Source organism: Bradyrhizobium sp. OK095 (assembly GCF_900109945.1).
In the GTDB taxonomy this organism is placed as follows: domain Bacteria; phylum Pseudomonadota; class Alphaproteobacteria; order Rhizobiales; family Xanthobacteraceae; genus Bradyrhizobium.
On record NZ_FOBX01000010.1, the window covers coordinates 109,254 to 273,595 of the forward strand.

Sequence of the window (164,342 nt, forward strand, 5' to 3'; positions counted from 1 at the left end):
GTCGCCCGGTCGGAGCCGGGCGATGACACCGCGAATGGGGAAGCAACGCGTGAACATCGAACAGACACACCGCAGCCCTCGCCTGCCTCAAGGCAATGCGGCCAAGGCAAAGCGACTACGTCGCGGTCGGATCAGCAATGTCTGGATAAGGGAATGCCGGCAATACCCCGGCCTCAAGGAACGAGGGCGTCGGCGAACACGTCAGGACCAGATTTCACGTTGGCCCGAAGGCCGCTAGTGAAATTGCGGAGCTCCTTTGAGGAGAACCGCACCGAACGAAGAAAACTTGTTTCTTCTGCCGGACCGGACTTTAGCGAGCGAACCCGCGAAGAGAACGATCCGACCGTTGACCTGATGTCTCGCCGACACCCTCTATCGTCGACCAGAACCTCTAGGAGGCGCTGATGACGTGCCGGCTCTCTAGGAGCCGGCAACTTCGAAAAGCGAAGTTACTTCTTCTTCGCGACCTTGCGGGTCTTCTTCGCAGTCTTCTTCACTGCGGACTTCGCCTTCTTCGCCTTCTTCGCCTTCTTAGCTTTCTTGGCCATGTTGCCCTCCGATGTGTGAGATGGCTTAATCGCTGCATGCATTCGGGGATCGAGTGCACACTCATCCCGAATACACCAACACGACGAAAAAAACATCTTCTCACTTAAGGAAGTGTTGACGACGCAGCGCGCGTGCGCCAGCCGCGCTTGATTTGCCGACACGCAGAGACACGCGTCTGCGATTGCAAATACTTCTCGCAGCGTTGATCTCGACAAGAGCAGCGATCTCAAGAAAACACTATGCAACAAGTATTATTCTGCGCGCGCACATCACGCGTGATCAGCGCGATGACGCGCACGGCGAAGCGCGCGATGGCATCGCGGAGGCGAGTCGCGGACTCTGAGTCGCGGGTTTTGGCAACGAAATTATTTTCATGCTTAACGGCGGAAGCGCTCATCAGAGCGTGTGCAAGTCGCCGTTTTGCGCGAATCGCTCGACCTGCGATTCGCATGCGCATCGTGACCTCGACGGGATGAAGTTCGTTGTCGGTGATACGTGCGCGCGTCTCATCTCGACGTCGCGCGAGGTGACGACGCGTGTCCGTCACCTCGTTCGAACGCGCGAGATCAGATGCCGAGCTTGGACTTGAGCAGGTCGTTGACGCTCTGCGGGTTGGCTTTGCCGCCGGACGCCTTCATCACCTGGCCGACGAACCAGCCGAGCGACTGCGGCTTGTCCTTGACCTGCGCGGCCTTGTCGGGATTGGCCGCGATGATGTCGTCGACAACCTTTTCGATCGCCGAAAGATCCGTCACTTGCTTCATGCCGCGGCTTTCGACCAGCGCGCGCGGGTCGCCGCCCTCCTGCCAGACGATCTCGAACAGATCCTTGGCGATCTTGCCCGAGATTGTGCCCTCGCCGATCAGGTCGATGATCGCGGCAAGCTGTTCGGTATTCACGGGAGAGCCCGTAATATCCCGGCCTTCCTTGTTGAGACGGCCGAACAGCTCGTTGATGACCCAGTTCGCCGCCATCTTGCCGTCGCGTGCGCGGTTGCCGAGCTTGTCCAGAACGGTTTCGTAGAACACCGCGCTCTCGCGCTCGGCGACCAGCACGCTCGCGTCATAGGCCGACAGGCCGAAATCGGCGACGAAGCGCGTCTTCTTCTGGTCCGGCAGCTCGGGCAGCTCTGCCTTCAGCGCGTCGACGAAGCTTTGCGAGAATTCCAGCGGCAACAAATCGGGATCGGGGAAGTAGCGATAATCATGCGCCTCTTCCTTCGAGCGCATCGAGCGCGTCTCACCCTTGTTGGGGTCGAACCGACGCGTCTCCTGCTCGATCTGCCCACCATCCTCCAGGATTTCGATCTGGCGCCGCGCTTCATACTCGATCGCCTGTCCGATGAAGGTGATCGAGTTCATGTTCTTGATTTCGCAGCGGGTGCCTAGTGGCCCGCCGGGCTTGCGCACGGACACATTGACGTCGACGCGCAGGCTTCCCTTCTCCATGTCACCGTCACAGGTGCCGAGGTAGCGCAGGATCGAGCGCAGCTTGGTCACATAGGCCTTGGCCTGCTCAGCGTCGCGGATGTCCGGTTTCGAGACAATCTCCATCAGCGCCACGCCACAGCGGTTGAAATCGATGAAGGACAGCGACGGCGACCGGTCGTGCAGCATTTTGCCGGGATCCTGCTCCAGATGCAGCCGCTCGATACCGATGGCGGCCGTCCTGCCGCCGTCGAGATCGACGATCACCTCACCCTCGCCGACCACCGGCGATTTGTACTGGCTGATCTGGTAGCCCTGCGGCAGGTCCGGATAGAAATAGTTTTTCCGGTCGAACACCGAACGCAGATTGATCTGCGCGTTCAGCCCGAGCCCGGTCCGGACAGCCTGCCTGACGCACTCCTCGTTGATCACAGGCAGCATGCCCGGCATCGCGGCATCGACCAGCGACACGTGGCTGTTCGGCTCGCCGCCGAACGTCGTGGATGCGCCCGAGAACAGTTTTGAGTTCGACGTCACCTGGGCATGTATCTCCATGCCGATGACGATCTCCCAATCGCCGGTGGCGCCTTTGAGAAGCTTGTGCGTAGCCGTGCTCATGTCGTGCTCCCGAGCAGCGCGGCAGCGATCCGCTGCCACTCCGCCTCCAATGAATCCTTTGCCGCCACCTGGCCGGCCTGGCGATACCAGTAGCCGGCATTGCCGAGATCGCCTTCGACGCGGTGCAGATAGGCGTGCACCCAGGCGGCGGCGCGACCCTGGTCGTCCTGGACGATTCTGTGCGCCTGCTCCCAGTCGCCCTTGCCGGCCCACCACAGACCGGCGAGCGGCGCGTTCAGGCCAGGCGCGGGCGCCGCGCCGTCGAGGCTTGCGATGAAGGCCGCGACATTCACCACCACCTCGCGGGCGTGAAGCGGCCGGCGGCCTGCTCGATCACCTCGCCGAGCGAGAACAGCGTCTCCTCGTCAAAGGGACGGCCGATCAGCTGCAGGCCGAGCGGCAATCCTTGCGCGTCCTTGCCAGCAGGCACGGCGATGCCGGGCAGGCCCGCCATGTTCACGGTCACCGTAAAAATGTCGTTGAGATACATCTCGACGGGGTCGGCGCCGCCCTTCTCGCCGATGCCGAAGGCCGCTGACGGTGTCGCCGGCGTCAGGATCGCGTCGACGCCCTTGGCGAAGCAATCCTCAAAGTCCTTCTTGATCAGCGTGCGCACCTTCTGGGCGCGCAGATAATAGGCGTCGTAATAGCCGGCCGAGAGCACATAGGTGCCGATCATGACGCGGCGGCGCACCTCTGCGCCAAAACCCTCGGCGCGGGTGTTTTCGTAGAGTTCGTTGATGTTCTTGCCCTGCTCGCGCAGGCCGTAGCGGACGCCGTCGTAGCGCGCGAGGTTGGAGGACGCCTCCGCCGGCGCCACGATGTAATAGGCCGGCAGCGCATATTTGGTGTGCGGCAGCGACACCTCGACGAGCTCGGCGCCCGCCGCCTTCAACCAGGCCGCACCCGCTTCCCAGAGTTTCTCGATCTCGGCCGGCATGCCGTCGAGACGGTACTCCTTGGGGATGCCGATCCTCTTGCCCTTCACGGACTGGCCGATCGCGGCCTCGTAATCCGGCACGGGCATGTCGACCGAGGTCGTGTCCTTCGGATCGTGCCCGGCCATCGAGCGCAGCAGCATCGCGCTATCGCGCACGCTGCGTGCGATCGGACCTGCCTGATCGAGCGAGGAGGCAAAGGCGACGATGCCCCAGCGCGAACAGCGGCCATAAGTCGGCTTGATGCCGACGGTCGCGGTGAAAGCCGCCGGCTGGCGGATCGAGCCGCCGGTGTCGGTCGCGGTCGCGCCCATGCACAGCAGCGCCGCCACGGCCGAGGCCGAGCCACCGGACGAGCCGCCCGGCACCAGATTCGTGTTGCTTCCCTCGCGCCGCCAGGGATTGGCGACGGGACCGAAGCACGAAGTCTCGTTCGCCGAGCCCATCGCGAACTCGTCGTTGTTGAGCTTGCCCAACATCACGGCGCCGTCGCGCCAGAGCTGCGAGGTGATGGTCGATTCATAGGTCGGCACGAAATTGCCGAGAATCTTCGAGCACGCCGTGGTGCGCACGCCCTTGGTCGCGAACAGATCCTTGATACCGAGCGGGATGCCGGCGAGCGGACCGGCGTCGCCCTTGGCGATCTTGCCGTCCGCCTCGCGCGCCATACTGCGCGCCTGGTCGGGCGTCTCCATCACGAAGGCGTTGAGCACGCGCGCTTTCTCGATCGCGGACAAATGCGCGTCGGTCAGCTCGAGTGACGTGAAAGTTTTGGCCGCGAGACCCTTGCGGGCTTCGGCGAGCGTCAGCGATGTCAAATCGGTCATTTATTGATCGGGCTGCAGAAGAAGGGAGACAGGGTCTTGTCGTTGGCCGGGTCGTCTTTTTTCTTGGCGGCGGCGTTCGCAGCGGCCTCGATCTCGTCGAGCACGGCATTGACGGCGACATTGGGGTCGGCAGCCTTGCCCTGCCGCTCCATCTTGTCGAGATAATTCATGTAGGCCTGATAGGCCTTCTCATCGTCGCAAAGCATGCACATCGGGCGGCGTCCTGAATTGAACTATTCAACAACCTTGGGCACCAGGAAGAAGTGACCTTCGGTCGCGGGCGCGTTGGCAACGATATCGTCGGCGATCTCGCCGTCATTGACCACGTCCAGCCGCTTCTTCATCTGCATCGGGGTGACCGAGGTCATGGGCTCCACGCCCTCGACATTGACCTCCGAGAGCTGCTCGACAAAGGCGAGCATGGCGTTGAGCTCGCCTTGCAGATGCGGAACTTCGTCCTCGGAAACCGCAATGCGCGCCAGATGCGCGATGCGGCGGACGGTAGTGGCGTCGACGGACATTATATAGGGCCTCTCACGGCAAAATCTAACCGCCGTATAGCAGAGGCCGCTTTTGTGCCGCAACCGGCGCTGCAGAGCTAGCCGGCCAGCCGGCTCATCCGGGCCAGCGCTGTTTTGGCAAAATCCCGGGTCAATTCGGCCGCGGGAAGCTCCCGGCCCATGCCTATCGCCTGGCCGGCCCAGAGATTGGTGAAATCCACCCTGCCCTGCTTTTCGGCAGCCGCCTTCAGCGGCGCCAGGGCGGTTGCGGCATGGGGAAATGGCGGGGCATCGGGCGAGATCGGGCCGGCCTCACGCATCAGGCGGTTCTGGACGCCGCGCGCCGGACGGCCGGTCATGACATTGGTGATGACCGTGGAATCGTCCCGCGCCTCGGCGAGCGCCTTGCGGCCGCCCGCACTGACCTTGGACTCCGGGCAGCGCAGATAGGCGCTGCCGATCTGCACGCCGGAGGCACCGAGCGCGAAGGCTGCGGCAATGCCGCGCCCGTCGGCGATGCCACCGGCCGCGATGACAGGCACCTTCACGGCATCGGCGACCTGCGGCACCAGCGCAAACGTGCCGGGCTGCTCCGAGATCTTGTCGGTCAGGAACATGCCGCGATGGCCGCCGGCCTCGGCGCCTTGCGCAATGACGGCATCGACACCGTGCTGTTCCAGCCAGACCGCTTCCTTCACCGTCGTCGCGGACGAGATGACGAGGCAGCCGGCCGCTTTGACGCGCTTGAGCAGAGCCTGCTCCGGCAGGCCGAAATGGAAGCTGACGATTTCCGGCTTCAGCTCCTCGACGACCTCGCAGAAGGAGGCGTCGAACGGCGCGCGGTTCGCGGCGTTGATCGGCGCGGCCGGATCGAGCCCGTGCTCGGTGTAGTAGCTCGTGAGCCGCTGCTTCCAGCGCGCTTCAGCCTCAGGCGTAAGGTCGACCGGCGTGTGGCAGAAGAAGTTCATGTTCACCGGCGCCTTCACGCGCTGGCGAATGATGTTGACCTGCTCGCGCGCCTTCTCCGGCGACAGCATCGCGCTCGGCAGCGAGCCGAGCCCGCCGCCCTCTGCGACGGCGATCACCAGCTCGGCATCCATCACGCCAGCCATCGGCGCCAGCACGATCGGGAATTCGGTCTTGAAGAGGTCGATCAGTCGACGGTCAGGCCACATGGTTGTTCTCTCATGGTTCAGGCGACGGACGCGATGGAGTTGCGCCGTCCGGCAAGGAGCTGTTCCGCTTCAATCGCGATCCGTTCGACGATCTCGGCCGCCGGCGGAATATCATGAATCAGTCCGACCGCCTCGCCCGCGATCACAGCCGCGACGTCGAAATCGCCGGCGGCCTTTGCCGCGGCATAGTCCGCCGCGACTGCGGCGACATTCTGCATCAGTTCGACCTCGCGGCCGATCCAGCGGCGGGCGTGGGCGTTGATCAGACACCTTCCCGTGAAAGGCGCCGGCCAGACATTGTTACGGGAGAGATCGAAGATGATGCCGCGCACGGTCGAGCCGCTGTTGGCGGCGCAGATGCGCCGCTTGGCCTCCTCCGCGCCATCCGCCTCCTGGCTCGCATAGAAGCGCGTGCCGAGCAGCACGCCGCTCGCCCCCAGCATCACCATGGCGGCGAGACCGCGCCCGTCGGCGATACCGCCAGCCGCGACGACAGGCACACGGCCAGCCGCGAGATCGACGATGGCCGGCACGAGGTCAACGGTGGTGCGTGACGCACCATGACCGCCCGCCTCGGTCCCCTGCGCGATCAGGACATCAGCGCCGGCATCGAGCGCTTGCCGTGTCATCGCTTCATCCTGTACCTGGCAGATCAGGCCCGCGCCCGCCGACTTGATCCTTGGTGCGAACGGTGCGGGATCGCCGAACGACAACATGATCGCGGACGGTCTTGCGGCGAGCGCGACATCGAGCAGCTCGGGTTGCCTGGTGAGGCTCCAGGTGATGAAGCCGACGCCGAACGGTGCACGCAGCCCGGCGAGCTTCGCGGTCTCTAGCTCCAGCCACGCCCGCTCGCCATAGCCACCGCCGAGAATGCCGAAGCCGCCGGCACGGCTGACGGCCGTCACCAAACGGCTGCCCGCGACCACATCCATCGGCGCCAGCAGGATCGGATGCCTGATCTGCAGCAGGCTCGTCAGCGATGTCGCGATCGGCATGGCTTCTCCCCGTCTGGACACCGAGACTAGGCGCGATTAGCATTCTCGAAAAATGAATTGTTGCGAACGCTGCCATCACAAAAGCGAAACGACGCCATGGAACTCAGCGATATCCAGACCTTTGCCGCGGTCGCCCGCACCGGCGGCATCACCCGCGCCGCCGAAGAGCTCAACACGGTGCAATCCAACGTCACCCAGCGCGTGAAAGCGCTGGAAGCGGAGATCGGCACGCCGCTGTTCGAACGGCACAGCCGCGGCATGACGCTGACCGGCGCCGGCAAAAGGCTTTTGCCCTACGCGCAGCGGATGGCCGCTCTGTCGCACGAGGCCGTGCTCGCCGCCCGCGACGATGGCGAGCCGAAGGGACCGCTCGCAATCGGCTCGATGGAGACCACGGCCGCGGTGCGGCTGCCGCCGCTGCTTGCCGACTTTCACCGCCGCTTCCCGGCCGTCCGCCTGAGCCTGCGCACCGCGACCACAGCCGATCTCGTCGCCGGCGTGCTCGAGGGCACGCTTGACGGTGCATTCGTCGCAGGCCCCATCGCGCACGCAGATCTTGCCGCGACCAGCGCTTTCCGCGAAGAGCTGGTGCTGGTCAGCGCGCGACGCTGGGGCTCGCTGGCCGAGCTGCGCGCGGGCACGCCGGAGTCCGGCCCGACCGCACTGGTGTTCCGCACCGGCTGCACCTACCGCCAGCGGCTCGAACAGATCTTCGTGGAGTTCGGCTGGCCGTCAGCCGCGCGCTTCGAGCTCGGCACGCTTGACGGCATGATCGGCTGCGTCGCCGCCGACATGGGCGTGACACTGCTGCCGCGTGCCGTGGTCGAACGCAGCGCGATGATCGGCAGCGTCTCGATGCACACGCTGAGCCCGTCGCACGCGCGCGTCGAGACGCTCTTCATTCAGCGTCGCGCCGGCCACCAGTACAGTGCGCTCAGCGGTTTTGCCGCCTGCTTGAAGCAGGACGACGAAATCATCGCGGCCTGACTGCCCACCGCCGCAGCGCAACCAAGGCCCAGATCGCCTCGACCAGGCCGAATGGCCAGGCGCCTTGCAGAAAACCGTAGGCCGAGCCGAGTGCGCAGGAGATGGCGAACAGCAGCACGAACCAGTGGCTGCGGTCCTCAAGGGCATAGCAGACCAGCATGGCGGTGACGGCAAACAGGCCGAATAGTGTGAGCGCATCCATGTTCCCGGTTCACTCCGCAGCGCGACGCGTGATATGCGCTAAACCATGCCGGCTCTTATCCTGCCATTGATCGATGCTGCAACCCACTGGCCCGAACGCGGCGGGCTGGTCGGGCTCGACTTGGGCACCAAGACCATCGGCGTTGCTGTCTCCAATCCGGACCGCCGGCTCGCGACCGGCGTCGAGACCATCCAGCGCAAGGCGTTCAAGCAGGACGCAGCCCGGCTGCTTGCGATCGCAGCCGAGCGCAAGGCGGTCGGCTTCGTGCTCGGCCTGCCCATCAACATGGACGGCAGCGAAGGTCCGCGCGCGCAATCGACCCGCGCCTTCGCCCGCAATCTCGCCGGGCTGACCACACTCCCGATCGGCTTCTGGGACGAGCGGCTGTCGACCGCCGCGGTCGAGCGCGAGCTGATCGGCATGGATGTCAGCCGCGCCAAGCGGGCCGAGGTGATCGACGAGCACGCCGCGATCTTCATTCTGCAAGGCGCGCTCGACCGCCTCGCAAATTTGCGCGCTAGTCCAGGGGCCGGTTGACGCCATGGCCGTCGTGATCGCGGCGCTCCTGCCGGTCTTCATCCTGATCGTGCTCGGCGTTGTGCTCCGGCACAGCCTGATGCGGCTCGACACCCAATGGCACGGGCTGGAGCGGCTGACCTATTTCGTGCTGTTCCCGATGCTGCTGATCCAGACGCTGGTGAAGGCCGACCTCACAAAAGTGCCGGTCGCCGGCGTCGGCGGCGCGCTGCTGCTGTCAGCGCTTGCGATGTCGCTATTGTGCCTCGCGCTGCGCCCGGCCCTGGCGCGGCTCGACATCGACGGCCCCGCCTTCACCTCGATCTTCCAGGGCGCAACGCGCTGGCAGACCTATGTGGCGCTGTCTGTTTCCGCCAATCTGTATGGCGATGTCGGGCTGGCGCTGGCGTCCGTGGCCATGGTCGCGATCATTCCACTGGTGAACGTTTTCAGCGTCGCCGTGCTCGCGCACTACGCATCGCCAGAGAAGCAATCGGTGCGCGCCATTGTCATGACGGTGATCCGCAATCCCCTGATCTGGGCCTGCGTGATCGGCCTCGCCATCAATGTCGTTCATTTGCCTCTGCCAAAAATCTGGCATGAGGTCGCCGATGCACTCGGCCGTTCCTCGCTCGCCATCGGCCTGCTCGTCACCGGTGCCGGCCTGCAACTGAAAGGCCTGTTCCGCCCCAGCTTGGGCGCTACGCTCGGCGTGGCCTTCAAGCTTGTGCTGATGCCCCTGCTCGCATTGGTGCTCGCCGTCTGGTTCGGGCTGTCCGGCAACAGCCTCGCGATCGTCGCGATCTGCGCGGCGGTGCCGACCTCGCCGAGCGCCTATGTGCTGGCGCGACAGATGGGCGGCGACGCGCCGCTGCTGGCACAGATCATCACGCTGCAAACGATTTTGGCGGCGATCACGATGCCGATCGTGATCGCGCTGGTGGCGTGACGCACTAAACGTAAGGCCCGACCGAGAAGTAGACGAGCGTGTTCACCGCAGAATGAGCGATCACCGCAAGCCAGGTTGAATTGCCGCTCGCGCGAAGGTAGCCGAAGGCGAGCCCCATCAGGAAGACATTGAAGCGCCCGAACCAGTCGTACTGCACGTGGCCGAACGCCCACAACGCCGACGCCAGCACGATCGCGCCATTCGGCCCCAGGAACGACTGCGACCAGCCGCGAAACATGAAACCGCGGACGACGAACTCCTCGACAACAGGCGCGACAATGCAGCTTCCGATCAGCATCGCGAACAGCCCTGCCGCGCTGCGAACGATGAGATCCGGACCGGGCTTGTATCCGTTCGAGCCGACAACGGACAGCAGGACCATCTCGACCGTCAGAACGATGGCCATCAGGAGCAAGGCACGTACGACCTCGCCCCCGCTCGGCCAGTTCAAGGCCAAGTATTCCGAGAACCCTCTACGAGCCATGCGGATCGCAATCCACAGCACGAGGATAACTGCCGGCGCTCCCAGGATGATGCCGGTGCCCTGCCATCGGCCCTGCAGCCACACCTCTTGAAGCTCCGTCGCAGACAGCGCCTCGCCCCCACCGAAATTCAAGATCAGGGACTTGAGCGCGGTCCCGCCGGTGAGCATGAATGCCAGGTCAGCAAGCAAGGCGACGAGCAGCGTCTCGGCGAAATCCCAGGTGCGGAGCTGCGGCGCCGCGCCTGTCGCTGATGGGCCGGCATTTTCAAATTCGGACATGCGGGCTTTCCCCGACAACGTCGGAGCGAAGGTGGGCGTAGGTACCACCCCAACATACTAGGGGATCGTCAGGCGGGCAATTGCCACGGCGCGGCGCGGTTTGAAGAGCGAAACGACAGGCGGCCGCCTCAGCTTCCCAGCCACATCGTCAGCACCACCGCAGTCATGTTGTTCAGTGCATGCAGGATGATCGTGAGCCAGAGCGAGTTGGCGCGATAGCGCATGTAGCCGAACCACAGGCCGATGGTGAAGACCTCGGCGAGGAAGTAGAAATCGTATTGCAGATGCACGACCGTCCACACCAGCGACGACAGAAAGATCGCGCCGGGCACGCGCAAAAAGCTCGCCGACCAGCCGCGAAACAGAAAGCCCCGCGCCAAAACCTCTTCCGACATCGGCGCAGCCACGCTGAAAGCGAACAGCAGCATGAGCGCGGCGCCCTTGTCGCGGCCCGATTTCAACAGATCGGTCATGAATCCAGGCGTCGCCTCGCGGCCAAGCGCGCGCGACATCGTCTCCCAGGCAACGACCAGCAGGATGAGGCCTACGGCGCCGAACAGCAGCTGCTTCCAGGACGGCCAATGCAGCGCGATGTAGTCGACGAAGGAGGCCTTCTTGATGCGGATGGCAAGCCACACCGCAGCCAGCGTCGCCGGCAGGCCCATGGTCACCGACAGCGCGAGCGCGGCGGGTTCGCGACCGACGTCCTGCATCGATGCGAGGCTCATGGGAGCGCCGTGGTGCCAGACCAGATAGACGATGGCACCGATCTGCCCGACGAACATTGCTGCAAAAATGACGACGCCCCACAGCGCCGTGCCCCAGAACATCCAGACACGCGGCGGCGCGGGAGTCACGGTCAGCGGCGGAAGATCGGGATTGAGGGAGTCCATCAAGAGGCTTTCGTTAGATACGGCAGACCATCGGGCACTCAATGCCGCGGCGGAATCGGGAAATCATAGGCCGCCCCGCCCGCCCCCGGCAGGGAAAAATGCCACCACTCCTTCGAATAGTTCACAAAGCCTTGCTTGCCCATCGCAGCCACCAGCCGCTTGCGCCAGGCGCGCTGATCCGGATTGATCGAGGGTGCGGCGGTGTGGCCCTTCGTATCGGTGCAGTCATAGCCGGTGCCCATGTCGACGCTGCCTTCCGGCAGCCGCGCCTCGACCGGCGCCGTGCAATCGGCATAGGCTTTTGACGGATCGATTTTGGCGGAATTATCAGCCTTCAGATCAACCAGAGTGAGATCGAGCGCGGCTCCCGTCGAATGCTGCGAACGGCTCGCGATGTAGCCGAGACGGAACAGCTCGGTCTTCGGTATCTCAGGGTTGTAGCGCCGATCGGCGGCGCTCTCGCGGCCGTTCTGCGACCACTTCACCATGTCGAGCGAGGCCCGCGCCGGACGGTAGCAGTCGAACATCTTGAGCGACAGGTTTTGCGCGGCCAGCTCCTGCTGGACCGCCTTCAGCCGCAGCCCCACCTCGCGCTTCACCACGCATTCGCCGGCGCCGTAGCCGGCGAGCGGACGGCCGACGAAATTGTTCGAGGTGGCGTAGCGGATGTCCTGGATGATGCTGGGATCGATCTCACGCAGATAAACGAAGCCGCCGGGGAGCGATTGGGCTTCCGCGCCGCTCACGGGAGGCATGGTCGCCGCACCGAGGGACGCGGCCATCAGCAGGTGAATGCCCACGCCTGCACGCCTGCGCGGTACGCGCCGAGGCGGCTTCACAAGCAAGGCGAAGTATTGCAATACTTCAATTTTGAGATGTGATTTTATGTTGGGGAGCTGCATGCGAATATTTGTTCTGTGTCTCGTCATATTATTTCCGGTAGCGGCTTCCGCGGAAAACATTAATGCCAGACTCTGCGGTGACAGTGCCAGCAATCTGCAACTCCTGCTCTCGCCAGCCGCAACGCAGGAATTGGCCCAGTACGTCAAGGGGCTGGACTCGGGAAAGTATGCATTCAGCCTGGACATGACGGGTGACGTCGCAGCCTCACAGCTGGGCTTCCGGAAGCGCTTCGCAACGGCATATGCAGAGCTGGTCGAGACGGCGAACGCGCTGATCAACAAGAACGGAACTGTCCATATCAAAGACGTCGTTCAGGCGGCGGAAAAAATCCTGAGTGACGAGCAATTCATCGACGGACTTGCCGATAAGCCTCGCTGGAAGCCCGCCATCGTTTATCTCAGGTCGATCGAGGCCAGCGAATGTGCCTTTCCCTACACACCGAAAGACCTGCCGACGCCCGAGGAAATGCTTCGCCAACTCAACCGTGCTTATCCGGAAATCAACACCTCATCGAGCAAGGAATTCGAGCAGGTGTATCGGGCAACGGTCGGCTATTCACAGAACCGAATAAAGGAATACGGCTCAGTCTCGATATATCAAATTCTAGCTGAATGGCGCCGCAGCATCCGTTCGCTGGCCTTGCTTCCGGTCCTTTAGGGGATCCCCGGGACGGCGCGGCAAAATCGACAGATCAGGGGATAACTCCCCGCCCCGGCATTGGCCCTTGCCCCCCCAGCCATCCGCGCCTATAGCTCTCGCTTTAATGACATCGAAATCGACCTTCGTCCTCGGCCACCGGCATTTGCTGGGCATCGAGGGCCTTTCCGCGGCCGACATCACCGGCCTGCTCGACCTGTCCGAAGAATATGTCGAGCTCAACCGCCAGGTTGACAAGAAGCGCACCGTCCTGCGTGGACGGACGCAAATAAACCTCTTCTTCGAGGCCTCCACCCGGACCCAGTCCTCGTTCGAGCTCGCGGGAAAGCGGCTCGGCGCCGACGTCATGAACATGTCGGTTGCCTCCTCGTCCATCAAGAAGGGCGAGACGCTGATCGACACCGCGATGACGCTCAACGCGATGCACCCGGACATCCTGGTGATGCGCCATCACGCCTCGGGCGCGGTGGAACTGCTGGCCCGCAAGGTTGACGGTTCCGTGATCAATGCCGGCGACGGCGCGCATGAGCATCCGACCCAGGCGCTACTCGACGCGCTCACCATCCGCCGCAACAAGGGCCGCATCGAGGGCCTCGTGATCGCGATCTGCGGCGACGTGCTGCATTCGCGTGTCGCCCGCTCCAACATCATCCTGCTCAACACCATGGGCGCCCGCGTCCGCGTGGTCGGCCCCACCACCTTGCTGCCGCCCGGCATCGAGCGGATGGGCGTCGAGGTCGCGCACGACATGCGCGAGGGGCTCAACGGCGCGGATATCGTCATGATGCTGCGGCTCCAGCGCGAGCGCATGAACGGCTCGTTCGTGCCGTCGACCTCCGAATATTTCAACTATTTCGGGCTGGACCAGAAAAAGCTCGCTTACGCCAAGCCAGACGCTCTCGTCATGCATCCCGGCCCGATGAACCGCGGCGTCGAAATCGACACCGCGGTCGCCGACGGCGCGCAGTCCTTGATCCGCGAACAGGTCGAGATGGGTGTCGCCGTGCGCATGGCGGTGCTGGAAGCGCTCGCCCGTAATTTGCCGAACGCGTGATGCTCATGCTGACTGACCGCCGCCCCATCCTGCTCGCCAACGCCCGTGTCGTCGATCCCTCCAGGGATTTCGACGCTGTCGGCGACGTCCTGATTGCCGATGGCACCATTCGCGAGACCCGCCGCGGCATTGGCGCGGCTGGCGTCCCCGAGGGCACCGACGTCGTCAACTGCTCCGGCAAGATCGTGGCACCCGGCCTGATCGACATGCGCGCTTTCGTCGGCGAGCCCGGCTTCAGCCATCGCGAGACCTTTGCCTCCGCGAGCCAGGCGGCCGCGACCGGCGGCATCACCACCATCATTTGCCAGCCCGACACCCTGCCCGTCATCGACAATTCGGCGACCGTCGACTTCGTGATGCGCCGCGCCCGCGACACCGCGATCGTCAACATCCAGCCGATGGCCGCCCTCACCAAAGGCATGCACGGCGAGGAGATGACCGAGTTCGGCCTGCTCAAGGCCGCCGGCGCGGTCGCTTTCAGCGACGGCGACAGAAGCGTCACCAACGCCCAGGTGATGCGCCGTGCCCTGACCTACGCCCGCGATTTCGACGCGCTGATCGTGCACTACACCGAGGACCCGCATCTGGTCGGCGAAGGTGTCATGAACGAGGGCGAGTTCGCGACCCGGCTCGGCCTGATGGGTATTCCGAACGCCGCCGAAGCGGTCATGCTCGAGCGCGACATGCGTCTCGTTGCGCTGACCGGCGGCCGCTATCACGCGGCATCGCTGTCCTGCATCGACTCGCTCGACATCCTCAAACGCGCCCGCGATGCCGGCCTTGCCGTCAGCGCCTCGGTTTCGATCAACCACCTTGCGCTGAACGAGAACGACATCGGCCCCTACCGGACGTTCCTGAAACTGTCGCCGCCGCTGCGCACCGAGGACGACCGCCGCGCGCTGGTCGCCGCCGTCGCCTCCGGCCTCGTCGACGTCATCATGTCCGACCACAATCCGCAGGACGTCGAGGGCAAGCGCCTGCCGTTCGCGGAAGCAGCTCCCGGCGCCATCGGGCTCGAGACCATGCTGCCGGCCGGCCTGCGCCTCGTGCACAATGGCGAACTGGACCTGAAGACGCTGATCCGGGCGATGTCGACGCGGCCGGCCGAGATCCTGGGCCTGCCGGGTGGAACCCTGCGCGCAGGCAGCCCGGCGGACGTCATTGTGATCGACCCCGATGTGCCCTGGGTGGTCGATCCCGCCGACCTCAAATCGCCCTGCAAGAACACCCCGTTCGACGAAGCCCGCTTTACAGGCCGCGTGGTACGCACCATCGTCGGCGGACGGACGGTTTTCGAGCATGTCTAAGATGCCGTTTTCCGGCGACGCGGGCCTCGACTCGCATCGCGACACCACGTCAGGACCAGATCATGGGCGCCGGCTATGTCGGACATGGGGAGACAGCCATGGGGCTTGAAGCGTTCCTGCCGGTGGCGTTCGTCATCGGCTATTTGCTCGGCTCGATTCCGTTCGGGCTGGTCCTGACGAAACTCGCCGGCACGCAGGATATTCGCTCGATCGGCTCCGGCAGCATCGGCGCCACCAATGTGCTCCGCACGGGCCGCAAGGGGCTCGCCGTGGCCACCCTGCTGCTCGATGCGCTCAAGGGCACCGCGGCGGTGATCATCGCCGGCTACATCGCAGGCCCCAATGCGGCGATGCTGGCCGGGCTCGGCGCATTCCTCGGCCATCTCTTCCCGGTCTGGCTCAAGTTCAAGGGCGGCAAGGGCGTCGCTGTCTATATCGGCATCCTGCTCGGCCTGTTCTGGCCGGCCGCGGTGGTCTTTTGCGTGCTCTGGCTAGCGACCGCCTTCACCACCCGCTACTCCTCGCTGTCGGCGCTGGTGGCGTCCTTCATCACGCCGATGTTCCTGTGGTGGTTCGGCCAACTCGCGCTTGCGGCGCTGGCCGCCGTGCTGACGCTGCTGCTGTTCTACGCGCATCGCGAGAACATCAAGCGATTGCAATCGGGAAAAGAAGGCCGGATCGGCGAGAAGGCCTGACGCCGGAAAAAGTACGGATACCGCCGCACCACCTCCGCATTATATGCCAAATCCTGTTCGCAACTCTCCGCCGACTCACGGCTAGAGTGGCGAACAAGTTCCATGCCTGTCATCCTGACAGAGGAATGGCCTCAAGCGGTTGCTCAGAATGAGCGAGAAGATTGTTGGCGCGCATATCGACGGTGGTTCGCAAAATGCTGCGCGCACCGCGGCAAGCCAACTGCTCTCGGCAACGGACATCTGGTCCGGTGCGCCCTCTCCTGCTCCGAAGCCTACACCCGTTCCACCGCCAGCATCGCCACCTGTTCCCGTCGCACAAGCCCCTGCGCCGATCGAGATCGCAATCAAAGCCGCGCCTGCTGCGCCCGTGCAGCCGCGCTCTCAGCAATGGCCGCCGCGAAAATTGTCGCTGGCGCTCCAGGGCGGCGGCACTTTTGCTGCATTCACCTGGGGCGTGCTGGAGCGGCTGCTGGAAGAGCCATCCATCGAGATCGACACCATCAGCGGCGCCAGCGCCGGCGCCATCAACGCGCTGCTGCTGGCTTGCGGCCTCGCCGAGGGCGGCCGTGAAGCGGCCCGCGCGCGGCTGAACCGGTTCTGGATTCGCCTGATGCACGAGGCCTCGTTCCGCTCGCTGATGCTGGTCGGCGGCTTTTCGCCGGCGGGAAGCTCGGTCGCGTTCGGGCCGACGCTGCGCTCCGGCCAGTTCGATCCGTTCGATCTCGATCCGCTGCGGCAGGCGCTGTCGCGCGACATCAATTTTGCCACCTTGCGCGATACGGCGTGCCCAAAACTGCTGATCGCGGCGACGCGAATCCGCGACGGCCAGCAACAGATCTTTCGCAATGACGCCATCACTGCCGACGTTGCACTGGCCTCGACCTGCCCGCCGTTGGTTCACTGCGCCGTCGAGATTGACGGCGAGGCCTATTGGGACGGCGGTTTTGGCGGCAATCCGCCGCTGATCAAGCTGGCGCAGGAATCGACAACCGCCGACCTGCTGCTCGTCCAGCTCACCCCGGCCCGCGACAGCTACGTGCCGATCACGCTCGCCGCGATCGACCGCCGGCTCGACCAGATCGCCGCCAACGCCGCGCTCAATGCCGAAATCGCGGCGCTCGAATGGGCGCAGGCACATGCCGCGCCCTCGCTGCGGCTCTCCAGGATCGCCGCCGAAGACTCCGTTGAGGGACTTGCGCAGCGCTCATCGACCGATCTCGGCCGCGGCTTCATCCGTCTGTTGCACCGGAGCGGCCGTGAGGCTGCGGAGCGCTGGCTCGGGCAAGGCGCGGTCGGCACTGAGGCCCAACGCGCCCTGACCGCCGAACCTGTGCTAGCCTGATTTCGCCAGCGCATTCTCCAGGAACCACGCGACCGCGAGCGCGCCGGGATCATTGCCGAAGCGCGCGATCACTTGCACGCCGATCGGCAGGCCACCAACCTTCAGCACCGGCACGTTGACGCAAGGATTGCCCATCAGCGTCCACAGCCGGTTGTAGCGGGGGTCGCCGGTGGAGGCGAGCTCCTTGGCCGGCGGCGTGCCCGGCGCCGAATAGGTCAGCAGCACGTCGAAACCCTCGAACAATTCGCTGATCTCGCGGCGGCCGCGGCGGCTGATCCGGCGCGCGTCGTCATAATCCTTCGGCGTCAGGCCGACGGTCGCATCGAGGCTGGCGCGCAGCATCGGCGCGATCTCGTCGTGACGCTCCGAAAACTCCCAGGCGAACGCGCGATGCGCCTCAAAATCCTGGATGATCGGATGGATGCGCCACGCTTCCTGCACGGCCTCCGGCAGGTCGATGGTCTTCACGCTCGCACCGGCCTTCTCGGCCGCCTTGATCGCAGCTTGCAGCCCCTCTTCGGCCGCCGGCTCCACGGCGCCGGCAAACTCCTGCCTGACCACGCCGATGCGCGGCGCCTTCGCCGCGACGATGCCGGAGAATTCGGTGCGCCCGGTCATTCCCAACAATCCACGCGCGAGATCTTCCGCGCGAGCACCGAACAGGCCGACCGTGTCGAGCGCCCACGAATAGCATTTCACGCCGACCGTCGGCAGCATGCGGAACGACGGCTTGATCGCAGCAGCGCCGCAATAGGCCGCGGGCCGGATCACCGAGCCGCCGGTCTGGGTGCCCAGCGCCAGCGGGATCATGCCGGAACCGACAGCCGCCGCCGAGCCCGAGGACGAACCACCAGGCGTGTGGCCAAAATTGTGCGGATTGAGCGTCGGGGTCGGATCGCGCGAGGCGAACGCAGTGGTCGTGGTCTTGCCGATGATGGTGGCGCCTGCCCGCTTCAGCATCATCACCACGGGCGCGTCCGCGCGCGGCTGCCAGCCGCGATAGATCTCGGAGCCCATCTCGGTCGGCATATTGGCGGTGTCGATGATGTCCTTGATGCCGACCGCGATGCCGCGCAGCGGCCCGGAGCCTTGCGCCTTGGCGGATTTGTCATGACGAACGAAGGCGTGGACGTCCTTCTCCTTGGCCTCGATCGCCGCGTGCGACTGGGCGATGGCGTCCTCAGGCGAAAGCTCGCCCGCTTCAATGCGGCGCTGGAGGTCGGCGAGTGAGATCATGGCAATACCCTTCTTATTGGCATCGCTTTTAGCATCGCGAAGGAGCCAAGCAAGCGCACGACGCCGTTGCCCACGCCCTCAGGTTGTTCCATGCTGCCTCCACAAGGAGACGCCGTGGACGCCATCAATCCGAGCGTGGAGCTGACCGAGCCTGACAGGATCGACCGCCTACGGCTGATCCGTCAGGCTGCAAGGTATTATGGCGCAAACGCCTCCGCGCAGGCCTAGCACCCGCTAATTGGCCTGACGACATCATTCCGTTCATCCCAAAAAGGGAGATGAACGATGCGGGAAAACACCTATGCCATCCATTCAAGCGTCGGGCTCCCTGAGCTAGAATGGCCGAGGGGGCTTTCCTATGGAAAAAGAACTCGCCGAGCGTTTGCAGGCCTTGCTGCAAAGCACCCTGTTCTGGGGAAAGCGCCTGCATGTTCGCGACTATTGTACTCACAGTAGTAGCCGTGATGATTCACGATGCAAGATGGCTTCTTCTCGTAGCGTGGCCTTTCGCCGGTTTCGCTTTATGGGAATTCGCTAGACTGCTTTTTTCGAAGCGATTAATCGCAATTGCGGTGACGGTGACATTAAGCCTCGGGTCAGCTGCCCTTTTGGGTTGGCTTTATATTGGTCTCGCGCCGACTGAGACCTTAACGGCCTCCCCCGCTTCACCAGAAAAAACAACGCAAAAGCCGCTCACCAAGTCGTTAGATTCCACTTGGTCTAGGGCATATTACAAGTGCAAGTGGGATGGCGTCATGCCAGATCAGAAAGCACTTGAAAAAAACACGGCGGCTTTCAAGCAATATATCGGCGTGTACGCAGACACCCTCGGGGCCATCGCCACGTTCCCTCCCATCAAGGGAGGAGATAAAGCAGAATTGAGACCCAGCATCACCGATCCCGACAAGATGGGAAATTTTGCAGAGATAACTTTTGAAACGAGACGATTGGGAAAAGACCTGCTTGGCATTTTTACGGCCAAATATAAGGTGGACTTATACGGCGCGGTGTCCGGTCAGAAGATACAGCCGGGTTCGGATTTGGAAGTTAGAATTCGGAAGCGTATCGAGGATTTGACCGGTGTGTCGCGGGGAGATTGTGAGCTTCAGTAATTAGATCTTCTACCGAAACACGCCGTTCCATTGCTGCTGGGTAGGACCATGTGAACTTCGCACCGCTTTTAGCATCGCGACGTGGTCGCGCAGCCACACGCCGCTGTTGCCCACGCCCTCAGGTTGTTCCATGCTGTGCCTGCAAGGAGACGCCGTGGACGCCATCAATCCAAGCGTGGAGCTGACCGAGGCTGAGCGGATCGACCGCCTGCGGCTGATCCGCTCCGACAATGTCGGGCCACGGACCTTCCGTTCGCTGGTTGATCATTTCGGCACCGCGCGCGCGGCGCTGGAGCGGCTGCCCGATCTGGCACGCCGCGGCGGCGCGTCGCGGTCGGCGCGCATCTGTAGTGCGGATGAGGCCAAGGCCGAATTGGCCGCGAGCCGCAAATTTGGCATCGCCTGGATCGCGCCCGGCGAGGACGGCTATCCGGGCCGGCTGGCGATGATCGACGATGCGCCGCCGCTGCTCGCGGTGCGCGGCGACAACGCGACCTTGATGCGTCCGGTGATCGCCATCGTCGGCTCGCGCAATGCTTCCGGCGCTGGCTTGAAATTCGCCGGCCAGCTCGCGCGTGAGCTTGGCGAGGCCGGCTTCATCGTGATCTCCGGGCTCGCCCGCGGCGTCGATCAGGCTGCGCACCGTGCCAGCGTCGAGAGCGGCACGATTGCCGTGCTCGCCGGCGGACATGATTGCATCTATCCGCCCGAGCATGGCGATCTGCTCGCCGCGATCCTCGATCACAAGGGTGCTGCGATCTCCGAGATGCCGCTCGGCCACGAGCCGCGCGCCCGTGATTTTCCCCGCCGCAACCGGCTAATCTCGGGCGCCGCGCTCGGCGTCGTCGTGGTGGAGGCGGCGCACCGCTCGGGCTCGCTGATCACGGCGCGCATGGCGGCCGAACAGGGCCGCGAGGTGTTCGCTGTCCCCGGCTCGCCGCTCGATCCGCGCGCCGCCGGCACCAACGATCTGATCAAGCAGGGCGCAACGCTGGTCACCGAAGCCGCCGACGTCGTCAACGCGGTCCAGCCGATCATGGAGCGGCCCGCGATGCATCCGGCCAGCGAACCCGACAGCGAACCCTTTGAGAGCGATCCGCAAGGACACGACCGCGACCAGATCACCGGCCTGCTCAGCCCGACGCCGATCGGAATCGACGACCTCGTGCGGATGTCCGGCGCCTCGCCCGCGATCGTGCGCACCGTGCTGCTGGAGCTTGAGCTTGCCGGAAAGCTTGAGCGCCACGGCGGCGGACTGGTCTCGCTGCTCTAAGTTTGGTTGCGCTCGTCGAAGCGGGTCCGCGCCGCCGCGATCTGCTCCTGATGCTCGATCGCCCACTCCCCGAGCGCCTTCACCGGCTGTTGCAGCCCGCGGCCGAGATCGGTCAGCTCGTAATCCACGCGCGGCGGAATGGTCGGGAAGATCGTGCGCGTGACGAGGCCATCGCGCTCGAGCCCGCGCAAGGTCAAGGTCAGCATCCGCTGCGAGATGCCGTTGATCATGCGCTTCAGCTCGTTGAAGCGTTTTGGCCCATCGCTCAGCATCACGATGACGAACACGCTCCATTTGTCGCCGACGCGCGCGAGGATCGAGGCGACGCCACGGCAGTCCGCATGGTCGCGGTCCGGCAACGGCGGCAAGACAGGCAAATGGCTGTGCGTCGGTTCCAAAAATGTGCCCTCGGCTCAAAAAAGTGCGTTCTTGCGGGGATTTCGACAGTCACTCATGTAGCGCCAGTTACAAACATATACCATGGGTGACCTCAATGAAACTTCTCCATATCGACTCCAGCGTGCTCGGCCCCCACTCCGTCAGCCGGCAGGTTTCCGCCGCTATCGTCGACCGTCTCAGGCAGGCGACGCCTTCGCTTGAGGTCGCCTATCGCGACCTGACCCAGACCCCGCTCGCCCATCTCTCAGGCTCGCACCTCGCAGCCGCGCAAGGCGCACCCGCGCCTGCGGAACTCGGACCCGACCTCGCCGCGAGCGCGGCGGTGCTGAACGAGTTCCTCGATGCCGATATCGTCGTGATCGGTGCCCCCATGTACAATTTTACGATCCCCAGCCAGCTCAAGGCCTGGATCGACCGCGTGCTCGTAGCGGGGAAGACGTTCAAGTACGGCGCGAACGGCCCGCAGGGCCTTGCGGGCAACAAGCGTGTGATCGTGGCGATCTCGCGCGGCGGCTATTACGGCCCGGGCACGCCGGCGGCGTCGCTGGAGCATCTCGAAAGCTATTTGCGCGGCGTGCTCGCCTTCATGGGCATCACGAGTCCGGAATTCATCGTCGCTGACGGCATTCAGGTTGGCCCCGATCATCGCGAGAAGGCGCTGGCCAGCGCGCTTCAGGCGGCGAACGGCCTGCAAGCGGCGTAAGGCTCACGCCGACAACAGCCGCTGCCGGAATCCGGCGGCGGCTGACAGTTCGACAGAGCTAAAACCAGGCGCCCTGAACGCCCAGAATGACGGCGATGAGCGAAACGAACAGGCCGATGCCGGAGAAAATGGCCACCCCGATGAACTCGGAGGTGTCGGAGCGCTTGGCGCGAATGGCGGAACGTTCGGTGTAAATGTGCGGTGCTGAAATCGGAGAAAGAATACGAGCTGCCTTTGGCATCACGGGCTCCCTTGAAAATGAGTCTTATGACCCCCTGCCCGTAAAAAAGTCTTGGCAGCGTGCGCGAAGGTTCAACGCATCACGCAAGGTTCAGAAAATACGTCTCCCGGGATGCGGGAACCGGCCGGCGCAACCGATATCGGCGCGCCGACCGATTCAATTTTCGCAAACGTCGATCAGCCGCGATAGATCGGCGCGCCGGCGGGAGAGGCAACAGTACCGCCGTCGACAAAGATCTCCTGGCCCTGCACATGCGCGGAATCATCTGAAGCAAGGAACAGCACCGTCTTCGAAACGTGATCTGTTTCACCAATGCGACCAAGCGGCGTCGTCAGCGCGATGCGCTTTTCGAACGCCTTCTCCGCTTCGGGCGTTGCTGTTGCGGGCCCCCAGATCGGCGTGCGGGTCGCGCCGGGCGCCACCACGTTGACGCGGATGCCGCGCGGCGACAGCTCCGATGCCATGATACGCGCCATCGCCCGCACGCCGGCCTTGGCGGCGCCGTAGGCCGAATAGCCGGGATTGCCGAGCACGGAGATCACCGAGCCGTTGAGGATGATCGAGGAATTGTCGTTGAGATAGGGCAGCGCGGACTGCACCGTGAAGAACACGCTGGTGAGATTGGTGCTGATGACTTTCTCGAACGTCTCAAGCGTGGCCGAACCGAGCGGCGTGCCGCCGGCGATCCCGGCATTGGCAAACACGATGTCGAACTTGCCGAATTTTTCGGCGCCCTTCTTGATCGCGGCTTCGGTCGCGGCGATGTCGGTCGCATCGGCAGCAACCGCGAGCGCGTTCGGGCCGAGCTCCTTCGCGGCAGCCTCCAGCGTTTCCTTGTTGCGCCCGGTGATCACCACCTTGGCGCCCTCGGCCACGAACAGTTTTGCCGTCGCAAGTCCGATGCCGCTATTGCCGCCCGTAATCAGTGCCGTCTTGCCTTGAAGTCTCACGCTCGCCTCCAGTGGTTGCATAATGAAACTGAGTTGCCATCTAGGCCATATGGTTTTATGATGCAACCACACAAGCGCGTGATCGACGCCGAAATCGGGCGAATGCGACAGGACGAAAGACGATGGTGAAACGAACGAGCTTCGAGGGCGATTCCTGCCCGATCGCACGATCGCTGGAGGCGATCGGCGACTGGTGGTCGCTGCTGATCATCCGCGAGGCAATGCTCGGCCTGCGCCGCTTCGGCGAGTTTCAGAGCAAGCTCGGCATGGCCAAGAACATCTTGTCGGCGCGGCTGCGATCAATGGTCGACCACGGCATTCTCACCACGGCCCCCGCTTCCGACGGCAGCGCCTATCAGGAATATGTGCTGACGCCGAAGGGCCGCGGCACCTTCCCGATCCTGGTCGCGCTGCGGCAATGGAGCGAGGAATTCGACGATCACCCCGAAGAGATCGCGACCATTTTGGTCGATAGCGACAAGGGCCGCCCGGTGCGGAAGCTCGAACTGCGCGCGCAGGACGGGCGGTTGCTCAGCCCCGCCGATACCATGCTGAAGCCACGGCCCGCGCCGCGACGTCGATCGGCGTAATAGCCCGCGCTGTCCACCAGCGTCGTCATTGCGAGCGCAGCGAAGCAATCCAGAAATGCGCCCGCGGAAAGACGCTGGGTTGCTTCGCTGCGCTCGCAATGACGGAGTTAGAGCGGCGCGCCCCAGTCTCTCCCCGTCACGACAGCTTGCGCTTGCTCCGCAGCCGCAGATGCTCGTCGGCCTCGAGCTTGGTCATCCCCAGGAGATAATGCAGCACGTCGAGCTTGTGGCGCTCGGCGAGCTTGCGCAATGCTCCGACCTGCTCGGCGATGAAGGCGACAGCCTCCTCGACGCCGCCTTCCCCCGGTTCCTCGTTGCGCAAGCCTCCCCGCGCGCCAGACGCGGCGCGCGCTCGTTTCTTTCCTGGCTTAGTCACCAGACCCCACCCCGAATCCATGCCCCGGAGGAACTCTACGCTGACACCGGGCACAACTCCAAGGTGGTATTTCGCAACTTTCTCGATATGAAACTTTTCCCATCCGGGGGCCTTTCTACACCCCCCGATTTGACAGCGAGGGTCGCACCACCCATGTTCGGGTCGAAACGGCCGACCCGAATCTCATCGAATTCGGCCCAGATTTTCCCCGTAAGTTACTGGAACTACATGAATATCGTCATTGTGGAGTCGCCGGCGAAAGCCAAGACGATCAACAAGTATCTGGGCTCGTCCTATGAGGTTCTGGCCTCGTTCGGCCATGTCCGGGACTTGCCGGCGAAGAACGGTTCCGTCGATCCCGACGCCAATTTCAAGATGATCTGGGAGATCGACCCCAAGGCGGCCGGCCGGCTCAATGATATCGCCAAGTCCCTGAAGGGCGCCGACCGCCTGATTCTGGCGACCGACCCTGATCGCGAGGGCGAGGCCATCTCCTGGCACGTGCTGGAGGTGTTGAAAGAGAAGCGCGCGCTGAAGGATCACAAGATCGAGCGTGTGGTGTTCAACGCCATCACCAAGCAGGCCGTCACGGACGCGATGAAGCATCCGCGCCAGATCGACGGTGCGCTGGTCGACGCCTATATGGCGCGCCGCGCACTGGACTATCTGGTTGGCTTCACTCTCTCCCCCGTGCTGTGGCGCAAGCTGCCCGGCGCCCGCTCGGCCGGACGCGTGCAGTCGGTGGCGCTGCGGCTGGTCTGCGACCGCGAGCTCGAAATCGAAAAATTCGTCGCCCGCGAATACTGGTCGCTGATCGCGACCCTGCTGACGCCGCGCGGTGACGCCTTCGAGGCCCGCCTGGTCGGCGCCGACGGCAAGAAGATCCAGCGCCTCGACATCGGCACCGGCGCGGAAGCCGAAGACTTCAAGAAGGCGCTGGAAACGGCCGCCTACGCCGTCACCTCCGTTGACGCAAAGCCCGCCCGGCGCAATCCGCAGGCGCCGTTCACGACGTCGACCCTTCAGCAGGAAGCCAGCCGCAAATACGGTTTTGCGCCGGCGCACACCATGCGCATCGCGCAGCGCCTTTATGAAGGCATCGACATCGGCGGCGAGACCACCGGACTCATTACTTATATGCGTACCGACGGCGTCCAGATCGATCCGTCCGCGATCACCCAGGCACGCCAGGTGATCGGCGAGGATTACGGCAACGCCTACGTGCCGGAAGCTCCCCGCCAGTACCAGGCCAAGGCCAAGAACGCGCAGGAAGCGCACGAAGCGATCCGCCCGACCGATATGTCGCGCCGTCCCGACAGCATGAGCCGCAAGCTCGATGCCGATCAGGCCAGGCTCTATGAGCTGATCTGGAAGCGCACCATCGCCAGCCAGATGGAATCGGCCGAGCTCGAGCGCACCACCGTCGACATCACCGCGAAGGCCGGCGGCCGCACGCTGGACCTGCGCGCGACCGGCCAGGTCGTCAAGTTCGACGGCTTCCTCGCGCTCTACCAGGAAGGCCGCGACGACGAGGAGGACGAGGACTCCCGCCGCCTGCCCGCGATGAGCCCGAACGACGCGCTGAAGCGGCAGTCGCTCGCCGTCACCCAGCATTTCACCGAGCCGCCGCCGCGCTTCTCGGAGGCCTCGCTGGTCAAGCGCATGGAAGAGCTCGGCATCGGCCGGCCCTCGACCTATGCCTCGATCCTCCAGGTCCTGAAGGACCGCGGCTACGTCAAGCTGGAGAAGAAGCGCCTGCACGGCGAGGACAAGGGCCGCGTCGTGGTCGCCTTCCTCGAAAGCTTCTTCGCCCGCTACGTCGAATACGATTTCACCGCCAATCTGGAAGAGCAGCTCGACCGCGTCTCCAACAACGAGATCTCCTGGCAGCAAGTGCTGAAGGATTTCTGGACCGGCTTCATCGGTGCCGTCGATGAAATCAAGGATCTGCGCGTGGCGCAGGTGCTCGATGTGCTCGACGAAGTGCTCGGACAGCACATCTATCCGCCGCGCGCGGATGGTGGCGATATCAGGCAGTGCCCGAGCTGCGGCAACGGCCGGCTCAATCTGAAGGCCGGCAAGTTCGGCGCCTTCGTCGGCTGCTCGAACTATCCGGAATGCCGCTACACCCGCCAGCTCGCCGCCGACAGCGAGACCACCGCCGACCGTTCGCTCGGCCAGGACCCCGACACCGGTCGCGATGTCTGGGTCAAGGCCGGCCGCTTCGGGCCCTACATCCAGCTCGGCGAGCAGAAGGATTATGCGGAAGGCGAGAAGCCGAAGCGCGCGGGCATTCCGAAAGGCACCTCGCCCGCCGATGTCGAGCTCGAGCTTGCGCTCAAGCTGCTGTCGCTGCCACGCGAGATCGGCAAGCACCCGGAAACCGGTGAGCCGATCACGGCAGGCCTCGGCCGCTTCGGGCCGTTCGTGAAGCACGAGAAGACCTATGCCAGCCTCGAGGCCGGCGACGAGGTGTTCGACATCGGCATCAACCGCGCGGTGACGCTGATCGCGGAAAAGATCGCCAAGGGCCCGAGCCGCCGCTTCGGCGCCGATCCCGGCAAGGCGATCGGCGATCATCCGACACTCGGCACCGTCACCGTGAAGGGCGGCCGCTACGGCGCCTATGTCACCGCCGGCGGCGTCAACGCGACGATCCCGAGCGACATTGAGAAAGACGCCATCACACTGCCGCAGGCGATCGCACTGATCGACGAGCGCGCGGCCAAGGGCGGCGGCAAGAAGCCGAAGAAGGCAGCGAAGCCCGCCAAGGCCAAGAAGGCCGCGACCAAGGCTGCCGACGGCGACGACGCCGCACCAAAGAAGAAACCGGCCGCGAAGAAGGCGGCCAAAACCAAATCCGAATCCACCAGCAAGGCGCGCGCAGCCGTGTCGTCGACCGCCAAAACGTCGCCGACCAAGGCAGCCGCCGCCAAAGCTCCGGCCAAGAAGAGCGCCGGCACGACTTAGAGGTTAAGTGAAACGCAAGAATGACCATGGCTTTCCCGACCGGAACGCCATCGTCGCCTTCATCAAGGCAAATCAAGGAAACGTCGGCACCCGCGAAATTGCGCGCGAGTTCGGCCTGAAGAACGCCGATCGCATCGAGCTCAAGCGCCTGCTGCGCGAGCTCGCGGACGACGGCACCATCAAGAAAACACGCCACACGATTTCAGAGCCCGACAGCCTGCCGCCGACGCTGGTCGCCGACATTACAGGGCGCGACCCCGACGGCGAATTGATCGCCTCCCCCACCGAATGGGATGAGGTCGAAGGCGGCGAGCCGCCAAAGATCCGCATCCAGATGCCGCGCCGGCCAAAGCCGGGCACCGTCGCCGGCGTCCGCGACCGCGTGCTGCTGCGCGTCGAACGTACCGATGAGACCGACGGCCCGGCCTATCGCGGCCACATCATCAAGGTCTTCGACAAAACCAAGAGCCGCATCCTCGGCGTGTTCCGCGAGCTTCCCGAAGGCGGCGGACGCCTCGTCCCCGTCGACAAGAAGGCTGCCGATCGCGAGCTGAACATCGCCGCAGTCGATGCACATGGCGCGCGGGACGGCGATCTCGTCAGCGTCGACATCGTACGCTCCCGCGCCTTTGGACTGGCGTCAGGCCGGGTCAAGGAGAAGCTCGGGTCGGTCAAATCGGAGAAGGCGATCAGCCTGATCGCGATTTACGCCCACGACATTCCCCTGCAATTCTCATCTCCCGCCGAGCGAGAGGCAGAAGCCGCAGAGCCGGCCAATCTGAAAGGGCGCGAGGATTGGCGCGACGTCCCGCTCATCACCATCGATCCGCCGGATGCAAAGGATCATGACGATGCCGTGCATGCGCAGGCCGATCCCGATCCCAACAACAGAGGCGGCTTCATCGTCGACGTCGCCATCGCCGATGTGAGCTTCTACGTGCGGCCGGGCAGCGCGCTCGACCGCGATGCGCTCGACCGCGGCAACTCGGTCTATTTTCCCGACCGGGTCGTGCCGATGCTCCCCGAGCGCATCTCCAACAATCTCTGCTCGCTGGTGCCGGGTGAGCCGCGCGGCGCGCTCGCGGTGCGCATGGTGCTCGGCCCCGACGGCCGCAAGCGCTCGCACAGTTTCCACCGCATCCTGATGCGTTCGGCGGCCAAGCTGAGCTATGCGCAGGCGCAGGCCGCGATCGACGGACGGCCTGATGACACCACCGGCCCCCTGCTCGATCCGATCCTGAAGCCGCTCTACGCGGCCTATGCCTGCGCCAAGCGCGCGCGCGACGAGCGCGATCCGCTCAATCTCGATCTGCCCGAGCGAAAAATCCTGCTAAAGAGCGACGGCACGGTCGATCGCGTCGTCGTGCCCGACAGGCTCGATGCGCACAAGCTGATCGAGGAGTTCATGATCCTCGCCAACGTCGCCGCGGCCGAGATGCTGGAGAAGAAATCGCTCCCGCTGATCTACCGCGTGCATGACGAGCCGACCTTGGAGAAGGTTCATGCGCTCGCGGAATTTCTGAAGACGTTGGACGTTCCCTTTGCAAAGACCGGCGCGCTCCGCCCCGCTTTGTTCAACCGTGTGCTGGCCCAGCTCGAAGGCCACGACCACTTCCCGCTGGTGAGCGAGGTGGTGCTGCGCTCGCAGGCACAGGCGGAATATTCCTCCGAGAATTACGGTCATTTCGGCCTGAACTTGCGCCGCTACGCGCATTTCACCTCGCCGATCCGCCGCTATGCCGATTTGGTCGTGCACCGCGCATTGGTCCGCGCGCTCGGGCTCGGCGAAGGCGCCCTGCCCGACAGCGAGACGCCGGAAACTCTTGGCGAGGTCGCAGCCCACATCTCGGTGACCGAGCGGCGCGCGATGAAGGCGGAGCGCGAGACCGTCGACCGGCTCATTGCTCATCACCTGGCTGATCGCATCGGCTCAAGCTTTCAGGGCCGCGTCTCCGGCGTCACCCGCGCCGGCCTGTTCGTCAAGCTTGCCGATACCGGCGCCGACGGCCTGATCCCGATCAGGTCCCTCGGCACGGAATATTTCAACTATGACGAGGGCCGCCATGCGCTGGTCGGCACGCGCAGCCGCACCATGTATCAGCTGGGCGACGTGGTTGACGTCCGTCTGATCGAAGCAGCACCGATCGCAGGCGCGCTACGCTTCGAGCTGCTGTCGTCGTCCAGCGAGACCGCGCCGCGCGACCGCGGGCAACCCGGCCCGCAACGCCGCCCCTCGTTCAAGGCCCTGCCCGGCCGCAGTCCGGATAGAAAACACAAGCCGCCGAAGCCAAAATCCGGCAAACCTAAGAAGGGCAAAAGCAAGAACAAGGGCAAAGGTGGGGGTCAGAAGGGCAAGGCATGGTAACGAGCACGGCCCCAAAGATCTGGACGCGCGAGACCGGTCTCGTCGAGAAGCGCGACGTCTGGACGGCGATGAAGCGCGGCTTTCGCAGCCGCTGCCCGCGCTGCGGCGAGGGAAAGTTGTTCCGTGCCTTCCTCAAGACCGCGGACAATTGCGCGGTCTGCGGCCTCGACTTCACGCCGCATCGCGCCGACGATCTGCCCGCCTATCTCGTGATCGTCATCGTCGGCCACATCACCGTGCCGACCATCCTCTGGATCGAGACCAATTACACGACGCCGGTCTGGATCAGCTTTGCGGCCTATCTGCCCTTTACATTGTTCGCCTCGCTCGCACTGCTGCAGCCGGTCAAGGGCGCCGTGGTCGGATTGCAATGGGCTCTGCGCATGCACGGCTTTGACGACAACCCTCCGGATGGTATTCCGCCGGTCTAGGCAAATAATCAAAAAGCGGTTTGGGTGAGGACATGACGGATACGTCGCAGGCAGCCGAAAAGGCAAAAATCCACGAGGGCAAGGAAGCCGATCACCATCCTTATTTTCGGCCCAAGGATGCGGCGACGCTGATCCTGGTTGATCGCAGCGGCACGACCCCAAAAGTCCTGGTCGGCAAGCGCCACGACAAGGTGGTGTTCATGCCCGGAAAATTCGTCTTCCCCGGCGGCCGCGTCGACAAGGACGATTATCGCGTGCCGTGTGCCGCGCCCATCACCACCGAGCTGGAAGCCAATCTCGCCAAGGGCAGCCCGAAGACGCCTGCCTCGCGTGCGAAGTCGCTGGCGATCGCCGCGATCCGTGAGGCTTGCGAGGAGACCGGTCTCTGCCTCGGGCGCAGAGCTGAAGGCAAGGCACCAAAGCTCGAGGGCGGCTGGAAGCCGTTCGCGGATGCAGGCCTCCTCCCCGATCCCTCCAGCCTGTTCCTGATCGCGCGCGCGATCACCCCGCCCGGCCGCGTCAAGCGCTTCGACACGCGCTTCTTCACCGCGGATGCCTCTGCGATCACCCACCGTGTCGACGGCGTGATCCATGCGGACGCGGAGCTGGTCGAGCTGGTCTGGGTCGAGCTCGGCTCAAAGCCGCTAGCAGACCTGCATCCGATGACGCGCAACGTGCTCAACGAGCTCGATGCACGCCTCGCCACCGGCCCGCTGCGCCACGACGCCCCGGTGCCGTTCTTCCATTTCTACGGCGGCAAGATGCAGAGGGATATTTTGGGCTGATCCGGCGACCGAACTCTCTGGACCCGCTCACGCCATCAGCAAACGCAGCGCAGCACCTCTGAACGCGCGGTCTTCGCTGCCGCCTTGTCCGTGACCGATCGCCCAGTGCCGCGGCCACGCGAGCTGCTCCAGCCCTTGCGCCGATGCGGAGGTGAAGGACGACCAGCGCGGGGAGTTGTGCTGGCGGTAAAGAAGACCGCCAGGGCCCATGTCCGGATAGAGCGTGACGCGAATATCGAATTGCTGGCCTGCTGAAAGATCAGGTCCAAACCAGTAGGACGGGCTGCGCCCCGGCTGACGGCCAACGATGGCTGTCAGCGTTTGCTTCGGCCCGCGGAGCCCGAGCCAGAACGGCGCGATCGAACCGGGCGCGAAAGCCGTCAGGATCGTCTGAGCCGATGCGACATCGGTCAGAGCGCTTTGCCCAATCAGTCTCAGATCGATCCTGCGGCCACTCGGCACGAATCCGCTGAACGGCGCATCGGCAACTCCAGGCGGCAGCTCTTTCCAGCCGGCGGGATCAGGATCACGCAGCGGCCATTCCATCCTCTCCCTGACGACGCCGTCGGTATCGAGCACCTGATAACGCAGGCCCTCCTCGTCGAGCGCGGCCTGAACGCAATGCAGATACTCGACGCCCTCCGGCATCCTGTGAGCCGTTCCCGCGCCCGCCGTGCAAATCTGCAGGACGCCGCGATGGGCCTGCACATCGAAGGCGAGGATATGGCTGCACAGATAGGCAAGCACGTTTTCGTTCACCAGGATGTCCCAGAACGGGCGGGCATATTCGTGGCCGATCTCGCGCTGATACGTCCCCGTAAAACCGTTGATGGGAAATACCGGGTGATGACCGAGGACGAGCTTGTGTCGGGCATCACCATGTTCTCTGAGCGTCGCTTCCAGCCACGCGAGCTCGACATGGCCCTCACCCCCAAGGCCGCTCCAGAGCGTGTTGACGAACACCATCAGGAGGTCGCCGCGCCGCACGACGTAGGAGAGGCCAGCCTGCCCCGGCGGCCCATTGTCCGGCAGGTCCAGCACTGCGCGAAACACCGCCTCGCTCATCACGTCATAGGTCGTATGGTTGCCCGTCGTGTGCCAGATCGGAGTGGCCGCACGGTCGAGCCACGCCATTTCGGTGTCCAGCCAGTATCGCCACTGCGCGCGCAGAGCGTCCGGGTCAGGCGTGAGTCCGATGATCTCATCGCCCGGAAAGAGAATGAAGTCAGGCTGCGGCCTCAGGCGTTGAACGACTGCGTTGACCGAGGCGAAGGTTTTTTCGTGCAAGGCACCGGGCACACCCGAGCATGAGTCGCCATACAACAGAAATTGATGGCCGTTGCCGCGCGGCAGTAGCGCGGGAATGGAATCATTTGCAGAGGTCATGGCCTTCCATCGCGGTGTTCGGCCGCGAGGATGGCAATTTCCGGAACGAGTAGCAACCAGGCCTTAATCAGCTTCGTCAGGCTCGGTGCCGACATAGTCGCGCGCTGGCAGCTTGAGCACGCTGCCGATTTCGCTGGCGAGCTGGTCCGCCTCCTCACGCTTGGTAAAACTCATCAGCGTGATCGGCTCGGTGCCCCTGTTGCCGCAGAGGTTGACCTCATAGGTCGTCAGATCCGCGTCATAGTCGTCGGTGATGCTGATGAAATGATAGTCGGCGAGATTGCGGTGCTTGCGCAGATTCAGCGGGCCGAACTGCCTGGTGATGACGATCTGGCGCAGCGTCTCGTTGAGGACGACGAAGGTGCGGAAGGTGAGCAGGATCAGACCGGGAATGCCGACCAGCAGCCCGAGCCCGATGAAGACCAGCACCGGCACGAGATCGTCGGCGAGCCTTCCGAATCCGGAAAAATCCTGGCGCAGGCCGAGCCCGACATTCCACAGCAGATAGAAGCTCGCCGCCAGCAGCGGCAGCGACAGCAGCCGGCCGACCCGGGGCATCGGCCGATCGATGCGGACCATGCCGCCATCCACTGTCATTGCGCCTGCCATACCGGGTTTCCTCACGAGGTCATGGCTTGGTCGGAACGAGCGGTAGATAGGTTCGAGCCCCCTCCTCCGTCATTCCGGGCTCGCCGCTCTGGAATGACGCGATTGTGCTGGGCGTGTCGCGAAAATCAAAAGATTCTTCCCGTCTCCCCCAATGGCGGAGTTCCGCGGCGCACCTATGTGTTCATGAACGACACCCAACATGGAAGCGGGGCGCGATGGCACAACGGCAACTCAAGCTTGGCGCGTTCATGCGCCCGGTCAGCATCCACACCGGCGCCTGGCGCTATCCCGGCGCCTGGCCGGACGCCAATTTCAATTTTGGTCACATCAAGACGCTGATCCAGAAGCTTGAGGCCGGCAAGTTCGACGCCTTCTTCATGGCCGATCACCTGGCCGTGCTGAACATGCCGATCAATGCGCTCAAGCGCAGCCACACCGTCACTTCCTTCGAGCCGTTCACGCTGCTGTCGGCGCTCTCGGCCGTCACCGAGCGGATCGGCTTGATCGCGACCGGCTCGACCACGTTTGACGAGCCCTATCACGTCGCGCGCCGCTTCGCCTCGCTCGACCATCTCAGCGGCGGGCGTGCGGGGTGGAACATCGTCACCACCTCGAACCCGGACGCGGCGCTGAATTTCGGCCTCGACGATCACATGGAGCACGCCGAGCGCTACAAGCGCGCCCGCGAGTTCTACGACGTCGTCACGGGCTTGTGGGATTCCTTCGCCGACGACGCCTTCGTGCGCGACGTCGAGAGCGGGTTGTTCATGGACCCCTCGAAAATGCACACGCTCGACCACAACGGCAAATATCTGAAGGTGCGCGGGCCCCTCAACATCGCCCGCCCCGTGCAGGGCTGGCCGCTGATCGTGCAGGCCGGTGCCTCCGAGGACGGCAGGCAGCTCGCGGCGGAGACGGCGGAAGCCGTGTTCACCGGCGGCGGCAGCCTCGCCGACGGGCAAAAGCTCTATGCCGATATCAAGGGCCGCATGGAGAAGGTCGGCCGCGATCCCGAACATCTCAAGATCCTTCCCGGCGCTTTCGTCGTGGTCGGCGACAGCGTCGATGAGGCCAAAGAGAAGCGCGCGCTGCTCGACAGCCGCGTGCATTACGACAGCGCGATCGCCTCGCTCTCGGTCGTTCTCGGCACTGACGCCTCCGGCTTCGATCCGGACGGACAACTGCCTGAGATTCCGGAAACCAACGCCAGCAAGAGCGGCCGCCAGCGCATGGTCGATCTCGCCGCGCGCGAAAAACTCACGGTGCGCCAGCTCGCCCAGCGCGTCGGCGGCTATGGCGGGCTCGCCTTCGTCGGTACCGCGAAAACCATCGCCGATCAGATGGAGGAATGGCTGGTCGGGCGCGGCTCCGACGGCTTCAACATCATGTTCCCGTTCCTGCCCGCTGGCCTCGACGATTTCGTCGACAAGGTGGTCCCGGAGCTGCAGCGGCGCGGGATTTTCCGCAAAGAATATGAAGGGCCCACTTTGAGGGAGAATCTGGGCCTGCCGCGGCCCAAAAACCGGTTCTTCGAGGCCTGATGGGACCGTTTTGGGTGGTTTTTGGGGTGTAAAACCTTGACATCAGGTCGTTTCTGGCTAGGTTGCCGGCCAACGCGGGCCGTTTGGCCGGCTCCAGATTCCCCAATTTTCTGAGGTTCAGAACATGGCCAAAGCGGTCACCATCAAGGTCAAGCTCGTGTCCTCGGCCGACACCGGCTTCTACTACGTCGCCAAGAAGAATTCGCGCACCATGACCGACAAACTGGTCAAGAAGAAGTACGATCCGGTCGCGCGCAAGCACGTCGAATTCCGCGAAGCCAAGATCAAGTAAGAAGATCAAGTAAGATCGCTGACGCTGAACGACTTTGCGGGGCCCTTGCGGGCCCCGTTTTTATTTGGCCTCTCGTGTCCCGTGCGCGCTGCTTTGATCCGTCATCCTGAGGTGCGAGTGATGGGACGCAACGCGTCCCATCGGGAGCCTCGAAGGATGAGTGGCCGAGATGCAGCCGGGCCGTCGTCCTTCGAGGCTCGCCCTGCGGTAAACCGCAGGACGAGCACCTCAGGATGACGGTGAGACTGCAGGATTCGAAACGTTAAGCCACCTGCCCCTTGCACTGCGTCCGGGGCACGAGGGCCGAGTTGACTCCTGCCGTCGTCATCGGGGACGCTCCAGGCGCCCGGAGGATGTTCGGATGGCGTATGTGAGAACTTCGTTGGCTGCCCTACTCGCTGGTCTGCTGGGCTTCGCGCTTGGAGCGGCTACGCTTGCATTCGCGGCCCTGTCGATCGGGATCTCGCTTCTCGGTTACGCGAAGGGAGGCATTCACAGCGATTGGACCCCCCTCCTGCTATTCGTGACCTTGGCGTGCTTTGTCGTGGGTGGGGTCGCAGGAGCCAAAGTTGCTGTCGGCCTTGCCAGATCCCCGCACAGTTAGGCGTCATGTCGGTGGCGAGTCATTGGGCGGACATCTTATCAACCCCCGGTTGCTCAACCCCGAATGTATGTTACCGTGCACTTACGGGACGGCATCCCGTCCCGATTTGGGGAGATCATGTCATGAGATTGTCGCCAGGCTTTGTCGTGCCTTCAGCCGTCGCTGTCTTGTCAACGGTCCTGCTGATCGCCCCGGCAGCATCGCAAATCCCGACAGGCTCCGCCGCCACGCTTCCCCCCGTCACGGTCGATGCACCGAAGCAGGTGGCAAAGCCGCACGTGTCGGAGCGAGGCGCAAACACAACGGCGCCGCGCCGGACTGTGTCGACCGCTCGCACGTCAGCCACTCGCACGCCGTCGTATGCGCCGGGTTCCGTGATGGGCAGGATTAGCAGCCTGGAGAAGGTCGCGAGCAGTTGCAACGGTGGCTGTGCATCAAGCTTCCCAAGCGGCAAGGATCCCTGGGTTGGATGCAGCGAGTCGGGCGGCGGTCTGAACTATGGACCCTTCTCGCCAACGTGCCGAGACACCATCACCCATGCATCCTACGAGAATTGCGTCGAGACAAAGGTGTTCCTGGGCGAAAACCGAAACAAGGCCCACTGGTTTTGCAGTAGCCTGCAGGCCGGCAACAGGTTCAAGGTCGCCGATCTCAAGCGGCCAGGACGTCGATAATCATATCTCTCGCTGGTTGCTGCAGGCATTTCGAATTCCGCGAAGCCAAGGTCAAGCAAGAATCGCGGGATAAGCTGAAAACTTTTGCGGGGCCTCACGGCCCCGCTTTGTTTTGGCTTGCGTGTCCCGGACGCGCTGCAGCGTGCAACGCTGCTGCGCTGAGCCGGGACCCAGAGCGCAACACGGTACATTGCAGAGGCATGGGCCCCGGCTCTGCAGCGCACCGTCGAAGTGACGCTGCGCTGCGTCCGGGGCACGAGAGCTGAGCCAGACCTGCACATTCCGACGTCGGCAGGCAAGTGTGAGCCACCTCGCAGAGCGCCGTGAACGGCTTCAATATCTCCAACGGGATCGTTCCATGAACCTGGTCCATTCCCGTGAAGAGCCATTTGCCGTTGCTGGATCCGCTGCGCTTCGCCGCCGCTCTCGGGGTCGCCATTTTTCACCAGATGTTCTGGTCCTGGGCCTGGGTTTCAATCGGCGTGCCCGGTTTCGAGCGCACCGTCGCCGCCGCTGTCCTCTACCCCTCCGCCGCGCCCTTCACATGGTTCGGCTGGGTCGGCGTGGAAATATTCTTTGTCATTTCCGGCTTCGTCATCGCAAATTCCGCGAGCACATCTTCGCCGGGCGAGTTTCTTCTTGGTCGCGCACTCAGGATCTATCCGGCGGTCTGGGTCTGCGCCACCGCGACCTTCCTCGTTCTGCTTCTCTTCGGGAGTGGATCAGCCTCCGAATTCATCCTGCCCTACATCCACGCCATGCTGATGGTTCCCAAGGGCGTCACGGGTCAATGGCTCGACGAGGTCTATTGGACGCTGGCCGCCGAGACGGCGTTTTACGGTCTCGTGTTTTGCGCGATGCTCACGAAGAGGATCACGCTGCGACACCTGGCCTTTGGTCTCACCATCTACAGCGCGATATTCAATGCCGTCGCGCTGCTGGTAGCGTCCTGCACGACGCCGTCCGACCTGCCCTATCTCGTCATTCTGATGTTTCGGGTGCCGTGCGCAGCATTCCTGTTGAGCCATGGTTGCTTCTTCGCGCTGGGGATCTGGCTGTTCATTTCTGCGAACCGAGAATTGACGGCGCTCGAACAGGTCGCACTTGCCGTCACCTGCCTTTCGGGCGCGGCAGAAATCTACTTCTTTGCTTCCTTCTTCCTGACGTCCATACCCGCCATCGCGGACCAGTCAGCCCTCGTGCCGATCATGGTCTGGGCAGCCGCGGTGCTCTTCATTGCCCGTGCCGCGAACCGAAGCAGGCGCTCTGCGGGCATCGCCCCGGCTGAAGCACCGACCTATTTGAGAACGCTCGGGCTGATCACCTACCCGCTCTATCTCACCCACAACGTCATTGGCACGGCGATCATTCGCGCCCTGGTCGATGCCGGCCTGGATGCCACTTCGGCCGTATGGATCGCGCTGGGCATGCTTGTCCTGGTCTGCTGGTTCATTTGCGCGAAGATCGAGCCCACCGTCAGACGCACGCTGATGCAAACCCTCTCGCATTTCGGAAAGCTTCCGGAGAGACAGCCGGCATCGCGCCATCCGGCGTCGGCCCGGGGGCTACGCCTTCGGCTGACTGTCTCGGTCAAGGTGAACGTCGTCGCGCCCTAGCCGGAGCTACGCCGTCCGCAACACCGGCGCCGGCGGCTGCGACGGCCGGATCAGCGCGAACGCGACCTGGATGATGCCGCCGGCAAGACCCAGCGCCACACCGATGCGCCAGGCCATGTTGTAGGAGCCGAGCGCGTCATAGATCACCCCGCCTCCGTAGGCGCCGAGGAAGCTGCCGATCTGGTGGCTCATGAAGGCGAGGCCCTGAATCATTGCCTGCCAGCGCAGGCCGAACATCTCGGCGACCGCGCCTGCGACCAGCGGGCCGACGCCCATCCAGAGGAAGCCCATGATGGCGCCGAACAGCAGCGTCGAGGCGGGCGTCGCCGGCAGCATGAAGTACCAGGCGAGCGCGATCGAACGGAAGATGTAGATGCCGCCCAGCAGCGCCAGTTTGTTCCAGCGCTGGCCGGCCCAGCCGAAGAACAACGAGCCCAGCACGTTGAAGCCGCCGATCATGCCGAGCGTCTGCGCGCTCAGCATCGGATCGAGGCCGCAGATCGCCAGATAGGACGGCAGATGCGTGGTGAGGAACACCAGCTGCATGCCGCAGACGAGATAGGCGCAGGTCATCACCACGAAGGACGCGTTGCCGAACGCGGTCTTCGCCGCCGTCATGGCCGTGGCATCGCCGATGTCGTCGGCCGAGGGCTTCGGCAGCGGAATCTTGTCGACGCGCCCTGCGTACCAGGCCGCGGGGATCATCAGCACCGACATCACCACGAAGCCGGCGAGCCCGACGCGCCAGCCAAATCCTTCGTTGAGCATCTGTCCCAGCGGCGCCGACAACAGCGCCCCGAGCGAGCCCGCGCCTGAGACAATGCCGAGCACGGTCGAGCGGACCGTCGCGGGCACCGCGCGCGCCGCCACCGACATCGCGATCGCAGCCGCCGTGCAGGCAAGCGATGTGCCGATCAGGATGCCGCCGCCGATCATGATGCTGACGAGGCCGTTTGCGGTCGCCATCAGGATCAGGCCCGCGATATACATCAGCGCGCCCGTGATCATGATCGGACGAAAGCCGTAGCGCACGGTGAGCGCGCCGATGGGCGGCTGGAGAAAGCCCCAGGCGAGGTTTTGCACGGCCAGCGCCAGCGTGAAATCCGAGATCGAGATGTGAATGTCGTGCGTCAGCGGCTGCATGAAGATGCCGAGGCTCTGCCGCAGCCCCATGCTCAGCGTCAGCATGATCGAGGCGCCGATCAGAATCGGCAACGTCGGACGCAGGACCTGCAACAGGGGCATTTCGTTCTCCCTCGTGGGCGCGGCGCGCGCGCCGGCGTCTGCAATTCGCATTGATTTTGGTTACACAGACCTGTGTAACTAGGCTATGAAAGGTGCACGCTGTCAAGCGAACAGGATGCGCAGCTATCGCATGGCTCCCCCGACGACCCCACAGACGATGAAAGAGCGGATCCTCGAGACCGCCGACAAGCTGTTCTATCTGCAAGGCATTCGCGCCATCGGCGTCGACACCATCGCGGCCGAGGTCGGCATCTCCAAGCGCACGCTCTACAACCACTTCCCCTCCAAGGACGCGCTGATCGCAGCCTATCTGGAACGCCGTTTCGTCCACGCTCGCCCGTCCGACAAGCCGCCGGCCGAGCAGATCCTCGCCACGTTCGATTCGCTGGAGCGGCGCTTTGCGGCAAAAGATTTCCGCGGCTGCCCGTTCGTGAATGCGGTCGCGGAGCTCGGTCCCACCGACCGGGCAGTGAAGAAGATCGCGATCGCCTTCAAGGAGAGCCGCCGAGTCTGGTTTCGCGATCGCTTGAACGAGCTTGGCGTTGCGGAGGCGGAGGCACTCGCGACGCAACTCGTGCTGCTGGTCGACGGCTCCATCGCGCAGGACTTGGTGCGCGACGACCCCACGATGGCGCGTGCCGCGAAGGACGCGGCGACGGTGCTGTTGCGGAATGCGGGGGTTGATGTGGGTGGTGCGGCGAAGCCGGCGGCGACAGGCAAGCGCGCGCCCCACTAAGCGTTGCCGCCGCACCTCACGGTGTCATCACCCGCCTTGCGCGCAATTGCGCACTGGAGCGGGTGATCCAGTATTCCAGAGACAGTTGTGATTGAACCGAGAGGCCGCGGCGTACTGGATTCCCCGCCTTCGCGGGGAATGACAGTGGAGTTTGCCGGCTCTCGCGACCCTGACATCATGCACCTGTTTTGCCCGACGGGTCAAGCAAAATTCACAAAATCCGAATATCACTCACCGCGACCGGCAAGCCATTGATCCGGCTCACGCCGGCTACTGTGCATGGGGTTGTTTTCGATTTTTGTGCGCAGGCAGCCTCACGCCGCGTGCGACACAACCCGATTGCGCCCGTCGTGCTTGGCACGGTACAGCGCGGTGTCGGCGCGCTTGAGGACGTCGGCCACCGCCTCGCCCTTCTGTTCCAGCGTGGTGAGGCCGATCGAGATGGTGACCTCGATGCGCTTGGTGCCCTTGTGGATCGCAAAGGGCTCGCCGGCGATCGAGCGGCGCAGGCGTTCAGCGACCATGCCGGCGACGTGCAGATCGGTCTCCGGCATCACGATGACGAACTCCTCGCCGCCGTAGCGGCAGGCCAGATCAATGCCGCGGATCGACTTGCGCACCCGCACCGCGAATTCGCGCAACACGTCGTCGCCGGCATCATGCCCGTAATTGTCGTTGATCGACTTGAAATAGTCGATGTCCAAAATCATCAGCGCCAGGGGCTTGCCGCGCGTGGATGCCTGCTCGGCGAGCGTCGCCAGATGGCTCTCCATGTAGCGGCGATTGTGCAGGCCGGTGAGTGCGTCGGTGATCGCCATCTCGATCGAGTTCTGCACGTTGTCGCGCAGGTGATCGGTGTAGCGGCGGCGGCGGATCTGGGTGCGGGCGCGCGCCAGCAGCTCGGTCTTGTCGATCGGGCGCAGCAGATAGTCGTTGACGCCGATCTCGAGCCCACGAAGGAGCCGCGTCGAGTTCTCGGGGTCGGCGATTGCCAGGATCGGCACATGGCGCGTGCGCTCCAGCGAGCGCGCCTGGCTGCAGAGCCGCAGGCCGTCGAAATTGTTGAGGTCGAGCGAGACGATCAGCAAATCGTAATTGCCCTCGGCGGCGTGGAACAGCGCTTCCGTCGGGTTCGGCTCGACGTCGACGGTGTGCTCGGCCGCGAGCAGGCTCGCCAGGCGCTCATAGGAGGACTGGCGGTCGTCGACCAGCAGGATGCGGCCGCCCTTGCCGGTGTCGGCCACGGCACTGCGCTCGGGCGCCTGCATGCCGATCTCGAGCGAGGTGATGGCGCGCATGCGCAGCTCGTCCGTCATCATCTTCAGCCGCGTCAGCGAGCGCACGCGCGCGATCAGCACGACGTCGGAGACGGGTTTTGTCAAAAAGTCGTCGGCGCCGGCTTCCAGGCCGCGGTTGCGGTCGGCGGGGCTGTCGAGCGCGGTGACCATCACGACGGGAATGTGGTGCGTTGCCGGATCGGTCTTGAGGCGGCGGCAGACTTCAAAGCCGTCCATGTCGGGCATCATCACGTCGAGCAGGATGATGTCGCATTCGGCGCGGCTGGCCAGCGCCAGCGCTTCGGTGCCGTTCGAGGCGGTCATCACGTCGAAATATTCGGCGGACAGACGGGCTTCGAGGAGCTTGACGTTGGCAGGAACGTCATCGACGACCAGGATACGCGCGGACACTTTGAACTCACTTCCTATCCGATAAAACGCCGGACCGTCTCAATGAATTTGCCGACCGAGATCGGCTTGGACAAATAGGCCTCGCAGCCGCCCTCGCGGATGCGTTCTTCGTCACCCTTCATCGCGAAGGCCGTGACCGCGACGACGGGAATGGAGCGCAGCTCCGGATCGTCCTTGATCCAGCGCGTGACCTCGAGGCCGGAGACCTGCGGCAATTGGATATCCATCAGCACGAGGTCGGGCCGCATCTTGCGAACCAGGTCGAGCGCCTCATATCCGTTGCTGGTGCCGGAGGTCTGGTAGCCGTGCGCCTCCAACAGGTCGCGGAAGAGCTTCATGTTGAGCTCGTTGTCTTCCACGATCAGGACGGTCTTAGCCATCCCGCCCTCCTGTATGGTCCTGAAGACCGATGCATGTGACGCCTCAGGCGCCGCTATCAGGCGCTTCGAAAACTGGATTCAAACTAGACTCGGATTAGCTTGAGTTTCGTTAAACCCGAGGGTCGACTTTCTGCGATGTGGTTTCCAGTTGCTTGTCGGCGGTCTTGAGACTCGGGCATGATGGATTTCAAAGTAGACACCGAAAGTTAATGGAAAGGCAAACCGGCCCCTTGAAAAAGCCTGTTCACAACCCTCGCGAAGTCGCTGAAATCGTTGCGATTCAGGCGCTGTCCTTCGTTGCCGGCGATCCCGAGCGGCTGGGCCTGTTCCTGGCTGAGACAGGGGTCGGTCCGGAGACCCTGCGGAATGCCGCCTCGGACCCGAATTTCCTGCTCAGCGTGCTCGATTTCGTGATGCGCGATGACGCCACCGTGAAGGCCTTTGCCGCGACTGCGGAGCTTCATCCGACCAACGTTGCTGCGGCGCGGCAGGTCCTGGGCGACGCCCTCGGCGACCGGACCTGGGAGCGCGACGTGCCGTGACCGCCCCTGATACGGCCGGGCCCCGCTGCTTCTGCCGGGATTGTTCGGCCGATCTGGATATGGGCGTGCGGCGCTGTTCCGCCTGCGGTTCCCCTCGCCTCGTCCGCCACCGGGCGCTGTCGAGCCTGACCATCGCCCATATCGACTGCGACGCCTTCTATGCGACGGTCGAGAAGCGCGACAACCCTGACATTGCCGACAAGCCCGTCATCATCGGCGGGGGCAAGCGCGGCGTCGTCTCGGCCGCCTGCTACATCGCGCGGACCTATGGCGTCCGCTCGGCGATGCCGATGTACAAGGCGCTCGACGCCTGCCCGCATGCGACCGTGATCCCGCCGGATATCGCGAAATACGTCCGCGTCGGTCGCGAGGTGCGGCAGGCCATGCAGGCGCTGACCCCGCTGGTCGAGCCGCTCTCGATCGACGAGGCCTTCCTTGATCTGTCCGGCACCGAACGGGTCCACGGCATGATCCCGGCAAAGGTGCTGGCGCGCTTTGCCCGCGACATCGAGCGCGACATCGGCATCTCCGTCTCGGTCGGCCTCTCCTGCAACAAGTTTTTGGCCAAGATCGCTTCCGACCTCGACAAGCCGCGTGGCTTCGCCGCGCTCGATCAGGAAGAGGCGCGCACAATGCTGGCGGACAAGCCGGTCGGCTTCATCTTCGGGGTCGGGCCTGCGACGCAGGAGCGCCTGGGGCAGCGCGGCTTCCGCATCATTGCCGATCTGCAAAAGGCCGATGAGATCGAGATGATGCGGCAATTTCCGAGCGACGGCCGCAGGCTGTGGCGGCTCGCGCGCGGCATCGACGACCGCCGCGTCGAGCCTGATCGGGGTGCCAAGACGATTTCGAGCGAAACCACCTTCGAGACCGACATCCGCGATTTCGCGTCGCTGGAGAAGATTCTTTGGCGACTGTGCGAGAAGACGTCGTCGCGGCTGAAGAGCAGCGAGCTCGCCGGCTCGACCGTCACGCTAAAACTGAAGACCGCCGACTTCCGCCAGCGTACCCGCTCGCAGTCGATCGCAGCCCCGACCCAGCTTGCCGCAAAGATCTTTTCGATCTGCCGCGAGATGCTGGCGAAAGAGATCGACGGCACCGCCTTCCGCCTGATGGGCGCCGGCGTCAGCGCACTGCGCGAAGGATCAGTCGCCGACGACACCGACATGCTCGACCGCCGCGCCGCGCATGCCGAGCGCGCGGTGGACAGCCTGCGCAAGAAGTTCGGCAGCGCGGCGGTGATCCGCGGCATCGCGTATGACGGGCCGGAAAAGGCGCCGGAGTGATGGCGGGCGAACGCGATCTCGGCGCGCTGCTGAGGGGCATGAAACCGGAGCTGCGGCCGGGCGTCTTCGTGTTCTGCACGATCGTGGCAGACGAGAGCATTCGCGCAGCACTCAATCCGCTGCTGACGTTCCGCGAACAGGAAGGCACCACGCTCGTGATTTTGCGCGAAGAGGCCGAAGCGGCAGGCCTGCGCTACGCGTTCGCCTCGCGCCTGATCACGCTGACAGTTCACTCCGCACTAGATGCAGTGGGATTCCTGGCTGCCATCACGGCGCGTCTGGCCGAAGCGGGCATCAGTGTGAACGCCGTGTCGGCCTTCCACCACGACCATCTCTTCGTGCCGGTTGATAGGGCTGATGAGGCGTTGGCGCTGCTGCAAGAGATGTCCAAAGCGAAGCACCTGTAGCCCGGATGGAGCGCAGCGCAATCCGGGTCAGCGCATCCGCGGCGGCAGATTCCCGGATTTCGCTTCGCTCCATCCAGGCTACGGACTCAATCCGCGACCGCGATCGCCTCGATCTCGATCAGCCACTCCGGCGCGGCCAGCGCGGAGACGCCGACGAGCGTGGAGGCCGGCGGCTCCATGCCTTGGAAGAAGACGGAGCGGGCCTTGCCGATGATCGGGCGTAGCTCCGGCTTGTAGCCGACGACGAAGGTCGTGATCTTGACGATGTTGGAATAGCTCGCACCGGCCGCTTTCAGCGCGTGGCCGAGATTCTGCATCACCTGCGTCGTCTGCGCAGCAAGATCGCCCTCGCCGACGATCCGCCCCTCTTCATCCACGGATACCTGGCCGGAGATGTAGATGGTGCGCGCGCCCGTGGCGGTGACGACGTGGGAATAAGCGGGATTGTGATGCAGGCCGCTGGGGCGGAGATGATCGAGCTTCGGCATGGTGCTGGCTCCCGGAGTTTGTGGTTGGGAGGGAGCCTAACTGGAGAGCGCGCTGAGAGCTAGCCTCGCCCCTCAATTACAGGGCTTGCTGTCCTTGACGTCGAACTTGCCCATCGCGCCGGAGATGACAAAATCGTTGTAATCGAGCACGAGCTGGCGCGAGACGCCGTTTTCGTAGAGCTCGAACGCCATTGCGTAGACCGGCGTCTGCTCGCCTTCCTTCTGCTGCGACTCGCGGTCGAAATAGCTGACGGTGACGGGCCAGCGCTTGAGCGATTTCATGTGCTCGTCCGACGTCGACGCATCAGGCGCGGCGGTGCGGTCGGCAGGGATCGGCTGGCCGATCACAGTCAGCGTGTTGTAGACTTTCTGGCCGTCGTCGGAGCCGTCATAGACGGACAGCTCGAGCAGCGACTTGCCGTCCTTGGCAGCCGCGATGATGCGCTGGATCTGTTCGGTCGGGAACACGATCTTGCCGTCGAGCGTAAAGTTCTTCGGCGCCGGCAGCTTCAGCTTGACGTTGATGTGGTCGCCATCGCGCTCGGCCGAACCGTCGACCCGGCCGGCGTCGGCCTCGTTCATCCGCGTCTCGATCTTGAAGCGGTAGCTTTTTCCCGCGGCGTCCTCCCAGGAATTGGAACGGAGGTCACTGAGCGTGATCTTGCCCTCGCCGCTGTCGAGCTCGGAGACCTGGCGGAATTCGGAGGTGTAGCCCTCGCACGAGCTGCCGGCGAAATTGTAGAGGATGCGGCCACGGGCGCTGTTGACCGAATTGGAGCGCGATTTGACGAGACTCAAATCATAGAGCGCCTGGTGCGCGAGGAACGGACCGTTGGCAGCGTGCGCCACATTGCCGGCGCCGAAAGCGGCCGCCACGAGCGCCGTCACACAGAGCGAAGTCCGGAAAAGGTGCACCATGTCTGTCCTTTGGGAAGCGCAGATTCGACACTTTAATGACCGTTCCATTGCGCCGCAACTGAGGCCATTTCACGTAAAGTTGCGGCCCCCGCTTTGAACCGCCTGCCCTGCCTGTAGAAATTGCATCCCCTCCGGTTGCTTGCATGTGGCGGCACGATGAGCGAAACAGGGCGCCGCCCGGCCTCCAAAAGGACGCGCCCGGGCGGATGAATTTCTGGACAACGAGGTCGAAGATGGCGGGCACGGTCGAACAGAAGCTGGCGGAACAGGGCATCAAGCTGCATGAGGCCCCCACCCCCGTGGCGAATTACGTGCCGTTCGTGCGCACCGGAAATCTGCTGTTCGTCTCGGGCCAGGTCTGCTTCGACCCCGCCGGCAAGCTGATCGCCAAGGGCAAGCTCGGCGCCGGCGTGTCGATCGAGGAAGGCGCGGCTGCCGCGCGTGGCTGCGCCGTGAATCTGCTGGCCCAGGTCAAGGCGGCGCTCGGCGATCTCGACAAGGTCGTGCGGGTGGTCCGCCTCGGCGGCTTCATCAACTCGGCGCCGGACTTTTTGGACGGGCCGAAGGTGCTCAACGGGGCCTCCGATCTGATGGTCGCCGCCTTCGGTGACAAAGGCCGCCACGCCCGCACCACCGTCGGCGTCGCCTCGCTGCCCGCGGATGCGGCGGTCGAGGTCGATGGCGTGTTCGAGGTCGCCTGACGCGCATGCGCGCTCCGGATTGGCTGACAGCCCGGCCGGTCGCCCATCGCGGCCTGCATGACATATCGCGCGGCATCGTGGAGAACATGCCGGGCGCGGTGCAGGCGGCGATCGCAGGCAATTTCGCGATCGAGGTCGACATCCAGCTCTCGTCCGACGGCGAGGCCATGGTGCATCACGACCATGCGCTCGGCCGCCTCACCGAGGCGGCCGGCAAGGTCGTCGAGAAGACCGCGGCGGAGCTGAAGGCGATCAGGTTCAAGGACACCGACGAGCAGATGATGTCGCTGTCCGACCTCTGCGCCATGGTCGCCGGCCGCGTGCCGCTGGTGATCGAGGTAAAGAGCCATTTTGACGGCGACCGCAAGCTGGTGAAGCGGATGGCCGAAGTGCTGGCGTCCTATCAGGGCCCCGCCGTCGGCATGTCCTTCGATCCCGACCAGGTCCTGGCGCTGCGCGAGCTGTTGCCCGCCCGCCCGCGCGGCATCGTCGCGCAGCGGAGCTACGAGGATGAATACTGGGCCTATCTGACCGGGGCGCAGCGCGACAGCATGCTGTATTTGCGCCACGGCTTTCAGACCCGGCCGCATTTCGTCGCCTTCAAGGTCGACCACCTCCCGGCCCCCGCCCCCTGGATCGCCCGCAACGTCTTCGGCTGCGCCCTGCTCGGCTGGACCGTGCGCACGGGCGAGCAGCGGACGCGGGTCGGGCAATACGCGGATCAGATGATCTTCGAGGGGTTCGTGCCGTAGGCACGCTGTTCCCGCCCTCTTGAAGTCGCTGCTGCAATGCACGATCTTGGGCACGATGCGATCATCTGAAATCACGCTCGAAGCCGTACCGTCGATTGGCGAAGTGTCGCCTGAGGATTGGGACGCCTGCGCAAATCCCGGCGGCCGGTGCAACCGGGGCGGCAACGGAACCTCATCCGGCCTTCCAGGCGATTCCCTCGGGCTCTCAAAACCCGCCTATAACCCGTTCGTCTCGCACGCTTTTCTCTCCGCCGTTGAGAAATCGGGTTCGGCAACGATCCGCACCGGCTGGGGGCCCCGGCATCTCGTGGCCAAGATCGACGGCCGCGTCGCGGGCGTCGCGCCCTGCTATCTGAAATCGCATTCCCAAGGCGAATACGTCTTCGACCGCGGCTGGGCAGACGCCTATGAACGTGCAGGCGGGCGGTACTATCCGAAGCTCCAGGTCTCGGTTCCCTTCACGCCGGCCACGGGACCGCGGCTGCTGGTCCGCGACGGCGTCGACCATGAGCGCATCACCGAGGCGCTGGCGGGCGGGCTGGTGGCGCTGTGCGGCGTCAGCAAGGCCTCCTCGGTGCACGTCACCTTCGCCCGCGAGAGCGAGTGGAAGCTGCTTGCCCAGCATGGCTTCCTCCAGCGCACCGACCAGCAGTTCCACTGGCGCAACGAAGGTTTTGCGAGCTTCGACGATTTCCTGGCGACGCTGAACTCCCGCCACCGCAAGTCCATCAAGCGCGAGCGGCGCGATGCGCTCGCGGCCGGTGTCACGATCCACTGCCTCACCGGGAAAGACATCAACGAGGATGCCTGGGATGCCTTCTTCGAATTCTACATGGAGACCGGCTCGCGCAAATGGGGCCGCCCCTATCTGACGCGCGAGTTCTTCTCGCTGATCGGCGAGACCATGAGCGAGGACGTGCTGCTGGTGATGGCGCGCCGCAACGATCGCTGGATCGCGGGCGCGATCAACTTCATCGGCTCGGACACGCTGTTCGGCCGCAACTGGGGCGCGGTCGAGCACCATCCCTTCCTGCATTTCGAGGTCTGCTACTATCAGGCGATCGATTTCGCCATCAAGCGCGGCCTCACATACGTCGAGGCCGGTGCGCAGGGCGAGCACAAGATCGCGCGCGGCTACCTGCCGCGAACGACCCATTCCGCCCACTTCATCGCCGATCCGGGCCTGCGCCGCGCCATCGATGATTACCTCAAGCGCGAGCGGGCCTATGTCGCCGAAGCCGGCCGCGAGCTTGCCGAGCTCGGCCCGTTCCGCAAAGGCATCGACGAGGCGCCTTGACGGTTTGCCTTGACCGTTCGCCTTGGCTGGTGCCAGTAAGCGCGAAATTTTAGGGAGCCGCCGCCATGACCACCTACGACACCAACAACATCTTCGCAAAAATCCTGCGCGGCGAATTTCCCTGCCACAAGGTCTATGAGGACGAGCACGTGCTCGCCTTCCTCGACATCATGCCGCGGGTATCAGGCCACACGCTGGTGATTCCGAAGGCTCCTGCGCGCAACATCCTCGACATCAAGCCCGACGATTACGCCCATGTTGCCCGCGGCGCGAAGAAGATCGCAATGGCGGCGATGAAGGCGTTCAACGCCGACGGCATCACCGTGCAACAGTTCAACGAGTCCGCCGGCGGTCAGGTGGTGTTTCATCTCCACATGCACGTGATGCCGCGCCACGACGGCGTGGCCATGCTGCCGCCCGCGAGCCGCAAGGAAGACGTCAAGGTGCTCGAAGAGAACGCGACCAAGCTGATCGCAGCGTTGCAGGCGGGCTAGGTCCCGCTATTCGTCATTGCGAGCGAAGCGAAGCAATCCAGAATCATTCCGTGGTGGCAGTCTGGATTGCTTCGTCGCTTTGCTCCTCGCAATGACGAGGTTGGGGCGGCGCGCCCCTACTCCGTCTGGAAATCCCCGGCCTGCGGCGCGGCCAGCGGGGTGAACTCGCAGCGGTCGGGCTTGATGTCGATCAGCGGCGTGTGGTCGATGCAATCGAGACCACGCACGAGGATGGCATTGCCCTCGATGGCAACCAGCTTCACGATCGAGGTGCCAATCGGGTTCGGCCGCACCGGCGAGCGCAGCGAAAACGTGCCGCGGGTTTTCTCGTTGTTCTTCGGGCTTTGCAGGACGATGTCGCGGCGCGACTTGTCGAGCCAGTAGAGCACTTCGAGATTGCTGTAGAAATCGACGCCCTTGATCGCCGGCACGAACGGCTCGAAAATCTCGAGGCGGCAGATCGGGCCGTCGGCGCGGCCCTGCCGCGGCGTCTCCAGCCGCGAAGTCCAGGGCGTGCGGATGCGGCCGATGAAGACGAGGCCGGCATCCGCCGTCGACGGCAGCTCGATGGCGACCTCGCCCTCGCGGAGCTCGTTTTCGCGAACCATATTTCCACTTCCTTGCTGTTCGCGACGGTTTTAGCCCAACCACCACGTGCCGGCCAGCATGAAGACTTCGCCCGCGACCACGCCCGCGAAAATCGAGCGGCGGGTCAACAGGAAGACGACCAGGCCGGCGCCGACTGCGCCATAGCGCAGGACATCAGGCACGCTTGCCAACGCGCCGGGCGGCTCAACCACGATCTGGGCGATGACGCCCGCCAAGATGGCCGTGGCGACCGCCCTCACCCAGACCAGCAGCTCCGAACCCTCGTCGATTCCGCCGCCGAACCACAGGCCCAGCATGCGCCAAATCTGGTTGGGAATGACGCCTGCGACGAACAGCACGAACAGCGCGTGCCAGTCACCGATGAGCTGCGCAAAGCTCATGCGCGCACCTCCCGCCACCAATGCACGCCATAGGCAATCGTGCCGGCGACGAGACCGCTGACGAGGATGTCGAGGCCAGAGTTCATCTTCGCCGCCAGCGGATACAGCAAAACCCCGAGCGCCAGCGCGACGACGTCGGCGGCCTCCCGGCTGTTGCGCGCGGTCGAGAACAGGAATGACAGCGGCGTCAGCAGCAGGATCGCGGCGCCCAAGGTCTTTGTGAGATTTGCTGCGAGGAAATAGCCGACCGTGTTGGCGGTGAGGCACACCGAGACCAGACCGAAGCCAAGTCCGTTGACGAACGCGATCCGCCGCTCGCGCGGCACCTGCGGCAGAAAGCGATGGCACTCGACCCACAGCGTCACGGCGGTGAGATGCGCCGCGAAGAACAGCTCGCGCCGCTTGGTCGTCGGCGTGCGCATCAGCGGCAGCACCGAGACCACCATCGGGAACAGGCGGATGGCGCTGACCGTCACCGCGATCGCCGACTGGATGACAGTGGCGCCCGAGCCGAGCGTCGTGATCAGGATGATCTGCGCCGGCCCTGCCCAGACGAACAGCGTCGAGCAGAGCGCCCAGAGCAGGCTGAAATGCGTGTCATGGGCGAGCGCGCCGATGCCAAGATAGGTCGCAAACAGGACGAGTGTGAGGATCGTCTGCGTGATCGAGCGCAGCCCCCACGCAAAGGCGCGCCAGGGACTTTGCCATTGAGGGGAATCGAGCGGAGGAAACGCCACGGGATGGCCGGCTGAGGTTGCAAAATCGGGCCTGCATAACGGGCAATACCGCGGCTGACGTCAAGAAAGCCCGCGGCGGGGCTGGCATGCGTGCGGTCGCTACCCGCTCACGCCCCGGTTCTTCAGTACAAAACACGCCCCGCCAGCTTTCCGGATGCGGTTGCAGAGATCGTCCGCCTCAGGTCGCGTGTCGGCGCCGATGCGTACCTGGTAGAACGCGTGCGAACCGCGGCTGCGCACCACCGAGCTCAGCAGGCTCGGATCGCGGTCGCCGATCACGGCGCTCAGCCGCGTGACCGCGCGGGAATACATCGCCAGCGCCCTGTTGCGGTCGAATCCCGCGGCGAGCTGCACGCCCCAGATCTTGGCTGCGGCAAGCTCCACATGCTGCTCGAGCTCGGCGACGAAGGCATTCGGTGCGCGCTTCAACAGCGCCATCAGATCGCGGCAGCTCGTCGGGGGCCCGCTTGGCGGACCCTTGCCGGTCGCGCCGGCCTTCGCCCACGCATCGACGCTCGTGCCGGTGATGGCGTAGACGTAGTTGCGCGTCTGCTCCGGCATCGGGCCGGTGCCGGCGAGCCATTCCTGGATGCGACGCGGGCCGGCATTGTAGGCGGCGGCCGCAAGGCCGAGATTGCCGAACTGGTTGCGCAGCTCATTCAAAAACTCCGCCGACTTCGGCAGCGCCTGCACCGGATTGAAGGGATTGAGCAACCCGCGCTCGCTCGCGGTGCCCGGCATGAATTGCGCGATCCCCTGCGCCTGCTCGCCGCTGCGCGTCACCGGGCCCACGGCATCAACCTGGAAGCGACTTTCCTGCCAGATCACGCGGGCGAAGAACTCCAGCGGCAGATTGGCATCGCGCGCGGCGGCCTCGACGATCAGGCAGATCGATTCCCGCGTGTCGCTCTCGCGCGCATCAGGCTTCGCCGGCGGCACCGCGAGCTCTTCAACGCTGGGGACGGCGACATTAGTCTTTGCCGGCGAGCTGTCCCACGCCGCGACCTCTGTCGCAGAAGCCAGCAGTGCGGCAACGAGGAGTGATGCAATTCGCGCCAACACTGCCCAAGCATCGCTGTGGCGCACGCCGGCGCCGCGTGCAACAAGATGATCTGCCATGTTCCGGCATCGTGCCATGGTTCAACGAGTTGCCAATATATGCTGCCTGACCTGCTTCTCCCAATGCGCATCTCCACCAAAGGGATCCGCGCACTCCTTGTCCTCGCCGCCCTCGTCCTGTTCACCGTGCCGGCGATGGCGCAAGTCAGCTGGCGGATGACCACGGAATATCCTCAAAACAACATTTCCGGGATCGGCCTCACCACTTTCGCCGATCGCGTCGCGGCCCGCACAAACGGTTTCGTGACCCTGGCCAACGCCTTCGACAACGAGCTCAAGATCAACTCGAGCGAGATGCCGGGCGCGGCGCTCGATGGCCGGATCGCCGGCGGCGATGCCTTTGCCGGCGCGCTGTCCGGCCTCGACCCGGTGCTCGGTCTTTCCACCCTGCCCTTCCTGGTGCAATCGGTCGACATCGCCCGCGCCACCAACGCACGGGCACGCCCGCTCTACGAGAAGGCGTTCGCCGACCGCGGTCTCAAGCTGCTCTATCTGACGATCTGGCCTGCGACCGGCCTCTGGTCGGATCATGCACTCGCAGGCGCCGACGATTTGCCCAAACTGAATCTGCGGGCCTACGACGCCAATTCCAGCGCGGTGATGCGTGCCGCCGGGGCCAATGCGCAGTTCCTGCCGATGGACAAGGCGCTGTCCGGCCTGAAGGACCATCAACTGAACGCATTCCTCACCTCCGGCGACGGCGGCGCGGGGCGAAAACTCTGGGACTTCCTGCCGCATTTCACCGCGATCAATTACGCGATGCCGGTCTCGATCGCCTTCGTCCGCAGCGAGACGTTTGCCGCACTGTCCGAGCCGATGCAGCGCGAGGTGATGGCGGCCGCAGCCGAAACCGAGCAGAGCCAGTTTGCGCTGCTCGCCCATCGCACGGCCGAGAATTACGCACGCATGCGCGACAACGGCGTGAATATCGTCGAGCCCGCGCCGCAATCCCTCGTCGCGGCCCTCCGCAGCGCCGCCACAAGCACGATCGCCGGCTGGGAGGCCAAGGCCGGCACCGATGCGGCCGCGATCGTCGCATGGGCCCGGCAGCAATGATGGAAACGGTAGCGGCATCAGCATGCCACCGCTCACCTGCGACGTAGCCTGCGCCGGTCTCGTCTTTCGCTGCTTCAGTTTTTGACCGGCACCAGGCTTTCGCCTCTGATGGCGCGGTCGAGGGCGTCGATCAGCGCCTGGATCTCCAAGAACTTGTTGCGCGCACGCTCGGCCGTGTCGCGCACAAAGGGAGCTGCCAGCACTTTGGCATGCGCGTCCCTGTCCTCGATCATGCGATCTCGGGCCTTCTTCAGTGTTTCAAGTCGCTCGCTCATCTGTGCTCCTCTGCCAGGGTTTCGCGGACCATGACGGTTCCCTCAGCAACCGCGACAGATATTCTTGAGTTTCGCCGCGGTACGGGCTTCTTCATCAGTGAACGGATCTTTATAGGGAGATCGAGATACGTCACGTTCCGCATCGGCGCGCTTCTTGGCTTGCGGCGGAAACGCAGTGTCGTAACAGGCAAGACGTCCGCTCGTGCTTTCGATCGTGCGGCAATCCGGCTCTGTCGCGAGCGCACTTTGCGCGAATGTGCCAAGCGCCAATGCGACAACAAGCGTTTTCATGTGATTATCTTTCCTCTCGGGAGAATCCGGGCGCGGTCGATCGACGCCGCTCGCGCGCCTCATGCCTCGAACTGGTCGAACTCGTCAGACTGCAGAATCCGGCCCTGCGGCGTGCAAATCCGCGCGTCGATATAGCCTTCCTGCAACAGCTCCCTGGCCTTCTTCAACGCGTCGGCCGTCGTGGTGCGGGCCAAGCTCACATAGCCGCCAGAATCGCGTCCGCTCACCAGATATTGCAGCGGCGTCCTATCCATGCAGAACGGCCGTAGCGGCTACCAGGATTAATAGAAACACCGGGACCATCACCGGCGGCGCGATCCAGTCGGCCATGCGAAATCGAGGCATGCGCGCTCCTCCTCAATCGGCGGGAGCGCTAGTGACCCTCAGTCACCGATGGATGCCATAAGAAGGGCGGTGATTGCGCGACTTTACGCTTGCGCCCCGCGAATAGCGAGCCTTAAAACGGCGCGCGACACCAACGCGGTGGGCTCACCGTTGCGCGTTGCCTTGGCCTGCGGCTAGGTCAAGCAATGGACGGCACGATCAACACGGGCACGGCAAGCATGGTGACAATCTATTTCGATCTCGACGGCACGCTGACCAATCCAAAACCCGGAATTACCCGCTCGCTCCAGTGCGCGCTGGAGCGGCTGAACATTCCGGTGCCGAGCGAGGACGAGCTGACCTGGTGCATCGGACCGCCGCTGCATGCCAGCCTGAAAAAGCTCACGGGAAGCGATGAGCTCGCCGACCGCGCGCTGCTGCTCTACCGCGAGCGATTCAGCGATATCGGCCTGTTCGAGAACGAGGCCTATGCCGGCATCATCGACACGCTGACGACGATTGCCGCGACCGACCAGCGCATGTTCGTGGCGACCAGCAAGCCCGCCGTCTACGCCACCCGCATCGTCGAGCATTTCGGCCTGAAGCCGTATTTCGAGCGCGTGTTCGGCTCCGAGCTCGACGGTACCCGCGTCGACAAGCGCGACCTGCTCCGCTACGCGCTCGACGAGGCCAAGGTCGATCCCGCCACGGCAATCATGATCGGCGACCGCAGTCATGACGTCGTCGGTGCCCGCACCAACGGCATGACCGCAATCGGCGTGCTCTATGGCTATGGCAGCGAGGCGGAGCTGAGGGACGCCGGCGCGCACCACATCTGCGCCGCGCATTCGGAGTTGCTCAGCCATTGTGTGGCCTAGGCGCTGACGGTCTCGACCGCCGCCAGCATGCCCGTCTTTGCGTGGCAGTTCAGATATTCGAAGAATTGCTCATCCGCGGCCGCCACCGTGACCTCGTGATAGAGCCGCAACTTCGCTGACGGCCCGAGCGTCGAGAGGTACTTCATCGCCGCACCAAAGATCCTGACATGGGTCGGGTGAGACTCCGCCCAGCGTTCCAGAGCGGCGAGACTTTTCCACCAGCTCTGACCGTAGGACTTTTCGCTCGCGCTGCCGTCGGCCGCGAGCACCTGCATGTAGCGGTTGGCGTAGCAGCCGATGCCAAGACCATCGTCGCGCAGAAAATCCATGCCCTCGCGCAACACCGGCTCGACGTCGTCGAGATAGAGCTTTCGCTCGGACGACTCGGTGTCACTCCAGTCCTGCCCAGAGCGGATCAGGCAGAGATTGTCGTGCGCCTTGACGCGCAGCCGCGCGCCGTCGCGGATCAACTCGGGGGTGCCGCCCGGCGACATCGGATCGGTCTGCGACAGCGGAATGCGATCGCGCATGCCGCCCCAATAGGCGTGCTCCTGCACCTCGCCGCTCATGCCTTCCGCAATGACGGCGACACCCTCGGGCCGGTCGGGCGAGGAGAACAACGTCTCGTGCCGCGCAACGGTGGGACGCAGCACCTCGATGAAGGTGCCGATGCCCTCGCGAGCTCTGCCTGTCCATGCTTCGCGTGCCGGTGCGAACCAAGCATCGAAACGTGCGACATCGTCCCAATAGGCAACCATGACGATGGTCTCATAACCAGACTGGTCGACATAGTGCGCGCGGTCCCAATGCGAGGGACCGCCCTCGGCCGCAAACAGCCCTGCAATTTCCTCCAGCGCCGCTGGCAGCGCCTCACCGCGATATTGGAGACCGAAATAGGCCATCACGACCCGGCTCACGGCGGGCTTGTAGCGCGCCACAACGGACGGATATGGCGGCTGGTAATCATCAGGCACGCGTTTGTGGCGCGTGCGCGTCGTTTCGAGATGCGCAGGAATTGCGGATTCCATGATCATGCCCTCCCAGTGCTCTCGGTGGTCAGCTCGCCGCCGCCGCAATGTCCGTGGGCTCGATGCTGTCAACCGGCAGCGAAAACTGCTCGACGCGCTGGTATCGCTTCTTGTTGAGCAGCAGCCGCGTCACGTCAGGGCGCGAATAGTGCCCGGCGGGATCGGCGGCGTTCTTGGCGACGCCGATGGCGCCGAGATCGATCTCGGCGATCAGCAATCCCTCCTGATCCGGCGCGAGCTTGTCGCCGATCTGGCTACCGTCGGGTCCGTAGATCGCAGCAAAACCGCCGCCGACATGCAGCAGCGCGTTCTTGTCCGGCCGGTCGCAGAGCTCGTCGATCATCGCCTGCGAGACTGTCGCGCACGGCGCCAGCACGAAGCAGGAGCCTTCCACGGCATAGACGCGCGAGGCGGCATTGTTGACCTCGGCGCCGAGAGCCGGCGCAAAGGGATCGTACAGCGAAAAGCTCGGCCAGGCCGCGACATGGACCTGTTCGTTCTGCGCATACATCGCGTATTTCGACAGCGGTTGCAGATGCTCCCAACAACACAGCGCGCCGATACGGCCGATGTCCGCCCTCGCATGCACGGCGAGATCGCTGCCGTCGCCTTCGCCATAGACGGTGCGCTCGGCGTGGGTCGGCCGCAGCTTGCGGCGCTTTGCGATGGTCCCACCGTCGGGGCCGATCAACCATTGCGCTAGATAGAGGCTGCCGCCATCGCGTTCGGAGAGGCCGATCACGGCCGTCAGCTTTGCCCTCCGCACCGCATCGCGCAACTTCTCGGCCTGCGGGCTGTCATAGGACAGCGAATTGTCGAAATAGCGCTGCACAAAGCCGCGGCCGATCGCCCAGGCCGGCGAGTCCATCCAGATGTGCCAGGGATAACCGGGGATGAAGGCCTCAGGGAACGCGACCAGCTTGGCGCCCTTTTCCGCCGCCTCCTTGATCAGCGCAATCGACTTGTCGATCGAGGCATCGAGATCGAGCCAGGCGGGCGCCGCCTGCACCACAGCCACTTTGTATTTGGGATGTTCGATGCCCATTGCCGCCTCCATTGCCGGTTGATCGGAAGCCACGTCCGATGCAGTCTATTTGGCCAAACCGGGCGGCTGGCCGCTCGACCGCGGCGGAACAAAAACTCGACCGGAGGGGTCGGCGAACGGGTACGGAACTTGCCTGCGGTCAGGTTGGATCTGCGATTTTGCGGGATGTGACAGGGAGGCTTGCCGATGCCAATCCAGTTCACGACGGACGGCAGCCCCGGCTATCGCCGGCTGGCGCTCTGGCAGGACATCGTCTGCGACGTCTTCGTCGGGCTCGATTGCAAGTCCGACCTCGGCAGCGCCTTTCGCGGCTCGGTCACGCAAGTCCCGCTCGGCAGAGCGGTGTGCTCCGAGGTCTGCTCCGACCGCCAGCACGTGTTCCGCACGCCCTCGCGCATCGCACGCTCGGACCAGGATTATGTTCTGGTCGCCCTTGGCAATCGCGGCGACGGCGGCGTGGCGCAGGACGGCCGCGAGACCGTGATCCATCCCGGCGAGTTCGCGCTCTACGACACCACGCGCCCCTATGAACTGAAGTTCAACGACACCTTCACCCAGACGATTTTCAAGGTGCCCCGCGAGATGTTGCAGCGGCGACTCGGCGGCGCCGAGACGCTGACAGCGATGTCGTTCGGCGCCGATATGCCGCTCGAACGGCTCGCTTACGATTTCATCTTCAGGCTTTGCCAGAGCGCGGACCGGCTCACGACGGGCAACGCCGCAGCGTTGTCGGAGCAGGCCGTCGATCTGCTGGCGATGGCCCTGAGCGAGCGGCTCGGCAAAACGTCGCTGCCGTCCTCGACCCATCGCTCCGCCCTGCTCTACCGGCTGAAGGCGCACATCCGGACGCACCTCGCCGATCCCGATCTGTCGCTGACGGACAGCGCAGCCGCGCTCGGCATCTCGCCGCGCTACGTCAACGATCTCCTCGCCGACGAGAACATTTCGTTCCAGCGCTATGTTCTGGCCGAGCGCCTCGCCCAGTGCCGGCGCGACCTCGCCTCGCCAATGCTCACCCACCGCCACATCAGCGAGATCGCATTCGCCTGGGGTTTTAACGACCTCTCGCATTTCGGCCGGGTCTTCCGCGAGCACTTTGGGATGTCGCCGCGCGACTTCAAGCAGAGCCAGTTGCGTCACTAGTGCTGCCGATGGCGTGCTTCCGGAGCGGCACGTCCAACTCTGACCAAACAAGGACCTCACGAAGCAAAGCCGCCATGTGCGCGCGTAATGGCTGAGGGCGCCCGCATACGCTAGCTTCGGCACCAAGGCCGCGTGGATAAAGCAGCGGCCAGCCGAGGAGCATATCGATGGAATACCGACGCTTGGGCCGCTCAGGCCTGATGGTGCCCGCTTTGAGCCTGGGAACGGGCACGTTCGGCGGCGTCGGCCGACTCGCTGCGTGGGGCACGACGGACGCGACCGAAGCGCGGCGGCTTCTGGATATCTGCCTCGAGGCCGGCGTGTCGATGTTCGACACCGCCGACATCTATTCGCTCGGCGAGTCCGAACGCGTTCTCGGCGAGGCCATCAAGGGCCGCCGCGACAAGGTGCTGGTCTCGACCAAGGCCACCTTCCGCTTCGGCGACGGCCCCAACGACATCGGTTCGTCACGGCAGCATCTGCTCGCGGCGATCGACAGTTCACTCAAGCGACTCGGTACCGACTATATCGACCTGTTCCAGCTCCACGGCTTCGACGCCTTCACGCCGCCCGAGGAGGTGCTTTCCACCCTCGACGTGCTCGTGCGCGCCGGCAAGATTCGCTATGTCGGCGTCTCCAATTTTTCGGGCTGGCATCTGATGAAGTCGCTCAACGTTGCCGACAAGCACGGCTTCCCGCGCTACGTCGCCAATCAGACCTACTATTCGCTGATCGGACGCGACTATGAGTGGGAACTGATGCCGCTCGGCCTGGACCAGGGGGTCGGCGCGGTCGTCTGGTCACCGCTCGGATGGGGACGCCTCACCGGAAAGATCCGCAGGGGGCAGCCGAAACCCGAGGTCAGCCGCCTGCCCAAGACCGCCGATTTCGGGCCGCCCGTGCCCGACGAGCACGTTTATCGTGTCGTCGAGGCAATCGACGAGGTCGCGAAGGAAACCGGGAAGAGCGTCTCGCAAATCGCGCTGAACTGGCTGCTCCAGCGCCCCACGGTCTCGACACTGATCGTCGGCGCGCGCAACGAGACGCAGCTGCGCGAAAATCTCGGCGCGGTCGGCTGGTCATTGACCAAGGAGCAGATCGCGAAGCTCGATGCCGCCAGCAAGGTAACGCTGCCCTATCCCTACTGGCACCAGCGCACGACCTTCACCGACCGCAATCCGCCGGCGGTGTAGGGAGCGGTCGCCCGGCGTAGCTCGGCTTGAGCTGCATCAAGCCGGCCTGCGACGGCAATGCCATCGTGCCGGCCTCACGAGGCCGCCCCGATGCGCCGACTTGCCATGAAGGCCCTGTTCACGGCTCTCAATCTCAACCGCGCCGAGCGGACGCGGATCGATTGGGATCGCACCGTCCTGGTTGTCTCGACCGCGGTGACGCTCGGGCTGATCGCACTCTACGTCTTCGGAAAGTCGACAGCGCGCTGGTGAGCCAGCGATCCATGCTTGCGCTGCCGGGCAGCCTGCCGATGGGACAGGAACTGTCCGTGTCCTGCCGGGTTGCGATCTATCCTGCAATTTCCTAATCCGGGGACGAAACACGGCTCGAATCAAGCGCGCCTCATCATGTCGTCCGCCCCAACAGTGCATGCCGACGGCCTGCCGCAGCCACAGCGCAACCAGGCGGTCCTGACCATTGCGCTCGGCATCATCATGGCGGTCGTCGACAGCGCCATCGCCAATGTGGCACTGCCGACAATTGCGACCGATCTCGACGCCAGCCCCGCCTTCTCGATCTGGATCGTCAACGGCTATCAGCTCGCCATCACCATCTCGCTGCTGCCGCTGGCCTCGCTCGGCGAGATCGTCGGCTATCGCCGCGTCTATCTGGCGGGGCTCGTGCTGTTCACGCTCGCATCCGCGTTCTGCGCACTGGCGCATACGCTGCCGCTGCTGACAATCGCGCGCATCATCCAGGGGTTTGGCGCGGCCGGCATCATGAGCGTCAACGCGGCGCTGGTGCGCTTCACCTATCCACGCAGCCAGCTCGGCCGCGGCATCGGGCTCAACGCGCTCGTCGTCGCCTTCTCGGCCGCGGTCGGCCCGACGCTCGCCTCGGGGATCCTTGCGGTCGGAAGCTGGCCCTGGCTGTTTGCCATTAACGTGCCGCTGGGCGTGCTGACGCTGGTGCTGGGCCTGCGCAGCCTGCCACACACAAAACCCGCAAGCCATTCCTTCGACTGGCAGAGCGCAGGCCTCTCCGCGATCACCTTCGGTGTCGGCATCGCGGCCGTCGACAGCGTCGGCCATGGTGAGGCCGCGCTCACCTATCTCGTCCAGTTCGCGATCGCGATCGTCGCCGGCGCGCTGCTGGTCTGGCGCGAAACCCACATGACGTCGCCGTTGCTGCCGGTCGACCTGTTGCGGATTCCCGTTTTCGGGCTGTCGATTGCGACCTCGATCGCCTCGTTCTGCGGCCAGATGCTGGCCTTCGTTGCAATCCCCTTCTACCTTCAGAGCCGGTTTGGCTATTCGGCCGTGCATATGGGCCTGCTGATCACGCCCTGGCCGATCGCAGTCGCCTTCGCAGCGCCCCTCGCCGGCCGCCTGGTCGAGCATTATCCGGCCGGCCTGCTCGGCGGCATCGGGCTCACACTGTTTGCCTGCGGACTCGGCGCGCTCGCGTTCCTGCCTGCGGCCCCGACGCCGCTCGATATCATCTGGCGGATGGCGCTGGCCGGCGCCGGCTTCGGCCTGTTCCAGACCCCCAACAACCGCACCATGATCGCCGCCGCCCCGCGCGAGCGCGCCGGCGGCGCCAGCGGCATGCTGGGTACGGCGCGCCTGCTCGGCCAGACCACCGGCGCGGCGTTGGTGGCGCTGTTGCTCGGCCGCTACCCGATCGACGGAACCCGCATCGCGCTGCTCACCGGCGTCGGCTTTGCACTCTGCGGCGCGGTGCTGAGCATGCTGCGGCTGTCACCTGCGGGCGCGCGCGGCGCCGAGCATGTCCGCGTGCAGGACGACCAGCGCCTGCGGGGCGACTAACGATCCGAGGTTCCCGCCGCGCCCATGCTCAACCTGTGCGTGGCTTAACCATCTGGACTAGCGTCGTATTGCCCTCGCGCTCCGGTTGCGCTTTATTGGCGTTGGGGAATATGGGGCACTTCATGCGTTCATTTGGAATTGTGGCGCTCAGCGTCATGCTGGGCGGCTGCGCGTCTGTCACGCGCGGCACGACCGAAAACATCAGCATTTCATCGACACCATCAGGCGTTGAAGCTGTCGTCAGCGGGTTGGAAGTTCCAACTACCTGCACGACGCCATGCGCCGTAGTCGTCAAGCGGAACGCGGACATCTCGATCACCTTCCAGAAGGAAGGCTATGAGCCCCAGATCGTGCCGCTGAGCCGCGACATACCGGGCTCAGGCGCGGCCGGCTTTGCCGGCAATCTTTTGCTAGGTGGTGTCATCGGCATGGGAGTCGATGCCGCGACGGGGGCGGCAACCGATCACAAGCCCAATCCGGTCATTGTGACGATGCAGCCATCGGCGCCTGCCCGCGCGCGGCCAGCCGCGCCAAAGAAACCGCGACCGCCGGCCGCCGCCGAGACAGGCACTTAGAATCCGCCGCGGTGCCATCGGCCTTCCGCAGTCTGCGGGCAACCTATCTCGCTCGCGCTGCGACCGCGCCGACCGAGCATATCGGGATTCAGGGCGGCAGAACGCGATCAGCAACTCGCGGCGAGTACTTATGCCAACAATTGGGTTCGGTAGCTGGCTGAGAGTGACTTTGCGCGCTGCATGCGCTCGGCCCGTTCAGCATCACTGAGCTTCGGAGGAGGCGCGGTACGGCTGCCGACGGGGTCGCCGACCGCCATGAAGAACTCCTCCTGCCCTGCCGGCGTGCACATGCAGAGCATGCGTGCCGGCTTGTCCGAGACGTTCCTGAATGCGTGAGGCGCATTGGCCGGGATGTTCACCGTCGAACCGGCGCCCGCAAGGTACGTGCTGCCCCGGAAGGTCAACTCGATCTCACCGTCGAGGATCGTGAACATCTCCTCGAAGTCGTGACGGTGCGGCGGAGGACCGCCGCCGGGCGGCACCAGCATGTCTATCAGACTATAGCGGCCGCCCGTCTCCTTGCCGGTCACGAGGATCGTATAAGTGCCGCCCGCGACCGAGATGTGGCGCGATTTGGGATCTTCGGGGTTGGCCAATGTGAGTTCGCGCGTCAGGTCATCAGCCGGTATCTCAGCCGCGGGCTGAGTGGTCGTGCCGGCAGGGTTGGCCATCCGATCGACTCCTTAAGCTGCAAGCCCGCATACCAGGCCCATCACCCATCAAAAAGCCGGCGGTCTCGCGATACGCCGGCTTCCTGATAGACTGGATCAATTATCAAGCCTTGACCAGCGGGCCCTTCGAGGTCGGCCCCTTGGAGCCGCCGGGGCCGCCCGGCTTGTTGGGCTTGCCTGGGGGACGCTTGCGGGCGGGCAGCTTCTCCTGCTTCGGCGTGACCGGGCCATCAAGGAATTCGAAGCCGATCTTGTCCTTGGTCTCATCCGCCTCGTCCTTGACCAGGACGACACGGACATGGCCACCACCCTTCAGCTTGCCGAACAGCACCTCGTCAGCGAGCGGCTTCTTGATGTGCTCCTGGATCACGCGCGCCATCGGACGCGCACCCATCTGCTCGTCATAGCCGTGCTGGACCAGCCACGTCTTGGCGGGCTCCGACAGCTCGATGGTGACGTCGCGGTCGCCGAGCTGCGCCTCGAGCTGCAGCACGAACTTCTCGACCACCGTGCCGATCACTTCGACACTGAGGTGGCCGAACGAGACGATGGCATCGAGGCGGTTGCGGAATTCCGGCGCGAACTGCCGGTTGATCGCCTCGTGGTCGTCGCCTTCCCGCTTCGAGCGCGTGAAGCCGAAAGCCTGCTTGGCCATATCGGCCGCGCCGGCATTCGTGGTCATGATCAGGATCACGTTGCGGAAGTTGACCTGCTTGCCGTTGTGATCGGTGAGCCGGCCGTGATCCATGATCTGAAGCAGCACATTGTAGAGGTCGGGATGCGCCTTCTCGATTTCGTCGAGCAGCACCACGCAATGCGGATGCTGATCGACGCCGTCGGTGAGCAGGCCCCCCTGATCGAAGCCGACATAGCCGGGAGGCGCGCCGATCAGGCGCGACACGGTGTGCCGCTCCATGTATTCGGACATATCGAAGCGCAATAGCTCGACACCGAGGCTCGCCGCGAGCTGCTTCGCCACCTCGGTCTTGCCGACGCCGGTCGGACCCGAGAACAAATAGCAGCCGATCGGCTTCTCCGGCTCGCGCAAACCGGCACGCGCCAGCTTGATTGACGACGCCAGCGACTCGATCGCCTTGTCCTGGCCGAACACCGTGCGCTTCAGGGTCTGCTCGAGATGCTTGAGCACCTCGGCATCGTCCTTCGACACGCTCTTCGGTGGGATCCGCGCCATCGTGGCGATCGTGGTCTCGATCTCCTTGATGCCGATGGTCTTCTTGCGCTTGTTCTCGGCCACCAGCATCTGCGCCGCACCGGACTCGTCGATCACGTCGATCGCCTTGTCCGGCAGCTTGCGGTCGTGGATGTAGCGCGAGGACAGCTGCACCGCCGCCTCGATCGCCTCATTGGTGTACTTCAGCCGGTGATAGTCCTCGAAGTAGGGCTTGAGACCCTTGAGGATCGCGATGGCGTCCTCGACCGTCGGCTCGTTGATGTCGATCTTCTGGAAGCGCCGCACCAACGCGCGGTCCTTCTCGAAGTGCTGGCGGTATTCCTTGTAGGTGGTCGAGCCCATGCAACGGATGGTGCCCGAGGCGAGCGCCGGCTTGAGCAGGTTCGACGCATCCATCGCGCCGCCCGACGTCGCACCGGCACCGATCACGGTGTGGATCTCGTCGATGAACAGGATGGCGTTGGGATGCGCCTCGAGCTCCTTGAGCACCTGCTTCAGGCGCTCCTCGAAGTCGCCGCGATAGCGCGTGCCAGCGAGCAGCGTTCCCATGTCGAGCGAGAACACGGTCGCGGCCGCCAGCACCTCCGGCACTTCGCTGTCGACGATGCGCTTGGCGAGGCCCTCCGCAATCGCGGTCTTGCCGACGCCGGCCTCGCCCACGAACAGCGGATTGTTCTTCTGCCGGCGGCACAGCACTTGGATCGCGCGGTTGATCTCGGAATTGCGTCCGATCACCGGATCAATCTTGCCGTCACGCGCCTTCTTGTTGAGGTTGACGCAATAGGTATCGAGCGCCTCGCCCTTCTTTTTGGCGTCCTCGGTGCCCTTGGTCTCGGCCTCCTCGTCGACGCCGCGCACGGGGCGCGCCTCGGAGACGCCCGGCCGCTTGGCGATGCCGTGGCTGATGTAGTTGACGGCGTCGTAGCGCGTCATGTCCTGCTCCTGCAGGAAGTACGCGGCGTGGCTCTCGCGCTCGGCGAAGATCGCGATCAACACGTTAGCGCCGGTCACCTCTTCGCGACCGGACGACTGCACGTGGATCACCGCGCGCTGAATCACGCGCTGGAAACCGGCGGTCGGCTTGGCGTCGTCGGCGCCGTCCGTCACCAGATTCTCAAATTCGGTTTCAAGGTAATTGACGAGGCTCGTGCGGAGCTTGTCGAGATCGACGCTACAGGCGCGCATCACGGCGGCTGCATCGGAATCGTCGATCAAGGAGAGCAGGAGATGCTCAAGCGTCGCGTATTGGTGATGACGCTCGTTTGCGATCGCCAGTGCACGATGCAGGGATTGTTCAAGGCTTTGGGAAAAAGTCGGCATTCGCGTCCTCTATGGCCCCCATCATCATGATCGCCATCGCCCGGTCAGGCAACAACAACCTTTGTCACATATAGTTATATAAGACCGCGGCGAAAGACCGGTTCCGCGACTCAGGCAGGCTCGACACCTGCGGTATTTTCGATGCAAAACCCGTTCCGATTTGGGCAGAACTACCCATTTGGGCAGGATTGACGCCGGCGCTGATTTTCACCGGATCGCGCAGCAGGATGCGCTGACATCACACACCGCACGAACTGAACCAATCTAAAGAACTCTGAACGCGAACGCGCAGTTACTTCTTTTCCATCACGCATTGCAGCGGATGCTGGTGCTTGCGGGCGAAGTCCATCACCTGCGTCACTTTGGTCTCGGCAATCTCGTAGGTGAACACGCCGCACTCGCCGATACCGTGATGGTGGACGTGCAGCATGATCTTGGTCGCCGCCTCGGCGTCCTTCTGGAAGAATTTCTCCAGCACGTGGACCACGAATTCCATCGGCGTGTAGTCGTCGTTCAGGATCAGCACGCGATACAGATTCGGCCGCTTGGTCTTCGGCTTGACCTTGGTGATGACGGAGGTGTTCGGACCCGTCGGGCTGCCGGAACGGTTCTCGTCATTGCTCATCCAGGGAGCGAAAACGGCAGCCGTGGACAGGTCGGTTATGGAAGTCAGTTGCAGCATGGCTCAGGCGTTCAAATTCCCCACGGAAGCGAATAACGGTCCGCCGCGCGGCCCCCTGGTCCGGAGCCTCGCATAGGCGCACCGCCTTGTTGGATCGCCGCTTCCGACCCAGTCCGGTCCAAGCCGGATCGTTCGTCAGCAATATGGGCCTGCCCCCGGCTCGCCGCAAGCGTGCAAAGGCTTGTTGGCAAAGGCCTGTTAGTCAAGGCGTTAGCCAAGGCTTGGCCGATGCGGCCCGCGCCGGCCCCGATTCCCGGTCCGGGCGATCCGGGCCAAGGTTAATCAATCCGGACCGATTTGACAAAATTTTCCACCCCGGATGTTTAGAACGTGTTGACCAGGAACCTGACGTCAACGTGACCGCTGCGGGGTATCTCCGGATTTCTACGGCCTGATTTACCTGCCGTTGAAGAGTATGGCGCGAAATCGGGCAAAACCACAGATTTCGGGGATTGCCATGTTTCGCCTGCCCGTTGTCCGCCGCATTGGTCGACAGCTCGCCCGCTTTGCCGGTGCCGAGCAAGGCAATATCGCCGTGATCTTCGCCATCGTGCTGGTCCCGGTGCTGGGCTTCGTCGGTGCCGCGGTGGATTATAGCCGTGCCGTCCATGCGCGCAGTTCGCTGCAGGCCGCGCTCGATTCGGCCGCGCTGATGGTCTCCAAGGATCTGACCAACGGCACCATCACGGAAATCGACATCGAGACCAAGACGAAGTCCTATTTCACCGGCCTTTACACCGGCCGCACCGGCACGGTGTCGACCGGCGACATCCACACCAGCTACACCCCCAAGGACTCCAGCGGGATCTCGAACATCGTGGTCACCGGGTCGGGCATCATGCAGACCGATTTCATGCAGATCGCAGGCTATCCCACGCTTCCGTTCAATGCGACTTCGACCGCGGCATGGGGAAACACCCGCATGCGCGTGGCGATGATCCTGGATAACACGGGATCGATGGCCCAGAACGGCAAAATGAGCGCCATGCAAACCGCGGCCAAGGACATGATCGACACGCTGTCCGGTTATAACAAGCAGACCGGCGACGTTTACATCTCGATCGTTCCGTTCGCGAAGGACGTCAACGTCGACACTGCCAATGTCGGTGCATCGTGGATCAATTGGACCGAGTGGGAGGCCGAGCCTCCGTTCCTCGTCAACAACAAGTCCAACAGCTTCAACTCGGCCATCGCCGGATCGAGTTGCCCGTTCACGAACAGCAGCCAGGGCTTTACCTGCATGGACCGGCCCGCAACGTTGAGCGGCGCCAACAGCGTCAACAACATACCGTCGAGCGGCACCTATAGCGGGTACATCTGCCCCAGCATTGACAGCGGCAACAAACTCGCGGGCAAGTCCGGCATCTACTACAATGGTTGCTACACGACCGTCACAGGCTCGAGCGCAAGCTGCGGATCGAACACGAGTTGCACCTGCACGGGCACCGGCTCAAGCAAGATTTGTCATCTCTGGCGCGGCGACGGCACGGCAGCAACGGCCGCAGCAGCCCCCGGGCACGGCACTTGGACCGGCTGCATCAACGACCGCGATCAGAACTACGACACCCTGAACACGGCCCCGGGGTCGGGCAGCTCAGCCCCTTCGACGCAGTTCTATGCTGAGCAGTGGTCCGGCTGCCTTCCGGCCACGGTGTTTCCGATGAGCAATCAGTGGCAGACGCTCAAGGACCAGATCACGGCGATGTCTCCGAGCGGCAATACCAACCAGGCCGTGGGGCTCGCGTGGGGATGGCAATCCCTCAGCACGACCAACGGGCCGATCGCGGCGCCGGCCAAGGCCAGCAACTACATCTACAAGGACTACGTTGTGCTGCTGTCCGACGGTTTGAATACCCAGAACCGCTGGAGCACGAGCCAGTCCAGCATCGATGCCCGCCAGGAAATCCTCTGCGCGAACGTCAAGGGCGATACGACAAACCCGGTCACGATTTTCACGATCCAGGTCAACATCAATAGCAGGGACGCGAAATCGCAGGTGCTGCAGGACTGCGCGACCAATGGCAATTTCCAGATGATCACGAGTTCCTCTCAGACGTCGGACGCGTTCAAGAACATCCTCACGCAGATCTCCAAGCTGCGCGTCGCAAAATAATCCGAACCTGTTCCGGCCAACAAAAAAAGCCCGGCTGAACCAGCCGGGCTTTTCGATTCCAGGACTTCCGGAAAAATTAGTTGGCGGCCGGGGTGAACTTGGACACGATGGTCTCGACCGGCTTGAACGCCTGCTTGGCGAGGTCGCTGTAGAGGCCGGCGATCTTCTGCGATTCCGCAACGAAGGTCTCGTAGGCGGAACGAGCAAACTCGGTCTGCGCTTCCATCGCCTTGTCCATCGACTTCACGCCGGAAAGCTTCTCGACGAAGGACTTGGTGTCTTCGAACGACTTCTTGGTGTAGTCGCCATAAGCGCTCGCGATCGCCTGGAGGCCGTGCTGCATCGTGGTCGCGGAGGCAACGTACTGCTCGAAGTGCTCTTTCCCGTAGCCCTGAAAATCTTCAACCTTGAACATATCGGAATCCTTTTCCCTAGCTTTCGTCCGGAAGCCCCGGCTCCCTGAACTCTGCCCACAATTAGTGCAACGCACAAAAAAGTCAAGAATTTTGTGCGTCGCACAAAATCAGATGCAAATCGCTGAGATTCCCGGAGTTTCCCGCAATGGTTCCTTAAGCTTTTGGAAACCGCGGCCCCCTACTTTGATTCTCTGGACGTGTTCAGCTTCCGCAATCGGCCAAAAGCCGTTTGAGAACATCACCTTAGCCAGAATAGCGGCTCAGGCCCAACGTCCCCCGCGGCGAACACCAGCGGAGGGACAGCCTGAGCAGGTAATGATCACGGGTCCAGTGGGCACAATTTCGCCTCACGAGCCGGTGATCAAGTCAGAAACGGGGACGGGGTTCCATGCTTCGTAAAAACTTGTCTTCCTCGCGCTTGGCGCGGGTTGGCGTTTTCGGGCTTCTTACGGTCACCACCGCGGCCATCTTCACCACCGATGCTGCTGAAGCGCGGCGCCATCGGCATCGCTCCTACGCGCACCACCGGGTGCAGCGCGATGAGTCCGAGAGCTCCAGCCCGAAATTCGCGTCGATCATCGTCGACGGCAATTCCGGCACGGTGCTTCAGTCGAACAGTCCGGACGGGATTCGCCATCCCGCGTCGCTGACCAAGATCATGACGCTCTATCTGCTGTTCGAGCGTCTCGAATCCGGCAAGATGAAGCTCGACACCGAGATGCCGGTATCGCAGCACGCCGCCGATCAGGATCCGACCAAGTTGAACCTGCGTGCCGGCCAGACCATTCGCGTCGAGGACGCGATCAAGGGTCTCGTCACCCGCTCGGCCAACGACGCCGCCGTGGTGATCGCCGAAGCGATCGGCGGCGACGAGGACGATTTCGCTACGATGATGACGCGCAAGGCGCGCTCGCTCGGCATGTCGAGGACGGTCTACCGCAACGCCAACGGCCTTCCCAACGACGAGCAGGTCACGACCGCGCGCGACCAGGCCACGCTCGGCCGCGCGATCCAGGAGCGCTTCCCGCGCTACTATCGCTATTTCGCGACCTCGACATTCAACTGGCGCGGCCAGTCGATCCGCAACCACAATCACCTGCTCGGCAGCGTTGAGGGCGTGGACGGCATCAAGACCGGCTACACCCGCGCCTCCGGCTTCAATCTCGTGACCTCAATGCGCCGCGGCAACCGCCATTTGATCGGCGTGGTGCTGGGCGGCCGCAGCGGCGGCTCACGCGACGCCATCATGCGCAATCTGCTCGCGGAGAACCTCGAGAAGGGCGCAACCACCCACACCGTCACCGCGGTCGCCGAACGCAATGGCGCTGACGCCAATACCGACGTCGCCGATGCATCGGAGACCCCGGCCCGCGCCGCGCCGCAGGTTCAGGCCGTGGCCGCCGCCGAAGCCGCCCCGTCGCGTCTTGCTTCGCGCCTGTCCGCCCTTGCCGCTGCGACTGCCGCGATGCCGCCGGCACAGCCCAAGCCTGAAGTTCGGCCGACTGAATCCAAGATCGAGCCGGCGCCGCTCACCAGTGGCGTGATCTCGAGCCAGCCGCTCTCGATCATCCCCGGCTCGTCCGAGCCGATGAAGCCGGTCCGGGTGAAGACGGTTCAGGTCAAGGCCGGCACCGTGAAGGTCGCCTCCGCCGCCCCGGCGCAGGTCGGACCGCAGGTCACGAACACGATTGCCCCTCGCTCCGACGTCGCGGAAACCTCCGGCGCCGTCGTCGCCCGGGCCGACCTCATCAACAGGCCCGAGGTCATGAGCCAGTCGGAAGCGCCGAAGGCTGAGACCGCCCGCGCCGAAATGCCCCGTCAGCCGGCGGGCTTCGGCACCGGCAACGGCATCCTGGGCGTGCTGCCGGCTGCGACCGCCGCCGCGCCCGCCCCGGCAGCTGCAAAGCTCGCCTCCGCCGATCCGGCGCCGCAGCCGATCCAGATGAGCGCCACCACCAGGCCGGTCGTCACCCACAGCGGCTGGATCGTCCAGGTCGGCGCGCTCGAGAGCGAGAACGAAGCCCAGCAGCGCATCGACGCCGCGCGCAGCTCGGCCCGCGGCCTGCTCAGCAAGGCCGACCCGTTCACCGAGACTGTTGTCGCCAAGGACAATCGCAAACTCTACCGCGCCCGCTTCGCCGGGCTTGAGCGGGATCAGGCCGAAGCCGTCTGCCGCGCCCTGAAGCGCGCCGACATCTCCTGCATCACCGTCCGCAACTGATCTTCCGCACCGCTCCGATCAAAATGCCCGCGCCTTGCGCGGGCATTTTCATTTTCGGGATGCGGTGACGCCAAGGCCGTTCGGTACCAAGGCTGTTCCACGACAACCTCTCGTCAAGGATTTACGGTTAAAACTTTACCCAAGGGATCGACCACGCCGACAATGGCGGGCATCGGGGCGACATCAGACAGAGCAAGCGGAGCTCACGCGGTACGGGCGTTTGTAGCGTAGTGCCGGAGTTAGCCGTTATGCGTACGAAGCAGAGTATCCTTGGCCTCGTTTACCCGGGCAGCGAGATAGTTCGAGCCCCCTTGGTCGGGATGGAGTTTCTTCATCAGGGACTTGTGAGCCCTGCTAATGTCGGCGCGCCCCGCCCCCGGCTGCAAGCCAAGGATCTGATAGGCTTCCTCCGCCGTCATTTTGCCGCTCGCCGCCGTACGGCGCTGCCGCCCTGCCGCGTCGCCCTGCGCGTTCTGACGCCAGGCGGGAAACCGGCGGTCCAGATAGCTTTCAAGTAAGGCTACGCTCTCGGCGTCGAACGCTGGCACCACCGCCAGCAGGCCCGCGAGATCAAACTCGTCGAGATCGCGCCCGGCGTAAGGCCCGGCGACGATCTGGCCCCCGAGCCGGCCGGAATCGTGCTCGAGCCGCATATCGAGGAATTGCGAGCGCACGCGCGAGGACTGGCTGGTCGGACGCGTCGCACCACCGCCGAACAGCCCGCCGATGTTGCCGAGGCCAGAGTTCGCCAGCGGCGTCCAGCCCAGCAACCCCGCACCCATGATTCCGAGCGGGATCGCCACCACCAACTCGCCCCGCAGGCCCGTGAACGCCGCGACCGCCAGCGCCAGCACGCCTCCGCCGAACTTGACGGCACGTGCCAGCACCGCCGGATTGGCGGAGCGGAACATCTGCAGCAGCAGATAAAGCGTGATAATTGCGATGGCGCCGGCGATCAGGGTCATGGCCGGAATATAGTCGCCCTCTTGTCAAAAAGCATGGCGTCCTTCGCCTGCGTCCACGATTGGCTGGTGACACGAGAAGTTCGTTCTCCGATAAGCGCCCTGCCCGAATCCCGGCACGCGCGGCGGTAACAATGCCGCACCGGCATCGCAGGAATGTGGGTGAGGTTTGGGGAAGACCATGAGCAACGGCTTCAGGCCGCCGATCGTGCCGGCCGCGTTCTTCGGCATCGTGCTTGGGCTCGCGGGCCTCGGCAATGCCTGGCGGGCCGCGCATCAGGTCTGGCATTTGCCAGCGATCGTCGGCGAGAGCCTGCTCGCCCTCGCGTCCACCGTCTGGGCCCTGCTGCTCATGCTCTTCATCCTGCGCTGGATTTTTGCGCGCGCGGAATCGCTCGGGGAAGCTCATCATCCCGTGCAGTGCTGCTTCATCGGGCTCGCCGGCGTCTCCACCATGCTGATCGCGATCGCCGCGGAGCCCTATTCGCACCTTGCCGCAATCATCCTGTTCGGCGTTGGCGCCGCGTTCACGCTCGGCTTTGCGCTGTGGCGAACGGGATTGTTGTGGCGCGGCAATCGCGATCATACCGCGACGACGCCGGTGTTGTACCTGCCGACGGTCGCCGGCGGTTTCGTCACCGCCGCAGTGTCCTCGGCGCTCGGCTACCCCGATTGGGGACAGCTCGCCTTCGGCGTCGCGCTGTTCTCCTGGCTCGCGATCGAATCCGTGCTGCTGCACCGGCTCTACACCGCCGCGACGCTTCCCGTGGCGCTGCGGCCGACGCTCGGCATCCAGCTCGCACCGCCCGCAGTCGGCGCCGTCGCCTGGCTCGCAGTCAACGGCGACATGCCGGACATGGCCGCGCACATCCTGGTCGGCTACGGGCTGATGATGGCGCTGCTGCTGCTTCGGCTGCTGCCGTGGATCATGGAGCAGCCGTTCTCGGTGTCCTATTGGGGTTTTACCTTCGGCGCGACCGCGCTTGCAATCGCGCCCATTCGCTTGGCCGGGCACGGCGACACCGGTGCGATCGTGCAGCTTGCGCCGTGGCTGTTTGCCGCCGCCAACATCGTGGTCGGATTGATCGCGCTTGGCACGCTGCGCCTGATCCTGCAGGGACGGCTGCTGCCGACGCAAGCCGCGCCGGCTTGAGCGGCTACTTCATCTGGCCGATCAGCTTCGCCGCGCCGCTCGCGCTCTTGGCCAGTTTCAACAGCGCCTCGCGACCGCCGGCGGCATAGGCCGCGGCGGCCCGCAACAGCTCGCGCAGCTGCGCCGCCGCACCGGGATCGAACCGGCACCAGGCCCCGCCGGTCAGCCGCGCGATCTCGCGAAAGGCCTTTTCGGCCACGGCGTCGTCGCCTTCCTGAAACAGGAAGACGGGCACCTTGAGCATGCCGAGCTCGCCGGCCTTGACGCAGAGCTCGTCGACCTTCTCTTCCATGGCATCGCCGACGAACACGACGGCCCGCACGCCGGATGCGACCGCCTCGCGCCGCGCCTCGCTCAGGACCTTGCCGATCTGGGTGTCGCCGCCGCGGCAATCGATCTTGCTCATCAGCGTCGCGAGCTTTGTGCTGTCGGATATCCATCCCGTTGCGCGGCACTCGTTGAAGCCGCGATAGTAGACGAGCCGGATGTCGAGACTGCCGAGCGCCGCGGTCTCATGAAACATGTCCGCCTGGAGCGCGCAGGCCATGTCCCAGGTCGGCTGCCGGCTCATCGTCGCATCCAGCGCGAAGATCAGCCGCCCCTTGGCGCCGGGCGCGTGCGGTGACAGCGTACGCGCCTTGGCGACGAAGGCGGCGATATCCTCCGAGGTGCTGGCTTGCGGCAGCGCGCCGCCGGCTTCGGTCGAGACGGCATCACGGTCACGCGGCTTGACGGGTTCGCCGGGCATTCCTGCTCACCTCTTGCATGAGCAGATCATGTGGATAGCGCATGCGGCCCGGTCAATGTGCAAAGCCTCCGCGGGCGGGTGCCGACGGAGGCTTTGGAAGTCGTGCTGACGATCAGAGCGGTGTCAGCTCTTGTTGGTGTCAGCTCTTGGCGGGCGCCATCAGAGCAACCGGACCGGGCTCCAGGATCTTGGGCGGGGCCGAGCGGGTGTCGACGGGAGCGATCGCGCTGTCGGTATCGCTCAGGAATTTGTCGAGCATGCCCTGGATCGAGTTCTTCGCGTTATCCGGACCGGTGTCGCGCATGTCGTTATGCTGGAATTCGGTCTTCACGACCTGGATGCCGGCCTTCTCGCATTCCTCGTCGGTCGGGATCACGCCCGCATCGGTCTTGAACTGCGGATCCTGAGAGCGGAACGACAGGATCTTGAACTTGCCGGCGGTGACGAAGGGCACGCGCAGATTGTCGAGCGTGACGACCTTCTTGACCTCATCCGGATACTGCTTGGCGAAATACATCGTGATGTCGCCGCCCATGGAGTGGCCGACCATGGTCACCCTGTCGTAGTCGGCGTTGGGCTGAACCTTCTTCATCTCCTGCATGGCGAGATGGATGTTGGCGACGCCGCGCAGGATCTGCGGCAGGCGGCCGACATAGATCTCGCCGGGCTTGGTCACCATCGGCGGATCGGTCGGCAGATCATGCTGCGGGCTGACGACGAGGTAGCCGCGTGCAGCGAAAATGTTGGCGAGGAAGCCGTACTCTGTGTTCTTGACGGTGTTGCCGTGATTGATCACGGCAACCGGCATCGTGATCATGCCGGCATTGGCCTGCATTTCCTTGTCGCGACGGATCGCGATATCGACAGGCACGGGACGGTTGTCGCGCGAAGCGTCGTAGAAGGTGATGGTCTCGTGCTTGATCGCCCACTTGCTCGCCGTGAAATAGGCGACGCCGCAGAGGGCACTAACCGAAACCAGAACGGCAATTCCACGCTTCATTTTCGTCCTCAGCCTCAGGCTCTTTCGGCCTGAATCCCTGTTGAAAATCGTGTTCTTCCGAGGCTCTTCGGCCCCTGGTCGCCTATTCCCTAATATATGTCACAGGCGCGTGACAGGAAGGCTAAATATTGTGAACCGGCCGCCCTTTCATTGTGCGGCGCACACGTTTCTTGGGCACCCTGTTCTCATACCGCTACGTCAGGGTGCAGGTCACCATCCGACGCAACCGGTCTCGATTGGGTTCAATTTCGCGGTAAACGTGGGATGAAAACGGCTGAGCACAGACTCAGTTCCGGCGGGAACCAGCCGCTTGAATCGACTGGAAGTAGCGACATACCGCCGCGTCAGGCGCCGAGGATGTCGTGGACCTCGAGCGGCTTGTCGACCTGGCTGAACCACTCGGCGCGATTGGCCGCACGCCGGCGACCGCGCTCGTCGAGCGGCAGCTTGAGCTGACGGAGCAGGCTCGTCACCTCCTCCCGCGCGGTCAGGTGCCCGAGGTTGGGCCGCATGCCGAGCGTGGCCTCGTCGATCTCGTCCAGCGCGGTCAGGCCGCGCGGGAAGAATTCGCGATAGACGACGCGCTCGGCGAAGCCGTCGACATAGCGGAAGCCCAATCGCAGCGACAGATCCTTCAAGCCGTCGGCGACGAGCTGCTTGTTGCGGGAGCCGAGCATCGACAGGCGGTTGCGCACCACGATCCAGTCGGTGGAGGAGCCATCGAGCTGGCGGCGCTTGCGCCTGACATCCCGCACCATCTCGGCGTAATGGCTTTCGCCCGTCACCGCGTAGTTGGCGGGATCGACGGTCCCGAGCACGTCGAAATCGAGGAAGCTGTCGTTGATCGGCGTGACCAGCGTGTCGGCCATCGAGTGCGCAAGGCGCATCAGATAGCTGTCAGTGCCGGGCGTATCGATGACGATGAAGTCAAAACTGCTCTCGACCGCTGAGACCGCCTCCATGAACTGCTGGAACTCGGAGTTCTCGTTCTCGGCGATCTGCATCGTCTCGCCGAGCTTGATGCAGCGATGCACCGGCAGCGCGAGGTCGAGCTTGGTGCGGCGAGCCCAGGCGGCGCGGTTGTTGATGTAGTGGGTGAAGCTTTGCTGGCGGCAGTCGAGGTCGATGGTGGCGACGCGCTGACCGGCCTTCAACAGCGCGACCGCGATGTGCAAGGCGGAGGTCGATTTGCCGGAGCCGCCCTTCTCGTTACCGAGCACGACGACGTGCGCCGAGCCCGATTGGCCTTGGCTAGCCTGCACAAGCATGGCGATCCTCAACACCCCTAAGCAATATCTTCGAGTTGGCCGCGTCTGCGGTCAAGTGAAATGCGTGACAGGTTAGCGAAATCACAGTGCGTTGGTCTTCATCATGAATTGCGTCGCCGTATCGCGTCTGTGATCCAGCCCACAATATCGCGACATCCTCCGCCGCACCGCGCGGGATGCTGTGCCGCATCCGGATGCATGGCGTCCACGATCGCCGCTTGTTAAGGTTAGCTGGCCGGGCGCCGGGACGCGCCCACCTCAAATTCCTAACCCTCTCGAGTCCTGATGTCACGAAGCCCCTTGATCGCCCGCACGGTCCCCACCCTGCGACGCGCTGTCGACAATCTTCGCAAGCGAAAGGCCACGGTCGCGCTGGTTCCGACCATGGGGGCGCTCCATGACGGGCATGTGTCGCTGGTGCGCCTCGCCAAGCGGCGCGCCAGCCGCGTCGTGGTGTCGATCTTCGTCAATCCGACCCAGTTCGCCCCGACAGAGGACTTTGGTGCCTATCCGCGCACGTGGAAGTCCGACATCGCCAAGCTCGCCGCCGAGGACGTCGACATCGTCTGGCATCCCGGTGTCGAGGCCATGTACCCGGCGGGCTTTGCGACCCGCATCGTGCCGGAGGGCCCGGCACTCGCCGGCCTCGAGGACCGCTTCCGTCCGCACTTCTTCGGCGGCGTCGCCACCGTCGTCGGCAAGCTGTTCACACAATGCCGGCCGGACTTTGCCATCTTCGGCGAGAAGGACTTTCAGCAATTGCGGGTGGTCTCGCAAATGGCGCGTGATCTCGACCTCGGCGTGAAGGTGATCGGCTCCCGCACGGTGCGCGAGCGCGACGGGCTCGCGATGTCCTCGCGCAACGTCTACCTCTCACCCGAGGAGCGGCAGACCGCCGCCGTCCTCTACCGCGCCATGAAGGACAGTGCCGGCCGCATCCGCGCCGGCGAAGCGATCGCACCGTCGATGGCGCGCGGCGCCGAGACGATCAACGCGGCCGGCTTTGCCCTCGACTATTTCGAGGCCCGCCATGCCGAGACGCTGGCACAGGTCGCCTCACGCAAGGACGGTCCCTTGCGCATCCTGGTCGCGGCCAAGCTCGGCAACACCCGGCTGATCGACAATATCGCGGTGTGAACGCCGAGGTTGAGCTTGCACCATCCCTCGCCCGCATGGATGATCGGCGCGGGGAAACGAGCCGGTTGGCAGGGCATGTCATTGATCCGCACGATGATCATCAGCGGCGCGCTGGCGTTGGTTGCCACGGGCGCCGCGCAAGCGCAGCAGCGGCCGCCGATCGGCCTGTACGGGTCACCACCCGACGCCATGATCTTCTACGTCGCCCATGGCCCAGCCGATTCCTGCGGGCCGGGCTGCTCGGACTGGATTGCCGCCGAAGGGGCTGTGCAATGGGACAGCTACAAGCGGCTGATCGCGATCCTCGATCGTCAGGCCGGACGCAAGCTGCCTGTCGTGATCCATAGCTGGGGCACGTCCAATCTCAAGGTCGCGAGCAGCCTCGGCCGCATCCTGCGCGACCGCGGCTTGGACGCCACGGCTGGGACCACCGAGGTCGCAGCCTGTGCCGCGAAACCGGAGGCCGAATGCTTCACCTTGAAGCGCCCGGGCGGACCGCTTGATGCAAAATTGTCGGTGTCGGATCTGATTTGCGATTTTGCTTGCGTGCTCACACTGGCAGGCGGGGTGCATCGCAGCCTGCCGCAGGGCGTGAAAGTGGTGCTTGGAGGCCGCGGCATCCGTAACCGGCTTGCACCCAATGTCTCGACCGAGCAGCGCGAAAGCCTGACGGAGTATTTTGGCGAACAGCACCGGAAATATCTGAACGAGATGGGCATCGCGCCTGACCTCATCGACATCGTGGACGGCATCGGCGAAGGCGGGCGTCCGATCGTGATACCGCCGACCGACTGGGCGCGGCTGCACATCGTGACGCCTTCGCAGTAGCGGCTACAGCAGTCCGAGATCGCGCAGCTCGCGGCGCATCGGCTCCGGCATCGCCGCGATCGAGCCGGCGGCGGACTTGCCGAGATCGGACGGCACGGAATCGTCGGCGAGATAGCGCCAGCCCTGGAACGGGCGCATCGGCCGCGGCGACACCATGATCACCTTCGGCTGCATCACGATCCGGCAGCGTCCGATGCCGTCCTTGTCGCGGAACGGCTCGATGCCGATGATCTTTTCGCGCGCGGCGACCTCGCCCTTGATCACCCAATAGAGCGACCCGCCGGCGAGGATCTCGGCGTCGCGCTTGGGCACCATGCGGGTGACGTGGATGTGATGTTGCGGCAGACCTTTCTTCTTGGCGGTCTGCATCCGTTCGGCGATCCACCCCTTCAATTCCTTGACGGAGTCGCAGCCGACGGCAAGCTTGATCAGATGAAGTGGCATGGCCCAGCATTAGCGGGCCAGCCATCCATTTGGAATGCCGATCTATTCGTTATCCGCAGCCGCGGGAGCAGAGGACGGCGGCGGTGCGAGCGGAACCGGTGCGGCGGTCGGAGCACGTTTCGCGGCCGGCTGCTTCTTTGCTGCGGCCGGCGCTGCCGCAGGAGCTGCGGCCTGCGCCGAGGTCGCGGCCGGCGCGCGCGGAGCGGCTGCGTTGCCGGCAGGCGCCTGGCGCGTCGCCGCTGTGGGCGGCTCCGGATTCATGATGCTCACCGGCGGCGTCGACGAGGCACTCGGGAACTCGGCATTGGTCGGCTTGCCCGGCGGCATCGCGGGCGGCAGACCGGCAAGCGCGCCCGGCATCGGGATGGCCGCCGTCGCCGGCGCTGCTGCGGGCGCGTTCCAGCCCGGCGCGTAGCGCGCGACCAGTTGATCGTAGAGATGCGCATCCATGTTGGCAGCGACCTGCTGCTGATCGGTCAGCGAGCGGAAAGCGGCGCAATCGAACTGCGTGCATCCGTCGCGGGCGACCAGCACCTGCGCGACGAGGCCGTAGCGATCGTGCTCCAGCGACTTGCGCAGCACCTTGATGTCCAGCGTCAGGCTCTTCTCGGCGGTCGCGACATCGCCGAGCGCGGTCAGCCGGTCGATCCTGGCGGCGGTATAGGCAACCGCCGCAGCCGCCGTGTCGGGCGCGCCGAACAGCGCCTTTTCGCAGCCGATGGCCACGGCATCACCGGCGAGATCGTCGAGACAGGACAGCGCCGGCAGGCTTGCGGTGACCGTAGCCTGCGCGCGCGCCTCGCCAGGCGCGACCTGCCCCGCCGGTCCATAGACGCGCACGGTGGCAGCGACCGCAATGGCGATGGCAAGCAGCGTGATGACGGTCAGCGCGCCGTTGGCGACCGATCTCTCGGCGCGCAGCAGCGTGATCAGCAGGATCAGTCCGAAGAAGCCGGCAGCGGCCAGCGTCATCCACATCGGGAAGGCCGGCGAGCGCCAGATCTGGTCGAGCGAAGAGGCCCATCCCCAGTTCATGCGCGAAGTCCCCTCACGCGAGCAGAGAGCGAATGTTCAAGCGAGCACCGCGAACCGGCAACTGCCGCCGCACCTTGGTGAGGCGAAGCGGGCCTTTTGACGGCAAGCGAAGCAAATTCGTCCGCAACGTCAATGCGCGGCACGATCATCCGTCAGGATTGGGCGAGTTGGCTTTCCTTGGCGACGCGCTCGAAAGCTTCGGTCGAGCTCTTGATGCGGTATTGGCAGTCGTCGCCATCCGTCGGCAGCAGGCGGATGATCTCGTAGCTGCCGCTGGCAGCCGGACGTGCGACGTTGCTGGCCGTGAACAATACGCGCGTGCCGATGGGGAATTTATGCTTCAACGCCCTCTCCATGACTCAAACAGCGCCTGCCATGCCCAGGGTCCCACTGCGACGGCCGGCTGAAAACCCGGCTTGAGCTATAGCATGCGATGCGTCGTTTTGGCTAGCAGTATGCAGGCATGGCAAACGTCCCAATCCGGCAGCGTTTTCAGGACGATACAGGGCAATCGGCCCGCCGATGATACCACTGGAACCCGGGCATTTCAGGCGGTATGCGGCAACCGGCCGTCGGGGCTCGCGTGGTCGACGGCCTTGGGCAGTTCCTGGGCCAGGATCTGGCCGAGCTGGTCGACCGGGATGTTGTAGCGGGCGGCGAGCTGGCGGACGGTGTCGCTGCCGAGCACGGCGCGGAGCTGGTCGGCCGAGATCGGCAAATTCTGGCCGTTGCCGAGCCAGGATTTGACCTGGTCGCCGAGGCCCGCATGCTGGAGCTTTGCGACGATCGCGCTGAGGCCGCCCTGATTGTTGCTGCCGAGCACCTCGCTGAGCACGGCCGGCAGCACGGCGGCACCGAGCTGGCCGAGAGCGCTGCGCAGCGCGGGGTTATTTTCCAGCGAGTCCAGAATTCCCATGGCGTGCCCTCTCCTAAGCCGTAACTCCAGCACGATTGAGCGCCGCCATGCGGCATGCCGTCAAGCCGCGCTCAATCACAATCATGCTCACGCGTCCTCGAATCTGTCGATGACGAGCGTTTCAGCAAGTCCCTCACGGGTCCATTGCTGGAATGCCGGCAGCGCCATCATGGTCTCCATGTAGGCCTTCGTGTCCGGCGCGACGTCGATCGCATAGGTGCGCAAGCGGTGCACGACTGGCGCATACATGGCGTCCGCAGCGCCAAAGCCGCCGAACAGGAACGGCCCCTTGGCTCCGTAGCGCGCCCGGCACTCGCGCCAGATCTCCTCGATGCGCGCGACGTTGGCCTTGGCGTCCGGCGACAGCGTCACGGGGCGGATAGGCCGGTGCAGGTTCATGCCGCATTCGCTGCGCAGCGGCACGAAGCCGGAATGCATCTCGGCGCAGACCGAACGGGCATGAGCGCGGGCCGCGGCCTCGTCGGGCCACAGCTTCTTCTCTGGGTAGCACTCGGCGATGTACTCGATGATGGCGAGCGAATCCCACACGACGGTCTCGCCGTCGACCAGCACGGGCACCTTGCCGGCGCGGCTGAAGGACAGGATCTGCTCCTTGTCGGCGGGATTGTCGGTGTAGAGCGGGATCAGGGTCTCCGCGAACGGGATGTCGTTGGCGCGCAGCGCGAGCCAGGGCCGCATCGACCATGACGAATAGTTCTTGTTGCCGATGGCAAGTTTGAGAGCAGCCATGTCACGGGTCCTTCCGAAAGTCCGTCCGATGCGGCTGCTTTTAGCGCCATCACCTGCCACCAATCAATCGTTGCCGCCATGGGGCATGCGTGGCAATCGTTGCGATCCCTGAGGAGCAAGACATGAGCAGGCATTGGGTCGACATCACCGCCGTCGGCTTCTTCATCATCGAATGGCTGGTCTATGCCGTAACGCTCGAGCATTCGGCCTATGGCCGCGACAGCCTGTCTGCGCGCATGAACCGCTATCGCGAGGTCTGGGTCCGCCGCCTGCTCGACCGCGAGGCGCGCATGGTCGACATGCAGATCATGGCCTCGCTCCAGAACGGCACCGCCTTCTTCGCCTCCACCAGCCTGTTCGCGCTCGGCGGCGCGCTGGCGCTGCTGCACGCCACCAACGACGCGATCATGATCCTGAGCAAGCTGCCGATCGATCTCAGCACTTCGCCCGCGATGTGGGAGCTGAAATGCGTCGGCTTGGTGCTGATCTGCGTCTACGCCTTCTTCAAGTTCGCCTGGGCTTATCGCCTGTTCAACTATGTCGCGATCCTGTTCGGCGGCATGCCGCTCGCCTCACAGCGCGACACACCGGAGGCCGAAGCCCACGTCATCCGCACCTCGCGCGTCTTCGAATCCGCCGGCCGCCACTTCAACCGCGGCCAGCGCGCCTTCTTCTTCGCGCTCGGCTATCTCGGCTGGTTCGTCAGCCCCTGGGTGCTGTTCGTGACCACGGCAGCCGTGGTGATCGTGACATGGCGCCGGCAGTTCGCATCGAGTGCATGGGCAGCGATGGCGCCGGAGGCGATGGCGGGGGATGAGGTCAAGCGCGGTCATTGATGCGTCCGTGTCCCGGACGCGGCGCGGCACCCAGTGAGGCATCGGGAAGATCACGCCGGTGCTACTTGACATTGAGACGAGCTCTGCGCGCAAACTGACCCCATGATCAGATTTCCAATCCTCGCAGATCTGCCGAGCACACCTTTCTCCGGGGAGGACGTGGTCCGCGGCGTTGAATGCACCACGTCCGACGGCGATGGTCCCGGACGCGTTCGGGTCGAGGTCGACGGCAAGCCTGACGTTCTCGCCTTCTACGGTGCTGCTCCTGAAGGTGCACCGGCCGATCCCGTCATCTTCCTGCGCGGTGATGCCGTCGAGAAGCGCAACGACGGGGTCGTGGCCAACGAGTGGTACGTCGCAGCGACGGCCTACGACGTGCAGGCGCTGACCGAACAGCTGAGCGCAAACTTCCATCGTCCCTACGTCCACCTGGCGCGCCCGGGCATCCTGGGCTCAACCGGTCATCATCTCGACCGGCGGCGGCCGCGCGAGGTGGCGCTGGTCGATGCGGCGCTCACCCGGCTCAAGGCGCATTTCGGCTGGCGGCGCCTCAATCTGGTCGGCCAATCCGGCGGCGGCCATCTCGTGGCCGCCTTGATCGCGCGCCGCGACGACATTGGTTGCGCGGTGATCACGTCGGGCAACACCGCGGTGGCACAGCGCAACCGCGAGAACGGCTGGAGCGCCGACATCACCGGCCACAGCGACTTCCTCGATCCGATCGACCATGTCTCCGAGGTGGCGCGCCATCCCCCGCAAAAGATCATCGTGCTGACCGACCCGGACGACCAGCGCGTCTCGGCGTCGGTCCAGACCGCCTATGTCGAGGCGATGCGCGGCGTCGGCGTCACCGTGGACCATCGCCTCCTGCCGGCGTCCGGCAAGCTTCGTCACGACCTGCAATTGCCGGGAATTTTGGCCGCCTTCACCTGGCTTGCGAACCACAGTGCGTAGGATGAGTAGAGCAAGTGCTCTACCCATCCTACGCACTGCGCTCCATCCGGGCGACGACCCTACCCGCCGAAATCCCTTGGGCTGAACGGAAGGTCCAGCACCTTCCATTCCTCGTACTTGTCCACCGGCAGCATCTTGTAGGGTTGGCAGGCCTGGAGCGCACTCATCGCGGACTTTACGATGGCCACGCCCTTCGCAGACGGCGGGGCTTCGATCAGGATCGGCTCGCGCGCCAGCGTGCCGTCGGTGGCGAGCACCGCGCGCAGCTTGATGCGCACGGCATCGGTCGGCGCAACACCAGGCGGCAATTTCGAACAGCTTCGCAAGTGCCGGCGAAGCTCGGCGACGACCTCAGGCGGCAGCTTGGCTGCGATCGAATCCTTGGCGTCGCCGCCGTCATCCTTCGGCGCGTCTTTCGGCTCGGGCGGCAATTCCGGCGGCAGGCCCAGCATGACGCCGTATTTGACGGTGACGTCGGGTTCAGGGGCCTGATAGACCGGAGGAGCCGCCTGCGGCTCCGGCGGCGCTGGTGACGACTGCGGCGCGGGCTGAGCCTGCGACTGCGGCTGTTGGGGCGGCAATTGCGATGGCTGCGGCTGGGGCTGCGAAGGCTGCGATTGCTGAGCCTGCGATTGCTGAGCCTGCGCGGTGGCCTCGCGCTGCTTCGGCGCTTGTGAGGGTTGCGGCTGCGGCTGTTTCTGCTGCGCCGGCTGCTGCGGTTCGGGCGAGGACTTCTGCTGCGATGATTGCGGCGAGGCCTGAGGCTTGGCGCCCGGCTTCGGCGCGGCCTCCGCCTTGTCCTTGTCGGTGACATCCAGCTTCGGCAGCCGCAGCTCAGGGGTCGGGGTTGGCGTCGGCTCCGGCGTCTTCTCCTTGGCGGCCTCCTCCGCCTTCGTCTCCTGCTCCTTCACCTGCTCCGGCGTGACGATGTCGACCGCAACAGTCTCCGGGGGCGCGGCGTGGAACGGATGGACCTCGCTGATCACGATGATCAGCGCCACCAGCGTCAGATGCGCGATCGCCGACGCTGCAATGTCCGTCCGTATGATCTTCCGCAGTTCCATTGCCCGATCTTGGGTTGCCGCCCTGCTCCTAGCATACCGCGGTCCCCCCTCAATCCCATTTCGGCGCGAAGCCGAAATCGGTCAGGCGCCCCTTGGGATTGGCCAGAGCGGCGATGCGGGCCATCTCGTCGTCCGCCAGCTCGAAATCGAAGATCTCGATGTTTTCCGAGAGGCGCTCGACGCGCGAGGTGCGCGGGATCGCAGCAACATTCTGTTGCACGAGCCAGCGCAGGCAGATTTGTGCCGGCGTCTTGTGATGGGTTCGCCCGATCTCGGCGAGCGTCTGGTCGGTCTTGATCCGGCCCTTGGCAATGGGACTGTAGGCGACCAGCGCGATGCCGTGCTGGGCGCAGGCCGCCCTCACCTTCGTCTGGTCGAGATAAGGATGATATTCGACCTGGTTGCAGGCCAGCGGCTCCGGCGACAGCGCCACCGCCTGCTCGATCAACGCCACCGTGAAGTTGGAGACGCCGATGTGGCGGGTCAGGCCCATGCGCTTGGCATGCGACAGCGCGCCCAGCGTTTCCTCCAGCGGCACGTGCGAATTGGGCCAGTGCAGCAGCAGGAGGTCGACGGAAGGAAGCCGCATGCGCGCCAGGCTCTCCTTGACCGAGCGCTCGAGGTCGTGGGGCGCGAAATGGTTGGTCCAGACTTTTGTCGTCAGGAAGATATCGTCACGGCGCACGCCGGAGGAGCGCAAGCCATCGCCGACCTCGCGCTCATTGTCGTAGACCTGCGCGGTGTCGATGTGGCGATAGCCGAGCCGCAGCGCCTGCTCGACCACCCGGGCGCAGGTGCGCCCGCTCAGCTCCCAGGTCCCGAGCCCGATCGCCGGGATCCTTGCACCATTGGCCTCGACGAACAGCATGAGGAATCCCCTCTGTTGCGGCAGCCCTCGCGCCCATTATGGACCTTGCCCGTGATACTGCCAACGCAAGCCGCCGGCTGCGAGGCCGGATATTGGGGGCAATGCTAACGGCAGGTTCGCGCGAGACCTTGACGTCAGACCCTGACGTCAAGCTTTGGCGAGCGCCTGGAACACCATATCGGGCGCATGCGCGATCACCGCGAGCAGTGCGCGGGCCGGTCCACGCGGGGCGCGCTTGCCCTGCTCCCAGTTGCGGATGGTCTCGACGGGGACGCCGAGTTTTGCGGCGAACTCCATCTGGGTCAGGCAGGCGCGGCGGCGCAAATCGCGCACCGCGTGAGAGCTGGTATCGGCGGGCGCTGCGTTGGCCGCAGGCTGGATTGGAAACGGCTGGACCGGAAACTCTTGCCCGTCCCGCAACTCAACGATCCGTCCGTCCGCCTTCAGCCGCACACGCATGCTCATTCCCCCAAGCGCGGACGATGATGCGGCAGGTCGCTTAAGTTCGGATTAAAGATAGTTGCCCGTAGCCCTCCCCTTACCTCAACCCGAACCAGAGCGTCGCGATGCCGAGGAACGAGAAGAAGCCGACCACATCTGTCACCGTGGTGACGAACGTGCCGGACGCCACCGCCGGATCGGCCCTGACGCGTTCGAGCGCCATCGGGATCAAAATGCCGCCGAGCGCGCCGGCGAAGAGGTTCACGATGATCGCGAGCCCGATCACGATACCGAGGCCCGGGATCCTGAACCAGGCGACCGCGGCGATGCCGGTGATGACGGCAAAGGCGAGCCCGTTGACGAGGCCGACCGTGGCCTCGCGCATCACCACGCGCCAGGCGTTGGAGGAGCCGAGTTCGCGCGTCGCCAGCGCCCGCACCGCCACCGTCATGGTCTGGGTCGCGGCATTGCCGCCCTGGCTCGCGACGATCGGCGCCAGCACGGCGAGCGCCACCATCTTTTCGAGCTGGCCCTCGAACAGGCCGAGCACGGAGGACGCCAGGAAGGCGGTGGCGAGATTGACCAGCAGCCAGTTGAACCGCGCGCGCGCAATCGTGAACACGGTGTCGGAGAGTTCTTCGTCGCTGTTGACGCCGCCCAGCGCCTTGAGGTCCTCGTCCGCCTCCTCCTCGATGACGTCGACGACGTCGTCGACAGTGATGACCCCGACCAGACGATCCTGGGTGTCGAGCACCGGAGCTGCGACGAGATTGTACTTGCCGAACATGCGCGCCACCTCCTCCTGGTCCTCCAGGACGGAGACGCGGCGGCGATCCTCGTCGGTCAGCTCGGCAAGCGCCACCGGGCGGCGGGCGCGGAGCAGGACGTCGAGCGAGACCGCGCCATGCCAGTGCTGCTCCTTGTCGACGACATAGATCTCGTAGAAGCGTTCGGGCAGATCCGGCGTCTCGCGCATGTAGTCGATCGCCTGCCCCACAGTGAAATCCTGCGGCACCGCGATGAACTCGGTCTGCATCCGGCGGCCGGCGGAATTTTCCGGATACAGCAGGCTGCGCTCGAGCGCGACGCGCTCCTTCCAGGGCAGCTTCTCGAGGATCTCCTCCTGCTCCGCCTCGTCGAGGGTTTCCAGCAGCTCGACCGCGTCGTCGGATTCGAGCTCGCGGACACCTTCCGCAACCGTCTCCGGCGGCAATTCCTCGAGGATGTCGTCGCGGACGGTCTCGTCGACTTCGTTCAGTGCGGAGAAGTCGAAGTCACGCCCTGTCAGCTCGACCAGGCGGACGCGGTCATCGGGTTCAAGGGCTACGATCAGATCGCCGAGATCGGCCTCGTGCAGCTCGGCGACACAGGCCCGCAGCGCGGCGCTGTCGCCGGCCTCGATCGCATGGGCAATTTCCGCGACGAATTCGTGCCGGATATCACCGTCTTCATTGCGCATCGGCACGTGGTCGAGTACCGAATCCGCAGCGGATGGGGCACCGTCCATATGTTCATCCATGGTGCGCCTCGCCGTTTGACAGGTTGGAACGAGTGGTCTGAGCTGATGGTTCAGGCAATACCCACAAGGCAACTCTGAGCGCAATGGCAAAGATGCTTCGGCGGAAATGGACCTCGATGTCGCTGGCTGCGGTCCTCGCGGCCCTCACCGGCATCGCCTCGACGGATGCTGCCGAGTGCCCGCGCAAGGACGCGCTCGGCACCTCGCGCATTCTGAGCGTCGATGCCAAGACCACGCCGCGCGTGGGCCTGAAGAGCTTTCCGCAGACGCTGGCGCTGGCCGATCACGAGGTCGTGCTGACGTTCGACGACGGCCCGCATCCGCCGACGACGTCGAAGGTGCTGGCGGCGCTGGCGCAGGAATGCGTGCGCGCGACCTTCTTCCTGATCGGCCTGCACGCCTCCGAACATCCCGACATGGTCAAGCGCATCGCGCGCGCGGGCCACACCATCGGCCACCACACCTGGTCGCATCCGTTCATGGCGCGGATCCCTTTCGACAAGGCGAAGAGCGAGATCGATCGCGGCATTGCGGCCGACGAAATGGCGCTGCACGGGACGTCGACGACGACACCCTCGACGCCGTTTTTCCGCTTCCCCTATTTCGAGGCGACCCAGGCCGAGCTCGACCTGCTCCAGTCGCGCGGCATCGTCGTGTTCGGGGCCGACCTGTGGGCCAGCGACTGGAACGAGATGACGCCGGAGCAGGAATTGAAGCTCGTCACCGAGCGCCTCGCCGCCGCCGGCAAGGGCATCATCCTCTTCCACGACCCCAAGGCGCGCACCGCCGCGATCATGCCGGCCTTCCTGCGCTATCTGAGGGAGAACGGTTTTCGTGTCGTTCACGTGGTCCCGGCAGGCACATCACAGAAAAACGCCGATACGCGCTGATGCCGGAATGTCACGCTGGCGCAAAATGGGGTGATTTGAGCCCTATTAATAGTCTGTTCATGATACGCCATGCAAAGATCGAGGGGTGTTGCGCCTGAACCGTTTCGGTGCGTCTCCGACCTACTATGGCGGCAATCGCGTATGAGGGCAGACGAGGTTGATGATCGGAAGTAGCGTTGTTTTTCGGACGCGATCGTGGATCGTCCTCTGTCTCGGATTGCTGACCCTCGGCACACCGGCGGCCTTCGCGGCTGACTGTCCTGGCCATCCGGACGCGCTCGGCACTTCCCGCACCCTCGTGGTCGATCCGCGCGAGCATCCGCGCATCGGTACCATGCAGTATCGCGAAACGCTGCCGCTTAGGGATCATGAGGTCGTGCTGACCTTCGACGACGGTCCGCTCCCGAAATATTCGAACCAGATCCTCAAGATGCTCGATGACGAGTGCATCAAGGCGACCTTCTTCATCATCGGCGGCCAGGCCAAGGCCAACCCGGAAGGCGTGCGCAAGCTGGTAGCGGCGGGCCACACCGTCGGCACCCACAGCATGAACCATCCGCTGACGTTCGATCGGATGCCGATCGAAAAATACGAGCCCGAGATCAACGGCGGCATCCAGTGGACCTCGGCCGCAATGACCGATCCGGCCAAGCAGCTCGCGCCGTTCTTTCGCATTCCCGGGCTGATGCGCGCCGAGGGTGTCGAGAACTATTTGATCTCGCGCGGCATCCAGGTCTGGAGCGCCGACTTCCCCGCCGACGACTGGCGCCATGTGTCGCCCGACCGCGTCTACCAGCTTGCGATCCAGCGGCTGGAGGCCAAGGGCAAGGGCATTTTGCTGCTGCACGACATCCAGCCGCGCACCGTGGCGGCGCTGCCAAAAATCATCCGCGACCTCAAGGCGCGCGGCTATCGCATCGTCCATGTGGTGCCGGCGACCGCCGATCTGCCGGCGACGCCGACCGCGGCTGTGGAATGGCTGCTGCATCCGCCGACCGAGACGACGCCGATCGCGCGCTGGCCGGCGGTCCCGAACTTCGTGTTCGCGCAGAGCACGATGCTTCCGGCACCCGCGCTTGCCGATCTCAATGCGCAGACCGAGCATCAGCCGGTGCTGCCGCGCCGGACCAGGGCGCAGTTGGATGTCGCATCCACCCTGCCCGTCCCCGGCCACGATCTCTTTGCGATCCCGGAAGGCTCGATCGAGGTGCTGCTGTCCACGACCCTGTCGCGGCGCGCCGCGACGCGGCTGGCGATGGCGGCCGAGACGCCGCGCGCGGCCAAGGGCAAGTCTGGAAGCATCAAAGCCGGCAAATCACGCGCCTCCCGGACCGCACACGCTGCACACGGCACGCCGAAACATGCCGGGCAGGCCAAGGGGACGACGCCCCGCCCGACCCGCGTCGCGACCAGCGTGAAGAAGCGCGCTTAAGCCGTCACTGCCGCATGATGGCGGCAACGCAGAGCAGCACGATCAGCGCCAGGAAGAACAGGTCCATATAGGATTTGAGCTCGCCGTCGCGGCGCAGCCGGGCCACGTCGGCCACGACCTGCTTGCGCGCGCTGGTCCCGCCCGAGCCGTCGTTGATCGGGCCCTGCAAGCGCTTCGTCTCGGCCTCCAGCCTCTCGATCTTCTGGTAGAAGTAGAATGCGCGCAGCGTCGAGGCCGCACGCATGCCGGAATAGACCAGCACCAGGATCGCGATGATCGCCCGGTTCTGGTACTTCTCCATGAAGTTCATGCTGAAATAGACCATCGCCATGAATGCGAAATTGGTCACGAAGCGGTAGACGAAGCTAAGAAAGACCATGCTGGCTCCAGCCTTGAGCGGTACGCCTTGGGCGGTACGACCGTTTGGCTTCCGAGAGTTCGGGGATACGGATCACGGGCCGGAACAGCCGACCTGAACGCCGCGCGAGGCCCGTCTACGCCAACTTTGTTTCAACAAAGATACGATCGTCCGCGCAATTGCCGCCTTTTAGCCACGCGCGGCCATAATGCAAGCCGGCCCACACAAGCCGGCCTGTTCCACGCCGGAGCGCCACGGCTCAATGGAGATTTGGCGGAAGTCGCGATAGACTATCGGGTGCCGCCACATCTGGGGTCTGCCGATGCCGAAGAAGGGAATCACGGGCCACGACGACTGGGTTCTCACCGAAGCCCTCGCGACCGCGCTGGTCGCACTGGAGCAGCTTGAACCCAAGCACCGGCCGAACGCGCATATGGACGACATCCGCAAGATGCTGGCGAACGGCAAAGAGCCGGCGGCGGTGAGCCTGCATTTGGCCCAGGCCAAATGCCGCCTGTTTCCGGATGTCGATCCGCTGGAAATCTACCGGGAATACGGCATCGGCGAGGAGTATGGCTGAGGGGGCCCCTAGTTTCCCGACGCCTTGAGCAGCGGGCACTCGCTTTGGCTCAGGGGAAGATAAGCGTCTTCGGCGGGTATCTTCTCGACGACCTTGTAGTAGTCCCAGGGGGGGTTGACATCCGCGGGCTGCTTGACCTCGACCAGATAGAAATCGTGCACGAGCTTGTTGTCGGCGCGCAGCCGCGCGCCCCGCGCGTAGAAGTCGTCCACGGGCATTGCGCGCATCTTCTCCAGCACGGCGCCCGTCTCGTCCGTTCCGGCTGCAACCGCCGCTCTCAGATATTGCAGCACCGCGGAGTAGACGGCGGCCTGCGGTGCGGTCGGCATCGCCTTGTGCAGCTTGAAAAACCGCTCGGCGAAGGCGCGCGTTTCCTCGTTCAGATTCCAGTACCAGGCTGTGACGGTGGTCAGCCCCTTGGCGGTTTCGACGCCCATCGCGTGGACGTCGGTCAGGAACATCAGCTCGGCGACCGGCCTCTGCGGCCCCGCATTCATGCCGAACTCGTTCCACTGCTTCATCGAGGTCACGAGCTGCTCGCCGGCATTGGCGAAAGCGACGACCTTGGCCTTCGAGGCCTGGGCCTGCAGCAGGAACGAGCTGTAGTCGGCGTTTCCGAGCGGGTGAAACACCGTACCAAGCGACTTGGCGCCGGTTTCCGACAACACCCGCTGCGACACCTCCACCATGTTACGTCCGAACGCATAATCGGCCGCGATGAAGAACCAGCTGTCGTAGCCTTGCGACACCAGCCTGCGAACCGATCCAGCGACCAGGTTGTAGTTGTCGTGCAGCCACATCAGGCCGGTGCGCGAACATTGCTTGCCGCCGATATCGGTGGTCCCGACGGCCGAGTAGATCACGATCCTGTTCTTGTCGCGCGCGATCGACTGGATCGCGAGGGCCACCGCCGAGTTTCCGACATCGGCCACCATGTCGACGCCATCCACGTCGAACCATTTGCGGACAATTTGCGCGCCGATATCCGGCTTGTTCTGATGGTCGGCGACGACGATCTCGACCTTCAGCCCCGGCGTGGCCTTCTGGAAATCCTCGATGGCCAATTTCGCTGCGACGACGGAGCCTGGTCCGGCCAGGTCGGACAATGGTCCGGCCTGATCATTGATGATGCCGATCCTGACCATTCCGCCGGAGAAGTCGGCGGCGGCACTCTGCGCGACCGGCCCCAGCGTCAGGATGACGCCGAAGCTCAACCGCCAAAGCCGCCTCTGCCACGACCGCAACTCTCCAACACGACAAGGCGCCATTGCCCCCTCCGCTCCAGCATCGCGACGGATGTCGGCGATGATTGCCCCGACCGCTGCGCTATCCACGCTGACCCACGGCCTTCCTGACGAACTCCAGCCGCCGCGCCTGCGACGGCGCGACGCGCTCCTTCATCGCCGCGACGATTGCAGCCGGCGCGGTATCGGGCGAGCCAGCCTCGAAGGGCGGCGCGGGATTGTATTCCATGCGGAGCTGAATCATCTCCGCAGCCGCCCGGCCCCTCAACATCGAGACCAGGGTGAGCGCGAAATCGATTCCGGCCGTGATGCCGCCGCCGGTCATGCGGTTGCGATCGATGCAGACCCGCTCGCGCGACACTGTGGCGCCGAAGAACGGCAGGGCATCGATGGCCGTCCAGTGCGTCGCCGCGCGATATCCCTGCAAGAGGCCGGCCGCGCCAAGCACGAGCGAGCCGGTGCACACCGACGTGACATAGGTCGCCCCCCGCTCCTGCTTGCGCAGAAATGCGAGGACCTCTTCGTCGAGCATCAGCTCGTCGGTGCCATAGCCGCCGGGAACGCAGATCACGTCGAGCTGCGGGCAATCGGCAAAGGTAATGGTCGGCGTCAGCATGATCACGGAATCGCTTGGCACCGGTTCGATGCGCTTCCAGACCAGATGCACGTTCACATCAGGCAGGCTGGAGAAGACCTGCGCCGGACCTGTGAGATCGAGCTGGGTGACGCGGGGAAAAACCAGAAGACCGATCTGCAACGGACCCGACATGACCAACCTCGACATCGTGCTTGACGGTGACAGCCTGTCATGTTCGCCTTGAGATCGGAAACGGCGTATTTCCCTCATTTTTGGACGCGTCCATGATCGGCTTCCTGATCTTTCCCGAATTCCAGTTGCTGGACGCGGCCGGCCCGATCTCGGTGTTCGAGATCGCAAGACGTCACGCGCCGCATGCGCCGCGCGTGATCACGGTCGCGGCCCGAGCCGGCGCGGTGCGCAGTTCGTCGGGCACCGAGATGCTGGCGCGCAGCTTGCGATCGGCAAGCGGGGTCACGACGCTGTTCGTGGCAGGCGGCGAAGGCGTCGCGGCCGCCGCGCGTTGCAAGACGACGATCGCTTTCATTCAAAGACTGGCGCGGCGCGGCGTGCGCATCGCCAGCGTGTGCTCCGGTGCCTATCTGCTCGCCGAGGCAGGACTGCTGGATGGCCGCTGTGCAACCACACACTGGTCATGCACAAGCGACTTCACCGGGCGCTACCCGAAGATCAGGCTCGAGCCTGACCAGATCTTCACCCGGGATGGTCACGTGTGGACGTCAGCGGGCATCACCGCCGGGATCGATCTCGCGCTCGCCATGATTGCCGAGGACCATGGCGAGGAGATCTCGCAAGCCACCGCCCGGCAGCTCGTTCTCTATCATCGCCGCGGCGGCGGGCAGTCGCAGTTCTCGACCTTGCTCGAAATCAAGACGCCGAACGGCCGCTTCGGCGGCCTCTTGTCCTGGGTGCGCGAGAATCTGGACGCGCAGCTTACGGTCGAGGCGCTTGCCGAGCGCGCGGGATTGAGCGCGCGGCATTTCGTGCGCTCCTTCATCGCCGAAACCGGATCGACGCCGACCAAGGCCGTCGAGCGCTTGCGGGTCGAGGTGGCCCGCGAGCGGGTGCAGTCCTCCGGCGAGGCGATCGAGCGCGTCGCGCAATCCACGGGGTTTCGCGACCCCGAGCGGATGCGCCGCGCCTTCATCCGCGCCTTCGGCCAGCCCCCGCAGTCCCTGCGGCGCTCCGCGCGGAGCGCGTGAGCGGAAATCGCTCGGAGGGCGCACGCTGTCGTTGTCGGCTCAGCCGCCATACTGCTGCTTCATGTATTTCAGGTAGTTGCCGAGGTGGTGCTGCCAGAAATAGTCCAGCTTCTGGCATCCAGGCGTCCCATCGGTCGGGTTGCCGCCCGGATTGGCGAATAGCGGCAGCAGCGAGCCGGCGTCAGCATAGTTCAGCGAGGCCTGAATCTGGTCGAGGATCTGTTGGATCAAATCCGAGATCGTCGATCCGGTGATCGGTGCGGCGGTTGCCGCGCCGAGATCGGCGGCTTTCAAATGGATTGTCTCGGATGTCAGTCTCAGAGAAAGACTCTCGACTCGCTGCTTGAGCCGCCTCACCGCATCGTCGCGAACGCGATTGACTGCGCTCTCGCCGTCAGCGACCACGCTGCCGAGCGTGATCATGGCCTCAGGATTGGGACTGCCGCCGAACCCACGCAGCGGATTTGGCGTGTTGAGGTCTGATATCCACTCCAGGGCAAACGGTGCCTGAGGCACCCAGTCCTGCGTCGACGTCACCGCCCAACCATATCCGTCGACGGCGGCAAGCCGGGCGTAATCGTACGCGTAATGGTCGTTGCCGGCCTTGGCAGGCGCGAATGTATAGGTCTTATAGGCCGGCCCCTTGAAAACATCCGTCGAGTGCCGGACCAGCGAGGTCAGCAGCGTCGCGATCGACGCCCCCTGACTGTGCCCGGTGATGTAGACGTCGCCGCCTTGCTCCGCGAGCAGCGCCAAGGTCACGAACAATGGGCTATCGGTGGTGAACAGCATGAGCAGCAAGCTCAGAGCGAAGCCCGAATGCACACCGGCTTTCACCGCACTGTCCCCCTCGTCCCGCGCGAGATAAAACGGCAGCGGGATCGAACCGAGCTTCACGTCAAAGCGCGCGTTGATCAGGGGGAACAGCAAGTCGGCCAACACGCTAGCCGCACTTGCGACCGTGCCGCGCACTGCGATCGCGTATTGGGTGGTGTCACTCTGGTTCTGCCAGACCTGCCAGTAGTTATCCAATAGGGTGGAGTTCGTCGGGGTGAGGTCCTTGCGGATTGCCCAATTCGAGCTTGGATCGGGCACGGGGGGAACGCCGCAGGTTGCCACCACTTCGGTCAGCGATGGCGTGCCGGCATAGGCATGCTGCGCCATCTCGAGCAGAAGTTGCGCCTCCGCGAATTGGAATCCCGGCTTGAGCGTCATGCTGCCCTCCTTGCAAAGGTGCTCGACTCCTGCAGCCCGTGCTCGGACCCGGAAGCCAGCGACCGATATTTCGCATCTCTCGGAGTTAATCAATTATAGGGTGTAACATTATATAAACGCAATATGAAGGTGTCGATAAACCCGCGTCCCTGACAGGCCATTTCCAGGAGCACCTGCGTGAGCAGGGAGGATTCCGCGGCCCGCGTTCCGGGCTTTGCCCGCGAAGCTTTCTCTTGCGTCAGCGCTGAGAGGCTTGGTTGGAGAGAGCCGCGGCTTGATTTCCATGCCAAGGCAGAATATGACCACTGTGGTCATATTTGATCAAGGTATTATCATGCGTGAAATTCAGCTTCGGGACGCGAAGTCTGGGCTATCAGCGCTGGTCGATGACGCCGTGGGCGGCGAGCCAGCAATCATCACGCGGCACGGCAAGCGAGAGGCCGTGATCCTGAGCTATCAGGAATGGCAGCGGCTGTCGCAAGTGCCCTCCTTCGGCCGCCTGCTGATGGCAGCGCCGCTCGCGCCGGACGATCTGCCGCCGCGCGACACCACGCCGCTGCGTCAAACCGAGTTCTAGTCGTCTTGTATCTGGTGGACACCAATGTGATTTCGGCGGCGGCGCCGTCGAGATCGGCATCGCCCGCATTGGTCGCGTGGATGGATGACCATTCCGCCCAGCTCTACATATCGGCAGTGACCATCGCGGAAATCGAGGATGGCATCGCCAAGGCACGGCGCGAGGGCGCGACGCGCAAAGCGGCCGATCTCGACGCTTGGCTCGAGACGCTGCTGCATCTTTATAGAGAGCGTATTTTCGCCTTCGATACCGCGACAGCTCGACATGCAGGAGCCCTGTCGGATCGCGCGCGCGGACAAGGGCAAGCGCCGGGTTTCGCCGACATCATCATCGCCGCGACCGCCCTCCAGCACGGATTGACGATCCTGTCGCAAAATCTGAAGCATTTCGGGCCGCTCGGCGTGCGTGTGCTCGATCCTTTCGCGGCGCTGCCGCCGACATCTCCCTGATCAAACCATTTCGGCCGAGTCTTGAAGGCCGTGGGGTGCAGGTGCCTTTCGGGCGTCCCTCCACAAAAGGCGGGCGATTTTTGCCTTCTCTCTTTGCTCGATCGAACAAAAAGCTCTGTCGCCCACGACGATCCAACGCCAGCGGCCGCCCCTAAAATCAAGAAAAAACGCCAAACGAAAGCCGCCCGGAACTGATCTACGGGCGGAATTCTCCGATCAAGCAAATCGTATATTTTCGGGTGTGGTGCGCTCGGAGGGACTCGAACCCCCACGATTTTACTCACTGCCACCTCAAGGCAGCGCGTCTACCAATTCCGCCACGAGCGCTTTGGGGATGCCGGCCTGGGGCTTGAGGCCCGCCGGATCAACGGCGTCGATCTAACAAATCCATCAGAGGGGTACAAGCCTGCAAAAGCCCCCAATTCCACAAGCTTGGCAAGAAAATTGGCCCCCTGCCCGGATCGGCCCTATCGCGTGCCCGGGGCGCTACTGCTGCCGCTACCGCGTCCCCTGCGTGCGCGGCAGCATCTGCTTGACCTCGACGGCGATTCGGTTGCGGTCCACCAGCACGACGCCGGAGGCGACCGGCAGATTGTTGGCGAGAACCTTGACCTCGTCGGCCTCGGTTGCGTCCAGCTCGATGATGGCGCCGCGGGAAAGACGTAATACTTGATGGATCGGCATGGTGGTCGTTCCGAGGACAACCATGAGATCCACGGTGACTTTATCGAGAGTGGGCACTGTCAGGACCGCCGCAACTAGGGACTAGGACCAGGGACTAAAATTTGCGCCTCCGATCATCACCACGTTATGGTTAGCCAATGGTTAATTCGCCCCAAAACCCCCGCCAAAACAAGCGTCAAGAGCTCGATTTGACGTCGTTTTCCGCCTCAGGCGGCGAACCTGTCGAATGGCGAATCTCGGATGCCCCCGTACCCTATCCGGAGGCCGTAGCGGCCATGGAGGCACGAGTCGCAGAGATCGCGGCGGGCCACGCGCCGGAGCTGGTCTGGCTGCTCGAACACCCTCCGCTCTACACCTCCGGCACCTCCGGCAAGGAAAGCGATCTGCTCGATCCCCAATTCCCGACGTTTGCCACCGGGCGCGGCGGGCAGCTGACCTATCACGGGCCCGGCCAGCGGGTGGCCTACATCATGCTCGACCTCAAGCGCCGCCGGCCGGACGTGCGGGCCTATGTCGCGAGCCTGGAGGAGCTGATCCTGAAGACGCTCGCCGCCTTCAACGTCCGCGGCGAGCGGCGCGAGGACCGGGTCGGCGTCTGGGTGAAGCGGCCCGACAAGGGGCCCGAGCGCGAGGACAAGATCGCGGCGATCGGCGTCCGGCTGAAGCGCTGGGTCTCGTTCCACGGCATCGCCATCAATGTCGAGCCGGAGCTTGCGCATTTCGCCGGCATCGTGCCCTGCGGCGTCGCCGATCCCCGCTACGGCGTCACCTCGCTGGTCGATCTCGGCCAGCTCGTGACCATGGCCGACGTCGACATCGCACTGCGCCAGGCGTTTGAGGAGCTGTTCGGGCCGACACGCGCGCTGCTGCCGGAAGTGGCCGTCTAGAATTTTTCTGTTCGAGCCCGACCGCGTGTGCTCTCCGCTCGCCAGGGAATCAGCTACGCTTGCTTCAGGTGCCGCCCACGCCTCCCCCCTCCGCCGGGAAAGTACAGATCATACCGGGCGACTACACCATCGGACCGACTGTTCGAGCGCCAGGCATAAGGAGGGATTGCGTTTCAGCTCGCAATGGGAGGTTCTCTTGATGAAGCTGTCTGCACCCATCTATCATCTGAAGCGAAAAGCAAAACGCCTGTCGCGCGAGGAAGGCATTCCGCTGCACGACGCGCTCGACCGCATCGCCACGGCGGAAGGATTTTCCGCCTGGAGCATGCTCGCAGCGAAGGCCGCCGCAATGACGCCGGCCAACAAACTGTTCCCACAATTCCAGCCGGGTGATCTCGTGCTGGTCGGGGCGCGCCCCGGCCAGGGCAAGACGCTGATGAGCCTCGAACTTGCCGTGGAGGCCATGAAGTCGGGCCATCGCGCCGCGTTTTTCTCGCTCGAATACACCGAGAAAGACGTTCTGGATCGCCTCCGCGCGATCGGCGTAGACCCCGTGCAGTTCGACAAGCTGTTCGAGGTCGATTGCTCCGACGCCATCAGCGCTGATTACATCGTCAAGCAGATGGCCGTTTCTCCCCGCGGCACGGTCGTGGTGATCGACTATCTGCAACTGCTCGACCAGAGGCGGGAAAACCCTGATCTGACCGTTCAGGTGCATGCGCTGAAATCATTCGCGCGCGACAAGGGGCTGATCGTCGTCTTCATCTCGCAGATCGACCGGTCCTATGATCCCTCGATAAAACCCTGCCCTGATCTCAGCGATGTCAGGCTGCCGAACCCGCTGGATCTAAAACTGTTCGACAAGACGTGCTTCCTGAACAATTCCGAGGTTCAGTTCCGCGCGGCAAGCTGACGATCAGGCCGCGGGCGAGACGGCTCACCCGCGGCTTGCCGCCTTACGCCGCCTGCAACGACACTTCGAGCTTGCCGGCGATGTAGCGCCGCTCCTGGGTCAGTCCGCCAAAGCCGTAGGCGTCGCCCTTGACCTCGTCGACATGCAGATAGGTCTCGGGATGCAGCGGTCCCAAAATCTCGGCCATGCGCTTGAACATCGCGGCGAGATAGGTCGCCTTCTCATCCTTGGTGTTGGTGCCTTCGGTGACGTGGATGTCGATCCAGTAACTGGCGAGCTTCTGCTCGGCGAGCGACTTGCCACCGGCGAACCAGTCGGCGGCCTCCACCGACTTCACGATGATGGCGGTGACCTCAGGATCCTTGTGCAGGATTTTTGCGGTGAGCTCGGACACGGCGTTCGCGATGTCGGCCTTCAGGGACGGCGATTGACGGGAAGAGGTGTAGGACACGGTGATCAGGGGCATGGTGGTTCTCCCAAAAATGTCGCGCGGGGTTCGTGCGGCGTTGGTGAGAAGCTAGACCTTCCCTTGTCATTTTGGTATCTTATCTATGTTGATACCAGTGATAAGAATTCGTAATGACAGCCACCCTCGACATCGCCACCATCAAGGCCTTCCTGCTAGTCGCCGACCTCCAGAGCTTTACGCGTGCTGCCGAGGCGCTCGGCACGACGCAGGCTGCTGTCAGCCTCAAGCTGCAACGGCTGGAGACTTTGCTTGGAAAACGTCTCGTCGAGCGCTCGCCGCGTGCGGTCCGGCTCACCGCCGACGGCGCCAGCTTCCTCGATCGCGCCCGCGCGCTGATCGCCGCGCATGATCGCGCACTCTCGGGCGAGGCACCGGCCGCGCAATCGCTCTCGCTCGGAATCTCCGATCATGCGGCGGGCCCTGAGCTGGTGCCGCTGCTCGAACGGCTGCACGCGATGTCGGCGAACCTCACGCTGGCCGTCACCATCGGCTTTTCGCGCGAGATGCAGGACGCCTATGATGCCGGCCAGCTGGACGCCGTGATCGTCCGCCAGGAAGGCAGCCGGCGCGGCGGCGAGAAGCTCACCGAAGACGAATTCGGCTGGTTCGCGTCACGACGCTTCGCCCTGCCGAAGGGCGAGCCGCTGCCGCTCGCGACGCTCGCCCCGCCCTGCGGCGTCCGCGCCATTGCCGTGCGCGCGCTCGACAAGGCCGGGCTCGCCTGGCGTGAACGCTTTGTCGGCGGCGGCGTCACGGCAGTGGTCGCAGCAGCGCTTGCCGGACTCGCGATCGCGCCGCTCGCCCGGCGGATCGCACCTCCGGGCCTGGTCGATATCGGGCCAACGCACAAGCTGCCAAAACTCGGCAGCTCGAAGGTGATGCTGCATTCGAAGGTCAGCGACCCCGCGAAACTGGCGGCGCTGCGCGTGGTGGCGGCGACGTTCCGAAGTGTAGCCGCCACCTGACTCTCACAAAATTGCCTCAAACGCACTGCGCAGCGTCTCGTGCCGGAACACAAAACCGCGGCTCAGCGCCTTGTTCGGCAGCACGCGCTGGCCGCCCAGCAACAGCTCGTCGGCAAAGCCGCCACCGATCCGGCGCAGCAAGCCGCCGGGAATGCGAAACACGGCGGGCCGGTGCAGACGGCGCCCGAGCTCCTCGGTGAACTTTGCATTGGTGACGGGGATCGGCGCGGTGGCGTTGACGGGGCCTGCGAGATCGGGCGTCGCCATCACATAGGCGATCAGCCGGATCAGATCATCGCGCTCGATCCAGGACATCCACTGCCGCCCGGTGCCGAGCGGGCCGCCGAGCCCGAACTCGAACGGCGTCAGCATGCGCGTGACGAAGCCTCCTTCCGTGCCGAGCACGAGGCCGATGCGTAAATTGACCACGCGGACGCCAAGCTCCCCTGCCGGCCGCGCCGCCTTCTCCCAGGCCGCGCACAGCTCGTGGCTGAAGCAGGCGTGGGATTTCGCCGACTCCGTCAGCACCTGGTCGGCCCACAGGCCATACCAGCCGATCGCGGAGCCGCTGACGAGCACCTCGGGCTTGTGGTCGAGCCGCGCAATCAGCTTCACGACCTCGCCGGTCATGTCGACGCGGGAGCTGATGATCTTCGCGCGCTTCGCTTCGGTCCACAGGCCGTTGCCGATCGGCTCGCCCGCGAGATTGACGATGGCGTCGATTGGCGTGTCCGCGGCGAGCTGATCGAGGCTGGTGATCAGCGTCACCGGCGGCGGCAGCATCTCGGCCTTCGCGGGGTTACGGATCAGCGCAATGACGTTGTGCCCGGCGCCACCGAGGCTCGCCGCAAGGCGGCTGCCGATGAAGCCGGTGGCACCGGTGATCAGCACAGTCTTGCGACCGGGGATCTTTTCAACAAGTCCGGGTGCGGGAACGCTCTTCATGCGTCCCAGCCGGCGCACCGCGGCAAAGTCCCTGATGCCGCAGAGCGCAGCGCCGACCGCGCAGGCGCTCGCAGCGATGCTGAGCAGGCCCTGATAGAGGACCGTCACGCCAAAGGGCTGCACCGCCCACTCGATCAGCACGGGCAGCAGCAGCACCAGGATGGCACCGTAATTGATCGCGAGCAGCGTGTGATTGATGCGCTCGCTCGGCGGCAGTTTCCGGCTCAGATCCTCCTCGACAAAATCCATCAGCGTGATGATGATCTCGGCGACCAGCACTGCGACGACCAAGAGCGCCAGCACACCGTAGACCTCGAGCCAGCCGAGCAGCAGGAACAACAGCGCATAGAGCATGTTGCGGATGCCGTGCAGCTTCAGCTCGAAACGCTGCGACGGACGCCAGGCCAGGCGCTCGGTGAATTCGTGGTGATAGAAGGTGTCGAACACGCCCATCACGATCTGGATGGCGATGAGCGTCCACAACAGCGGTGTCATGACACGGCCTCCCTGAACATGGCGGACTGGTGGATCAGCGCGCCGTAACGCGGATGAATGACATCGAGGGTGAAGCGGAACGCGCCCTCGCCGAGATCGGAATGCGTCACCGTGAGATCGCCCGGCGTGAGCCATTGCGGCAGCGGGATCCAGAGGCGTCCGAGCTGCAACCCATAACCGGCGCTGCGGAAGGTCAGAGTCTCGCCCTCGACCGCGATGCGCAGCGCCATCGAGACGCCGAAGCCGACATATTCCTCGAGCCCGGTCGGCCCGGCAAAACGCTTGGCAGAATGAATCACCTGCGGAAAGCCGCGCTTGCGCGCGCAGATGCGGGTCCAGGTCTGCCCGCCGGTCGCGCCGTCCTCGGTAACAGTCACGATCATGGGCACGCCGGTGTCGCGGCCGGTCGGCAGCGGTCCGCCGATCAGGCGCGCGGCTTGTGCGAACCACCAGCCGATGTCGCTGAAAGCGACCTCGTCGACCACGCCGACATAGACGACGCTGTCACCGTCGGCGACGCGCTTTGAAAAGCGCCGCCAGGTCGCGAGCGGCAGGCGGCCCCAATCCTCGTCCGACAGCAGTGAGCGGAAGCGACGGTCGTCGAGCAGTTTGATGTGAGCGGAGGGAGTTGCGCTTGAGCCCGATAATCTCGCCGACGTCATCACACCCTCCTCGACACTATTTGGCCTTGCCCAGGGGCAGCAAATTGGCGATCTTTTCGCCAAGCCGCATCAAGGCGACCAGCCGCGTCCGCGGCACCTTCAGCATCTGCACGAACCAGTGGTCGGCGAGCTCGGTGAAGGCGAGCATCTCCTTCAGCCGTTTCGCTGCGACCGGATTGATGGTGGGATCGTCGGCGGCATCGGACACACAGGCCCTGAGCGCCGCGATCGCCGGATCGAGCTCCCGCTCCTTGCGCCGCGCCGCGATGCGTGCCGCAACCTCCCAGATATCGGTCTCGGCCTCGTAATGGTCGCGGCGGTCGCCGAGGATCGGCACCCGCCGGATCAGGTTCCAGGCCAGAAGCTCCTTGAGCGAGTTGGAGACGTTGGAGCGCGCCATGCCGAGCGTGTCGGCGATGTCCTCGGCCGTCATCGGCGCCTCGGCCAGATAAAGCAGCCCGTGGATCTGGCTGACCGAGCGATTGACGCCCCACTGATCCCCCATGTCGCCCCAATGCAGGATGAAGCGCTCGACGGCGGCGGGCAGTTTCTTCTTTCCGGTTATTTCTGTCATGACAGAAATATCTGACAGGCGCGATTGCGTGTCAAGTGCTTCGGCCCGGCTTGCCTTGCTGTATACCGTCGAGCTGTTTTGCCTAAGAATCCTTCAGGCGGCGGGAACCAAACGGACCTTCAAGCGTTTGCCCCGGTCGAGGCGGGGTGCCGGAATGATTAAAAAGTCCAGTCAACAGAGAGACTTGTTCGAAAGCGAGCGCAGTTTCAGGCTGTTGGTGGAAGGAGTCGCGGACTACGCGCTCTACATGCTCGACCCCACCGGGATCATCACGAGCTGGAACATCGGTGGCGAGCGCATCAAGGGCTACTCGCCGGACGAAATCCTCGGCGAGCATTTCTCCCGCTTCTACACCGAGACCGACCGCGCCAACGGCAAGCCGGCCCGTGCGCTCGGCATCGCGCGCGACCAAGGCCGCTACGAAGAGGAAGGCTGGCGCGTCCGCAAGGACGGCACGTTCTTTTGGGCCAGCGTCATCATCGACCCGATTTACGAGGACGGCGGGCTTGTTGGCTTTGCAAAAATCACGCGCGACATCACCGAGCGGCGCAATGCGCAGCTCAAGCTCGAGGTGATGCAGACGCAGCTTGCCGAGTCGCAGAAATTCGATGCGCTTGGCCAGCTGACCGGCGGCGTCGCACACGACTTCAACAACCTCCTGATGATCATCAGCGGCAGCCTTCACATCCTCAAGAAGGGCGACCCCAACGACGACAAGTTTCAGCGCGCGGTCATGGCGATCGAGACCGCCACCAAGCGCGGTGCCGCGCTGACCAGTCAGCTCCTCACCTTCGCGCGGCGACAGAGCGTCAATCCACAGGCAATCCATTTCGGCGACCGCATCGAAGCAATCCGCGAAGTCCTGCACGCCGGCGTCGGCAGCGCCGTTCGCCTCGCCTTTGACATCCAGCGCGATGTCTGGCCGGTGAAGGCTGACGTCTCCGAGTTCGAGACCGGACTATTGAATCTCGTCATCAACGCCCGCGATGCCATGCCCGACGGCGGCACAGTAACGATCGGCGCGCACAACATCGTCCTGGGCGATCCGCTCCACAGCGGCGAATTCGTCGCCATCACCGTCGCCGATACCGGACTTGGCATTCCCTCCGACGTCGTCGACAAGATCTTCGAGCCGTTCTTCACGACGAAGCCGGTTGGAAAAGGCACCGGCCTCGGCCTGTCGCAGGTGCACGGCTTCGCGCATCAGGCCGGCGGCACGGTCAAGGTCGCCAGCGAGCTCGGCAACGGCACGACCTTCACCATCCTGCTGCCGCGCGAAACCGTGACCGCGCCGAGCCAGACGCCCGAGACGGCGCCGGTTCTCGGCAGCGGCACGGTGTTGCTGGTCGAAGACAATCCCGATGTCGCAATCGTCAGCATCGGTCTGCTTGAGCAGCTCGGCTACCGCGTGCGCCGGGTCGCCGACGCCGAGTCGGCGCTGCTCGAGCTCGAGAATAACGGTGTCGACTTCGTATTCTCCGACATCGTCATGCCCGGCAAGATGGACGGGTTAGGCCTCGCCCATTACCTCCGCCAGCTCCACCCCGGACTGCCGATCCTGCTCGCCAGCGGCTACAGCGACGCCGCCGCGGGCGTGCGCGGCGATTTCCCGATCCTGCGCAAGCCGTATGAGATCCACGAGCTGAGCGAGGCGATCTCGAAACTGCCGCGGTAACTCTTAACCTCGCCGCACCTACACCGTCGGCAACACCGAAAACGCTTCCCCTGCCCTGCGCAGGTTCAGCTCATCCGCACTCGCCGTCTCGCTGGTCACGCTGTCGACGCGCGACGACGGCGGGCCGTGGCGACACAGGGCGACCATGTCGGCGACGTGCTTCGGCGTCCCGGCGAACAGCGCCTCGACGCTGCCATCGCGGCGGTTGCGAACCCAGCCTTCGAGGCCGCAGGTGACCGCTTGCGACTCCACCCAGGCCCGATAGCCGACGCCCTGCACGCGCCCGCGGATCATGACCTGGAGGATCGCGCGGCTCATTTTTTCAGTCCGAGAAAGTCGGCGCTGCGCGCCTTGACGTCAGTGTCGCGCATGACGCGGCTGGTCAGTTCCGCGGACGGCAATCCCTTGAGTGCTTTCGGCGCCGTTCCCTCGCGCAGCGCCTTCTGCGTCTCGTAGACGGCCTGCGTCGCGGCCGCGATCGGCGCGTGGCCCTGGAGCGCGATGCGCACGCGCTGGCTGGCGAGATAGTCGATCGCGTTCAATTCGTCCGGCGCGCCGCCGAGCACGATCGGCAGATTCGTGGCGGCGACAATCGCCTCGAGCTCGGCGCGCGACTTGATGCCGGTGAAGAACAGTGCGTCGACGCCGGTTGCCTCATAGGCCCTGGCACGGCGGATGGTGTCGTCGAGCGACGTGATCGCGGCAGCTCCGGTGCGGCCCATGATGACCAGCGAGGGATCGCTACGGCCATCGAGCGCGGCCTTCATCTTGCCGACGCCTTCTTCCAGCGAGATCAGCTGCGGCTTCGCTTCGCCAAAGGCGGCGGGCAGAAGCGTGTCCTCGATGGTGAGGCCGGCGGCGCCCGCGGCCTCCAGCTCCTGCACCGTGCGACGCACGTTGAGCGCGTTGCCATAGCCGTGGTCGGCATCGACCAGCACCGGAAGTGCTGCCGCCCGCGACATCCGCCGCATCTGCTCGCAAAGCTCGGTGAGCGTGATCAGGGTGATATCGGGGTCGCCAAGCACCGCGAGCGAGGCGACCGAGCCGCCGAACATGCCGATGGGAAAGCCGAGGTCCTCGGCGATGCGGATCGAGATCGCGTCATAGACCGAGCCGGGATGGACGCAGGCTGAGCCCGACAGGATCGAACGCAGTTTGTCGCGGCGGGAACGAAAGGCCATGGTGCTGTCTCAGCCAAGTTACGAAGGCCGCATCATACTCCGTCATTGCGAGCGAAGCGAAGCAATCCAGAAATGCGTCCACGGAGGCAGACTGGATTGCTTCGTCGCTAAGGGCTCCTCGCAATGACGGTGGTTGTGGCCTCAGCGGAGGCCCACTCACGTCCTACGCAAACTCCAAAATCAGCGCGTCGACCGCGAGCGTCGCGCCGGCGCTGGCGTGGATCTTCTTCACGGTGCCGTCCTGCTCCGCGCGCAGCACGTTCTGCATCTTCATGGCCTCGACCACCGCGAGCGTCTCGCCGGCCTTGACCTCCTGGCCCTCGATCACCGCGATCGAGACGATGAGGCCGGGCATCGGGCAGAGCAGCTTCTTGCCGGTGTCGGCAGCCGTCGTCACCGGCATCAGTTTCGCCGATGCTGCTTCCGCCTCGGTCCAGACATAGACCGGCACCTCGACGCCCTGATGCGCGAGGCGAATGCCGTTGGCGATCGGGCGGGTCTGCACCGCGACGACATGGCCGTCGATGGTACCCTGCCAGACCGGATCGCCCGGCTTCCATGCGGACTGCAACAGATGCGCATTGCCGGCCTTGCCGGCGGCATCGACGAAGCGGATCGCGATTGCCTCGCCTTCGCGCGCGACCTCGAGCAAAATCTCCAGGCGGTCGAGCCAGACCGCGCGGCGGCGCTCGCGCTGCACGATGCGGCCGCCCATCTGGCCGGAGATTTGCCGCTTGCGCTCACCAAGCACGTGGTCGACGGCGGCGCCGACCGCAGCGATGCGACGCGCGACCTCGCCTTCGGGCACGCGCACCGCAAAGCCCTTGGGAAATTCCTCGGCGATGAAGCCGGTCGAGAGATTGCCCTCACGCCAGCGCGGATGGTGCATCAGCGCGGACAGGAATGGGATGTTGTGACGGATGCCATCGACATAGAATGAATCCAGCGCGATGGCCTGCGCCTCGATCGCGGCTGCGCGCGATGGCGCATGCGTCACGAGCTTGGCGATCATCGGATCGTAATGGATCGAGATCTCGCCGCCCTCTTGCACGCCGGTGTCATTGCGCACGGTGATGCCGTCCTGGCTCACTTCGGCCGGCGGACGGTATTTTACCAGACGCCCGATCGAGGGCAGGAAGTTGCGGAACGGGTCTTCGGCATAGAGGCGCGATTCCACCGCCCAGCCGGTCAGCGTGACGTCCTTCTGCGTCATCGCGAGCTTCTCGCCGGCGGCAACGCGGAGCATCTGCTCGACGAGGTCGACACCCGTGACGAGCTCGGTGACGGGATGCTCGACCTGGAGGCGCGTGTTCATCTCCAGGAAGAAGAAGCTCTTGTCTTGCCCAGCGACGAACTCGACGGTGCCGGCGGAATCGTAATTCACGGCCTTGGCGAGTGCCACCGCCTGCTCACCCATCTTACGGCGGGTCGCTTCGTCGAGCAGCGGCGACGGCGCTTCCTCGATGACCTTCTGGTTGCGGCGCTGGATCGAGCATTCGCGTTCGCCGAGATAGATGACGTTGCCGTGCTTGTCGCCCAGCACCTGGATCTCGATATGGCGGGGATTGACGATGAATTTTTCGACGAAGACGCGGTCGTCACCGAACGAGGCCTTGGCCTCGGCCTTGGCGAGGTTGAAGCCTTCGGCCACCTCGGACTTCGAATGCGCGATGCGCATGCCCTTGCCGCCGCCGCCGGCGGAGGCCTTGATCATCACGGGATAGCCGATCTCGTCGGAGATCTTGACCGCGTGCTTGTCGTCCTCGATGACGCCGAGATAGCCCGGCACAGTCGAGACTTTTGCTTTTGCGGCCGCCTTCTTGGATTCGATCTTGTCGCCCATCGCCGCGATCGCGCCGGGGTTCGGGCCGATGAAGACGATGCCGGCAGCCTCCAGCGCGCGCGGAAACGCTTCGCGCTCGGAGAGGAAGCCGTAGCCGGGATGCACGGCCTCGGCCCCCGTTTTACGGCAGGCATCGACGATCTTCTCGATCACCAGATAGCTCTCGGCCGCAGCAGGCGGCCCGATCAGCACAGCCTCGTCGGCCATCTCGACATGGAGGGCGTCGCGGTCGGCCTCGGAATAGACTGCAACCGTCTGAATTCCCATGCGGCGAGCGGTCTTGATGATCCGGCAGGCGATTTCGCCGCGATTGGCGATCAGAATGCGTTTGAACATGCTTTTCTTGAATCTCGACCTTGGGCGGGACCCTTCCCTGGCCGTTGAGACCTGCGGGGAACGGGCCGTACGGCTCCCGTGGTACATCAAAATGGGCCGGAGGCAACGGTCTAAATCCGGCCCCTCTGGCGTACCAGCGCAAGACCGAAACGGTCCGGCTGGCCCCTTCAGCGGCCTATGGCTTCATGGCCTTGGCAACGTCCCGGACGAGGCCGTGAATGAAGCCCAGTTTGGCGACCACCGCGGGCGACAGGATGAACGGATAGAGGTCGCGCATGCCCATGGCACGGTTGACGCTGTTCATGGCGAAGGTGAAGGGCAGCCATGCGTTGACGATCGCTTCGATGCCTCTTGCCTCGTAGGGGTTGAAACGGATGCGCGCAGTCAACTCCCCGTCGTGGTCGACCTTGGGACGCACCTCCATGCCGAACTCGGAGGCCATTTCCAAGGTATCGACGATGTGGAGATAGTGCGCCCAGGTCTCGGCAAAGTCCTCCCAGGGGTGGGTCGTGGCGTAGGAGGAGACGTAGCTCTGCTGCCAGTCCGGCGGCGCACCTTCGGCGTAGTGGCGTTGCAGGGCCTCGCCGTAATCGACTGAATCGTCGCCGAATACAGCGCGGCATTCTTCCAGCTTGCCGCCGTCGCGGACCAGCACATCCCAAAAATAGTGTCCGACCTCGTGGCGGAAATGCCCGAGCAGCGTGCGATATGGCTCGCCCATCTCGAGCCTCCGCCGTTCGCGCTCAGTGCCGTCGGTTTCGGTGAGCGCGATCGTGATCAGACCGTTGTCGTGACCGGTCAGAATCTTCTCCCCGCTGTTCGGGTCGTCGGCGAGGAAATTGAAGATCAGGCCATGCTCGGCGTTCTCCTGCCGGGTCTGGAGCGGCAGCTTCCAGCGGATCAGGGAATAGAACAGCCGGTGTTTCGCCACCTCCAGCTCGCGCCAGCCGGTGAGCTGAACGGGGTCGGAGAGGTCAGGCACGATGCCGTTGTGGCGGCAGGCGCGGCAATAGCCGGTGGTATCGCTAGCATCGGTCAGCCAGTTACAGGCGTCGTACTCGGCATTGCGGCACAGCATGCGGCCCTTGCCCTTGTCGGCGAGCGTGGCCCAGCCCTCCCCGTCAGGCTCGATCGCCGACATCGTCTCCTTCTCGGGCAGGAAGGCGACCTGGTGGCCGCAGCGTTCGCAGGCGCGGTTCTCGAAATAGAGGACGTTGCCGCAGGACTGGCAGACAAAGAGCTTCAAGATTTAGCCTCTTCGGAAACGGAGTTTTGTGAATAAGAGTTGTGGCGCCTCGCAGATACGCGCTCCGACGGCTCATCGTTCCAATGTTTGGAACAAATAGCCAGACCCGGCGTTCGTTCATACCCACCACAATGTGTTCAGTGGCGCATATTCCCCCCCGGACAATGGCCATCACGCTCCTTCTGTGTGAATATCGGTCCGGCACGTGCGCTCACGCATCACAACGGCCGACACCTTGAACGATCCATTGCCCGAGACCATCGCCGCCGAACGGCTGCGCCAGCACCTCGAAGACATCGCGCGCGAGCGCGACAACGCCTATCGCGCGCTCCAGGAGCGCGAGGCCGAGCTCGCGCGCATCCAGCGCATCGGCAAGGTCGGCGGCCTCGAGGTCGATTTCCGCGAGGGTTTCAAGAATCGCCGATCGCCTGAATATCTGATGCTCCACGGGCTGCCGCCTGAGGCCGCCGATGAATCGCATGAGGACTGGGTCACCCGCATCCATCCAGACGACCGCGACGCCACGGTGAAACACTTCCTGGAGGCGCTTTCCGGGACCAGCGAGGATTACACCGCCGAATACCGCATCATCCGTCCGAGCGACGGCAAGACCCGCTGGATCCGCGTCGTCGCCAAGATCGAACGCGACGCGGACGGTCGCGCCATCCGCCTCGTCGGCGCCCATATCGACATCACCGGCCAGGCGCTGGCGCGCGAGACGCTGCGCGAGAGCGAGGAGCGTTTCCGGCTGATCGCCGACAGCGCGCCGGTGCCGATCTGGGTGACAAAGCTCGACCGCACGCGGTCATTCGCCAACCAGGCCTATGTCGACTTCGTCGGCCTGCCTTACGACCAGGCCATCGCCTTCGACTGGCGCAAGGTGCTGCATCCGGACGACCTGCCGCATGTCTTGCAGCAATCCGTCCAGGGCGAAGCGTCGCTCAAACCGTTCGTGCTGGAGGCGCGCTACAAGGATTCCTCCGGCGAATGGCGCTGGCTGCGTTCGGAATCGCAGCCGCGCTGGGACCCGACCGGCAAGCACATCGGCTTCATCGGCGTTGCCCACGACATCACCGCCGCAAAGCAGGCCGAGATCGAGCTCCGCCAGCTCAACGAGACGCTGGAAGAGCGTATCGTCGAGCGCACCGCCGAGCTCGAATCCAACGAAGCCCGGCTGCACGCCATCCTTGGGACGAGCAACCAGTATCAGGGCCTGGTCAATCTCAAGGGCGAATTGCTGTACGCCAACAAGACCGCCCTCGACGGCCTCAAGGCGCGCTCCGAGGATGTGATCGGCAAGCTGTTGTGGGAAACGCCGTGGTTCACCGGCACCCACGGCATGAGCGCAACCGTGCGCGAGGCTTTCGACACCGTCCTCCGGGGCGAAGCGGTGCGGATGGAGATGCGGCTGCGGCTGCCGATCGGCGAGCGCGATTTCGAGTTCGGCATGCGCCCCGTGCTCGACCGTCACGGCAACATCACCGGCGCGGTGCCCGAGGCCGTCGACATCACCGAACGCCGCCGCGGCGAAGAGGCGCTGCGGCAATCGCAGAAGATGGAGGCGATCGGTCAGCTCACCGGCGGCGTCGCCCACGACTTCAACAACCTCCTGACCATCATCCGCTCGGCCACCGACTTCCTGCGCCGTCGCGAGCTGCCGGAGGAGCGCCGCCGCCGCTATGTCGACGCCATCTCCGACACCGTCGAGCGCGCCTCGAAGCTGACCGCGCAGCTTCTGGCCTTCGCGCGCCGGCAGCCGCTGAAGCCGCAGATCTTCAACGTCGGCAGCCAGGTCGAGGCCGTCGCGCAACTGGTCCGGCCGCTGGTCGGCGGCCGCATCGAGATCGTCGTCGAGATCGACGATGCCGACTGTTTTACGGTCGCCGACATCGCGCAGTTCGAGACCGCGCTGATCAACCTTGCCATCAACGCCCGCGACGCCATGGATGGCGAAGGCCGCCTCACCATCGCCGTGCGCAAGGTCGAGGGCATTCCGAGCCTGCGCGCGCAATCGGCGCGCGGCGGCGACTATGTCGCGATCTCGGTGGCGGACACCGGCAGCGGCATTGCACCCGAACATATCGACGCCATTTTCGAGCCGTTCTTCACCACCAAGGAGGTCGGCAAAGGCACCGGCCTCGGCCTCAGCCAGGCATTCGGCTTCGCAAAGCAGTCCGAAGGCGACATTGCGGTGACGAGCACACAAGGCAAAGGCGCGACCTTCACGATCTACCTGCCGCAGGCGCAGAGCCCGGCCGCCGAGAAGGAAGCCGCAGCGCTGACCAGCGAGACCTCGACCACCGGGCGCGGCTATCGCGTGCTCGTGGTCGAGGACAATGACGATGTCGGCCAGTTCTCGACAGAGCTTCTGGAAGACCTCGGCTATGTCGTCCGCCGCGTCGCCAACGCCAATGCCGCGCTCGCCATCCTCGGCGAGAACGAATTCGCGGTCGACCTGGTGTTCTCCGACGTCATCATGCCCGGCATGAACGGCGTCGAGCTTGCCGGCATCATCCGCGAGCGCTATCCGGGCCTGCCCGTCGTGCTCACCTCCGGCTACAGTAACGTGCTCGCCGAAAACGCCCATCGCGGGTTCGAGCTGATCCAGAAGCCGTATTCGGTGGAGTCGCTCTCGCGCATTTTGCGCAAGGCGATCACGGAGAAGCTGTCGGTGGCGCGGTGACTCCGCTGTCGTCCCGGACAAGCGCAGCGAAGCTGCGCGCCGATCCGGGACCCATAACCACAGGATCGTGTTTGGCGAAGAGCGACGATCCGCGTGCCCCAAGATAGCTTCCGCGGTATGGCTCCCCGATCTGCGCTTACGCTTGTCCGGGACGACAGCGGAGTGCGCGGTGACCAGATGAAAGCAACACACCCATGAAATCCGCTCTCCTCTCCACCTGGCAAACCTGGGCGCTTCTCTCAGCCTGCTTTGCGGCGCTGACCGCGATCTTCGCCAAGGTCGGCATCGAGAACATCAATCCGGATCTGGCCACCTTTATCCGCACTATCGTCGTGCTGCTCGCCTTCTCGGTGCTGCTGTTCTTCACCGGGCAATTCGCTGTGCCATCTGCGGTCTCGTCGAAAACGTGGCTGTTCCTGGTGCTCTCAGGGCTTGCGACGGGCGCGTCGTGGCTGTGTTATTTCCGCGCGCTGAAGCTCGGTCCCGCCACGCTGGTGGCGCCGATCGACAAGCTCAGCGTCGTGCTGGTGGCTCTTTTCGCGTTCGCCTTCCTCGGCGAGCGACCGAGCGCGCAGGGCTGGGTAGGGATCGCCATGATCGGCGCCGGCGCGGTGCTGCTGGCCGTGAAGTTTTAAGGCGGAACAAAGCGGGCGTGAGATCGGTTTCTGCCGGGGCGCTTCCAATCCCCGATCGAGAAACCAATGTCGCGCGAAAACCCGGATCAGGCAAGGCAGGCAGGTCGCGCGCTGGATTCGGCCAACTTTTTCCTCGCCGACGTCCGCGACGGGCTCGGCCCCTATCTCGCCGTCTACCTCCTCACCGAGCAGCACTGGGACGAGGCGCGGATCGGGCTCGTGATGTCGATTTCGACCATCGCCGGCATCGTGGCGCAGACGCCGGCGGGTGCACTCGTCGATGCGACGCGCGCGAAACGGCTGGTGATGGTTGTCGCCGCCATCATGGTGACATCAGCCTCGCTGTCGCTGCCCCTGTTTCCGAGCTTCGGGCCGGTCGCGATCTCGCAAGGCGTCGCGCAGGCCGCGGCCGTCGTCTTTCCGCCGGCGATCGCCGCCGTCTCACTCGGCATCTTCGGCCATGCCGCCTTCACCCGGCGGATCGGCCGCAACGAGACCTTTAATCACGCCGGCAACGCGGTTGCGGCCGCACTTGCTGGGCTCTCCGCCTATTGGTTCGGACCGAACGTCGTGTTCTATCTTCTCGCCATCATGGCCGTCGCAAGCCTCGTCAGCACCCTCGCGATCCCCGAACGTGCCATCGATCACGATCTGGCCCGCGGGTTGGACGACGCCGATACACAGAGCGAACAGCCCTCAGGCCTCGCTGTACTGCTGACCTGCCGCCCTCTGCTCATTTTCGCGATCTGCGCCCTGCTGTTTCACCTCTCCAATGCGGCGATGCTGCCGCTGGTCGGACAAAAACTCGCGCTCCAGGACAAGAACATGGGCACCAGCCTGATGTCGGCCTGCATCGTCGCGGCGCAATTGGTGATGGTCCCGTTCGCGATGCTGGTCGGCGCGAAGGCCGACCGCTGGGGCCACAAGCGCTTCTTCCTCGCCGCATTGCTGATCCTGCCGATCCGCGCCGCGCTCTATACGCTCTCTGACAATCGGTTCTGGCTCGTCGGCGTGCAACTTCTCGACGGCGTCGGCGCCGGCATCTTTGGTGCGATCTTCCCCGTCATCGTCGCCGACCTCATGCGCAACACCGGCCGCTTCAACGTCGCGCAAGGCGCCGTCATCACCGCCCAGAGCATCGGCGCGGCACTGTCGACGACACTCGCCGGCTTCGTTGTGGTCGGCGCGGGCTACAGCGCAGCGTTCATCACGCTTGGCGCTGTCGCAACGGTCGGCGCAATCGTCTGCCTCCTCGCTTTGCCCGAGACGCGGCATGCCGCCTTGCCGGGACAGGGGAAGACAGCGGCACCTGGTTCCGCTATCGCTGCCAAATGAACTCATTCAATTTCAAGGGCTGAACGTGCCGCCTGACGCCATCTGGGCCTGGAGCATCATCGTCGCCGCGACCGCGGGCGTCATCATCCGTCCCTTTCGGCTGCCCGAAGCGATCTGGGCCGTCATCGGCGCCGCGGCGCTGGTGCTGCCGGGCTTCCTGCCATGGCAGGATGCGCTTCTCGGCATCGAGAAAGGCCTCGACGTCTATCTCTTCCTGATCGGCATGATGCTGATCGCCGAACTGGCCAGGCTCGAGGGCCTGTTCGACTATCTCGCGGCCCTTGCGGTGGAATACGCAGGCGGCTCGCCGCAACGGCTGTTCCTGCTGATCTATGTCGTGGGCACGGTCGTGACCGTGCTGCTGTCGAACGATGCGACCGCGATCGTGCTGACGCCCGCCGTCTACGCCGCGACGCGCGCAGCCGGTGCAAAGCCGCTGCCTTATCTGTTCGTCTGCGCCTTCATCGCGAATGCGGCGAGCTTCGTGCTGCCGATCTCAAATCCCGCCAATCTCGTCGTGTTCGGCGCGCGCATGCCGCAGCTGACCGAATGGCTGCGCCTGTTCGCCCTGCCCTCGGCCGCCTCGATCCTGCTCACTTACATCGTGCTGCGTCTGACCCAGCACCGTGCATTGAAGGAGGAGACGATCGCGCGCAGCGTGCCGCATCCAAAGCTCGGCCGCGGCGGCAAGCTGACGGCGGTGGGCATCGTCGCCATCGGAATCGTGCTGGTCACGGCCTCTGCGCTGGACAAGCAGCTGGGCCTGCCGACCTTCATCTGCGGCGGCGTGACGGCCGCAATCGTGCTGCTGGTCAGCCGGCAATCGCCGCTGCCCGTGCTGCGTGGCGTCTCCTGGAGCGTGCTGCCGCTGGTCGGCGGTCTCTTCGTGATGGTGGAGGCGCTGATCAAAACCGGCGTGATCGGGCAGCTCAGCGCGCTCTTGCACGAAGCCGTCGCACAATCGGCCCCGCAGGCCGCCTGGAGTGTCGGCATCGCGACGGGCATCGCCACCAACGTGGCCAACAACCTTCCCGTCGGCCTCGTCGCGGGCTCCGTCGCCGCCAGCGATCATCTGCCCGCATCCGTCGTCAGCGCCATCCTGATCGGCGTCGACCTCGGCCCCAATCTGTCGGTAACGGGATCGCTAGCCACCATCCTCTGGCTGGTCGCGCTCCGGCGCGAAAAGATCGAGGTCGGCGCGTGGCGGTTCCTCAAGCTCGGCATGCTGGTCACGCCGCCCGCTTTGATCGCTGCGCTGGCCGCCGCGATCAGATAGCCGCGCTCCAATTAACGACAGTTGTTTGCGGCGCATCAATGCCGGCGGCGCTGCCGCGGCTAGCGTTCACTTGTCGCGCGGTCAAGACATGCCGCGGCAAGGAGGGTTCATCATGCAGATTCAATCAAAGGCGCTACCGCAGAGCTTTTCCCTGCGCCGCGAAATTCAAAACTTCATCGCACCAGCCGAAGACCGCACGGAGACGTCCCATCCCCTGCTCGTCTTCTCAGCGGTGGTGCTGCTGACCCTGTTCGCGATCGTGGAGATCGACCTGCACAGCGCCCTGCTTCAGTCGATCGGCCTGCTCGGCCATGGCACCGGGATCGATCCCGTCTTCCTGAGCCCGTAGTGAGAGAAGCCCGATCGCGGCCACAAGGCCGCGACCGGGCAATGCGTCAGTCGTTCTCGTAGCCGTAGACTTCCGGCAGGATGAAGATTGCGGCGAGCAATCCGATTGTCGGGAAGATCGCGACCATCAGCGTGGCATTGGCCTGGCCGATCGCAGCGAATACCGTCGGGAACAGGAAGATCGCCAGGAACGACGGCAGCTTCACGAACATGTAGGCAAAGCCGCTGGCGGTGCCGCGATATTTCGGCTTGGCGACCATGGTCGGGATCGTCATGCAGTTCGACGCGTCCCAATAATGCCCCCACAACATGGCGGCTGCCGCGAACGGCAGCAGGATCTTGTTGTCGGTATAGAGCGCGAAGGCCGCGACCAGCAGCGCGACCAGCACGATCGAGAAGCCCGCGATCGAGATGCCGCGGTGGCCGATCTTTGGCGTCAGCAGCGGACCGACCCAGCCCGACACGGCGGCGAAGGAGAATAGCGCCATCGTCACCAGATTGATGCCGAGCAGGCTCGACACGCCGACCATGACAAAGAGTACCGGCAGATAGAACGCGAAGGTCGAGAACTCGCTGGCTTGCACGAAGCAGGCGATCCAGCCGTAGATCGTGGCACGCCAGCGGATCGGATCCTTCCTGAGGTCGGCGATGAAGGCGCTCGTGCTGACCTTCGGCACGACCACGTCCTGGTCGGGCAGCATGGCGAGGTCGTCGTTGAACATCTCGCGCGCGACCTTCTTGGCTTCGCGGAAACGTCCCTTCTGCACCAGCCACACGGCCGTCTCCGGCACGTCATGGCGCATCACCAGGATGATCAGCGCCGGCAGCGCGCCGAGGCCGAGCGTCACGCGCCACAACGTCTCGTGATTGATGTCGAGCAGCAGGAAGATCACGATGACGCCGATGGTGAGGACTTCACCGACGGCGAACATGAACTGCCAGCGGTTGCCCATGACCTCGCGCTCACCCTTGGCCATGGATTCCATGATGTAGGTGTAGCCGGTCGAGATGTCCGAGCCGAGCGGGACGCCGAGCAGGAACCGGATCACGATGAGCCATGTGATATTAGGCACGAAGGCCTGCGCCAGCGCCAGCACGATGAACATCACCATCGTCACCAGGAACATCACACGGCGGCCGATCTTGTCGGACAGCCAGCCGCCGAGCAGCGCACCGATCAGGGCGCCTCCTTGCGTGCCCGCTGCGGCAAGGCCAAGCATCAGCGGATCGGGATTGTACTGCTCCTTGATGAAGATCAGCACGAAGGCGATCGAATAGAGGTCCCAGGCCTCGACCAGGATCGAGGCCATCATCAGCCAGCCGACCTTGTTACCCTTGGGACTGTAGTTCGTAATGAGGTAGCGGACCGCAGCTTCGCTCGCGGTCGGTTGTGGCATGGCCATTGTCTGCATCTTTGGTCCTCTCTTCAAAACTCTTTACGTGCCGAGTACTTTTTAAGCGCCAAGCAGCGGCTCGATGCTGCAATCGAGCAGGCGCGGATCGATCCCCGCCTCCATGCCCGTGAACATCGAATCCATGTAGTCGATCAATGCATCGCTCGCTTTCACGGCGTCCTCGACATGGCGGCCGGCGACCGCGCTGAGGATGGCGAGATGGCGATCGATGGTGCCTGACAGATCGGTCTGTCCCGGCATGAAGCGGTGGTGGATGTAGCCGATGCGGCGGTACAGCGTGTGGAGCGGCCGCAGCGTATGCACCAGAAACGGCTCACCCGCCGCCTCGAGCACCAGCGCGTCGATGCGGCGGTCGATGCTGTTGAATTCGTCGAGGGTCAGGTTGGCGCGGCGCTCGCGCAGGAGGCGCTCGATATGCAGCGCCTGATTGCGGTGAGAGAGACTGGCGCGATCGGCCGCAAGCCGGACGACAAAACGCTCCATGTCGCGGCGCAAGGCCAGCAGCATACGCTCGCGCGCCAGATCGATCGGCGCGATGTGCAGGCCGTGGCGCGGACGGATGATGATCAGCGTATCGGCAGACAAACGATTGATGGCGTGATGCACCGGCGTGCGGCCGAAGCCGGTGATGTGCTGCAACTCCAGCATCGTCATGAACTGGCCGGGCTTGAGCTCGCAATGAACGAGGAGCTCTTCAATTTTGTGATAGGCAAGCTCGAAGAAGTTGAGACGGTTGCGCCGGGAGGGCTTGCCCTCGCCGTCGTCCTCGTTTCTCACCACCGCGAGCGCGCGCTTGCGCCGTGCCATGCATCCCTCCCGTCGGCCTGCGCTGTCGCATTGCAGGGCGGCGCCTTATTTGTGGCACCCTTAAAACATGTTGTGATATATTACAAGCGGGCGTAAGAGTTTCGCCAGCGCGCCACATGTTGCGGTGCGAAATGACAAGACGGGTGCGAGGCGCCCTGTGACGGGAGGACAATTGCTGTGAAGATCACGTCGATCGAGACGCTGCGCACCGAGGAATTCTCCAACGTCATCTGGGTGCGCGTTCACACCGACACGGGCATGATCGGTCTCGGCGAAACCTTCTACGGCGCGGGCGCGGTCGAAGCGCAGATCCACGACACCTTTGCCGGCCGCCTGCTCGGCCGCAATCCCCTGCACATCGAAGCCATCCATCGCGATATGCTGAACTTGCCGATGGCGCAGTCCTCGACCGGCGTCGAATATCGCGCGGCGTCCGCAATCGACATCGCGCTGTGGGATTTGTTCGGCAAGGCCTGCAATCAGCCGGTGCACCAGATGCTCGGCGGCCTCTGCCGCGACAAGCAGCGCATCTACAACACCTGCGCCGGCACGCAATATGTTCGCTCGACCAATATCAGCCCGGTCGCGAACTGGAATCTCGGTGCCGCCAAGGGCCCGTATGAGGATCTCGACGGCTTCATGCACCATGCCGACGGGCTCGCAGAGAGCCTATTGGAGAGCGGCATCTCGGCGATGAAGATCTGGCCGTTCGATCCCGCCGCGCAGGAGAACAAGGGCCTCTACATCACCGCCGCGCAGATGAAGCAGGCGCTCGAGCCGTTCGAGAAGATCCGCAAGGCCGTCGGCGACAAGATGGAGATCATGGTCGAGCTCCATTCGCTCTGGAACCTGCCGACCGCCAAGCAGATCGCGCGCGCGATCGAGCCGTACAAGCCGACCTGGTACGAAGATCCGATCCGGATGAACTCGCCGCAAGCGCTCGCCGAATATGCACGCTCGACCGACGTCTGGGTCTGCGCCAGCGAAACGTTGGGATCGCGCTTCCCCTACAAGGACATGCTCGACCGCGACGCCATGCATGTGGTGATGGCCGATTTGTGCTGGACCGGCGGCCTCACCGAGGGCCGCAAGATTGCGGCGATGGCCGAGACCTATCACCGGCCCTTTGCTCCTCACGATTGCATCGGCCCGATCGGCTTCATCGCCGCCATCCACATGTCGTTCAGCCAGCCCAACACGCTGATCCAGGAATCGGTACGCGCCTTCTACAAGGGCTGGTACAATGAGCTCGTCACGACGATGCCGACGATCAAGGACGGTTTTGTCTATCCGATGGAAGGACCCGGTCTCGGCGTCGACCTCCTCCCCGCGGTATTCGACCGCAGCGATCTCACCGTGCGCCGCTCCAACGCTTAAGGATTTTCTGAGATGAGCACCGCCCTGTTCGACCTCTCCGGCCGCACCGCGCTCGTGACCGGCTCTTCCCGCGGTCTCGGCCGCGCCATCGCCGAAGGCATGGCGAAAGCCGGCGCCAGGATCATCGTCAACGGGGTCGATCCCAAGCGCGTCGAGCAGGCCGTCGCCGAGTTTCGCGCCGCCGGGCATCAGGCTGAAGGCGCAGCATTCAACGTCACCGACGAGCCCGCCATCCTCGCGGCCTTCGAGAATTTCGACAAGACGGGCATCGCCGTCGACATCGTCGTCAACAATGCCGGCATCCAGCACCGCAAGCCGCTGATCGAGTTCACCACCGACGAGTGGCGCAAGGTGATCGAGACCAACCTCACCAGCGCGTTCGTCATCGGCCGCGAGGCGGCAAAACGTATGATCCCGCGCAAGCATGGCAAGATCATCAATATCGGCTCGCTCGGCAGCGAGCTCGCGCGTCCGACGATCGCGCCCTACACCGCCGCCAAGGGCGGTATCAAGAATCTGACCCGCTCGATGGCAGTGGAATGGGCCCAGCACGGCATCACGGCCAACGCGATCGGCCCCGGCTACATGCTCACCGACATGAATGAGGCGCTGGTCAACAACACCGACTTCAACAACTGGCTGATGGGCCGCATCCCCTCAAAACGCTGGGGCAGGCCTGACGAGCTGGTGGGCGCGGCGATCTTCCTCGCGTCGGACGCCTCCACCTACGTCAATGGCCAGATCATCTATGTCGATGGCGGCATGATCTCCGCGATGTGATCGCGAAAGTCTGAGGAGCAAGCCATGCGCGCCGTCGTCATCCACGCCCCCAGGGATTTGCGGATCGACACCTATCCCGATCCGGCGCCCGGTCCGGGCGAGGTCCGCGTCAAGATCGCCAATGGCGGCATCTGCGGCTCCGACCTGCACTACTACCACCACGGCGGCTTCGGCGTCGTCCGCATCCAGCAGCCGATGGCGCTGGGCCATGAGATCGCCGGCGTCGTCGCAGCGGTCGGTGATGGCGTCAGCAATGTGAAGCCGGGTACGCGCGTTGCGGTCAATCCGAGCAAGCCGTGCGGCCAGTGCCTGCATTGCCAGGAAGGCATGCGCAACCAGTGCCTCGACATGCGCTTCCTCGGCAGCGCGATGCGCTTTCCCCACGTGCAAGGCGGCTTTCGCGAGTTCCTCACCGTCGATGCCACGCAGGCCGTGCCGATCTCCGACAAGCTGTCATTGGCAGAAGCCGCTGTGGCCGAACCGCTCGCGGTGTGCCTGCATGCCGGCAAGCAGGCCGGCCCCCTCCTCGGCAAGCGCGTGCTGATCACCGGCTGCGGCCCGATCGGCGCACTGATGATTCTTGTCTCTCGATTCGGCGGCGCGTCCGAGATCGTCGTGACCGATGTCGCTGATGCACCGCTCGCGGTCGCAAAAAAGCTCGGCGCCACCCACGCCGTCAACGTTGCGACCGATGCCACTGCGCTCGATCCCTGGCGCACCGGCAAGGGCGTATTCGACACACTGTTCGAAGCCTCCGGCAATCAGGCCGCGCTCCGCACCGCGCTCGACGTGCTCCGTCCCGGCGCGACGCTGGTGCAGCTCGGCCTCGGCGGCGAGATGACCCTGCCGATCAACGCCATCGTCGCCAAGGAATTGCAGCTCCGCGGCACCTTCCGCTTTGATCCCGAATTCGAGCTGGCGGTGCGGCTGATGGGCGAAGGCCTGATCGACGTCAAGCCGCTGATCACGGCGACGATGCCGTTCGAGAGTGCGGTCGCCGCGTTCGAGCTTGCCACCGACCGTTCGCAGTCGATGAAGGTGCAGCTGACATTCTAGAGCTACTGGCTCTCGATCAGCCGGTCGCTGACCAGGCGGACCGCGCCTCGCTTCCATGAATAGTCAGCGCCGAGGCGCAGGCCGCTGTCGCCGCGCGCCAGCACCGCGCCGGTCCTGGCATCGCGAACCTGGAAGCCAAGCGTGTATTCGGTGCGGCTGACCCGCCGCACCACGCCGATCAATGACTGATCAGCGCCTAGCTTTTGCGCAATCGCGGCCTCACAACCATCGCAGTCGCGTAACGCACGCGCCTTCGCCGCCTCGCCGCTGACCTCGACGATGCGGTAGCGGCCGGATTGGCTGAGCGCCTCGCGCACGCTGCCGGTGACCTCGGCCAGATAGGATGCATCCGACGTGGCCGAAGCGTCTGCCGAGGCGGCGGTCGTGTCCTCCAGCTCGAAATCGAACACCGCCAGCGCGATCGGCGCCGGTGTGGCAAGAGCGGCCCTGATCTCGCGGGACACGAAAATCTCGGCGCGCTCCCATGATTCATCATTGTCGCCGCGGAAGGTGTAAAGCTTGTCCATCACGAGCTTTTTGGCGCCGATTTCGATCACGGCGACCTTGGCCCATTGCACCAGCGTGCTCGTCTTCTGGATACCGCCGATGACCTTGAACGCCGCGCCGTCCTGGGCCGACGGCGCTAGCCGGTAATGGCCATCCGCGCCAACATCGCGCCTGAGCGCGGCCATGAACGCCTGAAGCCGCCGCTCGTGGGCGGCGGTCTGGTTGGCCGGTTCGGCCGAGGTATCGGTATAGCTGAAATCGTCCATGGCAACGCCGATGGCGGCCTCGGCACCAGCCGGCGAAGCGGCCGCCGGGAGGACGAAGAGGAGAAGGGCGGAGAGGATCGACCTGAAACGGCGCATGCGGGCCTCGTGTGATGGAGCAGCGGCGCAACCTGGACGGCGGCTTCGCGCCGCGCAGCAGTGCCAGTCCCGACCAGAGCCGGGAAAATTTCACGACGTTGCACTGCGGTAAGGGTGGCGCTTTCCGTCGCTTGCGTTCTGCCGTTTAATGGGGAAGCGACAATTCCGTTCGCGCCAGGTGCCCGCCGATGTGGAACCGCCCGAGGTCCGATCTCAAGGTCCGTCTGACGTTGCGCGTGGCCGCGATATCGGCCGCCTGCTTCGCCGCGATCTCCGCCTATTTCCTGATTACGGCCGACCGCGCGGCTCACACGCGCATCGACGAGATCGCAGCCATCGTCGCCAAGACGCTGGAGCTGCAACAGGGCAAGATCCAGTGGGTGGCCAACCCCCGCTCCGACTTTCCGAACCTCGATCCCGTTTCGGCCTATGTGATGACACCCGGCCTGTGTCTGGCATTCCGTGGCGCGAGCGGCGACATCCTCCAGCGCTTCTGTAGTGGCGCTCCCATACCGGCGAGCCTGCCGCCGCAGGCCTTCGCGGCCTTCTATCACGGCATGTTCGACCCCGGCCGCGAGGCGGTACGGCCCGTGATCGTGCGTGGTGCGAAACTCGGCGAGGTCGTCGTCTCCGTCGATCCCGCCGTGCAGACGGCCGACGCCTGGCACGAGGCCGGCCGCCTGATGCTTGCGCTTGCGATCGCGCTGCCGCTGTTGTGCGTGCTGGTCTATGCCGCGTTGGCGCGGGCGCTGCGCCCCACCCGCATGATCCGCACCGGTCTCGAGCGGATTGCCGCTGGCGACCTCACCGCACGGCTGCCGCCGTTCGACCTCGCCGAACTGTCCGCAATCCGCGACGTCTTCAACCACCTCGCCGAGAGCCTCGATACCTCGCTTGCCGAACGTGCCGAGCTGACGCGAAAACTGATCGCGCTCCAGGACGAGGAGCGCCGCCATCTCGCACGCGAGCTGCATGACGAGTTCGGCCAGTCGCTGGCCGCCATCCGCGCGCTCGCCGCCTCCGCCCGCCAGACCGCCGCGCAGGACTGCCCCTCCCTGCTCGGCGAATGCGACGGCATTGCACGGACCGCGACCGGCATGATGGAGACGCTGCGTGGCACATTGTTCCGGCTGCGCCCGCCTGACGTCGAGGAGCTGGGACTCGTGGCGAGCCTCGAAGGTCTCGTCGCCGGCTGGAACGGGCGCAGCCGCGGCGAGACGCGGTTTTCGATCCGCTTCGACGGCGCGTTCGAGACCCTGCCGGCCACGATCAGCGCCAGCCTGTACCGCATCGTGCAGGAGGCGCTCACCAATGCCGCCAAGCATGCCGGCGCCACCAAGGTCAGCCTGGAGTTGGCGATGCACGCCGACGAGATCGCGCTTGCGATCGACGATGACGGACGATCGCACGATCCGGCTTCAAAATCCGGGATGGGCCTGCTCGGCATGCGCGAGCGCGTCGCAGCCTTGCGCGGCCGGCTCAGCTTCGAGGCCGGCCTCAACGGCGGCTCCGCGCTGCGCGTCGTCATTCCGCTCGCAGCCGCCGATCAGCCGGTGCTGGAGCGCGCCGCATGAGCGCGACGATTCTGCTGGTCGACGACCATTCCGTCGTCCGCGAAGGTTATCGTTCCGTGCTCCAGAAGCAGCCGGGCCTACGCGTCATCGCAGAAGCCGCCGACGGTGCGGAGGCCTACCGTCTGTTCAAATCCGAGGCGCCCGACCTCGTCATCATGGATCTGAGCATGCCCGGCATCGGCGGCATCGAGGCCGTCAGGCGCATCAGGCAATGGGACAAGGCCGCAAAAATCCTCGTCTTCACCATGCACGAGAATGCCGGCTTCGCCGTGCAGGCGATCCGCGCCGGCGCGCGAGGTTACGTCACCAAGACCAGCCCGCCGGAGACGCTGGTGCGCGCTGTGATGGATGTGCTCGCGGGCAAGATCGCCATCAGCCCTGACATCGACCATGAGCTTGCGCTCAGCCGGCTCGCCGGCGAGAGCTCGGCCGCGGACGTGCTCACGCCGCGCGAGTTCGAGGTGCTGCGGCTGCTGCTCGCGGAGAACACGACCGAGGAGATCGCCGAGACGCTGCATGTCAGCCCGAAGACAGTGGCAAACCTGCACTCGCTGATCAAGGACAAGCTCGGCGTCGGCTCCGACATCGAGCTGGTCCGGCTGGCGCTCCGGCAGGGAATTTTGACAGGGGCCGATCTCGGCGAAGCCTGACCGCCGCCCGCGCGATGGCTCGAGCTTCGCGCCATCCGGCGTGGCGGCGGATCACTCGCGCGCGACCACGGAATCCAGCCACGCGCAGTTCAACGGCCGCACGCGCGGATCGGCGACGCGCACGCCGCGCGCTGCCGCATCCAGCCGCATGTCGCGCAACCGCTTGCGCTGCTCGTCCGGCATATAGAGCCGCTCGTGCCCCCACAGCGACGGGCCGTCAAAAGTCTCGTGCGGCTGCCAGGTCGCAGGCTCGATCACGCGCCCGCCCCAGCCATATTCGATGAAGAATCCGGACGGCGTATTCACATAGAACGAGGTCATGTGATCGTTGGTGTGCCGTCCCAGCGTGTAGGCGATGCGGCCGTCATCCATCTGCGCGAGGTCGTAGCCCTGCCCGACATCGTCGAGACTGCCAAGCTCGACCATGAAATGATGCAGCGCCTTCCGCCCCGAGCCGACCATCGCGAAGGAGTGGTGGCGGCCGTTGACGTGGAAGAAGTAGAGCCCGTAGGGCTTCAACCCGAAATCGGAAACGTGGAAGCCGAGCACGTCGCGATAGAACGGCACCAGCGGCTCGACGTCCTCCACATTGAGTACGACGTGCCCCATGCCAAGCGCGCCGGTGCGGAAGCCCGTGATCGGACGACCCGGCTGGAAGGGTTCGCTCGCAAGCTCAGGCTTGCAGAAGGCCTCCAACCGGTTGCCGGCGGGGTCGATGAACGTGATCAGCTCGGCGACATGCCGTTCATCGGCAAGCGCACGCGAGCCGCGCGTTACCTTGACGCCATGGCTTTCGAGCCGCCCGGCCAACCGGTCGAGCTCGGCGGTCGACGCAACCTCCCAGCCCATCACCGCCAGGCCTGCATCGCTGCTGCCATCGACGATCAACCGCTGCTTGCGATCGTCCATGCGGAAGGCGCGCATCTTGCCGCCACGCTCGACCTGCTGCATGCCGAGCAACCCGGTCGCCATCTGGCCCCACTGATCGAGCTGCGACGAGTTGATTCCGATATAGCCGAGCGCAGTGATTTCCATCGACGTTCTCCCAAAGCCATCCGCTGCACTGCGGCGAGCTTGATACCGGCCGCGCACGATCCTACGGTGGCGCACGCAATCGCTTCGCGTTTGCAATGACGATAATCGCGGGAAGACGCCGCACAAGGGAGGAAATGCGAAGTGTCCAAGGAGCGGACGCGGAACGGCCAGCCCCGTCAGTCGGAGGGCGTTCGTGCCTTCAAGCGCGGGCTGGACGTGCTGCAGGAGGTCAACCGCTCCGGCGGCATCCGCGCCGGCGACGTCGCCCGCGCGCTCGATTTGCCCCGCCCGACCGTCTATCGCCTGCTCGAGACGCTGGAGGAACTCGGCTATGTCGCCCGCAGTGCCAGCGATGATCGATTCCGCGTGACCCGGCGCGCGCTCAGCCTCGGCGATGGCTACGATCCCGGCGTGGTGATCTGCCAGGCGGCAGCGCCTTATCTCGCCGAACTGAGCAAGACGCTGGTCTGGCCGGTCGATCTCTCGACTTACGAAAACGCGGCGATGGTGGTGCAGGAAACCACCCATTCCCGCAGCCCGCTCTCGATCGACCGCGGCATGATCGGCAAGCGCCTGCCGATGCTGCGGACGTCGGCGGGGCGCGCCTATCTCGCCGCCTGCCCCGCGCGCGAGCGCGATCTCATTGTCAATCATCTCCGCCGCATCGACGAGGCCGACGATCGCCCCTTCCTCGACGAAGCCCGCCTCGACCGCATGATCGCCGAGACGGCCGCGCGGGGTTACGCGATCCGCAGCGAGGGCGAATACAATCCCAAGACGTCCTCGATCGCCGTCCCGATCGTCCGCAATGAGGTCGTATTCGGCTGCATTTCCATCATCTGGATCCGCTCGGCGCTGGGGATCGAGGAAGCCGTCGCGCAGTTCGTCTCACCGATGCGCGAAGTGGCCGCGGCGCTTCCAGTCGATGCCTAGCGCTCTAGTGGTTCCGCACAGGCTGCGACCTTTGCGCCTGAGCCGACGCCTCGAAGACCGCGCGACATTGCGGACTAAGCTGGTCACGCTGCCCCGCCATGCAATTTCTGATCTGGGCGCGATCGGGGATGTAGGCGGAGCAGAGGCGCATCGCATCGCCCATGCAGGCCTCGCGCTGCTCGGATTCACTCGGACCGGATTGGGCAAAGGCTGGCGTGATCGCAGTGCTCAGCAACAGGAAGGCTACGCGGAAGTTCATGAAGACTCTCACTCTCAGGTTGGATGGCGGCAAGATTTGGACGGCGGCAGGTGAAGGAACGTCGTCACTGTCGTCTCGATCAGCAGCGCCCTCGCCGCCTCGGTGTCGATGTCGGGCGCGAGCTGTTTGAGCAGCACGGGAAACGCGGGAGGCTGATGTAGCGAGCTGTTGAGAAGGGCAAAAAACAGCGCCGGATGGCTGCTGCGGATGATGCCGGCTTCAATTCCTGCGACGAAGAGCTCCCGAACGGATTCATAGGACGGACGCAGCAGTCGCTCGGTCACAAGGGCGGCCCGCTCCGGTGTCTCCGCGCCATGCCGGATGACGAAATCCTTGACCTCAGGATGCGCAACATAGAAGGCGCCGATCGCAAGGATCACGTCGCGAAGCCGCTCACCGACCGTGCGACTTTGATCGACGGCGATCGCGCGGACACCGGTCATGGCAGGAATCGCAATCGTCACGATGCGGTCGAGACAGGCCTCCCAGAGCGCGGCCTTGTGGCCGAAATGAATGCGAACCAGATTAGGGCTGACCTGGGCCGCAGCCGCGACGCTGCGCAGATCCGCGCCGTCGAAACCGTGGTTGGCAAAAGCACTGGTGGCGGCAACCAGCAGCGCCTGGCGGCCGTCCGGCATGTCCTTGCTTCGGCGCCCCTTTGGTCGGGAAGGCGGCGTCTTCTTTTTTCTGATCGTCGCAATCATCGTGCCAGGCTCATATATGTTCACATGTACATATATCGTCGGCGCGGGTTTGGCAAGGGGCTGGTTCGCGTGCAGACGGCACCGCACGTTCGTCCGCTGGGCGGACACTTGGCGATGCGCCGTTGAAGCGGTGGTACGGGTTGGGGACAAGATGGCCCATGCAAGATAAATCCACCCCCGAAGACTTCGACGTCGTGATCATCGGCCGCGGCCCCATCGGCGCCACGCTCGCCAACCTGCTCGGCCTGTGCGGTGTGCGGACGCTGGTGCTGGAGCGCGAGGCGCGGACCTATCATTTGCCGCGCGCAGTGCATTTCGACGACGAATGCATGCGCGTGTTCCAGACGCTTGGTCTCGCGGATGCAATCCTGCCGCATGTCATCCTCAGCCCCGGCATGCTCTTCCTCGATGCCGACGGCAAAATGCTGCTGGACTGGTCGCGGCCGCAAACATTGACACCGATGGGCTGGCATCTCAGTTATCGCTTCCACCAGCCCGATCTGGAGGATGTGCTGATCTCTGGCCTCGCGCGCTGGCCGCATGTCAGCTTGCGCAGCCGCTGCGATGTGTTTGCGCTGGACCAGGACGCGACTGGCGTACGCGTCCGCTACGAAGACCTATCGAACGGAAAACTCGGCGAGGTCCGCGCCGCCTATATCATCGGCTGCGACGGCGCACGTTCGCTGGTGCGCCGCTTCATCGGCTCCGGCACGGACGATCTCGGCTTCCACGAGCGCTGGCTGGTGGTCGACGTGCTGCTCAAGCGCAACCGCGACGACCTCGGCGATTACAGCATTCAGCATTGCGATTCGCAGCGACCCGCGACTTACGTGCGCGGCACCGGCACGCGGCGGCGCTGGGAGATCACGGTTCTGCCGGACGAGGATTCACAGGACGTGGCGCAGCCGGCAAAAGTCTGGGAGCTGCTGTCGCGCTGGGTCACGCCCGACGACGCCGAGATCGAGCGCGCCGCGGTCTACACCTTTCATTCCGTGATCGCGCAGCAATGGCGCAACGATCGTCTGCTGCTGGCCGGAGATTCCGCGCACCAGACCCCGCCCTTCCTCGGCCAAGGCATGTGCGCCGGCATCCGCGATGCCGCGAACCTTGCCTGGAAGCTTGCTAGCGTCATCCGCCACGGTGCCGCGGCCGATCTGCTCGACACCTATCAAAGCGAACGCCAGCCGCATGTGCGCGAGTTCATCGCGCTCGCCATTCGCTTGGGCGGTATCATCAACACCAAGGCGATCGAAGCCGGTCTTGCCGCCGGGCAAGTGCGGGAGAATGCGCCAGTCAAGCTCGAGGTGAAAAAGCCCCTGCTCGGCCCCGGGCTCGCGCTTGGCGATCTGCCACTGGCCGGACATCTCGCGCCGCAGTTCAGTTTGCGTGACGGTAGCCGCGGCGACGACCGGATCGGCTACAGCCATGTGCTGCTCGTCGACAGCGCGGCCACGCTTCCATCTCGGCACGCTCGGTCGCAAGCCGGAATCGGGATTCTGACCGGCGACGACGCCGAACGCATCGCGCCGTGGCTCCGCGAGCACGGCATCGTCGCCGCACTGATCCGGCCCGACCGCTACGTGCTCGGCACCGCCCGCAACGATGCCGAGCTCGACCGGCTCGTCGCCGCCATCACGCCTCCGACCCACGTGCCGTCCGCGGCCTGACCGAACACCAGGACATCTCATGAAACTGCTCTCTTTCATCGCCGACGGCCGCGCCTCCTTCGGGGCCGTCAGGGACAATGGCGTCGTCGATCTCGGCGCGCGCATGGCGCCCTGCACCACGCTGCGTCAATTGCTCGAAGCCGACAGCGTTGCCGAGGCGGCAAAGCTGGTCGCATCGACGGCCCCGGATCATCCCCTCGACAAGATCGCCTTCGCCCCCGTCATCCCCGATCCCGGCAAGATCATCTGCGTCGGCCTCAACTATCGCGACCACGTCGCCGAAACCGGCCGCACCGTCACCGAGAAGCCGGCGCTGTTCGTCCGCTTCCCTTGCAGCCAGGTTGGCCATCTCCAACCCATCGTGAAGCCTCATGTCAGCGACGATTTCGACTATGAGGGCGAGCTCGCGCTCGTCATCGGCAAGGAGGGCCGCCACATTCAAGCTGGCCGCGCGCTCGACCATATCGCCGGCTATTCCTGCTACAACGAAGGCAGCATCCGCGACTGGCAACGCCACACCAGCCAGTTCCTCTCCGGCAAGAGTTTTGCGGAGAGCGGCAGCTTTGGCCCGTGGCTGGTGACGGCCGACGAGATTCCCGATCCGTCAAAGCTCACCTTGCAGACGCGCCTCAACGGCACCGTCGTGCAGGACACCACCACCGATCTGCTGATCACCGCCATCCCCGAGCTGATCGCCTACATTTCGGCGATCTGCCCGCTTGTTCCGGGCGACGTCATTGTCACGGGCACGCCGGGTGGCGTCGGCGCCAAGCGCACGCCGCCTTTGTGGATGCGCCCCGGCGACACCGTCGAAGTGGAGATCTCCAACATCGGAACCTTGCGCAACAAGGTCATCGCCGAACCAAGCTGACCGCCACTACCGATCGATCAACGATAAAATCAGGAAACGCCATGGCCACTATCCGCACGACATCCACCGCCATCCTGCTGATCACACTGGCGCTCGCGGCGACCGCTGCGCGCGCCGAGGTCAAGAGCGACACCATCCGCATCGGCGTCCTCACCGACATGAACGGCATCTTCGCGACCGCGATGGGCCCGGGGTCGGTCGAGGCGGCGCGGATGGCGGCGGAGGAGTTCGGCGGCAAGATCAAGGGCAAGCCGGTCGAGATCTTGCAGGCCGACCATCAGAACAAGCCCGACCTCGCCGCATCCCTCGCGCGAAAATGGTTCAGCGACGGCGTGCAGGCGATCGCGGATGGCGGCAGCTCAGGTGCAGCGCTCGCCGTGCAGGAACTGGTGCGCGGCAACGGCAAGATCTTCCTCATCTCTGGCGCCGGCGCCAACCAGCTCACCGATGAATCCTGCGCGCCGACCAGCGTGCAATGGACCCAGGACGCCTATTCGACCGCGACCGCGGTGGTCTCCGGCATCATGCAGACCAGCAAGGAGCCGTGGTTCTTCATCACCGGCGACTATGCTTTCGGCCATTCGATCGAGGCGACTGCGCGAGACCGCATCGCTGCGCTCGGCGGCAAGGTCGCCGGCAGCGTCAAGGCGCAGCTCGGCACGCCCGACTACAGCTCGTTCCTGCTCCAGGCGCAGTCCTCGGGCGCAAAGATCCTGGCGATCAACGTCGCCGGCGACAACGCCACCGCTATCAAGCAGGCGGAGGAGTTCGGCCTCGCCGACCAGGGCATCAAGATCGTGCCGATGTCGTTCCAGAATGTCGACATCGAAGCGGTCGGGCTGAAGGCCACGCGCGGCGACCTCATCGTCACCTCGTTCTTCGAGGACGTCTCACCGGCCGCCCGGAAGTTCTCCGATGCGTTCTATGCCCGCCGCAAGGCGATGCCGTCGCAGATCCAGGCCGGCGTCTATTCCGCCGTGCGCCATTATTTGCAGGCCGTGAAGGACACCGACTCCGACGACAGCGCGACGGTGATGGCGAAGATGAAGGCGACGCCGGTGTCGGACGCCTACACGCCCAAGGGCCGCATCCGTGAGGACCAGCGGATGGTGCACGATCTCTATCTGGTGCAGGTCAAGACGCCGGAGGAATCCAGGGGACCGTGGGACTTAGTCAAGCTGGTCGCGACCATCCCGCCCGACCAGGCCTTCCGCCCGCTCGACCGCAGCAAGTGCAGCCTGGTCGGGAAGTAACCTCAGGCGAGATAACGCGTGAGATAGCCTTCCATGGCGTAGAGCGCGCAGAGCGCCAGGCTCGACCACACCGCGGCGCTGAAATACAGGAACATCCAGGTCAGCTCGCCCTTCCAGTGCGCGATGTCGTGGGTCACCACCCAGCGCGTCGAGACATCGTGCAGTCCTTCGAGGAAGCCGAGAAACTTGTTGCCCTCTTCATGCCCTGCCCGCCAGCGGCTGAGATACATCGGGACGTCGACGGTGACGAGGAAGGCGAGGAAGCAGGCGATGCCGACGATGCCTGACATCAGCGCCCAGCGCACCGGCCCCTGGAATTCCGGCACCAAGCGGCACAGCGCGATGCCGGCGAGGAAGAAGGTCACCGCCCACAGCGAGTTCTCGATCGCGTTGAAGAGGAAGTTGGTCGTCACCACCGCGTACCAGGAGAAGCACTCCGCGATGATGATGATGGGCACGATCACGAGCGCGATGTTCACCACGGTCTGCGCGCCGGTCATGTGACCGAGCTGATGCAGGATGATCGCCCATTGCGCGACGAAGCAGAGCTCAGCCACAGTCGCGACCGTGCGGCCGACGAACACGCTCGACAGCCAGGTGTCGAACAGGCAGATGCGCTGCACGTCCGCGCGCGGCAGGAACGAGCGGAACGCGCAGCCGAACACATAGCCTGCGCAGAGCAGGAACATCAGCCCGATATCCGAGCCGCCGCCGAGGTTGCCGGCAGGCGCAGCGTAGAACTCGCGGTACAGCATGAACCAGACGAGAATGTTGGCAGCGCTGACAAGCGTCAGGGACCCCCACCACCACGCGAGGGGATTTGACCGCGCCTGCCACTGCAACATGATCGCTCCGCAAAAGTCGATATGACATTCAACGGTAGCAATTCTGTCATAATACCGTGACGTGACGCGACAAAAATCTGCGTGACAACACTGTCATAATTGCGCTGCGCGCTGTCACAATTCTCCAAGACGATCTGCGATCCACGCTTTACGGAGCCTGCTCCGGGGTCGCCTTGCGAGGCGCCCCGGAATCACGCGACGAACTTATTTCTTCATCCCCGCGACATACGCCGCGAGCTTGTCCAGCGTCTGGTAGCCGTATTCGACGGCGCCGAAGCCGATCATGCCGTCGCGCTGCGCGGTGCTCGAGGCCAGCTGCCGCATCATCAGCACGGTCTTGCCGTTGCTCTGCTCGGCAAAGGTGACGGTGAAGCGGAACATGCCGGGATCCTCGTCCTGGTCGCCGCCGTGGTCCATCTCCATCAGCTTCGGCCGCTCGATGCGGCGGAAGCGCATGCGGTTCGGATAGACCGTGCCGTCGGGGCCGATCATGTTGAAGCGCCAGACACCGCCGACCCGCACGTCGATCTCGAAAGTCTCGATCTCAAAGCCTTTCGGCCCGAACCATTGCGGCAGATGTTTTGGATCTGACCACGCCTCGAACACCAGATCGCGCGGCGCGTCGATCACGCGCGACATCACGATCTCGCGGTCGAGCGACCATTGCGACAAAGCGGGATTGGCAGAACTCGTCATCACTTGGCACCTTTCCGTTTGGTTGTTCGGGACGGCCTTCCAGCCGGCTCCCTCTCTTTCTTGAGCTTCATCACATAGGCCTCGAACCGATCGAGCCGCGCCTCCCAGATCGCGCGCTGCTGCTGGAACCAGTCCTCCGCGCCGACGAGCGCGTCCGGGTTGAGACGGCAAGTGCGCACGCGGCCGGATTTTTCCGACTGAACGAGCCCGTTCGTCTCCAGCACATGGATGTGCTTCATGAAGCTCGGCAGCGCCATGTCGAAGGGGTCGGCGAGTTCCCCGACCGAGGCCTCGCCTGCGCAAAGCCGCATCACGATCGCCCGCCGCGTGGGATCGGCAAGAGCCGCGAATATCTGATCGAGGTGGGATAATTGGTTAGCCATGGAGCTAACTATACATCGGCGATGCGCTGCGTCAACAATTGTTAGCCTTACGGCTAAGTTACAATCCCGTGCTCCCCGAGGCACCGGGCTGCGATGGCGAGGCGGCGAATCAAATATCCGGATTGTGGCCGCCAGGGCACAGCCGACGCCTCTCCGCTTGTGGTCAGATGCGGTCGATTGATTTTTCTCGATTCGACGTGTCGCGCCACGCGGCGCCTTCAGTCCAATTTGGAATGGCCATGGGAATGAACCGGATTGGCCTGGGGGCCGCGATCCTGCTGGCATCGACGCTTGGCGCGTTAGCCGCCGATCTTCCCGTCAAATACAAGGCGCCGCCGCCCGATCCATGGAGCTGGAACGGCCTCTATGGCGGCATCAATGCCGGCTACAGCTTTGGCCGCGATACATTCAAGCAGGACTTCAACGGCTTGCCGCAGGACCCTGCGGGCCGCGCCCTGCCGACCGGCGGAGTGTTCGGCGGCCAACTCGGCTATAATTGGCAGGTAGGGCGCTGGGTGCTGGGGCTCGAGGGTGACGCCCAATGGACCGGTCAGCGCGACCGTGGCTGCGGTGGCTTCGAGTGCATTCAGAACTACAACGACGAAGTCGGCGCCGGGCTCGTGGAACACAAGCTCGAATGGTTCACGACGGCGCGAGCCCGCCTGGGCCTCGCCAACGCGGGTTACCTGCTCTACGTCACGGGCGGCGGCGCCTGGGCCGGGGTGCGCGAAACCACAACGGCCCAGCTCGACGACTCCATCGGCTCGACCGCGGTGAGAAACGTCCTCACCGGCTGGGCGCTCGGCGGTGGCATTGAGACCCGGCTGTCGCAGAACTGGAGCGTCAAGGTCGAGTACCTCCATCTCGACTTCTCTCCGACGACCACGACGACACGTCTTGTCGCGACCGGGGGCGTAGGACCCTTCGATTTGCCAAATACCACTTACAGCCACGTCACCGACAACATCGCCCGCGTCGGATTGAACTACCGGCTGTGGAGCACGCCGGCTGCGGCGCCATTGCCGGTCGACCCGGCGGCTGCCGCCTGGCGCTGGACCGGATTCTACGGCGGCCTCAACGGCGGATACGGGGTCGGCAACACCTCGTTCAAGGAATTCAAGTATTTCGACCCGGCCACACCGCCGCTTCCGCTCGAACTCACGCATTACGTTTCCTCGTTCGCGCCTCAGAAGGTGTCGCCGCAAGGCGGGCTCGCCGGCGGCCAGGTCGGCTACAACTGGCAGTTCGACCACCTCGTGGTCGGCGTCGAGGGCGACGCGCAATGGAGCGGCCAGAAAGACACGGCCTGCGCCATGAGCTGCTTCACGGCCGGAGGCTCTATCGAGACCTTGACGCAGCAGTTCAACTGGCTGGCGACCGCCCGCGCGCGGGTCGGCTACGCCGACCGGGGCTATCTCCTGTACCTCACGGCCGGCGGCGCCTGGGCCGAGATCGAAGAGAGCGACTTTTTTACGGGCTCCGGCCCCAGTTTCACCTCCAACTTCAAGCAGACCAAGGGCGGCTGGGTCGCCGGCGGCGGCATCGAAGCCTGGCTATTCGGCAACTGGACGGGAAAGATCGAGTATCTGCACCTCGACCTCGGCACGATCAACCACAGCTTCCCGACCGGGGAGGTTTTCTTTACGTCCCTGGGTAGCCAATCCCATATTCGCAACGACATCGTGCGCGTCGGCGTGAACTACAAGCTCGGCGGCGGCTAAAGATGATCCGAAAAAGTGTGCAGCGGTTTCCCGAAAAGATCATGCGAAAATAAAGAGCCGCGCGGAACTTCCAACGCGCGATTGTGAATTGAGGCGCGGAGTGGTTTGCCGATAGATAGGAGCTTGGGGGCGCCAGCGATCTGTTCATATCACGTGCGCTCAGTTGTCTCCTCACGACACATTCCGATCACCCGGCGAACCTTCGCCCGGGCTGCGCTCGTTCAGCTTGCGATCGCGCTTGCGCCACGGCGCGCGTCCGCGGATTCCGACATGATCGCGCAGATGCGCGACATCGTCGCCGCCGAGCTCGCGCCGACCGTGACGCCGGACCAGCCGGGCGGCCTCGCCGCCGCGCTCTATGCCGGCCACCATGTCGAGTTCTTCAACTACGGCTTTGCCGACGACGCCACGCGACGGCCGGTCACATCGGACACGCTGTTCAACCTCGGCTCGCTGCGAAAGCCGTTCGAGGCGACGCTGGTCGCGCTCGGCACGCTCCGCGGCGAATTGCGGCTCGACGATCCCCTGCCGAAATACCTGCCCGAGCTCACAGGCGACTATGTCCGTCGCGTCACCGTCGACGAGCTCGCCACGCATACGTCGGGACTGTTGCTGCCGACCGACCACCCGCCCTGGCCGAACGAGCAATTTTCGCGCGCGCAGTTCATCGACATGTTCAACGCCTGGAAGCCGCAGGCCAGTGAAGCGCCCGGCAAGCAGCGCGTCTACAGCCATGCGGGCTACGTGCTGCTGCAACTCGTGCTCGAGCGCTGCTACGGCACACCGATCATGACGCTGTTCGAACAGCGCATCCTCAGGCCGCTCGGCATGGCCGCGACGTCGTTGCCGGAACGCGGCGAGGACAACCGCGCCGTCATGGACGCGGCCTGGATGCAGCGCGTCGCCCAGGGCTATTCGGATCAGGGCATAGCGATCGGCCCGCCCGGCAACCAGCAGAGCTATTTTGACTTCCCCGGCACCGGCCAGATGTTCTCCTCGGCGCGGGATCTTTCGACCTTCGTTGCGGCCTCAGTCGACGGCCGCTCGGTCGACCCGCATCTGCGCGAGGCGCTGCGGATGACACAGCATGAGGCCTTCCGCGTCGACGAGAAATTCGGACAAGGCTTGGCCTGGGAGACGGTGCATCTGCCCGAAATCGCCATCGTCGACAAGCCGGGCGGCCTCAACAATGCCTCCGGCTATATCGGCCTCGTGCCGGCGCGTCGGATCGGCATCGTGCTGCTGGCCAATCGCGGCGAATACCCGCATGAGATCGCCCGCTACAAGATCCTGCCCGCGCTGGCCAGGCTCGTGGCCGCGCGCTGAACCATTCCCCGAAAACAGAAAACCCCGGCCAGGCCGGGGCTTTCCACGCCAGATCAGGAACGGGATGAAGCTCAGTACCTGGCGACGACGGGTCCGCCGAACTTGTAGTTCACGCCGACGCGCACGATGTTCGACTTGAGGTCGACCGAGTGAGTGTAGACGTTGCTCGGAAATGGCGCTGCGCCGGCGACCAGGTTGGTGCTGGTCGCGCTGGCGCGGCCGAGATCGACATAGAGATATTCGGCCTTGAGCGACCAGCCGCCACCGAAGGCATATTCGGTGCCGGCGCCCATGGTCCAGCCGACCCGGGTGTCGCGAATCACTGCGGATTCCGTCGCGGCCGCGAACGTATCGGTGAAGTTGAAATTGCCCTTCACCTCCGCGATCGCCGCGCCGCCCGTGGCGTAGAGCAGCCAGGTCGGGGCGGCGAGGAAACCGATGCGGCCGCGGATGGTCGCGAGCCAGTCGGCCGAAACCGATGACGACACCGTAAAGCCGGTCGGGGCGCAGCAGGGATAGACCGCCGAGCCGCTCGCGCTGCCCTTGAAGCCGAAATAGTTGATGTCGCCCTCGAGGCCGAGCACGGCGTGATTGACCTGCCAATTGTAGCCGGCCGTGAAGCCGCCGGTCACGCTGGAGCTGTTGACGCCCTGGGCACCGACCGCGTTGATCGCGGGGACGCTGCTGGTGGAGAAATAGCCGGTCGGAGAGAACACGGTCGAGGTGCTCGGATCGGAGTTGCCCCACTGCCCGCCGACATTGCCGCCGACGTAAAAGCCGGTCCAGTTGTAGGCCGGCGCCATCATCGGCGCCTTGGTGTATTGCGCCGCGAGGTCGGCTGCCTGCACGGATGCGGTGCCCAAAACAACCGAGGCAACCGCCAGCAAAAACTTCTTCATTCGAATCTCCTGGCCCCACGCGATCGAAAATCGCGTCTCGAATGCACCGAATGAGAGCATCCGGCACGGGCTAGGCATAGGCGGCACACCTCGTAGCGTCTTTGTCTGCGGCGCAGTTCGTAGGGACTGTGACGTAGTGCGCGCCTCACATCGTGCGAACGGAGGACAAGTGTGACCCAAGGGCCACGCGTCACCTGTCGCGAGCGGCGCGCAACGCGCACCGATGTCGCGTCACGACAAAGCAGCACCGACGCGATTCGATTCTGCCTGCATCAGACCGAGCGCGTCAGTCCGCCGTCGACGCGGATGTTCTGGCCGGTGATGTAGGCAGCGCCCTCGGACGCCAGGAACGAGACCGTCGCCGCGATCTCCTCGACTTTGCCGTAACGCTTCATCGGCACGCTGTCGCGGCGCGCATCGGTCTGCGGCAGGCTATCGATCCAGCCCGGCAGCACGTTGTTCATGCGGATATTGTCGGCGGCATGGGTGTCGGTGAAGATCTTCGTGAAGGCGGCAAGGCCCGCGCGAAACACCGCGGAAGTCGGGAACATCGCACTCGGCTCGAACGCCCAGGCGGTCGAGATGTTGATGATGGCGCCGGCCTGCTGCGCCTGCATCACCGGCGTCACCAGCCGGGTCGGACGGATGACGTTGAGGAGATAAGTGTCGAGGCCGGTGTGCCACTGCTCGTCGGTAATCTCGGTGATCGCCGCGCGTGGCCCATGGCCGGCGCTGTTGACGAGCACGTCGATGCGTCCCCACTTGGCAAGCGCGCCGTCGACAAGGCGCTTCAAATCGTCGTTCGACTTGTTGGAGCCGGTGACACCGAGGCCGCCGAGCTCGGCCGCCAGCGCCTCGCCCTTGCCGGAGGACGACAGGATCGCCACCCGAAATCCGTCCGCCGCGAGCCGCCGCGCTGCGCCCGCCCCCATACCACTGCCGCCGGCGGTGACGAGTGCGACCTTCTCTGCTGCCATGACGATCATCCCTGTGTTGAGGCGAGCCGCCGGCCCGGCCTATCATGAGGGCTTCTACAGCCAGACCCGTCGGCTGGTCCACCGTCGAAGGCATCCGTCATGAGCGATTTGCAGATCCGCAATTTGCGCCCCGAGGAGATCTCGATCGCGATCGACTGGGCCGCGGCCGAGGGCTGGAATCCGGGCCTGTCGGACGCCGCCTGCTTCGCGATCCCCGACGCGCAAGGTTTCTTCGTCGGCGAGATCGATGGCGAGCCGGTCGCGACGGTCTCCTGCGTCAACTACGATGACCGTTTTGCCTTCCTCGGCTTCTACATCGTGCGCGAAGGTTTTCGCGGCGCAGGCCACGGCCTGCGGATCTGGAACGCGGCGATCGCGCATGCAGGTTCGCGTGTGATCGGGCTCGACGGTGTCGTCGCGCAGCAGGACAATTACAGGAAATCCGGCTTCCAGCTGGCCCACGCCAATATCCGCTATGGCGGCACCATCGCCGCGCCGCCGGCGCCCGCCGATGTCATCGCGCTCGACCGAGTCCCGTTCGCGCTCGTTGAAGCCGACGACGCCACCGTCTTCCCCGCGCCGCGCAGCGCCTTCCTGCGCGCCTGGATCAAGACACCAGGCCATATCGGTCGTGCTCTCTTGCGCGACGGCAAGCTCGCCGCATGGGGCGTGATCCGGCCGTGCCGGAACGGCACCAAGATCGGCCCGCTCGTCGCCGACGATCGCGCTGCGGCGGAGAGGGTCGTGCAGGCCTTGCTGGCAAGCGCGGGTGGCGGCGAAGTCTTCCTCGACGTCCCCGCGATCAATCGCGAGGCCATCGCGCTCGCGGAAGCGCTCGGGCTCAAGCCGGTGTTCGAGACGGCGCGGATGTACACGGGGCCGCTCCCGCCGCTACGGATCGACCGCGTCTTCGGCGTGACCAGTTTTGAGCTGGGCTAGGGTGTGTACTCATGCAGGCAACGTCGGCTGCTGACGGCCAAGCGGAAAGCATCCGCTCGGGTTGAGCTTTACTGGTTTTGACCCATAGCCCACCGAAACCTTCATTTTGAGCCGGCATGGTCAGTGGCGGTTAGTCATTGTCTGATAACAATTGAAAAGCCGCTTATTGCTTGATCAAAAATCCGATGAAATCCGAGACTGCCAGGCTCCCCACGAGACAAGGCTATCCGCTTCGTCCATCGACGCTGGAGGATGCGCTTAAGCGCGCCGGTGTTTCAATTGACGTCCATCTTATTCGACAGCCGGGTGCGCTATTTGAAGCTCATTTTTGGCCGCCCAACCGCAATGTGCCCCATGAACGCCTCTACATTCGAGTCGGTCCGGTACCGGTAGAACAAGTGGGCGCTGTACGTCGCGAGATTGAGGCGAACACACTTCCTGTGCTGGTGAAATGGATTGCAAGCATTCTGGCGCAGGATCCAAAATCACCTATTCGGCGTGAACAGCAGATGCTCAACCTCGGTGCGCGTTAGTCCAATGCCCGCAATTGGCCCATCGCTACAGTTTCCGGGGCGCGAGGGAAGTCGATAGCTGGGAGGCAATCTGCTCTTCGATGTTTCCATGACCCGCGAGCTCCCCGGTGCAGCGCTAATCACTCGCGGTCTTAGCATTCGCGAGCCGCGTTGACGATCGCTTCTCGCCGTATGAGAGCCGCCGTGGATATCCGCCCTTGGCCCGTACCCGAACTACGCTGCCGCTGTTGTGATGTCGGCTATTGTCGGCAGAGCGGACGCGGGCAGCGACTGCCGCTTGTGGACCCTTAGCGGACATAATTTGGCCAGCGTTTCTTCGCTTGTTCCCCGTTTCAAAAGAGCGGGAGGTTGAATTGCCCAAGGCATTTTGGCGCTTGGTTGTCGTGCTTCTTTGCTCGGCTTCTCCCGCCGACGCCGCCGGCATCCAGCTTTTCAACCAAGGTCCGAACTTGTCGGGCGCGATCTGGTATCCATGCGACGGCAAACCGAAAGACGTTGATCTCGGCGACCTAGGGTTGGGCGTCGACTATGGACTCAAGGGCGTGAAGGATTGCCCCGTCACCGGGGCCAAGCTGCCGCTAGTCGTCGTCACCCATGGTTATGTCGGATGGTTCGGCGGGCATCATGACACAGCAGTTGCGCTAGCCGATGCCGGATTCGTCGTCGCGGCAATCAATCATCCAGGCGACAGCGCGAAGGATTATTCAAAAAAAGACGATCTGTCGTCTTTCTTGTCGCGTCCGGCAGACATGGTCCATCTGCTCGATTTCATGCTGCATGACTGGAAAGATAGGGCCGTCATCGATCCGGCAAGGATCGGACTGTTCGGATTTTCTAAGGGTGGCTACACTGGTCTGGCACTGATCGGGGCCGCACCGGACTTTGGCCGCTATGCGCGAGGTTGCACGGATGGGTCTAGAATCTGCGAGCAACTTCGCAGCGACGACATTCCGGCCGTAGCGCAGGATTCGCGCATTCGTGCCGCTGTGATCGCCGATCCGATACCTGCCTTCTTCACGCAACCCAATCTGGCCGCGATCAGGATTCCGGTACAATTTTGGCGAGCGGAGGTGGGAATCGGGATTATCGACCCCGAAGGCACTGCGCGGGTCGCCCGTGCGCTGCCGGGAAAGCCGGAAATTCACAACGTGCCTGCCAGCCACTTTGCGTTCCTAGCGCCATGCTCGCCGCAACTCGCGGCCGCGCTGCCTCGCCCCTGCACCGACAAGCCCGCTGGTTTTGATAGGTTGGTGTTCCATCGCGATTTTAACGAGAGCGTCGCCCGATTTTTCCATGAGCAACTGGCTGAGGGCAACTGACGGCTACCGCCAAGGCTTTTGGCGGATAAGCCGGCTTCTGGCCCCTAGCCGCGATTGAGAGATGTCCGCCATTCAGCCGCTGTCGGAGGTGGAGCAGACATCGACTCGCTGATCTTCGCCATGCGTCTATGAGCACACGCCCTCGCTGAACCGACTACGACGTTCAGTAGCAGCGCATGATGTTGACGGTATGCTCGCCGCCGCTGCGGCCCGGCACCGTCACCTGCTCCGTCGGGCAGCTCGGCACATAGGGCCGGTCGGACGGCACCACGTTCGGCGGGAAGCGATGCGTCCAGTCCCAGGGAACGTCGTAGGTGTAGGTGTAACGCACGTCGTTGGTCACAGGCTGCCCGGCATCGACGAAGGGCTGGTTGTAGCCTGCGTTGTCATAGAAGAAACCGCCGCCACCAGGCCAATAGACCCAAGGCGTATTGCGGCCGCGGAACCTGGCTCCCGGCGCGATCGGCGGACGAGCCACCGGGCCGGAAGGCGCGGCAGCTAGCCCATGCGCGGCAGCGCCGCCGGGCCGTGCAAAACTGTCGCTGGGGGCAAGGAGCAGCGCGGCTGCGCTGAGCGAGGCGAAGAGCGCCCCATATGATCTGGACATCATCATGATACGCACCAACTCGTTTGGCTTCGGCGGCTCCCCACCGCACGCTAGGCCGGGCCCTCACCCACCCGCAAACGTATAATTAATTGTTGGTTAAGGCACGGGATTAACAGGGAACAGGGTGCGGCAGAACGCCCGGGATTCCCGTCTGATTTCAGGGACTTCACTCCGGGGACGCGCCGCCAACGCCCCTCCTCCGTCATTGTGAGCGCGGCGAAGCAATCCAGCGTCTTTCCGCGGAGGGATTCTGGATTCGCCGCGCCCCCTCCGGGCTACGAGGGCTTGCGTTGCCCGACGGGCAAAACACCCAACATGCCGGTCAATGCGCCGCGCTGAAAATATTCGCCTTTACAGAAATTCGGAATAGACGGATATTGCACGCAACCCGGCCCAAGGAAGAGGGGCGTATCGCGATCGTCACGAACGCGGGCCGGGCGGCGGTGGACGTGGGTCACATCGGCGCGAAGCCTTTCGCAGGGCGGGCAACCGTGAGCGATGCGCGTCGCGCGCACGACCGGTGTGATCGGCGTACGGCAAAATCGTGTGGTCCTGGCGCCCGGGGTCTGTGCGCCAAGTCTTGCGGTGATGTGGCGGCCCAACCGGGCCCGCGCGTCATCCAGCCGCGAGGCGACGGGGGCAATAGTGCATCGCTCCCCGGGGAGAGCGCGACATAAGCCGTAAAACCACTGCGCAGGGAAGGCCGGATGTTTGGCTTCACCTGTATGCCGCTGTGCAGATATTGTTGCCACCTTTCGCACAGTGGACCGTGGGTGCCCGGCCGGCACCCGGCCTTCCCTGCGCCCTCTTTCATGTGAGGGTGAAGCGACCAAGCAAAGCTCGGGCGAAACAAGCCGCGAGAATGATCAGCCATGTCAATTGTTCAACAACCGTCTCGTGCCCCGGACAATGACGAGTACGTGACCGTAGTGCCCCCTCCCCAACCGTCTTGCATCGGCGCCATGTCTGTAACAAAACTGTCATGCAGCAAAACTAAACGGAGGCGGGGGCCGCGGACGCGGCCATTGCCGCCTCACCGCAGGAGAGAGACTTGATGCGCCGTTCACTGGTGTTGCTGTCAGCCGGACTGACAGTGCTGTCCACCGGACTTGCTTCCGCAGAGAATAACACGCCCCGTAACCTGATCCTGTTCATTCCGGATGGCCTGCGCGCGCTGAAGGTGACGCCGGAGACGGCTCCCGCGATGGCCGAGGTTCGCGACAAGGGCGTCAATTTCAAGAACTCGCACTCCCTCTTCCCGACCTTCACCATGGCCAACGGCTCGGCGATGTCGACCGGCCATTATCTCGGCGACACCGGCGTGTTCTCCAACACGATCTGGACCAACTACACGTCGGTCCCCGCCGGCGACACCGTGGTCCCCTTCATCGAGAACGACGCCGTGCTCGGCGACATCGACGAGCATTTCAAGGGCGACTATCTCAACGAAGAGACCGTTTTGAAGATGGCCCGCGACAAGGGGCTGAGCACCGCGGCGATCGGCAAGGTCGGCCCGACCTATCAGTTCGACCATACCGACAAGCCCGAGAAACCCGGTCTGCATTCGGTCGTGTTCGACGACTCCACCGGCGGCAAGAACGGCGTAGCCCTGTCGGACGAGGTGAAGGCCGCGCTGACCAAGGCCGGCCTGCCCCTCGCCACGCCGCCGCGCGGCGACAACTCCAAGGCGGGTGATGCCAAGACGCCCGGCACCATTGTCGCCAACGTCGTACAGCAGGCCTATTTCGCCGACGTCGCCGCCAAGGTCGTGTTGCCGATGTTCAAGGCGCGCAACAAGCCGTTCGTGCTGGTGTTCTGGTCGCGCGACCCTGATGGCACCCAGCATAACCAGGGCGACAGCCTCAACCAGATCAAGCCGGGCATCAACGGCCCGAGCACGATGGCGAGCATCAAGAACGTCGACAACAACCTCGCCCAGCTCCGCAAGGCGCTGGACGAGCTTGGGCTTTCCGCCAACACCAACATCATGGTCCAGGCCGACCACGGCTTCTCGACCATCTCCAAGGAGAGCAAGACCAGCCCCTCGGCGAAGGTCAGCTATGACGACACGCCGGCGGACTTCCTGCCGATGGGCTTTTTGGCAATCGACCTCGCCAAGGCGCTCGATCTTCCGCTGTTCGATCCCAACGACAAGAACGCGAAGGTCGAAGGCAACAAGCACCCCAAGGCCGGCAACGGCGTGCTCGGCAAGGATCCGGAAAAGCCCGACCTCGTCGTCGCCACCAATGGCGGCTCGGACCTGATCTACCTGCCCAACAAGGACAAGAAGCTGGCGGCCAAGACCGTCAAGGCGCTGCTCGAGCAGGATTACGTGTCCGGCCTGTTCGTCGACGACTCGCTCGGCCGCTTCCCCGGCACGCTGCCGCTGTCGAGCATCAACCTGCGCGGCAAGGCGGCGACGCCGACGCCGGCGATCGTCGTCAACTTCCGCTCCTATGCCAGCGATTGCGGTGAGGCACCGACCAACTGCTCGGTGCAGGTCGCCGACACCGTACTGCGGCAGGGCCAGGGCATGCATGGCAGCTTCAGCCGCGGCGACACCATGAACTTCATGGCCGCCATCGGTCCGGACTTCAAAGCCGGCTATGTCAGCGAGATCCCGGTCAGCAATGCCGACGTCGGCATGACCGCCGCCCAGCTGCTCGGCCTGCGCGGTTCGCAGAACGGCGGCCTCGTCGGCCGTGTGATGTCGGAGGCGCTGCCCAACGGCATCGTGCCGAAGGCGTTCAAGACCGTGGAGCGGTCGAAGAAGAAGTCCGAGAATGGTCTCGAGACCGTGCTCAACGTGCAGCGCGTCGGCAGCCAGCGCTATTTCGACGCCGCCGGCTTCCCGGGCCGCACGCTCGGCCTCGAGCCCGACGGCGACAAACAAAAAACGGCGGGGAAATAACCCCGCCGCTTCGGCTCGCGCCCCGCAAGGGGCGCGAGAATATCTCGGACATCACATGCCCAGATCTTTTACATTCCAATGTCGAACACGTTCGGCAATTGGCCCGCCAGAGGCAGCGCGGTGGCGCCCAGGAAGGTCGCCACCATCGCCATCAGGCGACGGTTGTTCTGGCGCTTGCCGCGCATCTGGCCGGCGATCCACTCCAGCATCTCGCTGTTGACCTTCGAAGCATAGGACGGCGCCCAGCTCTCGATGTCGGCCTCGGCCGACAGCGCGACGCTGCGCGGCGGCACCTTCAGGCCCGAAGCGCTCGCGGCATAGTGTGCCACGGCCTTGGCCATCAAATCGTCGAACCGGCCACCATCGGTGCGCTCGGTCGCGGCTTCGTTGATCTCGAACAGGGCTTCCGCTTCCGCGCGGCTGACCGGCTGGTCGTTGACGGCGGTGGCGGTGAGGATGCGCGTGCACCAGGCGGTGTCATCGGCATCGAGGGAGCGGGAAAAGTGCACCCGGCCCTTGGTGGTCGGGCCTTCGCCCGTGATCACACCGTCGCGCACGATGGTCAGTGCATGGGCCGAGGTATCGCGGCAGGACGGTTCAAGGGACGGCGAATCAACAGACTTATGCGCAGCGGCAGACATAGTTCACTTCCAGATTTCTTCTGATCGACCAGCATTTCCATGCGGGCGTAAAGGGGTGGTTAACGATTCGATACGGGGATCGCGACTTTTCTAGATGGTTGCCAATTGGTCGCTATCAGGACCGTTTTGGTTCTAGAAGCGCCGGGCGAGCGTGATGCGGGTCATAAACGGCTTTATCGGGGCAATCGAGACCGTGCGGCCCCGGTGGAGCTGTTTCGCCGCAGGCGCCGCTATAACAAAAAAGTGCTAGGAGATCGGCCCTTCAGAGAAGGAATTCACATTTTACTTTAAGCGGTTCAGTCAGCGTTCACTTGGGGTCGCAAAGACCGTATACTGGCCCCGACGGACAGAGACTATTTCTCAAGTAAATTCAATGAGATGAGGTAGAACCATGACACTTCCGATCGGCGCCACTGCCCCCGACTTCGAAGCCGAGACCACCGAAGGGAAGATCAAGTTCCACGACTGGATCGGCAACAGCTGGGCGCTGTTGTTCTCGCATCCGAAAGACTTCACGCCGGTTTGTACGACCGAGCTCGGCGCTCTCGCCAAGTTGAAGCCGGAGTTCGACAAGCGCGGTGTCAAGCTGATGGGCCTCTCGGTCGATCCGGTCGACCGCCATTCGAAATGGTCGGAGGACATCAAGGAGACGCAAGGCACAGCGCCGAACTTCCCGATGATTGCCGATACCGACTACAACGTCTCCAAGCTCTACGGCATGCTGCCGGCTGCCATCTCAGGCGATCCTCTCGTCCGCACCGCCGCCGACAACCAGACCGTCCGCAACGTCTTCGTCATCGGGCCGGACAAGAAGATCAAGCTGGTGCTGGTCTATCCGATGACCACGGGCCGGAACTTCCAGGAGATTTTGCGCGTCATCGACTCGCTCCAGCTCACCGCCAAGCATCGCGTCGCAACCCCGGCCGATTGGTCGCAGGGTGACGACGTCATCATCGCGGGCTCGGTCTCCAACGACGAGGCCAAGACGATCTATCCGCAGGGCTGGAAGGAACCGAAGCCCTACATCCGGATCGTGCCGCAGCCGAAATAAGCGCGGACGGCGGCAGAGCGAGGACGCCATGTATGATCCCGGGGAGCTTATTCCCCGGGATAACCGGCCTGACGGTGAAACTCCGCCCCTGTGTCCCGTATCTCGAGAACCCCTCAACGAGACACACGAGAATGCAAGCTGCACCGCCCATCATCGTCTGGTTCCGCGATGACCTCCGCCTGTCCGATCACTCCGCCCTTCATGCCGCCGCGAAATCAGGCGCGCCGGTGGTCTGCCTTTACGTGCTGGATGACGCAGTCGGGCGTGCGCCGGGCGGCGCGTCGCGCTGGTGGCTGGCACAGTCGCTGCGGGCGCTCGGCGCCGAGATCGCCACGCGCGGCGGATCGCTGATCCAGCGCAAGGGACCGGCGGCCACGGTGATCCCCGAAGTGGTACGCCAAAGCGGCGCCGGCGCCGTCTACTGGAACACGATCGCTCAGGCCCCGCATCAGGCCGTGGAGAGAAAGCTCGAAGCATCGCTGGCAAAGCTCGGCGTGGACTCGCAAAGTTTCCCCGGCGACCTGCTGGTCCCGCCTTCGGCGATCCGCAACAAGGAAGGCCGGGGCCTCCGCGTGTTCACGCCGTTCTGGCGCCGCGTGCTGGCGCTCGGCGATCCACCCAAGCCGCTGCCTGCGCCGAAGCAGCTGCATCCGGGTCCGAAGCTCGCCAGCGACACGCTGGAGAGCTGGGCGCTCGAGCCGACCAAGCCCGATTGGGCCGGCGGCCTGCGCGAGACCTGGACGCCGGGCGAAGCCTCGGCTCGCGCCCGCCTGCGCGACTTCCTCAAGCACATCGCACACGGATATGTCGGCGATCGCGACCGTCCGGACCGCGAAGGCACCTCAGGCCTGTCGCCGCATTTGCGGTTTGGCGAGCTTAGCCCGCGCCAAGTCTGGCACGCCGCGCGCTTCGCCGCGGCCGAGAATCCCGCGCTCGGCCCCGGCATCGAGAAGTTCCTGAGCGAGCTCGGCTGGCGCGAGTTCTGCCGCCATTTGCTCCACGATCACCCCGACCTTGCCACCGAAAACCTGCAACCCAATTTCGATGGCTTCCCCTGGAAGCCCGACAAGACGGCGCTCGCCGCCTGGCAGAGCGGGGCTACCGGCTACCCCATCGTCGATGCCGGTCTGCGTGAGCTCTGGCACACCGGCGTGATGCACAACCGGGTCCGGATGGTGGTGGCGTCCTTCCTGGTCAAGCACCTCCTGATCGATTGGCGCTGTGGCGAGAGCTGGTTCTGGGACACGCTGGTCGATGCGGATGCCGGCAGCAATCCCGCCAACTGGCAGTGGGTCGCCGGCTGCGGCGCCGACGCAGCCCCCTACTTCCGCGTGTTCAACCCGACGCTCCAGGGCGAGAAGTTCGACCCTGACGGGACCTACGTTCGGCGCTGGGTACCGGAGCTGAAAGACGTGCCGGCCAAGCTGATCCACCAGCCCTGGCAGGCAACCCCGATCGAGCTTGCGAGCACCGGCGTCACGCTCGGCAAAACCTACCCGCAGCCGATCATCGATCACGCCAAGGGACGCGAGCGCGCGCTCGCCGCCTACGCAAAGGTCCGTAAAGGTTGAGCGCTGCTTTGACACAATTATGAAACCCGCTATCGTCATCGCTCCATACAAACCGTGGGGGACGATATGGACGACGAGAAGCCGATCACCGAGCAGGTGATGGAGACGATGACCACCGCCGTGGAAGCGACCAAGGACGCAGCCGTCACCGCCGTCAAGAAGGTGAAGAAGGCCGCCAAGAAAGTTGCCAAGAAGGTCGCGAAGAAAGTAGCGCCGAAGAAGGCGAAGAAAGCTTCCAAGAAGAAAGCCAAGAAGACTGCAAAGAAGGCTGCAAAGAAGTCGTCGAAGAAAGCAGCCAAGAAGACCGCGAAGAAGGCGGTGAAGACATCCACTAAGAAGGCCGCCAAGAAGAAAAAGAAGGCCAAGAAGTCCAAGCGCTGATCGCAGCGCTTGAAGCAGGTCTCCGGGTGCGCCCGGAGACCTCGCCCGCGATCCCCCTCACCCTCACTTCCTGGCTGCGCGCCGGCCTGGGTGATGCTTGCCTTGCGGATCGCGAAACTCGCTGCGATGGCCGCGCCGGTCTTCGGCATTGAAGCGCCGCCGCTTCGCCGGCGAGCCGAACGCCTTGATCACCTTCCGACCATTGACCTTCTTGATGACGTAGCCGCCCTCGGTCATCGAGAACGGCTCCTTCAGCGTTCCTTTGTGGTCGAATTTGGTGCCGCGGGGATGCTTGAACGGCTCGAACCAGGACGGATAGACGAAGTTCGACATCTCGAATCCGCTGACGCGGAAGGAGTCCTCCTCCACGGCGTCGCAGACCTCATAGGCATATTGGGTGTTCGGGTTCTTGTCGGCCCAGAGGTTGGCCATCGGGTCGAGCACCATCTCGAACAGCTCGTGCGAGGCCGCAACGCTGACGGGCTCATCGCCCAGCGCCTTGACGAAGATTTTTGAGATCGGCTGGCCCTGATGCGTCAGCTCGTGGCGCCCGAGCATGTTCTTGTGCGAGACGTCGTCGAAATAGACCAGCTGCCAATCCGTGGGCTTCGGCTTCTTCGTGACATAGAGGTCAACCGGATAGCCCCACACCGGCATGAAATGCCGGTCGTAACACGTCTGGAGCGCCGCGGTGAGCTTGCGCATCGTGCCGCCGCTGATCGTCTCCTCCGCGTAGTTGATGCAGGCAATCCGGACCGGCTTTAAGGACCTGCCGAGCAGCGCACGTCTCGCCTTCTTCATGGAAATCACCGTTGCGAATGGGAAACTGAAATACGCCCAGCCTAGCACGGCGCGCCGCGCACGTCAGGGATGTATTCCGACGCACCACCGTGCCCGCCTAGAAGCGCCGGTTGACCACGAACACCGCGGCCGCGCACATCGCCATGCCGGCAATCGCCAGCGCATCGAGCGTCTCGCCGAACAGCAGATAGGCCATCAGCGCCGTGACGGCGGGTACGAGGTAGAACAGGCTCGCCACCGACGTCGCCGCGGCGTGGCGGATCAGCCAGTAGAGCAGCCCAATCGATCCGATCGAGAGCGCCACCGCGAGCCAGGCCAGCGCAAACACGAATTCCCGCGTCCAGTGCACCACGCGGTCCTCGAACAGGAAGGCGCCGATTGCAAAGAAGATGGTGACGGACACGTACTGCACGAGATTGCCGGCGCGCCAGTCGATGTGATTGCAGTAGCGGCGCTGGTAGAGCGTGCCGAGCGTGATGGAGATCAGCGCGACCACCGAGGCGAGCCAGCCGAGCCCGGCTTCGCCGGTCATGGGACGGCCGTGCAGAATCAGCATTACGCCGCCGAGGCCGAGCACGAGGCCCGCCCACTGCACCGGCGTCACCTTCTCACCGAGCCAGCGGTTGGCGATGGTCGAGGTCAGGATCGGCTGAAGGCCCGGAATCAGCGCGGAAAGCCCGGCCGGAATCGAATGCGCGATCGCGATCGCGGTGCCGCCGAGATAGAAGCCGTGGACGAGGATGCCTGCGACCGCGCTATGCGCGATGCCGATACGGTCCGGCCATTTCGGCCGCGTGACGCCAGCGATGATCGCCATCAGGCCGACCACGATCGCCATGCGGATGGCGAGATAGGTCAAGGGATCGGCGTTGTGGATGACGTATTTGGTGCCGATGAACCCGGTGCTCCACAGCAGCACGAACAGGATCGGCGCAGCGCGGGCGGTCAGGGCTTCTTGATTATGATTCATTGCCGCCCTCATTGCCCGACAGGGGCCAATGCGGCAATGCGAATTTCGGCGACTTTCGTCCTGGCGATGCTGCGCTGCGACGGACGCGGCTCAGCTCAGCCGCTCACCATTCTTCGGGACAGGGGTCGATGATCTTCCAGAGATCGACGCCGTTCTTGATCTTCTTCATGTCGGTCGTGAGCCCACCATTGCGGCGGATCCAGTCCTTCACCGTATCAGGATAGTAGGACATCAGGTCCGACGTCCCCTCCGAGCTCGTGACCTTGATGCCGAAGGTGAAGGCCTTGTCGTAATAGGCCTGGTGGAAGCCGAGGCTGGCGCGCGGCGTCACGCAGATCTTGTTCATCGGCACGATGCCGAGCACGAGCGTGCAGGCCGAGTTGCAGATGCCGTCGATGATGACCCGCTCGCCCTTCTCGCGGACGCGCTTGTACTTGGTCTTGTATTCCTCGACATAGCCGCCGTGGTCGCGGGTGATGTGCAGCTCGGCGCGCGCCGGCGTGGCGGCGGCGAGGCAGAGCAACAACAGGCTCAAAAGCGTGATGCGCATGGCGAGGTGACGGTGAAAACCTTCAGGGATGGACCGGCCCAAGGACCCCCAAAGGGCCGGCAACAGGATTCTTAACCGAACTCTCTTTGGTCATACTTGTGTGGGGAATTCCTTAAGCATCCCGAAAAGGCCAAAAATGGGCAGACTTGGCTGGCCCTTCGGGCAATTCTGTCACACCCACCCGGGAATCTGCGGGACTGGCCCGGTTTTCCGTGCGCCGGACGGGTGCCCCGGAGGCCCGAAATGGCTATAGATGGCTGACCTATTCGCGCGGGTTCCGGAGAATCGAGATGAGCACGTTGAAGCTTGTAGCCGCGGTTGCTGCCCTGTCGGCCGCAATCCTTGCCCCCAACCTTGCAGAAGCGCGGGGACATCACCGGTACCACCGCTACACCACGAACCCGCTGCCCTACCCGATCAGCTACGTCCACAATTACGGCCCCGGCATCGCCCCCGGTACCTTCGCTTTTTACGACGGCCCGTCGACCAACCATTGCTACCAGAGCGCGGCCGCCTATGTCGGCCAGGATCGCCGCCGGCATCCCTGCTACTGAGGGGCGCCGGCGCGTCTGCCAAGGGGCGCCCCTATTTCGCGGCGCCCGACAGCAGCAATTGCTTCTCGATCTCGTAGACCGGCAGCTTGACGAGGTCCTTGCCGACCTCGCCCTGAAGCGCCTTGCGCACTCCGTCCGAATAATCGGCGCGGATCATGCCGAGCGCCCGCGGCGAAGCCACCATGATCAGGGCCGAGGTCTCCCCCGCGCTGACGGCGGCATCGAGCCGGCCGGCCAGGCTCCGCAGGAAGGCGCGCTCGGCCTCATCATGCCAGTCGGTTTGTTCGACCGAGCTGCGCGCGCCGCCGACGGCGGCATGCAATCGGCCCGGCGCATCGGTCCCTTGCGCGCTGGTCGCGGGATTGGGCTGCTCGTGCACCTCCCTGGTGTGAAGGTTCGGAAACATCTCGTCGCCGAGGTTTTCCAGAATGAGCGCCTTGCGCCCGTCGCACACGACCAGCCAGTCACCCTTGTCCAGTCTCATCTTGTCCATTGTACAGCTCCAGGCATCTTGTGAGCTCGCCCTTCGAATTTCTCGAAAGGCGGGCCACGGCGACAAGACTAGGGACGAAGACGCGCCCGCGAATTGCGCGGGATCAAGGATCGCGGTGATCTCTTGCGGGCGGCAGCAGCGCGAGCGCAGCATTGGTCACGCGCGCGAACCTGGGATAGTCTGGGGGAGTGAGAGGTCAGGGCTGCGGCGGCTGCGAGCTGAAGATTTGTTCATCAGCATTACATTTCGGTTCCGCCACAATTTGATCAGAACAACTTCGATATCCTGTATTGCGTAAGCGGAGGAAGACATCATGAAGCTTAAGATTGGCCTCGTCGCAGCATCCCTGTTCGGTGCCATCATGGCATCGCCGGCGGCGTCCGCCATGCCCATCGCGCCTGCCCCTGCGGCACCGCAGGTCTCGGACGTCGAGCAGGTCCGCATGGTCTGCAATCAATGGGGGCGCTGCTGGTGGCAGCCGAACTACGGCTACGGCTACGGCGCCGGATACTATGGACCGCCGCGCTATTACGCCCCGAGATATTATGGCCCCCGCTATTACGGGCCACGCTATCGCCGCTGGTGATTTCTGAAGGGGCCTTTCGGGCCCCTTCGCTTTTGCGAGATGCGGGCGGCGATGCGCTGTTGCGATCTGGAGCGGCTCCAAAACTGATCTAGATCAAGGACGACGAGCTCCATCCCGTCATGCTGCGCTGATGGCGGATCTTATTGTTTTCCGATGCCCCCAGACGGGCATGAATGTGCAGACGCATCTAGAGAAGCAGCAGAGACCCGAAGGGCGCAGCTTCGAGTCCTTCGCCTGTCCTGCCTGCACACGCCTGCATTTCATCGACCTCGCCTCCGGCCAGCCAATGAGCCGAGACCGTTGAGGGTGACATCGATCTGCCGCGCAGCGTGGCATGATGTCCGCAATACTACTGCCCGGAATCCGGTTTACTGAATCGCCAAGTTTCGCCATTGATTGCGTGTACGGACATTCATTTCATTGTCACATTTCAGCATCTGGCCAGACGCATGTTCTTCGACGCTCTCGCCCCCTCTTCCGCACTTCAGTTGGTCCAGTTCGCCGATGTCGACGCGTTTCGGCCGGCCGAGCAGCTGGAGGATGCCCGGAGCATTCCCCTCGACGTCGCGAATTTCGCGGCGGCCCGCGCGGTCGTGAACCTGCCGGGGTGCCGGATCATCGTCGCACGGTCGTTTGCGCGCATCCTGGAGACCACCTATCGCGCGCCGGGTGGCATGGTGATCCTGCCGATGACCGACGATCTGCGGGCCTCCTCGAGCGGGATAGATCTCGACTCGCGCATCTTCATCGCCTTGCGCGGCAACCATCATTGCCATTTCGTCGAGCATCAGACCAATTACCACGCGCTGATCATGTTCTCACCCGCGCTGCGGGATCGCGGCTGGTTCGATCGCGCCGATGCATTGTGGGTTCGCATCGCGGACCCGGCTGCGCATCTTCATGCCCGACAGCTCGTGCTCGATATCCTGAGGACCGCGTCCGTCAATCCGCACATGTTCGAAACCAGAGAGGTCGCCGCACATCTCCAGGAAGGCCTGCTGCTCGCCTTCGACGACCTGTTTCAAATTGATCCGATGTCGGCACGCAGCGCCCCAAGTGCAAGCGCGCGATCCGCCAGGCTCGTGCAGCAGATCGACGACTACGTCTCGGCCTATCCGACCTCACCGATCTATACCGCCAATCTCGCCGACGAATTCGGCGTCTCGGTCCGGACTCTCAGTGGAGCGGTGGCCAAGGTGCGCGGCATGAGCCTGCATCAATACATCCGCCTGAAGCGGCTGTGGGCGACCCGCACCCAGCTCCTCAGGACCAGTGGCGCATCGGTTGCGACCTGCGCGCGCGCCCAGGGTTTTCATCACCTGGGCGAGTTCGCCTCAGCCTACCGCGCGACCTTCCACGAGGCGCCCTCGGACACGCTGGCACGGGGCCGGCAGACCGGTCTTCCCGCAAGCTGACATCCTAAGCCGTGCCTCGAATGCCACCGATCGCGTGGTAGGCCGCCGTGGAACCTGTGCTTTCGGACGGCGTTACCAAGCCAGTGTGTCGCCAAGTCTAGCCGCCACACAAAGCACCCCGCGCATCCAAGGCGTGGGGTTTTTCTCGCCTTCGTTATCGATCCAGGGGAAAGCATGTCCATCAGCCGCAATGTACTGTTCTTGATTATTGGCGCTTTGATCGTCACCGCAGGCGTGCTGGGCTACAATCTTTACCAGGCGAGAAAGCAACCCGACGGCGTGCAGATCAACGTCGGACCGAATGGACTGAAGATCCAGGGCAAGTAGGCGGGCTTTGCGGATTGCGTCGGCCCGGCTCGAAGCTCCGGCCTGGCAAATGGCGCGCTCGGAAGGATTCGAACCTCCGACCCTCGGAATCGAAATCCGATGCTCTATCCAGCTGAGCTACGAGCGCCCTGGCCCGGCAGACGGGCCGTCGCCGAACGCCACCTGACGGTGCTGGACAACCATCACCGGGCGGCGTTCGGACGCGTTCGAATTAGCAGAGAGGCTGGCCAATAAAAAGCCCTATCCGCGTCCATCGAGGCGGGCCAAGGGCGGGCCTCACCAGGTCGTATTGAACAGGCCAAAATGCGGCTGCTGCGCCACCAGCATCATCGGCTGACCGCGCTGCGGTGCCGGATGCGCCCTCGCGACCTTGCGCTTGGGCTGAGCCTGGGCCGGAGCAGCCTGAGGGATCTGCGCTTGAGCCTGCTCCTGCGGCTTCGCCTCGGCCTTCCTGGCTGAGGCGGTGTCGACCTTCAAATTGGGCGTGAACTGGGCGAACGTCTCGCGCACCCGCGCCTTGGCCGACATCTCGGCAAGGGCCGGCGATGCAGCATCATGCACCGGAGTCTGAGGCGCAGCGACGGCTGCGGTCTTCACCACGGGCGCGGCGATCGTGGGCTGGCTGGTGTCGAGCACGACCCGCTCGGGCAGATGGCGATCGGACCGGATCCGAATTAGCGGCTGATCGTAGCTTGCGGTCGCGACCGCTTGCGCGACAGGCGAGGCCGGCACAACGTAGTTCACCGCGAACAGCAGTGTGAGCAGGGCTCCACCGACAAAAACGAAATACCGAAAGATGGGCATTGGCCGCGCTCCGCCCCCCGCATCCCCGCGTGGGCTCTTCGCCTTAACAGGCGATACTCTAATTGGTTCCTGCACCCAGCCTGAGGTTCAAATGGCAACGCCAGGAATTTGACCAAGGGGCAATGACGGTAACTTTTCCGCTACCCGAAGCGGCCTTTACGCGCGTCGTGCGGCAACCAGCGAACACTTCGCCTGATCGGCATTCACGTTGATGAAGCCGACAGGAACGCGCGCAAAGGTCTTGCGGCTCTTCATGGTTACCGTCTCGGCCAGCACGCGGCTGCGGTCGGTGAGATGACTGCCATCGCGTCGTGCGAATGCGCAAACGATCTCGACGTCTTTTACGGCATAGTCATTGTCGTTTCGCAGCGTGAACGTCACCAGCGCCTTCGAGCCGAGGCCACCGCGGCGCCAGGTCTGCGATGAGATCTTGAGACGATCGAGCTCGGCGGAAGCCTGAGCCTGGGCAATCGGCGAGGCCGCGGCTGCGGCATCGCCGGAGGCCGCCGGTTCGACGGCTGCCACGTCCGGCTTCACCGGCTCAGTGCCGTTGCCTTTGGAAAGGGGCAGCAGCATCCAGACGCCGCATCCGACGATGATGGCCGCCAGCAGCCACAACAGGCTTCTGCCAAACGAGACACTCGCGACCGTCACGGCACGCGCCACGCGCTCACCGATCCCGGCGAAGCGTCCCACCCCTGTCAGGTCAAGCCTGGCGTTCATGGCGATATCACCGATGGTGGCCAAACAGGTTCGACGACGGACTGGGCCACCGCTTACTTTAATCCGGCAGTCGAACTAAGGTTCCCGCGCTTCATGCGAGTCGGCAAGGACGGTGGCGATCACCGCCTAAGGCCGCTAACATGCGCCGCAACATCAAAGACCCCGTTGGGAGAATATGAAATGCCAGTCGCCGTCACTTGGGATCACGTCCATCTGCGCAGCCCCGATCCGGAGGCCACGGCGGCCTGGCTGCAGGACATCCTCGGTGGCGAGGTCGTGCGTGCGCCGGGACGGATCGACGTGAATCTCGGCGGCGCAAAAATCTTCATCGCGCCGCTCGAAGGCGACAACGCCGTCAACCCGCCGCCGCCGCACCCGCATCAAGGCCTCGACCATTTCGGACTGACGGTGAAGGACATCGACGCCGTCGCGGCCGAGATCAAGGCCAAGGGCGTCACCTTCACGCGCGAGCCGACCACACTCCGGCCGGGCGTGCGCATCTGCTTCATCCGCGGCCCCGAAGGCATCTCCATCGAGCTGCTTGAGCGCGACAAGAAATACACCTGACGCGGTACGAGCCCACATCAGACAACAGCGAGGCCAGACGGCATGCCGTCTGGCGCGCTTAAGTCATGCTACCGGGCATAAAGCAGCGGATGGTCACGCCCATGTAGCCGTAGATCGGCCAGACCATGGTGCGCCCGACCCGATTGGGCTCCGAGATTACCGCCTCCTCCGGTACCTCGACCCAGACCAGTTCCTGCTGCTGACCATCGAGCACGTAACCGAGGCGCGGGACGCGGACACGATAGTGTCCGTCCTTGCTGTCCCAGTCGGAGTCCGAGAGCGCCGATCCGTCGGCATCCGAGCAGCATGGCCCCTTGCCGCTTCGCAGGCCGTCGAACCAGGCCTTCAATTCGGCACTGGTGTTGACGAACTGGCCGCGGTCGCGCGCGTACCCCAAAGGAGCTGCGAGCGCGATAAGAGCTATAGCGCAAGCAAGCCTCGTCACGCTTCGCCAGCGTGTCGCGCTGCCTGTCCTCCATTTTTCGCTTTTGCATTTCGTGGAACGCGCACTGTACAGACGCGGCTCTTCGCCGCCGGATTCGATCCAGTTGCTCACGTTTTTCTTGCTCCAGCACCCCGCGGCTAGTGCAACAATGGTTATGCATGTTGCGGGCCAACTCTGATTCGCAACTGTCAGCCTCGCCCCATGATGAGACGGTCATAAGTGCGCCACAGACAAGCCGGGACAATTACGGTTCGAAGACTTGCCAACCGCAAACTGTCACGTTGCGCCAGGGGATGCGCTTTGGCATAAAAGCGCTACCGGTTGCGCCATTGGGCGATGGCGGCCGGCCTCGGGACGTTATGAAGAACGGCCTCTATTCGATTCACGTCAACCTGCTCGATGGTCGGGTCGGCAAGGGCAGCGGCGTGATTCTTTTCCGCGACGGCAAGATCCTCGGCGGCGATGCCTACCTCTATTACACCGGCAGCTACGTGGTGAAGGACGACCACACCTTCAAAGGCGAGGTGCTGGTGCAGCGGCACACTTCGCCGCGGGGCGACGACAATCCGCTGTTCGGCGGTCCGGCTCCGGTCGGCATCGGCGTCAGCGGGACCTACACGGATACGCGCGCGGAGATGACGGGCACCGCCCTCGTCGGCAAGGCCAGCCTGATATTCAACGCCAGCCTGCACAAGCTCGCCGAAGCTGATTAGCGACTATTCCGCAGCCTGCTCGAGCGGTGCGGTGCGCGGCAGGATGATCTGGATGCGCGTCCCCTCGCCTTGCTCTGAATCGAGATCGAGTCGTCCGCCGAGCCGGTTGGTGACGATGCTGTAGACGATGTGCAGGCCGAGGCCCGTGCCGCCCTGATCGCGTCTTGTGGTGAAGAACGGATCAAATGCGCGGCGGCGGACGTCGAGGCTCATGCCGCAACCATTGTCAGCGAAGATGATCTCGACATTGTCCTTGCCGGACTCGCGCACCTGGATGTCGATGGTTCCCGGCCGGCCTTCCGGGAAGGCGTGCGCCACCGCATTGAGAAACAGATTGGTCAGCACCTGGCCATACGGACCGGGATAGCTGTTCATGGTCAGCTCCGGCTGGCACTCGACATTGAGCGTCAGATTGTGTTTGCGCAGGCCCGGCCGCAGGCTCATCACCACCTGCTCGGTGAGGTCGCCGAGATCGAATGAGCGCTGGTCCGAATAGTTGCGGTCGGCGGCGACCTGCTTGAACGACTGGATCAGCTCGGCGGCGCGGTTGAGATTGGAGACCAGCTGCGAGGACGCATCGCGGCTGGTGTTGAGAAAGTCGTTCAGCGTGGAGCGGCGCAGTTCGCCGCGCTCGACCTCGGACGTGAACATCGCCGTCTTGCGCTCCAGTGCGGAGGCGACCGTGAGACTGATGCCGACGGGATTATTGACCTCGTGCGCGACGCCGGCGACGAGACGCCCAAGCGCGGCGAGCTTCTCCGCCTCGATCAGCGAGGCCTGGGTCTCGCGCAGATTGCGCAGCGCGGTCTCGGCGGATTCCTTGGCCTTGCGCATCTCCTGCTCGCCGCGCTTGCGCTCGCCGATGTCGAGCGCCACGGTCACGATCCGCTCGATCTCGCCCTCGGGATCCAGCAGCGGCAGCTTGTTGACCAGCCATTGCCGCATGTTACCGGAGGAATCCTTGTACTCTTCCTCGTAGAATCCGAGCCCCTTGCGGAGGTTGAGCACGCGCTTGTCGTTCTCGTCGGTCTTGGCTGCGCCGTAGCGCGACATCAGATCCGCGGTGGTGCGGCCGAGCGCATCGCCGGGCTCGATGCCGAAGATGCCGGCCATGTAACGGTTCATCAAGACATAGCGCAGATCGCGGTCCTTGACGTTGATGACCGCGGGCACGGTGTCGATGACCTGCTGGAGCAGGCGCCTTCCTTCGGCGACGGCGTCTTCCGCCCGCTTCTGGTCGGTGATGTCGCGCAGCGTGCCCTCGTAGCGGACGATATTCCCGGCCTCGTCCAGCACGCCGGTAGCACTGTCGGAGAGCCACAGGATGTTGCCGCTGCGCTGGCGCACTTGGTACTCGAACTCGCGCACGATGCCGTCGCGCGTCATCAGCCGCTGGTATTCGGCACGCGCCTCGGGCTGGACGTAGATGGTGTGGGCGATGTCGTTGATGCTCTCGATCAGCTGCTTCGGGCTGTCATAGCCCATCATCCGCGCCAGCGCCGGATTGGCGTTGAGGAGGTCGCCTGCGGGCGTCGTGACATAGATGCCGTCGACCGAGCCCTCGAACAGTTTTCGATAGCTCTCTTCGGCCAACCGCTGCTCGGTCAACGCGCGCACCGCTGCCTCACGCGCGGTGTCGGCCTCCTCCAGCGCGCGGCGGAACACTTCGGCTGCGCGTGCGATGTCGCCGATCTCGTTGTCGAGATCGGCAGACGGGATCGAGGTGTCTTTCTCGCCGGCGGCGAGCGCGCGAATCGACCTTGCGATCTTTGCCAGCGGCCGAACCGTCCGTCGCACCACGAAGGCGGCCGCGACCATGCCGATCAGCACGCCGATGGTCCCGAACACGATGCTCTGCCATCGCGCCTCGGTCAGCGTGCGGGCGAAATCGCGCGACAGCACGTGACCGCGCCTGGCAGAGACCTCGCGCAGCAATTCGGTGACGCGGCCGATTAGCCGGCCCTCGGTGCCCAGCACCTCGCGGTCGATATCGGCGATCTGCCGCTCCCGGACCGCCACCGCGATGATGGCGTCGGCGTAGTCGTTCACGGCCGACTTCAGCCCGGCGTCTGCAATATTCATCGTCCGCATGTTCTGCGCAGCCTGTTCGGCCGCGGACGGATTGCGCGCGAGCAGCCCGAGCGCGATCCGGCTCTGCGCCTCCGACAGGCGGGAGGCGAGCTCGCGGTCCGCGGTGGCTCCGACGGCCGCATCGAACCGGTCGCGCAGGGGCGGCAGGCCGGCGAGCAATTGGGCGCGGCGGTCGATCAGGGTCGATATCCGCTCGAGGCCGTTGCGATAGGTCGCAAGCCGCTCGGTGACGCCGTCGATCATATCCTGCTGCTCGGGCGCGAGCTCGATGCGGGTCTTCTTCAGGATGTCGCTCAGCGTCGAAGCCGCCTCGCCCACCTGCTTGAACTGGATGCCGGCACCGGGATCGGTCACGAAGTCGCGCGCGGCGAGCCGCAGCTCGTTCATACGGCGGTCGATGTCCTCGGCGAGGTCGCCGACGCTCTGGAGCCGCTGCAACTCGGCGAAGGTCGTGTCGATGTGCCGGATCGCGATCACGCTCGCGGTCGAGGTGACGATGATCACCGCCAGCACCAGAAGGAAGCTGCCGAAGGTAAGCTGGCCGATGGAGAGCGAGAATGTTCGCTTTTTCTCAGGGGTCGGCATCAATTCGGCGGACATTGGGGCTTTTGAGGAACCGGGCTACTGGAGTCCCAATATACGACGTATTGCACCCCCGGGGGAACATGCCTGGGGCCGCCGAATATCCTTAATATTGTCGGCCCGCCGTCCCTCCTCCCCTCCCGATTATGACGGTTTGACGCTGGCCGGCCGCATGGCCGGGATCGTCATGGCGGCGACGCCGAGAACGACGCAGGCAAGCCCGATCCAGGCGGTCCGGCTCAGGCTTTCCCCGAGGAAGGCGACGCTCATGGCGACCCCGATGGGCACGCGCAGATAGGCCTGCGCGGTGGTCCCGACCGAGCCCAGGGTCTGGATCAGGCGGAAGTAGATCGCGAAGGCCGCAGCGGTCGAGAACGTCGCAAGTGCCAGCAGCGCCAGCACGGAAGCGAGCGACGGCGATAGCGTCCAGGGCTGCTCGACGACCAGCGCGGCCGGGATCAGCACGGCCGCGCCGGCAAGCAGCGAGCCGGCCGCGGGGGCCATGGGATCGAGGCCTTTAAAACTGCGGCCGAAGATCGCGGCGCAGGCGTAGCAGACGGTGGCGGCCACAATCGCCGCCTCCGCGACGAGGCCACTACCGATGTCATGGAAGGCGTCGACGCCGACGATCAGCAGGATGCCGGCCATGCCCGCTACGACCCCGAACAGCTTTCGCGGGCTCGTCGCCTCATGGCGTGTGACGACCGCCGTCAGCAGGAAGGTGAAGATCGGCCCGGCCGAGTTGAGGATGGTGGCGAGCGACGCATCGACGTGGCGCTCGCCCCAGGCGATCAGCGTCCAGGGGATGACGCTGTTGAGCACGGCCTGGAACGCGAAGCGCTGCCAGGTCGCGGCGTCCGTCGGCATCCTGACGCCGCGCGCCCACATGACGACGAGCAACAGCACGCCCGCAATCGTGGTGCGCGCCGCGATCAGCGTGATCGGCGGGATGGTGGCGACGCCGAGCTTGATGAAGGTGTAGGAGCCGCCCCAGAGCGTTGCGAGCGCGACCAGCAGCGCCAGCTCGACGGCGATGTTGGTGTCCTGCCGGTTGTCCATCTGATGCGTCCCGTCCATTCCGCGATGGACGGAACCTAGCGCGTCCGCGCTCGCCAATACTTCGTTACGTATCGAAGTGTATTAGCCGACGGCGCCAACCTCGAACACCTCGCCGTCATAGCCGGCCTCGCGAGGGATGCGGAGCTGGCGGCCGGTTTCGGTCTTGGTCATGACCGGCATCACCGTGACGACCGACATGCCCTTGGCATGGTCGAGGGCCGCGTTCACGCTGCCCTGCTTCGCAAGCCGGATCAGATTGCGCGTGGTCGGGAACGGCAGCTTGAAGCGGCCGCTCTCGCCGCCCTCAACCGCTTCGCGCGGCGAGACCCAGATCGAATCCGTGGACTCGCGGCCGTCATGGGCACCGAGCTGATCGGGCGGCGCTGCCGCGAGGAAGAACCAGGTATCAAAACGCTTCGGCATACCCTCCGGCGTAATCCAGTGCGCGTAAGGCAGGAGCGTGTCGAGCGCGAGCTGGAGGCCGTTGTCGGAGAGAATGCTGAGGAAACTGATCTTGTGCTCGTTGAGCGCCACGCGGTGCGCATCGGCGATCTCGCCGGCGCGTTTGGCATCGATCGGCGTGTTGGAGCCTTTCGACCGTGCCAGCAGGATTCCGCTCTCTTCAAACGTCTCGCGGATCGCGGCGATACGAAAGCCGCGATCCGATTCACTGAGGCCCTCACCGCCCGAATACAGGTCGGACCGTTTGACGATCTCCTGATCGCCGGCATCGACACTGCCGCCCGGAAACACCAGCGCGCCCGAGTTGAACTCGATCTGATGATGGCGGACCATCATGAAGACCTCAACCTCATTCGCACCATCACGGAGCAGGAGGATGGTCGAGGCCGGGCGTGATGCTGATGTCTCGGGCATTCAATTAACCTGCGGCGCTGGATTGCGGGCCGAGATTGGCGCGCTTGTCGAAGCGGGCGACGCGCGACAACAGGTACTCGACCTCGGCCTTCGCCGTCGGCGTGATGGTCGCGCCGGGCTTGCGCTGGGCGCTGGAGGCGATGATTCCGCGCTTCTGAAGCACGTATTTGCGCACGGCGAGGCCCGCGCCCGGTTGCTGCTCGTAACGGATCAGCGGCAGATGGGCGTCGAACAGGTCATGCGCCGCATCGCGCTTGCCGGCCCTGGAGAGGTTCACGACGTCGATCAGGAGCTCCGGGAAGGCATAGCCGGTCATGGCGCCGTCGGCGCCGCGCTCCATCTCGAAGTCGAGGAACGTGCCGCCATTGCCGCAGAGGATCGAGAGCGGACGCAGCGAGCCGTCCTTCTGGAAGCCGCGCAGGGTCGTGATCTTCTCCAGCCCCGGCCAGTCCTCGTGCTTGAGCATCACGCAATTCGCATTATCCATGACGATCTTGCGGATCACCGCGGGGGTGAAGATCACCGACAAGGTCAGCGGATAGTCCTGAAGCACCCAGGGCACATCCGGCCCGATGGCCTCGGCGGCCTGCTTGTAATAGCCGACGATCTGGTCGTCGGTGCGGAGCGAGGGCGGCGGCGCAATCATCACGCCGGCCGCGCCTGCGTCCATCGAGGCTTTCGCCAGCGAGCGCATGGTGGCAAAGCCCGGCGCGGAAACGCCGACGATCACCTGCATTGTCTTGGCGCGCTTGACGAAGCGCACCGCCACCTGCTCGGCCTCAGCGGCGTCGAGCTTCGGCGCCTCACCGAGAATGCCGAGCACGGTGACGCCGTCGCAGCCGACCTCCTCGTAGAAATCGGTCAGCCGGTCGATCGAGCGTTCGTCGATCCGGCCGTCATCGTGGAACGGCGTCGGCGCGATTGCGAAGGTGCCCTTGGCGTCGGCGGTCAGTTTCATTGGGTCTCTCTGTCCTATCGTCTGTCGTCATTCCGGGTTCACGACTTCGTCGCGCCCCGGATGACAGTTCCGCTCAAAACCTCCGCGCGCCCATCTTGATCTGCTCGTCGGAGAAGAAGATCTCCTTGGCATGCTCAGCGATGTCCCGGGCATTCCAGCCCGAGTGCGGCGGTTTCCAGCCGTCCATTTCCATCATCCGCATTTCGCGCACGCCGCGGGGCCCGGACACGCCCAGCACCTTGCCGGTCTGGTCGCCCGACAAATCGCTGACCATGTATAGCACGGCCGGCGCAATGCCGTCCGGCCCCAGCGCCGCCCCCGGGTTCTCCTTATAGCGGGGCAGGTCTGCGGTCATGCGGGTCAGCGCGCCCGGGGCCAGCGTCCAGATCCGGATGTTGTACTTCCGGCCCTCGATCGCCAGCACGTTGGACAGGCCCCAGATGCCGCCCTTCGCCGCACCGTAATTGGTTTGGCCGAAATTGCCGATCAGGCCTGATGTCGAGGAGGTGTTGACGATGACGCCACCGCCGTTTTCCCGCATCCAGCGAAACACCGGCATGGTGCAACAAAAGGTACCCTTCAGATGGACCTTGATGACCTTGTCCCAGTCGGACTCGGACGCCTTGGAGAAGGTCTGGTCGCGCAAAATGCCCGCATTGTTGACCAGGATGTCGGCGCGGCCAAAATGCTTGATGGCGTCGTCGAACAGCGACTGTCCGCCCTCCATGGTGGAGATGTCGGCGCCGTTGGCGACCGCCTTGCCGCCCTCGGCCTTGATCGCGTCGACCACCGTCTGCGCCATCGAGGTGTCGGCGCCGGAGCCATCGCGGGGCCCGCCGAGATCGTTGACCACGATGGAGGCCCCTTCCCGCGCGAACAGCTTTGCATAGGCCTCACCGAGCCCTCCGCCCGCGCCGGTGATCAGCGCAACCTTGCCGTCGAGTAGTCCCATGGTGGCTTCTCCCTGTTTTTGTTTCTTGTGTCCCGGACGCGATGCAGCGTGAAACGCTGCTTCGCAGAGCCGGGACCCAGTTCTTCGCTGCCATGGGCCCCGGCTCTGCAGCGCACCGCTTGCGCGCTGCGCTGCGTCCGGGGCACGAGACCTAACCCAGCACCGTCTTGCCGTTCTTGATCACGGTGACGCCGCGCGACTTCACCTTGGCTTCGAACGAGATGACGTTGCCGTCCTTCCAGAGGTCCATGGTCACGGTCTCGCCGGGATAGACCGGCGAGGAGAACCGCGCGACGTGCTGGCGGAACGCGCTTGCATCGTAGTCGGCATAGGTCTGAAGCACGCCGCGGCAGGTGATGCCGTAGGTGCACATGCCGTGCAGGATCGGGCGCGGGAAGCCGGCCTTCTTCGCGAACTCGGGGTCGCTGTGCAGCGGGTTGCGGTCGCCGCAGAGGCGATAGACCAGCGCCTGATCGGGACGCGTGACGATGTCGATGGTCTTGTCGGGCGCGCGCGACGGGATCTTGTGCGGATCAGGCTGGGTCAGGCTCGGCCCACCAAAGCCGCCATCGCCGCGAGCGAAACGCGAGGCGACCAGCGTGGCGAGCTTCTCGCCCTTCTCGTTCTTGAGCACGGTCTGGTGGCTGATCACCACGCCCTTGCCCTCGCCCTTGTCGTAGACTTCGACCACGGAAGAGTCGGCGGTGATGTGCGCGGCCACCGGCAGCGGCTGATGGAAGGTGATGTCGCGCTCGCCGTCGACCACCATGACGCGGTTGAGGTTCATCTCGCCGGGCCCAGCGCCCCACGCCGCGACGGATGCGAATGTCGGCACCACCTTGAGCGGCCGCGGCGTCAGCGTGCCCTCGTTGACGAAGGCGAGCTCGTTCTCGTCCATCGGGTCGGCGCCGAGCCCGATGCCATAGGCGTAGAGCATGACCTCGCGATCACTGTAGGCGTAGTTCTGGCCGATGTTTTTCAGGCCTTTGAGCTCTTCGTATCTGGCGGACATTTTGTTTGTTTCCTCCCGGCGTTCTTTCAGCAGGCGGCGGCGCCTATTGCGCCCTCTCCCCTTGTGGGAGAGGGCCAGATGCCGCCCGCAACAAACTCGTTTGGGTGAGGGGTTGGCTCCGCGCTGCGAGTCTCTCCGCGGAGCAATACCCCTCATCCGGCGCTTCGCGCCACCTTCTCCCACAAGGGGAGAAGGAAGAAAGAGCTACACCGGCGTGAAGAACGGCAGCGGCGCGCCGTCGGTCGGCTTGAACACCACCTTCACCTTCTGGCCGATCTTGAGCTTCTCCAATTCGCAGTCGACGAAATTGGTCTGCACTGAGGGACCTTCCTTCAGCGTGACGTAGCCGATCGCGTAAGGGCCGGTCGGCGATTTCCGCATCAGGCTATAAGTGTAGATCGTGCCCTCGCCCGACGCCTCCTCCCACTCCGTCTTGTCGGAGTAGCAGAACGGGCAGATCGAGCGCGGGAAGTAATGCGCTTCGCCGCACGCCGTGCAGCGCTTGATCATGAACTTGCCTTGCTTCGCCGCGTCCCAGAACGCTGCGGTCTCCGGATTGGTGACGGGTGCTGGATATTTCTTGGCTTCGCTCATCACACACGCTCCAGAATGGCCGTCGAGGCGGCGTGGCGAACGCCCAATAGGCCGCCGGTGCCGTGGGCGATGGCGAGATCGCAATTTTTCACCTGCACCTTCGGATGCGCCTCGCCGCGCAATTGCCGCACGGCCTCGAGGATCTTGGTCATGCCGCCGCGGTTGACGGGATGGTTGCTGCACAGGCCGCCGCCGTCGGTGTTGAACGGCAGCTTGCCGACGCCCGAGATCAGATTGCCGTCCGCGACGAACTTGCCGCCCTCGCCCTTCTTGCAGAAACCGAGGTCTTCGAGCTGCATCAGCACCGTGATGGTGAAGCTGTCATAGATCGAGGCGTATTTGATGTCCTTCGGCGTGATGCCGGCTTCGGCGAACGCGCGCGGGCCGGACCAGATGCCGGCGGAGTAAGTGAGATCGAGATCCTTGCCGCCGCGCGGGCCCTTCATCGCCTCGCCATGGCCGATCAGCTTGACCAGCGGCTTCTTCAGGCTCTTCGCGATCTCGGGCGTCGTCACGATCAGCGCGCCGCCGCCGTCGGAGACAACGCAGCAATCCATCCGATGCAGCGGATCGGAGATCATCGGCGAGTTCAAGACGTCCTCGACGGTGACGACGTCCCTCAGCATCGCATGCGGATTGTATTGCGCGTGATGCGAGGCCGCGACCTTGATCCAGGCGAGCTGCTCGGAGGTGGTGCCATAGTCGTGCATGTGGCGCATGGCACACATGCCATATGCATTGTGCGTGGTCGCCCCGTAAGCGGACTCGAAATCGGCTTCCGCGCCGGCCGCGCGCGGCGGCATCGCGCCGGTGCGCGGCTTGCCGGCGAGCGTGATCAGCGCGATCGAGCACTTGCCAGCCGCAATCGCCTCCGCCGCATGGCCGAGATGGATGATGTAGGAACAGCCGCCGGTCTCGGTGGAATCGACGTGGCGGAGCTTTTTGGTGTTCAGCCCGAGATAATCGACCATCGGCCAGGCGCCGCCGGGAGCATCGCCGGCGCAGAAATAGCCGTCAACGTCGTCCTTGCTGATCCCGGCATCCTCGATCGCGCCCTTGGCGACCTCGGCATGGAGCTGGGCGGTGGATTTGTCCGGCGCATGCCGGGTCGGGTGTTCAAAAATCCCGGCAATGTAGGCCTTGCCCTTGATGGTCAAATAAGATCTCCGCTCGCGTTTCTTCTTGGCTCTTTTTTCTGAACCCCAGGGGCTTGATTGGCAAGCGCGGAAATATTCCGTCGGGCGAGAGGGCAGCGGGTCGGCGCAAATGGTAGCGATGCTCTCGTGTCCCGGACGCGCTGCAACGCCGTGGCGTTGCTGCGCAGAGCCGGGACCCATGCGGCCGCGACATCGTTGCGACGTGGGCCCCGGCTCTGCAGCGCACCGCTAAGAAGCGCTGCGCTGCGTCCGGGGCACGAGATCTGACCTTGCGGACATACAGTTGCAGCCTCGCGGCGCATCTCGCCCGAGCTTTACTTCCGTCTTGCTCCCTTCAAAACAAAGGGCGCAGGGAAGACCGGGTGCCGGCCGGGCACCCACGGTCCACTGTGCGAAATTTGCGCTACAAGAGGTTGCACAGCGGCATACAGGTGAAGCCAGACAACCGGCCTTCCCTGCGCAGTGGCTTTACGGCTTATGTCGTGCTCTCCCCGGGGAGCGATGCACTATTGCCCCCGTCGCCTTGCGAATGACCGCAAGACTTGACGCACAGACCCCGGGCGTCAGGACCACACGATTTTGCCGTACGCGACCTGCGCCCGTCGTGCACGAGACAACCGCTCGCGCGACGCAGCCCGCGTCCACCGCCACTCACCCCGCGTTTCGTGACGATCGCGATACGCCCCTCTGAGGGGGATGAGGTGGCGCACCGATACGACAATTCCGAATTTCGGTAAAGTGGAATATTTTTGCGCCCGTGGATTGACCCGCCCATTGGGTGTTTTACCCGACGGGCAACACAAGGAATGGTGCCGTAGATTCCATGGGGCGGTGAGCGAGCCCTATCCGTTAGGTTTGGGTTTCCACACTCGAACCACCGGAGAGTCTGATGCAAGCATCGACCGAGAGCACGCCCACCGCCGGACATAGTGGCACAATTTTCGTTGCAATCGAACTGAGCCAGCGGAGCTGGCTGGCA

Annotated in this window: 170 protein-coding genes and 2 tRNA genes; 80 read left to right on the top strand and 92 right to left on the bottom strand. The window is 64.3% G+C overall.

Going from position 1 to position 164,342, the window contains the following annotated elements; all coding sequences use genetic code 11:
- Positions 1 to 775: 775 nt before the first annotated feature.
- The 8 genes from BMW89_RS25790 to BMW89_RS25825 all read right to left on the bottom strand — a co-directional run bounded on the left by BMW89_RS25790 (position 776) and on the right by BMW89_RS25825 (position 7,032).
- Positions 776 to 946 carry a hypothetical protein gene (locus BMW89_RS25790; RefSeq protein WP_177196309.1) on the bottom strand — a complete coding sequence of 57 codons (171 nt, stop codon included), beginning with the start codon at positions 944 to 946 and terminating at the stop codon, positions 776 to 778.
- A gap of 169 nt (positions 947 to 1,115) precedes the next feature.
- Positions 1,116 to 2,594 carry an Asp-tRNA(Asn)/Glu-tRNA(Gln) amidotransferase subunit GatB gene (gene gatB, locus BMW89_RS25795; protein ID WP_092030082.1) on the bottom strand — a complete coding sequence of 493 codons (1,479 nt, stop codon included), beginning with the start codon at positions 2,592 to 2,594 and terminating at the stop codon, positions 1,116 to 1,118.
- Positions 2,591 to 2,893 carry a hypothetical protein gene (locus BMW89_RS25800; RefSeq protein ID WP_092030084.1) on the bottom strand — a complete coding sequence of 101 codons (303 nt, stop codon included), beginning with the start codon at positions 2,891 to 2,893 and terminating at the stop codon, positions 2,591 to 2,593. Before BMW89_RS25800 ends, gatB begins: the two co-directional genes overlap by 4 nt.
- A complete protein-coding gene (gene gatA, locus BMW89_RS25805; protein ID WP_092030087.1) occupies positions 2,884 to 4,359 on the bottom strand; it encodes an Asp-tRNA(Asn)/Glu-tRNA(Gln) amidotransferase subunit GatA in 1,476 nt (491 codons plus the stop codon). Before gatA ends, BMW89_RS25800 begins: the two co-directional genes overlap by 10 nt.
- The gene (locus tag BMW89_RS25810) at positions 4,356 to 4,571 is read right to left on the bottom strand and encodes a hypothetical protein (protein ID WP_014494728.1); all 216 of its coding nucleotides are present in this window, start codon (positions 4,569 to 4,571) and stop codon (positions 4,356 to 4,358) included. The genes gatA and BMW89_RS25810 overlap by 4 nt, the downstream gene beginning before the upstream one ends.
- A 21-nt stretch (positions 4,572 to 4,592) precedes the next feature.
- A complete protein-coding gene (gatC, locus tag BMW89_RS25815; RefSeq protein WP_092030089.1) occupies positions 4,593 to 4,880 on the bottom strand; it encodes an Asp-tRNA(Asn)/Glu-tRNA(Gln) amidotransferase subunit GatC in 288 nt (95 codons plus the stop codon).
- A gap of 77 nt (positions 4,881 to 4,957) precedes the next feature.
- A complete protein-coding gene (locus tag BMW89_RS25820) occupies positions 4,958 to 6,034 on the bottom strand; it encodes an NAD(P)H-dependent flavin oxidoreductase (protein ID WP_092030091.1) in 1,077 nt (358 codons plus the stop codon).
- 17 nt (positions 6,035 to 6,051) lie between these two features.
- Positions 6,052 to 7,032: an NAD(P)H-dependent flavin oxidoreductase gene (locus BMW89_RS25825; protein WP_092030093.1), complete on the bottom strand. Its 981-nt coding sequence runs from the start codon at positions 7,030 to 7,032 to the stop codon at positions 6,052 to 6,054.
- A 96-nt stretch (positions 7,033 to 7,128) separates the two neighbouring features.
- On the opposite strand from BMW89_RS25825, the gene BMW89_RS25830 reads away from it, so the two are divergent.
- Positions 7,129 to 8,019 carry a LysR family transcriptional regulator gene (locus BMW89_RS25830; protein WP_092030095.1) on the top strand — a complete coding sequence of 297 codons (891 nt, stop codon included), beginning with the start codon at positions 7,129 to 7,131 and terminating at the stop codon, positions 8,017 to 8,019.
- Here the strand turns inward: BMW89_RS25830 and BMW89_RS25835 are convergent.
- Entirely contained in the window at positions 8,006 to 8,221 is a 216-nt protein-coding gene (locus BMW89_RS25835) for a hypothetical protein (protein WP_092030098.1), read from the bottom strand. The genes BMW89_RS25830 and BMW89_RS25835 overlap by 14 nt on opposite strands.
- Before the next feature lie 45 nt (positions 8,222 to 8,266).
- On the opposite strand from BMW89_RS25835, the gene ruvX reads away from it, so the two are divergent.
- Positions 8,267 to 8,758 carry a Holliday junction resolvase RuvX gene (ruvX, locus tag BMW89_RS25840; RefSeq protein WP_092030099.1) on the top strand — a complete coding sequence of 164 codons (492 nt, stop codon included), beginning with the start codon at positions 8,267 to 8,269 and terminating at the stop codon, positions 8,756 to 8,758.
- Between the two features lie 4 nt (positions 8,759 to 8,762).
- Positions 8,763 to 9,686 carry an AEC family transporter gene (locus BMW89_RS25845; RefSeq protein ID WP_092030102.1) on the top strand — a complete coding sequence of 308 codons (924 nt, stop codon included), beginning with the start codon at positions 8,763 to 8,765 and terminating at the stop codon, positions 9,684 to 9,686.
- Positions 9,687 to 9,690: 4 nt separating this feature from the next.
- Here BMW89_RS25845 and BMW89_RS25850 read toward each other — a convergent pair whose 3' ends face one another.
- The 3 genes from BMW89_RS25850 to BMW89_RS25860 all read right to left on the bottom strand — a co-directional run bounded on the left by BMW89_RS25850 (position 9,691) and on the right by BMW89_RS25860 (position 12,124).
- Complete coding sequence (locus tag BMW89_RS25850; protein WP_244547682.1) at positions 9,691 to 10,449, bottom strand: CPBP family intramembrane glutamic endopeptidase; 759 nt, start codon at positions 10,447 to 10,449, stop codon at positions 9,691 to 9,693.
- A 128-nt stretch (positions 10,450 to 10,577) separates the two neighbouring features.
- Positions 10,578 to 11,342 (bottom strand): CPBP family intramembrane glutamic endopeptidase, encoded by a 765-nt coding sequence (locus tag BMW89_RS25855; protein ID WP_092030104.1) that lies wholly within the window; start codon positions 11,340 to 11,342, stop codon positions 10,578 to 10,580.
- A 38-nt stretch (positions 11,343 to 11,380) separates the two neighbouring features.
- Positions 11,381 to 12,124, bottom strand: coding sequence for a M15 family metallopeptidase (locus tag BMW89_RS25860; RefSeq protein WP_092030107.1), 744 nt, complete (start codon positions 12,122 to 12,124; stop codon positions 11,381 to 11,383).
- 118 nt (positions 12,125 to 12,242) lie between these two features.
- On the opposite strand from BMW89_RS25860, the gene BMW89_RS25865 reads away from it, so the two are divergent.
- From BMW89_RS25865 to BMW89_RS25885, 5 genes are all read left to right on the top strand, one after another.
- Complete coding sequence (locus tag BMW89_RS25865; protein WP_143062831.1) at positions 12,243 to 12,902, top strand: hypothetical protein; 660 nt, start codon at positions 12,243 to 12,245, stop codon at positions 12,900 to 12,902.
- Between the two features lie 106 nt (positions 12,903 to 13,008).
- Positions 13,009 to 13,956, top strand: coding sequence for an aspartate carbamoyltransferase catalytic subunit (locus tag BMW89_RS25870; protein WP_092030112.1), 948 nt, complete (start codon positions 13,009 to 13,011; stop codon positions 13,954 to 13,956).
- Positions 13,957 to 13,961: 5 nt separating this feature from the next.
- Positions 13,962 to 15,263, top strand: a complete 1,302-nt coding sequence (locus BMW89_RS25875; protein WP_092030487.1) for a dihydroorotase — start codon at positions 13,962 to 13,964, stop codon at positions 15,261 to 15,263.
- A gap of 98 nt (positions 15,264 to 15,361) precedes the next feature.
- Positions 15,362 to 15,958: a glycerol-3-phosphate 1-O-acyltransferase PlsY gene (gene plsY / locus BMW89_RS25880; protein ID WP_092030115.1), complete on the top strand. Its 597-nt coding sequence runs from the start codon at positions 15,362 to 15,364 to the stop codon at positions 15,956 to 15,958.
- Positions 15,959 to 16,106: 148 nt separating this feature from the next.
- Positions 16,107 to 17,300 carry a patatin-like phospholipase family protein gene (locus BMW89_RS25885; protein WP_092030117.1) on the top strand — a complete coding sequence of 398 codons (1,194 nt, stop codon included), beginning with the start codon at positions 16,107 to 16,109 and terminating at the stop codon, positions 17,298 to 17,300.
- On the opposite strand, the gene BMW89_RS25890 is transcribed toward BMW89_RS25885, so the two are convergent.
- Entirely contained in the window at positions 17,292 to 18,536 is a 1,245-nt protein-coding gene (locus tag BMW89_RS25890) for an amidase (RefSeq protein WP_092030118.1), read from the bottom strand. The two genes, BMW89_RS25885 and BMW89_RS25890, sit on opposite strands and share 9 nt — an antisense overlap.
- Before the next feature lie 428 nt (positions 18,537 to 18,964).
- On the opposite strand from BMW89_RS25890, the gene BMW89_RS37485 reads away from it, so the two are divergent.
- The gene (locus tag BMW89_RS37485) at positions 18,965 to 19,648 is read left to right on the top strand and encodes a hypothetical protein (protein WP_143062832.1); all 684 of its coding nucleotides are present in this window, start codon (positions 18,965 to 18,967) and stop codon (positions 19,646 to 19,648) included.
- Positions 19,649 to 19,778: 130 nt separating this feature from the next.
- Positions 19,779 to 20,921, top strand: a complete 1,143-nt coding sequence (gene dprA / locus BMW89_RS25900; protein ID WP_092030124.1) for a DNA-processing protein DprA — start codon at positions 19,779 to 19,781, stop codon at positions 20,919 to 20,921.
- Here the strand turns inward: dprA and BMW89_RS25905 are convergent.
- Complete coding sequence (locus tag BMW89_RS25905; RefSeq protein WP_092030127.1) at positions 20,918 to 21,319, bottom strand: winged helix-turn-helix transcriptional regulator; 402 nt, start codon at positions 21,317 to 21,319, stop codon at positions 20,918 to 20,920. The genes dprA and BMW89_RS25905 overlap by 4 nt on opposite strands.
- Before the next feature lie 95 nt (positions 21,320 to 21,414).
- Here BMW89_RS25905 and BMW89_RS25910 point away from each other — a divergent pair, with 95 nt between their 5' ends.
- Positions 21,415 to 22,023 (top strand): FMN-dependent NADH-azoreductase, encoded by a 609-nt coding sequence (locus BMW89_RS25910; protein ID WP_092030130.1) that lies wholly within the window; start codon positions 21,415 to 21,417, stop codon positions 22,021 to 22,023.
- Positions 22,024 to 22,081: 58 nt separating this feature from the next.
- On the opposite strand, the gene BMW89_RS25915 is transcribed toward BMW89_RS25910, so the two are convergent.
- Together BMW89_RS25915 and BMW89_RS25920 are read right to left on the bottom strand one after the other, a co-directional pair.
- Positions 22,082 to 22,264 carry a hypothetical protein gene (locus tag BMW89_RS25915; protein WP_092030144.1) on the bottom strand — a complete coding sequence of 61 codons (183 nt, stop codon included), beginning with the start codon at positions 22,262 to 22,264 and terminating at the stop codon, positions 22,082 to 22,084.
- Positions 22,265 to 22,440: 176 nt separating this feature from the next.
- Positions 22,441 to 23,214: an SDR family oxidoreductase gene (locus BMW89_RS25920; RefSeq protein WP_177196310.1), complete on the bottom strand. Its 774-nt coding sequence runs from the start codon at positions 23,212 to 23,214 to the stop codon at positions 22,441 to 22,443.
- A gap of 122 nt (positions 23,215 to 23,336) precedes the next feature.
- On the opposite strand from BMW89_RS25920, the gene BMW89_RS25925 reads away from it, so the two are divergent.
- A complete protein-coding gene (locus BMW89_RS25925) occupies positions 23,337 to 23,804 on the top strand; it encodes a winged helix-turn-helix transcriptional regulator (protein WP_092030150.1) in 468 nt (155 codons plus the stop codon).
- A gap of 136 nt (positions 23,805 to 23,940) precedes the next feature.
- Here BMW89_RS25925 and BMW89_RS25930 read toward each other — a convergent pair whose 3' ends face one another.
- Positions 23,941 to 24,180, bottom strand: a complete 240-nt coding sequence (locus BMW89_RS25930; protein WP_177196311.1) for a hypothetical protein — start codon at positions 24,178 to 24,180, stop codon at positions 23,941 to 23,943.
- 228 nt (positions 24,181 to 24,408) lie between these two features.
- Here BMW89_RS25930 and topA point away from each other — a divergent pair, with 228 nt between their 5' ends.
- From topA to BMW89_RS25950, 4 genes are read left to right on the top strand one after another with little or no spacing between them, the layout of a single operon-like run.
- On the top strand, positions 24,409 to 27,150 hold the full coding sequence (topA, locus tag BMW89_RS25935; RefSeq protein ID WP_092030155.1) for a type I DNA topoisomerase: 2,742 nt from the start codon (positions 24,409 to 24,411) through the stop codon (positions 27,148 to 27,150).
- 7 nt (positions 27,151 to 27,157) lie between these two features.
- Positions 27,158 to 29,515 (top strand): ribonuclease R, encoded by a 2,358-nt coding sequence (gene rnr / locus BMW89_RS25940; RefSeq protein WP_092030158.1) that lies wholly within the window; start codon positions 27,158 to 27,160, stop codon positions 29,513 to 29,515.
- Positions 29,509 to 29,946, top strand: coding sequence for a DUF983 domain-containing protein (locus BMW89_RS25945; RefSeq protein ID WP_092030160.1), 438 nt, complete (start codon positions 29,509 to 29,511; stop codon positions 29,944 to 29,946). The genes rnr and BMW89_RS25945 overlap by 7 nt, the downstream gene beginning before the upstream one ends.
- Before the next feature lie 32 nt (positions 29,947 to 29,978).
- Complete coding sequence (locus BMW89_RS25950) at positions 29,979 to 30,731, top strand: NUDIX hydrolase (RefSeq protein WP_092030490.1); 753 nt, start codon at positions 29,979 to 29,981, stop codon at positions 30,729 to 30,731.
- Positions 30,732 to 30,758: 27 nt separating this feature from the next.
- Here the strand turns inward: BMW89_RS25950 and BMW89_RS25955 are convergent, their stop codons facing one another.
- Entirely contained in the window at positions 30,759 to 32,117 is a 1,359-nt protein-coding gene (locus BMW89_RS25955; protein WP_092030162.1) for a metallophosphoesterase family protein, read from the bottom strand.
- Between the two features lie 63 nt (positions 32,118 to 32,180).
- Entirely contained in the window at positions 32,181 to 32,726 is a 546-nt protein-coding gene (locus tag BMW89_RS25960; RefSeq protein WP_092030165.1) for a hypothetical protein, read from the bottom strand.
- A 215-nt stretch (positions 32,727 to 32,941) separates the two neighbouring features.
- On the opposite strand from BMW89_RS25960, the gene BMW89_RS25965 reads away from it, so the two are divergent.
- From BMW89_RS25965 to BMW89_RS25985, 3 genes are all read left to right on the top strand, one after another.
- Positions 32,942 to 34,267, top strand: coding sequence for an LLM class flavin-dependent oxidoreductase (locus tag BMW89_RS25965; RefSeq protein ID WP_092030167.1), 1,326 nt, complete (start codon positions 32,942 to 32,944; stop codon positions 34,265 to 34,267).
- Between the two features lie 124 nt (positions 34,268 to 34,391).
- Positions 34,392 to 34,559, top strand: coding sequence for a 50S ribosomal protein L33 (gene rpmG, locus BMW89_RS25970; protein ID WP_007603295.1), 168 nt, complete (start codon positions 34,392 to 34,394; stop codon positions 34,557 to 34,559).
- Between the two features lie 1,673 nt (positions 34,560 to 36,232).
- Positions 36,233 to 37,453 carry an acyltransferase family protein gene (locus BMW89_RS25985; protein WP_244547685.1) on the top strand — a complete coding sequence of 407 codons (1,221 nt, stop codon included), beginning with the start codon at positions 36,233 to 36,235 and terminating at the stop codon, positions 37,451 to 37,453.
- A 6-nt stretch (positions 37,454 to 37,459) separates the two neighbouring features.
- Here BMW89_RS25985 and BMW89_RS25990 read toward each other — a convergent pair whose 3' ends face one another.
- A complete protein-coding gene (locus tag BMW89_RS25990; protein ID WP_092030493.1) occupies positions 37,460 to 38,698 on the bottom strand; it encodes an MFS transporter in 1,239 nt (412 codons plus the stop codon).
- 130 nt (positions 38,699 to 38,828) lie between these two features.
- On the opposite strand from BMW89_RS25990, the gene BMW89_RS25995 reads away from it, so the two are divergent.
- Positions 38,829 to 39,434, top strand: coding sequence for a TetR/AcrR family transcriptional regulator (locus BMW89_RS25995; RefSeq protein ID WP_092030496.1), 606 nt, complete (start codon positions 38,829 to 38,831; stop codon positions 39,432 to 39,434).
- Between the two features lie 314 nt (positions 39,435 to 39,748).
- Here the strand turns inward: BMW89_RS25995 and BMW89_RS26000 are convergent, their stop codons facing one another.
- Entirely contained in the window at positions 39,749 to 41,122 is a 1,374-nt protein-coding gene (locus BMW89_RS26000) for a PleD family two-component system response regulator (RefSeq protein ID WP_092030174.1), read from the bottom strand.
- Between the two features lie 14 nt (positions 41,123 to 41,136).
- Complete coding sequence (locus BMW89_RS26005; protein ID WP_008130064.1) at positions 41,137 to 41,502, bottom strand: response regulator; 366 nt, start codon at positions 41,500 to 41,502, stop codon at positions 41,137 to 41,139.
- A gap of 230 nt (positions 41,503 to 41,732) precedes the next feature.
- Between BMW89_RS26005 and BMW89_RS26010 the strand changes: the two genes are divergently transcribed.
- Genes BMW89_RS26010 through BMW89_RS26020 form a run of 3 tightly spaced genes read left to right on the top strand, consistent with a single transcriptional unit; the run spans position 41,733 to position 43,737 of the window.
- A complete protein-coding gene (locus BMW89_RS26010) occupies positions 41,733 to 42,044 on the top strand; it encodes a DUF3572 domain-containing protein (RefSeq protein WP_092030499.1) in 312 nt (103 codons plus the stop codon).
- A complete protein-coding gene (locus tag BMW89_RS26015; protein ID WP_092030176.1) occupies positions 42,041 to 43,330 on the top strand; it encodes a DNA polymerase IV in 1,290 nt (429 codons plus the stop codon). The genes BMW89_RS26010 and BMW89_RS26015 overlap by 4 nt, the downstream gene beginning before the upstream one ends.
- Entirely contained in the window at positions 43,330 to 43,737 is a 408-nt protein-coding gene (locus BMW89_RS26020) for an ACT domain-containing protein (RefSeq protein ID WP_092030180.1), read from the top strand. The genes BMW89_RS26015 and BMW89_RS26020 overlap by 1 nt, the downstream gene beginning before the upstream one ends.
- A gap of 86 nt (positions 43,738 to 43,823) precedes the next feature.
- Here BMW89_RS26020 and BMW89_RS26025 read toward each other — a convergent pair whose 3' ends face one another.
- Together BMW89_RS26025 and BMW89_RS26030 are read right to left on the bottom strand one after the other, a co-directional pair.
- Complete coding sequence (locus BMW89_RS26025) at positions 43,824 to 44,225, bottom strand: RidA family protein (RefSeq protein ID WP_092030182.1); 402 nt, start codon at positions 44,223 to 44,225, stop codon at positions 43,824 to 43,826.
- Positions 44,226 to 44,297: 72 nt separating this feature from the next.
- Positions 44,298 to 45,143 (bottom strand): cell envelope integrity EipB family protein, encoded by an 846-nt coding sequence (locus tag BMW89_RS26030; protein ID WP_092030185.1) that lies wholly within the window; start codon positions 45,141 to 45,143, stop codon positions 44,298 to 44,300.
- Between the two features lie 233 nt (positions 45,144 to 45,376).
- Between BMW89_RS26030 and BMW89_RS26035 the strand changes: the two genes are divergently transcribed.
- From BMW89_RS26035 to BMW89_RS26050, 4 genes are all read left to right on the top strand, one after another.
- The gene (locus BMW89_RS26035; RefSeq protein ID WP_061021329.1) at positions 45,377 to 45,844 is read left to right on the top strand and encodes a RidA family protein; all 468 of its coding nucleotides are present in this window, start codon (positions 45,377 to 45,379) and stop codon (positions 45,842 to 45,844) included.
- Between the two features lie 5 nt (positions 45,845 to 45,849).
- Positions 45,850 to 46,596: a glycerophosphodiester phosphodiesterase gene (locus BMW89_RS26040; RefSeq protein ID WP_092030187.1), complete on the top strand. Its 747-nt coding sequence runs from the start codon at positions 45,850 to 45,852 to the stop codon at positions 46,594 to 46,596.
- A 55-nt stretch (positions 46,597 to 46,651) separates the two neighbouring features.
- Positions 46,652 to 47,893 (top strand): GNAT family N-acetyltransferase, encoded by a 1,242-nt coding sequence (locus BMW89_RS26045; protein WP_092030502.1) that lies wholly within the window; start codon positions 46,652 to 46,654, stop codon positions 47,891 to 47,893.
- A 65-nt stretch (positions 47,894 to 47,958) separates the two neighbouring features.
- Positions 47,959 to 48,387 carry an HIT family protein gene (locus BMW89_RS26050; RefSeq protein WP_092030190.1) on the top strand — a complete coding sequence of 143 codons (429 nt, stop codon included), beginning with the start codon at positions 47,959 to 47,961 and terminating at the stop codon, positions 48,385 to 48,387.
- 116 nt (positions 48,388 to 48,503) lie between these two features.
- Here the strand turns inward: BMW89_RS26050 and tsaA are convergent, their stop codons facing one another.
- From tsaA to BMW89_RS26070, 4 genes are all read right to left on the bottom strand, one after another.
- Positions 48,504 to 48,995 carry a tRNA (N6-threonylcarbamoyladenosine(37)-N6)-methyltransferase TrmO gene (gene tsaA, locus BMW89_RS26055; protein WP_092030193.1) on the bottom strand — a complete coding sequence of 164 codons (492 nt, stop codon included), beginning with the start codon at positions 48,993 to 48,995 and terminating at the stop codon, positions 48,504 to 48,506.
- Between the two features lie 30 nt (positions 48,996 to 49,025).
- Positions 49,026 to 49,376: an AzlD domain-containing protein gene (locus BMW89_RS26060; RefSeq protein WP_092030196.1), complete on the bottom strand. Its 351-nt coding sequence runs from the start codon at positions 49,374 to 49,376 to the stop codon at positions 49,026 to 49,028.
- The gene (locus BMW89_RS26065) at positions 49,373 to 50,113 is read right to left on the bottom strand and encodes an AzlC family ABC transporter permease (RefSeq protein ID WP_092030199.1); all 741 of its coding nucleotides are present in this window, start codon (positions 50,111 to 50,113) and stop codon (positions 49,373 to 49,375) included. The genes BMW89_RS26060 and BMW89_RS26065 overlap by 4 nt, the downstream gene beginning before the upstream one ends.
- Positions 50,114 to 50,212: 99 nt before the next feature.
- Positions 50,213 to 51,232 (bottom strand): lytic transglycosylase domain-containing protein, encoded by a 1,020-nt coding sequence (locus BMW89_RS26070; RefSeq protein WP_244547687.1) that lies wholly within the window; start codon positions 51,230 to 51,232, stop codon positions 50,213 to 50,215.
- Positions 51,233 to 51,271: 39 nt separating this feature from the next.
- Between BMW89_RS26070 and BMW89_RS26075 the strand changes: the two genes are divergently transcribed.
- A complete protein-coding gene (locus BMW89_RS26075; RefSeq protein WP_177196312.1) occupies positions 51,272 to 52,288 on the top strand; it encodes a TRAP transporter substrate-binding protein in 1,017 nt (338 codons plus the stop codon).
- 74 nt (positions 52,289 to 52,362) lie between these two features.
- Here BMW89_RS26075 and BMW89_RS26080 read toward each other — a convergent pair whose 3' ends face one another.
- The 3 genes from BMW89_RS26080 to BMW89_RS26090 are packed head-to-tail and all read right to left on the bottom strand — an operon-like array spanning position 52,363 to position 53,108.
- The gene (locus tag BMW89_RS26080) at positions 52,363 to 52,563 is read right to left on the bottom strand and encodes a hypothetical protein (RefSeq protein ID WP_092030204.1); all 201 of its coding nucleotides are present in this window, start codon (positions 52,561 to 52,563) and stop codon (positions 52,363 to 52,365) included.
- 42 nt (positions 52,564 to 52,605) lie between these two features.
- On the bottom strand, positions 52,606 to 52,854 hold the full coding sequence (locus tag BMW89_RS26085) for a type VI secretion system-associated protein TagO (RefSeq protein WP_092030206.1): 249 nt from the start codon (positions 52,852 to 52,854) through the stop codon (positions 52,606 to 52,608).
- 59 nt (positions 52,855 to 52,913) lie between these two features.
- Complete coding sequence (locus BMW89_RS26090; RefSeq protein WP_177196313.1) at positions 52,914 to 53,108, bottom strand: hypothetical protein; 195 nt, start codon at positions 53,106 to 53,108, stop codon at positions 52,914 to 52,916.
- A gap of 309 nt (positions 53,109 to 53,417) precedes the next feature.
- On the opposite strand from BMW89_RS26090, the gene BMW89_RS26095 reads away from it, so the two are divergent.
- Positions 53,418 to 54,056 (top strand): HAD family hydrolase, encoded by a 639-nt coding sequence (locus BMW89_RS26095; RefSeq protein WP_092030509.1) that lies wholly within the window; start codon positions 53,418 to 53,420, stop codon positions 54,054 to 54,056.
- On the opposite strand, the gene BMW89_RS26100 is transcribed toward BMW89_RS26095, so the two are convergent.
- Complete coding sequence (locus BMW89_RS26100; protein ID WP_092030208.1) at positions 54,053 to 55,084, bottom strand: phenylacetaldoxime dehydratase family protein; 1,032 nt, start codon at positions 55,082 to 55,084, stop codon at positions 54,053 to 54,055. The two genes, BMW89_RS26095 and BMW89_RS26100, sit on opposite strands and share 4 nt — an antisense overlap.
- 28 nt (positions 55,085 to 55,112) lie before the next feature.
- Entirely contained in the window at positions 55,113 to 56,129 is a 1,017-nt protein-coding gene (locus tag BMW89_RS26105) for a carbon-nitrogen hydrolase family protein (protein WP_092030210.1), read from the bottom strand.
- Positions 56,130 to 56,315: 186 nt separating this feature from the next.
- Here BMW89_RS26105 and BMW89_RS26110 point away from each other — a divergent pair, with 186 nt between their 5' ends.
- From BMW89_RS26110 to BMW89_RS26125, 5 genes are all read left to right on the top strand, one after another.
- Positions 56,316 to 57,272 carry an AraC-like ligand-binding domain-containing protein gene (locus BMW89_RS26110; RefSeq protein ID WP_092030213.1) on the top strand — a complete coding sequence of 319 codons (957 nt, stop codon included), beginning with the start codon at positions 56,316 to 56,318 and terminating at the stop codon, positions 57,270 to 57,272.
- A 167-nt stretch (positions 57,273 to 57,439) separates the two neighbouring features.
- Positions 57,440 to 58,465: an aldo/keto reductase gene (locus BMW89_RS26115; protein WP_092030215.1), complete on the top strand. Its 1,026-nt coding sequence runs from the start codon at positions 57,440 to 57,442 to the stop codon at positions 58,463 to 58,465.
- A gap of 90 nt (positions 58,466 to 58,555) precedes the next feature.
- On the top strand, positions 58,556 to 58,717 hold the full coding sequence (locus tag BMW89_RS38055) for a hypothetical protein (RefSeq protein WP_177196314.1): 162 nt from the start codon (positions 58,556 to 58,558) through the stop codon (positions 58,715 to 58,717).
- A gap of 135 nt (positions 58,718 to 58,852) precedes the next feature.
- On the top strand, positions 58,853 to 60,274 hold the full coding sequence (locus BMW89_RS26120) for an MFS transporter (protein WP_092030218.1): 1,422 nt from the start codon (positions 58,853 to 58,855) through the stop codon (positions 60,272 to 60,274).
- A 122-nt stretch (positions 60,275 to 60,396) separates the two neighbouring features.
- Complete coding sequence (locus BMW89_RS26125) at positions 60,397 to 60,849, top strand: peptidase associated/transthyretin-like domain-containing protein (RefSeq protein WP_177196329.1); 453 nt, start codon at positions 60,397 to 60,399, stop codon at positions 60,847 to 60,849.
- Between the two features lie 128 nt (positions 60,850 to 60,977).
- On the opposite strand, the gene BMW89_RS26130 is transcribed toward BMW89_RS26125, so the two are convergent.
- The 3 genes from BMW89_RS26130 to clpS all read right to left on the bottom strand — a co-directional run bounded on the left by BMW89_RS26130 (position 60,978) and on the right by clpS (position 64,657).
- Positions 60,978 to 61,520: a cupin domain-containing protein gene (locus BMW89_RS26130; RefSeq protein WP_092030224.1), complete on the bottom strand. Its 543-nt coding sequence runs from the start codon at positions 61,518 to 61,520 to the stop codon at positions 60,978 to 60,980.
- Positions 61,521 to 61,623: 103 nt separating this feature from the next.
- Positions 61,624 to 64,032, bottom strand: a complete 2,409-nt coding sequence (clpA, locus tag BMW89_RS26135) for an ATP-dependent Clp protease ATP-binding subunit ClpA (protein WP_092030227.1) — start codon at positions 64,030 to 64,032, stop codon at positions 61,624 to 61,626.
- Positions 64,033 to 64,324: 292 nt separating this feature from the next.
- On the bottom strand, positions 64,325 to 64,657 hold the full coding sequence (gene clpS / locus BMW89_RS26140) for an ATP-dependent Clp protease adapter ClpS (RefSeq protein ID WP_177196315.1): 333 nt from the start codon (positions 64,655 to 64,657) through the stop codon (positions 64,325 to 64,327).
- 514 nt (positions 64,658 to 65,171) lie between these two features.
- Here clpS and BMW89_RS26145 point away from each other — a divergent pair.
- Positions 65,172 to 66,827: a TadE/TadG family type IV pilus assembly protein gene (locus tag BMW89_RS26145; protein WP_244547688.1), complete on the top strand. Its 1,656-nt coding sequence runs from the start codon at positions 65,172 to 65,174 to the stop codon at positions 66,825 to 66,827.
- A gap of 76 nt (positions 66,828 to 66,903) precedes the next feature.
- Here BMW89_RS26145 and BMW89_RS26150 read toward each other — a convergent pair whose 3' ends face one another.
- Entirely contained in the window at positions 66,904 to 67,242 is a 339-nt protein-coding gene (locus BMW89_RS26150; protein WP_092030235.1) for a phasin family protein, read from the bottom strand.
- Positions 67,243 to 67,631: 389 nt separating this feature from the next.
- On the opposite strand from BMW89_RS26150, the gene BMW89_RS26155 reads away from it, so the two are divergent.
- Positions 67,632 to 69,464, top strand: coding sequence for a D-alanyl-D-alanine carboxypeptidase (locus BMW89_RS26155; RefSeq protein WP_092030238.1), 1,833 nt, complete (start codon positions 67,632 to 67,634; stop codon positions 69,462 to 69,464).
- 239 nt (positions 69,465 to 69,703) lie between these two features.
- Here BMW89_RS26155 and BMW89_RS26160 read toward each other — a convergent pair whose 3' ends face one another.
- Complete coding sequence (locus BMW89_RS26160; RefSeq protein WP_092030241.1) at positions 69,704 to 70,429, bottom strand: DnaJ domain-containing protein; 726 nt, start codon at positions 70,427 to 70,429, stop codon at positions 69,704 to 69,706.
- A gap of 178 nt (positions 70,430 to 70,607) precedes the next feature.
- Here BMW89_RS26160 and tehA point away from each other — a divergent pair, with 178 nt between their 5' ends.
- Entirely contained in the window at positions 70,608 to 71,579 is a 972-nt protein-coding gene (gene tehA, locus BMW89_RS26165; protein ID WP_092030243.1) for a dicarboxylate transporter/tellurite-resistance protein TehA, read from the top strand.
- A 4-nt stretch (positions 71,580 to 71,583) separates the two neighbouring features.
- On the opposite strand, the gene BMW89_RS26170 is transcribed toward tehA, so the two are convergent.
- The 3 genes from BMW89_RS26170 to BMW89_RS26180 form a co-directional block, all read right to left on the bottom strand.
- A complete protein-coding gene (locus BMW89_RS26170; protein ID WP_092030246.1) occupies positions 71,584 to 72,327 on the bottom strand; it encodes a vWA domain-containing protein in 744 nt (247 codons plus the stop codon).
- 139 nt (positions 72,328 to 72,466) lie between these two features.
- Entirely contained in the window at positions 72,467 to 73,327 is an 861-nt protein-coding gene (locus BMW89_RS26175; RefSeq protein ID WP_092030249.1) for an alpha/beta fold hydrolase, read from the bottom strand.
- A gap of 344 nt (positions 73,328 to 73,671) precedes the next feature.
- Complete coding sequence (locus BMW89_RS26180) at positions 73,672 to 74,595, bottom strand: division plane positioning ATPase MipZ (RefSeq protein ID WP_092030251.1); 924 nt, start codon at positions 74,593 to 74,595, stop codon at positions 73,672 to 73,674.
- 285 nt (positions 74,596 to 74,880) lie between these two features.
- Here BMW89_RS26180 and panC point away from each other — a divergent pair, with 285 nt between their 5' ends.
- Positions 74,881 to 75,732 (top strand): pantoate--beta-alanine ligase, encoded by an 852-nt coding sequence (panC, locus tag BMW89_RS26185; protein WP_092030254.1) that lies wholly within the window; start codon positions 74,881 to 74,883, stop codon positions 75,730 to 75,732.
- A gap of 75 nt (positions 75,733 to 75,807) precedes the next feature.
- On the top strand, positions 75,808 to 76,560 hold the full coding sequence (locus BMW89_RS26190) for a hypothetical protein (RefSeq protein WP_092030512.1): 753 nt from the start codon (positions 75,808 to 75,810) through the stop codon (positions 76,558 to 76,560).
- A gap of 3 nt (positions 76,561 to 76,563) precedes the next feature.
- Here the strand turns inward: BMW89_RS26190 and BMW89_RS26195 are convergent, their stop codons facing one another.
- From BMW89_RS26195 to BMW89_RS26215, 5 genes are all read right to left on the bottom strand, one after another.
- A complete protein-coding gene (locus BMW89_RS26195; RefSeq protein WP_092030256.1) occupies positions 76,564 to 77,004 on the bottom strand; it encodes a DUF1489 family protein in 441 nt (146 codons plus the stop codon).
- A 42-nt stretch (positions 77,005 to 77,046) separates the two neighbouring features.
- Positions 77,047 to 78,039, bottom strand: a complete 993-nt coding sequence (locus BMW89_RS26200; protein WP_092030258.1) for a hypothetical protein — start codon at positions 78,037 to 78,039, stop codon at positions 77,047 to 77,049.
- 152 nt (positions 78,040 to 78,191) lie between these two features.
- Positions 78,192 to 78,395, bottom strand: coding sequence for a hypothetical protein (locus BMW89_RS26205; RefSeq protein ID WP_092030261.1), 204 nt, complete (start codon positions 78,393 to 78,395; stop codon positions 78,192 to 78,194).
- 191 nt (positions 78,396 to 78,586) lie between these two features.
- Positions 78,587 to 78,955, bottom strand: a complete 369-nt coding sequence (locus BMW89_RS26210; protein WP_092030263.1) for a YidB family protein — start codon at positions 78,953 to 78,955, stop codon at positions 78,587 to 78,589.
- Between the two features lie 87 nt (positions 78,956 to 79,042).
- Positions 79,043 to 79,705, bottom strand: coding sequence for a glutathione S-transferase family protein (locus BMW89_RS26215; protein WP_092030266.1), 663 nt, complete (start codon positions 79,703 to 79,705; stop codon positions 79,043 to 79,045).
- A gap of 122 nt (positions 79,706 to 79,827) precedes the next feature.
- On the opposite strand from BMW89_RS26215, the gene BMW89_RS26220 reads away from it, so the two are divergent.
- On the top strand, positions 79,828 to 80,541 hold the full coding sequence (locus tag BMW89_RS26220) for a DUF599 domain-containing protein (RefSeq protein ID WP_092030268.1): 714 nt from the start codon (positions 79,828 to 79,830) through the stop codon (positions 80,539 to 80,541).
- 102 nt (positions 80,542 to 80,643) lie between these two features.
- The gene (locus BMW89_RS26225) at positions 80,644 to 81,495 is read left to right on the top strand and encodes an alpha/beta hydrolase family protein (protein WP_092030271.1); all 852 of its coding nucleotides are present in this window, start codon (positions 80,644 to 80,646) and stop codon (positions 81,493 to 81,495) included.
- A gap of 59 nt (positions 81,496 to 81,554) precedes the next feature.
- On the opposite strand, the gene tolA is transcribed toward BMW89_RS26225, so the two are convergent.
- The 4 genes from tolA to mgtE form a co-directional block, all read right to left on the bottom strand.
- Positions 81,555 to 82,559 (bottom strand): cell envelope integrity protein TolA, encoded by a 1,005-nt coding sequence (gene tolA, locus BMW89_RS26230; RefSeq protein ID WP_092030273.1) that lies wholly within the window; start codon positions 82,557 to 82,559, stop codon positions 81,555 to 81,557.
- Between the two features lie 49 nt (positions 82,560 to 82,608).
- Positions 82,609 to 83,427, bottom strand: a complete 819-nt coding sequence (locus BMW89_RS26235; RefSeq protein ID WP_092030276.1) for an aldo/keto reductase — start codon at positions 83,425 to 83,427, stop codon at positions 82,609 to 82,611.
- A 147-nt stretch (positions 83,428 to 83,574) separates the two neighbouring features.
- On the bottom strand, positions 83,575 to 83,892 hold the full coding sequence (locus BMW89_RS26240) for a helix-turn-helix domain-containing protein (RefSeq protein WP_092030278.1): 318 nt from the start codon (positions 83,890 to 83,892) through the stop codon (positions 83,575 to 83,577).
- 73 nt (positions 83,893 to 83,965) lie between these two features.
- Complete coding sequence (gene mgtE, locus BMW89_RS26245; RefSeq protein WP_092030280.1) at positions 83,966 to 85,387, bottom strand: magnesium transporter; 1,422 nt, start codon at positions 85,385 to 85,387, stop codon at positions 83,966 to 83,968.
- Between the two features lie 116 nt (positions 85,388 to 85,503).
- Between mgtE and BMW89_RS26250 the strand changes: the two genes are divergently transcribed.
- Together BMW89_RS26250 and BMW89_RS26255 are read left to right on the top strand one after the other, a co-directional pair.
- Positions 85,504 to 86,277: a polysaccharide deacetylase family protein gene (locus BMW89_RS26250; protein ID WP_177196330.1), complete on the top strand. Its 774-nt coding sequence runs from the start codon at positions 85,504 to 85,506 to the stop codon at positions 86,275 to 86,277.
- Positions 86,278 to 86,437: 160 nt separating this feature from the next.
- Positions 86,438 to 87,709 (top strand): polysaccharide deacetylase family protein, encoded by a 1,272-nt coding sequence (locus tag BMW89_RS26255; RefSeq protein ID WP_092030287.1) that lies wholly within the window; start codon positions 86,438 to 86,440, stop codon positions 87,707 to 87,709.
- A gap of 4 nt (positions 87,710 to 87,713) precedes the next feature.
- Here BMW89_RS26255 and BMW89_RS26260 read toward each other — a convergent pair whose 3' ends face one another.
- Positions 87,714 to 88,088: a hypothetical protein gene (locus BMW89_RS26260; RefSeq protein ID WP_092030290.1), complete on the bottom strand. Its 375-nt coding sequence runs from the start codon at positions 88,086 to 88,088 to the stop codon at positions 87,714 to 87,716.
- Positions 88,089 to 88,389: 301 nt separating this feature from the next.
- On the opposite strand from BMW89_RS26260, the gene BMW89_RS38060 reads away from it, so the two are divergent.
- On the top strand, positions 88,390 to 88,647 hold the full coding sequence (locus BMW89_RS38060; protein WP_177196316.1) for a hypothetical protein: 258 nt from the start codon (positions 88,390 to 88,392) through the stop codon (positions 88,645 to 88,647).
- A gap of 8 nt (positions 88,648 to 88,655) precedes the next feature.
- On the opposite strand, the gene BMW89_RS26270 is transcribed toward BMW89_RS38060, so the two are convergent.
- Positions 88,656 to 89,861, bottom strand: coding sequence for an ABC transporter substrate-binding protein (locus BMW89_RS26270; RefSeq protein ID WP_244547689.1), 1,206 nt, complete (start codon positions 89,859 to 89,861; stop codon positions 88,656 to 88,658).
- Positions 89,862 to 89,973: 112 nt separating this feature from the next.
- Positions 89,974 to 90,660, bottom strand: a complete 687-nt coding sequence (locus tag BMW89_RS26275; RefSeq protein WP_092030295.1) for a DJ-1/PfpI family protein — start codon at positions 90,658 to 90,660, stop codon at positions 89,974 to 89,976.
- Positions 90,661 to 90,752: 92 nt separating this feature from the next.
- On the opposite strand from BMW89_RS26275, the gene BMW89_RS26280 reads away from it, so the two are divergent.
- Complete coding sequence (locus BMW89_RS26280) at positions 90,753 to 91,691, top strand: GlxA family transcriptional regulator (protein WP_092030515.1); 939 nt, start codon at positions 90,753 to 90,755, stop codon at positions 91,689 to 91,691.
- 39 nt (positions 91,692 to 91,730) lie between these two features.
- Here the strand turns inward: BMW89_RS26280 and BMW89_RS26285 are convergent, their stop codons facing one another.
- Positions 91,731 to 92,906 (bottom strand): lipase family protein, encoded by a 1,176-nt coding sequence (locus BMW89_RS26285; RefSeq protein WP_092030298.1) that lies wholly within the window; start codon positions 92,904 to 92,906, stop codon positions 91,731 to 91,733.
- 334 nt (positions 92,907 to 93,240) lie between these two features.
- Between BMW89_RS26285 and BMW89_RS26290 the strand changes: the two genes are divergently transcribed.
- On the top strand, positions 93,241 to 93,483 hold the full coding sequence (locus tag BMW89_RS26290) for a type II toxin-antitoxin system Phd/YefM family antitoxin (RefSeq protein ID WP_092030301.1): 243 nt from the start codon (positions 93,241 to 93,243) through the stop codon (positions 93,481 to 93,483).
- Between the two features lie 5 nt (positions 93,484 to 93,488).
- Positions 93,489 to 93,932, top strand: coding sequence for a type II toxin-antitoxin system VapC family toxin (locus BMW89_RS26295; protein WP_092030304.1), 444 nt, complete (start codon positions 93,489 to 93,491; stop codon positions 93,930 to 93,932).
- A 242-nt stretch (positions 93,933 to 94,174) separates the two neighbouring features.
- Here BMW89_RS26295 and BMW89_RS26300 read toward each other — a convergent pair.
- Both BMW89_RS26300 and BMW89_RS26305 read right to left on the bottom strand, forming a co-directional pair.
- Positions 94,175 to 94,259, bottom strand: a tRNA-Leu gene (locus BMW89_RS26300).
- Between the two features lie 171 nt (positions 94,260 to 94,430).
- On the bottom strand, positions 94,431 to 94,673 hold the full coding sequence (locus BMW89_RS26305) for a FliM/FliN family flagellar motor switch protein (RefSeq protein WP_008141759.1): 243 nt from the start codon (positions 94,671 to 94,673) through the stop codon (positions 94,431 to 94,433).
- Positions 94,674 to 94,753: 80 nt separating this feature from the next.
- Here BMW89_RS26305 and lipB point away from each other — a divergent pair, with 80 nt between their 5' ends.
- Positions 94,754 to 95,503 carry a lipoyl(octanoyl) transferase LipB gene (gene lipB, locus BMW89_RS26310; protein ID WP_092030306.1) on the top strand — a complete coding sequence of 250 codons (750 nt, stop codon included), beginning with the start codon at positions 94,754 to 94,756 and terminating at the stop codon, positions 95,501 to 95,503.
- A gap of 199 nt (positions 95,504 to 95,702) precedes the next feature.
- Entirely contained in the window at positions 95,703 to 96,416 is a 714-nt protein-coding gene (locus BMW89_RS26315) for a DNA helicase (protein ID WP_177196317.1), read from the top strand.
- A 43-nt stretch (positions 96,417 to 96,459) separates the two neighbouring features.
- Here the strand turns inward: BMW89_RS26315 and BMW89_RS26320 are convergent, their stop codons facing one another.
- Positions 96,460 to 96,882: a tautomerase family protein gene (locus tag BMW89_RS26320; RefSeq protein ID WP_092030309.1), complete on the bottom strand. Its 423-nt coding sequence runs from the start codon at positions 96,880 to 96,882 to the stop codon at positions 96,460 to 96,462.
- 113 nt (positions 96,883 to 96,995) lie between these two features.
- Between BMW89_RS26320 and BMW89_RS26325 the strand changes: the two genes are divergently transcribed.
- A complete protein-coding gene (locus tag BMW89_RS26325; protein ID WP_092030312.1) occupies positions 96,996 to 97,850 on the top strand; it encodes a LysR family transcriptional regulator in 855 nt (284 codons plus the stop codon).
- A 3-nt stretch (positions 97,851 to 97,853) separates the two neighbouring features.
- On the opposite strand, the gene BMW89_RS26330 is transcribed toward BMW89_RS26325, so the two are convergent.
- Genes BMW89_RS26330 through BMW89_RS26340 form a run of 3 tightly spaced genes read right to left on the bottom strand, consistent with a single transcriptional unit; the run spans position 97,854 to position 100,526 of the window.
- Positions 97,854 to 99,290 (bottom strand): TIGR01777 family oxidoreductase, encoded by a 1,437-nt coding sequence (locus tag BMW89_RS26330; protein WP_092030315.1) that lies wholly within the window; start codon positions 99,288 to 99,290, stop codon positions 97,854 to 97,856.
- Complete coding sequence (locus BMW89_RS26335; protein ID WP_092030317.1) at positions 99,287 to 99,952, bottom strand: DUF4166 domain-containing protein; 666 nt, start codon at positions 99,950 to 99,952, stop codon at positions 99,287 to 99,289. The genes BMW89_RS26330 and BMW89_RS26335 overlap by 4 nt, the downstream gene beginning before the upstream one ends.
- A 16-nt stretch (positions 99,953 to 99,968) precedes the next feature.
- The gene (locus BMW89_RS26340) at positions 99,969 to 100,526 is read right to left on the bottom strand and encodes a GbsR/MarR family transcriptional regulator (RefSeq protein WP_092030320.1); all 558 of its coding nucleotides are present in this window, start codon (positions 100,524 to 100,526) and stop codon (positions 99,969 to 99,971) included.
- 154 nt (positions 100,527 to 100,680) lie between these two features.
- On the opposite strand from BMW89_RS26340, the gene BMW89_RS26345 reads away from it, so the two are divergent.
- Entirely contained in the window at positions 100,681 to 102,201 is a 1,521-nt protein-coding gene (locus BMW89_RS26345; protein ID WP_092030322.1) for a PAS domain-containing hybrid sensor histidine kinase/response regulator family protein, read from the top strand.
- 18 nt (positions 102,202 to 102,219) lie between these two features.
- On the opposite strand, the gene BMW89_RS26350 is transcribed toward BMW89_RS26345, so the two are convergent.
- The 4 genes from BMW89_RS26350 to BMW89_RS26365 form a co-directional block, all read right to left on the bottom strand.
- The gene (locus tag BMW89_RS26350; protein ID WP_092030325.1) at positions 102,220 to 102,519 is read right to left on the bottom strand and encodes an acylphosphatase; all 300 of its coding nucleotides are present in this window, start codon (positions 102,517 to 102,519) and stop codon (positions 102,220 to 102,222) included.
- The gene (locus BMW89_RS26355) at positions 102,516 to 103,382 is read right to left on the bottom strand and encodes an isocitrate lyase/PEP mutase family protein (RefSeq protein ID WP_092030327.1); all 867 of its coding nucleotides are present in this window, start codon (positions 103,380 to 103,382) and stop codon (positions 102,516 to 102,518) included. Before BMW89_RS26355 ends, BMW89_RS26350 begins: the two co-directional genes overlap by 4 nt.
- Positions 103,383 to 103,545: 163 nt before the next feature.
- Complete coding sequence (locus BMW89_RS26360; RefSeq protein ID WP_092030330.1) at positions 103,546 to 105,561, bottom strand: acetyl-CoA carboxylase biotin carboxylase subunit; 2,016 nt, start codon at positions 105,559 to 105,561, stop codon at positions 103,546 to 103,548.
- A gap of 175 nt (positions 105,562 to 105,736) precedes the next feature.
- A complete protein-coding gene (locus tag BMW89_RS26365) occupies positions 105,737 to 106,807 on the bottom strand; it encodes a zinc-binding metallopeptidase family protein (RefSeq protein ID WP_092030333.1) in 1,071 nt (356 codons plus the stop codon).
- A gap of 205 nt (positions 106,808 to 107,012) precedes the next feature.
- On the opposite strand from BMW89_RS26365, the gene BMW89_RS26370 reads away from it, so the two are divergent.
- The 5 genes from BMW89_RS26370 to BMW89_RS26390 all read left to right on the top strand — a co-directional run bounded on the left by BMW89_RS26370 (position 107,013) and on the right by BMW89_RS26390 (position 113,085).
- Positions 107,013 to 109,490, top strand: a complete 2,478-nt coding sequence (locus BMW89_RS26370; RefSeq protein WP_092030335.1) for a PAS domain-containing hybrid sensor histidine kinase/response regulator — start codon at positions 107,013 to 107,015, stop codon at positions 109,488 to 109,490.
- A gap of 194 nt (positions 109,491 to 109,684) precedes the next feature.
- On the top strand, positions 109,685 to 110,125 hold the full coding sequence (locus BMW89_RS26375) for an EamA family transporter (protein WP_092030338.1): 441 nt from the start codon (positions 109,685 to 109,687) through the stop codon (positions 110,123 to 110,125).
- 66 nt (positions 110,126 to 110,191) lie between these two features.
- On the top strand, positions 110,192 to 111,460 hold the full coding sequence (locus tag BMW89_RS26380) for an MFS transporter (RefSeq protein ID WP_092030341.1): 1,269 nt from the start codon (positions 110,192 to 110,194) through the stop codon (positions 111,458 to 111,460).
- Between the two features lie 25 nt (positions 111,461 to 111,485).
- The gene (locus tag BMW89_RS26385; protein ID WP_177196318.1) at positions 111,486 to 112,736 is read left to right on the top strand and encodes an arsenic transporter; all 1,251 of its coding nucleotides are present in this window, start codon (positions 111,486 to 111,488) and stop codon (positions 112,734 to 112,736) included.
- Between the two features lie 112 nt (positions 112,737 to 112,848).
- A complete protein-coding gene (locus tag BMW89_RS26390; RefSeq protein ID WP_177196319.1) occupies positions 112,849 to 113,085 on the top strand; it encodes a hypothetical protein in 237 nt (78 codons plus the stop codon).
- A gap of 46 nt (positions 113,086 to 113,131) precedes the next feature.
- Here the strand turns inward: BMW89_RS26390 and BMW89_RS26395 are convergent, their stop codons facing one another.
- Positions 113,132 to 114,496: an MFS transporter gene (locus BMW89_RS26395; protein ID WP_092030346.1), complete on the bottom strand. Its 1,365-nt coding sequence runs from the start codon at positions 114,494 to 114,496 to the stop codon at positions 113,132 to 113,134.
- 42 nt (positions 114,497 to 114,538) lie between these two features.
- Positions 114,539 to 115,306 carry a GntR family transcriptional regulator gene (locus BMW89_RS26400; RefSeq protein WP_092030349.1) on the bottom strand — a complete coding sequence of 256 codons (768 nt, stop codon included), beginning with the start codon at positions 115,304 to 115,306 and terminating at the stop codon, positions 114,539 to 114,541.
- A gap of 177 nt (positions 115,307 to 115,483) precedes the next feature.
- Here BMW89_RS26400 and BMW89_RS26405 point away from each other — a divergent pair, with 177 nt between their 5' ends.
- The 3 genes from BMW89_RS26405 to BMW89_RS26415 are packed head-to-tail and all read left to right on the top strand — an operon-like array spanning position 115,484 to position 118,519.
- The gene (locus tag BMW89_RS26405) at positions 115,484 to 116,683 is read left to right on the top strand and encodes a mandelate racemase/muconate lactonizing enzyme family protein (protein WP_092030351.1); all 1,200 of its coding nucleotides are present in this window, start codon (positions 115,484 to 115,486) and stop codon (positions 116,681 to 116,683) included.
- A gap of 12 nt (positions 116,684 to 116,695) precedes the next feature.
- Positions 116,696 to 117,463: a glucose 1-dehydrogenase gene (locus tag BMW89_RS26410; protein WP_092030354.1), complete on the top strand. Its 768-nt coding sequence runs from the start codon at positions 116,696 to 116,698 to the stop codon at positions 117,461 to 117,463.
- Between the two features lie 24 nt (positions 117,464 to 117,487).
- Positions 117,488 to 118,519 carry an L-idonate 5-dehydrogenase gene (locus tag BMW89_RS26415; RefSeq protein ID WP_092030356.1) on the top strand — a complete coding sequence of 344 codons (1,032 nt, stop codon included), beginning with the start codon at positions 117,488 to 117,490 and terminating at the stop codon, positions 118,517 to 118,519.
- A gap of 2 nt (positions 118,520 to 118,521) precedes the next feature.
- Here the strand turns inward: BMW89_RS26415 and BMW89_RS26420 are convergent, their stop codons facing one another.
- Positions 118,522 to 119,388 carry a DUF3280 domain-containing protein gene (locus BMW89_RS26420; RefSeq protein WP_092030359.1) on the bottom strand — a complete coding sequence of 289 codons (867 nt, stop codon included), beginning with the start codon at positions 119,386 to 119,388 and terminating at the stop codon, positions 118,522 to 118,524.
- Between the two features lie 188 nt (positions 119,389 to 119,576).
- Between BMW89_RS26420 and BMW89_RS26425 the strand changes: the two genes are divergently transcribed.
- Positions 119,577 to 120,962: a sensor histidine kinase gene (locus tag BMW89_RS26425; protein ID WP_092030362.1), complete on the top strand. Its 1,386-nt coding sequence runs from the start codon at positions 119,577 to 119,579 to the stop codon at positions 120,960 to 120,962.
- Entirely contained in the window at positions 120,959 to 121,612 is a 654-nt protein-coding gene (locus BMW89_RS26430) for a response regulator (protein WP_092030369.1), read from the top strand. Before BMW89_RS26425 ends, BMW89_RS26430 begins: the two co-directional genes overlap by 4 nt.
- A gap of 51 nt (positions 121,613 to 121,663) precedes the next feature.
- On the opposite strand, the gene BMW89_RS26435 is transcribed toward BMW89_RS26430, so the two are convergent.
- Positions 121,664 to 122,647 (bottom strand): VOC family protein, encoded by a 984-nt coding sequence (locus BMW89_RS26435; RefSeq protein WP_177196320.1) that lies wholly within the window; start codon positions 122,645 to 122,647, stop codon positions 121,664 to 121,666.
- Positions 122,648 to 122,788: 141 nt separating this feature from the next.
- On the opposite strand from BMW89_RS26435, the gene BMW89_RS26440 reads away from it, so the two are divergent.
- Positions 122,789 to 123,580: a DNA-binding transcriptional regulator gene (locus BMW89_RS26440; RefSeq protein WP_092030372.1), complete on the top strand. Its 792-nt coding sequence runs from the start codon at positions 122,789 to 122,791 to the stop codon at positions 123,578 to 123,580.
- 273 nt (positions 123,581 to 123,853) lie between these two features.
- Here BMW89_RS26440 and BMW89_RS26450 read toward each other — a convergent pair whose 3' ends face one another.
- Positions 123,854 to 124,543, bottom strand: a complete 690-nt coding sequence (locus BMW89_RS26450) for a TetR/AcrR family transcriptional regulator (protein ID WP_244547691.1) — start codon at positions 124,541 to 124,543, stop codon at positions 123,854 to 123,856.
- A 158-nt stretch (positions 124,544 to 124,701) separates the two neighbouring features.
- Between BMW89_RS26450 and mhpA the strand changes: the two genes are divergently transcribed.
- From mhpA to BMW89_RS26465, 3 genes are read left to right on the top strand one after another with little or no spacing between them, the layout of a single operon-like run.
- Positions 124,702 to 126,210 carry a bifunctional 3-(3-hydroxy-phenyl)propionate/3-hydroxycinnamic acid hydroxylase MhpA gene (gene mhpA / locus BMW89_RS26455; RefSeq protein WP_092030380.1) on the top strand — a complete coding sequence of 503 codons (1,509 nt, stop codon included), beginning with the start codon at positions 124,702 to 124,704 and terminating at the stop codon, positions 126,208 to 126,210.
- A 19-nt stretch (positions 126,211 to 126,229) separates the two neighbouring features.
- A complete protein-coding gene (locus tag BMW89_RS26460) occupies positions 126,230 to 127,081 on the top strand; it encodes a fumarylacetoacetate hydrolase family protein (RefSeq protein ID WP_092030383.1) in 852 nt (283 codons plus the stop codon).
- Between the two features lie 41 nt (positions 127,082 to 127,122).
- A complete protein-coding gene (locus tag BMW89_RS26465) occupies positions 127,123 to 128,334 on the top strand; it encodes an ABC transporter substrate-binding protein (protein ID WP_092030385.1) in 1,212 nt (403 codons plus the stop codon).
- Between the two features lie 2 nt (positions 128,335 to 128,336).
- Here BMW89_RS26465 and BMW89_RS26470 read toward each other — a convergent pair whose 3' ends face one another.
- The 3 genes from BMW89_RS26470 to BMW89_RS26480 form a co-directional block, all read right to left on the bottom strand.
- Positions 128,337 to 129,179 carry a hypothetical protein gene (locus BMW89_RS26470; protein ID WP_092030387.1) on the bottom strand — a complete coding sequence of 281 codons (843 nt, stop codon included), beginning with the start codon at positions 129,177 to 129,179 and terminating at the stop codon, positions 128,337 to 128,339.
- A gap of 204 nt (positions 129,180 to 129,383) precedes the next feature.
- The gene (locus tag BMW89_RS26475) at positions 129,384 to 129,875 is read right to left on the bottom strand and encodes an SRPBCC family protein (protein ID WP_177196321.1); all 492 of its coding nucleotides are present in this window, start codon (positions 129,873 to 129,875) and stop codon (positions 129,384 to 129,386) included.
- Positions 129,875 to 130,258: an ArsR/SmtB family transcription factor gene (locus tag BMW89_RS26480; RefSeq protein ID WP_092030389.1), complete on the bottom strand. Its 384-nt coding sequence runs from the start codon at positions 130,256 to 130,258 to the stop codon at positions 129,875 to 129,877. The genes BMW89_RS26475 and BMW89_RS26480 overlap by 1 nt, the downstream gene beginning before the upstream one ends.
- A 245-nt stretch (positions 130,259 to 130,503) precedes the next feature.
- On the opposite strand from BMW89_RS26480, the gene BMW89_RS26485 reads away from it, so the two are divergent.
- Together BMW89_RS26485 and BMW89_RS26490 are read left to right on the top strand one after the other, a co-directional pair.
- Entirely contained in the window at positions 130,504 to 131,979 is a 1,476-nt protein-coding gene (locus BMW89_RS26485; RefSeq protein WP_177196322.1) for an outer membrane protein, read from the top strand.
- A 270-nt stretch (positions 131,980 to 132,249) separates the two neighbouring features.
- On the top strand, positions 132,250 to 133,305 hold the full coding sequence (locus BMW89_RS26490) for a serine hydrolase (RefSeq protein ID WP_177196323.1): 1,056 nt from the start codon (positions 132,250 to 132,252) through the stop codon (positions 133,303 to 133,305).
- 71 nt (positions 133,306 to 133,376) lie between these two features.
- Here BMW89_RS26490 and BMW89_RS26495 read toward each other — a convergent pair whose 3' ends face one another.
- Together BMW89_RS26495 and BMW89_RS26500 are read right to left on the bottom strand one after the other, a co-directional pair.
- On the bottom strand, positions 133,377 to 134,204 hold the full coding sequence (locus BMW89_RS26495) for an outer membrane protein (protein WP_092030396.1): 828 nt from the start codon (positions 134,202 to 134,204) through the stop codon (positions 133,377 to 133,379).
- A 272-nt stretch (positions 134,205 to 134,476) separates the two neighbouring features.
- Entirely contained in the window at positions 134,477 to 135,181 is a 705-nt protein-coding gene (locus tag BMW89_RS26500) for an SDR family oxidoreductase (protein WP_092030399.1), read from the bottom strand.
- 99 nt (positions 135,182 to 135,280) lie between these two features.
- Between BMW89_RS26500 and BMW89_RS26505 the strand changes: the two genes are divergently transcribed.
- From BMW89_RS26505 to BMW89_RS26515, 3 genes are all read left to right on the top strand, one after another.
- A complete protein-coding gene (locus BMW89_RS26505) occupies positions 135,281 to 136,120 on the top strand; it encodes a GNAT family N-acetyltransferase (protein WP_092030401.1) in 840 nt (279 codons plus the stop codon).
- Between the two features lie 185 nt (positions 136,121 to 136,305).
- Positions 136,306 to 136,653, top strand: coding sequence for a hypothetical protein (locus BMW89_RS26510; RefSeq protein WP_092030404.1), 348 nt, complete (start codon positions 136,306 to 136,308; stop codon positions 136,651 to 136,653).
- 353 nt (positions 136,654 to 137,006) lie between these two features.
- On the top strand, positions 137,007 to 137,972 hold the full coding sequence (locus BMW89_RS26515) for an alpha/beta hydrolase family protein (RefSeq protein WP_092030523.1): 966 nt from the start codon (positions 137,007 to 137,009) through the stop codon (positions 137,970 to 137,972).
- Positions 137,973 to 138,135: 163 nt separating this feature from the next.
- Here the strand turns inward: BMW89_RS26515 and BMW89_RS26520 are convergent, their stop codons facing one another.
- The gene (locus BMW89_RS26520; RefSeq protein ID WP_177196331.1) at positions 138,136 to 138,582 is read right to left on the bottom strand and encodes a hypothetical protein; all 447 of its coding nucleotides are present in this window, start codon (positions 138,580 to 138,582) and stop codon (positions 138,136 to 138,138) included.
- Positions 138,583 to 139,633: 1,051 nt separating this feature from the next.
- Between BMW89_RS26520 and BMW89_RS26530 the strand changes: the two genes are divergently transcribed.
- Positions 139,634 to 141,490 carry an alkaline phosphatase family protein gene (locus BMW89_RS26530; protein ID WP_092030409.1) on the top strand — a complete coding sequence of 619 codons (1,857 nt, stop codon included), beginning with the start codon at positions 139,634 to 139,636 and terminating at the stop codon, positions 141,488 to 141,490.
- A gap of 68 nt (positions 141,491 to 141,558) precedes the next feature.
- On the opposite strand, the gene BMW89_RS26535 is transcribed toward BMW89_RS26530, so the two are convergent.
- Entirely contained in the window at positions 141,559 to 142,131 is a 573-nt protein-coding gene (locus BMW89_RS26535) for a hypothetical protein (protein WP_092030411.1), read from the bottom strand.
- A 391-nt stretch (positions 142,132 to 142,522) separates the two neighbouring features.
- On the opposite strand from BMW89_RS26535, the gene BMW89_RS26540 reads away from it, so the two are divergent.
- The 3 genes from BMW89_RS26540 to BMW89_RS26550 all read left to right on the top strand — a co-directional run bounded on the left by BMW89_RS26540 (position 142,523) and on the right by BMW89_RS26550 (position 145,134).
- A complete protein-coding gene (locus BMW89_RS26540) occupies positions 142,523 to 143,182 on the top strand; it encodes a peroxiredoxin (RefSeq protein WP_092030414.1) in 660 nt (219 codons plus the stop codon).
- Positions 143,183 to 143,313: 131 nt separating this feature from the next.
- Positions 143,314 to 144,753: a cryptochrome/photolyase family protein gene (locus BMW89_RS26545; protein WP_092030416.1), complete on the top strand. Its 1,440-nt coding sequence runs from the start codon at positions 143,314 to 143,316 to the stop codon at positions 144,751 to 144,753.
- Positions 144,754 to 144,819: 66 nt separating this feature from the next.
- Positions 144,820 to 145,134: a hypothetical protein gene (locus BMW89_RS26550; protein ID WP_244547692.1), complete on the top strand. Its 315-nt coding sequence runs from the start codon at positions 144,820 to 144,822 to the stop codon at positions 145,132 to 145,134.
- Between the two features lie 63 nt (positions 145,135 to 145,197).
- Here the strand turns inward: BMW89_RS26550 and BMW89_RS26555 are convergent, their stop codons facing one another.
- The 3 genes from BMW89_RS26555 to BMW89_RS26565 form a co-directional block, all read right to left on the bottom strand.
- A complete protein-coding gene (locus tag BMW89_RS26555; RefSeq protein WP_177196324.1) occupies positions 145,198 to 145,935 on the bottom strand; it encodes a hypothetical protein in 738 nt (245 codons plus the stop codon).
- A gap of 97 nt (positions 145,936 to 146,032) precedes the next feature.
- On the bottom strand, positions 146,033 to 146,905 hold the full coding sequence (locus tag BMW89_RS26560) for a DMT family transporter (RefSeq protein WP_092030422.1): 873 nt from the start codon (positions 146,903 to 146,905) through the stop codon (positions 146,033 to 146,035).
- A gap of 103 nt (positions 146,906 to 147,008) precedes the next feature.
- Positions 147,009 to 147,455, bottom strand: coding sequence for a hypothetical protein (locus tag BMW89_RS26565; protein WP_092030424.1), 447 nt, complete (start codon positions 147,453 to 147,455; stop codon positions 147,009 to 147,011).
- A 290-nt stretch (positions 147,456 to 147,745) separates the two neighbouring features.
- On the opposite strand from BMW89_RS26565, the gene BMW89_RS26570 reads away from it, so the two are divergent.
- On the top strand, positions 147,746 to 148,009 hold the full coding sequence (locus tag BMW89_RS26570; RefSeq protein WP_092030427.1) for a hypothetical protein: 264 nt from the start codon (positions 147,746 to 147,748) through the stop codon (positions 148,007 to 148,009).
- A gap of 31 nt (positions 148,010 to 148,040) precedes the next feature.
- Here the strand turns inward: BMW89_RS26570 and BMW89_RS26575 are convergent, their stop codons facing one another.
- Entirely contained in the window at positions 148,041 to 148,502 is a 462-nt protein-coding gene (locus tag BMW89_RS26575) for a host attachment protein (protein WP_092030428.1), read from the bottom strand.
- Positions 148,503 to 148,815: 313 nt separating this feature from the next.
- Between BMW89_RS26575 and BMW89_RS26580 the strand changes: the two genes are divergently transcribed.
- From BMW89_RS26580 to BMW89_RS38065, 3 genes are all read left to right on the top strand, one after another.
- The gene (locus BMW89_RS26580; protein ID WP_092030430.1) at positions 148,816 to 149,088 is read left to right on the top strand and encodes a hypothetical protein; all 273 of its coding nucleotides are present in this window, start codon (positions 148,816 to 148,818) and stop codon (positions 149,086 to 149,088) included.
- 449 nt (positions 149,089 to 149,537) lie between these two features.
- Entirely contained in the window at positions 149,538 to 150,503 is a 966-nt protein-coding gene (locus BMW89_RS26590; RefSeq protein WP_092030434.1) for an AraC family transcriptional regulator, read from the top strand.
- Between the two features lie 174 nt (positions 150,504 to 150,677).
- Positions 150,678 to 150,830 carry a hypothetical protein gene (locus tag BMW89_RS38065; protein WP_177196325.1) on the top strand — a complete coding sequence of 51 codons (153 nt, stop codon included), beginning with the start codon at positions 150,678 to 150,680 and terminating at the stop codon, positions 150,828 to 150,830.
- A gap of 50 nt (positions 150,831 to 150,880) precedes the next feature.
- On the opposite strand, the gene BMW89_RS26595 is transcribed toward BMW89_RS38065, so the two are convergent.
- The 3 genes from BMW89_RS26595 to BMW89_RS26605 all read right to left on the bottom strand — a co-directional run bounded on the left by BMW89_RS26595 (position 150,881) and on the right by BMW89_RS26605 (position 152,357).
- Positions 150,881 to 150,957 (bottom strand) — tRNA-Arg (locus BMW89_RS26595).
- 149 nt (positions 150,958 to 151,106) lie between these two features.
- Positions 151,107 to 151,634, bottom strand: a complete 528-nt coding sequence (locus BMW89_RS26600) for a hypothetical protein (RefSeq protein WP_092030436.1) — start codon at positions 151,632 to 151,634, stop codon at positions 151,107 to 151,109.
- Between the two features lie 156 nt (positions 151,635 to 151,790).
- Positions 151,791 to 152,357: a hypothetical protein gene (locus BMW89_RS26605; protein WP_092030438.1), complete on the bottom strand. Its 567-nt coding sequence runs from the start codon at positions 152,355 to 152,357 to the stop codon at positions 151,791 to 151,793.
- Positions 152,358 to 152,537: 180 nt separating this feature from the next.
- Between BMW89_RS26605 and BMW89_RS26610 the strand changes: the two genes are divergently transcribed.
- Positions 152,538 to 152,924: a VOC family protein gene (locus BMW89_RS26610; protein ID WP_092030441.1), complete on the top strand. Its 387-nt coding sequence runs from the start codon at positions 152,538 to 152,540 to the stop codon at positions 152,922 to 152,924.
- A 58-nt stretch (positions 152,925 to 152,982) separates the two neighbouring features.
- On the opposite strand, the gene BMW89_RS26615 is transcribed toward BMW89_RS26610, so the two are convergent.
- Complete coding sequence (locus BMW89_RS26615; RefSeq protein ID WP_092030443.1) at positions 152,983 to 153,480, bottom strand: hypothetical protein; 498 nt, start codon at positions 153,478 to 153,480, stop codon at positions 152,983 to 152,985.
- Positions 153,481 to 153,728: 248 nt separating this feature from the next.
- On the opposite strand from BMW89_RS26615, the gene BMW89_RS26620 reads away from it, so the two are divergent.
- The gene (locus BMW89_RS26620) at positions 153,729 to 154,082 is read left to right on the top strand and encodes a GrlR family regulatory protein (RefSeq protein ID WP_092030445.1); all 354 of its coding nucleotides are present in this window, start codon (positions 153,729 to 153,731) and stop codon (positions 154,080 to 154,082) included.
- A 3-nt stretch (positions 154,083 to 154,085) separates the two neighbouring features.
- Here the strand turns inward: BMW89_RS26620 and BMW89_RS26625 are convergent, their stop codons facing one another.
- The 8 genes from BMW89_RS26625 to BMW89_RS26660 all read right to left on the bottom strand — a co-directional run bounded on the left by BMW89_RS26625 (position 154,086) and on the right by BMW89_RS26660 (position 163,363).
- Positions 154,086 to 156,773, bottom strand: a complete 2,688-nt coding sequence (locus BMW89_RS26625; RefSeq protein ID WP_092030447.1) for a PAS domain S-box protein — start codon at positions 156,771 to 156,773, stop codon at positions 154,086 to 154,088.
- 126 nt (positions 156,774 to 156,899) lie between these two features.
- On the bottom strand, positions 156,900 to 157,814 hold the full coding sequence (locus BMW89_RS26630; protein WP_092030525.1) for a DMT family transporter: 915 nt from the start codon (positions 157,812 to 157,814) through the stop codon (positions 156,900 to 156,902).
- An 81-nt stretch (positions 157,815 to 157,895) separates the two neighbouring features.
- The gene (locus tag BMW89_RS26635) at positions 157,896 to 158,690 is read right to left on the bottom strand and encodes an NUDIX hydrolase (RefSeq protein ID WP_092030450.1); all 795 of its coding nucleotides are present in this window, start codon (positions 158,688 to 158,690) and stop codon (positions 157,896 to 157,898) included.
- A 4-nt stretch (positions 158,691 to 158,694) separates the two neighbouring features.
- Complete coding sequence (locus BMW89_RS26640; RefSeq protein ID WP_092030452.1) at positions 158,695 to 159,648, bottom strand: dihydrodipicolinate synthase family protein; 954 nt, start codon at positions 159,646 to 159,648, stop codon at positions 158,695 to 158,697.
- Positions 159,649 to 159,721: 73 nt separating this feature from the next.
- Positions 159,722 to 160,600, bottom strand: coding sequence for an SDR family oxidoreductase (locus tag BMW89_RS26645; RefSeq protein WP_092030454.1), 879 nt, complete (start codon positions 160,598 to 160,600; stop codon positions 159,722 to 159,724).
- Positions 160,601 to 160,751: 151 nt separating this feature from the next.
- Positions 160,752 to 161,612 (bottom strand): MaoC family dehydratase, encoded by an 861-nt coding sequence (locus tag BMW89_RS26650; RefSeq protein WP_177196326.1) that lies wholly within the window; start codon positions 161,610 to 161,612, stop codon positions 160,752 to 160,754.
- A 204-nt stretch (positions 161,613 to 161,816) separates the two neighbouring features.
- Positions 161,817 to 162,206, bottom strand: coding sequence for a Zn-ribbon domain-containing OB-fold protein (locus BMW89_RS26655; RefSeq protein ID WP_092030458.1), 390 nt, complete (start codon positions 162,204 to 162,206; stop codon positions 161,817 to 161,819).
- Positions 162,206 to 163,363 carry a thiolase family protein gene (locus BMW89_RS26660; RefSeq protein WP_092030460.1) on the bottom strand — a complete coding sequence of 386 codons (1,158 nt, stop codon included), beginning with the start codon at positions 163,361 to 163,363 and terminating at the stop codon, positions 162,206 to 162,208. The genes BMW89_RS26655 and BMW89_RS26660 overlap by 1 nt, the downstream gene beginning before the upstream one ends.
- Positions 163,364 to 164,342 lie beyond the last annotated feature (979 nt).

Bases quoted from the DNA above. Each gene is read 5' to 3' on its own strand.
- BMW89_RS25790 (WP_177196309.1), bottom strand. From the start codon at position 946: ATGAGCGCTTCCGCCGTTAAGCATGAAAATAATTTCGTTGCCAAAACC.
- gatB (WP_092030082.1), bottom strand. From the start codon at position 2,594: ATGAGCACGGCTACGCACAAGCTTCTCAAAGGCGCCACCGGCGATTGG.
- gatA (WP_092030087.1), bottom strand. From the start codon at position 4,359: ATGACCGATTTGACATCGCTGACGCTCGCCGAAGCCCGCAAGGGTCTC.
- BMW89_RS25810 (WP_014494728.1), bottom strand. From the start codon at position 4,571: ATGTGCATGCTTTGCGACGATGAGAAGGCCTATCAGGCCTACATGAAT.
- gatC (WP_092030089.1), bottom strand. From the start codon at position 4,880: ATGTCCGTCGACGCCACTACCGTCCGCCGCATCGCGCATCTGGCGCGC.
- BMW89_RS25820 (WP_092030091.1), bottom strand. From the start codon at position 6,034: ATGTGGCCTGACCGTCGACTGATCGACCTCTTCAAGACCGAATTCCCG.
- BMW89_RS25825 (WP_092030093.1), bottom strand. From the start codon at position 7,032: ATGCCGATCGCGACATCGCTGACGAGCCTGCTGCAGATCAGGCATCCG.
- BMW89_RS25830 (WP_092030095.1), top strand. From the start codon at position 7,129: ATGGAACTCAGCGATATCCAGACCTTTGCCGCGGTCGCCCGCACCGGC.
- BMW89_RS25835 (WP_092030098.1), bottom strand. From the start codon at position 8,221: ATGGATGCGCTCACACTATTCGGCCTGTTTGCCGTCACCGCCATGCTG.
- ruvX (WP_092030099.1), top strand. From the start codon at position 8,267: ATGCCGGCTCTTATCCTGCCATTGATCGATGCTGCAACCCACTGGCCC.
- BMW89_RS25845 (WP_092030102.1), top strand. From the start codon at position 8,763: ATGGCCGTCGTGATCGCGGCGCTCCTGCCGGTCTTCATCCTGATCGTG.
- BMW89_RS25850 (WP_244547682.1), bottom strand. From the start codon at position 10,449: ATGTCCGAATTTGAAAATGCCGGCCCATCAGCGACAGGCGCGGCGCCG.
- BMW89_RS25855 (WP_092030104.1), bottom strand. From the start codon at position 11,342: ATGGACTCCCTCAATCCCGATCTTCCGCCGCTGACCGTGACTCCCGCG.
- BMW89_RS25860 (WP_092030107.1), bottom strand. From the start codon at position 12,124: ATGGCCGCGTCCCTCGGTGCGGCGACCATGCCTCCCGTGAGCGGCGCG.
- BMW89_RS25865 (WP_143062831.1), top strand. From the start codon at position 12,243: ATGCGAATATTTGTTCTGTGTCTCGTCATATTATTTCCGGTAGCGGCT.
- BMW89_RS25870 (WP_092030112.1), top strand. From the start codon at position 13,009: ATGACATCGAAATCGACCTTCGTCCTCGGCCACCGGCATTTGCTGGGC.
- BMW89_RS25875 (WP_092030487.1), top strand. From the start codon at position 13,962: ATGCTGACTGACCGCCGCCCCATCCTGCTCGCCAACGCCCGTGTCGTC.
- plsY (WP_092030115.1), top strand. From the start codon at position 15,362: ATGGGGCTTGAAGCGTTCCTGCCGGTGGCGTTCGTCATCGGCTATTTG.
- BMW89_RS25885 (WP_092030117.1), top strand. From the start codon at position 16,107: ATGAGCGAGAAGATTGTTGGCGCGCATATCGACGGTGGTTCGCAAAAT.
- BMW89_RS25890 (WP_092030118.1), bottom strand. From the start codon at position 18,536: ATGATCTCACTCGCCGACCTCCAGCGCCGCATTGAAGCGGGCGAGCTT.
- BMW89_RS37485 (WP_143062832.1), top strand. From the start codon at position 18,965: ATGTTCGCGACTATTGTACTCACAGTAGTAGCCGTGATGATTCACGAT.
- dprA (WP_092030124.1), top strand. From the start codon at position 19,779: ATGCTGTGCCTGCAAGGAGACGCCGTGGACGCCATCAATCCAAGCGTG.
- BMW89_RS25910 (WP_092030130.1), top strand. From the start codon at position 21,415: ATGAAACTTCTCCATATCGACTCCAGCGTGCTCGGCCCCCACTCCGTC.
- BMW89_RS25915 (WP_092030144.1), bottom strand. From the start codon at position 22,264: ATGCCAAAGGCAGCTCGTATTCTTTCTCCGATTTCAGCACCGCACATT.
- BMW89_RS25925 (WP_092030150.1), top strand. From the start codon at position 23,337: ATGGTGAAACGAACGAGCTTCGAGGGCGATTCCTGCCCGATCGCACGA.
- topA (WP_092030155.1), top strand. From the start codon at position 24,409: ATGAATATCGTCATTGTGGAGTCGCCGGCGAAAGCCAAGACGATCAAC.
- BMW89_RS25945 (WP_092030160.1), top strand. From the start codon at position 29,509: ATGGTAACGAGCACGGCCCCAAAGATCTGGACGCGCGAGACCGGTCTC.
- BMW89_RS25950 (WP_092030490.1), top strand. From the start codon at position 29,979: ATGACGGATACGTCGCAGGCAGCCGAAAAGGCAAAAATCCACGAGGGC.
- BMW89_RS25955 (WP_092030162.1), bottom strand. From the start codon at position 32,117: ATGACCTCTGCAAATGATTCCATTCCCGCGCTACTGCCGCGCGGCAAC.
- BMW89_RS25960 (WP_092030165.1), bottom strand. From the start codon at position 32,726: ATGGCAGGCGCAATGACAGTGGATGGCGGCATGGTCCGCATCGATCGG.
- BMW89_RS25965 (WP_092030167.1), top strand. From the start codon at position 32,942: ATGGCACAACGGCAACTCAAGCTTGGCGCGTTCATGCGCCCGGTCAGC.
- rpmG (WP_007603295.1), top strand. From the start codon at position 34,392: ATGGCCAAAGCGGTCACCATCAAGGTCAAGCTCGTGTCCTCGGCCGAC.
- BMW89_RS25990 (WP_092030493.1), bottom strand. From the start codon at position 38,698: ATGCCCCTGTTGCAGGTCCTGCGTCCGACGTTGCCGATTCTGATCGGC.
- BMW89_RS25995 (WP_092030496.1), top strand. From the start codon at position 38,829: ATGGCTCCCCCGACGACCCCACAGACGATGAAAGAGCGGATCCTCGAG.
- BMW89_RS26005 (WP_008130064.1), bottom strand. From the start codon at position 41,502: ATGGCTAAGACCGTCCTGATCGTGGAAGACAACGAGCTCAACATGAAG.
- BMW89_RS26020 (WP_092030180.1), top strand. From the start codon at position 43,330: ATGGCGGGCGAACGCGATCTCGGCGCGCTGCTGAGGGGCATGAAACCG.
- BMW89_RS26025 (WP_092030182.1), bottom strand. From the start codon at position 44,225: ATGCCGAAGCTCGATCATCTCCGCCCCAGCGGCCTGCATCACAATCCC.
- BMW89_RS26030 (WP_092030185.1), bottom strand. From the start codon at position 45,143: ATGGTGCACCTTTTCCGGACTTCGCTCTGTGTGACGGCGCTCGTGGCG.
- BMW89_RS26035 (WP_061021329.1), top strand. From the start codon at position 45,377: ATGGCGGGCACGGTCGAACAGAAGCTGGCGGAACAGGGCATCAAGCTG.
- BMW89_RS26040 (WP_092030187.1), top strand. From the start codon at position 45,850: ATGCGCGCTCCGGATTGGCTGACAGCCCGGCCGGTCGCCCATCGCGGC.
- BMW89_RS26045 (WP_092030502.1), top strand. From the start codon at position 46,652: ATGCGATCATCTGAAATCACGCTCGAAGCCGTACCGTCGATTGGCGAA.
- BMW89_RS26050 (WP_092030190.1), top strand. From the start codon at position 47,959: ATGACCACCTACGACACCAACAACATCTTCGCAAAAATCCTGCGCGGC.
- tsaA (WP_092030193.1), bottom strand. From the start codon at position 48,995: ATGGTTCGCGAAAACGAGCTCCGCGAGGGCGAGGTCGCCATCGAGCTG.
- BMW89_RS26060 (WP_092030196.1), bottom strand. From the start codon at position 49,376: ATGAGCTTTGCGCAGCTCATCGGTGACTGGCACGCGCTGTTCGTGCTG.
- BMW89_RS26070 (WP_244547687.1), bottom strand. From the start codon at position 51,232: ATGGCAGATCATCTTGTTGCACGCGGCGCCGGCGTGCGCCACAGCGAT.
- BMW89_RS26075 (WP_177196312.1), top strand. From the start codon at position 51,272: ATGCTGCCTGACCTGCTTCTCCCAATGCGCATCTCCACCAAAGGGATC.
- BMW89_RS26080 (WP_092030204.1), bottom strand. From the start codon at position 52,563: ATGAGCGAGCGACTTGAAACACTGAAGAAGGCCCGAGATCGCATGATC.
- BMW89_RS26085 (WP_092030206.1), bottom strand. From the start codon at position 52,854: ATGAAAACGCTTGTTGTCGCATTGGCGCTTGGCACATTCGCGCAAAGT.
- BMW89_RS26090 (WP_177196313.1), bottom strand. From the start codon at position 53,108: ATGGATAGGACGCCGCTGCAATATCTGGTGAGCGGACGCGATTCTGGC.
- BMW89_RS26095 (WP_092030509.1), top strand. From the start codon at position 53,418: ATGGTGACAATCTATTTCGATCTCGACGGCACGCTGACCAATCCAAAA.
- BMW89_RS26100 (WP_092030208.1), bottom strand. From the start codon at position 55,084: ATGGAATCCGCAATTCCTGCGCATCTCGAAACGACGCGCACGCGCCAC.
- BMW89_RS26105 (WP_092030210.1), bottom strand. From the start codon at position 56,129: ATGGGCATCGAACATCCCAAATACAAAGTGGCTGTGGTGCAGGCGGCG.
- BMW89_RS26110 (WP_092030213.1), top strand. From the start codon at position 56,316: ATGCCAATCCAGTTCACGACGGACGGCAGCCCCGGCTATCGCCGGCTG.
- BMW89_RS26115 (WP_092030215.1), top strand. From the start codon at position 57,440: ATGGAATACCGACGCTTGGGCCGCTCAGGCCTGATGGTGCCCGCTTTG.
- BMW89_RS38055 (WP_177196314.1), top strand. From the start codon at position 58,556: ATGCGCCGACTTGCCATGAAGGCCCTGTTCACGGCTCTCAATCTCAAC.
- BMW89_RS26120 (WP_092030218.1), top strand. From the start codon at position 58,853: ATGTCGTCCGCCCCAACAGTGCATGCCGACGGCCTGCCGCAGCCACAG.
- BMW89_RS26125 (WP_177196329.1), top strand. From the start codon at position 60,397: ATGCGTTCATTTGGAATTGTGGCGCTCAGCGTCATGCTGGGCGGCTGC.
- BMW89_RS26130 (WP_092030224.1), bottom strand. From the start codon at position 61,520: ATGGCCAACCCTGCCGGCACGACCACTCAGCCCGCGGCTGAGATACCG.
- clpA (WP_092030227.1), bottom strand. From the start codon at position 64,032: ATGCCGACTTTTTCCCAAAGCCTTGAACAATCCCTGCATCGTGCACTG.
- clpS (WP_177196315.1), bottom strand. From the start codon at position 64,657: ATGAGCAATGACGAGAACCGTTCCGGCAGCCCGACGGGTCCGAACACC.
- BMW89_RS26145 (WP_244547688.1), top strand. From the start codon at position 65,172: ATGTTTCGCCTGCCCGTTGTCCGCCGCATTGGTCGACAGCTCGCCCGC.
- BMW89_RS26150 (WP_092030235.1), bottom strand. From the start codon at position 67,242: ATGTTCAAGGTTGAAGATTTTCAGGGCTACGGGAAAGAGCACTTCGAG.
- BMW89_RS26155 (WP_092030238.1), top strand. From the start codon at position 67,632: ATGCTTCGTAAAAACTTGTCTTCCTCGCGCTTGGCGCGGGTTGGCGTT.
- BMW89_RS26160 (WP_092030241.1), bottom strand. From the start codon at position 70,429: ATGACCCTGATCGCCGGCGCCATCGCAATTATCACGCTTTATCTGCTG.
- tehA (WP_092030243.1), top strand. From the start codon at position 70,608: ATGAGCAACGGCTTCAGGCCGCCGATCGTGCCGGCCGCGTTCTTCGGC.
- BMW89_RS26170 (WP_092030246.1), bottom strand. From the start codon at position 72,327: ATGCCCGGCGAACCCGTCAAGCCGCGTGACCGTGATGCCGTCTCGACC.
- BMW89_RS26175 (WP_092030249.1), bottom strand. From the start codon at position 73,327: ATGAAGCGTGGAATTGCCGTTCTGGTTTCGGTTAGTGCCCTCTGCGGC.
- BMW89_RS26180 (WP_092030251.1), bottom strand. From the start codon at position 74,595: ATGCTTGTGCAGGCTAGCCAAGGCCAATCGGGCTCGGCGCACGTCGTC.
- panC (WP_092030254.1), top strand. From the start codon at position 74,881: ATGTCACGAAGCCCCTTGATCGCCCGCACGGTCCCCACCCTGCGACGC.
- BMW89_RS26190 (WP_092030512.1), top strand. From the start codon at position 75,808: ATGTCATTGATCCGCACGATGATCATCAGCGGCGCGCTGGCGTTGGTT.
- BMW89_RS26195 (WP_092030256.1), bottom strand. From the start codon at position 77,004: ATGCCACTTCATCTGATCAAGCTTGCCGTCGGCTGCGACTCCGTCAAG.
- BMW89_RS26200 (WP_092030258.1), bottom strand. From the start codon at position 78,039: ATGAACTGGGGATGGGCCTCTTCGCTCGACCAGATCTGGCGCTCGCCG.
- BMW89_RS26205 (WP_092030261.1), bottom strand. From the start codon at position 78,395: ATGGAGAGGGCGTTGAAGCATAAATTCCCCATCGGCACGCGCGTATTG.
- BMW89_RS26210 (WP_092030263.1), bottom strand. From the start codon at position 78,955: ATGGGAATTCTGGACTCGCTGGAAAATAACCCCGCGCTGCGCAGCGCT.
- BMW89_RS26215 (WP_092030266.1), bottom strand. From the start codon at position 79,705: ATGGCTGCTCTCAAACTTGCCATCGGCAACAAGAACTATTCGTCATGG.
- BMW89_RS26220 (WP_092030268.1), top strand. From the start codon at position 79,828: ATGAGCAGGCATTGGGTCGACATCACCGCCGTCGGCTTCTTCATCATC.
- BMW89_RS26225 (WP_092030271.1), top strand. From the start codon at position 80,644: ATGATCAGATTTCCAATCCTCGCAGATCTGCCGAGCACACCTTTCTCC.
- tolA (WP_092030273.1), bottom strand. From the start codon at position 82,559: ATGGAACTGCGGAAGATCATACGGACGGACATTGCAGCGTCGGCGATC.
- BMW89_RS26235 (WP_092030276.1), bottom strand. From the start codon at position 83,427: ATGCTGTTCGTCGAGGCCAATGGTGCAAGGATCCCGGCGATCGGGCTC.
- BMW89_RS26240 (WP_092030278.1), bottom strand. From the start codon at position 83,892: ATGAGCATGCGTGTGCGGCTGAAGGCGGACGGACGGATCGTTGAGTTG.
- mgtE (WP_092030280.1), bottom strand. From the start codon at position 85,387: ATGGATGAACATATGGACGGTGCCCCATCCGCTGCGGATTCGGTACTC.
- BMW89_RS26250 (WP_177196330.1), top strand. From the start codon at position 85,504: ATGTCGCTGGCTGCGGTCCTCGCGGCCCTCACCGGCATCGCCTCGACG.
- BMW89_RS26255 (WP_092030287.1), top strand. From the start codon at position 86,438: ATGATCGGAAGTAGCGTTGTTTTTCGGACGCGATCGTGGATCGTCCTC.
- BMW89_RS26260 (WP_092030290.1), bottom strand. From the start codon at position 88,088: ATGGTCTTTCTTAGCTTCGTCTACCGCTTCGTGACCAATTTCGCATTC.
- BMW89_RS38060 (WP_177196316.1), top strand. From the start codon at position 88,390: ATGCCGAAGAAGGGAATCACGGGCCACGACGACTGGGTTCTCACCGAA.
- BMW89_RS26275 (WP_092030295.1), bottom strand. From the start codon at position 90,660: ATGTCGGGTCCGTTGCAGATCGGTCTTCTGGTTTTTCCCCGCGTCACC.
- BMW89_RS26280 (WP_092030515.1), top strand. From the start codon at position 90,753: ATGATCGGCTTCCTGATCTTTCCCGAATTCCAGTTGCTGGACGCGGCC.
- BMW89_RS26285 (WP_092030298.1), bottom strand. From the start codon at position 92,906: ATGACGCTCAAGCCGGGATTCCAATTCGCGGAGGCGCAACTTCTGCTC.
- BMW89_RS26290 (WP_092030301.1), top strand. From the start codon at position 93,241: ATGCGTGAAATTCAGCTTCGGGACGCGAAGTCTGGGCTATCAGCGCTG.
- lipB (WP_092030306.1), top strand. From the start codon at position 94,754: ATGGTTAATTCGCCCCAAAACCCCCGCCAAAACAAGCGTCAAGAGCTC.
- BMW89_RS26315 (WP_177196317.1), top strand. From the start codon at position 95,703: ATGAAGCTGTCTGCACCCATCTATCATCTGAAGCGAAAAGCAAAACGC.
- BMW89_RS26320 (WP_092030309.1), bottom strand. From the start codon at position 96,882: ATGCCCCTGATCACCGTGTCCTACACCTCTTCCCGTCAATCGCCGTCC.
- BMW89_RS26325 (WP_092030312.1), top strand. From the start codon at position 96,996: ATGACAGCCACCCTCGACATCGCCACCATCAAGGCCTTCCTGCTAGTC.
- BMW89_RS26330 (WP_092030315.1), bottom strand. From the start codon at position 99,290: ATGACACCGCTGTTGTGGACGCTCATCGCCATCCAGATCGTGATGGGC.
- BMW89_RS26335 (WP_092030317.1), bottom strand. From the start codon at position 99,952: ATGACGTCGGCGAGATTATCGGGCTCAAGCGCAACTCCCTCCGCTCAC.
- BMW89_RS26340 (WP_092030320.1), bottom strand. From the start codon at position 100,526: ATGACAGAAATAACCGGAAAGAAGAAACTGCCCGCCGCCGTCGAGCGC.
- BMW89_RS26345 (WP_092030322.1), top strand. From the start codon at position 100,681: ATGATTAAAAAGTCCAGTCAACAGAGAGACTTGTTCGAAAGCGAGCGC.
- BMW89_RS26350 (WP_092030325.1), bottom strand. From the start codon at position 102,519: ATGAGCCGCGCGATCCTCCAGGTCATGATCCGCGGGCGCGTGCAGGGC.
- BMW89_RS26355 (WP_092030327.1), bottom strand. From the start codon at position 103,382: ATGGCCTTTCGTTCCCGCCGCGACAAACTGCGTTCGATCCTGTCGGGC.
- BMW89_RS26360 (WP_092030330.1), bottom strand. From the start codon at position 105,561: ATGTTCAAACGCATTCTGATCGCCAATCGCGGCGAAATCGCCTGCCGG.
- BMW89_RS26375 (WP_092030338.1), top strand. From the start codon at position 109,685: ATGAAATCCGCTCTCCTCTCCACCTGGCAAACCTGGGCGCTTCTCTCA.
- BMW89_RS26380 (WP_092030341.1), top strand. From the start codon at position 110,192: ATGTCGCGCGAAAACCCGGATCAGGCAAGGCAGGCAGGTCGCGCGCTG.
- BMW89_RS26390 (WP_177196319.1), top strand. From the start codon at position 112,849: ATGCAGATTCAATCAAAGGCGCTACCGCAGAGCTTTTCCCTGCGCCGC.
- BMW89_RS26395 (WP_092030346.1), bottom strand. From the start codon at position 114,496: ATGCAGACAATGGCCATGCCACAACCGACCGCGAGCGAAGCTGCGGTC.
- BMW89_RS26400 (WP_092030349.1), bottom strand. From the start codon at position 115,306: ATGGCACGGCGCAAGCGCGCGCTCGCGGTGGTGAGAAACGAGGACGAC.
- BMW89_RS26410 (WP_092030354.1), top strand. From the start codon at position 116,696: ATGAGCACCGCCCTGTTCGACCTCTCCGGCCGCACCGCGCTCGTGACC.
- BMW89_RS26415 (WP_092030356.1), top strand. From the start codon at position 117,488: ATGCGCGCCGTCGTCATCCACGCCCCCAGGGATTTGCGGATCGACACC.
- BMW89_RS26420 (WP_092030359.1), bottom strand. From the start codon at position 119,388: ATGCGCCGTTTCAGGTCGATCCTCTCCGCCCTTCTCCTCTTCGTCCTC.
- BMW89_RS26425 (WP_092030362.1), top strand. From the start codon at position 119,577: ATGTGGAACCGCCCGAGGTCCGATCTCAAGGTCCGTCTGACGTTGCGC.
- BMW89_RS26430 (WP_092030369.1), top strand. From the start codon at position 120,959: ATGAGCGCGACGATTCTGCTGGTCGACGACCATTCCGTCGTCCGCGAA.
- BMW89_RS26435 (WP_177196320.1), bottom strand. From the start codon at position 122,647: ATGGAAATCACTGCGCTCGGCTATATCGGAATCAACTCGTCGCAGCTC.
- BMW89_RS26450 (WP_244547691.1), bottom strand. From the start codon at position 124,543: ATGATTGCGACGATCAGAAAAAAGAAGACGCCGCCTTCCCGACCAAAG.
- mhpA (WP_092030380.1), top strand. From the start codon at position 124,702: ATGCAAGATAAATCCACCCCCGAAGACTTCGACGTCGTGATCATCGGC.
- BMW89_RS26460 (WP_092030383.1), top strand. From the start codon at position 126,230: ATGAAACTGCTCTCTTTCATCGCCGACGGCCGCGCCTCCTTCGGGGCC.
- BMW89_RS26465 (WP_092030385.1), top strand. From the start codon at position 127,123: ATGGCCACTATCCGCACGACATCCACCGCCATCCTGCTGATCACACTG.
- BMW89_RS26470 (WP_092030387.1), bottom strand. From the start codon at position 129,179: ATGTTGCAGTGGCAGGCGCGGTCAAATCCCCTCGCGTGGTGGTGGGGG.
- BMW89_RS26475 (WP_177196321.1), bottom strand. From the start codon at position 129,875: ATGACGAGTTCTGCCAATCCCGCTTTGTCGCAATGGTCGCTCGACCGC.
- BMW89_RS26480 (WP_092030389.1), bottom strand. From the start codon at position 130,258: ATGGCTAACCAATTATCCCACCTCGATCAGATATTCGCGGCTCTTGCC.
- BMW89_RS26485 (WP_177196322.1), top strand. From the start codon at position 130,504: ATGAACCGGATTGGCCTGGGGGCCGCGATCCTGCTGGCATCGACGCTT.
- BMW89_RS26490 (WP_177196323.1), top strand. From the start codon at position 132,250: ATGATCGCGCAGATGCGCGACATCGTCGCCGCCGAGCTCGCGCCGACC.
- BMW89_RS26495 (WP_092030396.1), bottom strand. From the start codon at position 134,204: ATGAAGAAGTTTTTGCTGGCGGTTGCCTCGGTTGTTTTGGGCACCGCA.
- BMW89_RS26500 (WP_092030399.1), bottom strand. From the start codon at position 135,181: ATGGCAGCAGAGAAGGTCGCACTCGTCACCGCCGGCGGCAGTGGTATG.
- BMW89_RS26505 (WP_092030401.1), top strand. From the start codon at position 135,281: ATGAGCGATTTGCAGATCCGCAATTTGCGCCCCGAGGAGATCTCGATC.
- BMW89_RS26510 (WP_092030404.1), top strand. From the start codon at position 136,306: ATGAAATCCGAGACTGCCAGGCTCCCCACGAGACAAGGCTATCCGCTT.
- BMW89_RS26520 (WP_177196331.1), bottom strand. From the start codon at position 138,582: ATGATGTCCAGATCATATGGGGCGCTCTTCGCCTCGCTCAGCGCAGCC.
- BMW89_RS26530 (WP_092030409.1), top strand. From the start codon at position 139,634: ATGCGCCGTTCACTGGTGTTGCTGTCAGCCGGACTGACAGTGCTGTCC.
- BMW89_RS26535 (WP_092030411.1), bottom strand. From the start codon at position 142,131: ATGTCTGCCGCTGCGCATAAGTCTGTTGATTCGCCGTCCCTTGAACCG.
- BMW89_RS26540 (WP_092030414.1), top strand. From the start codon at position 142,523: ATGACACTTCCGATCGGCGCCACTGCCCCCGACTTCGAAGCCGAGACC.
- BMW89_RS26545 (WP_092030416.1), top strand. From the start codon at position 143,314: ATGCAAGCTGCACCGCCCATCATCGTCTGGTTCCGCGATGACCTCCGC.
- BMW89_RS26550 (WP_244547692.1), top strand. From the start codon at position 144,820: ATGGACGACGAGAAGCCGATCACCGAGCAGGTGATGGAGACGATGACC.
- BMW89_RS26555 (WP_177196324.1), bottom strand. From the start codon at position 145,935: ATGAAGAAGGCGAGACGTGCGCTGCTCGGCAGGTCCTTAAAGCCGGTC.
- BMW89_RS26560 (WP_092030422.1), bottom strand. From the start codon at position 146,905: ATGAATCATAATCAAGAAGCCCTGACCGCCCGCGCTGCGCCGATCCTG.
- BMW89_RS26565 (WP_092030424.1), bottom strand. From the start codon at position 147,455: ATGCGCATCACGCTTTTGAGCCTGTTGTTGCTCTGCCTCGCCGCCGCC.
- BMW89_RS26570 (WP_092030427.1), top strand. From the start codon at position 147,746: ATGAGCACGTTGAAGCTTGTAGCCGCGGTTGCTGCCCTGTCGGCCGCA.
- BMW89_RS26575 (WP_092030428.1), bottom strand. From the start codon at position 148,502: ATGGACAAGATGAGACTGGACAAGGGTGACTGGCTGGTCGTGTGCGAC.
- BMW89_RS26580 (WP_092030430.1), top strand. From the start codon at position 148,816: ATGAAGCTTAAGATTGGCCTCGTCGCAGCATCCCTGTTCGGTGCCATC.
- BMW89_RS26590 (WP_092030434.1), top strand. From the start codon at position 149,538: ATGTTCTTCGACGCTCTCGCCCCCTCTTCCGCACTTCAGTTGGTCCAG.
- BMW89_RS38065 (WP_177196325.1), top strand. From the start codon at position 150,678: ATGTCCATCAGCCGCAATGTACTGTTCTTGATTATTGGCGCTTTGATC.
- BMW89_RS26600 (WP_092030436.1), bottom strand. From the start codon at position 151,634: ATGCCCATCTTTCGGTATTTCGTTTTTGTCGGTGGAGCCCTGCTCACA.
- BMW89_RS26605 (WP_092030438.1), bottom strand. From the start codon at position 152,357: ATGAACGCCAGGCTTGACCTGACAGGGGTGGGACGCTTCGCCGGGATC.
- BMW89_RS26610 (WP_092030441.1), top strand. From the start codon at position 152,538: ATGCCAGTCGCCGTCACTTGGGATCACGTCCATCTGCGCAGCCCCGAT.
- BMW89_RS26620 (WP_092030445.1), top strand. From the start codon at position 153,729: ATGAAGAACGGCCTCTATTCGATTCACGTCAACCTGCTCGATGGTCGG.
- BMW89_RS26625 (WP_092030447.1), bottom strand. From the start codon at position 156,773: ATGTCCGCCGAATTGATGCCGACCCCTGAGAAAAAGCGAACATTCTCG.
- BMW89_RS26630 (WP_092030525.1), bottom strand. From the start codon at position 157,814: ATGGACAACCGGCAGGACACCAACATCGCCGTCGAGCTGGCGCTGCTG.
- BMW89_RS26635 (WP_092030450.1), bottom strand. From the start codon at position 158,690: ATGCCCGAGACATCAGCATCACGCCCGGCCTCGACCATCCTCCTGCTC.
- BMW89_RS26640 (WP_092030452.1), bottom strand. From the start codon at position 159,648: ATGAAACTGACCGCCGACGCCAAGGGCACCTTCGCAATCGCGCCGACG.
- BMW89_RS26645 (WP_092030454.1), bottom strand. From the start codon at position 160,600: ATGGGACTACTCGACGGCAAGGTTGCGCTGATCACCGGCGCGGGCGGA.
- BMW89_RS26650 (WP_177196326.1), bottom strand. From the start codon at position 161,612: ATGTCCGCCAGATACGAAGAGCTCAAAGGCCTGAAAAACATCGGCCAG.
- BMW89_RS26655 (WP_092030458.1), bottom strand. From the start codon at position 162,206: ATGAGCGAAGCCAAGAAATATCCAGCACCCGTCACCAATCCGGAGACC.